Raw genomic sequence first — 230,686 nt, forward strand, 5'->3', positions numbered from 1 at the left:
AGGCCGTCGACGCCCAGGTCCTCCACGTGCTCTCGCCGAACCTGAGCGACCCACCGTCCGTCCAGACCCGCGCCGAGGCCCAGGACAAGAAACGCCTCACCATTACGTCGCGCGATGCCCTGGTTGCGGGAGATCTGGTCCTCCAGCAACCGCACCTCGGCGGACGTGTACGGCAGGGAGAGGTACCGGTGCCGGCGCTCGCTGGCTGCCGGCCACCCGCCACGGGGGTTGAGCGCCTGACCCACCCGACGCGCCGTACCGACCTGACTCGCGATCGTGGACGTCCCTGCCGTCTCCACCTTGGCGCGGACCCGCGCCGGGGCCGCCTTGACCCGTGCACGCAACGCCTTGGCGAGCGCCTGATCGAACTGCTGAACCGTCACGTGGTTCAGCACCGTCGTGGACGACACGGTGGTGCCCTGCTCCGCGGCGAACAGCGCCAACTCGGTCACCGCGCGCGTCAGCGTCCGCGCCGTGAAGAGGCTCACCTGCCCCTCGCGCTCGAGGAAGCGACCCACGGTGGCGCGCACGAAGTCCGCGACACCGTCCCAGCCCTCGAACCCGAGCGGAGCCTCGGGCGTCGACCTCCACGACTTGCCACGCGGCTGGTAGGTCGCCAGCCACGCCTCGATGTCGCACACCGGGGCGACAGGTGCCTCGACGCTGGTGGATCCAAGGCCCAGGCGGTCCGCGGCCGATCCGCTGCGGTTCCTGCGGGCGGCCCTGTTGCTCACGACTCGCCCCCGAGGGCGAGCAGTCGGACGGGTGGACGATGACGTGCTCGATGTCGTTGCCATGCCACGGCACCGTGAGCACTCAGGCATCGGGCGCAGTGGCCGCACACCACCACACCACAGCACCGCGCCGACCCATCGATCCGGGCCAAGGGAGTCACCTCCGGCGACGGGAGCACGCGTCCCGAAGCACCGAGACCGTGCCGGCGCCAGACCCCGTGACAGTGGCCCCACACCCCTTGTCCCCACTGGCGCAGCGCCAACCGGTCCCGGTGAGCGCGCGAGCGCTTCGCGTCACCGGGTGGCGCACCGCCACGCGGGACGCCCACGGCCCAGGAGGGTCACGTGTCTACAACCGATCACCACCGCAGCACCACCAGCACCGCGCGCACCCGCGATCACCAGCGCCAGCTGCTGGACCTGCTTGTCAACCGCGACCTGCTCGTGCAGTCACTGCGCTTCGCCCCCATCACCGACGACGAAGACGCCACCGGCCTCCTGCACCTGCTCGCCGCCGTCGAGACGGAGATCGAGGAACACTTCCCCGACATCTACGCCCGCGAGCTACCCCACTGGCTCCTGCTCGAATCCGGCATGAGCACCGAGACCCAGCTCCCCCGGTGCCCCCTGTGCCGAGAGACCGCCCGAGCCCGAAGGCAGAGCCGAGCCTGAACGCCACCGTTGCCGCCGCCCCACCCGGGGCGGCGGCAACGCCGCGTGGGACTGCAGCACCCCCGGGGCCAGCGAGATCGGTACCCCACGCCACCGCGGACACCGCTGGCGCGTCCCCCTGCGACGCGCCAGCGGAGGGGATCAGGGCTACTGCTTGACGAAGTCTCCGCATCCGTTCTTGAAGTCCTGTCCGTCCTTGAGCGTCACCGTCGGGAAGCCGCCCTGGACGATGTCGTTCTGGAGAATGTCGTTGCCGTTGCTGCCGCTGCGATAGATGGCCCAGTAGCAGGATCCGGTCACGGCTTCGGCGGCGCGGTAGGTCCCCGGCTGGATGTCGACGCCGACGGTCCAGGTGCCGACGCCGACCCGCGACGCGGCGACGGCCTTCTCCGTCGCGCCGACGGCGGCCTCCCTCTTCTCAAGGTCTGCCTGGCGCGTGTCGAGCGCGGCCGATCGCGAGTCGAGGGCGGCCTTCTGGTCGGCCAGCGTGCTCTCGGCCTTCTGTGCGGCGGCCTTCGCATCGTTGACCTGGGAGGAGAGGCCGTCGACCTTGGCGGCGAGCGCGTCCCGCTCGCTCACGGCGGCGTCGTACCTCGTCTTCGTGACGCCGTCGCTACTCGAGCCGCCGATCGCGAACCCGAAGAGCAAGCACGCGGCCGCGGCGACGGGCCACACCCAGCGCTTGCGCCGTACCGGCTTGCCGTGAAGTTCCGGTCCGCCAGGGAGCGCGGTGGTGGGTGCTGACGGGCCGCCGGTCATCGCCGCGGACGGCAGGGCGACGGACGGGCCAGGCGGCACCGTTCCGCTGTCAGCGGGCGACGGGGGCAGATTCGGGTCGGACATCACGGGCTCCTTCGTTGGGCCCGATCGCTCGGGCTGGGACGAGAGGAACCTGCTCCCTCGAGCGTCCAACCGCGTAGTCGAGGCGTGATAACCCCACTTATCAGCAATATGGAGATCTTGATGGGCAGAGAGTTCTAGTCTTCGATCATGTCGCCGCAAGGAGGTGCCCCGTGATGGCCGCGCTCACCGCTGCCCCCACGCTCGTCACCCTCAGCGATGTCGCCGCCCTGGCTCACGTCCAGCGCCCAGTCGCGTCCATGTGGCGCACCCGTTCCGCCGGCTCCGCCCACCCGTTCCCAGCGGCTGCCCAACGTCGCAATGGCCGCGACGCGTTCCTCCTCGAGGACGTGGTCGCCTGGCTCGAAGCCACCGGCCACGGAAACAACCCGGCCGTGCGCCAGGAGTCCGCCGCCGCCACCGCACTCGATCTCCTCCCCGACGCGGGGCGACTGGCGGCGGTCGACGGCCTGCTCGCGCTGCTCGTGCTCAAGGCCCAGCTCGACACCCCGCTCAGCGGCCTTGGCGCCCAGGACCTGGTGGATCTCGCGGACGACGTCGACCCCCACGACCGCTCCCTGCACCGCGAGATCGTGGCGCTCGGCGCAGACGCGCCGGTGTGGGCCCGTCACGCCGATGCTCTCGCCTCGGCCGCCTTCACCCCGGCCGAAGCGGTGAACGCGCTGGTCAAAAGCCATCGCCGCCTCGGCCTGGAGGACATCAGCTCCTACAGCCTCGACGCGGCGGCCCTGACGTTGCTCGCCGGCCTGGCCGTCGAGCTCACCCCGACGGGTGCGGACGCCCGCACGTTCGTCAGCCCCGATGGCGACGCCGAGCTCCTCACCGCCGTCGCCGCGCTCCGCGAAGAGCCCGGCACCGCAGCACTGCCCCCGTTTGGCGACTCCGCCTCGCGGCGCGCCCGGCGCACCCTCCTGGCCAACGGGTGGGACCTGATCGACGCCTCCGAGAACGACGGCCTTGTCTCCCCACCGGAGGGCTCGACAGTCCTCGTGCATCTGCCGTCCGCCACCCGGCCGAAGCTCACGGACACGCAGATCGTGGACGCGCTGAGCGCACTCGAAGCGACCCTGCCCGCCGACGCGCGGGCGATCGTCGTTGGACCCGCCGGCGCGCTGTGCGGGCGGCTGCCGCGCGCCCTCCAGTCCGCCCGCGCAACTGTCCTTCGATCAGGACGCGTTCGAGCCATCGTTCGCCTCCCTGCCGGGCTCTGGCCCGCGCACCCACGCCAGGGGCTCGGCGTATGGATCCTCGGACCACGCACGGGTGACGTCCGCTCCGCCGACCACCGCACGGCCGTCGCCGACCTTCGCGCCACCCCGCTCGACACCGCCGCGATCAACGACCTGGTCACCGACCTGGTGGCCGCCGCTGATTCGAGCCTGGACCCGCTCGCCCACGCGTTCCGCTTCACCCGCTTCGCCACGACGACGACGCTCATCGCCACCTCCGCCGACCTCGTCACCTCCCACACCGCGACCCGGCGCCCGCGCACCGACCCCGCAACCCTCACCCTCGAGATCAACGCGTTGTACGGCAATGCTGCCGCGACGCTGCCCGGCCTTGACTTCCCAGTGTTGCGTCCAGGAGAGGCCTCCGGACCGACGGCGATCGCCCTGGGCCGCCTCATCGAGCTCGGCCACCTGCGCCTGGTCCGAGGCAACCGCCTCTTCGACGCCGACCTCACCACCGGCAACGGCGTCCGTGTCCACACCCCACTCACCGTGACCGGCCTCGCCGCACCCGGCACCGAGCCAACGATCGATCGCCTGACGTTCGCCGCCACCTACCCCCGCGGCCGCTACACACAGCCCGGCGACATCGTCTTCTGCACTGCCCCCCACCCCGCGGCCGTCGTGGACCGCGACGGCTTCGCCGTCGTCGCCACACCGGCGCGCGCCCTGCGCCTGACGTCCACCGCACCGCCGGGGCTGATCCCCGAGATCATCGCTCAGGCGATCGCGACATCCTCCCGCCTCGGCGGCTGGCGCCTGTGGCCGATCCCCCTGGTCCCCACCAGCCAGGCGAACGCCGTCCGCTCAGCCCTCACCGACCTCGCCGACGCCCGCACCGCCACCGCCGCACGCCTGGTCGCCCTCGACGCCCTCACCACCCGCCTCGTCGACGCCGTGACCTCCGGGTCCGTCACCCTCATCGACACCGACCGTCCCGCCCAGATGGAAGGCTGACCCCATGCCACCCCGCAAGCGCACCGACCCGTCCGCGCCGATGACCATGAAGGAGCTCAAGGACACGCTCTGGAAGGCAGCGGACAAGCTGCGCGGCTCGATGGACGCCTCGCAGTACAAGGACGTCATTCTCGGGCTGGTGTTCCTCAAGTACGTGTCGGATGCCTTCGACGAGCGCCGCGAGCAGATCCGCACCGATCTGGCCGCCGAGGGCTACCGGGACGACCAGATCGAGGGCCTGCTGAACGACCGCGACGAGTACACCGGCCACGGCGTGTTCTGGGTGCCGACGACGTCACGCTGGCAGTACCTCGCCGAACACGCCAAGGGAGTCCCCGCCGCGAACGGCCAGGCGGGCCAGACCGTCGGTGAGCTGATCGACGGCGCGATGGACCACATCATGGGCTCCAACTCGGCCCTGGCCGGCACGCTCCCGCGCATCTACAACCGCGACAACGTCGACCAGCGTCGCCTGGGCGAGCTTCTCGACCTGCTCAACGACACCCGGTTCTCCGGCCACGGCGCCACCCGCGCCCGCGACCTTCTCGGCGAGGTCTACGAGTACTTCCTCGGCATGTTCGCCGCCGCCGAAGGTAAGCGCGGCGGGGAGTTCTACACGCCCCCCGGTGTGGTGCGGGTGCTTGTCGAGGTCTTGGAGCCGTACTCCGGACGCGTCTACGACCCGTGCTGCGGTTCAGGGGGCATGTTCGTCCAGACCGAGAAGTTCCTCGAACGCCACGACGCGGACACCCAGGCCATCAGCGTCTACGGCCAGGAAGCCAACGAACGCACCTGGCGCATGGCCAAGATGAACCTCGCCGTGCACGGCCTCAACGCCAACCTCGCACCCCGCTGGGGCGACACCTTCGCCCGCGACCAGCACGCCGACACCCTCATGGACTACGTGCTGGCCAACCCCCGTTCAACATCAAGGACTGGGCCCGCTCCGAGTCCGACCCCCGCTGGAAGTACGGCGTACCCCCCACCGGGAACGCCAACTACGCCTGGATCCAGCACATCCTGTCCAAGCTCGCCCCCGGCGGCTCCGCCGGCATCGTGATGGCTAACGGATCCATGTCCACCAACTCGGGCGGCGAGGGCGAGATTCGCGCCCGCATCGTCGAGGCCGACCTCGTCTCCTGCCTCGTCGCCCTGCCAACCCAGCTCTTCCGCTCCACCGCCATCCCCGTCTGCGTGTGGTTCTTCGCCCAGGACAAGACCTGCGGCCCACGCGGCTCAGTGGACCGCACCGGGCAGGTGCTGTTCATCGACGCCCGCGAGCTCGGCCACATGGTCGACCGCGCCGAACGCGCACTGTCCGACGAAGACATCGCCCGCATCGCCGGCACCTTCCACGCCTGGCGCGGCACACCCTCAGCGGCGGAGGCGGGACTGCCGTACGACGATGTGCCCGGGTTCTGCCACTCCGCGACCCTCGCCGAGATCAAGGACGCCGGATACGCGCTGACACCTGGGCGGTACGTCGGAGCCGCCGACGTGGCGGAAGACGACGAACCGCTGGACGCGAAGATCGAACGGCTCACCGGAGAGCTGCTGGCGCAGTTCGACGAGTCCGCACGGCTCGAGCAGGTTGTGCGGGAGCAGCTCGGGAGGGTCCGTGGCTGATTCCGCGGAGACCACGCTCGGCGCCCTCGTAGAGCTCACCCCAGGCTTCCCGTTCGCAAGCGCCGGCTTCACCGCCGAACCGGACGACATCCGCCTAGTGCGCGGCGACAACGTTGCACAGGGCAGTCTCCGATGGGCGAACGCGGCCCGTTGGCCCCGGACGGAACCAGTCGACCCCAAGTACCACCTGCAGGTGGGAGATGTCGTCCTCGCGATGGACCGACCCTGGATCGAGGCTGGTCTCAAGTACGCAGAGCTCCGGTCGGTTGATGTCCCGTCCTACCTGGTTCAGCGAGTAGCCCGACTCCGAGCGAAGCCCGGGACCGATCAGCGGTACATCGCGCACATCGTCGGGAGCCGAGCCTTCACGGAGTACGTACTCGCCATCCAGACCGGCTCCGCCGTGCCCCACATCAGCGGACCACAGATTGCATCGTTCGTCCTGACCCCCCATTCGCTCGAAGAGCAGCGGGCGATCGCGGAGGTGCTGGGCGCGCTCGACGACAAGATCGCCGCGAATACTCGCGCGGAGAGGCTCGCGGACGATCTGATCCGCCAGATGCATGCCCGCGCCGTCGCCGCGCCCGGCTCAGGGAACGACCGTCTGCTTGAGGCATTCACCTTCTCGTTCGGAGAGCCATTCTCCGGCGAGCAATTCTCGGAGCCGGGTGTAGGCCGCCCTCTGATTCGCATCCGAGATCTCCGCACCTTCGAATCTCAGGTGTGGACGACCGAGAGCCGCACGCGTGAGACGGTCGTGCGACCGGGAGAGATCGTGGTCGGAATGGACGCAGAGTTCCGTGCGACAGCATGGCTCGGTGAGCCAGGGCTTCTGAACCAGCGGGTGTGCCGGGTCACGAGCCGGGTCGCGGGTGCCGCCTTTGTGCGGGAAGCCCTTCGGGAGCCGTTAGCGGAGATCGAGGGCTACAAGTCCGGAACCACAGTCATCCACCTCAACAAGGGAGACCTCGACCGCCACACGGTGGTGATCCCTTCAGCGCCAGCCCTCCAAGCGTTCGAGGCGACTGCCGAGCCGGTGTTCGCACGACGCGTTGCGAGTGCGGCCGAGCGTCGCGGCATCGCCGCCATCCGCGACACCCTCCTCCCTGCCCTGATGTCCGGGAAGCTCCGCGTCCGCGACGCCGAACGCCTCGCGGAGGCCCACACCTGATCCGCTCCACTCCCACCGTTCGCACCAACCGCAGGGGGAAACCGACATGACCACCGACCCGCCCGTCTCACAGCCAGACCCGATCGCTCCGGTGGCCAGCGGACCGTCACCCGAGATGCCACCGACATCGTCGCCGAGACCTCGTGGCTCGATGCGACGTTCCTGGATCCTTCCGGTGGCGGCCGGTGTGCTCGGCGTGCTCATCGGCGCAGGAGGGATGGCTGCTCTGTCCGCGAACCGCGCGGCCGCGACCGAGCGCGCGGACCAGGCGGCACGCGTGGCTGCCGAGCGGGCCGTCTCCGACGCCGCAGCGGCGCGTGCCGCCGTGTTGACCGGGGCCGTCGCGTCCTGCGGGCTGACGACGACGCCGGGCATCGAGCTCGGAGACGGCGGGACGTCGCTCACCTTCGACACGAAGGGCAACGAGGACGCCTCCGGTGCCGCGATCACGGACATCGCGTGCATCTTCGATCGTCTCAAGATGCCGTCCGCGGTCACCTCTCACATCGACCAGACCACGGCGATGGACGGCCGCCAGACGGAGACGTGGGGCAACGTGACCGTGTCGTGGTCCTACCACCCTGACCGCGGCCTCGACGGCGTCCTGACCGTCACGAACAGCTGAAGGGGCGAGGCGCATCGTGCCCTACGAACTTGATCACCGCCTTGTCGTCGGCGTTGCCCCGAGTGCGCTCTTCGATCTCTCCGAGTCCGATGCGGTCTTCAAGGAGGGTCTGGACGCCTACCGGGCCTACCAGGACCTCCACATCGACGAACCTCTCCGAAAGGGTGCAGCGTTCCCGTTCATCGTGCGGCTTCTCGGGCTCAACGACCTGTCGCCTGAGGACCCCTTGGTCGAGGTGATCGTCCTCGCCAAGGACGACGCGATCACGGGTTTGCGGTTGATGAAGTCGATCGCGCACTACGGGTTGAGGATCGAACGCGCCGTCTTCACGGAAGGCACGGCACCGTATGAGTACATTCCCGCGCTGAACATCTGCCTGTACCTCTCGGGCAACCGGCGCGATGTCCAGGAAGCCGTCGATCGCTCATTCCCTGCGGGTGTCGTCCTTGGGCGCACCGCTCCTGCCGGCAGTGACGCGGACGAGGGGGCCGGGGCGCTGCGCGTGGCGTTCGACTTCGACGGCGTCGTGGCCGACCTTGAGTCTCAGGAGGTCTATGACCGTGACGAGCTCCCGGGGTTCCTCGCCTACGAGGCGGAACGGGCCGACGAGCCCCACAGCCCGGGGCCGATGGCACAACTTGTCCGAGCGCTGGGCAAGATCCAGCGTGCCGAACTCGAGAGGAGTGCGACCGACAGTGGCTACGTGCCCCGCGTTCGCATCGCGCTCGTCACGGCGAGGCAGGCACCGGCGCACGAGCGCGCCATCCGCACCCTGCGCGAGTGGGACGTCCACTTCAACGACACGTTCTTCCTCGGTGGCATCGAGAAGGCCCGTGTCCTGCGCATCCTGCGCCCGCACATCATGTTCGATGACCAGCAGGGGCATCTTGACCCGATCGCGGAAGAGATCGCCGCCGTGCTGGTGCCATCCATCACACGCTCTCGCCCGGGCCTGGTCGCGAGCCCCGGAGCCGCTGAGCAGACGCCCGAGGAGACCCGATGACCCACCACCTCTCCGAGGACACCTGGGAGCAGCTCGCGTTGGAGGTCCTGGGTGAGCTCATGTGGCGTCCCGTCCACGGGTCGACCCTTGCGCCGGGCTCAGGTGAGCGGGAGAGCTGGGGCGAGCTCGTCATCCCGTCACGCCTGCGTGCGGCCCTGCGGGACCTGAACCCGAGCGTCCCGCGGGAGTACCTCGACCAGGCCCTGGCGGCGATCCTCGCGCCCACCTCGCAGGACGCCGTCACCGAGAACCACCGCCTCCACACCTTCCTGACCGAGGGCTTTCGCGGCATCACCTACATCGACACTGACGGGCAGGAGCAGACCCCGACGATCCGCCTGGTCAGCACCGAGCCGAGTGAGAACGACTGGCTCGCCGCCAACCAGGTGACCATCGCCCACGGCGACCTCGAACGGCGCTTCGACCTGGTCCTGTACCTCAACGGGCTTCCCGTGGCGCTCGTTGAGCTCAAGCGTGCGGGCAGCACCCAGGCTGACGTCGCCGCGGCTCACGCCCAGCTGCAGACGTACTTGCGGGAGTTCCCGCTCGCGTTCCGCTTCGCGGTGCTCGTCGTGGCGTCGGACGGCATCTTGGCCAGGTACGGCACCCCGTTCACGCCGTTGCACCACTTCGCCCCGTGGAACGTGGACGACGAGGGTGCGCCCGTCGATCTCGCCCACCTGCAGGACGGGGAGACGGCACTGGACCTGCTGCTGTGGGGCGTGTTCAACCAGCTGCGGTTCCTGCAGCTGCTGACCGGGTTCGTGGCGTTCGACGGGGGCGAGGACGGTCTGTCCAAGCGGATCGCCAAGGCGCACCAGTACTTCGCGGTGACCAAGGCCGTGGGGACCACGGTGCAGGCCGTGGCGTCGCACGGGCGGGCCGGGGTGGTGTGGCACACCCAGGGCTCGGGCAAGTCGATGGAGATGGAGCTGTACACCAACCAGGTGCTGCGCCACCCGAAGCTCGCCAACCCGACGATCGTCGTGGTCACCGACCGCAACGAGCTCGATGGCCAGCTCTACGGTGCGTTCGCCCACAGCCTCCTGCTGCCCGAGAAGCCCGTCCAGGTGCAGCGCCGCGAGGAGCTGCGGGCCGAGCTGTCCGGGCGCGCGTCGGGTGGCATCTACTTCACGACGTTGCAGAAGTTCGGCCGCAACCTTGCTGAACGCGAGTCCGGTGCGAGCCACCCGCTGCTGTCCGAGCGGTCCAACATCGTCGTCATCGTCGACGAGGCACACCGCAGCCACTACGACGACCTCGACGGCTACGCCCGCCACCTGCGCGACGCCCTGCCCCACGCGACCCTCATCGCGTTCACCGGCACACCGATCTCCTTCGCCGACCGCAACACCCGCGACGTCTTCGGCGACTACATCGACATCTACGACCTGACCCGAGCAGTCACCGACGGCGCCACCGTCCCGGTGTACTTCGAGTCCCGCCTGGTCAAGGTGCAGCTCGCCGGGACGCTCACCGAAGAGCTCATCGACGCCGCGGCCGACGAGGCCACCACCGGGCTGGACGACACCGAACGGGAACGGATCGAACGGTCAGTCGCCGTCGTCAACGCCGTCTACGGGGCACCCGAGCGCATCGCCCTGCTCGCCAGCGACCTGGTCGCACACTGGGAGGCCCGCCGAGCCGTCATGTCCACGGTCCTGTCCACACCCGAGGCCCCCTACGTCCCGGGCAAGGCGATGGTGGTCGGGGCGACCCGGGAGATCTGCGCCAGGCTGTATGCGGCGATCATCGCCCTGCGGCCCGACTGGCACTCCGAGGACCTGGAGTCCGGTGTCATCAAGGTCGTGTACTCCGGCACCGCCTCGGACGTCCCCCCGGTCTCCGAGCACGTGCGCCGCGACTCGGCGAACGCCGTGATCAAGCGGCGACTGAAAAACCCGGACGACCCGCTGGAGATCGTCATCGTCAAGGACATGATGCTCACCGGCTACGACTCCCCGCCGCTGCACACCCTGTACCTGGACCGCCCGCTCAAGGGCGCCCTGCTCATGCAGACCCTCGCCCGGGTCAACCGCACCTTCCGCGGCAAGCAGGACGGGCTGCTCGTGGCCTACGCACCCCTGGCCGACAACCTCGCCAAGGCCCTGGCCGAGTACACCGAGACCGACCAGGAGACCAAGCCCGTCGGCCGCTCCATCGACGACGCCGTCTCCCTGGTCACCGAGCTGCTCGGCCGGCTGCGCGAGCTACTCACCGGGTACGACTGGCAGGCCAGGCTCGCCGCACCTGGCGCCCGCGCCTACATCAAGGCCGTCTTCGGGGCCGTGGAGTTCCTGCGCCGCCCACGCGACACAGACAGTGCGGACGACCAGGAGACCCTCGCCGCGCAGTACCGCCGGATCTCCGCCCAGCTCTCCCGCGCCTGGGCCATCGCCAGCGGCGCCGACGCCCTGGCCGCGGTGCGCGATGAGGCGCGCTTCTTCGAAGAGGTGCGCGTGTGGATGGGCAAGTTCGACGCCGAGGACCGCCAGGCCCGCGGCGAGCCCATCCCCGAGGAGGTCCAGCGCCTGCTCAACCAGCTCGTGGCCGGCGCCGTTGTGTCCACCGAAGTCCTCGACATCTACGACGCCGCCGGGGTGCCCCGACCGGACCTGTCCGCACTGGACGCGGGCTTCCTCGCCAAGGCCCGCGAGGCCGAGAACCCGCACCTGACCGTCGAGGCGCTGCGAGCGCTGATCATGTCGGAGAGCCGGTCGGTGACGCGCCACAACCTCGTGCGTCAGCGCGCATTCTCCGAGCGGCTGCTCGAGCTCATGGCCAAGTACACCAACCAGCAGCTGACCTCCGCCGAGGTGATCGCCGCGATGATCGCTCTGGCGCAGGAGGTCGCGCACGAGGCCAACCGCGGGGCCGACTTCATCCCGCCGCTGGACGAGGACGAACTCGCGTTCTACGACGCGGTCGCGTCCAACGAGTCGGCGGTCGAGATCCAAGGCGAGGGAGTGCTCGCGAACATCGCGCGCGACCTGGTGACCATCATGCGGCGCGACATCAAGACCGACTGGACGGTCCGCGACGACGTCAAGGCCAAGCTGCGCTCCTCGATCAAGCGCCTGCTCGTGAAGTACGACTATCCGCCCGACAAGCAGCAAGGAGCGATACGGCTGGTCATGGAGCAGATGGAGTCGATGGCTCCGCGGCTGGTGGGTTAGGGACACGATGCGGGGACCGGGCACTAGGCCAATGCGTCGCCGGAGTCTTTCCCAGTCCCTGCCGTGCGCAGCCAGGTCTGCCGCAGCGTCGACGTCAGTTCGCTGCGCAGGAGGCACCGGACCGTTGTCGACCTCTGACCAAGTTCACTCGGCAACGCCCACCCGGTTCGGCAATGGTGCCTGGCACCGGGGCACCAGGGAGTCAAGCTTCTCCCGGCATCGATCGCGAGCCGGTCGGCAAATGCGGAGACGGCCCGGGCACCGGCGTGCATCCTGAACCCGGGAAGGAGCGAACACGTTGACGCCCACACCGCGACCCAACCGCCCCGACAACTGGCGCGAGCGCAACCCGTACGGTGTCGGAACGTCCGGCGACGCGACGATCGCTGTCCACCGATCGTGCTCCTGCTGCACGCTGCCGTTCAGATACCAGGCGCCGGCGTCGACCGCGAGGTCACCCGAAGCGGCACCCGAAGTTACGTGCCCCGATTGTTTGCGGCATCCCACCCGCCCCGGTGAGTCGGTGGACACCCGACTCGCACGCGCTGAAGACCATGTCTCGCTGGCCCTCACCCGGATGAACGCAGCGCGAACCGCGGCCAACCGCCTCGAGAGCGCCCGAGATGACGCCCTCGATGAAGCGCGGCGTGCGAAGAGATCCCGTGACATGTGGGTTGCCGTGATTGCTGACCTGGACGACGCCAAGGACTGGCCATCGGTCAGGTTTCGACTCGACGAGCTCAGTCCAGGGATGAAGAAGCACATTAGGCGCGTGCAGGACGAACGACAGGCCTGAGGTGGAAGTCAGGGCCAATCAATCCGGACCTTCCCATCGACCACATCCTCCAACGTCCACGGCTCACGGCGGCGTCGTCGAGGTCCGCCCTCCACTCGCTGCGGCACTACCCGCTCCGCGGGACCTCATTGCTCGTGCCACGGTAGTCTCAGCCGCATCGTCCGTCGTGGCGTGTTCAGATCTGGAGGTCGCCGGCATGGTCACGCTCGCCGAGGGCGACCTCCCCGATGAGTTGCTACGCAGGTTCCTCAGTTCCGGCGTGGTGGGCTGGGATACCGAGACCGGCGGCCTCGACTGGCGGACCGACCGACTCGCCCTATGTCAGTTGCACGCGCCGCAGGTCGGAACGGTCTTAGTCCGGATGACCGACCAGCGTCCGCAAAGTCTGGCGAGGCTACTCGCTGACCCAGACGTGACCAAGGTCTTCCATCACGCGCCCTTTGACTTGCGCTTCATGCACCGGGCATGGGGCGTGCGCGCCAGCAACGTCCGCTGCACCAAGGTCGCATCGAAGCTCCTGAGCCCGTCAGCGCCCGCCGGTGAGCACTCACTCGCTGCCCTGGTCGACCGACACCTCGCCGTCGCCCTGGAGAAGGGCGCAGAGCGGGTCAGCGACTGGTCGGCGCCAGAGTTGTCGCGGGAGCAGATGCGTTACGCAGCGCGCGACGTCGAGTTCCTCCTGCCCCTGCTCGACGTACTTGAAGCCCAGCTGGGCGCAAATGGCCTCGCCTCGCTCTACGCCGAGTGCTGCGCGTTCCTCCCAGCTCAGGTGGAGACCTCGATCCTGGGGCTCGACGACGTGTTCGCCTACTGAACAACCGTCGGCCAGCGGGTCAGTGCGCGAGCGGCGCCCACCGCGGGTCCTGGAAGAACTCGAAGCCGTGGGCTCGTTCAGCGGCGAGTTCGGCGAGCACTCGCAGGTGCGAGGGGGCGTCCGGGCCGTTGACCCGGATGACCGACGCATGCACCTGTGTGACCTCGCGCAGCCGATGCAGGTCACGGACCAGGAGGTCGGGCACGTACCCGACCGGTACCTCACCGGCCACGACGAGGATCGCTTCAGGATTGTTGGCGTTGGTCGGCTCCGGCACCAGAGCCAAGGGCGCGCCAGGGACCAGTCCGTCTAGCACGTCACCGATCTGCCCAGCCGTCACCGGGTGCGGGACTCCGTCAAACACTGGCCGGTTCTCCGGTAGGTGCCGGATGCCATGCACCAGGAACGAGCACGAGACCTGCCCGGCGACGACGTGCGGCACCGGGAACAACTGGAGGGTGTCGCCGTTACGCCGCCCGGAGGAGCGGGTGATCTGCTCCCACGGGGTCGCGTCGGACGGGTCCAAGCCGAGGTCGCTGACGTATCGCTGGTAGTCCGGGCGACGTGGATCGAGAGCACGCTGTGCGAACAACGGGAAGAGCCTGTCGGAGGTGTAGACCTCACGCAGGTCACCGAACCCGAGCAACGGCCGGAAGTCCGGCACCTCGAGCACCGCCCGCACGTAGCGGAACGAGTACTCGTCACCCCGGTGGCGCAGCAGCGCGATCGGGTGGATCCCCCTGTCCACGGGATGCTGCCAGGCCACGACCAACTCCCGATGAGGCGTCGAGGTGTCCCGCACATCGCCACGGTGCATGTCAGAAACGACGTTCACACTCATCACGCAGCCTCCTTCCATTAATCCCCAGCAGCGCGCCTGCAAAACTACGCGCGAGGTCTGACATGGAGTCGATCCTTTCGAACACCGTCGCGCCGTCGACCGATCCGAGCCGCGCGATCGCCTCACACCAGTAGGTGCGTGCCGCGCCGGACGCGAGCTCGAGGGCATCGACCGCCAGCTCGACGAGCGTACGCATCGGCTTGTCCGGGCCGTTCTCGAACCGCCACGCGGTACCCCGCTCCGCGAAGGCCGCGACGTCATGACCGGCGGCGAGTCGCAGCATCTCGCACCGCCTCTCGTCACGCAGGTTGAATCCGAGGCCTCCCGCCTGGTCGTAGGAACCGCACAGGTGGACCGGACCATTCCCGAGTTCCGGCACGAGGACCGACCAGTTCTCGTCGTGCCGATCACGATTGCCGATCCAGGCGTCGAGGATCACGTAGCCGGCGAAGGTGTCGTACGCATCGAACGACGCGGGCAACGAACTGCCTGGAGGCGCGAGAACCCCGTCCAGCGCGGTCCGGATGTTGGCGAGTGAGTGCCCCGGACGGCACTTCCTCCGCGCCGCGTCGGCCGCCAGATCGCGAGCAGGCACGAAGCCGGGCGCCTTGAGCGCATCCAGGAACAACGCACCGGACTGCACCTCGAAGCCCGCCGGCCCCAGGTCGCGCGAGAGGGAGCCCTCGACGCCGCCCCGCACGGCGAGCTCGACGGCGGCGCAGGGCACCGCAAGATGCTCAGCCAAGTGGGCGGCGGCCTTCTCGGACCAGTCCTCACCCTGACGGTGGCCGGTCGCAGTGGTCGTGACGGGCTTGAAGAGCCAGCGGGTACCAAGACCGCTCACCCAGAGCTTCTCGTCGGCACCCACTGCTTCCGTCGCGACCACGGGCCAATCCGACGCGTCGATACGCGCGAAGGCGCCAGCCCCGACCATGCGGCGACTCTATCGAGATACTCCCACGCAGGGGCCGAGGAGCGCCCGTGCAAGTCCACCGATCCTCGCGGGCCGGCTCGCGCGAAACCGGCACGCACTTGACGGATCGATGGCGCGCTGACCTGCGGTTGTAGAACAGGCACCCCTTCGCTTGTAGAGCGGATCCGCGAGGGCGCCCATCGCCGCAGGTCAGACCCTTTCCGGAACCAGCTTCCACAGGTGGTTCCGGACATTCTGTCCGTCGACCGCGCGGGCGCTTCGCAGCACCAGACCCCGCATCGGTCTCTACGCCGCGATCCCGAAGTCGGACCGACCCGACCGGGCGCTCCGGCGCACGACGGTGCCGTCGGGCACGATGGCGTCGGCGAGCAGCCGGGCACCGTGCGTGATGACGACATCGGACCCGATGCGGGCCCCGGCGCCGATCCGTGCACCGTTCTGCACGCGCGTGCGCGGCCCGAGGTGGACGTTCCGGTCGATGACGACGTCCTCCCCCACGAGCACGTCGTGCTCCAACCAGCTTCCCTCGCCGATCCGTGTGCGCGCACCGACCCGCGCACCGGCCTCGACGTAGGTCGTGGACGCCACCGACGCTCCCTCGTGCACCCGCGCCCCGGGCGAGACGAGCCCGCCACCGCTGACGTGGCGCACGTAGCGGACAACCTGACCGTTGTCGTCCTCGAACTCGACCTTCGCTGCCATGGGCTCCTCCTTCCGTTCTGCCTGGCTGACATAACGTGCAGCCGGTGGGAAGGATTCCATCGCGACGAGCGGCCGGGCGACGCGGCTCGCGCGCTGCACGGCGGCCGGATCGAGCTCCGCCGACCTTCAGGCAGGCACCACCAGCACGATGAGCGTCGCGACCGCCGTGAGCAGCGCGAACAGCCACGACGTCGCCACGGTGGACAGCGCCACGACGATCCTGGAGCGCCCGGACCGCTGCTGCGTCGGATCCCGCACCGGATCGAGTCGCAGCGGCATCCGCGCGTTGAGCAGGCCGGAGGCGACCAGGAGCGCCACACCGACGGCTCCGCACACCGCGACCGGGGCTGTGAAGGCCACCGTCGTGAGCGTGACGGGCGCCATCAGGGCCGCTCCGTAGATCGCCGCGCCCACGATGCCGCGGGTACTCGGTGCCGCGCGATCGCGTCGAGCCACGCCGCTGCCGCGACCGACAGCGCGACCGTGACCGCGAGCAGGACGAGCCAGCCGGACGTGAACGACACCTCACCACCCGAACGCCAGGCGTCGACGGTGGTCAGCGTGAGCAGCATCCCGACGAGGCCGATAAACGACGGCACCCCGACGCGGATCATCCGCCCGGCAGACACGTCGTCGAGGCGGCCTGGCGCGAAGGGAAGGCTCCTCGCGTAGTCGGGCGCGGGTCCGAAGGCCTCGTCGGGCGACTCTCCGCTGTCCTGGCAGTAGGACTCGACGTGCTTGAGGGCGTCGCCGATGTCGCGGCCCGTCACGCCTCGCAGCCGCAGCTCCACGACGAAGTCCTCGGTCCACTTCTTCGGCAGGGTCGATCTGGTGGTGGTCATTGCCGTCTCCCCATCGGTTCAGGCCGTCGCTGCCGGCGCAGCAGGGCGGGTGGAGGTGAAGGTCGTGGTGAGCTGAGCGAACTCGGACCACTCCCGGGCGGCGCGCACGAACTCGTCGTGCCCCTCGGCCGTCAGCGCGAAGTACTTGCGGGCGGGGCCGCCGTCGCCGGCACGCCACTCGACGGTGACGTGACCGGCCTCCTCGAGGCGGCTCAGCAGCGGGTAGAGGGTGCCGCCCTTGAGCACGCCGAAGCCGTGCTCCTCGAGCTCGACGCCGATCGCGTACCCGTACGTGGGGCCGTCCACGAGGACGCGCATCACGGCCAGGGCCAGCACGCCACGGAGCCACTCGCTCGGCCACGGTTTGCTCTGCACGGCTATACAGTACGACTACTCAGTGAGCCTGTCTAGCAATCGATCGACCAGCTGCATGCCGCCGGGCAGCCCGGTCACGCGGGCAGGACGTAGAGGTACATCAGCAGGTAGTGCAGGACGGCCGCGACGACCACCATCACGTGCCAGATCTCGTGGAAGCCGAACACCCCGGGCCACGGGTTCGGCCTCTCGATCACGAAGACCACGAACCCGGCGCTGTAGACGAGGCCCCCGACCGCCATCAGCGCCAACGCCCCCAGGGGCAACGACGCGCCCGCGCCGACCAGGACGACCGGCATCCACCCCAACGCGATGTAGAGGGTGTTCGTGACGTACTTCGGCAGCTGCCGCAGCAGCGAGCGCAGCACGATCCCCGCCGAGGCGATCAGCCACACCGTGCCCAGGACCGCCCAGCCGTACGTGCTCCGGAACAGCACCAGCACGAGTGGCGTGACCGAGCCCGCGATCAGCAGGAAGACCGAGTCGTAGTCGAGGGTCCGCAGCACCTCGTTCACCCGCGGCCCGCGATCGAGGGCGTGGTGCAGCGTGCTCGAGACGAACAGCGTCACGACCGACAGGCCGTAGATGCTGAATCCGACGATCTTCCACGGGTCGCCCTGCGCGCCCGCCTGCGAGATGAGCAGCGCGGCACCCTCCACGGCGAAGCACGCGGCGATCAGGTGCGAGACGGTGTTGAACCGCTCGCTGGTCACATGGACGCTGCCGTCCCTGCTTCGTGGTGCTGTGTCCACCGCTGCCTTCCCGAGACGTCGACCCCTCAACCCCCGCGAGGCCGGGAACCACACCGAGGCACCACGCCGGCACGAGCCTACTCATCGCGACCGCCCCCCAGGCCCGCGAGATCGTCAGTCCCGGTCCGAGATCGTGAGCCAGGACGTGCGATCTCGCACCCCACTCACGATCTCGCGACAGGGGTGGGGGCGGTCAGAGGCGGCCAGACGATGATGAGGAAGGTGGCGATGGGCCCCAGGAACAGCGAGAAGAGGAACCAGTACCAGCGGCTCCGCCCCCTGGTCTGAGCCAGTCCCGCGTTGACGAGGGCCAGCGAGAGCAACCACAACCCGGTGTTGACGGTCGTGTTCATCGCCCGCTCACCTTCCGTGAGCACAGCGACGACGTCAGCCGCCACTCCCCCGCCTGACCAGGCACGTCGAGACCACGCATGTCTGTCACTTCCCCCGCTCATGACACCAATGCCACCGACGCTACTGCAGGCAATCCCGGAAGGGATCGGCGCCATGGCCTGGCGCACGGCCACCCGTCGCACGAACGTCACCTTCGTGGCGCGCACGACCGACTGGGCGTGCTGCACCCGCCGCCCGTCCACCGATCGGCCACACGCCACACTCAGCACCCGTCGGCGGAGAGCGAGGTCAGGGTCCTCGTCCTGCGGGACCCACCGTTCGCCGTCGCACCCGGGCCTACCAGGTTCAGCGACTGACCGTCTCCACCAGTCGCCAGCCCTCACCGACGGGCGACTCGCTCTCGGGCAGGTCGACCGCGGCGACGACGACGTTCGTCCCGGTGCCTGAGACCTTCTCCCACCGGCTGCCGTAGGCGAGGTCCACCCGGAGATCGGGGGGTTCGGGCGCCAGCGTGGCGAGGTCCAGGAGCTCGGTCGTGCCACCCTCGCCGCCGGCGGTCCAGTACGCCGCGGCGTGCGAGTGGTAGCTGGCCCACTCCCACTTCCACTGACGCTGGACCTGCTCCCAATGGCAGATGGTCTCCGGTGTCTCGGACATGTGCACCGCCTCCTTCGTGCGCGCCGTCGCGCACGCGTCCCTCTGATCCTGGCACTCCCCACCCCCGCGCGGGCAGGGGACGAACGGCCCCGATCTCAGCCGACCCACAACTCTCATCCGCCGGCCCGCGACAAGCCGCCGACAGCCCGCCGAGATCGTGAGTCCCGTCCGAGATCGTCGCTCCGAACGTGCGATCTCGCGTCGGACTCACGATCTCGCCGGAAGGCGCCGCGACGGCGGGCGGCGGCGGGGTCGGTGTCGCGGTTGTCATACTCAGAGGTGCCCGCCCGAGGTCGTCCGGCTTCTCTGTGTCGGGGGGGCCGCGCTCCGGGGGGACGTGGTGAGTCCCTGCTGTGGCGTGCCGTCCGGGTCCGCCGAGGTGGGACGGTGCCGCGCGGCGACGAGCGACGAGGGGTACCGGTGAGCGACCGAGCCGACCAGGAGCGGGCGGGGACGCCGCGGCGCCTTCTGGCGAGCATGGGCAGCGGTCTGCGAGGTGGTCCGCACGGACCGGCCGCCGACGTGCCCGACGGCTCCTCCGGCACGTGGGCGCCGCTCGCGCTCACGACGTTCCGCTGGCTGTGGATCGCCCAGCTCGTGTCCAACACCGGGTCGTGGATGCAGACGGTCGGCGCCCAGTGGATGCTCGTGCACCAGCCGAACGCGGCGTCCCTGACCGCGATGGTCCAGGCGGCGAGCCTGCTGCCGGTCCTGCTGGTCTCGCTGCCGGCCGGCGTGCTGGCCGACGTGTTCGACCGTCGGCGGTACCTGGTCGGGGTGTTCGTCGCGGCGGTCGTCGTGAGCGGGTCGCTGGTGGTGCTGACCGAGGCGGGGCTGGTGACACCGCTGGTGCTGCTCATGCTCACGTTCGGGCTGGGCGTCACGAACGCGCTCGCCGGTCCGGCGTGGCAGGCGATCCAGCCCGAGCTCGTCCCACCCCGGCTGATCCCCGCCGCCGCCGGGCTGGGCAGCATGAACATCAACATCGCCCGCGCGATCGAACCCGCGCTCGCCGGCGCCCTGCTGCTCGCCGTCAGCCCGGCCGTGCTGTTCGCGATCAACGGGGTCTCGACCGTGGCCGTCGTCGTCGCCCTGGTGGCGTGGCGCCGACCGGCGGGGGCCGTGCGGGAGGCCGAGCCCCTGGTCTCCGCCCTGCGGTCCGGTTCCCGGTACGTCGTCAACGCTCCCGGGGTGCGGCGGGTGCTGCTGCGCGTGGCGCTGTTCGTGGTGCCTGCCTCGGCCCTGTGGGCGCTGCTCGCGGTGGTGGCGAGCGAGCGGCTGGGCCTCGGGTCGGGCGGGTACGGGATGCTGCTCGGTGCGCTCGGGGTCGGTGCGGTGATCGGCGCGCTCGGCCTCGCGAGGCTGCGCGACCGGATGTCGCGGGGCGCGCTGCTGGCCGGCGCCTCGTTGCTGTTCGGGGCGGGGATGGCCGGGGCGGCACTGACCGGCAGCGCGGTGCTGCTGGTCGGGTTGCTGGTGCTGGCCGGCGTCGGCTGGCTGGTGGTGCTCTCGACGTTCAGCACGGTGCTGCAGCTCACGTTGCCCGCATGGGTGCGGGCCCGCGGGATGGCCACCTACCTCATCGTCATGATCGGTGGGCAGGGCATCGGTGCGGCTGCCTGGGGACTGGTGGCCCAGCGGCTCGGGATCGGCCACGCGCTGGTCGCCGCGACGGGACTGCTGGTCGCCGGCGTGGTGTCCCAGGCGTGGTGGCCGCTGCTGGCCCGCACCGGCACCCACGACCCCCGCACCGACACCATCTGGCCCGAGCCGGACGTCGACGCCGCGATCGACCTGGACCCGCGCACCAGCCCGGTGGTGATCGAGATCCGGTACGTGGTGACCGGCGACGTCGAGCGCTTCCTCGAGGCCGCGCGGCGGGTCGGGGTGTCCCGTCGGCGCACTGGAGCGACCTCGTGGACGCTCTACCAGGATGCGGCCGACGGCTCGGTCTTCGTCGAGGTGTTCGTCGTCCCGACCTGGGGTGAGCACCTGCGCCAGCACCACGAGCGACTCACCGGCTACGACCGCGAGCTCGACCTGCGGATGCGTGCGTTCACCGACGGACCGTCAGCGATCCGCCACCTGCTGCCCGCAGAGGGGTGAGCCGTCCGGGTGCGATCGGCGTGCCCGACGCCACCTGGGGTCTGCAGGCGGAGTCGGGGTGCGCCCCCTACTCCGATGGCGTCGCGCTGCGGCCCTGCGGCTCGACAGAGGTCTCCTCGTCGTCCGCGAGGATGAGGTACAGCGACCGGCGGGCCTCCCGCAGCACGGTCCGCGCAGCCTCCTGCTGCCCGACAGTGCCCGAACGGGCGATCTGACGGGCGGCGCTGGCGAGGTCCTCGACCGGTCCGCGCAGGTCGACCTGGGGGCCGAGGTTGTCCCTGAGGGTCGCGAACGGGTCCCCGAGCTCGGCGGCGTTCTCGGTCACGTAGGCGCGCCCGGTGTCGGTGAGGGTCGCGAGCTTGCGGCCCTCGCCGCGAGTGACCTCGACGAGTCCCTCGTCCTCGAGCTGGGCGAGCACCGGGTAGATGGTGCCCGGGCTCGGACGCCACGCTCCCTCGCTCCGCTCGGCGATCAGCTGCATGAGCTGGTAGCCGTGCATGGGCTCCTCGGCGAGGAGCTGCAGGACGGCGGCGCGTACGTCGCCTCGAGGGGCACGCATGCCGCGTCGTCGACCGCGCCCCTCGCCATCCGGGCCGAGGCCTCCGTGGCGGCGCGGACCAGGCCCGAAGCCCGGTCCGAAGCCGGGACCGCGACCGAACGGCTCGTGGTGGCGCCGTGGTCGGTGTCCGCCGTGCATCTGGTCTGTGATTCGTGCGTCTCTCATGACGCTCCTTTCATCGATACGGTAACGATATATCGTTGCTGTATCGATGACAAGGCCTTGCCTGCGTTCACCGGCGCGCGCCGGCAGCCCGCGGCCGATGCGCCGATCCAGCCCACTGCGCCCGCCAGACCACCGGGGTGCAGGTCGCGCGCGCCCCGGTCACGGTGCTCGTCGACCCCACTGTTCACCGACCGGCCGCGTGTCGGTTGCCGGAGCCCCTCCGGTCGTCTCGTAGACTCGGGCACAGCAAAGGCCCCTCGGAGTAAGCGTCCGAGGGGCCTTGCTGTGCCTCACCCCGAGATCCGGTCGGGCCGCTAGTAGTGACTGCCTCGACGGGTTGCCCCACCTGGCCTGTCGACGAACGACCTCTCCTGACCCCGGTGCCGCCATGACGGTGCGGCTCCGTGCCCTCCGAGCGGACGAGCCGCGCGTCGAGCACCTCGTGATGCACTGATCGGCCCGCACAGGAACCTGCGTCGTCACCCGCAGCTCGTCAGGTTGCCCTGCCGATATGCCCTGCCGTTCTCCGATCTTCTCGGTGCCGACTCCCCTGTCCTGGTGCGGGTTGCCCCGCCTTCCGACCGGTTCATCGTGTGCCGATACGAGAGGTCTAGTCCCGTTCCGGGGCGCCCGCAACCGGTTCGGGGAAGAGATTTTTCTGCACAGGTTCCTCACAGCTCCATCCACAGGCCGACCTGCGTGATCGCGCGTTACGCACAGACCTGTGCACGAAAATTGTGGACAGCCGGAGGGGTTCAGGCGCCGATGTCGTGGGTGTGGTGCTCGACGTCGTGCAGGTAGTACCGACCGAGGGTCCGCGTCGTGAAGACCGACCCGTTCGACCGGCGGCCAGGGCGGTCCCACTGGTCCGGTCGCACGGCGGCGAACCGGTCCGCGGTCGTCTCGGCCGCGGCGACCAGCTCGTCCGCGACGACGGACGGGTCCTGGGCGGCGTACCGGCCGCTCACCGCGGCGGCGTCCTGGTCCCAGTTCGCGAACGCGGGGTCGTCCTCGTCGAGGATCAGGGCCAGCCGTTCACCGAAGATGCGATGCACGTCCCGCACGTGGCACGCGTACTCGAGCACGGACCACGTGCCCGGTGCCGGGCGCACCCGCACGTCGTCGCGCGCGAGCGCCGCCCGCCAGCGCACGGCCGATGCCCGCAGCGCCGGCGCGATGTCGGCCACGTCGACGTCCGAGGCCACGAACCCGCACTCCGGGCACGGGCGGTCGAGCACCCAGGTCCAGTCCTTGGTGTCCGGGTCGGCCGGCGGGAGGCCCTGCGTGGTCGCGTCGGCGGCGGTGGGGTCGACGCTCTGCTCGTCCATGCCGCCACTGTAGAGGTGAGATCACGCTGTCACGCTGATGGCAAGGGACCTGGGGCCGGTCGACGTGCTGACGGATGGTGTCAGACTGTCACTATGCCCAAGATCATCGGTGGTTCGCTGCACGAGCACCGCGAACAGACGCGCCTGAAGCTCTTCAGTGCGCTCTCGGCCCTGATGGCCGACCGTGGCTTCGATGCGATCACCCTCGCCGACATCGCCGCAGCGGCGGGCGTCGGCCGGACCGCCGTCTACAACCACTTCCCCGACAAGGAGTCCCTGCTCCTCGGGTTCATCACGCACGAGACCAACCTGTACGTCGCCACCATCGACGCAGCGATCAACGAGGTCTCGGACCCGACGGACCAGCTCCGCACCTACGTCCGCCAGCAGATCGACCTGCGGCGCGTGTACCAGCTCGCCCCCGGACCCGATCTCCGCTCGGTGCTGTCCCGTGGGACCCGCCAGCGGATGCGCGACCACGTGACCGCCGTCGAGAAGATCCTCCGCCGCGTGCTCGCCGCCGGCATCGAGGCCGGTGCGTTCCCGGAGCAGGACCTCGACACCACCGTGCCGCTCGTCAACGCCTGCCTGTCCGGGCGGGGGTCCCCGGCGAGGGACCCGAGCGGGAGAAGGCGATCCTCGCGACCGAGACCTTCGTGCTGCGCGCCGTCGGTGCGGACCTCGACCCCGGCACGCGGGGTCCACGCGAGGACGCCGAACTCGTCTCCGCCTGAGGGCGCGGCGCTCGCCTCCGCCCGCTACCGGCGGTCCGCTCGCGCCCGCTCGGTCAGGTCTCCCGCGTCGATCACGAACCCACCCTCGTCGACGACCGTCCCCCCGACCCTCCCCTCGAGCGCCAGCACCGCACGGGTCATCGACGGGGCGACCCGGTTGCGTGCGATCGCGTGCAGCGGGAGCGACACGTCGAGCTCCCCGGCATCGACGCCCGGCGGCGACCAGGCGACCCGGTACCCGTACACCCCGAACGCCGACGGGTCCGCCGTCGCCAGGACCAGCGGCAGCTCCGTCGACCGTGCCAGGCTCACCCGGACCAGACCGTCGTACTCGTAGACCGCGGTGAACGCCCACGCCTCCGGCCCGACGGCCTCAGCAGACGTGAGACGGGACCCGGACAACGCCGGCCGCAGCACCGCCAGGGCGGCATCGCCGTCGATCGCCTGCGGTGACCACAACGTCATCGTCAGCGCGGAGCTCGGGTCAGGGACCAGGACACCACCCTCGGGAAGCACCACCGCACCCCCGGTCCGCCGCGCAGCCGCGGCCAGCCACGCCATCACCACCGGCTCTGGCGGGAGTCCACCGCGCACGAGGTACACGTCGAAGGCCTGCGGCGGTAGCCCGCCCGCGTGCGCAGCCGCTGCCGCGACCGGGTGCGGCCCGTCCAGCCGCGTCTCCCCGACGAGCCGCAACCGGCCCGGCTCCGCGGTCGGCTCCTCCGGCGCTGCGGACCGGAAACGCCCCACCACACCCTGACGAGGACGCAGACGCACCTGCCCCGTCGACATCGGGACCTGCTCCCAGGCGGCCTCCGGGAACCACGCACGAGCCAGCTCGAGCACCGGGGAACCAGGCGCGAGCGCAAGGAGCGGCTCGCCGGCGAGGTGTCTCGGGAACTCGGAGTGAACCGTGCTCATGCCCAGAACCTAGCCGGAGATCGCCGCACACAGGTGCACGAGGGCCGCGCACGGCATGCTCACGCCGGTCCGTGCCCGCGCCCACCGCCGCCCACGACTGCGACACTGGCCCCATGCCCACCAGATCCGCACGGCCGAGTCGTCCCCGCCCACCGGATCGCCCCACCTCCACCTACGAGCTGACCTTCCTGCCCGGCCTGGCCGACATCGTCCAGTCCGAGGTCGCCGACGCGCTCGGCCCCCGCACCCCGGTGCTCCTCCTCCCCGGTCGCGAGGACTCGATGCTCGTGCGGCACGGCGGACGGCCAGATGCCCTACGCGCGCTGCGCACCGTCGTCGCCGTGTCGCAGGTGCTCAGCTTCCCCGTGCCCCGGCCCCGGTCCCTCTCCAGCGGTGAGTACTTCCCCGCGATCGTCGACGCCGTCCAGCGGTCCGCCCGGCTCGACGGCGCACGCGCCTTCCGGTTCGAGGCCGCGGGCAGCGACTCCCTGGTCTTCCAGCGCCTCGGCACGCAGCTCGCGCACGCCACCGGTCTCCGCCAGGAGCACGACCACAGCGAGGACGCCGGCGCCGTCGTGCTCCGGTTCCGCCGCACGCCGCAGCTCGACGCCGCCGGGCCGCGACCGGACGGCTGGGACGTGCTCGTGCGGCTCGGGTCACGGCCGTCCTCGGCGCGGGACTGGCGCGTCGCCGACTATCCCGGCGCCGTCAACGCCACGATCGCCGCGGCGATCGTCCGCCTCGCCGGGATCCGCGCCGAGGACCGCGTCGTCAACCTCATGTGCGGTTCCGGGACGCTGCTCGTCGAACGGCTGCTCGCCGGGCCGGCCGCGAGCGCCGTCGGTGTCGACGTCTCCCCGGAGGCGATCGCCGCCGCCACCGCGAACGTCGCCGCGGCCGGACTCGCTGCGGACGTCGAGCTGGTCCGGGCCGACATCGCCGACGAGACGTGGTGGCCGACCGTCCCCGCCGATCTCGTGCTCGCCGACCCGCCGTGGGGCACGCTCACCGGGTCCCACGCGACCAACGAGGCCGCCCACCAGGAGGTCCTCCGCGTCGCGCACGCGATCACCCGACCCGGCGCGCAGCTCGCCGTCCTCACGCACGAGGTCACGATCATGGACCGGGTGCTGCGCGGGACGGCGCTGTGGCGTGAACGCGCCGAGGTGCGGGTGTTCCAGAAGGGCCACCACCCGCGGGTCTACCTGCTCCGCCGCGCGGACTGACGACCCGGCGCGGGCTCGTCCGGTCGGTGGACATTCGGCCACAACCGTTCCCTCCACTGTCGCGGATCACGCGGCGAGAACATGATGGAGAGGTGAGCAAAACGGACAGGACGTCCACAGCGGATCGACAGGTCCTCGCTGACCGGACGGATGTCCAGAGGCTGCTCGACGCCGCGATGCGCCTCGACGGCTGCACCGAGGTGTCCGACCTCGTCGTCACCGCCGCACGGCTCGCGCGCCTCCTCACCGGCTCCACCGTCGCGAGCCTCGGGCGCGTCGACCAGGACACCTTCCGCGCCATGACCGTCGATCCCCCGATCCAGGAGGGCGCGTGGACCGGGCTCGCCGCCTCCGAGTACCGCGCGTCGAAGCGGCCGGCGCTGCGCGCGCTGATCCGCGACCGCCGCGGCTGGGTCGTCGACGCGAACGACCCCGACAGCGACCAGACCGAGATCGAGGCGCTCCTCGCCAACGGGATGTCCGTCGCCGTCGCCGTCCCCGTCCTCGCGCACGGATCCGTGTGGGGGCAGCTGTACCTCGCCCGACGCGAACCGACCCCGTACACGTCCGAAGAGGTCGCGCTGCTCGAGGTGTTCGCGAGCCTCGTCGCCGGGGCGCTCACCCGCATCGACATCGCGACGCAGGTCGAGCGACTCGTCATGGCCGACCCGCTGACCGGGTTGCCGAACCGGCGCGCCGCCGACAGCGCCGTCGCCGCCGCCCTCGCCTCCGGCGCCGTGACCTGCGTCGTCATGTGCGACGTCGACAGCCTCAAGCGCATCAACGACGAGCACGGGCACGAGCGCGGCGACGAGCTGCTGCGTTCGGTCGCCGACGTCGTCCGCCGCATGCGCGACGCCCTCCCGGGCTCGACCGCGGTGCGCCTGGGCGGTGACGAGTTCTGCGTCATCACCGTCGGCATCCCCTCGGCCGACGTCCGCGACGTCGTCGACGCCGAGCTCGCCGTCGGCGGGCTGCCGTACGGCGCCACGCTCTCCTACGGGATCGCCTCCACCGAGCACACCGACCCCGAGGCCACCGGGCGGAGCCTGTTCCGCCTCGCCGACGCCGCCCAGTACCGGGCCAAGCGCGCGCGACACCTGCGCGTGTCCGGGGGAAGCCGCTACGGCGGGATCACCCAGCTGACGGTGCTCGACGACGGCCTCGCCGCCCTGGACGCCCTGACCCGGGACGCCCGCGCGCGCGACGTCCTGGTGCACGCGGGCGACCGCCTCTCCGCCGTCGCCATCGCCCTCACCGAGTCGGTCGGGGCGATGCACTGGTACGTGTCGTCGTGCGAACCGTCCGCCCGGACCCTCCGGCTGGTCAACCGCGGGTCCTCGGTCAGCCGACCCGACACCGCGTTCCTCATCGACGCGTTCGGGCAGGACTTCGCCTCCGCCGCCAACCCGTCGACGGCACGCGCCCTCGACGGTGGGGCGTTCTGGGTGCACGTCTCCGACCCGGACGGGCACCCCCACGAGAGGCACCTGCTCGCTGCGACCGACGCGACCGCGGTCGTCGCCGCCGGCGGGCCGGACGCGTCGGGCCGCCGCTGGCTCGTCGAGCTGTACTTCGACAGCCTGCACGTCGACGTCGAGTACGTCGCGACGCCCGTGCGGGCCGTCGTCGCCGCCGCGATCGTCGGGCTGCCCTGAGAGAGCGACGGGCCGGGGACGGGCGGTGGACGGGGGGCGGATCTGCGGGGCGTGAGGTCTTCGAGTGTGAGGTCCGCTGGGCGTCAGGTCCGCTGGGCGTCAGGTCCGCGAGGCGTCAACCGTGCAGCGGGAGCACGAGCGTGCGCGGACCCGCCTGCACCACCCGCACCGGCACACCCCAGTCCTGGCTGTTCAGGTGGCACGCCGGGTACTCGACGGCCTCGTCCGCGTCGCACGACGCCGCCTTGGCGGTCACGTGCAGCACCCCACCCGGGACGTCCGGGTTGAGTCGCAGCACACGGGTGAGCGGGATGTCGTCACCGGCACCCCCGAGCAGCAGCTCCGGCGGTGTCGCGGAGACCGACAGGCGCGTCGACGGCCCGTAGCGGTCGTCGTACTTCTGGCCGGTCGCCGGGGTGAAGACGACCTCGAGGTCCACCTCACCCGCACCCAGCTCGGTCACCGGCCGCTGCGTGCGGTGCGCGCCCTCGTCGAGCCGGTCGCCGGCGCCATGAGGCACGGCGACGCGCACCAGCCGATGGGCGGCCGACTCGACCACGAGCAGCACCACGCCGTCGGCCGACTCCTGGACCAGGACGCCGCTCGGCTCGGCGAGGTCCCGCGCGAGCGTGGTGACCTCGTGCGTCGCCGGGTCGTAGCGGCGGACGGCCCCGTTGTAGGTGTCCGCGATGGCGATCGACCCGTCGGGCAGGACCGCGACGCCCAGCGGGTGCTGCAGCAGGGCCTGGTCAGCGGGGCCGTCACGGTGGCCGAAGTCGAACAGGCCCTGACCGACGGCGGTGCGGACCGTCGCGGAGGGTGCGGCGGGTGAGGTCACGGTGCCGGGCTCGACCTGGCGGAGGCCGGAGACCTCGGAGTCGGCCACCCACAGGCGCTGGTCCGCGTCGACGGCCAGACCCGACGGCTGCGCGAACCAGGCCTCGAGCAGCGGACCGTCGAGCAGGCCCTCGTTCATCGTGCCGCCGACCAGGCGCATCGTGCGGCGCTCGCCGTCGAACGCCCACAGCGTGTGGTTGCCGGCCATCGCGACGACGAACGCGCCCATCGGCGGGTACCAGACGACGTCCCACGGCGACGACAGCCGGAGGCGGAGCGGGTCCACGTCGTCGGTCGAGGGGTCGCCCGCGGCCAGGTCCCCCGCCGGTCCACCGTCCCCTCGGCGGGCGTCGACCGGGCCCGGCGCGACGTTGTCCGCACCGCCGACCATGTACTGCTCACCGGTCCCGGCCACGGTGGTCACGTGCCCGTCGGCCAACCGCACCCCGCGGAGCGCGTGGTTGACGGTGTCGGCGACCACGACGTCGTATCCGAGACGGTCACGCAGCCCGTCGGGCACGAGGCACAGGCCGTTCGGCTCGCTGAACCGGGCGACCGTCGGGCCACCGTCGACCAGCCCACGCTCGCCGGAGCCGATGCGGCGCACGAGGGTCTCGCCGTCGGGCGCGAGCTCCGCGAGGCTGTGGTGGCCGGCGTCCGCCACCAGCAAGGTCCCTCCCGGCAGCACGATCGCCTTGGCCGGGAAGCGGAGGGTGCCCGACGTCGGGGCCGGCGGCACGTACGGTCCGTCGCCTCGGTGCAGGGTGCCGCGTGCCTCGTGCTCCGCGACGAGGTCGGCGACCAGGACGTCGAGGTTGTGCGCGTGACCCTCGCCCGCCATGTGCGCGACGACGTAGCCCTCGGGGTCGATCACGACGAGCGTCGGCCAGGCGCGGGCGGTGTATGCGGACCACGTGGTGAGCTCGGGGTCGTCGAGGACGGGGTGGTGGACCTCGTAGCGGTCGACGGCCGCGGCGAGCGCCACCGGGTCGGCCTCGTGCGCGAACTTCGGGGAGTGCACGCCGACGATCACCAGGACGTCCCGGTGCCGCGCCTCGAGCTCACGCAGCTCGTCGAGGACGTGCAGGCAGTTGATGCAGCAGAACGTCCAGAAGTCGAGGACGACGATCTTGCCGCGCAGGTCAGCGAGGGCGAGGTCCCGGCCGCCGGTGTTCAGCCAGCCGCGCCCGACGAGCTCGGACGCGCGGACCTTGGGCAGACGAGACGCAGACGGCATCCCCCCAGTCTCCCAGCCCCGCCAAGTGGAGCGTTCTGCCGCGACACGCCCGCGTGTCGCTGGCAGAACGCTCCACTTGGCGGAAGGGGGTCAGTCGTCGTCGTCGTCCTCGTCGTCCTCGACGAGCTCGCCCTCCCAGGCCTCGAGGCCCTCCCGGACTGCGAGCACGGCGACGACGAGCCCCGCCGCCGGGTCGAGCCACGTCGCACCGGTGAGCGCGAACAGCCCGAGGCCGAGCAGCGTGGACACGCTGAGGAGCAGGCACAACCTGGTCTCCGCGGCGTCGGCCAGGATCAGGCGGTCCCCGCCGAGTGCGACGCCGACGCGCGTCTTGGCCCGGGCGAGCAGGGGCATGGCGATCACCGAGGCGCCCAAGACGGCGAGACCGACCGGTGACGACGTCGGGGTCTCGTGCGTGAGCAGGGACCGGGCCCCCTCGGCCACCACGTATGCGGCGAGCGCGAAGAACATCAGCGCGACGACCCGCAGCGTCCGCCGCTCGCTCGCCTCGTCGGGCTCGGCGTCGCGCAGGCGGGCGGCAAGGCGCATCGCGACCAGGACCGCCGTCACGGACTCGATCCCCGAGTCGAGCCCGAACCCGAGAAGCGAGACCAGGCCCGCCGAGGCGCCCGCCGCGATCGCGACGAGTCCCTCGACGACGTTGTAGGCCACGGTCAGCTGGGCGAGACGGCGACCACGTCGGGTCAACCGGTCGATCTCCGCGCGGTCGAGGGTCGGAGGTGTGGGCACAGGTCGAGAGTAGGGGTGGCGGGCCGTCGACGAGGTCAGCGGCGCTCCGCCGCCGACGCGATGCCGCGCTGCATGCCACCGAACACGATCCCGTGGAACGGGGTCACCGACCGCCAGTAGAGCTGCCCGGCAAGGCCGTGCGGATGGAACACCGCACGTTGTGCGAAGACCGTCGCGCCGTCGTCGTCCTTCTCCACCCGCAGCTCGAGCCACGCCAGCCCCGGCAGGCGCATCTCCGCGCGCAGCCGCAGCAGCCGACCCGGGTCGACCTCCTCGACGCGCCAGAAGTCGATCGCGTCGTCGACCCGGAGGTCGCTCGGATCGCGCCGACCTCGCCGCAGGCCCGGCCCGCCGGCGATCCTGTCGAGCAGACCGCGGACCTGCCACGCGAGCGCCCACGAGTACCAGCCGCGCTCGCCGCCGATCTCCTGGATGACGCTCCACAGCGCCTCGGGCGTCGCGTCGACCGTCGTGCGCCGCTCGTCGACGTAGAGCGACCCGCCCGCCCAGTCGGGATCGCTCGGCAACGGGTCGCTCGGGGCGCCCGCGACCGCCGCCGACGACCACCGCGTCGTCACCTCGGCGTCGCGCACCCGCTCGAGCGCGAGCCGCACGGCCCGGTCGAAGCCGACGAGGCCCTCGGGTGGGTCCGGGACGTACCGCGCGATGTCGTGCTCGTCGCAGACGACCTCGTGGATGAGGGACTCCACGAGCGGCCGTGCCAGACCGGACGGCACCGGCGTCACCAGCCCTACCCAGTGGCTGGACAGGCTCGGGCTGAGCACCGGGACCTTCACGATGAGCCGCCGTGGGAGCCCGGCCGCGCGCGCGTACCCCTGCATCATCTGGCGGTACGTGAGCACGTCGGGCCCACCGATGTCGAACGCGCGGTTGACGTCGGCCGGCATCGTCGCCGAACCCACGAGGTAGCGCAGCACGTCCCGGATCGCGATCGGTTGGATCCGGTTGTCGACCCAGCGCGGCACGGTCATCGCCGGGAGCCGCTCGGTCAGATAGCGCATCATCTCGAAGGACGCCGATCCGGAGCCGAGGATCACCGCGGCCCTCAGCACCGTCGTCGGGACACCCGAGGCCAGCAGGATGTCGCCGACCTCCTTGCGCGACTCCAGGTGCGGGGACAGCTCCTCGCCCTCCGGGAAGAGCCCGCCCAGGTACACGATCCGGCCGACGCCCGCCTCACGTGCTGCCCGCGCGAAGGTCAGGGCCGTGGCACGGTCGCGCGCCTCGAACCGGTGGCCGGTGCCGAGCGAGTGGATGAGGTAGTACGCGACGTCGACGCCGTCGAGGGCGGTACGTACCGCGTCAAGGTCACCTGCGTCGGCGCGGACCGCCTCGACGTCCGCGAACCAGGGACGCCCGCGCAGCCGGCTCGGGTCGCGGGCGATCGCACGCACGTGGTGACCGGCGGCGAGCAGCTCGGGAACGAGGCGCCCGCCGACGTAGCCGGTGACTCCGGTGACGGCGACGACGAGGGGTCTGGGAGTGTCGGGCATACGGCAGTGTGCGGGCACGGCGACGTCCGTGCACGTCGGACCCGCCCCCGCTGGTGCCGTCCACCGTCGGGCCGGGCGGCGGGACTAGGCCTCGGGGCCGTCGGCGCCGTCCTTGTCGCGGCGGGCCATCGTGGCGAGCATCGCGTTGTACTCGTCGAGCTCGGGGTCGCCGTCGCGGTCCACCCGACGGTCCCGGTTCCGCGCGGTGCGCTCGTCGGACCGCGACCATGCGAACGCGACGGCCAGGGCGAGTGCCAACGTCGGCAGCTCGCCGATGCCCCATGCGATCGCCCCGCCGCGCTGCTGGTCCGCGATCGCCGACAGGCCCCACGGGCGGCCGAGCACACCGAACCACTCCGGGACCAGCAGGACCTCGCTGCTCATCAGCGTCACGCCGAAGAACGCGTGGAAGCCCATCGTCGCGAACAGCAGCAGGATCCGCTGCGGGTAGCCCGGCCGGGTGGGACCGGGATCGATGCCGACGATCGCGTTGGCGAACAGGTATCCCGCGAGGCTGAAGTGCACGACCATCGCGGCGTGGCCCACGTACGTCGACAGGGCCAGACCGAACAGCCCCGAGTAGTAGAAGACGATCATCGACCCGGCGAAGTTCACCGCGGCGACGATCGGGTTCGACATGAAGCGCGCGACGTGCGAGCCGACGATCGTGAGGATCCACTCGCGCGGCCCCCGCGACCCGTCGGTCCGGGACGGCAACGCCCGCAGTGCGAGCGTCACCGGCGCCGCGAGCACCAGGAAGATCGGGATGACCATCACGAGCAGCATGTGCTCGACCATGTGGGCGCTGAAGAGCACGTGACCGTACGCGCCCGGACCGCCGGACGTCGTCCAGACGAACAGCACCATCCCGGCGACCCACGAGACCGTGCGCCCGAGCGGCCAGCTGTCACCGCGCGCGCGCAACCGCCGCACCCACTGCAGGTACACGACGAGGCCTGCGGCGGCGGCGAACGTCAGCAGCAGGTCCCAGTGCCACTCGGTCAGCCACCGGATCCCGGTGAGCGGCGGCGGCAGCAGGTGCCCGGTCACGATCTCGGCGGGAGTCGGGTTCGGGACGGCGACCTGCGGGACCGGCGGCTCGCTCGCCGCGAGCGCCACCGCGACTCCCGTCACCGCGCCCATCACCGCGAGCTCGACCGCGACCAGCCGCCAGAACAGCCGGCCCGCGGCCGTGCGGACCGAGACCGGGCCGGTGGCGGCCATCAGGCCGGGGATCACCGACCGGCGGTGCAGGAACCCCAGCCCACCCAGCACCAGGAAGATCGCGACCTTCGCCAGGACGAGCACCCCGTACCGGGTGGCGAGGCCGTCCCACCCGCCGACCCGGATCGCCGCGTTCGCGATCCCGGAGACGGCAACCGCGGGGGAAGCACCACCCGGCGATCACCGAGTAGCGGGCCACCGACGGGCCCAGGTCCGTGCCGAGCCGCCCGGCGAGCATCGCCAGGACGGCGAGCGCCCCGATCCACACCCCGGCACCGACGAGGTGAAGGAACAACGACGAGATCGCGAGCTCGTGAGAGTCGCCGGCCGCCGCCGAGTGCCCGGTCTCGGCCTGCATCGCGAGGGCCCCCATGACGAGCACCGCCAACCAGGCCGCGCCCGACGGGGACGTGACGAGCAGCGCGAACGTGCCGGTGACCGCGGCGATCACCGTCACCGAGAGCAGCACCTTGCCCAGCCCGAGCTGGGTCACGAACAGCCCGAGCTGCTGGCCGAACCCGGCGGAGCCGACCGGGGTGCCGGCCACGTTCGCGTACGTCAGGACGAGGTGCACGACGGAGATCACCGCCCACGCCGTCCCGGCATAACCCGCAACGCGCAGGCTCAGCAGGTAGGCGCGACCGTCGGCCCGGTCCCGGGGGGTGCGCGCACCGGGTGCGGTCGCTGCCGCCCGCGGGAGCACCCCGGCCGCGAGGACCAGCGCGCCCAGCGTGACCGCACCGGCGAGCTCGCGGAGCACCTCGGCGAGCGGAAGACCCCAGCGGACGACGGGCCCGCTGTCGAGAAGAGCGGTCGGCAGCGCGGCGCCGGTCACCGTGAGCGCGAGGACGACCGTGACCAGGCCGACCAGCGGGAGGGCGGCGACGCGCACCGGGGTGGCGTACACACGCACCCGGTCAGCGCCGACGGCCGGGGGTCTCCCCGGTCGGGGCCCGACGGTCGCCGGGGGGCTGGCGGTCACCGTGATCGGCGGCGCGCGACGAGGATGCCGGCGGCGCCCACCCCGGCGACGAGAATCACGATCCCGGCCACGAGACCCGGGCTCAGGCCGTCGCTGCTGCCCGTGCCGGCCGAGGGGGTCGGCGACGGCGCGATCACGGTGTCACCGGTGGACGACGTGGTGGGGGCCGCCGCAGCGTTCGCGGCGGCAGTCGCCGTGGGGGCCGGGGTCGCCGCCGTGGGGGGCAGGGCCGGCGGCACCGGTCGCGGTGAAGGTGAAGGAGCCGCTGATGGGGTGCCCGTCGGTCGACGTGATGCGCCAGGCCACCGTGTACGTCCCGGCCGGTCGGCTGTCGACGAGGTGCTCGGACACGGACGCGCCGTTGAGCACGACGTCCCCGGTCGACACGACCGACCCGTCGGGCCCGATCACCCGGATCTGCGACCCGAGGGCCTGGGCGGGCTCGTTGAACACGAGGGTGACAGCTGCGGGGGCGACGGCGACCGTCGAGCCGTCGGCCGGGTCGGTCGAGGCGAGGGTGTCGTGCGCGGAGGCCGTCGTCGCACCCGTGACCAGCCCGAGGACCACGACGGCGACCACAGCGAGGAACCGCCCCGGGGCGAGGGACCGGCGCGAGGGCGCGTGCGAAGCGGCAGAGGCGGGTCTGGGCACCGGATCACGGTAACTCGGCGCCTGCCGCACCGCCGCATCCAGGGGTCGGCGGCACTCTCGTCGGGCGCGCAGCTCGAGGCCGTGGAAAATCGGTCGAGACGATGTCGGTGCCGGGGAATACTGTGCCCGATGGTTGCGGTTAGCAACCGTTGTGCGCCGCCGCGCACGACGTCGCGACCGCACCGCCCTGCACCCGCTGCACCGCCACCCGCACGCCGCCGTGCACCCACTGCATCCCACTCACCCATGCTGCGAGAGGCCTTCCGTGACCCAGTCGACCCCCACCGCACCACCGGACACGAGCGCCACGCACGGCCCGTCGCACCGCGAGATCGTCACGATCCTCGGCGGCCTGATGATCGGGATGTTCCTGGCTGCGCTCGACCAGACCATCGTCGCGACGTCGATCCGCACGATCGGTGACGACCTGCACGGCCTCGAGCTCCAGGCCTGGGTGACGACCGCCTACCTGATCACCTCGACGATCGCGACGCCGCTGTACGGCAAGCTCTCCGACGTCTACGGGCGCAAGCCGTTCTACCTGCTCGCGATCTCGCTGTTCCTCGTCGGGTCGTTGCTGTCCGGCACCGCGCACTCGATGTACCAGCTCGCGATCTACCGCGGCGTGCAGGGGCTCGGCGCCGGCGGCCTGATGTCCCTCGCGATCACGATCCTCGGCGACCTCGTCCCGCCGCGCGAACGTGCGCGCTACCAGGCGTACTTCCTCGCCGTGTTCGGCACGTCGTCCGTGCTCGGTCCGGTCATCGGCGGCTTCTTCGCCGGGGCGTCGTCGATCCTCGGCATCACCGGGTGGCGCTGGGTGTTCCTCGTCAACCTGCCGATCGGGATCATCGGGCTGTTCGTCATCACCCGCGTGCTGCACCTGCCGCCGATCCCGAAGATCCAGCACAAGATCGACTGGCAGGGTGCGGTCGCCCTGGTGATCGGCCTCGTGCCGCTGCTGCTGATCGCCGAGCAGGGTCGCTCGTGGGGCTGGACGTCGACCTCGGCGCTGCTCTGCTACGGCACCGGAGCGCTCGGCCTGGCGCTGTTCGTGCTCGCGGAGCGCGTCGCCGGCAAGGACGCGCTGCTGCCGCTGTACCTGTTCCGGAACAAGACGTTCTCGATCAGCGCGGGCGCCAACGTCGTCATCGGCCTCGGGATGTTCGGCGGCCTCGCGACCCTCCCGCTGTACCTGCAGATCGCCAAGGGCATGACGCCGACGCAGGCCGGGCTCACGCTGATCCCGCTGACCCTCGGCATCATGATCGGCTCGGTCATCGCCGGTCAGCTCGTGGCGAAGACCGGTCGCTACAAGGTGTTCCCGATCATCGGGACGATCCTGCTCGGCATCGGCGCGCTCCTCATGTCACGGCTCCAGCCGGAGACGACGCTCGCCGTCGTCGGTCTCGACTCGATCGTGTTCGGTCTGGGCCTGGGCCTGACGATGCAGCCGCTGGTTCTCGCGGTGCAGAACGCCGTCCCGCCGCGCGAGATGGGTGTCGCGACCAGCTCGTCGCTGTTCTTCCGTCAGGTCGGCGGCACGCTCGGCACCGCGGTGTTCCTGTCGATCCTGTTCTCGACGGTCGGCGACAAGATCGCGACGGCGTTCGCCCGGATCGCCCCGGCGGCCGACTTCCAGGCCGCCCTCAAGGACCCGGCCGTGCTCGCGAACCCGGCGAACGCCCCGGTGGTGAACATGGTCACCGGTCACGGGGCGGTGCCGTCGCTCAACGACTCGTCGTTCATCACTGCGCTCGACCCGCGGCTCGCCAAGCCGTTCCTCGAGGGGTTCGCCAACTCGATCGACCTCGTGCTCCTGATCGCCGCCGCGATCATGGTGCTCGGCGTGTTCTTCACGGCGATCCTGCCGGAGCTCGCTCTCCAGAACCGCTCGGGCATCCAGAACCGGCTCGACGACGAGCGCGCCGAGGCCGAGGCAGCGGCCGCCGCCGCCGTCATCTGACCCACCACCCACCCACCGCGGCTCAAGTGGAGCGAAGTGTCGCGACACGCCCGCGTGTCGCGACACTTTCGCTCCACTTGACCGGCCGCTGGCGTGGGAGCGCGGGGGGTGTCAGCCCCAGACGAGCGCCTGAGCGGGGTCCTCCAGGACGGCGCCGACGTCGGCCAGCACGCGTGACCCCAGCTCGCCGTCGACCAGTCGGTGGTCGACGCTCAGCGCGAGCTGGGTGATGAACCGCTTGCGGATCTTGCCCTTGTGGACCCACGGCTGCTCGCGGATCGCGCCGAACGCGAGGATCGCCGCCTCGCCCGGGTTGAGGATCGGGGTCCCGGTGTCGATGCCGAACACCCCGACGTTCGTGATCGTGATGGTCCCGTCGCTCATGTCCGACGGCGACGTCTTGCCCGCGCGGGCCGTCGCCGTGAGACCGGCCAGACCCTGCGCGAGCTCCTTGAGGCGCATCCGGTGCGCGTCCTTGATGTTGGGGACCATCAACCCCCGAGGTGTCGCGGCGGCGATCCCGAGGTTGACGTAGTGCTTGTAGACGATCTCCTGGCTCGCCTCGTCCCAGCTCGCGTTGACGTCCGGGTGCCGGTCGACCGCGAGGAGCAGGGCCTTGGCCGCGATCAGCAGCGGGGTCACCCGCACGTCCGCGAACTCCCGGTCCTCGCGCAGCCGGGCGACGAGGCGCATCGTCCGCGTGACGTCGACCGTCTGGAACACCGTCACGTGCGGGGCCGTGAACGCGCTGGTCACCATCGCCTCGGCCGTGCGCTTGCGCACGCTCTTGACCGGGACGCGCGTCTGGCGCCCGTCCGCCGAGACCGAGCCGGAGGCCAGCCAGGGGACGTCGTCCGCCGGGTAGGTCGCGAGCGTGCGGCCCTCGGCGCGTGCGGCGTAGGCGAGCACGTCCTCGCGCGTGACGATCCCGCCCGGACCGGTTCCCACCACGCTGTCGAGGTCGACCCCGAGGTCGCGCGCGACCTTCCGGACCGGTGGCTTGGCGAGGGCGTGCGTCCCGCCGGAGGCGCTGCGACCGGCGGCCCGCTCCGCGGACCCGTTGCCCGCCGCGACGACCGACGGGGCGTCCTGGCGGGGGCCGGTGACCGACGCCGGTGCCGGCACGGCAGAGGTGGGGGTCGGCGCGGACGAGCCGGACGCAGGGGTCGAGCCGGACGCGAGGGTCGACGCCGGTGCCGGCACGGTGGCGGCCAGGTCCGGTGCGGACGTCGACACGGCAGTGGCATCGCCGGCTGGTTCCCTGATCGGGTCGCCGGCAGCCGCGGGGGCGCCGCGTCGTGCGCGCCGAACTCCGGTGTGCTCGCCGACCCCGTAACCGACGAGGACCGCGGGACCGTGGCCCTCCTCGGACGGCAGGGCGTCGTCGACCGGGCGCGTCCGCGCACCGGTCGGATCGGTGTCGATCACGATGATCGGGGTACCGACCTCGACCGTGACACCGGTCTCGACCAGCAGCTCCGCCACGACGCCGGCGAACGGGCTGGGCAGCTCGACGATCGACTTGGCGGTCTCGATCTCGACGAGGGCCTGGTTGACCGCGACCGTGTCCCCCACGGCGACGGACCACGAGACGATCTCTGCCTCGGTCAGCCCCTCCCCCGCGTCGGGAAGCCGGAACTCCTCAAAGGTCGGCACGCAAGCTCCAATCTCCATCCCCCTCCGCCGAGATCGGACGTCCGGCGCGAGATCGTCACGTTCAACGTGCGATCTCGCGCCCAACCTACGATCTCGGCGGGATGTGGGGTGGGCGGGTGGGTTAGTAGGCCAGGGAACGGTCGACGGCGTCGAGGATGCGGTCGAGGGACGGGAGGTACTCGTGCTCCAGCTTGGAGACCGGGTACGGGATGTGGAAGCCGCCGACCCGCAGGACGGGGGCCTGCAGGTGGTAGAAGCACTCCTCGGTGATGCGCGCCGCAACCTCGGCGCCGGTGCCGTACAGGACGGGTGCCTCGTGGACCACGACGCACCGGCCGGTCCGCCGCACCGACGCCGCGACAGTCTCGGCGTCCAACGGTGAGAGCGTCCGCAGGTCGACGACCTCGATGCTCGTCCCCTCCGCCGCGGCGGCGTCCGCGACCTTGAGGCACGTGCCGACCGTCGGGCCGTAGCCGACCAGCGTCAGGTCCGTGCCCGGGCGGACGACGACGGCACGGTCCAGCCCCGTCTCGCCGGTGGCGGCGTCGACCAGCGGGGCGTCGAGGTCGACGTCCCCCTTGTCCCAGTACCGGCCCTTCGGCTCGAAGAACAGCACGGGGTCCGGCGACGCGACGGCCTGCTGGATCATCACGAACGCGTCCGCCGGCGTGGACGGGGACACCACCCGCAGCCCGGCGGTGTGCGCGAACAGCACCTCCGGCGACTCGCTGTGGTGCTCGATCGCCCCGATGCCGCCCCCGTACGGGACCCGGATGACGACCGGGAGGCTCAGACGGCCCTGCGAGCGGTAGTGCATCCGCGAGAGCTGGGAGGTGATCTGGTCGAACGCCGGGTAGATGAACCCGTCGAACTGGATCTCGCACACCGACCGGTACCCGCGCAGCGCCAGGCCGATCGCGGTCCCGACGATCCCGGACTCGGCGAGCGGGGTGTCGACCACCCGCTCCGACCCGAAGTCCTTGTGGAGACCGTCGGTCACCCGGAACACGCCGCCCAGCGCGCCGATGTCCTCACCCATGAGCAGGACCTTCGGGTCGCTCTCGAGCGCGCGCCTGAGCCCCAGGTTGATCGCCTTCGCGAGCGTGATCCGCTGCGTCCCGGTCGTCGTGCTCATCGGTGCGCCCCCTCGTCGCCTCCGAGGAAGGAGGCCTCGTACTCCTGGAACCACGCCCTCTCGGCGTCGACGACGGCGTTCGGTCCCGCGTACACGTGCTCGAACATCGAGCTCGTCGACGGGCGTCCCATCGCGTGGACCGTCGACCGGATCCGCTCGGCGAGGGCACCGGCCTCCGCGTCGAGCTCGGCCTCGAACTCTGCCGGCAGCTCGCCCTCGGCGACGAGCAACGCCCGCAACCGGTCGATCGGGTCGCGTTGGCGCCAGTACTCCTCCTCGGCGGCGCTGCGGTACCGGGACGGGTCGTCGGAGGTGGTGTGGGCACCCATCCGGTACGTGAACGCCTCGACGAACGTGGGGCCGCCGCCGGACCGGGCGCGCTCGAGTGCCTCCGCGGTCACGGCGTAGCACGCCAGCACGTCGTTGCCGTCGACCCGCACGCTCGGCACCCCGAACCCCGGCCCGCGATCGGCGAGCGGCACACGCGCCTGGTGCGTCGTCGACTCCGAGATCGCCCACTGGTTGTTCTGGCAGAACAGCACGAGACCGGCGTTGTTGACCGCGGAGAAGACGAGCGCCTCGTTGACGTCCCCCTGGGAGGTCGCGCCGTCGCCGAAGTAGGTGATGACCGCCATGTCGCGGTCGGGGTCACCGGTCCCGACGAGGCCGTCGCGCTGGACGCCCATCGCGTAGCCGGTCGCGTGGAGCGTGTGCGAGCCGATCACGAGCGTGTACAGGTGGAAGTTGTGGTCGTCCGGGTTCCACCCGCCGTGGTCGATGCCCCGGAAGAGGCGCAGCAGGTTCGCCAGATCGACACCGCGCGTGTGGGCCACCCCGTGCTCCCGGTACGACGGGAACACGTAGTCCTGAGGGGCGAGAGCTCGACCGGACCCGACCTGTGCGGCCTCCTGGCCGAGGCTCTGCGCCCAGAGCCCGAGCTCACCCTGCCGCTGCAGCGCGGTCGCCTCGTTGTCGAACCGCCTCACCAGCACCATGTCGCGGTACATGCCGCGCAGCGCGTCGGCATCGAGGTGCGCGATCCGCGGGCTGTAGTCGGGGTGCTCGACCCGCTCACCCGCCGGGGTGAGCAGCTGCACGAGGTCGGAATCCGTGAGGGGGCCGGTCTGGCTCACGCGGATCTCCTTCGAGGCGAGGGGCAGGGGCAGGACGGGCAGACCTTCCGGCACAGGACGGAACCTGCAACCTACGACAACGTAGGCTACGGGTCCGTAGGTTGTCGTGGAAGGCGTCCGACAACGTCGGGGGCCCACCCTTGTGCGACTCCCACCATGGCGGCCCGACACCCTGCCCGCCACTCGTCCTCAGACGCTCGCAGCCCGGCGACGTCTCACCTCACGTCCGGGTCGCGCTGCTCGCGGACGACGGACGGCGACGCAGCCGGGGCCTCGGCGGGCTCCTGTCGGGGCACCGGACCGCCGTCGCCTGTCGCGGGAGGCGGTCCGTACCCCGCCGGGTACGGCATCGCGGTGAACGTCGGTGGTGCGACGACCGGAAGCGTGGCCGACGCCGCCGTGGCAGGTCGATGGACCGGAACCGCGCCGGACGCAGGGCCCGACGACCTGGCGGGCACATGCGGAGCCCGTGACGGAGCCCCAGTCGTCACGCCGGGCGGCGTGACGGTCACGCCGGGTGGCGGCGCGGTCACGCCGGGTGGCGGCGCGGTCACGCCGGGTGGCGGCGCGGTCACGCCGGGTGGCGGCGCGGTGGACACCGGCACACCCTCCGGTGGAGGCGCGGTCACGGGCCCCCCACCAGGTGGCACCGCGGCGGTCGCCGCCGCGTCCGGCGGCCGCACGGAGGTCAGGGACTCGGCTCCCTCGGGGGACATCGGCGGCGCGACGTACGGCGTCATCCCTCCCAGCCGCGGGATGAGGGTGAGCCGCCGCTCGGCGTCGGCGAGCCGGCTCTCGACGGGCCACTGCACCGTCGCGAACATCACGAGGAGCACGAGGTTCACGCCGGGCACGAAGACGCCGATCGCCCACCACGGGGAGTACCCGGCCTTGCGGACCACCCGGATGACCAGCGCGATCAGGAGCATGACGGTCGCCAGGGCGACTCCCGCGAGGACGAGGGGCATCGCCGCCTCGATGCGGTCGAGCGTGTCGTTCATTCGCGCCCCCGAGTGAAGGATGCGGCCGCGCCCGGACGGTCACCCGACCCGAGCAGGCTGCACGGGTCCATTCTGTGGCATGACACGCCGCGACCGCCGATCGACAGGCGAAGCGAGGCGCAACCGGTTCAGCGCCAGCGTGCGGCGATCTGCAGGAAGAGGTCCGTCGCCTCGGGCTCGCCGACGCTCACCCGCATCCCGTCGCCGGCGAACGGTCGCACGAGGACGCCCGCGCGTGCCGCCTCGCTCGCGCACGCGGAAGTGCGATCGGCCAGGTCGAGCCAGACGAAGTTGGCCTGGCTCTCGGGGACCACCCAGCCCTGAGCCCGGAGCCCGGCGAGCAGTCGCGTGCGCTCGGCCACGATCGCCTCGACCCGCACCATGAGCTCGCGCTCGGAGCGGAGGGAGGCCAGGGCAGCGAGCTGCGCCAGGTGGGAGACACCGAACGGCGTCGAGGCGGCGCGGATGCCGGCGGCGAGCCGCGGAGGCGCGACGGCGAACCCGACGCGGAGGCCCGCGAGGCCGTAGGCCTTGGAGAACGTCCGGAGCACGACGACGCGACGAGACCCGGCGAAGGCCGCGAGCGCGTCGGCGGCCTCCGGGTCGCGCACGAACTCGACGTACGCCTCGTCGAGCACGACGAGGACGTCCTCCGGCACGGAGTCGAGGAACGCGGCGAGCTCCGCCGCCCGCACCGCCGGTCCGGTCGGGTTGTTCGGCGTGCAGACGAGCACGACCTTGGTCCGGTCGGTCACCGCCGCGGCCATCGCCGGGAGGTCGAGCCTGCCACCGTCCGCGAGCGGAACGGGGACGCCCACCCCACCGGCCAAGGAGATGGCGATCGGGTAGGCCTCGAAGGATCTCCACGGGAGCACGACCTCGTCGCCCGGTTCGCAGACGGCCGACAGCACGTGCCCGAGCACCGCGACAGACCCGCAACCGGCGACGACGGTGCTCGGGTCGACCCCGAGCGATCGGGCGATCGCCTCGGTGAGCTCGGTCGCGTACATGTCGGGGTAGCGGTTGACGTCCACCGCCCCGTCCGCGATCGCCGAGACCACCGACGGGAGCGGCGGGTAGGGGTTCTCGTTCGAGGAGAGCTTGAAGGCGGCCGCTCCGACGGGCACGCGGGCACCGGGGACGTACGGGGGAAGGTCGGCGAGGGCACGGCGCAGCGGCACACGAGGGCTGGACACGCCACCAGCATGCCATCGCGACGAACGGGCGAAGCGCCGTGACGAACCGGCGTCGCGATGCAAGGATCAGGTGCATGACCTTCGTCTGGCGCGTCCTTGTCAATGCGATCGCGATCTGGCTCGCCCAGGAGCTGCTCAGCGGCATCACAGTCGTCGACGACGGCACCACGTCGGGTCGGGTCTTCGTCCTCATCGGGGTCGGGCTGATCTTCGGGCTCGTCAACGCGGTCGTGAAGCCGATCGTGAAGTTCTTCGCGTTTCCGCTGTACGTCCTCACACTCGGCTTGTTCACCCTGGTCGTGAACGCGTTGATGCTCCTGCTGACCGCGTGGATCACCCAGCAGCTCAGCTGGGGCCTGAAGGTCGACACGTTCGGGACTGCCGTGATCGGCGCGCTCATCATCTCCGTCGTCTCCTTCATCCTGAGCAGGGTGGGATCGGACAAGCGCCGCCGCTGAGCGGGGCCACCACGGGGACGACCGGGATCCGCGGCGGAGCGAGCACGGTCCCGAACGGGTTCTTCAGGGCCGGGATCGCCTGAGCGACCGGAAGCGTTCGCACCGGGTCGGGCAGGCAGAACGGCGGTTCATCGTCCGACGACCGGTCGGCCACGACCCGGGTCCCCTGGAACACCGTCGTGGTGACCTGGTCGCCCGGCGCACCGGTGACCTCGGCCGCTGCGTCGCGCCACGCGGCGATCGACGGATGGTCCGAGGCGTCGACCTCCGCAGCGGTGCCGGCGTAGATGTCGAGGTCATGGGATCCGACGAGGGTCCCGGCCGCCTCGACCTCTCGTGGGTCGTCCGATCCCGAGAGGTCACGCACGACGGTCGTCACGTTCGGGGCGTCCGGGTTCGGGGTCCCGTCGACGGACGGGACGAGGTCCGACCGGTTCTCGAGCGCGAGCGTCTGCGTCTTCGTGGGGACGTCCATCACCCCGATCGGCGAGCCGAGCGTCAGGACGGAACGGACGTCGTAGGTCGTCGCGAACGCCGGGTCGCCGGCCAGCCGCGCGGCGACCATGCCGCCTTGGCTGTGCCCCGCGAGCAGGACCGCCTCACCTGCTCGGGCGCCCGCCGACCGCAGGGCTTGGCTGACGAGCGCGCTGCTGTCGTCGGGTGTGCCGGCCATGGCGGCCAGGTTGGTGGCGTTGTCGAAGGGGTTGGAGCCTGACCCCAGGCTCATCGACTGGGTGCCCGGGATCGCCACGACCCAGCCCCGGCTGCCGTCTGCGTGCTCGACCCGCTGGACGACCACCGACCCGGGTCCCGCCCGCTGGGCGGCCCGGATCGCCAGCGCCGCGTCCGTCGTGGTCCTGACCGGGGCCAGCGCCGGTGACGAGATCGCCGTCACGGAGAGGGGTCGACGCGGGAGGCCGCGAGCCAGGCCGGCAGCGGAACGCTCGACCGCCGACCGGCCCGGTCCGAGGTCCCAGAATGCGGACGGGAGCGCGCCGTCGAGAGCTCCGCCGAGCCCGGCCACCAGGCGCTCGGCACCCGCGCGCTGGAACGCGGTGAGGAGCGACCCGCGGGTCAGGCCCTCATCGCTTCCGACGGCCTCGGCCACGGTCGCGAGACCGACCTCCTCGACGACCACACCGGCGGCCAGGCCCCTGAGCGGGGTGGCACGAAGAAGATGGCCGAGCACGCTCCCGGACGCGGCGATCAGCCCACGCGTCGCCCGGTCGGCGGTGCTCTCGGCCTGCTGGTAGGTGTCGGCCGCACGTCCGAGCCCGGAGGCGAGGGCACGACACCGCTGTGCGGCGGCCCGCACCGAGGCGTCCCCGTGCCGGAGCGTGTCGAGGGAACCGAGCGCCCAGGTGGCGGCACTCGGCGCGATCGCCACGCGCGAGCGCAACCAGTCGGCCTCGACGTCGACGACCGTAGCCGCGCGGTCGAGCCGCGCTGCCGCACCGACCAGGGCCTGCGCCGTGGCACGGAGGTCGCTGAGCCGCGCCGTGGTGCCCCCGCGACCCCCGGTGACGACGAGGTCGTCACCCATCAGAGGTGCGCCCGCCACGGCACCCAGGTGTCCTGGGTGCCGCCGAGCCCCACTCGGGGGTCCGCGAGCGCGGACGCCGCCCGGCGCGCCGCCTCGCCGACGGCCACGTGAGCGGAGTCGACGGCTCGGAACGCGCCCTCGAGCCCACGCGTGAGGTGCACGGTGACGCCGATGAGCTCGGCGAGCACGGCACGGTAGCGGTCGGCGGCGTCGGAGACCCAGTCGACCCCGTCGGCAGCCTCGAGGACGCGTCGGGCCGCCTCGACCTCACGCTCGGCGGCCTGGATCGTGGTGACGCGGGTGGGAACGCACATGCTCATGGCCGGCACGCTAGGAGCAGCGGTCGGCTCCGGGTCGACCGGCATCGGATCGCCGTGGGCCCATCGGCATGTCGCGAGCCTGTGGTCGGGTCGCGCCTCCTGGTGGCACCCCTCTGTGGACCGAGCCGGGACCAGCCCGCACGACCGTGGAAGGATGCGTGACATGCCTGACGCCGCCCGCACCCGCCTCGCCGACATCACGCCGCCGATCGCCCTCGGCCCGCTCGACGGGCGGTACCGCGCCGCCGTCGCCGCGCTCACCGACCACCTCTCGGAGCCGGCACTGAACCGCGAGCGTGTCCACGTCGAGGTCGAGTGGCTGATCCACCTGACCGGTCGCCAGGTCGTGCCCGGTGCGCCCCGCCTCTCCGCGGCCGAGCAGGCCTACCTCCGCGACGTCGTGGCGACCTTCGGGGCCGAGCAGATCGAGGCCCTCGGGGCGATCGAGCGCGTCACGGTCCACGACGTCAAGGCGGTCGAGTACTTCCTCAAGGACCGGCTCGCGGCGGCGCCCGACGTCCTCGGCCCGGAGACCGTGCTGCCGTCCGTCGGGGAGCTGGTGCACTTCGCGTGCACGAGTGAGGACATCAACAACCTCTCCTACGCGCTCATGGTCAAGGGGGCGGTGACCGAGGTCTGGCTGCCCGCGGCCCGGGCGCTCGTCGCGCAGCTCGCGGACATGGCCCGCGAGAACGCCGCGATCCCGATGCTCGCCCGCACCCACGGTCAGCCGGCGACGCCGACGACCCTCGGCAAGGAGCTCGCCGTGCTGGCGCACCGGCTCGGTCGGCAGCTGCGCCGGATCGAGGGCACCGAGTACCTCGGCAAGCTCAACGGTGCGACCGGAACCTACGGCGCGCACCTCGCCGCCGTCCCGGGCGCCGACTGGCCGGTCGAGTCACGCGTGTTCGTCGAGGGTCTCGGGCTCACCTGGAACCCGCTGACGACGCAGATCGAGTCGCACGACTGGCAGGCCGAGCTCTACGCCGACGTCGCGCGGTTCAACCGGATCCTGCACAACCTCGCGACGGACGTCTGGACCTACATCTCGCTCGGCGTCTTCCGGCAGATCCCCGTCGCGGGCGCCACGGGCTCCTCGACGATGCCGCACAAGGTGAACCCGATCAGGTTCGAGAACGCCGAGGCGAACCTCGAGATCTCCTCCGCCCTCCTCGACACGCTCGGCGCGACGCTCGTCACCTCTCGCCTCCAGCGGGACCTCACCGACTCGACGACGCAGCGCAACATCGGGCCGGCATTCGGCCACTCCCTCCTCGCGATCGACAACCTCCGTCGCGGGCTGACCGCGCTCGACGTCGACGTCGAGCTGCTCGCGCGTGACCTCGACGCCAACTGGGAGGTGTTGGGTGAGCCCGTCCAGTCGGCGATGCGTGCCGCGTCGGTCGCCGGGGTCACGGGGATGCAGAACCCGTACGAGCGGCTCAAGGAGCTGACTCGGGGGAAGCGGCTGACAGGCGCAGACATGCGCGAGTTCATCGCCGGCCTCGGGTTGCCCGAGGACGTCGCGGCCCGGTTGACGGCGATGACGCCCGCCACGTACACGGGAGCTGCGGAGTCGCTCGTCGGCTACCTGGACGTCTGAGGCGGCCCTCGCTGACACGGTCCTCCCACGCGGCCCTCGTCGCCGAGGCCGAACCGATCACCTGAACGGGTCGTCGAAGTCGCTGACACTCGACGCGGTGATCTGACACACTCTGTCCGGTTGACCCGTTTCCTCGGCTGGAGCTCCTCGTGGTCTGGATGCAGAAGGCGGTAACGCCCGCTCAGTCGCATGCCTATCTCACGGCGGGGTACGACCGCACCGCCGGCTTCGTCGTCCGCGCCGCCGACGTCGCATGGGCCTCGACCCCGGCCGACGTGTTCGAGGCCCACGACCTCGGGTACCCGCGCTCGCCGTTCAGTCCACGCGCGCAGTGGGTCGACGTCCTGCGCATGGTCGCCGACCCGCAGCTCATGTTCGAGGACATCTACGAGATCGGTGACCCGCGCGAGCTGCCGAGCGACTTCTCGCTCGGTGGCACCGCGCCGCTGTGGTGGCTGCGACACTCGCGCATCACGCCGGGTGCGGAGCTCGTCCGCTGCTTCCCGGACGGGAGCGTCGCCCTGCTCGCCCGGTACATCGACGTCGGGTGGGGGTGGCAGGTGTTCATGCCTGGCGTCCGCCGCACGGGCAGCACCTCCCTGTCACGGTGCGTCGGGCCGGTGGCACGCTGGCACGGCGGCTACGTCGACGCCGACGTGGTCGAGGACGGCCAGGCGGTCGTGCTCGCCCTCGCGAGCCCGCCTCTGTCGGAGCCCGGCTTCGAGCCCACCCCGGCAGGTCGGTGGCGGCGTGTGGTGTACCGCGAGGACGTCACCGAGCTGCTCGAGCTCGACCTCACCGCGCGATGGCACGGCCTCGCCGTCCGGCTCGTCGACCAGTGGGCCGACCCCGCCGGCGAGATCACGTTCCGGGTCTCGTCCATCGCCCCCGACGCTGCCCTCGCGGAGAGCCTGGGCATGCGGAAGATCGAAGCCAGCGTCTACGAGGCCACCGTGCAGGCGACGGCGATGACCGACTTCCACACCGGCCAGATCCAGACCCCGAGCTGGCTCGCGCGGAGCCCGCACCGCGTCTGACCGGGCGCGCCCCGGACCGCTGCGTCTGCCGCGGTCGACCGGCTGGTGCGCCAGCCCGCGAGAGGAGACACGTCGTCTCCAGACGATCCCGCGCACCGCCATCTCCAGCCGGCCCGAAGAACCAGCCGCCATCTCCAGCCGGCCCTACGCGCTGCCCGGCCACGTCACGACGACGGGGTTGCGCCAGTCGCTGTTGTCGAGGACGACGTCTGCGGCCTGCACCGGCGAGGCGGTCCGCCGGTAGAGCGCCTGCCCCGGCAGATAGCGCTGCTCATAACGGCGACGCACGGCGTCGTGGTCGCCGAACAGGCTGCGATCACGCAGCTCCGCACGGGACAGCGTGACCTCCTCGGGGACGTGCACGTAGACGCGCAGGTCCCATGCGGCGACAAGCTCGCGGCGGAGCAGGAACACGCCGTCGAACAGCAGCACGGCCGCCGTCGGGACCTGCTCCGTCACCTCGACCGCCGAGTCCGTGCGGAGGTCGAAGCGGGCGACACGCACACGTGGCGCTCCGGCACGGAAGGGCTCGAGGAGCTCACGAACCAGCCCCTCCAGGTCGAACGAGTCCAGGAGGTAGCCCTCCGGCGACGCGCCCCCGCGCGCCAGCCGCACCTCGCTCGGGTTGTGCCAGTCGTCCACCGACGCTCGAAGCACCGGTCGCGACGTGTGCTCGGCGACGGCGTCGGCCATGGTCGTCTTGCCGGCTGCGTCAGGCCCGTCGAAGGCGACGAGGACGCGCTCACCACGGAGGCTGTCGATGAGACCCGCGAGGCGCTCGACGACCGACATGGGGTCACGCTAGCCGCTGCCTGCCGCGGCCACCCCGGCAGCGGGACGGCGGCTGCAGGTGCGTCCGCGGCCCGGAGGACCCGGTCCGGGTCCGCCACCGTCAGCGGGCGGCGACCCCCTGCGAGCTGTCCGCGTCGAGCACGCCGACGACCCCGGCCGCGAGCGCATGAAGCTCGTCGAGCGCCTCCTCGTAGGCGCGCACATCCCCGATGCGTGCCGCGGCGTGCGCCCGGACCGTCGGACCGTGCACCGCTGCCCGCGCCGCGCGTCGGAGCGCCCGCAGCTCACGTTCCGGTGCCGTCGGACCGGCCTCGTGCCCACCGGCCACCGCACCGTGCCCACCGAGCCGACGAGCGATCTCGACCTCGGCGGCCTCGAGCGCACGATCGCGCGCGGCCACGACCTCGGCGCTCCGTTCGCGACCGCGCTGGTCGGCCATGAACTCCTCGACCGCGGCCTCGACGATCCCCCGCGCCTCCTCGACCGGCTGCGCGTGCCGGTCCGGTGCGAGCTTCGCCACCGTGTCCAGCGTGATGAGGTGCACTCCTGGGAGGTCGGCGACGCTCGGGTCGACGTCGTGGCGCAGCGCGAGGTCGACGACGACGAGCGGCCGAGGTCCGTCGCGTTCGACGACTCCCGCCGACCGCCGGATCGCGTCGAGCCGGTCCGCGTCGAGCACCGGACCCGCCACCCCGCTGCAGGCCAGCACCATGTCCGCGGCGGCGACGGCGTCCGGCAGCGCGGAGTCCTCGATCGCGACGATCCCGCGGGCGTCCGCGAAGGCTGCGGCGCGTCCCGACGGGGAGTAGACGTGCACGTCGTGGGCGCCACGGGCACGCAGGGCCGCCAACGACGCCCCCGCGTACGAGCCGGTCCCGACGAGCACCACCCGGGTCAGCGCCCAGGAGACGGCACCTGCCTCGGTGAGGTGCTCCCGCGCGAGATCGAGAGCGACGCTGACCAACGACCGTCCCGCGGCACCGAGCCCCGTCCGGGTCGCGACCGCGCGGGCGGAGCGGCTCGCGGACTGGAACAGGTGCTCGAGGCCGGAGGACGTCGTCCCGATGTCCCGTGCCGAGGTCAGCGCACGCCGCACCTGGCCGGAGATCTCCTGCTCCCCCACGACCATCGAGTCGAGCCCGGCCGCGACCTCGAACAGGTGCGACGCGACGTCCGGACCCGTGAGGACGCGCAGGTGGGCGGCGACCTGGGCGCGGTCCAGACCGCTGGCCTGGGCGACCAGCTCGGTGATGGTCTCGCGGCTCGAGGCCACCGCGGCCTCGTCGGCGACTTCCAGGTACACCTCGTAGCGGTTGCACGTCGCCAGGACGACGGCCCCGTCGGGTCCGGTGCGGCTCAGCACGGCCTCGCGGGCCACGTCGTGACCGCCCACACTGAGCTGGTCGAGCACGTCGAGGTCGAGGTCGTGGTGGCCGGCGATCAATGACATCAGCACCACAGCACCTCCGAGTTAACCAGTCCGCGGATTTATCGGCACAATCGTGTGGTGCGCCTCACTCCGAACCACCCGCTGGCCGACGGCCGGACGACCCATTCTCCGCTCATCTCCGCATTTCGTTCGCAACGCCCTGATCGGCGGCCGATCTGGTTCATGAGGCAGGCCGGACGCTCGCTCCCCGAGTACCGGCGGGCGCGTGAGGGCACCGCGATGCTCGATGCGTGCCTCACCCCGGCGTTGGCGAGCGAGCTGACCCTGCAGCCGGTGCGCCGGCACGACGTCGACGCGGCGATCTTCTTCAGCGACATCGTGGTCCCGCTCCGGCTGGCCGGGGTCGACGTCGACATCAAGCCGGGCGTCGGGCCGGTCCTCGGACGCGCGGTACGGACCGCGGACGACGTCGCCGCGCTGCCGTCCGTCGAGGACGGCGCGTTCGCCGAGGCCCTCGCACCCGTGCGCGACGGGGTCGCCCTGACCGTCGCCGAGCTGGGGTCGACGCCGCTGATCGGGTTCGCCGGGGCACCGTTCACCCTGGCCGCGTACATGGTCGAGGGCGGGCCGTCGCGCGACCACCTGGCGGCCCGGACCCTCATGCACGCCGACCCGCAGACGTGGCGGGCGCTGACCGCGTGGACGGCGGACGTCACCGGGGCGTTCCTCCGCGCGCAGGTCCTGGCGGGGGCGAGTGCCGCGCAGCTGTTCGACTCCTGGGCCGGTTCGCTGTCCCTTGCCGACTACACGGCCCACGTCGCACCGGCGAGCACGCGGGCGCTCGCGCCGGTCCGGGACCTCGGTGTGCCCGTCGTGCACTTCGGCACCGGCACCGGCGAGCTGCTCGTGGCGATGCGCGACGTGGGCGCCGATGTGGTCGGGGTCGACTACCGGATCCCGCTCGACGAGGCGAACCGCCGGCTCGGTGGCACGGTCCCGCTCCAGGGCAACATCGACCCGGCGCTGCTCGCGGCACCGTGGCCCGTGCTCGAGGCGCACGTGCGTGACGTCGTGGCCCGTGGGGCGTCGGCCCCCGGTCACGTGGTCAACCTCGGCCACGGCGTCCCGCCGGACACCGACCCGGACGTCCTCACCCGCGTCGTCACGCTCGTGCACGGGATCGCCGGATGACCGAGCCCGAGGATCGCCGCACGGACGAGCCGTGGGACGCCGTCGTCGTCGGCGGCGGGGTCGCCGGGCTCGTCGCGGCGCGTGAGCTGGCGGTCAAGGGGCTGCGGACGCTCGTCCTGGACGCCGCGGACCACCTCGGCGGTCCGGTCACCGGCGTCGACGTCGCCGGGCTGCGACTCGACGCCGGGGCGGAGTCGTTCGCGACCCGCGGGGACGCGGTGGCGGACCTCGCGGACGAGCTCGGGATCGGCGACGCCCTGACCGCACCGAGCGGTCTGGGCTCCTGGGTGTACCTGCCGGACGGCCGCGCGAGCACGCTGCCGCGCGCGGGCGTGCTGGGCATCCCGGCGCGACCCTGGGCGCGCGACGTGGTCCACACGCTCGGCCTCGCGGGGACGCTGCGCGCCAGTCTCGACCGGGTGCTGCCGCGCTCCGTCGGCACCGGGCCGTCGGTGACGATCGGCGCCCTCGTCCGCGCGCGGATGGGTGCGCGGGTGCTCGAGCGGCTGGTCGCCCCCGTGGTCAGCGGGGTGCACGCGGCCAGCGCCGACCGGCTCGACGTCGAGTCGGTCGCCCCCGGCCTGCTCGCGGGGCTCGCCCGGCACGGGTCGCTCGGTGCGGCGGTGGCGGCGCAACGGCGCCTGGCACCTGCCGGGGCGGCCGTCGCCGGGATCGTCGGCGGGATGCACCGGCTCGTCGAGGAGCTCGTCGTCGATCTCGAGTCGCGAGGCGCCGTGCTGCGGACGGGGACCGAGGTGACCGGGCTCGTGCGCGCACCCGGGGGCGCGGGGTGGATCGTCACCGCCGACGGGGCCGAGCTGGCCGCCGCGGCCGTGGTCGTGGCAGCCACCAGCCGGCCCGCCCTGAGCCTGCTGCGTGAGGCGCTCCCGGACGCGGAGCTGTCCGACGTGCTGCCGGACCCCGGAGCGGACGTCGTGCTCGCGACGCTCGTCCTGGACGCGCCAGGGCTCGACGCGGCGCCGCGTGGCACCGGGGTCCTGGTCGCCGAGGGTGCGCCGGACGTGCGGGCGAAGGCGATGACGCACGGCACGGCGAAGTGGTCCTGGCTCACCGAGCGGGCCAACGCGGCCGGTCGTGACAACGGGGCGCGGTACGGCTGGCACGTGCTGCGGCTGTCCTACGGGCGCGGCGGCGAGTCCAGCGCGGCGGCGGTCGCGGCCGACGACGCCACCCTGACCGCGTGGGCTCTCGCCGACGCGTCGCGACTGCTGGGCGTGCCACTCGATGCGTCGCACCTCGTCGGGTTCGCGCGGCGCCGGTGGAGCGACTCCCTCCCGCAGCACGCACCGGAGCACCGCGCCCTGGTGGGATCGGTGCGCGCTGCGGTCGAGGCGACCCCGGGGCTCGCGGTGTGCGGGGCGTGGATCGCCGGCACCGGTCTCACGTCGGTCGTCGCGGACGCGCGGCGCGTGGGCCGCGAGCTCGCACGCGAGCAGGCGGCACGGGGTCCGGCGTCCTGACGGCCTGGTGAGGCCCGGCCTGGTGCCGGTCCCTCCGGACGCAGGTCCCGGCCGGCACGTCCTGCCTCAGGAATGCGCACCGCACGCGGCATCGGAATTCCCTTTCTTGGTGAATTCCAGGGAATGCCATGGTGAGGTTCTCGGCACTGTTGTCGATAACATTCTCAGCGCGTGCACACGGGCACCCCAGGAACGAGACGGGCTCGCTCGGATTTCGACAACGTCGACCCCCGCGCGCACACTGGGGCCATGCCCAGCCGCACCCCCGCCCTGCTCCTGGTCGTGCGTCCATGACCGTGACGCTGCGGGTCGGCACCCGCGGGAGCGCCCTCGCCCGGACCCAGACGGGTCAGGTGGCCGACGAGCTGGCCTCGATCGGCGGGTTCGCGATCGAGCTGGTGCACGTGCGCACCGACGGCGACCGGCTCACCGGCTCGCTGGCGACGCTCGGCGGGACCGGGGTGTTCGTGACGGCGTTGCGTGAGGCCCTGCTCGACGGCCGTTGCGACGTGGCCGTGCACTCCCTCAAGGACCTGCCGACCGGCCCGGCGCTCGGCCTCACGCTCGGCGCCGTCCCGCCACGCGAGGACCCCCGCGACGTGCTGTGCGCCCGGGACGGGCTGACCCTCGCGACCTTGCCGCCGGGCAGTCGCGTCGGCACCGGGTCGCCGCGGCGTGCGGCACAGCTCCGCGCCGCACGGCCCGATCTCGAGATCGTCGACATCCGCGGCAACGTGGACACCCGCCTCGGCCGGGTCGTCGGTAGCACCGTCGGCACCGCCCACGCGGACGACCGGCCCGCGCGCGACCTCGACGGCGTCGTGCTCGCACGGGCCGGCCTCGCTCGCCTCGGCCGTCTCGACGCCGTCACCGACACGCTCGCGCCCGCGACGATGCTGTCCGCAGCCGGCCAGGGGGCGCTCGCCATCGAGTGCCGGGCGACGGACGACGTCCCCGGTCTCGCGGCGGCCCTCGCCACGCTCGACCACCGACCGACCCGCCTGGCCGTGCTCGCCGAGCGCGCCTTGCTCGCGCGCCTCGAGGCGGGGTGCGCGGCGCCCGTCGGTGCTCTCGCGGTGATCGACGGCAGCACGCTGACCCTGGACGCGGTCGTGACCCGGACCGACGGGACGGCGGCGCTCCGACTGTCCGCGTCGGCGTCGGTCCCGGAAGCGACGGCAGGCGGCGCCGACGGCACGCGCGGACCCGTCGGCACGGTCGGCTCCGACGAGCCCGCCCGCGACGCAGCAGTCGCCCTCGGTCACACCCTGGCGGACCAGCTGCTCGCGGCCGGGGCAGGCGAGGCGATGACGGCATGACCTCGACGACCGGGCGGCCGCTCGACGGCGTGCGCGTCCTGGTGCCGCGCCGTTCCGACGGTCCCGACCCGCTCGTGATCGCCGCCGCAGCCGCGGGCGCCGAGCCGGTGCCGGTGGCACTCATCGTGACGGTCCCCCCGGAGGACCCGACCGAGCTCGACGACCTCCTGCTCGCGCTGGGCACCGGCTACTACGCGTGGCTCGGGATCACCAGCGCCGCGGTCATCCCGGTGCTCGCGGCCCGTGCTCACGACGCCGACACCGACCTCGCGACGCTGACCTCGCAGACGCGCGTCGCAGCCGTCGGCCGGTCGACCGCCCGCGCACTCGAGGCAGCGGGGGTCCACGTCGACCTCGTCCCGCCCGGCGCCTCCTCCGCGGCGGCCCTGCTCGCGGCGTGGCCCGCCGCCGACGGGGGCCGGGTCCTGCTCCCGCAGGGGGATCTCGCCGCCTCGACCCTCGCCGTCGGGCTCCGGGAACGCGGCTGGGACGTGGACGACGTCGTCGCCTACCGCACCGTCGCCGGACCGCCGGTCGACCCGGCGACCGCGAGCGCGTACGCGGCCGGAGAGATCGGCGCGGTCGTCCTGACGTCGGGCAGCACGGCGCGACACCTCGTCGAGAAGCTCGGGGTCCCGCCGGCGAGCACGATCGTCTGCTGCATCGGCCCGGGGACCGCCGACGTCGCACGTTCCGTCGGCCTCCGGGTGGACGCGGTCGCGGCTGAGCAGACGCCGTCAGGCCTGGTCGATGCGCTCGTCGGCGTCGTGGCCGGTACCGGCGTCATGTCCGGCACCGTTGCGAGCAGCGCAAGCAGCACAGGCGCAAGCAGCACAGGCGGCTCACGCAGCGCGGGCAAGCCGGACGGCACGACCGGGACGGACAGCGACGGCGCGGACGCCCGTTCCGGGACGCCGACGACGCCGTTCCCGTCCGAACCTCCGCCTCGCGACCCGCCGGGCCCCGACACTCCCCCCTTCCACCCGATCCGCAGGTGACTCCGATGACCAGCACACCCCACTCCGACGCTCTCCCCGGCGACGCGGCACGCGCCGCAGCTCCGGCACAGGCCGCGCCCGCAGCACCGTCCACCGACCCGACCCAGGCGATGCGGATCCGTCCGCGCCGCCGCCGCGCGACGCCTGCCCTGCGGCGCCTCCTGACCGAGGTCCGCCTGCACCCGTCCGAGCTCGTGCTGCCGTTGTTCGTCAAGGAGGGCATCTCCGAGCCGACCCCGCTGCGGTCGATGCCGGGTGTGGTCCACCACTCGCGCGCGTCCCTTCGCGTCGTCGTCGAGCAGGCCGCAGCGGCCGGGCTCGGCGGGGTGATGCTGTTCGGCGTCCCCGAGCACCGGGATGCGACCGGGACCGGTGCGACCGACCCGGACGGGATCCTCAACCTGGCGATCGCCGACGCGGTCGAGGCCGCGCGCGGCCGGCTGGTCGTGATGGCGGACCTGTGCCTCGACGAGTTCACCGACCACGGCCACTGCGGCGTGCTCGACTCACGGGGCGCGGTCGACAACGACGCCACCCTGGTCCGGTACGCGGACATGGCGCTCGCCCAGGCGCGTGCCGGCGCGGACGTCGTCGGGCTCAGCGGGATGATGGACGGCCAGGTGGGCGTGGTCCGTGACGCGCTCGACGACGCCGGGTTCACCGGGGTGTCGGTGCTCGCGTACGCCGCGAAGTACGCGTCGGCGTTCTACGGCCCGTTCCGCGAGGCGGTCGAGTCGACGCTCGTCGGCGACCGCCGGACGTACCAGATGAACCCGGCGAACCGCCGCGAGGCGGCGCTCGAGGTCGCGATCGACGTCGAGGAGGGTGCCGACATCGTCATGGTGAAGCCGGCCATGAGCTACCTCGACGTGCTGGCCGACGTCGCCGCGACCTCACCGGTACCGGTGGCGGCCTACCAGGTGTCCGGCGAGTACGCGATGATCGAGGCCGCCGCGGCCCAGGGCTGGATCGACCGGCGCCCGGCGATCCTCGAGTCGGTGCTGTCGATCCGCCGGGCGGGCGCCGACCACGTGCTCACCTACTGGGCGCTGGAGATCGCCGGCTGGCTGCGCGAGGACCTCACGACGAGCGACAGGACGAACCGCTGATGACCACGAGCACCCCCCTCTCCGCCGAGCTGTTCGACCGCGCGCGAGGTCTGATCCCCGGTGGCGTCAACTCCCCGGTGCGGGCCTTCGGCTCGGTCGGCGGCACGCCGCGGTTCCTCGCGTCGGCCAGCGGCCCGTACGTGACCGACGTCGACGGTCACGAGTACGTGGACCTGGTGTGCTCGTGGGGGCCGGCGATCCTCGGTCACGCGCACCCCGACGTGGTGGCGGCGGTGCAGGCCGCTGCGGCCCGCGGGCTCTCGTTCGGTGCGCCGAGCGTCACCGAGGTAGAGCTCGCCGAGGAAGTCATGTCCCGGGTGGGCGTGGTCGAGCAGCTCCGGCTCGTGTCCACCGGCACCGAGGCGACCATGACGGCGGTCCGGCTCGCGCGGGGGTTCACCGGCCGGGCCCGGATCATCAAGTTCGCGGGCTGCTACCACGGTCACGTCGACGCTCTCCTGGCGCAGGCGGGCTCCGGCCTGGCCACGCTCGCGATGCCGGGCTCCGCCGGGGTCACGGAGGCCGTCGCCGCCGAGACGATCGTGCTGCCGTACAACGACGTCGCGGCGGTCGAGGCCGCGTTCGCGGCGCACGGCTCGACGATCGCAGCCGTGATCACCGAGGCCGCGCCGGCGAACATGGGCGTCGTCCCGCCCGCGCCCGGCTTCAACGCGGCGCTGCGCCGGATCACCGCGGCGCATGGTGCGCTGCTGATCCAGGACGAGGTGCTCACGGGCTTCCGCGTCGGGCCCGCGGGGTGGTGGGGTCTCGAGGGTGCGACCGAGGGCTGGGCGCCGGACCTGCTGACGTTCGGCAAGGTGATCGGCGGCGGGCTGCCGGTCGCCGCGATCGGCGGCTCGGCGGACCTGATGAGCTACCTGGCTCCGGTTGGCCCGGTCTACCAGGCGGGCACGTTGTCGGGGAACCCGGTCGCGACCGCCGCGGGGCTCGCGACGCTGCGGGCGGCCGACGCCACGGTGTACGCGCGGCTCGACGAGGTCGCGCAGACGCTGTCCACGGCGGTCAGCGACGCGCTCACGACGGCGGGGGTCCCGCATCACGTGCAGCGGGCGGGGAACCTGTTCTCGATCGTGTTCGGTCAGGCGGCCGCCGACTCCGGCGCGCACGACTACGCCGAGGTGCAGGCGAGCGAGTCGTGGCGGTACACGCCGTTCTTCCACGCGCTGCTCGAGCACGGTGTGTACACGGCGCCGTCGGCGTTCGAGGCGTGGTTCGTCTCGGCGGCGCACGACGACGTCGCGATCGAGCGGGTGCTCGACGCTCTTCCGGCGGCGGCGCGGGCGGCGGCAACAGCGCGTCCTGCGTAGGACCATCGTCCTCTTGCGAATACCCATGGGGGGTATATCGTTGAACTGTCAGTCAAACCCGTGGTGCCGTCGGCGCCGCGGGCGGACCGACAGCAGCAGCCCCACCGGCTGCTGAACGCTGCCCAGCGGGAGGCTCCCATGGCGGGATACACCGGGTCGAAGGACGAGTACCTCAAGCGGTTGCGCCGCATCGAGGGCCAGGTGCGCGGCATCGCCCGCATGGTCGACGAGGACACCTACTGCATCGACGTCCTCACACAGATCTCCGCCGTGACCAAGGCGCTGCAGGCCGTGAGCATCGGACTCATGGAGGACCACCTCGGCCACTGCGTCGTCGACGCCGCGCGCTCCTCCCACGAGGAGGGCGCCGAGAAGGTCCGCGAGGCGGCCGATGCGATCGCCCGCCTCGTCCGCAGCTGAGCCGCCTCGCGCCGACACCCTCGATCCACCCCGCACCCGTTCGCCCGACAGCCGCTCACCCGAGCGGCGCCACACCCACCGAGAGGATCCGACCATGAGCCAGACCACCACGTTCTCCGTCGACGGCATGACCTGCAACCACTGCGTGCACCACGTCACCGAGGAGCTGACGGCGATCCCGGGCGTCACGAACGTCACGATCGACCTGCAGGCCGGCGCGTCCTCCCCGGTCACCGTCGTCTCCGACGAGCCGCTCACCGACGAGGCCATCAAGGCCGCCGTCGAGGAGGCCGGCTACGCCGTCACCCCCCGCGGGTCGTTGCTGTGACAGCCGACGAGACGAGCACCCCGCACCTGACGGTCCCCGTCGCTCCCGTCGCCACGATCGACCTCGCCGTCACGGGCATGACCTGCTCGTCGTGCGTGTCGCACGTCGAGAAGCGCCTCAACCGCGTGCCCGGCGTGACCGCGACGGTCAACCTCGCCCTCGAGACCGCCCACGTCGAGATCGCCCCGTCGCCCGACGGCACGGACCCCGCCGACGTCGAGGCACTCATCGCCGCCGTCCGCAAGGCCGGGTACGACGCGACCGTCGTCGCCCGTCCGGACACCGCTCCCGCCGGTCCGCGCACGACTCCGGCCACGTCGACGGACACCTCGGGTGGGGCGGGTGTCGACACCGGCATGACCCTGTCCGGCCACACGATGGCCCCCGGTCACGAGATGACGGCCGACGAGGACACCTCGGCACCGACGCCCGACCGCGGCGACGACCTGCTCCGGCGGCTACGCGTCGCAGGGACGCTGGCCGTCCCGGTCGTGCTGCTCTCGATGGTCCGGCCGCTGCAGTTCACCGGGTGGCAGTGGGTCGTCGCCGTCCTCGCGCTGCCCGTCGCGACCTGGGCGGCGCTGCCGTTCCACCGCGCCGCGTTCCGGGCCGCCCGGCACGGGTCGTCGACGATGGACACGCTCGTCTCGATCGGCATCATCGCCGCGACCGGCTGGTCGCTGTGGGCTCTGCTGCTCGGCGGCGCGGGCAAGCTCGGCATGCGGATGAGCCCGACGTTGTGGCCGGCCGCTGCGGGTGGCCACGCGATGACGACGCCCGAGCTGTACTTCGAGGCTGCGGCCGTCGTCACGACGTTCCTGCTCTCGGGCCGCTACCTCGAGCACCGCTCGCGTCGGCACGCCGGCGACGCGCTGCGCGCCCTGCTGGACCTCGGCGCCAAGGACGCCGCGCTGCTCGTGACGGGCCCTGGCGGGACCCGCGTCGAGCAGCGCGTGCCGATCTCCCAGCTCCAGGTCGGCGACGAGTTCGCGGTGCGGCCGGGCGAGAAGATCGCGACCGACGGCGTGGTCGTCAGCGGCACGAGCGCGGTCGACGCGTCCCTGCTGACCGGCGAACCGTTGCCCGTCGACGTCGGCCCGGACGACGAGGTGACCGGCGCGACCATCAACACGTCCGGGCACCTGATCGTGCGGGCGACGCGGGTCGGCGACGAGACGCAGCTCGCGCAGATCGGACGGCTCGTGTCCGCGGCGCAGACCGGCAAGGCGCCGGTGCAGCGGCTCGCCGACCGGATCTCCGGGGTGTTCGTGCCCGTGGTCCTGGTGCTCGCCCTCACGACGCTGACGGTGTGGCTCGTCTCGGGCGGCGGCGTGCAGGCGGCGTTCACCGCGGCGGTCGCGGTGCTGATCATCGCGTGCCCGTGCGCGCTCGGCCTCGCGACGCCGACGGCTCTGCTGGTCGGGACCGGTCGCGGCGCCCAGCTCGGCATCCTCATCAAGGGCCCGGAGGTCCTCGAGCGCACCCGAGCAATCGACACGATCGTCCTCGACAAGACCGGCACGGTCACCGAGGGCCACATGACGGTCGTCGACGTCCTCACCTCTCCCGGTCAAGTGGAGCGAACTGCACCGACACGCGAGCGTGTCGCGCGCAGTTCGCTCCACTTGACGGAGGGGGCGCTCGAGCTGACCGAGGACGAGCGCGAAGTGCTGCGGGTCGCGGGTGCCGTGGAGGCGTTGAGCGAGCACCCGATCGCCCGTGCGGTCGCTGCCGCAGCTCGGAGCGTCGGCGCCGATCCCGCCGGAACCACGGGCTCCGGCGGAGCGGTGGGTTCCGGTGCCGAGGCCGACCGTGAGGTCGCGGGCGTCGGCGGGGACGGCGTCGAGATCGGCGCATCGCAGGTGCTCGAGTTCCGCAACGACGCTGGGCGCGGCGTGTCCGGGGTCGTGCGGATCGCGCACTCCGGGGTCGACGTCTCGCAGCGGGTCCTCGTCGGGCGCGCGTCCTGGCTCGCGGAGAACGGGGTGCCCGACGCCGACCCCGACCTGCTGGCTGCCGTCGCGGCGGCAGAGCGTGACGGGGCGACGGCCGTGCTGGTCGCATGGGCCGGTCAGGTCCGTGGCGCGATCGTGCTGCGCGACCCGGTCAAGGAGACCTCCCGCGAGGCGCTCGACCAGCTCCGCACGCTCGGCCTGCGCCCGGTGCTGCTCACCGGCGACAACGTCGGGTCCGCCCAGGCGGTCGGCCGGCTCGTCGGGCTCCCGGAGCAGGACGTCATCGCGCAGGTCCTCCCGCAGGACAAGGTCGACGTGGTCGCCCGGCTCCAGGCCGAGGGTCACGTCGTCGCGATGGTCGGCGACGGCGTCAACGACGCAGCGGCCCTCGCGGCGGCTGACCTCGGGCTCGCGATGGGCACCGGCACCGACGCCGCGATCGAGGCGGCCGACCTCACGCTGGTCCGCGGCGACCTGCGGTCGGCGGCCGCGGCGATCCGGCTCTCCCGGCGGACGCTGACGATCATCAAGCAGAACCTGTTCTGGGCATTCGCGTACAACGTCGCAGCGATCCCGCTCGCGGCGCTCGGCCTGCTCAACCCGATGATCGCCGGTGCGGCGATGGCGTTCTCATCGGTGCTCGTCGTCAGCAACTCGCTGCGCCTGCGCCAGTTCTCCTGACCCCGGTCCCCCGCCCGGCCTGGCCGGGCGGGGGACCGCCCCGCCCCGCCCCGCCCCGGGCGTCCGCCCGGCCCGTCGAGTGGAGCGTTGTGCGACGACACGCCCGCGTGTCGGTCGCACAACGCTCCACTCGACGGAGGGGGTGGGACTGGTCATCGAGGGTTCATGGCGGCGACACTCGTCGGCCACATCGTCTCCACAGGTCGCGCATAGTTTCGGCTCCGGCCGGGAATTACCCGCGCCGGAAGGAGAACCGACATGCGTAGGTCTTTCACGGCGGCCGCCCTCGCCGTCACCGCAGCAGCCGGGCTCGTGACGAGCGGCTATGCCGCCGACCGATCGGCCCGGATCGACCGCGACCACGGCTCGTCGTCGCACTCCGACGACAGGGAGCACCCGAGCTCGAGCACGCTGCGCAACTTCGGCATCACCCGCGCGATCCCGGCCTCGTCGACCGTCAACGTCGACACCGCGACCGCCCTGGCGAACCCCCTCTCGCTCATCACCGTGGCACCTGGCCTCAAGGCGAAGGTCGTCACGTCGGGCAACGCCGCCCCCAACCTCGACATGGGTGCCCTGTGGCCGGCGAGCCACCCGACGCACCTGTTCTTCTGCAACGAGCAGGGCCCGACCGACCCCGGCGTCCAGCGCATCGACCTCGCGACCGGCACCGCGGTGACGGTGCTGACCGGGACGAAGTCGTGCGACCCGCTGCACGTGACGCCCTGGGGCACGATCGTCTTCGGTGAGGAGGCCGGCGCGACCGGAGCGGTCTACGAGATGATCGACCCGATGTCGGTCGTCGGCGCGACCCTCGACCGCACCACCGGCGTCACCTCCACCCCGAACATCGTCCGCCGCGACGCCCTCGGCTCGCTGTCGTTCGAGGGCCTCGGCATCCTGCCGAACGGCGTCGCCTACTACGGTGACGAGCTCGGCCCGAAGAACGGCGCCCCTGGCGGCTCGTACTTCAAGTTCGTCCCGTCGACGCCCTACGCGGGCACGACGCCGATCACCTCTCTCGACCAGTCCCCACTGGCGTCCGGGTCCGTGTTCGGCCTCCGGGTGTCCGACGGCAGCAACTACGGCCCGGCGATGGCGCTCGGCCAGGGCGCGTGGATCCCGATCCCGGGCGCGTCCGGCGCACAGCTTCGCACGCTCGCTCCGGCCGCCGGCCTGACGGGCTACTACCGCCCGGAGGACATCGCGCTCGACCTGAAGGCGCTCGCCGCCGGTGACGTGCGGTGGTGCGGCAACAACACCGGCCGTGACGAGTCCCGCTACTTCGGCGAGACGATCTGCCTGAAGGACGGGCGGCTCTCGGACGTCGCGAGCGGGACCTCGACCCCGGAGGTCGAGCTCTTCGTCGTCGGCAACCAGGACCTCAACATGCCCGACAACATCGACAACCAGCCGGGTCGCGGCAACTGGATCCTCCACGAGGACGGCAGCACGTACGGCGCCCAGGGCGGCGACCACAACGACGACCTCTGGAGCTGCATGAGCGACGGCGCGGACATCGACGCCCAGTCCGACGGCTGCGTGCGGGTCGCGGTGCTCAACGACCTGGAGGCCGAGTTCACCGGTGGATTCTTCGACCCGACCGGTCGGCACTTCTACGTGAGCCTGCAGCACAACGACTCGGGCTTCGGCACCCTGGTCGACATCACCGGCTGGCGCTGACCCCGACCCCCGTCGAGTGGAGCGTTGTGCGACGACACGCCCGCGTGTCGCTCGCACAACGCTCCACTCCACAAAGGCGTGAGGGGGTCAGTGGTGGAAGCTCGCTCCGGCGGACCGGTGGGGTGCGGTCTGCGACTCGAGGTGGTGGAGCGCGCGGGTCAGGTCCTCGACGAGCAGGTCGGCCATGTCGTGGCTGAACCCGCGCTTGACGACCACCCGGAGCGCGGCGATGTCCTCCCGGTTCTTCGGGAACGTGTACGCGGGCACCTGCCAGCCCCGCTCGCGCAGGGCCGCCGAGACGTCGAACACCGAGAAGCTCTCGACGCCGGCCGTGAGCGTGAAGGCGAAGACGGGGAGCTCGTCGCCCCGGGTCAGCAGCTCGAACGGCCCGAGCTCCTCGATCTGCCCGGCCAATCGCGTGGCGACGTCGCGCGCGTACTGCTGGACCTTGCGGTAGCCCTCGACCCCCAGCCGCAGAAAGTTGTAGTACTGCGCGACGACCTGGGCCCCGGGGCGCGAGAAGTTGAGCGCGAACGTCGGCATGTCGTCGCCGAGGTAGTTGACCCAGAAGATCAGCTCCTCCGGCAGGCATGACGCGTCGCGCCACACGATCCACCCGACCCCCGGGTACACGAGCCCGTACTTGTGCCCCGACGTGTTGATCGACGCGACCCGCGGCAACCGGAAGTCCCAGACGAGGTCGGGATCGAGGAACGGCGCGACGAACCCGCCCGACGCACCGTCCACGTGCACCGGCACATCGATCCCGGTCCGCGCCTGGAGGTCGTCGAGCGCGGCGCAGATCTCCGCGACCGGCTCGTACGACCCGTCGAACGTGGAGCCGAGGATCGCCACGACGCCGATCGTGTGCTCGTCGCAGAGTGCGACGGCCTCGGCGGCCCCGAGGTGGAGGCGGTCTCCCTCCATCGGCACGAGTCGCATCTCGACGTCCCAGTACGCGGCGAACTTCTCCCAGCACACCTGGACGTTGATGCCCATGACGAGGTTGGGGCGATCCGTCGGCCGACCCGCTGCGGTGCGGCGCTGCCGCCAGCGCCGCAGCAGGGCGAGGCCGCCCAGCATCGCGGCCTCGCTCGATCCTGTGGTCGAGCAGCCGGTCGCCGCGACCTGGTCGGGTGCGTGCCACAGGTCGGCCAGGATGTTGACGCACCGCATCTCGAGCTCGGCCGTCTGCGGGTACTCGTCCTTGTCGATCATGTTCTTGTCGACGGTCTCGGCCATCAGGGTGCGGGCCTCGGGCTCCATCCAGGTCGTGACGAAGGTCGCCAGGTTCATCCGCGCGTTCCCGTCGAGCATGAGCTCGTCGTGGATCAGCTCGTACGCGACCCCGGCGGGGAGCTCGTGCGGGCCGAGCCGGTGCTTCGGGATCTCCTCGCCCTCGAGGTCGAACAACGGGTCCACGGGCAGCGCGCCCGTTCGGGGTTGTCTCGCGTCCGGGTGCTTGAGGGTCACGGCGCAGTCCTCCGGGTCGACGTCCGGCGCCCGGCGGGACGCTGGCCCTGCCCATCCTCACCCCACCCCCGCGCCCGGTCGAGTGGAGCGTTCTGCCGCGACACGCCCGCGTGTCGCTGGCAGAACGCTCCACTCGACGGGGGTGGCTGGGAGGTGGCTGACAGCGGGCTGACTCGGGAATGCCAGGTCTCTGAGATATAACGGCACGCATGACCGCCCTCGCGCACGCACCAGCGCCGAGCGACCGCGCCGTGCGACGGCGGATCACGACGGAGATCTGGATCGTCCTCGGCCTGTCCCTCGGCCGCTCCGCGGTCAACGCGATCATCACCATCATCGAACGCCTCACGGCGCCGACGCCGCTCAAGAACCAGGCCGCCGGGCTCAACCAGAGCCTGTCGCAACGGTCGTACGTCGACCTCGCGCTGCAGCTCCTGTCGATCGGGTTCGCCCTCGTCCCCGTCGCTCTCGCCCTCTACCTGCTCTCCGCCGACGGCCGGTCCGCGCTGCGGCGCATCGGGCTCGACCGCGCCCGCCCCACGCGGGACCTCGGGATCGGCGTCGGCCTCGCGGCCCTGATCGGGATCCCGGGGCTCGGGCTGTACGCCGTCGGGCGCGCGATCGGCATCACGGTGCAGGTCCAGGCGTCCGGGCTGCCGCCCGAGTGGTGGGCCGTCCCCGTCCTGATCCTCGCAGCGGTGCAGAACGCGCTGCTCGAGGAGGTGATCGTCGTCGGCTACCTGGTCGAGCGGCTCGGTCAGCTGCGCTGGCGCACCCCGGCGATCCTCGTCGCCAGCGCGGTGCTGCGCGGCTCGTACCACCTGTACCAGGGGATCGGGCCGTTCTTCGGCAACGCCGTGATGGGCCTGGTGTTCGCCGAGTACTACCGGCGACGACGACGCGTGATGCCCCTCGTCGTCGCGCACGCGATCCTCGACATCGTCTCGTTCGTCGGGTATGCGCTCATCCCGGCCGACGTGCGGGCGGCCCTGCACCTGAATTGAGCACTGCACCTCAATTGAGCACTGCACCTCAATTGAGCCATGCACGTGAACCGCGCCCGGCACCTGCACTGAGCGCAGCGCCCACCGCGTTGGCTAGGGTCGGCGCATGATCCGCTGGCCCGAGACCCCTCCCGTGCTGCACGTCGACGACCTCACCCTCCGCGCCTGGCGGGCCTCCGACGCCCCTGACGTCCTGGCCGCGTGCCAGGACCCGGAGACCCTCCGCTGGACGACAGTCCCGAACCCGTACCTGCAGGAGCACGCCGAGGCGTTCGTCGGCGGGGTCACGGCGACGGGCTGGTTGCGCCGCACGTCGGCGAACTTCGCGGTGGTCGGGCCCGATGGCCGGCTCGCCGCCGCGAACGGTCTCGTGCGCGTGGACCTCGTCAACCGCACCGCGGAGATCGGCTACTGGGTGGCGCCGTGGGCCCGCCGGCGGGGGGTCGCGACCCGCTCGACCGTCGCGATCACCGCGTGGGCCTTCGAGCTCGGCTTCGCCCGGCTCGAGCTCCGTGCGGCGGCACCGAACGTGGCGTCGCGCGCGGTGGCGCGCACCGCCGGGTTCCGCGAGGAGGGCGTGCTGCGCAGCGCCGTCGAGCGCGCCGGGATCCGCGACGACCTCGTCGTCCACGGACGGCTCGCGACGGACTGACCGCGCGACGTCCGACGATCTCGCCCGGCAGGGTGACCGTTCCGACGGCCTCCCGCTGGTCGTGCACTCTAGACTCGCCCTCATGCCTGACGACGCCCCTTCGAGCCCCGGAGCGGCTCGTCGGACGTCGGTTCCGACGATCCAGCTTCCGGTCGACCCCCTGAGCACGCACGGGGTCCAGATCATCGACACGCCCGAGGTCCGGGTCCACCACCCGAGCGACCTGCTCAACGCGGTGCTCTGCACTCTCGCGATCGGGCTGATGATGCTGCTCGCGGTGTACGCGCACGGCACGACCACCGGGGTCACCGCCGACGTCCGCAACGTCGCGACCGTCCTCCGGTCGATCCTCATCGTGCCGATCGCCGTCCTCGAAGGGCTGGTGACGCTGATCCTGCCGGCCACGGTGCTGATCGAGCTGTCCGCACGCCGGCTGTGGCGCCAGGTGCTCGAGGCCCTCGCCGCCGGGTTCGTCGGCCTCGTCGTGGGCGCGCTCCTGACCTGGGGGATCGTGACGTTCGGCTCGACGGAGCTGGTGCGCGGCATGTCCGTCTTCCTCAACGGGAGCTGGACGGTGACGGTCCCGGGGTACATGAGCGCGGTCGCCGGGCTGGTCACCGCCGCCGGGTCGCGGGCCCGACGCCGCACGGTCGCGTGGTCGTGGAACGTGCTGTGGGTGGCACTCGGTGTCGTCCTGATCACCGGGCAGGTGTCGCTCACCGGCGCGGCGATCGCGGTGCTGGCCGGCCGGCTCGCGGGTCTCGGCGTGCGGTACGTGTCAGGCGTGCAGTCCGAGCGCGCCTATGGTGCGGCACTCGTCTCGGGGATCCGTCGTGCCGGCTTCGAGCCCGTCCGGCTGTCCCGCGTGGGGGACGGCGAGCACAGCACCGGTGACGACGACGGCCTCTCGGCCCGCGCCGCGACCGCGATGGCGACCACGCGCCTCGGCGGCAACCGGGTCTACGAGATGACGGCGTCCGGGGGCCGGTCGCTCGAGGTGGTCGTGATGGACGGCGACCGTCAGGTGATCGGTGTGCTCAGCAGGCTGTGGCAGTCGCTGCGCATGCGGGGCATCGACGGTCGGACGGTCGTCTCCCTGCGTCAGGCGGCCGAGCGTGCCGCACTGCTCGCCTACGCGGCACGCGCCGCGGGGGTCCGCACGCCGCAGCTCCTCGCGGTCGCCGAGGCGGACGCGTCGATGATCTTCGTCCAGGAGCACCCGGAGGGCGCCGTCCCGCTGGGCGACCTGGCCGCGGAGGAGATCACCGACACCGTGCTGCAGGCCGTGTGGGACCAGGTGCGCCTGGCCCACGCCGCGGGGATCGCGCATCGCGCGCTGACCTCGGACACCGTGCTGGTGCGCAACCCGACGTCGGCCGACCCGGAGGTGTGGATCACCGGCTGGGACACGGGCGACGTGGCCTCGTCCGACCTCGCCCGCCGGATGGACCTGACCCAGATGGTCGCGATGCTGGCCGTGCGCGTCGGGGCGCAGCGAGCGCTGGCCTCCGCGACGGCGATCCTGCCGAACTCCGACATCGCCTCGATCGGTCCGCTGCTGCAGACGATCGCCCTGCCGCGGCGCACGCGCGACGAGGTTCGTGCCCAGAAGAGGGTCCTCGCCGAGCTCCGTGCCGCCCTGGTCGAGCAGCTCCCGGAGGCCAGCGTCGAGCCGGAACGCCTGGTGCGGCTCGGTGCCCGTGCCGTGCTCACGGTGCTGCTGACCTCGGTCGCGGCCGTCGTGGTCCTCACCTCGGTCAACTTCACGCAGATCACGCAGGCCCTCGCGCACAGCGACTGGCGCTGGAGCCTCGTGGCGTTCGCGCTGGGGCTCGTGACGCTCCTGGGTGCGGCTCTCACCCTGGTGGCGTTCTCGCCGGTCAGGTTGCCGGTCTGGCGCACGGTGCTGGTCCAGACGGCGGCGACGTTCGTCGCGCTCGCTGCGCCGGCGGGGGTCGGACCGGCCGCCCTCAACATGCGGATGCTCACGCGCCGCGGGGTGAGTGCCTCGTTGGCGGTCGCGACGGTCGCCCTGGTGCAGGTCTCGCAGTTCGTGGTGACGATCGGGCTGCTCGTGGTCCTGTCGATCGCCTCGGGCACGAACGAGGCGGCGAAGTTCGCGCCCACGACGACGACGCTCGTCGCGGTGGCGATCGTCGTGGTGCTCGTCGCGTCGGCCTTCCTGGTCCCACAGGTCCGCCGATGGGTCGCCGCGCGGACCCTCCCGACGCTCCAGCAGACATGGCCGCGTCTCATCGAGATCGTGGGCCAGCCCGGTCGGCTCGCGATCGGCTTCACCGGGAACGTCGTCATGACGATGGGCTACGTCTTCGCACTCGAGTCCGCCCTCGCGGCGTTCGGCCAGAACCTCAGCCTCGTGCAGGTCGCGGTGATCTACCTCGGCGGCAACGCGGCCGGGGCGGTGATCCCGATGCCAGGCGGCCTGGGGTCGATCGACGGCGCTCTCATCGCCCTGCTCGGTGGTGTGGGCGGCATCAACCTCGGTGTGGCGACGTCGGTCGCGGTGCTGTTCCGGGTCCTGACGTTCTGGTTGCGGATCCCGCTCGGCTGGGTGTCGATGCGCATCCTGCAGCGGTCCGGAGAGCTCTGACGGTCACGGGTCGCCGACGCGCCCGACGCTCACGGCTCCGGCCGGACCGCGAGCGCGGGTGACTACCGGCAGAGGCTCTGCTGTGCGGAGGGCTCTGCCGGGAGCAAGGGTGGTCAGCCGCGGACGAGGTAGTCGCGTTGCGCAGGCACGTAGTCGATGCGGCTCGCGAGGGAGGCGGCGAGTCCGGCCCACGCCTGCAGGCGCGCCATCGGGAAGATGGCGACCTCTGGTGCCCGGTGGGTCTGAGGAAGGTCGTTCCGGTAGCTCGACGACTCGATCGACTCGAAGATCCCGTACTGGTCCATGCGGACGTCCTTCGTTCGGTGGCCCGGCTGACCCTGGGGGTCCCGTGGCTTTGCGTCCTCACCTCACGGCGAGTTTGCCCTTGTCGCTGACACTTCGAGGTTAACCGGATCTGCCTCGGAGACAAGGGGTTCTCGGGGCACACCGCGCGATACGCCCGGTTTTCACCCGCACGGGCGAATACCACCCATGTGATCCGTCAGTCCCGCCCGCCGCGCCTGATGTGATACACATCACACCAGTGGGCCCGTGATTCGTCCGCGCCGCCGGACATCTCCTTCATGGTGGGCACGCACTGCTGAGACGGCGCAGAGCGGAACCCGGACGGTACGAGTGATGCGCAGGGGGACTCACTCGTGCCGCCCGGAGGCCGCCGCTCCGACGTCGACCGTGACCCTGGAGTCACGGGCTCAGCGACGACGCTCGTCCCGCAGACGCGGTTCGCCGCCCAGCGCGGGCCGGACCCCGTGCTTGCCGGCGTAGAACGCGCGGATCGTGTCCATGTCCTCGGCCTTGTCGCCGGTGACCCGGATCGTCGGCCCGAGACCCGCCGTCATGGTGTCCCGGTCGACGAACCCGAGCGTGACCGGCAGACCGGTCTCGTGGGCGATGTAGTAGAAGCCCGACTTCCAGAACTGCGTCTTCGTCCGGGTGCCCTCGGGCGTCACCACCAGGTAGAACTGGTCGCCGGCCGCGACGCGGGCCACGAGGTCACGCACGAGGCCGTGCGGGTTGGCCCGGTCCACCGGGATGCCACCGAGGGCACGGAACAGCGGCCCGAACGGCCCACGGAACAGCGAGTCCTTCCCGAGGAACTTGGCCGACACCCCGGCCTTCCAGGTCACCGCCAGCATCAGGACGAAGTCCCAGTTCGACGTGTGCGGCGCGCCGATGAGCAGCCCGGCCCCCTCGGCGGGAAGGGGTTCGACGTGCGGCTTCCAGCGGCTGAGCGCCCAGTACGCTCCGGCCAGGCGGCGGCGGATCATCAGGTCTCCATGCGACGGCGAACGGGGACGGTGGTGACGACCGTCGTCGTAGGCTCTCATCTCCCCGCACCCGGCCGCGACCCGCAGGTCCGACGCAGCGTGCCCACCGGGCCCACCCGACACACCGGGCCCGCCCGACGCCCCGGGCACACCGGAACCACCGCACGCGCCGGTGACGATCGCATCACGGGACTCGTCGGCTCGCGTGTGCCGCGAGCCGAATCTCCACCGGCGGGGCACGCTAGGTCAGGGGTTCCGCGACGACAGTTCCTCACGGCTCACGTCGCGCGGCCGATCTGCCGTCGACGGGCCCGCTCTGCCGTCCTGGGTGGCTCGTCGTCCCCAGGCGTGCACCGACAGGCGTGCACCGACCAGGCATCACACCCCATCGGGAGGAAGGTGACATGCAGCAGACGGACGAGAGTCCGGCCGGCCGCGGGGCGCGACGCCGCGCGCCCGGGCGGTGGGTCGCCGTCGCGGTCCTCGCCGTCGTCCTCGGGCTCGGCGCCGTCGTCGTCCCGCCGTTGCTCCCGCGTGGTGACCTGGTCGCGCTGCTCCGGGCGGTCATCCTCGTGGCCATCGGCGTCGCCGTCCTCGCCGCGCTCGGCTGGCTGCACCTGTCGCGGCGCCACCGCACCGCCGACGCCCTCGACCGCGCACTGACCGAGCTGGCCGAGGTCCACGCCGAGCTGGGACGCCGGCAGAGCTTCACCGATGCGCTGCTGGAGACCATCGAGGTTGGGATCGTGTCCTGCGACGCGGACGGCGTGTTCGTCGTGAGCAACCGCGCGGAGCGGGCGATGTTCGGCCTGACGACGGGCCTCGAGGGTCTCGCGCCGGAGGACCTGCCTCCGTTGATCGACGTGTTCGACGTCGCGGGGCGGCGGCTCTCCGCCCCCGAGTACCCGCTGATGCGCACCCTGCGCGGCGAGACGGTCGCGCACGAGGATGTCCTGGTCGGTCCACCCGGCGGACCGTGGCGCGAGGTCGTCGTGCACGGCAGCCGGATCGTCGGCTCCGACGGCGAGGTCCTGGGCGCCGTGGCCGCCCTCACCGACGTCTCCGCCGAGCGCGCCGCCCGGCGGGCTCTCGCCGAGGAGCGCCGCAAGCTCGCAGAGGCCCAGGAGCTCGGTCAGCTCGGCGGCTTCGAGTGCGACGTGCCGACCGACACGTGGAGCTTCTCGGACGAGCTGTGCGCCCTGTGGGGGGTCCGGCCGGGGCGTCTCAGTGCCGCCCGCTGCCTCGCGCTCGTCGTGGACGACGACAGGGATCGCGTCCGGCAGGGCTGGGCGATCGTCACCGCCATCCCTGGACGGCACACCGACGAGTTCCGCATCAGGCGTGCGTCGGACCGTGCCGAGCGGGTCATCCGCGCCCGGACGGAGGTGGTGTTCGACGGCGACGGGGCACCGACACGCGTCCGCGGGAGCCACATCGACATCACCGACGTCGCCGTCGCGGAGCGTGCCGCCCGCCGCGCGAACGCGTTCTCCGACGCGGTGCTCGCCGCGAGCCCGGACAACACGCTCGTCACCGACGTCGCCACCGGGGCCATCGTCTTCTCCTCCCCCGGCAAGCGCCTCCTCGGTGTCCGCACCGAGACCCTCGCCGAGCTGCCCGTCGACGCGATCTCGACCCTCGTCCACCCCGACGACCGGGAACGGCTCGCGGCGGTGCATTCCTCCGCATGCGAGCTCGCGGACGGCGAGTCCCGCCACCTCCGCTACCGCGCGCGCGACACGGACGGCAGATGGAGGTGGCTCGACCACACTGCGACGCCGTTCCGGCGCGACGCCACGGGCGCCGTCGTCGAGGTGCTCGCTGTCCTGCGTGACGTCACCGACGTCGTCGAGGCGGAGGAGCAGCTGACGCACGCCGCGCACCACGACAACCTCACCGGGCTGCCGAACCGGGCGGCGCTTCTCGAGTCCCTCGACGGGGCGCTCTCGCGGTCCCGGGTCGACGGTCGCGACGTGGCGGTGCTGTTCTGCGACCTCGACGGGTTCAAGGAGGTCAACGACACCGGAGGCCACTCGGCGGGCGACGCGGTGCTCCGCGAGGCCGCGCGGCGGTTCCGGGCCGTGCTGCGAGAGGGCGACACGGTCGCGCGGGTCGGGGGTGACGAGTTCGTGATCGTCGTCGAGCCGTGGCGGCACGCCGACGCCGGCCCGCAGCAACACGCGGGTGACAGCGCCCGGGCCCTCGCGATCGACGTGGCCGAGCGTCTGACGCAGGCGTTGGAGGAGCCGATCACGGTGCGCGGCCTGGATCACGTCGTCCACGCGAGCATCGGCATCACCTACGCCGCGTTCGGCGCCACCGAGACGCTGGACTCCGTCACCGTGGACGAGGTGCTGCACCGGGCCGACGGCGCGATGTACCGGGCGAAGGACCGCGGCGGGGACCGCTACGAGCTGGACGACGCCGCGCCCTGGTGAGGGGCTGTCCCGGCTGGCGGCCCCGGGTCGCCCCGGGCTCGTTCCTGCTCGTCCTGCAGACGCTCCATCGGTCGAGTCGGCAGAGTCGGGCCGACGTCGAGGTCGAGCGCCTTGAGCGTGCCCGAGACGGTGCAGAGGGCCGGCTAGGGCTGCTCGCCACGGACCGCGTCGCGGGCCTCGACGAAGGCCTGGACGCAGGCCGTGATGTCGGCCTCGGAGTGCGCCGCGGAGATCTGGACCCGGATCCTCGCCTTGCCGAGCGGCACGACCGGGTAGGAGAACGGGGTCACGTACACGCCGCGCTCGAGGAGCGCGTCCGCGATGGCGACCGCGTCGTGCGCATCCGGGAACATCACCGGGATGATGGCGTGCTCGCCGGGCAGCAGGTCGAAACCGGCAGCCTCCATCTGCTCACGGAACGCACGCGCGCGGCGCCACAGCGTCGCCCGCTGCTCCGCGCCGTCGGCGACGAGGTCCAGCGCGACCAGCGAGGCCGCGACGACGGACGGCGCGATGGCGTTGGAGAACAGGTACGGTCGCGCGCGCTGCCGCAGCAGCTCGACGATCTCGGCATGCCCGCTGATGTACCCGCCCGACGCACCTCCCAGCGCCTTGCCGAGCGTGCCGGAGACGAGGTCCACGCGATCCGTCACCCCGAAGAGCTCCGGCGTGCCCGCGCCGGACGGGCCGACGAACCCGACGGCGTGCGAGTCGTCCACCATCACGAGGGCGTCATACTGCTCGGCGAGGTCGCAGATCGCGTCGAGCGGCGCAAGGTACCCGTCCATCGAGAAGACGCCGTCCGTGACGATGAGTCGACGTCGCGCCCCGCTCGCAGCCTGGAGCTGTGCCTCGAGGTCGGCCATGTCGCGGTTGCGGTAGCGCAGGCGTTGCGCCTTGCACAGCCGGATGCCGTCGATGATCGACGCGTGGTTGAGCTCGTCCGAGATCACCGCGTCGTCGGCGCCGAGCAGGACCTCGAACACCCCGCCGTTCGCGTCGAAGCACGACGGGAACAGGATCGTCGCCTCGGTGCCCAGGAACGCCGACAGCCGGCTCTCCAGCTCGACGTGCTGCGTCTGCGTGCCGCAGATGAAGCGCACGCTCGCCATCCCGAAGCCCCACTGGTCGAGAGACGCCTTCGCCGCCGCGACGAGCTGCGGGTGGTCGGCCAGTCCGAGGTAGTTGTTGGCGCAGAAGTTCAGCACCTCACGTCCGCCCGAGCGGACGTGCGCGCCCTGGGGCGACGCGAGCTCGCGCTCCGTCTTGTACAGGCCGGCGGCCTTGATCTCTGCGAGGGTCGTCTGAAGCTCAGCGCGAACGGTCGTGTACACGGTCTACTCCTCGCTCCAGTCGATGATGATCTTCCCACGCCCACCCTGGCGTGCCGCCGTGAAGGCGTCCTCCCAGCGGGACACCGGGAACCGGTCGGTGATCACCGGGGAGATGTCGAGGCCCGTGCTGACCATGGCGCTCATGGCGTACCAGGTCTCGAACATCTCACGCCCGTAGATCCCCTTGATCGTGATCATGTGAGAGACGACCTTGGCCCAGTCGATCGCGATGGGTGCGCTCGGGAGACCGAGCAGCGCCACGCGAGCGCCGTGCGTGAGGTTCTCCAGCATCTCCGGGAGCGCGCTCGCGTGCCCGCTCATCTCCAGGCCGATGTCGAAGCCCTCCTGCATGCCGAGGCGCTCCTGGGCGGAGGAGATCCGCTCGTTCGCCACGTTGATCGCAAGGTCCACGCCCATGGTCCTGGCGAGCGCGAGACGCGACTCGTCCACGTCCGTGACGACGACGTACCGGGCACCCACGTGGCGCGCGACGGCTGCTGCCATGAGGCCGATCGGCCCGGCTCCCGTGATGAGCACGTCCTCGCCGACGAGCGGGAACGACAACGCGGTGTGGACGGCGTTGCCCAGCGGGTCGAAGATCGCCGCGAGATCCAGGTCGATGCCCTCGGCGTGGCGCCACACGTTGCTCTCCGGGATCACGACGTACTCGGCGAACGCGCCGTCACGGTTGACCCCGAGGCTCGACGTACGGATGCACAGGTGGCGGCGCCCGGCACGGCAGTTCCGGCACTGACCGCAGACCACGTGCCCTTCGGCGGAGACGACGTCGCCGACGGAGAAGGTCCGCACGTCCTTCCCCACCTCGACCACGTGACCCGAGAACTCGTGCCCCGGGATCAGCGGGGCGTTGACGGCTCCGTCAGCCCACCGATCCCACGACTCGATGTGCAGATCGGTGCCGCAGATGCCGGTGCGGGCGACGCGGATCTTCACGTCGTGCGCACCTGTGGTCGGCTCGGGTCGGTCGACCAGGGCGAGACCGGGCCCCGCGACACCCTTGTAGAGAGCCTTCATGTCTTGTCCTCCCGCAGTGAGCTTCCCGGCTGATCGAGCCGGTAGACGAGCGCCGCCGTCGTCCAGGATCTCGCATCACGATCGCCGGTCGCGCCACCTCAACCGGCGGCGTCGCATCGCTTCGCATCGAGCGCGACTGTCTCTGATCTACGAAGCGTCCGCGAAGCAACGAACCTCAGGCCTGCATGTCCACGAACCGCGAGTAGTGCCCCTGGAACGCGACGGTGATCGTGTCGGTGGGTCCGTTACGGTGCTTGGCGACGATCAGGTCGGCCTCGCCCGCGCGCGGTGACTCGCGCTCGTACGCGTCCTCGCGGTGCAGCAGGATCACCATGTCGGCGTCCTGCTCGATCGAGCCCGACTCGCGCAGGTCGCTCATCTGGGGCCGCTTGTCGGTGCGCTGCTCGGGGCCACGGTTCAGCTGGCTGATCGCGATGACGGGGACCTCGAGCTCCTTGGCGAGCAGCTTGAGCGCGCGGGAGAACTCCGAGACCTCCTGCTGGCGGGACTCGACGCGCTTGCCGGAGCTCATGAGCTGCAGGTAGTCGATCACCACGAGCTTGAGGTCGTGCTTCTGCTTGAGACGCCGGCACTTGGCGCGGATCTCCATGAGCGACATGTTCGGCGAGTCGTCGATGAACAGTGGGGCCTCGGAGATCTTGCCCATCGTCCCGGCGAGCTTCTGCCAGTCGTCCTCGCCCATCGAGCCGTTGCGCATCTTCTGCAGGTGGATGCGGGCCTCGGCGGAGAGCAGACGCATCGTGATCTCGTTGCGGCTCATCTCGAGGGAGAACACGACCGAGGTCAGGCCGTGCTTGATCGAGGCCGACCGGGCGATGTCGAGGCCGAGCGTGCTCTTCCCGATGGCGGGACGGGCGGCGAGGACGATCATCTGGCCCGGGTGCAGCCCGTTGGTCAGGCGGTCCAGGTCCGCGAAACCGGTGGGGACGCCGACCATGCCCTCACCGCGGTGCCCGGCGGCCTCGATCTCGTCGACCGTTCCCGCGATCACCTCGCCGAGGCGCAGGTAGTCCTCGCTCTGGCGCCGCTCGGTGACCGCGTACACCTCTGCCTGGGCGTTGTTGACGATCTCGTCGACGTCGCCGCCGTCGGTCGCGTACCCGAGCTGGACGATCCGGGTGCCGGCCTCGACGAGCCGCCGCAGCACCGATCGTTCGCGCACGATCCGCGCGTAGTAGCCGGCGTTGGCCGCTGTCGGCACCATCGAGATGAGGGTGTGCAGGTACGGTGCCCCGCCGACGCGCTGCATCTCGCCGCGCTTGGTGAGCTCCGCCGAGACGGTGACCGCGTCGGCCGGTTCACCGCGGCCGTAGAGGTCGAGGATCGCGTCGTAGATCGCCTCGTGGGCGGGCCGGTAGAAGTCGGTGCCACGCAGCTGCTCGATGACGTCCGCGATGGCGTCCTTCGAGATCATCATGCCGCCGAGCACGCTCTGCTCCGCCGCGACGTCCTGCGGAGGCGTGCGGTCGAACGAGCTGCCTCCGCGCGCGGGGGCGAACCCCTGCTCGAGGTCCTCGATCGTCATGCGCGCCTCTTCTCCGTCGTGCTCGTCACTGCTGTCGGCCGCATACGCGGGTCGTGCGCCGGACTCTCCGGAGAACCTGCCTCTGTCCTACTCCGGGGGTCCGACACAGGACGTCCTGCGTCCGTCCACAGGAGCCCCCCGCGTGAGAGTACGGGCTGCGCGCCGTCGCAGCGAGCCTCGCCTCCGGGCCCCGACAACAGGTTTGTGCACAGGCCGACGGACTTCCGCAGCATCCGCCTCCTGCCCGGTGTACACACCTGTGCACGAGTCTGTGGATAGTGCACAGACCCTGTGGACACGCGGGAATCTTCCGGGTGTGTGATGCTCTGATCTGCACAGATACCCCCCACCGCCCTGTGGACCCGGAGGAAGATGCACCCGATCCACCATCTGAGACCGCATCTGTCATCCACTGATCGACAGGTTCTCTCCCTCGCCGTCCCCGCCCTCGGCGCCCTCGTCGCCGAGCCGCTCTTCGTCCTCGTCGACTCGAGCGTCGTCGGGCACCTCGGCACCCCGCAGCTCGCCGGCCTGTCCCTCGCCTCGACGGTCCTCGTGACGATCGTCGGCCTGTGCGTGTTCCTCGCCTACACGACCACCGGGGCCGTCGCACGACGCCTCGGCGCCGGGGACCGGGTCGCGGCACTGACCCTGGGCATCGACGGCATGTGGCTCGCCCTCGCCCTCGGTCTCGTCCTCGGCGGGCTGCTGTTCGCCTTCGCGCCCGCGCTCGTCGACGCCCTCGGCGCCGGCCCCGACGTCGCACGCCACGCGACCCGCTACCTGCACGCGTCCGCCCCGGGGCTCCCGGGGATGCTCGTCGTGCTCGCCTCCACCGGAGTCCTTCGTGGCCTCCAGGACACCCGTACACCCCTCGTCGTCGCAGCCTCCGGCGCCGTGCTCAATGCCGTTCTCAACGTCGTGCTCGTCCTCGGCCTGCACCTCGGCATAACCGGGTCCGGTGCGGGCACCGCAGCCACCCAGCTCCTCATGGCGACCGTGCTCTCCGTGATCGTCGTGCGTGGCGCGCGGGAGGCCGGAGCGTCGCTCGCCCCGGCCACACGCGGCATCTGGGCCGGTGCGCGCGCCGGCACCCCCCTGCTCGTCCGGACCGTGTCGCTGCGTGCCGCGATCGCACTGACGGTCTGGGTCGCCACCGGCCTCGGCGCCGTGGCGCTCGCCGGTCACCAGGTGGTCAGCTCGATCTGGAGCCTGACGGCGTTCGCTCTCGACGCCCTCGCGATCGCCGCCCAGGCGATGGTCGGGCACGCGCTGGGTGCGGGCGACGTCGACCACGTCCGCGCGGTCCTGCGGCGCACCCTCCAGTGGGGGGGTCGGGGCGGGCGTCGTCCTCGGCGCCGTCGTCGGTGCGTCCGCCGCGGTCCTGCCCGCGCTGTTCACCACCGACCCCCAGGTCCGGCGGGCGGCCACCATCGCGCTGCTCGTCGTCGCCGTGACGCTGCCGATGGCCGGCTGGGTGTTCGTGCTCGACGGCGTCCTCATCGGGGCCGGCGACGGGCGCTACCTCGCCGCAGTCGGGATGGCCACCCTGGTGGTGTACGCGCCCGTCGCCCTGGCCGTGCGCGCCTGGGCGGCCGACGGCCCGGCCGGCCTCGCCTGGTTGTGGGTGGCCTTCGCCGGCGTGTTCATGCTCGCGCGAGCCGTCACGACCGGCGCCCGCGCCCGGGGAGCCGCGTGGATGGTCACCGGGACCTGACCCCTCGAACAGCAGCAGGGCCCGGCTCCTCGACGGAACCGGGCCCTGCTGGACGTGCTGTGAACGACGGCGTCAGGCCGCGACGACCTTGACCGTCACGGTCGCGGACACCTCGGGGTGCAGGCGCACGAGCACCGTGAACTCCCCGACGGCCTTGATCGGCTGGCCGATCTCGACCTTCCGCTTGTCGATCGCGGGCGCGCCGGCGGCCGCAGCGGCCTCGGCGATGTCCGTGGTCGTCACCGCGCCGAACAGCCGACCGGACGCGCCGGCCTTGGCCGTCACGACGACCGGCTTGGACTGCAGCGAGTCGCGGATCGCCTTGGCGTCCTCGAGAGTCGCGATCTCACGGCTCTTGCGGGCGCTGCGGATGACCGCGACCTGCTTCTCGGCACCCTTGGACCAGACGGTCGCCAGACCGCGCGGCATCAGGTAGTTGCGAGCGAACCCGTCCTTGACGTCGACGACGTCGCCGGGGGCGCCGAGGCCGGTCACCTCGTGGGTCAGGATGAGCTTTGCCATGGGTCGACCTCCTTCTCAGCGTGCCGACGACGAGTACGGCAGGAGAGCCATCTCGCGGGCGTTCTTGACGGCACGTGCGATCGCACGCTGCTCCTGGACGGACACCCCGGTCACCCGGCGTGCACGGATCTTCCCGCGGTCCGAGATGAACTTCCGCAGCAGGGCGGTGTCCTTGTAGTCGACGACGTCGATCTTCGCGGACTTGAGAGGGTTCTGCTTCTTCTTCGGCTTACGAACAATGGCCTTCGCCATCGTGGTGCTCCTTCAGTGAAGACGTGGTGCCGGCCGGCCGGGTCCGCGGGCGTCCGCGAACGGGTCCTTCCGGGCTGCTGGTGTCGAGGGGCGCGGGATCAGAACGGAGGCTCGTCCGAGAACTGACCGCCGGAACCACCGGGGGCCGGCGTGGCCCACGGGTCGTCCTGCGGTGCTCCCTGCGAGCTTCCGCCCCCGGCGAAGCCACCGCCACCGCCACCGCCGAAGCCACCGCCGCCACCGGACCGCTGGGTCCGGGTGACCTTGGCGCCGGCGTAGCGGAGCGACGGACCGACCTCGTCGACCTGGAGCTCGTACACGGTGCGCTTCTCGCCCTCGCGGGTCTCGTAGGAGCGCTGCACGAGCCGCCCGGTCACGACGACGCGGGTGCCCTTCGTGAGCGACTCGGCGACGTTCTCGGCAGCCTCGCGCCAGATCGAGCAGCGAAGGAACAGCGTGTCGCCGTCCTTGAACTCGTTCGCCTGGCGGTCGAATGTCCGCGGCGTGGAGGCCACGGTGAAGTTCGCCACGGCAGCACCCGACGGGGTGAAGCGCAGCTCGGGGTCCCCGGTCAGGTTCCCGATCACCGTGATGACGGTCTCACCAGCCATGACAGCTCCTCGAAGTCGTCGTCGGTCGTACAGGTCGTTTCAGCGTCAGCGGGCGTCCGCGCGGAGGACCTTCGTCCGCAGGACGACCTCGTTGAGGCCGAGCTGGCGGTCGAGCTCCTTGGCGGTGTCCGGAGACGCGGTGAAGTCCACGACGGCGTAGATGCCCTCGGACTTCTTCTTGATGTCGAACGCCATGCGGCGACGACCCCAGATGTCGACCTTGTCGACCGAGCCGCCGTCGTTCTTCACGACGGAGAGGTACTTGTCGAGCGAGGGAGCGACAGTGCGCTCCTCGACCTCGGGATCAAGAATGATCATGATCTCGTACTGACGCAGGCTCATACCCACCTCCTGTGGTCTCTGCGGTCACGGTCGGTCCGTGACAGGAGGGTTGTGCGCGTCGCCGTGCCGGGTCCTCACGCCGATAGGCGACGGTCTTCCCCGAGCACAGCAAAGGCGAACACTATCGGCTCATCGGCCCTGTGTGGTAATCAGGGCGCCGTCGTGGGCAGGGTCACGAGCTTCTTCGCGGCCGTTGTCGCCGGCGCGGTCGGGACGCTCGTGGACGTCGGCTTCGGGGCCGGCCCGCTCGAGACGACCAGCGAGACGGTGCTGCCACGTGGGAGGACGGTCCCCGCCGCCGGGGAGGCGCTCAGGACCGTCCCGACCGGGATCGTCGGGTCCGACTTCTCCGTCGTGGACGGCTGGAGCCCGGCGGCGAGCACCGCGGCCTCGGCGTCCGCGCGCAGCTTCCCGACGAGCCCCGTCGGCACCGTGGCCGACGTGGGTGCGGCGGTCGTCGGCGCGCTCGTGGGCGTCGGCACGCTCGTCGCCGTCGACGCCTGGGTCGGTGCAGGGGTCCCGACGTTCGCACGCGGCGGGAAGGCGACGGCCGTCTTCCCCGTCATCACCGCGCCCATGAACTTGGACCAGACGAACGCCGGCCACGTGCCACCCGTGACCTCCTTGACGCCGCCCCACCCGGTGATGGACTGCTCGCTGCCGTCGTCACCGACCTGGTACATCGCGACCGCGGTGGACAGCTGCAGCTTGTTGGCGGCCGGATCGGTCGGTCCGGCGGTGAAGCCGACGAACCAGCCGGAGACGTTCTTGTCCGTCGTCCCGGTCTTGCCGGCCACCGGGAAGCCCAGCCGCTTGACGGACCCGCTCGCGGTGCCGTTCTGCACCACCTGCTCCATCGCGTAGGTCGTATCGGCGATGACGCCGGCGTCGAACACCTTCTTCGGGGCGCTCCCCCTTGTACGCGACGGTGCCGTCGGAGATGAACGTCGCGGTGTCGACGATGTGCGGGGTCGTGCGGTAGCCGCCCGAGGCGATCGTCGCGTAGGCGGACGCCAGGTCGAGCGGGTGCACCGTGTCCGTGCCGAGCACGTTCGCCGGGTTCGTCCCGACCTTCGTCGTGATCCCGGCGGCCTCGGCGGTCTTGGCGGTGTTGTCCGGACCCACCTTGACGTTGAGCTGCGCGTAGACGGTGTTCACCGAGTGCGCGGTCGCCTTGACGAGGTCGATGTTGCCGAACTGCTCGTTGGCGAAGTTCGGGACCTTCCCGAAGCCCGGCACGTTCTGGGGGCTCCGGCCGTTGAAGGTCGTCGTCAACGGGATGCCCTGCTCGAGGGCAGTGATCAGGGTGAACGGCTTGAAGGTCGACCCTGCCTGCGCGGCGTCCTGGGTCACGGCGTTGCGGGCACGCGCCAGGTAGTCGGCACCCCCGTACAGCGCGCGGATCGCGCCGTTCGACGGGTCGATCGACACCAGCGCGATCATCGTGTGCGGATCCTTGCCCGGCGGGAGGGCGTCGACCGCGGCGATCGCGTCCTTCTCGGCGTTCGCGTCGATCGTCGTGACGATGTTGAGGCCGGCGGTGTTGAGCTGGTCCTCCGTGAGGCCGCCCTTGGTCGTCAGCTCGTTCTTCACCATCTGCAGCAGGTAGCCGGTGGGGCCCTTGTAGGTCTCCGAGGTCTTGTACTCGATCACCGGCGGGAACGTCTGGGTCGCACGCTCGGCCGCCGTCAGCCACCCCCCGGACACCATCCGGTCGAGCGTCCGGTTCCATCGGGCCGTCGCCTGCGGGAGGTCGACCGCCGGGTCCCAGATGCTCGGTGCCGGGATGATGCCGGCGAGCATCGCCGCCTCGGAGACGGTCATGTCCTTCGCGTCGACGCCGAAGTACGCCTGTGCCGCCGCCTGGATGCCGTACGCCCCACGACCGAAGTAGATCGTGTTGAGGTAGCGGCCCAGGATCTCGTCCTTGTTCTGCGCGCGGTCCAGCTTGATCGCCAGGATCGCCTGCTTGAGCTTGCCGAGGTAGTTCTGCGCGTGGACCGTGTAGTACTGCTTGGCGTACTGCTGGGTGATGGTCGAGGCACCCTGCTGCGGCCCGCCGCGGAGGTTGTTGACGAACGCGCGGACGATGCCCTTCGGGTCGATGCCACGGTTCGTGTAGAACGAGCTGTCCTCGGAGGCGACGACCGCCTTGCCGACCCAGTCGGGGAGCGTCGAGTAGTCGACGATGATGCGCTTCTGGGTCGCGAACGTCCCCATGACCGTCTTGCCGTCGGCGTAGTACACCGTCGAGGTCTGCGCCTGGGCGAACTGGTCGGGCTGCGGGATCGTCGTGGTCGCGTACGCCGCGACGAGGGCGCCGATGCCGACGAAGATCATCCCGAGGATCCCGCCGGTGACCAGCCGCCACGACGGCACCCAGCGGCGGAAGCCGCGGTAGCGGGCGCGCGGGTAGTCGATGAACCGCTTCTTCTTCGCGGGGGCGCGTCGTCCGCCCGGCGCACGGCTGCCCGTGGGTCGTGGCGACCCGGAGCCCGGTGCTGCCACTGTCTTGGACTCGCCGGAGAGAAGGGAACGCGTCGACGTGCGTCGCACGACGGGGCGGTCGCCCGCGCCGTTCCCTCGGTCGTTCGCGCCTGCCACGCTGTGCCCTTCCGCCCGCCGATGCTGGTCCAGTGCCGCCCCAGTATGCGGGAGCCGCCCGGGGAGACCCTCCCGTCCGAGTCCTCCGCGGCGACCCTTCACACGATCGCCACGCGGCCGCGCCGCGCACTCGCGAGGCCGACACACTTGCTCAGTGCATCGTATCGACGTACTCTCCAGATGTATCGAGTTGATACATCGCATGCGATCGGCATCGCGAGAACCCCGCAGACACGGCCGAGGAGGCAACGCATGCGCGCACGCTCCGACGTCCTCGAGCCCGCCATCCTCGGCCTCCTGCACGAGGCCCCGATGCACGGGTACGAGCTGCGCAAGCGACTCAACCTGCTGCTCGGGTCCTTCCGCGCGCTGTCCTACGGGTCGCTCTACCCGTGCCTCAAGTCGCTCGCGGCCCGCGGGTGGATCGTCGGCGTCGACTCCCCGACCTCCGTCCCGCCGCACGCCCTCAGCGGCAAGCGCGCACGAATCGTCTACCAGCTCACGGCCGAGGGCAAGGAGCAGTTCCAGCAGGTGCTGGCCTCCTCCGGGCCGACGTCGTGGGAGGACGAGAACTTCGACGTCCGCTTCGCGTTCTTCGGGCAGACCGACGCCGAGACCCGGCTGCGGATCCTCGAAGGCCGCCGCAGCCGGCTGACCGAACGTCTGGAGACGATCCATCAGTCCTTCGCCCGCACCCGCGAGCGCATGGACGAGTACACCCTCGAGCTGCAACGTCACGGGCTCGAGCAGGCCGAGCGAGAGGTTCGCTGGCTCGACGGCCTCATCGACAACGAGCGCGGTGCCCACCGTGTCCGTACTGAAGGCGGTGGCCGCCCGGCCGTTGCCGATCCCGCTGACGACGCGTCCGGCGTCGCGGCACCGAACAACGAAGAGGAGCGAGGATGACTTCCATCCGCGTCGCCATCGTCGGCGTAGGCAACTGTGCCTCGTCGCTGGTCCAGGGCGTGCACTTCTACGCCGACGCCGACCCGAACAGCACCGTGCCTGGCCTCATGCACGTGAAGTTCGGTCCGTACCACGTCTCCGACCTCGAGTTCGTCGCGGCCTTCGACGTCGACGCGAAGAAGGTCGGCTTCGACCTGTCCGAGGCGATCGTCGCGAGCGAGAACAACACGATCAAGATCGCGGACGTCCCGCCGATGGGCGTGACCGTCCAGCGCGGCCACACGCTCGACGGGATCGGCAAGTACTACGCCGAGACCATCGAGCAGTCCGAGGCCGCCCCGGTCGACGTCGTGCAGGCCCTCAAGGACGCCAAGGTCGACGTCCTCGTGTCCTACCTCCCGGTGGGCTCCGAAGAGGCCGACAAGTTCTACGCCCAGTGCGCGATCGACGCCGGCGTGGCCTTCGTCAACGCCCTCCCCGTCTTCATCGCCTCCGACCCGGTCTGGGCGAAGAAGTTCGAGGACGCCGGCGTCCCGATCATCGGCGACGACATCAAGTCGCAGGTCGGCGCCACGATCACGCACCGCGTACTCGCTCGCCTGTTCGAGGACCGTGGGGTCATCCTGGACCGCACGTACCAGCTGAACGTCGGCGGCAACATGGACTTCAAGAACATGCTGGAGCGCGACCGCCTGCAGTCCAAGAAGATCTCCAAGACCCAGTCCGTGACGTCCAACATGGACCACGACATGGGCGCGCGGAACGTGCACATCGGTCCGTCGGACTACATCCAGTGGCTCGACGACCGCAAGTGGGCCTACGTCCGCCTCGAGGGTCGCGCGTTCGGCGAGGTCCCCCTGAACCTCGAGTACAAGCTCGAGGTGTGGGACTCCCCCAACTCGGCCGGCATCATCATCGACGCCGTGCGCGCCGTGAAGATCGCCAAGGACCGCGGCATCGGCGGCCCGATCCTCTCGGCGTCGACGTACTTCATGAAGTCGCCGCCCGTGCAGCACGAGGACCGCGAGGGCCGCGAGCTCGTCGAGGCCTTCATCCGCGGCGACGTGGAGCGCTGACCCCAGGCACGACACCGACGAAGGCCCCCGGCACGACCGCCGGGGGCCTTCGTCGTCCCCCCCATCCCGTCCCCCCAGACCCACCCCCCTGCTCGCGAGATCGCACATGCGCGCCGAGATCGCACATCACACGTCACGATCTCGGCACGCATGTGCGATCTCGCGGATCTGCGGTTGGCCGGGTGGGTGGTGGTGGTGCTCAGGGGCGGTGCCAGGGGCCGCTGCGGCCGCCCGACTTCTTCTCGACCTGCACGTCGGTGATGACCGCGGCCCGGTCGACCGCCTTGACCATGTCGACCACCGTCAGGGCGGCTGCGGCGACGCACGTCAGCGCCTCCATCTCGACGCCGGTGCGGTCCGCGGTCCGCACCGTCGCGCGGATGCGGACGCCGTCGTCCTCGACCGTGAGGTCCACGACGACGCCGTGGATCGCGATCGGGTGGCACAACGGCACCAGGTCCGGCGTGCGCTTGGCCGCCTGGATGCCGGCGATGCGTGCGACCGCCAGCGCGTCTCCCTTGGGGACACCCTCGCCCCGGAGCAGCCCGACGACGACCGGCGACGTCCGCACGAAACCGCTCGCAGTCGCGCTGCGGACCGTGACGTCCTTGCCGCTGACGTCGACCATCCGGGCCGCGCCGCGGCTGTCGAGGTGCGTCAGCGCGGCACCGTCCACGCTCCCGGGCACGTCCGGCTGCCCCACGCTCGTCGTCTCCGTCATCGCGGCGTCTCCTCCCGTGCCGGACGTCCGGCAGTCGCTCGGCAGGCTACTGCGTGGAGGCGCGACGCCGCCGGTAGCCTGACGGGATGCGCGTCCTTCGAGAGCTGAGGGACCTCGTGCGGCTGCCGGGGTTCCGTCGACTCTTCTCGGTGCGCCTGGTCAGCCAGACCGGTGACGGGATGTTCGAGGTCGGTCTCGCCACGCTGTTCTTCTTCTCCCCGCAGACGCAGTCGACGGCCGGTCGTGTCGCTGCGGCCTTCGCCGTGCTCCTGCTGCCGTTCACGATCGTCGGACCGTGGGCCGGGGTGTTCCTCGACCGCTGGCGGCGGCGACAGGTGCTCCTGTTCGGCAACGCCGCCCGCCTCGCGATCACGCTGACGATCGCCGCGCTCATGGCGACCACGGGCATCACCCCCGTGATCTACGTGCTCGCGCTCCTCAACCTCTCAGTCAACCGGTTCCTGCTCTCCGCCCTGTCCGCCTCGCTCCCCCGGGTCGTCGACGGGCCGCTGCTGCTGACGGCCAACTCACTCACCCCGACGCTCGGGGCCGCCGCGGCCGGGGTCGGCGCCGGCCTCGGCCTCGCCGCGGGGCTGCTGCTTCCCCGCGGCGACGCCACGGACGCCGTCGTCGTCGCGGTGTCCGGCCTCTTCTACGCCGCGGCGGCCTGGCTAGCGGTGCGCATCGGGAAGGACGAGCTCGGTCCCGACCGGCGTGACGTCGCGATCCCGATGGGCCGCCAGCTCCACGCCCTCGCGTCCGAGCTCGGCTCGGGGGCGCGCTACCTGGTGCGCCGCCGGACGCCGGCCTACGCGCTCGAGGCGATGGCTGCGCACCGGTTCCTGTACGGGGTGGCGCTGATCGCGAGCATCTTGCTCTCGCGGAACCTGCTCGCCGATCCCGCCGACCCGGCCGCTGGCCTGGCCGTCTTCGCGCAGGTTCTCGTGGCGTCGGCCGCTGGCTTCTTCCTCGCCGTCGTCCTCACCCCGGTGCTGAGCCCGCGCACCGGCTCGCACTGGTGGATCGCCGGGTGCCTCATGCTCGCCGCCGTCAGCCAGCTCGTGCTCGTCGTGACGCTCACCCGCGGGGTGCTCCTCACCTGTGCCTTCACCCTCGGTCTCGCCGCACAGGGCGCGAAGATCTCGGTCGACACGATCGTCCAGCGCGACACCGAGGACGCGTACCGCGGTCGTGCGTTCGCGCTGTACGACATGCTCTACAACGCGGCGTTCGTCGGCGCGGCGGCGCTCGCAGCGGTCACCTTGCCGAACGACGGCTACTCGCGGCCCTTGTTCGTCGCGGTCGCCGGGGCGTACATCGGCGCGGCGATCCTGTACCGGGCCGCCACGCTGCGCACGCCGATCGCCGTCGCCGGGTCGCCCGAGCCTCAGTGCGGCTGATGCCTCAGTGCGGCTGATCCGCCCACCAGGCGAGGAGGGCGGCCGTCGCCTGCTCCTCGTCGAGCGGCCCCTGCTCCATCCGTAGCTCGAGCAGGAACGCGTAGGCCTTCCCCACCGTCGGACCGGCGGGGATGCCGAGGATCTCCATGATCCGGCGACCGTCGAGGTCGGGACGGATCGCGGCCAGCGACTCCCGCTCCCGCAGGTCGGCGATGCGCGCCTCGAGGTCGTCGTAGGCGAACGACAACCGGTCCGCCTTGCGCTGGTTGCGCGTCGTGCAGTCCGACCGGGTCAACCGGTGCAGGCGCTCGAGCAGTGGCCCGGCGTCGGTCACGTACCGGCGGACGGCGGAGTCGCTCCACCCGGCCTCGCCGTAGCCGTGGAACCGCAGGTGCAGCTCGATGAGCCTCGCCACGGCCTGGACCGTCGCCTTCTCGTAGCGCAACGCCTTGAGCCGGCGCGCGGCGAGCTTCGCGCCGACGACCTCGTGGTGGTGGAAGCTGACCGTCCCACCGGGCTCGAGGCGCCGGGTCGCGGGCTTGCCGCAGTCGTGCAGCAGCGCGGCCAGACGCAGCACGAGGTCCGGCCGGGGGACGGGTCCGTCCGCGTCCGTCTCCATGCCGATGGCCTGGTCGAGCACGGTCAGCGAGTGCTCGTACACGTCCTTGTGCCGGTGGTGCTCGTCGATCTCCAGCCGCATCCCGGACAGCTCGGGCAGCACGTGGTCGGCGAGCCCCGAGTCGACGAGCACCTCGAGACCCGGCCGCGGGTTCGCCGCGAGCAACGTCTTGGTGAGCTCGTCGCGGATCCGCTCGGCGGACACGATCGTGATGCGGTCCGCCATCGCGACGAGGGCCTCGGCGACCTCCGGGACGACCCGGAAGCCGAGCTGCGCGGTGAACCGGGCCGCCCGCATCATGCGCAACGGGTCGTCGTCGAACGACTGGGTGGCCGCCACCGGGGTCCGCAGCAGCCGGGCCGCGAGGTCCGAGAGCCCGTCGAACGGGTCCACGAACACGAGGTCGGGGAGGCGGATCGCCATCGCGTTGACGGTGAAGTCCCGCCGCGACAGGTCCCCCTCCAAGGTCGAGCCGAACGCCACCTCGGGCTTGCGGGACGTCGGGTCGTAGACGTCCGACCGGTAGGTGGTGATCTCGACGACGGTGTCCGGGACGCCGTCGGGGCCGTGCCGCATCGCCCCGATCGTGCCGAACTCCCGTCCGATGTCCCAGTGGGTGTGACCCCAGGCCGCGAGGATGCGCTCCGTCTGGTCGGGGGTCGCCGACGTCGTGAAGTCGAGGTCGGCGCTGACCCGGCCGAGGAACGCGTCCCGCACCGGGCCACCGACGAGTGCGAGCTCATGACCGGCGTCCTGGAACCGCCGGCCGAGGTCCATGACGGCCGGGGCGAGCGTCGTCAGCACCTCGAGCGCGCGCTGGCGCAGCCGGTCCAGCGCTGCAGCGTCCGCAGTCGCGTCGCGCGGGTCGGGGACGGGGGCGGGGACGGAGCGGTCGGGGTCACGGGGCGGCACGGCGTCCAAGCCTGCCAGATGTGGCGGCTCCCGGCTCCGCCCGCGTGCGGCGGGCGTACCGGCGGAGTCGTTACAGTGGCGACATGTCGAGCCCAGCGTCGTCGGAGCGGCCGAGCGGGGTACCCTCCCCGCCCGGTGGCCACGCGCTGAGGATCGACCCGTCGGTGACGTCGACGCGGCACCCGTCGCACTCGGGGGCGCCGTCCCTCCCGGTGGTCGAGGAGACCTCGGCGGGTGGCCTCGTCGTGAGCGAGGTGCACGGCGTGTACCTCGCGGCGGTGATCGCACGGCGGAACCGTGCGGGGCGCCTCGAGTGGTGCCTGCCCAAGGGCCACCTCGAGGGGACGGAGACCCCGGAGCAGGCGGCCGTGCGAGAGATCGCCGAGGAGACCGGGATCACCGGCGAGGTCGTCCGGCGGCTCGGGGTGATCGACTACTGGTTCACCGGTGACGACCGGCGGGTGCACAAGGTCGTCCACCACTTCCTGCTGGGTGCCGTCGGTGGCGAGCTGAGCGTCGAGGGTGACCCCGACAGCGAGGCGGAGGACGCGGCGTGGGTGCCTGTCCTCGACCTGCCCGGTCGGCTTGCGTACCCGAACGAACGGCGGCTCGCCGAGGCGGCACACCAGGTGCTCGCACGGTCCACATGATCCACTGGTCCCGCACGCGGCGACGTCGACGGGCCGCGACGGCTGCACTCGTGTCCGGTGCGATCGCCCTGCTCACGGCCGGTCTCGGCGCCGGCCCTGCGACGGCCCGGACGGGCACCGCCGTCCCCGGCGCCGTCGTCCAGGACCCCACGGCCGTCTCGATCACGATCACCGCGGTGACGCCGCAGATCCTGCGCCCGGGCGACGACCTGACCGTCAGCGCGACCGTGACCAACGGGTCGACGCAGACGATCCAGCAACCCCGCGCCGCCGTCCTGCTCAGCCGCACCTCGCTGTCGACGCGGTACTCCCTCGACGCGTGGACGTCCGCCGACCCGACCAGCTCCGCCGGGACGACGGTCCTGTCGATGGCGCTTCCCGCTCCGCTCGCGCCGGACGCATCGACGACGGTCCAGCTCACGGTGCCCGCGGCGTCGCTCCGGCTGTCGGCGGCGACCTCGCAGTGGGGTGCACGCGGGCTCGCGGTTCAGGTCCTGGACGGGTGGTCGCGGGTGGGGATCGCCCGGACCTTCGCCCTGTGGCTACCCACCGATCAGTCCGCACGCACGAGCATCTCGGTGCTGGTGCCGATCACCCGGGACGCGGCCGATCTCGCCGCCGAGGCGTCGGCCGCGAGCCCGGAGCCGCCGACGACCGCCACGCCCGACGTGTCGCCCACGCAGCCGACCGGGACCGCCTCTCCTGGTGGCACGCCCGGTTCCGCGGCAACGCCCGGTTCGACGGCGACGTCGGGCTCCACGGCCACGCAGCCGACCGGCAACGCGACCACCGGCACGGCGACGAACGGCACCGGGAACCCGTCGGGCAGCACCGCGGCGTCGACGTTCGCCCCGAACGGCAGGCTCGCCGACCTCGTGTCACTGAGCGCCCACCATCCCGGTGTGTCGTGGGCGGTGGACCCGGCGCTCGTGGTCGCCGCGCGCGCCTCGGGCACGACGGGCGCAGCCTGGCTCTCGGCGCTCGACAGCGGGGCCGCGTCGCGCGACGTCTTCGCCCTCCCATACGCGGACCCGGATCTGGCAGCGGTGGCCCGCGCGGGCGCCACGAGCCTGGCGCAGCAGGCCGACACGCTGACCAGTGCGCTGCCGTGGGTCAACGACATCGGCGCGCTCACCGGCCTCCAGCTCGCGCCCGACGGCACCACGGACGCCGCCACCCTCGACGAGGCCGCGCAGCTCGGCGCGTCGGCGGTCGTCGTCGATCCTTCCGCGCTCACGCCGACGACGGACCTGACGTACACGCCCACCGGACGTGCGACCGTACGGACGGCCGCCGGATCGATCGCGGCCCTCGTCCCCGACCCGACCCTGTCCTCGCTCCTGCGGTCGCCCGGGAGCGACTCACCGGCCGTCGCGGCGCAACGCCTTCTCGCCGAGACTGCCGTGATCACCCGGGAGCGCCCCAACCAGGACCGGCACCTCCTGGTCACGGTCGGGCGCGACTGGACGCCGACGACGGCGGTCGCCGCCGCACAGCTCGCGGCACTCGAGAGCGCCCCGTGGGTCGCGATGGAACCGCTCAGCAAGCTGATCTCGTCGGCGAGCCCGGACGTCGAGCGGGACCCCCTCCCGACGACGGCGACGGATCCGACCGAGCTCCCCGCACCCGACGTCGCGACGATCGCGAGCGAGCAGCACACGCTCGAGACCTTCGCGTCGATCGTCCCGAACCCGGCGGCACTGCTCGACGGGGTGCAGGAGTCGGTCCTGGGCCCGCTCTCCGTCGGCTGGCGCGCCGACACCGCCGGCCGTGCCACTCTCCTGGCTTCGCTCCTCAAGGACCTGCGGGCCCGTCGCACGGGTCTGTCGATCATCCAGGGAAGCAACGTCACCCTCATCTCGCAGTCGAGCGAGGTCCCGATCTCGTTGCGCAACAGCCTGGACCAGGACGCCACGGTCACGTTGCGCCTGACGCCTCGGAACGGCTGCCTCGTCGTCCCCGACGCGCCCACCGTCGTCGTCCCCGCGCACCAGACGACCTCCTTCCGGGTTCCGTTCAACGCGGTGGCGAGCTGCAACGTCGTCGTCGACGTCAGCGTGCTGACGTCCGACGGGACACCGGTGGCGGACCCGACCCGGTTCACGGTCAGCGTGCACGCCGACTGGGAGAACGTCGGCACGGCGGTGGTCGCGGGCCTGCTCGTGCTCGGCCTGATCGTCGGGCTGTGGCGCACCGTCAGGCGCGGGCAGACCGCCCGGCGTGCGCGGATGCGTGGCGACGGGCAGGCTGCCCCGTGAGGGACCTGGCCGCCACCCCCCGGCACGCGGCAGGCCGGCGCGGAGCGGCCCGGCACGCGGCGGCCCAGCCGCAGCAGCGTCGTGAGTCCGGTCTCGGCCGCAACGTCGGCGTGATGGCGGCAGGGACGGCAGTCTCACGGGTCCTCGGGATGGTGCGCGGGGCCATGCTCGTCTGGGCGATCGGCGCGGCGGGGCTGGCGGCCAACGCGTTCGACGTCGCCAACACGCTCCCGAACATCCTCGTGATGCTGATCGCTGCGGGGGTGATCAACGCCGTCCTCGTCCCGCAGGTCGTGCTGGCGTACACCAAGGGCGGCGGGGACGACTACGTCAACCGGATCCTGACGCTCGGCGCCGCGGTCCTCCTCGGGCTGACGATCGTCCTCACCGCTGCCGCCGGTGTGTTCGCCTCGCTGTACTCGCGCGGCGGGCCGGACCAGACCGCGCTGGTCACCGCGTTCGCGTTCTGGTGCATCCCGCAGGTCTTCTTCTACGGGATGTACACGCTGCTCGGGCAGGTGCTCAACGCGCGCGGCAGCTTCGGGCCCTACATGTGGGCACCGGTCGTCAACAACGTCGTGGCGATCGGCGGCCTGGTGCTCTTCATCGCGGTCGCCGGCCCGTTCACCGCGACCGGGCCGACGACCCACCTCGCGTGGTGGACCGGTGGCCGTGTCGCCCTCCTGGCCGGGACCGCGACGCTCGGCGTGGCAGCGCAAGCGGCGGTCCTCGTCCTGCCGTTCCGTTCCCTCGGCTTCCGGTTCCGGCTCCGCTGGGGCGTTCGCGGGGTCGGGCTGCGGAGCGCGGCCCGGGTGGCGGGGTGGACGTTCGCGGCCGTCTTCGTCGGGCAGGCGGGGTTCTGGCTGCTGGTCCGGGTGACGTCGGCGGCCCAGCATGCCGCGACGGCGGCCGGCGCCGGGACGGTCGCGGGGAACGCCGCGTTCAGCAGCGCCTACCTCGTCGCGATGCTGCCGCACTCGCTCGTGACGGTCTCGCTGCTCACCGCCACCTTCACGGCGCTGTCGGCGCATGCCGCGCGCGGTGACGGCCATGCGGTTCGCACCAGCTTCTCGTCCACGGCGCGCGTCATCGGCGTCTTCACCGTGTTCGCCACCGCCGTCGCCGCCGTGCTCGCGATGCCGCTCACCCGGGTGGTGTTCCCGTCCTTGCACGGATCGGCCGTCTCGACCGTGTCCGACGTCGTCGTCGCCCTGCTGATCGGGCTCGCCCCGATGGGCCACTGGTCGTTGTGCCAGCGCCTCTACTACGCGTACGAGGATGCGAAGACCCTGTTCTGGATCCAGGTCGCGATGGCCGTGATCGTGGCCGGCGGGACGTGGACCGGGCTCGCCCTGCTCCCTCCGGGACTCTGGACCGTCGGGGCCGGTCTGGCGACGTCCCTCTCGTACCTCTTCGGGGCGATCGTCGCGAGCGGTGGCCTCCGCCGACGGCACGGGGGGCTCGACGAGGCCCGGATCCTTCGGCTCTACGCGCGCTCGGGGGTGGCCGGTGTGGTCGCGGTCGCGGTCGGCTGGCCGATCGTGCACGTCGCGCTGACCGTCGCCCCGTTCACCCCGTCGGGGTTGACCGCGTTCGTCCGCGCGGTGGTGCTCTGCTTCGTCGTCGGACTGGTGATGGCGGGGGTCTACGCGGGGCTGCTGCGCCTCATGCACGTCCGGGAGCTCGAGGACCTCGTTGCGCCGCTGCTCAGACGGGCGCGCGGTCTGGCGCGCCGCGGACGGGCCGCCTGACCCGCGTCACGCCCGCCCGGCACGACCTCGCTGGCAAGGCTCCGTCACCACGGCCCCGCCGGTACGGTGCTCCGGACCGGGGACGCGTCGGCTCCCGACGAGCCCGAGGCCTCCCACCTGCGCATCCTCCTCAACATTCACACATCCGTCACCACAGGACCCCGCGTAGCATGGGGCAGGCGCGGGTGCACCGGATGGACGGGTGCACGGTCGGAGCCCGGACGGGCTGTCGTCGCGACGAACACTCAGGAGGCCAGGTGACCGACGCCGTCGGACGGGGCACGCTGCTCTCGGGGCGATACCGGGTCCTGCAGTCCCTGCCGACCTCGCTCCCCGGGTCGAGCGCGTGGACCGCCACCGACCAGATCCTCGACCGCTCCGTCCACGTGTCGATCATCGCCACCGGGAACGTGTCGCAGGCGCTGGACGCGGCCCGTCGTGCAGCGCTCGTCGCCGACCCTCGGCTGGTGCGCATCCTCGACGTCGGCGACCACGACGGCGTGGGCTACGTGATCAGCGAGCAGGTGAGCGGTCCGTCGCTCGCCGAGCTCGTCGCACAGGGACCGCTCGCGGCCGACCAGGCGCGGGCTCTCATCGGCGAGGCGGCGAGCGCCCTCGAGGTCGCCCGCCGTCGCGGCGTCCACCACCTTGCGCTGCGCCCGTCGGCCCTCCACGTGACCGCGTCCGGCGGCGTCGTGCTCACCGGGACCGCGGTCGACGGCGTGCTCCTGAACCTCGGGATCGGTGATGCCCGGTCGACCACGCGCGCCGACACGGTCGGGCTCGTCCGGCTCCTGTACACGGCGCTGACGGGCCGGTGGCCGAGCGACCCGGCGACCGGGGAGCTGCTGTCCTCCGGGGTCCAGGTCGCGCCCGTCGTGCAGGGCAGCGCGGTTCCACCCGCCGATCTCGTCGCCGGCATCCCGAACGACCTCGACACGTTGTGCGCCGTCACCCTCGGTCCGAACGACGACGGCCCGCACAGCCCGGCAGAGCTGGTGGACGAGCTGGAACCATGGGGCGCACTGCGGCCCGGCGAGCTGCTCGGGCGCGGGGCGGCAGACGCCCTCCTCGACGTCCCCGCGGTGCCGGTCGTCGCCGCGCGCCCGACCGGAGCGGTCGAACGCCAGTCCGTCCGCTCGACCTTCGAGTCCGGTCCGTCGGCGGGTGCCGACCGCCCGGGCACGCCGCCTCCGGCGATCCCGCCCCGGACCAGCCCACGTCGCCCCGACGTCACCGCTCCGGCGGCGACCCCGGCATCGTCCATGCCCCCGTTCGCCGCGGCGTCGGCGGGAGCGACCCCGTCACCTGCCCCCGGGACCGGCGGCGGGTCCGGACCGGGCACCACCGGACCGGGCGCCGAGGCGCCTCGACCGGTCGGCACCGCGGGCACCGGAGGCCTCCCCCGGCCTTCCCGCCGAGCCAGTCCCGACGGACGCCCGTGCTGCCGCAGCCGACGGGTGCCGCGCCCGCGCCCGACGCGGCGATCTTCGCGACCCCGCGGGCGTCCTTCGACGCCCTGGTCGCGGAGGACGACGCTCCGCTCGCGGTCCGTCGCTTCGACCCGACCCGTCTCGTGCTGGCGATCGTCACGATCGCGGTGCTGATCGGCATCTACATCGCACTCAAGGGACTGTTCTCCCCCATCACCGCCCCGACCGCCGGCTCGGTCCCGATCCCGGGTGCGACGACCCCCACCGCAACGGCGAGCGCGTCACCGACGGCCTCGGCGCCGAGCACCACCCCGACCTCGGCGGCTCCGTCCGGCGGCGCACCCGTGATCGCGTCGGTCGCATCGGTGAACCCCCCCTCCGGGAGACGGACCCGAGCACCCGGACATCGTGGGGCTGGCCATCGACGGCAACCCGGCCACCGCCTGGACGAGCAGCACGTACGCGCAGGCCGACATGGGGGGCAAGCCCGGGATCGGGTTCGCGATCACGCTCACCAAGAAGACGACCGTCACCGCCGTGACGCTGCACATCAACGGTTCCGGCGGGAACGTCGAGGTCCGCGCGACGGACGCCGCGAACCCGACGACAGGCCCGGTCCTCGCCTCCGGGCCGATGGGCCCGGACACCGTGCTGACGTTCTCGAAGCCCGTCGAGACGCAGTCGATCATGCTCTGGTTCACCCTCCTGCCGCAGACGGCCGACGGGAGCAACCGGGTCGAGATCAACGAGGTCTCGGTCTCGTGACCCACGCCGTACGGTGACCCACCCGGTCTCCTGACCTACGCACGCCCTGCCACGACCGCCCGCACTGCCGGTGCGGGAACACCCGCCCCCGAGAATCCGTTGACGCGACCAGGACCGCTGTGGGCGGTCAAGGCCACCGGAGCACGAACCGAGAACGAGGACTGACCTGTGAGCGAGTCGACCACCACCACGTCCCACCGCAACCTGATCGTCGTCGGGTCGGGCCCCGCGGGCTACACCGCGGCGATCTACGCGGCTCGAGCCGGGCTGGCCCCGCTGGTGGTCGCCGGCTCCGTCACCGCCGGCGGCGCTCTCATGAACACGACCGAGGTCGAGAACTTCCCGGGGTTCCCCGAGGGCATCCAGGGTCCGGAGCTCATGGAGAACATGCAGAAGCAGGCGGAGCGGTTCGGTGCCGAGGTGATCTGGGACGACGCGACGTCGCTCTCGCTCACGGGAGCGGTCAAGACGGTCGTGACCGGTGGTGGCGACACCTACACCGCCGACGCGGTGATCCTGGCGACGGGCTCCGCCTACCGCGAGCTCGGCATCGACGACGAGAAGCGGTTGTCCGGTCGTGGGGTGTCCTGGTGCGCGACGTGCGACGGGTTCTTCTTCCGCGACCAGGAGATCCTGGTGGTCGGCGGCGGTGACTCCGCGGTCGAGGAGGCCACGTTCCTCACGCGGTTCGCGTCGAAGGTGACGATCGTGCACCGGCGCGACCAGCTCCGCGCGTCGAAGATCATGGCCGACCGCGCGTTCAACGACCCCAAGATCTCGTTCGCGTGGAACAGCGAGATCGTCGCGATCCAGGGTGACCAGAAGGTCACCGGCGTGACGCTGCGCGACACCCAGACCGGCGCCGAGCGGGACGTACCGGCCACGGGCGTCTTCGTCGCGATCGGTCACGTGCCGCGTACCGAGCTGCTCGTCGGCCAGGTCGATCTCGACCCGGAGGGGTACATCCTGGTCGACGGTCGCTCTACCCGGACGAACCTCCCCGGGGTGGTGGCCTGCGGTGACGCGGTCGACCACACGTACCGTCAGGCGATCACGGCGGCGGGTTCGGGTTGCGCGGCTGCTCTCGACGCCCAGCACTACCTGGCCGACCTCGCCGATCGCGCAGTCGAGGTCACCGCAGCACAGTGACCGACGTGCCCGACGGGGTGGTGGCGGAGGCGGACGAGGCGACGTTCGGCACGCTGGTCCTGGAGGCGAGCGGTCCGGTGCTGGTGGCGTTCTCCGCCGAGTGGTGCGTGCCGTGCCGCCTGGTCGACCCGGTCGTCGCCGAGCTCGCCGCGACCTACCGCGGACGGCTGCGCGTCGTCCGGGTCGACACCGACGCCCACCCCGGGCTCGCCACCACCCACGGGGTCGACTCGATCCCGAGCCTGCAGGTCTTCGCGGCGGGGTCGCTCGTCCGGACCGTGGTCGGGGCGCAGCCGAAGCCGGAGCTCGTGGCGCTCGTCGAGGGCGTCCTCGCAGCCGGCTGACCTGTCCGCAGCGTGTGCCATGACGTCGTGGCTGTCCGGCGACGTGCGACACTCGGGTGGTGATCGACCAGCCGACGCCTGATGCGGTGACGTCGGGCCCCCGCCCCCCGACCGCCGGGACACGTCTGGATCCGTGGCTGTCGTCGTACGCCGAGCGCACGCACGGCATGCGCGCCTCGGAGATCCGCGCCTTGTTCGCCGTTGCCAGCCGACCCGAGGTCGTCTCCCTCGCCGGGGGCATGCCCTACCTCGAGGGACTGCCGCTCGACGCGATCGGGGAGATGGCCCAACGCGTCATCGCGACGCGCGGGACGACGGCGCTGCAGTACGGCTCCGGTCAGGGTGACGAGACCCTGCGCGAACAGATCCTCGAGGTCATGCGACTCGAGGGCATCGTCGCGCATCCCGACGACGTCGTCGTGACCACCGGCTCACAACAAGCCCTTGATCTTGTGACGCGCCTGTTTGTGAACCCTGGGGACGTGATCGTCGCCGAGGCTCCGAGCTATGTCGGTGCCCTCGGAGTCTTCCGCGCCTACCAGGCCGACGTCGTCCACGTCCCGCTGGACCAGGACGGGCTCATCCCGGAGGCCCTCGAGGACGCCCTCGCCGGCCTCGCGCGCTCGGGCCGACGCGTCAAGCTGCTGTACACGGTCCCGAACTTCCACAACCCCGCGGGGGTGTCGCTGTCCGCCGAGCGCCGTCCGCGGATCCTCGAGATCGCCCGGCGCTACGGCGTTCTCGTGCTCGAGGACAACCCGTACGGGCTGCTCGGGTTCGACGGTGACCCGGTCCCGGCCATGCGGTCGCTCGACGAGGACGGCGTCATCTACCTCGGGTCGTTCTCGAAGACCTTCGCCCCCGGCTACCGGGTGGGGTGGGCCGTCGCACCCCACGCGATCCGCGAGAAGCTGGTCCTCGCGAGCGAGTCCGCGATCCTGTGCCCGTCCAACGCCTCCCAGCTCGCCATCAGCGCCTACCTGGCGACCTGCGACTGGCGCGGGCAGATCAAGGCCTTCCGCGAGCTCTACCGGGAGCGTCGTGACGCGATGGTCGGGGCGCTCTCGGAGCACCTGCCGCGCGCGACGTGGACGGTTCCGGACGGTGGCTTCTACACGTGGGTCCGGTTGCCCGAAGGTCTTGATGCCAAGGCGATGCTCCCCCGCGCGGTCACCGCGCGCGTCGCCTACGTTCCCGGGACGGCGTTCTACGCCGACGGACAGGGCGCCGACCACATGCGCCTCTCGTTCTGCTTCCCGACTCCCGAACGCATCCGTGAGGGTGTCCGGCGCCTGGCGGGCGTCATCTCGAGCGAGGCCGATCTCGTCGACCTGTTCGGGGTGTCTCCCGGGGACGTCGGGACGACCGTCGAGTCGCCGTCGCCGGACCTCGCATGAGCATCACCGCGAAGCCCCGCGTCGCCGTCCTCGCCGGCGGGCTGTCCCACGAACGCGACGTCTCGCTTCGATCCGGTCGCCGGGTGGCGGAGGCGCTGCGCGGCGTCGGCATCGAGGTGAGCGTCCACGACGTCGACTCCGACCTCATCCCGGCCCTCACCGAGCTGCGTCCTGACCTCGTCTGGCCCCTGCTGCACGGCGCGAGTGGTGAGGACGGCTCGGTGCGCGACGTCCTCGAGCTCCTCGAGCTCCCCTACCTCGGCACGGATCCACGCGCGTCGCGGATCGCCTGGAACAAGCCGGCTGCCAAGACGGTCGTGAGCCGGGCCGGTCTCACGACCCCGCCGTTCGTGACGCTGCCACAGTCCCTCTTCCGTGACGTCGGCGCGGGCCGGGTACTCGAGGCCATCACGACGCGGCTCGGGCTTCCGCTTGTCGTGAAGCCGGCCGAGGGGGGTTCGGCGTTGGGGGTCAACCTGGTGACGCGTGCGGAGGACCTCCCGCGCGCCATGGTCGACTGCTTCTCGTACGGCGACACGGCGATGATCGAGACGGCGGTTCTCGGCGTCGAGCTCGCGGTGAGCGTCGTGGATGAGGGCACTGGGCCGGCAGCACTGCCGGCCGTCGAGATCGTGACTGACGGCCCGTACGACTACGACGCCCGCTACAACCCCGGGCGCACCGAGTACTTCGCCCCGGCGCGACTGACGTCCGACGTGGCCGCACGCGCCGCCGACGTCGCCGTGCTCGCGCACCGCGTGCTCGGCCTCCGGCACATCTCCCGCACCGACCTCATCGTCGACGCCGCGGGTGGCATCCACTTCCTCGAGGTGAACGTCGCGCCGGGGATGACCGAGACGTCACTCCTCCCCCAGGCGGCCGAGGCGGCCGGCTACCACCTGGGTGACCTCTACCGACGGCTGGTCACCGTGGCGCTGGGGTCGGCAAAGAGCTGAGGCCGACCTGACCCTGGTAACGACCGGGGTTGGTCAACGGCCCGGGTTGGTCAACGATCGAGGTTGGTCAACGGCCCGCTCTCGCGCCGGGCTCCGTCGCGGCCGCACGCCAAGCGGGCCCTCTGTCCGACCCGGTGCGACATCCCTCCGCGTGCACACCCGGTCCGCCGCCCGCGGACGGAGTCAGCCGATCGCGTGATCGTTCTTGAGGAGCCCCGGGTCGTTCGGCGCCAACGTCTCGAGGATCCTGTTGAGGTCATGGACCGACGCGAACTCGACGGTCAGGCGACCCTTGGTCTTGCCGAGGGCGATCTTCACCCGCGTCTCGAACTGGTCCGACAACCGTGCCGCGAGGTCGTCGAGGGCGCTGTTGCGCTCACCGGCGCGGGGCCGCCGCGGTGCGGCCTTCGGCTCGGCGTCCCCTCCGAGCGTCACGATCTCCTCGGTCGCACGCACCGACAGGCCTTCGGCGACGATCCGCTGGGCGAGCCGTTCGATCGCCGCACCGTCGACGAGACCCAGGAGGGCTCGGGCATGACCGGCCGAGAGCACGCCGGCCGCTACGCGGCGCTGCACGAGCGGCGGCAGCCGAAGGAGGCGGATCGTGTTCGAGATCTGGGGGCGCGACCGATGGATCCGAGTGGCGAGCTCCTCGTGGGTGCAGCCGAAGTCGTCGAGGAGCTGCTGATAGGCCGCGGCTTCCTCGAGAGGGTTCAGCTGACTCCGGTGGAGGTTCTCAAGCAGCGCGTCACGGAGAAGGGCCTCGTCCTCGGTGTCGCGCACGATTGCCGGAATGGTGTCGAGGCCGGCCTCGATCGAGGCGCGCCACCGGCGCTCGCCCATGATCAGCTCGTAGGAAGCGGCGCCGTCCTCGCTCGGCCGCACGACGATGGGCTGAAGGACTCCCACCTCGGTGATCGACCCGACAAGTTCCGCCAGAGCGTCCTCATCGAAGACCGTGCGTGGCTGCCTCGCGTTCGGCCGGATCGCCGAGACCGGGATCTCCGCGAAGTGCGCACCTGGCACAGGGAGAAGCCCGGTCGACGTCGGGTGTGCCGCGTCGCCGGCTCCCGACCGTGTGCCGTCGCCCTCGGGAGCGGACGACTGGCCGTTCCCGCCCCCCGTGGCCTCGTCGGCGGCAATGCCTGTCGTTGTTTCACGTGAAACGACGATGGCGTGCTCGCCAGAAAGCGCGGCATCCTCACGCTCCTCGACGACCAACGGCCCGCGTGCGCGCGCCGCTGCAGCACCCTGGTTGTCCGGGAAGAAGACGTCAACGGGGCGTTGCGCATCGCTCCCCGAAGGGATCAGCGCACCGAGTCCCCGTCCGAGTCCGCGCCGCTTCTCGCTCACTGGTCCTCCTGATGACTACCCGGCTCGAGACGTTCCTGTGCGTGTTGATCGTGTGACGTCGATGCTGCCACCGCGAACGGCCCGTGCGGCGATGCCGGCGCGTGTCGTGTGCTCGCCTGCTCATCGGTCGACGTCTGTGGGCGTCCCTGCTCCGTGAGCTCTCTGGCCGCCTCGAGATACGCGAGCGCTCCTGTTGAACCCGGGTCGTAGGTCATGACGGTCTGGCCGTAGCTCGGCGCCTCGGAGATGCGGACCGAACGCGGCACCGTCGTCTTGAGCGTGACCTCGGGGAAGTGCTCCCGAACCTCCGCCGCGACCTGCTGGGCGAGGTTGGTCCGTGCGTCGAACATCGTGAGCAGGATCGTCGACACGTGCAGCTCGGGATTCAGGTGCGCCTGGATGAGCTGGATCGTCTTCAGCAGCTGGCTGAGCCCCTCGAGGGCGTAGTACTCGCACTGGATCGGGATCAGGACCTCGTGTCCGACGACGAAGGCGTTCACGGTGAGCAGTCCGAGGCTCGGTGGACAGTCGACGAGCACGTAGTCGATGCGTGCCTGGCCAGTCGCTGCCCGATGCTGGAGATACGCGTCGAGCGCGTTCCGCAGCCGGGTCTCTCGCGCGACGAGTGAGACGAGCTCGATCTCCGCCCCGGACAGGTCGATCGTCGCCGGGACACAGAGGAGCCGCGGAACGTCGGGGCACTGCTGGACGGCCTCAGCCATCGGTGCGCCGTCGACCAGTACCTCGTAGATCGACGGGGTCCCTGATCGGTGCTCGACGCCGAGCGCGGTGGACGCATTCCCCTGCGGGTCGTTGTCGAGCACGAGGACGTTCAGCCCGGACTGGGCGAGGGCCGCGGCGAGATTGACGGTCGTTGTCGTCTTCCCGACGCCGCCCTTCTGGTTGGCGATCGTGATCACGCGAGTCTGCGCGGGTCGGTCGAACTGCCGACCGGAGAGCCGGATCCGTCGCTGAGCGTCCAGGTGCAGCTGCGCAGCGAGGGGGGGTCGACTCATCCACTGCAGGAAGGCTCTCCACCAGCGCCGCGCGACGCGCCTCCTCGTGGTGATCGTTCGACGTCGTCACGGACCGCACCCCACCGTTGTCGTTCGCCCGCGTGCCCTGCCCGTCGTCACTCACCAGCCACCACCCGTCGCGTCATCTTGTCCTGCCGTTCCCCCACGGGCGGAACCTCCGCGGGTCGTCCGAGCCGCCAAGTGCTGTTCGCGCTCGTTCCACGTGAAACATCGCCCCGGTCGTGGCGTTCACCTCAGCCAACCGTCCTGGTCCGCACGCGCCCGAGTGTCGGGTACCCCTCGCGCACGACGCCACCGCAGACCACTCGACGTCACGAGCCACGGCGACGAGACTCGCGCACAGTCTCTCTCACGATCCTCACGATCGTCGTCTCGTCCACACCCTTGACGGTCGCCGCGCGAAGCACCTCTGCGCGCCCGCCGCCGAGCGCGCGAATCTGCTTCGCGGCCTTCTCCACCTCGGCGGGTGCTGCCTGCCCCTTGATCGCCAGGAGCTGTCCGCCGGCCCGCAGGAGAGGGAGAGCCCACTGAACCAGTCGGTCCAGCGGCGCAACGGCGCGCGCGGTGACAACGTCCCCTTGCAGGGATCCGTGGAGATCCTCGGCTCGAGCACGCAGAATCTCGACATTGGTGAGCCCGAGTTCCGACACGACATCGTGCAGCCAGATCGTCCGCCGATCCATGGACTCGACGAGGACGACCTCCAGGGTCGGACGCATCGCGGCGATGACAATCCCGGGGAGGCCGGCGCCCGAGCCGACGTCGATCACCCGGCCGGACTCCGGGAGGTACGGCACGATGGACGCCGAGTTGAGCAGATGACGCTCCCACAGGATCGGTACCTCGCGGGGACCGATCAGTCCACGAAGCACCCCCTGATCAGCCAGGAGCTCCGCAAAGCGGGAGATCGTCGGAAGCGACACCCCGAGGAAGTCCGCCACAGCAGGATCGTCAGCTCGGCTCACACACACTCCTGCATCTGGTTCGACTTGTCTGGACAATCCGCCGTGAAGGCCTGCACGGCCGACGCGAGGCCGCTCCACGTCCGGTCCAGTCACGCGCCGGCGCGTCCCGACCGAGCGCACTCCGGGAGCCGCGCGCCGCGCGCCGCAGTCCTCTCGGTGCCGACGAGGTTTCACGTGAAACACAGTCTTTCATGCCGGCCGGTGTCCTCGGGCACCAACATCTTGCGAAGACGAACGGGCACCCTCGTGAGTGCCCGGCCGCCGTGCACCCATGGGACTCGCTGACGTGCGGGCCGAGGTCGACAGCGCGACTCCGGTGACAGCGCCCTCGTCTCACCGGCCCGTCCCCGACCACCGGAGCGCCCAAGGCGCCGTACCAGACCGGCCGCCGCCATGCCCCGCCGAGGCAGACCGCATCCCGTGGCTCGAGACGCGCTGCGCCTCCATGGGAGGAGCAACGACGAGCCCGTCGTGCTTCACTCCCATAGCGCTGGACCCGGTACTTGATGTCTCATCGCATGGCTCGTCGACACATCGGGTGGCAACCGCGCCGCGCGCCGTCGCCGTCATCAGGCAACTGTGCGGGCACTACCCAGACCCGTCACTTCCTCAGCCGACCCCCGCGGGATGCGGTCGCGCCGATGTGATCTCTCACACCACCGGTCACTGAGACGGCCTAGAGCTGCGCGCTCCGGTGTCCAACGAGCGACCAGCACGCCCACGACCACGACCGCGAGCTCGACCGCGAGCTCGAGCTCGAGCAACGCTCTCGTCTCCATAGCGGCCCGCTGACCGGCTCACACCCCGGATCGGGCCTGGCCACGGCTCCACTCGTCCAACGACTTCCGCATTCCCTGTTTCACGTGAAACGTCAGCGAACGGCCACCTACCTCACGCTGCCACACGGGAGGACGCTGACTCGCGGCGCCCCTGAGAGGATCCCCGCTCGGCGCACGACCTACGCGTTCCCACCGAGAACCTCGCCGTCGGCCGACCAGCCTCGCGCTCCTCCGCCCAGTGACACCCGCGGCAACCCGACGGGTCCACTCCCCCCAACGGACGTCTGCACCCGCCCGCGCGTCGACGCGGGCCCCTCGCGTCGACGAACGCCATCGGACACTCGCACGACGGAGCCGGACGCCTCAGGAGTCCGGACGTCCCAGAGTCGCCTCGGGTGCTCGGGGGAGCATCGCGATGGGTCCACCAGCCCTGTTGGCCGACCCCATCCCATCTGGATCACCACGGCGAACATCAGCCCCGCGCGCCGACGCCGACGTCATGGTCAGAACGTCCGTTCCACGTGAAACATCCACCTGCCGACCCGGTCAAGACGGACCCGCCACGCGGCGGCGGGAGGGTCCCGGACGTTGTCTCACCACGCACCGCACCGCGACCTGGGCGCGACGCCGCCCGGGAGCTCGACCACGGCGCGGTGCCGACGGGGAACGCCCAGGACACGGCAACGTCAGGCGGGCCGCACCACGACGTGCCGCATCGGCTCCACACCGTCGGAGTCGCTCACGAGGCCGGCATCTGCGACGGCATCGTGCACGACTTTCCGCTCGAACGGGTTCATCGGCTCAAGGGCGACCGACGCACCGGTCTCCCTGACCTGAGCGATCGCCGCCTCAGCGACCTTGACGAGCTCGACGCGGCGACCGGCGCGGTAGCCCGCGACGTCGAGCATCAACCGACTCCGCTCACCAGTCTTCGCCTGCACGGCCAGACGTGTCAGCTCCTGCAGCGCGTCCAGGACCTCTCCGTCCTTGCCCGCAAGGCGTCGCAGTGCCCGCTCGGACCCGCCGTCCGCGACCACCGCGACCGCAGCCCGGCCGTGCTCGATGTCGATGTCGATGTCGCCGTCGAGGTCCGCGATGTCGAGGAGCTCCTCGAGGTAGTCGGCGGCGATCTCACCCTCCTCTTCGAGGCGACGGGTCGCCGGCGGTTCGACGGGAGTGGTGCCCTGCTCAGCGGATGCTGCCATTGCTTGTTCCTCCTGGCATGGCGCACGACCTCGTGGTCAGCGCTACTTCTTCGGCTTGGTGGTACCCGTCGAGCCGGCCTCGCCGTCGTCCGGGTCCGATGACTCCTCCGACATTCCGCTGTCGGTCGACGGTCCCTCACCCGGTGCCCGCTTCTTCTGGCGGTCCTTGCGCTTCGGCTGCACGCGCTGACCCCGGGCCGGCTCCTCGATCGCCGGAAGCTCCGGACCTGCGGAGACCTGACCCTGCACCTTCCCCTTGCGTGCCTGGCGCTCCTTCAGCATCCGCTCTGCCTCGGATCCCGGCGCCGGCATCCGGCGGATCGTGTAGAACTGCTGCCCCATCGACCAGACGTTCGTCGTGGTCCAGTAGATCAGCACACCGATCGGGAAGTTCACGCCCGAGAACGCGAAGACCAGCGGCAGGACGTACAGGAGCATCTTCTGCTGCTGAGCCATCGGACCCTGGAGCGCCGACGCCGGCATGTTCTTCATCGTGAGCTGGCGTTGCGTCGTGAACGTCGTGATCGACATCGCGACGATCAGCAGGATCGTGACGAACCTGACGTTCCCCGCGAGCGAGCCGAGGTCCGCCGCCTTCACGAACGTCGACGACAGCGGTGCTCCGAACAGGGTGGCCTTCTCGGCCTGGGAAGCGAGCTCCTTGGTCATGACGCCGATCGGGTCCTGCTGACCGGAGGCGATGTTCTGCAGACTGTTGAGCACCCGGAAGAGAGCGAAGAAGATCGGGGACTGCGCCAGGATCGGCAAGCATGACGCAAGCGGGTTCGTGTTGTGCTTCTTGTACAGCTCCATCGTCTCGCGGCTCATCGCCTCACGAGATGCGGGGTCAGACTTCCCCTTGTACTTCTTCTGGATCGCCTGCATCTCCGGCGCGAGGAGCTGCATGCCTCGCGACGCGCGGATCTGCCGGACGAACAGCGGGATCAGCATCACCCGGATGACGACGACGAGGCCGACGATCGACAGCGCCCAGGCGGCGCCCGACGCCGGGTTCAGACCGAGGATGCGGAACAGCGCATGGAACTGCACCATGATCCATGCGACCACCCATTCGATCGGGTAGAGGATCTTGAACAGGTCCATCAACTAGCTCCCTCAAGTCGGTCCGGACCGCGGCTCTCTGCCGCGCCCGTCAGGCTTCACACGAGGCGCACTCGCTCACGCCTGTCGATCTCATGACACGTCTGCACGACCCCGCGACGTGGGTTCCTGCGGCACAGTCTCAACCATGGGAGTGCCCTCCGGGGAATCCGCTCCGGACGACCCGTCGTTCACGTGCCCGTGACGGTGTTCGCGAGCGACCTTCTCCGGCACGTCGTCCACACCACCGGCGCTCCACGGGTTGCACCGGAGTACTCGCCAGACGGCCATCGGCACCCCCCGGAGCAGGCCGTGCCGCTGCACCGCGATCACCGCGTACTGCGAGCACGACGGGTAGTACTTGCAGGTCGGCGGCGTCATCGGCGAGATGTACTTCTGGTACCCGCGCAACGCCAGGATGATGAGCTGCCCGGGGATCCTCACCACCACCCGCATCACCGCGACAGCCCGCGCTCCCCCGGTCCGCGCTGTCATCGCAAGCCCCGACGTCGTGCGGCGGTGCGCATCGCACCCTCGAGGTCGCCCTCGAGCTGAGCGAAGGTTCGATCGGCGCTCGGTGGAAGGGCGCGGACCACGATCCCGACGTCGGCGGGAAGCTCGTCGAGGTGCCCGTGGACCGCCGCTCTGAGCCGCCTCTTGACGAGGTTCCGCGTCACTGCGTTCCCGACGGCCTTGGACACGACGAAACCGACCACCGGACCAGATCCGGGGTCGGTTCGCGTCATCATGTGCACGACCAAGCTCTCACGTCCCGCACGAGACCCGGACCGCACCGCCCGCTGAAAATCAGCCGAGCGACGCATCCGGTGCCGGGCGGGGAGCACCGAGAGGGTCAGGCCGAGAGTTCCTCGCGGCCCTTGCGCCGACGAGCAGCAAGGATCGCGCGGCCGGCACGGGTCCGCATACGCAGGCGGAAGCCATGGGTCTTGGCCCGGCGCCGGTTGTTCGGCTGAAAGGTCCGCTTGCTCACGAGTGTCTCCAACTGCTTCGGGGAAGTAGCACCCGTCCGTACGGACGCGTGCCAGGTCTGTTGGCCCCGAACGTCGTCCTCACCAGCGGTTCGCGCACGTCATGCGTGCGAGTTCACGGTGCCTGCGGCGTCCGAGGACGCGCGCGCTGAAGACGGCGCAGAAGGGCCTCTCAACATTACGCTCTGCCGAGAGCGGCGGTCAAACCAGCTCGATCACCGTACCCGCACCCCGCCGGGCCGGGACCCGCCCGACCACCCCCGCCATCACTCCGATGCGTCACCCGAATGGCCGGTGCCAGACCAAGGATCGGAAGGACTACACTCCCCAGTGGCGAGAGTTGTCCACAGATCCGAGGGACGAAAACCCCTCTGCCGCCGTCCCCACCACACAGGTTGTGGATAAAGGTGTGGATTACCGGTGCGCGTGCGAGACTGCAGCCTGACGAACGATCAGGGCGGCGAGGTAAACAGTGTCTCCACAGGACGACCAGATCCCAGCGATCTGGGACAGAGCGGTCCGCGAGCTGCAGGACAGTCCTGACATCACCCCTCGCCAGCTCGCCTTCGTGAAGCTCGCCGTCCCTCTCGGTCTGCTCGACGGCACGATGCTTCTCGCGGTCGGGAACGACCTCACCAAGGAGTACCTCGAGACCCGCGCGCGGGTCGAGATCACGTCGGCGCTCACCGAGGTCCTCGGCCGCGAGGCACGGTTCGCCATCACGATCGACCCCGACGTCGCTCCGGTCCAGACGACCGACCACACCTCGCGACCCGCACTGACCCACGGCGACACCGCGAGCACACGCACCGCCGAGGCCCACGAACGAACCCCGTCGAACGGCTCGACCCGCCCGGACTCCGGCTCCTCCACCTATCCGAGCCGCGAGCAGTTCCCGGACGAGCGCCCTCGCTCGCCGTTCTCCACCCAGCCGGTCAGCAACCGGCGTCCGGCCGCCGAGCCGGCCCGGCTCAACAAGAAGTACCTCTTCGAGACCTTCGTCATCGGCTCGTCCAACCGGTTCGCCCATGCCGCGGCCGTCGCCGTGGCCGAGGCGCCCGCGAAGGCCTACAACCCGCTCTTCATCTACGGCGACTCCGGGTTGGGCAAGACGCACCTCCTGCACGCGATCGGCCACTACGCACAGAACCTCTACCCGAGCGTGCGCGTCCGGTACGTCAACTCCGAGGAGTTCACGAACGACTTCATCAACTCGATCCGCGACGAGAAGGCCGGAGCCTTCCAACGGCGCTACCGGGACGTCGACGTCCTGCTGATCGACGACATCCAGTTCCTGCAGGGCAAGGAACAGACGATGGAGGAGTTCTTCCACACCTTCAACACGCTCCACAACGCGAACAAACAGGTCGTGATCACCTCCGACCTGCCGCCGAAGCAGCTGAACGGCTTCGAGGACCGCATGCGATCGCGGTTCGAGTGGGGACTCATCACCGACGTCCAGCCGCCGGACCTCGAGACCCGCATCGCGATCCTTCGCAAGAAGGCCGGCAGCGAGAACCTCCAGGCTCCCGACGACGTCCTCGAGTACATCGCCTCGAAGATCTCGACGAACATCCGCGAGCTCGAGGGCGCACTCATCCGCGTGACGGCATTCGCGAATCTCAACCGCCAGCACGTCGACCTCTCGCTCGCCGAGATCGTGCTCCGCGACCTCATCACCGACGACAACGCCGCCGAGATCACCGCCACGGCCGTGATCGGGCAGACCGCTGCGTACTTCGGGCTGACCATCGAGGACCTCTGCGGCTCGTCGCGATCGCGCGTCCTCGTCACGGCACGCCAGATCGCCATGTACCTGTGCCGGGAGCTGACCGACCTCTCCCTGCCGAAGATCGGGCAGGCGTTCGGCGGCCGGGACCACACGACCGTCATGCACGCCAACCGCAAGATCCGCGAGCTCATGGCGGAACGGCGCTCGGTCTACAACCAGGTCTCCGAGCTCACGAACCGCATCAAGCAGCAGCAGCGCGGCTGACGCGTTCCGTCGAGAGGTTCAATGCGAACCTGAGAAATCGATGGGACGACTGTTCACACCTGTGGGTAAGTCTGTGGACAACGGTGGACAACTGCCCCATGCCATGTGGACATCACCCCACCTACCGGTGAACACCGCAGCACGGTGCCCCGACCGTCCACTGCTCCCCACAGCACGACCGGAGCGCCGTCCCCCGACCGTCCACACGACGATCTCCCGCCTGACCTGCAACATCACCGACGATCCACAGAACACACACCTGCTACTACGATGACGAACATTCTTGTCGGAAGAGATCCACAACACCGTCATGGGGGCTTGCGCGACCAGGGTCATACACCGGTCATGATCGGTACCGATGGCTCCCTCACTCGCGTAGTCTTCGCTGCAGCCCGTGACGTGCCGTTGCCGTCGGGCGTCGAAGAAGGGGTGTCTGATGAAGTTCCGCGTCGAGCGTGATGTCCTGGCCGACGCCGTCACCTGGACCGCCCGAACCCTGCCGAGCCGACCCCCTGTCCCGGTCCTCGCAGGCGTACGCATCGAGGCCGACGCCGCTGGCACCCTGCACCTCTCGAGCTTCGACTACGAGGTCTCGGCACGGTCCGAGATCCCTGCCGAGGTCTCCGAGCCCGGCGTCGTGCTCGTGTCCGGCCGACTCCTGGCGGAGATCTCGCGTGCGCTGCCGGCGAAGCCCGTCGACGTCGTCCTCGACGGCTCGAAGGTCACCGTCACCTGCGGCGCCAGCCGGTTCACCCTCCTGACGATGCCCGTCGACGAGTACCCCGCTCTGCCGGTGATGCCCTCGATCAGTGGGACCGTCGACGGCGACGAGCTCACGCAGGCGGTCGCACAGGTGACCGTCGCCGCGAGCCGGGACGACACCCTTCCGCTCCTCACCGGAGTCCGGATGGAGATCGAGGGCGAGAAGATCACTCTGCTCGCCACCGACCGGTACCGCCTCGCGTTGCGCGAGCTCACCTGGCGGCCGGCCACACCGGACATGTCGGCCGTGGCACTCGTGAGGGCCCGGACGTTGTCGGATGTCGCGAAGTCTCTCGGCGGCTCCCAGACCGTGAACATCGCCCTTGCCACCGGGACAGGCATCGATCTCATCGGCTTCGAGGCCGCCGGACGGCACACGACGTCGCTGCTCGTCGACGGCGACTACCCCGCGGTGCGCCGGTTGTTCCCTGACGAGACCCCCATCCACGCGGTGGTCTCGACGCACGCCCTCGCCGAAGCGGCCAAGCGCGTCGCGCTCGTCGCCGAACGGAACACGCCGATCCGCCTCAGCTTCACGCAGGGCCAGGTCGTCCTCGACGCCGGTCAGGGGGACGACGCCCAAGCGTCCGAGGCGCTCGAGTCCGTCCTCGTCGGTGAGGACATCTCGGTGGCGTTCAACCCGCAGTTCCTCCAGGACGGGCTGAGTGCACTGACCACGACGTTCGTCCGGCTGTCCTTCACGCACCCGAACAAGCCGGTCGAGTTCACCGGCCAGGAGACGCTCGACGGCGAAGACGCCTCGGACTACCGCTACCTGCTGGTTCCGATCCGTTTCGCCAGCTGACGACCGTCGTAGGTGCTCGAGGAAGGGACAACCATGCACATCGGACTGGTGGGTCTGGGCAAGATGGGCGCGAACATGCGCACCCGTCTGCGCAACGCCGACATCGACATCACGGGGTACGACAACAACCCGGATGTGTCCGACGTCCCGTCCCTGGCGGCACTGGTCGAGGCCCTTCCCCCAGGTCGCCGCATCGTGTGGGTCATGGTGCCCGCCGGCGCGGTCACCCGTGTGGTCGTCACCGAGCTCGGCACGCTCCTCAGTGAAGGCGACATCGTCGTCGACGGTGGCAACTCGCACTTCGGCGACGACGCGGTCCACGCCGCCGAGCTCGCGACGAAGAAGATCGGCTACGTCGACGCCGGCGTGTCCGGTGGCGTCTGGGGCCTCGCGAACGGGTACGGCCTCATGGTGGGTGGTTCCGACAGCGACGTGGACGCCCTCATGCCGGTGTTCGACGCGCTGCGTCCCGAGGGCCCGCGTGACGAGGGCTTTGTCCATGCCGGTGCCGTCGGTGCCGGGCACTACGCCAAGATGGTGCACAACGGCATCGAGTACGGCCTCATGCAGGCCTACGCCGAGGGTTTCGAACTCCTCGACGCCAAGGACATCGTCACCAACGTCCCGGGAACCTTGAAGGCGTGGACGCGTGGCACCGTCGTCCGGTCCTGGCTGCTCGAGCTGCTCGTCAAGGCTCTCGAGGAAGATCCCGAGCTCGCCGAGATCGAGGACTGGGTCGAGGACTCCGGCGAGGGTCGCTGGACGGTGGACGAGGCGATCGACGCGGCCGTTCCGCTCCCGGTGATCTCTGCCGCGCTGTTCGCCCGGTTCTCCTCCCGCCAGGGTGCGTCCCCGGCGATGAAGGCGGTCGCCGCATTGCGTCAGCAGTTCGGCGGGCACGCGGTGAAGCCCGCTTCCCCGCCGGCCTGACGGCGTCGTCCACCACCACTGCGGTGTATGTCTCCCACCTCTCGCTGACCGACTTCCGCTCGTACCGGACGGTCGAGCTCCCGCTCGAGCCCGGAGTGACCGCCCTCGTCGGGCCGAACGGGCAGGGCAAGACGAACCTCGTCGAGGCCGTCGGATACGTCGCGACGCTCGGGAGTCACCGAGTCCCGACCGATGCCGCGCTCGTGAGGGCGGGATGTTCCCGTGCCGTGGTGCGTGCGAAGGTCGTCCGGGGTGACCGGACACGTCTGGCGGAGATCGAGATCACCTCCGGCAAGGCCAACCGCGCGCGGATCAACGGGTCGCCGGTGCCGCGGGTGCGGGATGTGCTCGGTCTCCTCCGCACGGTGCTGTTCGCCCCGGAGGATCTCGGACTCGTCAAGGGGGACCCCGACGGGCGTCGTCGGTTCCTGGATGATCTCGCCGTGCTCGTGACACCGCGCATGTCGGGGGTGCTCGCGGACTACGAGCGCATCGTCCGGCAGCGCAGCGCCCTGCTCAAGTCTGCGGCCGCCGCCTCGCGCGGAGGGATGGACCTGCGCACGCTCGATGTCTGGGACGCGAAGCTCGCCCGGAGCGGGGCAGAGATCCTCGCCATGCGGATGGCACTGGTCCGCGCCCTCGCCCCGTACGTCGCACACGCGTACGAGCAGGTCAGCTCGGGTCAGGGAACTGCAGAGATCTCCTACCGGTCGTCGCTCGACGCGACGCTCGTCGATGCCGAGGACAGTCCTGCAGGAGTGCCGTCCGGTCCTGTTCCACGTGGAACCGTCACGGCCGACCTGCTCGAGGCTCAGCTCATGGACGCCATGGGTCGTCTCCGGTCCCGGGAGATCGACCGAGGTGTGTGCCTGGTCGGCCCGCATCGTGACGATCTCGTGCTCACCCTGGGGGGTCTCCCCGCCAAGGGCTATGCCAGTCACGGTGAGTCGTGGTCGTTCGCACTGGCCCTTCGCCTCGCGTCGTACCGGCTCCTCACCGACGGGATCGCGACCCGACCTCACGACGACGGACGACCCTCCGACCCGACCACCGGGCTCACCGCGGCATCGAACGAGGCTCACGACCTGTGGATAGCGGACCTCGGAGACGACGGTGAACCGGTCCTGATCCTGGACGACGTGTTCGCTGAGCTCGACGTGCGGCGCCGGGACCGGCTCGCCGAGCTCGTCGCCCCGGCCCGTCAGGTCCTCATCACCGCGGCCGTCGCCGACGACGTCCCGGAGAGGCTCGAAGGTGCACGCGTCGACGTGATGGACGGTGCGGTCACCCGTGTCCGCTGACCGACGTCATCCGCCCCGCGACTCGGCCGACGATCCGGAGCTCGACGGGATCCCCCCGGTCCCGGCCGACGACGGCCTCCCGGTCGGTGAGCTCGTGGACCTCACCCCGCCGGCGGAGGTCGCGCGCGCGGCGCTGAACCGAGCGCGAGCAGCGGCGCAGGCGCGGGGTATCCGACCAGGTCAGGAGGCACGTCGACGGACGCCTCTCGATCCTCCGCGGGGATCACCGGGCCGTGACGGGCGGGATCCGCGGCTGGTCGGGGAGAATCTCGCCGCCCTGCTGCGGGACCGCGGCTGGGTCCAGGACGTCTCGGTCGGCGGGGTGATCGGCCGCTGGAGCGAGGTCGTCGGGAAGGAGATCTCGGACCACTGCACACCCGAGAGCTTCGAGAACGGTGTCCTCCTGGTGCGCGCCGACTCGACGGCATGGGCCGCGAATCTCAAGGTGCTCGCGTCGCAGCTCCTCCGCCGGCTGGCCGACGACGTGGGTGAGGGCGTCGTGAGCGAGGTGAAGGTTCTCGGACCGGTAGGGCCCGGGTTCACACGTGGTCGGCGCAGTGTGCGAGGGCGAGGACCGCGCGACACCTATGGGTGAGATCCACAGGGGTCGGACAGTTGTGCCATCGAGGACGTCCGAGACGATCCGACAGGTAGACTGTGAAGGTCTTTCTCGGCGCGCTGGCGCCAGGAATCCCGGTGTGTTGGGGTGATCCGTCCTGACGGAGCCCTTCCGAGCGTGTGCGAGAACTTGAGGAGTACCACGACCCGTGGCTGAACAGAGCTCCACCACCGATCTTCCCGGCGATGGTGGATACGACGCCAGCGCCATCACCGTCCTCGAAGGCCTCGAAGCCGTCCGCAAGCGACCGGGCATGTACATCGGCTCCACGGGCGAGCGCGGACTGCACCACCTCGTGTACGAGGTCGTGGACAACTCGGTGGACGAGGCCCTCGCCGGCTACTGCGACCACATCGAGGTCACGCTCCTGTCCGACGGCGGTGTGCGAGTCGTCGACAACGGCCGCGGCATCCCGGTCGGCATCGTCGCGAGCGAGGGCAAGCCGGCCGTCGAGGTCGTCCTGACGGTCCTGCACGCCGGTGGGAAGTTCGGCGGCAGCGGTTATGCCGTCTCCGGCGGTCTGCACGGGGTCGGTGTCTCCGTCGTCAACGCCTTGTCCACGACGCTGGACGTCGAGGTCCGCGTCGACGGAAGTGTCTGGCGGCAGTCCTACCGGGACGGCGTGCCTCAGGCCCCGCTCTCGCGCGACGAGGACGCCGACGGTACCGGCACCATCATCACCTTCTGGCCGAACGGCGACATCTTCGAGACGACCGACTTCGACTTCGAGACGTTGCGCGCGCGCTTCCAGCAGATGGCGTTCCTCAACAAGGGTCTCCAGATCAGCCTCACGGACGAGCGGCCCGAGCACATCGGCACCGAGGACGAGGTCACGGGCGAGGACGACATCAACGTCGGAGCGGACGGTCGCACGCCGTCGAACGCCCACACGGTGACCTACCGCTACGACGGTGGTCTGGTCGACTACGTGAAGCACCTCAACTCGTCCAAGAAGGTCGACGTGGTGCACCCCGAGATCATCGACTTCGAGGCCGAGGACCTCGAGCGTCGGATCTCCGTCGAGATCGCGCTGCAGTGGACCACCGCCTACTCGGAGTCGGTCCACACCTACGCGAACACGATCAGCACCACCGAGGGTGGCACGCACGAAGAAGGCTTCCGCGCCGCGATGACGTCGCTGGTCAACCGGTACGCGCGCGAGAAGAACCTCCTCAAGGAGAAGGACGACAACCTCACGGGTGACGACATCCGCGAGGGCCTCACCGCGGTGCTCTCGATCAAGCTCGGCGAGCCGCAGTTCGAGGGGCAGACGAAGACCAAGCTCGGCAACACCGAGGCCAAGACCTTCGTGCAGCGGGTCGTCAACGACCAGCTCGGCAACTGGCTCGAGTCCCACCCGTCCGAGGCGCGCGACGTCATCCGCAAGTCGATCCAGGCCGCGAGTGCGCGGATGGCGGCCCGCAAGGCCCGTGAGGCGACCCGGCGCAAGGGACTGCTCGAGTCCGGCGGTATGCCCGGCAAGCTCAAGGACTGCCAGTCGAACCGCCCGGAGGAGTGCGAGGTCTTCATCGTCGAGGGTGACTCGGCCGGCGGTTCGGCCGTGCGTGGACGCAACCCGCGCACGCAGGCGATCCTGCCGATCCGCGGGAAGATCCTCAACGTCGAGCGCGCGCGACTCGACCGCGCCCTGGGCAATCAGGAGGTGCAGGCGCTGATCACGGCCTTCGGGACCGGGATCGGCGAGGACTTCGACATCGAGAAGCTGCGCTACCACAAGATCGTCCTGATGGCCGATGCCGACGTCGACGGCCAGCACATCCGCACCCTGCTGCTGACGCTGCTGTTCCGCTACATGCGCCCGCTGATCCAGGGGGCTTCGTGTACCTCGCCCAGCCGCCGCTGTACCGGATCAAGTGGTCGAACGCCGACCACGACTACGTGTACTCGGACCGGGAGCGTGACGCGTACCTGGTCGCCGGCCAGGCCTCCGGAAAGCGGATCCCCAAGGAGAACGCGATCCAGCGGTACAAGGGTCTCGGCGAGATGGACTACTCCGAGCTCTGGGAGACCACGATGTCCCCGGAGCACCGCACCCTGCTGCAGGTCACGCTGGACGACGCGGCCGCTGCAGACGACACCTTCTCGACCCTCATGGGCGAGGACGTGGAGTCCCGTCGGACCTTCATCCAGCGCAACGCCAAGGACGTGCGGTTCCTGGACATCTGATCGGGCGGCCCGGACGGGCCGCACATCGAGCCAGGACCCATCAGAACCACGCGAGACGAGGTAGACCGTGAGCGAGCAGACTCCACCCGGAGATGCGCAGGAACCGACCATCGACGTCGAGGCCGCGACCGAGATCGTGCTGACCGAGCACGGCCGGATCGAGCAGATCGACCTCCAGGTCGAGATGCAGCGGTCCTACCTGGACTACGCGATGTCCGTGATCATCGGGCGCGCGCTGCCGGACGTCCGGGACGGTCTGAAGCCCGTGCACCGCCGCGTGCTCTACGCGATGTACGACGGCGGCTACCGTCCGGACCGCGCGTTCTCCAAGTGCAGCCGCGTCGTCGGCGACGTCATGGGGAAGTTCCACCCGCACGGCGACAGCGCGATCTACGACGCCCTCGTGCGACTGGTCCAGGACTGGTCGATGCGCTACCCGCTCGTCGCCGGGCAGGGGAACTTCGGGTCGCCGGGCAACGACCCCGCAGCCGCCCCGCGGTACACCGAGTGCAAGATGGCGCCGCTGTCGATGGAGATGGTCCGCGACATCGACGAGGAGACCGTCGACTTCCAGGACAACTACGACGGGCGTACCCAGGAGCCGGTCGTCCTCCCGGCGCGCTTCCCGAACCTGCTGGTGAACGGCTCGGCGGGTATCGCTGTCGGCATGGCGACCAACATCCCGCCGCACAACATGCGCGAGGTCGCCGACGGCGTCCACTGGTACCTCGAGCACCCGGACGCGTCGCACCAGGAGCTGCTCGAGGCCCTGATGCAGCGGATCAAGGGCCCGGACTTCCCCACCGGCGCGCAGATCCTCGGCCACCGTGGGATCGAGGACGCCTACCGCACCGGCCGCGGCTCGATCACGATGCGCGCCGTCGTCACGGTCGAGGAGATCCAGAACCGGATCTGCCTGGTCATCACCGAGCTCCCGTACCAGGTCAACCCGGACAACCTCGCGCAGAAGATCGCCGATCTCGTGCGCGAGGGCCGGCTGCAGGGCATCGCCGACATCCGCGACGAGACGTCGGGCCGCACCGGCCAGCGCCTGGTGATCGTGCTCAAGCGCGACGCCGTCGCGAAGGTCGTGCTCAACAACCTGTACAAGCACACCCAGATGCAGGACACCTTCGGCGCGAACATGCTCGCGCTCGTCGACGGCGTGCCCCGCACCATGTCCATCGATGCGTTCATCCGGCACTGGGTGACGCACCAGATGGACGTGATCGTCCGACGCACGCGGTTCCGGCTGCGCAAGGCCGAGGAGCGCGCCCACATCCTCACCGGCTACCTCAAGGCGCTCGACGCGCTCGACGAGGTCATCCGGCTGATCCGCGCCTCGGCCACGGTCGACGACGCCCGCAGCGGACTGATGGAGCTGCTCGACGTCGACGAGGTCCAGGCCAACGCGATCCTCTCCATGCAGCTGCGTGCACTCGCCGCGATGGAGCGGCAGAAGATCGTCGACGAGTACGACGGCCTGATGGCGAAGATCACGGACTACCGCGAGATCCTCGAGTCACCGCAACGTCAGCGCGACATCGTCGGGGGCGAGCTCGACGAGATCGTGGCGAAGAACGGGGACGAGCGTCGTACGACGATCATGCCGTTCGACGGCGAGGTCTCGATGGAGGACCTCATCGCCGAGGAGGAGGTCGTCGTCACGATCACCCGCGGCGGCTACGCCAAGCGGACCCGGAGCGACAACTACCGGGCCCAGCGCCGCGGTGGCAAGGGGGTCCGCGGCGCCCAGCTCCGCGAGGACGACATCGTCGACCACTTCTTCGTGACGACCACGCACCACTGGCTGCTGTTCTTCACCAACCTCGGACGTGTGTACCGGGCGAAGGCCTACGAGCTCCCCGAGGGCGGTCGTGATGCCAAGGGCCAGCACGTCGCGAATCTGCTGGCCTTCCTCCCTGGCGAGCAGATCGCCCAGGTGCTCGACCTGCGCGACTACGACCAGGCCGAGTACCTGGTCCTCGCGACGCGGGGCGGTCTGGTCAAGAAGACGCGGCTGACCGAGTACGACTCGAACCGCAGCGGTGGCGTGATCGCGATCAACCTCCGCGAGGACGAGGACGGCAACCCGGACGAGCTCGTCGCGGCTCGGCTGGTCGACTCGACCGACGACCTCATCCTCGTCTCGCGCAAGGGCCAGTCGATCCGGTTCACCGCCGACGACGAGGCGATGCGACCGCTCGGTCGCGCGACCTCCGGAGTCACCGGCATGAAGTTCCGACCCGGTGACCAGCTGCTGTCGATGGACGTGGTCCAGGACGGCGCGCAGCTCTTCGTCGTCACCGAGGGTGGGTTCGCGAAGCGGACCGACATCTCCGAGTACCGCGTCCAAGGTCGTGGCGGACTCGGGATCAAGGTGGCCAACCTCGTCGAAGCCCGTGGTGACCTCGTGGGCGCCCTCATCACGGAGGAGGACGACGAGGTCATGGTCATCATGGAACGCGGGAAGATCGTGCGATCGGCCGTCGCCGAGGTGCACCTGACCGGACGCAACACCCAAGGGGTGACCTTCGCCAAGCCCGACTCCGGCGATCGGATCATCGCGATCGCCCGTAACATCGAACGTCATCTCGGCGAGGATGCGGCTACCGTTGGCGAGGAGCACGCGCCGATCGAGGCAGACGTCGTGGACGACGAGACTCCGCCGACCCCTGATGTGGCGACCGAGCAGAACCACGAGGAGAGCGAATGAGCAGCGACGAGACCGCGCCCCGGTCGTTCACCCCGCGGCAGGGCGGCGACCGACCCCAGCCGGCCGCTGCGTCCACGTCCGGCGTGAGTGCCCCGACGTTCACCCCCGCACGGGCGTCGTCGAGCACCGCTCCGAGCGCGGCCTCACCGCAACCGGCCGCGACGTCGACAAGCCCGGTCCCGGGCGCCGGCGGGTGGCCGAGCCCGCCGCGTGACAGCGAGCACGACACCGGCGACGTGCCGGTCGGTGAGATCCGGCACACGAGCTCGCACACCGGTGCGGGACCTCGTCCCGCGGTCAAGGTCGCGGCGGAGACCGGTGCGCCACGGCGGGTACGCCTCGCGGTCTCCCGGGTCGACCCCTGGTCGGTCATGAAGCTGTCGTTCCTGCTCTCCGTCGCGATCGGGATCATGATCGTCGTGGCTGCGGCAGTGATCTGGCTGACGCTCGACGGGATGCACGTCTTCACGAAGGTCGACTCGCTCGTCCGTGAGGTCGTCGGGACCGAGACGAAGATCGACATCCTGCAGTACGTCAAGTTCAGCCGCATCGTCTCGGCCGCCTCGCTGATCGCGATCATCGACGTCTTCCTCATGACGGCGCTCGCCACGATCGGGGCGTTCCTCTACAACATCGTCGCGGCACTGGTCGGAGGCATCCACCTCACCATGACGGACGAGTGAGCGTCGCACGACCGAGACACCTCCTCGCGCGTACCCGTTTGGGAACGGCACCCGCGCTGGGGTAGTCTCATCCGGCGCGCCGGGTGCACCGTGCGCGAATCGGGCCTATAGCTCAGACGGTTAGAGCGCTTCCCTGATAAGGAAGAGGTCACAGGTTCAAGTCCTGTTAGGCCCACTCCCGACCCGTTGGGGGACCGATGAAGAAGGTACTGATCCTGCTGGCTCTGGCCGGCGCGGGATACGTCGTCTGGAAGCGGTACGCCGACGAGACCGACAGCCGCGATCTGTGGGCCGAGGTCACCGACACCTTCGAGTAGACCAACTCCGCGGAGCCCGACAAGCGGAGTGTCACGGGCGGCAGATGCCGTCCACGGGGCCATGGCGCAATTGGTAGCGCACCTGCTTTGCAAGCAGGGGGTTAGGGGTTCGAGTCCCCTTGGCTCCACCCATCGTCACGACCCGTGACCGCATCTGTGCGGTGCACGTCGTCAGGCACCGCACCGGGCACCCGATGCGGGACTGGGAGTCTTCCCGGCGATCGGCAACCCTCGTCACCTCACCGGGCGCTCGAACACGAGCTCGAGGCCGTCCCGCTCGTCCCACTGCTCGCCCACCTGCATGAAGCCGAAGCCGGCGATGGTCGCGAGAGATGCGGTGTTCGTCGGACTGATCGAGGCGCGCACCGTCGTCACGGTCGGCTCCGGAACGACCTCCTCGATCAGCGCGCGGAGCATCGCACGGGCATACCCGCGGCGTCGATGACGCGGGTCCACCGAATACCCCACCTCAACCATGCCGTTCGCGTCCGGCGGACCGTGAAAGCCGGCGTGGCCGACGACGGCGCCCGTGGCGCTGTCGACCGCCGCACGCACGAGCCACGGCGTGCTGCGGGGATCGGTCGCCATCTGCTCGAGCCGAAACTGCCACAGCCAGTGCATCGAGGGCGAGGTGAAGTACTCCGTCACGTCGACGCCGGCGGCGGCGCGCGCCCGGTCGAGGTCACCGTCGAGCAACGCGGACAGGGCGTCGGGTGTCAGGCGGACGAGGTGGACGGTCGGCGCGGACGGAGTCGGACCAGATGGCTCGGGCACCCCACCATCGTGAGGCGACATCGGGCTGCCGCGCGATCCATTATCGCGACGGGATCGGCGCGATGCCGCCTCGTCGGCCTGCGGTCGCCGTCGACGTCGGGCCCGGCGGTCCCGTCCGGGGGCACCGCGCGCGGGTGGAGCCCAGGGGCGACACCGCCGCCCAGGGCCGGTCAACCCTTTGTGCCGAACTGTTCCAAGTGTCCGAAATGACCGCTCTGCAATGCCAGAAAAACGCGACGTCACTTTTGCGGAGAATACGGTTCAAACCGGACACAATGGCGCGTAGGTCCCTTTTCTCCTGCAACTTCACCCCCCATAGTGGCTCCAGAAGCAAGGCAATCTTGGAGGCTACCAATGTCTACGGTGAAACAAGACGACCGACTCGGCACCATTCCGACCCCGCGCGGGAGTGCCGAGGCAGGGGCTGGCCTCGAGCAGCGCACGAACCTCCGGCCTCCGTCCCTCCCCACCCAGCTCTCGGCCCCGGAGCTCGAGCGCATCGGGGCAGAGGTCGACCCGTCATCGCCGAGCCTTGAGCGGATCACGCCCGCCTCCGCTCCCTCCGCGCCGGCACGCACCGCGCGTCGCCGGTGGTTCCGCGTCGTTGCTGTCGGCACCGTCTCCGCGCTTCTGGTCGGCGGGGTCATGCTGGGTCGTGCCGATGCCGAGGCGCGTTCGGCCGAGGAGGCGCGCGCACAGGTGCAGACGGCCGCCGCAGACGCCATCCGGATCAGCACCCGTGCGTGGCGAGCGCGCGGTGCGACGCTGACAGCCGTCGCCGCGGCGCACACGATCGCCGCAGCCGAGGCCACTCTGGCAGCAACGCCGCAGGCCGGGGATGCCCCCAGGGCGGCGCTACAAGCCGCCGTCGCTGCCGCCCGTTCGGTGCTGGCCGGGCCGGACTCGGCCACGGACGCGCGAGCGCTCGCCGCGACGGTCGCCGCGATCGCCGCACCGCGACAGGCTGCGGTCACGGCGCAGCACGGGTGGCAGGTGGCTGAGGACGCCCGCATCGCGGCCGAGAAGGCGGCGGCCGAGCAGGCGGCAGCGCAGGCAGCCGCGGCGAAGGCGGCGGCCGAGCAGGCGGCAGCGGCGAGGACCGCGACAACGAAGAGGACGACCACGACGCGTACGGCGACCTCGTCCGGTGGCACCGCCGCACCGGCGGCACCCGCCCCCGCGGTGTCGATGGTCGGCGTCGAGTACAGCGCCGCCACCGTCGGAGCAGCGCTGAACGCATTCCGCGCGTCGCAGGGTCTGCCGCCGATGGCGATCGTGAGGTCGGCCGCACGTGTTCAGCACGCGAGCGAGATGGCCGCGTCGAACAGCATCTGGCACAGCAGCGTGCGCACCATGTGGGAGATCGTCGGACGGGTGTCGCCGGTGAGCGCGACCGCGATGATCAATGCCTACGCGAATTCGCCGAGCCACCGCGCGGTCATGGTCGGGAACTTCTCGACCGCCTACATCGGCGCGGTCACGTACAACGGGATGCTGTACACCTCGATCCAGTGCGGATGAGGGCTCACGCCCTCGACGGAGCGACGCCGGGTGGTCTCATTGACGGCCCGGCGGAACGAGCGGACCCAGACCACCGCTGAGGTACAGTCGCACCCATGTCGGGATGGTTCACGCTCGCCGTGACGAAGGCTGCAGCCCACCTCAGCCGGCTTCTCGGCAAGGGCGGTGGGCACGCACTTCCCGGCCTCATCGCAGAGCGCCTCGACCCAGGGCTCGCCGGTCGCCTGGCCGCGGGGCTGCCGCACGGCGTGATCATGGTGACCGGGACCAACGGGAAGACCACCACGACCAAGCTGATCGCCGCGATCCTCGAGGCGAACGGCGAGCGGGTGCTCTCCAACAGCACCGGGTCGAACCTCAAGCGGGGCGTCACGTCCGCGCTGATCTCGGCCGCCGACCTGCGCGGGCACGTCGACGCGACGATCGGCCTGTTCGAGGTCGACGAGGCCAGCCTCCGACGGGTCACCGGCGAGCTGAAACCCGACCACATCGTCGTGCTCAACCTCTTCCGCGACCAGCTCGACCGCTACGGAGAGCTGGACACGACTGCGGCCCTGATCGGTGAGGGCATCGCCGCGACGACGGCCCAGCTGTACCTCAACGCGGACGACCCGCTGGTGGCGAGCCTGAGCCGATATGCAGCGAGCGCTGACCTCGTGCACTACTTCGGCGTCGACCAGCTCCCCGCGGACGCGCCGGGGGTGCCGCAGACCGCCTCCGACTCCGACCGCTGCCCGGTGTGCCGGACGCGCCTGGAGTTCAGCCGGACGTTCTACGGGCACATCGGTCACTACCACTGCCCGACGTGCGACGTCACGCGCCCGACGCCCGACGTCGAGGTCGTCGAGGTCGCGTCGGCCGACTCCACAGGGTCGCGGTTCACGGTGGCGATCGACGGGGCGCGGAGCGATGTCGTCTTCCCCCTTGCGGGCACCTACAACATGTACAACGCCCTCGCGGCGATGAGCCTCGCCCACGGGTGCGGGATCGCCCCCGCCGTCGTCACGGAGACCCTGGCGAGCACGGTGGCAGCGTTCGGGCGCGTCGAGGAGCTCACGCTCGACGGGCGCACGCTGTTCCTGCTGCTCGTGAAGAACCCCGTCGGACTCACCCAGGTCCTCGAGACGTTCGTGAGCCGTGAGACGGCACCGCACGTGCTCTTCGCGGTGAGCGACCTCGACGCGGACGGACGCGACGTCTCGTGGCTCTGGGACGTCCCGATGGAGGCGCTGATCCCCGCGGACGCGACCGTGCTCACCACGGGGATCCGGGGCGCCGACATGACCCTGCGACTGCACTACGCCGGGGTCGCGGCCGACGAGGTGGAGGACTTCACCGCGGCCGTGGAGAGGCTCGTGAGCGAGATCCCCGTCGGAGGCACGGGCTACATCCTGCCGACCTACACGGCCATGCTGGCGATCCGCAAGATGCTCTCTCAGCGGACCGCCATGCAGGAGGTGTGGAAGTGAGCGACGAGATCACGATCGCGCACCTCTACCCGCGTGAGATGAGCATCTACGGCGACCTCGGCAACGTCATCGCGTTGCGCAAGCGCCTGGAGTGGCGCGGCTACTCCGTGGTGGTCCGCCCGGTCGAGGTCGGTGAGCCCTTCGACTTCGCCGAGGTCGACCTCGTGTTCGGCGGAGGCGGGCAGGACTCGGGGCAGGTCGTGATCGGGGCCGACCTCCTCGCTCGCGGCGAGAGCCTCCGGACGGCCGCCGCAGCGGGACTGCCGATGCTGGTCATCTGCGGCACCTACCAGCTGTTCGGCCACGGGTTCACCACGATCAGCGGCCGCGAGATCCCCGGGATCTCCGTCCTCGGTGCGCGGACCGTCGGCAGCACGGTCCGGATGATCGGGAACGTCGTGGTGGAGAGCCCCTACGGGCGGCTCGTCGGGTTCGAGAACCACTCGGGCCAGACGACGCTCGACCCCGGGCAGGAACCGCTCGGTACCGTCAGCAAGGGTTACGGCAACACCAGCGACGGCCACATCGAGGGTGCCAGGAGCGCGAACGTGATCGGCACCTACCTGCACGGACCGATCCTGCCGAAGAACCCGCGCCTGACGGACCACCTCATCCTCACCGCACTGAACCGCCGGTTCGGCGTGACGGAGCTCGCCCCGCTCGACGACGCCGTCGAGCGACGGGCGGCCGACGTCGCCGCGCTGCGACCCCAGTAGCGCCGGCAGATCCGGGGTCCGCGAGGTGTGGGCACCGAGAGCATGCCGATCCGACCGGCGGACCCAGCGCCTTGCGCGCGGCTGCGCAGGCTGGCACGACCCTCCGTGGGCGAGACTTCAGGAGTGCGAGCGGTGGCGCAGCCGGCTTCGCATCACGAGAAGGCTCCCTCCGACAAGGATGAGTCCGCCACCGAGGAACGCCAGGGGCATCGGGTTGGCACCCGTCGCCGCAAGAACGTTCGAGACCAACGAGGTCGACGCGTTCGGCGGCGCGGCCAGGACCTCCGAGGAGGACGGACCGCAGTAGCCGGATCCGGTTCCCTGCGGGTAGGTCACCGTGGCCGCTGCCTCGGGGCCGACCGCGAAGAGGACCTGGACGTTGCTGTCCGCCCAACTGAACTCGTCACCGCTCGACCACGTCCCGTCGGCGGCCTTGGTCCATCCGGGCCAGTCGGTCGCCTGCCCACCCGTCACCACCATCCCGGGCCAGAGCACGCTCCCCGTCAGGGGTTGATTCGCGTAGACGACGTTGCCACCGCTCGGGTTCACAAAGGTGATGGTCACGGTGCTGCTCGGTGTGCCCTCGGCCGTGACGACGTAGTCGAGCGACGCGACGCCACCGACGCACGTCGGGTCGACCGTCGTGACGGTGACCTGACACACGCCTCCCGCCTCGTAGCCGGGGTCCTGCGTGGGACAACCCGGGGCAGGCGTCTCCACAGCGGCTGCGGGCCCCGCGAACGGGAGCACCGCGGTCGTGGCGAGCGCGATGCCCAGCACCGACCGGATCAGCTTGTTCATGGCGAGCCCCATCCTCGAAACCGGGCAATACCGACAATTCCCCATCACAGTAGCGCTCCGGGGCGTCTTCGGGTATCGGCAGGATGGGTGAAGTCTGGGAGATTCAGTGCGTCGGGCAGACGGTCGGGACGAGACCCGGGCCGGTGATCGTCGGCGTGGTCCACACGGACGACCTCGGCGCGACTCCCGCGATGGTGAAGCGATACGTCGCGTGCTCGCCAGGATCGAGCTGCGAGGTGAGCACGCTGACCTGTCGCCCGCTCTCCGTTGCGCTGACCCCGCCGACGTACGTGTCGCCGAGGCGCTCTTCCAGGAGCTTCCCGCCGACCGGGGCGTAGACCGTGATGTTGGTCTGCACGGACCCGGTCGGCAGGTTCGGGTGGTGGATCCCCACGACGTACCACGGGTAGGTGCCGATGTCGGCCGGAGGTTCGTAGGCGAGGTCGAGCCGGACGACCTCGGACTCCCCGGCGCTGCACGCGGGTTGCTCGACCGTGACCGTGGCCTTGAGGAAGTAGTCGAGCTTCCCCCGGTGCCGTCGTCCAGGAAGACTCCGGGTGAGTCGTCAGCGGCGCCCGACAGGAACCCGGAACCCAGCGGGGTCTTCGCCAGAAGGTGCTCCTCCGTCGAGTGTGTCGACCACACCCGGATGCGCTTCTCCTGCGCCGCGCGCACCAGCTCCCGGATCACGCTCCGAGGATCCCCGCCACCGTCTGCGACCGCACGGAACACCGCCGTCGCGACACCGCTGAAGAAGGTGTCCTGGACGGCACGGTCGGGGATCTGGAGGTACGCGTCGTGGAGCAGGATCGAGACGAGGTTGCCCTGGTTCACCTCGACGCCGCCGGGGACCTTGACCGGACCGGTCGCCGCGAGAAGGTAGCTCACCGCTACCGGGTCGACGGCAACCACCCCGTCGACCGTCTCGCCCGTGGCCCTCGTCCACATGGCTTGCGCCAGCTCTGCGCTTCGCGGGAAGTCGGGCGTCGAGACGACGTCCTGGATCCATCGCCCGAGGGTGTCCGCGTGGACGCGGACCTCGGCGGCGGTCAGCGGCAGCACGCTCGTGTCGTACACGGGGAGGTCTCCCGTCGACCACTTCGTGACAAGACTGAGGGCTCCATTCTCAGCATGGAGCTCGGCAACTGCGCCGACGATGCCGCCCGCGGCGCGCAGCTCGGCGCTGTTGAGCGACATCATGAGGTAGGTGCGAGGACCGTCGGCCCCGAGCATCGGCGGCACGAGCTGCGCCACCTGGTCGGCGACTCGCATGACGCCCGCCGCGCGGCCGAGCCCGTCCTGCACCTGCACGACCGGACCGGCGACGCGGGCGAGGAGCCGAGACGGATCGAGCGCAGCGACGGCGTCGTTGGCGCGCTGCATCGACGCATCGGCCGTGGCGACGCTCGGTGCGGCGTCGACCAGGTTGGCGAGGTCGATCCGACCGTCCGACGTACGCACGTTGCTGGACGACAGCACCGTGCCGAGGTCGGCGATCGCGGGGAGGGCATTCATCGCGACGTCGTCGACCGCGGTCGACACCGTGCGCACGGCGACGAGGTCGTAGCCGAGGACGGGGACGTGCTCAGCGAGCCACCACACGGGGTCTGAGGTCGCGTCCCGTGCCCGACGTGCGTCGGCCTGGATCGCAGGAAGCTGGTCGGCAAGCGCCTGGGTCTGCCCGTCGCTGAGGACCGACTCCAGCTCGACCAGCGAGGTGCCCGCCGAGCGGAGCGCGCTCTCGGCCTGCAGCCCCCGGTAGGTCACCCAGCCGGCGCCGACGAGCATCAAGCCGAGCAGGGCTGCCGCGAAGACGAGGAGCGCGCGGCGTCTCACCCGGATCTTCACCGCTCGATCGTGACATATCAGACGCCGACGGACTCCCGGTGAGCGCGAATTCACCCCGGGCCGACGAGGTCGGGACGACCGTTCAGGACCGACGCCGCACGTCCGGTCAGGCGGAAGGTTCCGAGGTCTCGTCGGGCGCGGTCTCTGCCGCCTTCTTCGCGGCCGGACGCCGTGCAGTGACCTTCTTGGCCGCCTCACGGGCCTCGGTCACCTTGTCGGTGAGCTCGTCGCGGGCCTCGGAGACCTTCTCGGCTGCCTTCTCGGCTGCCTTCCGGCTCCGCGCGACAGTCACGCCGGCGACCTCTCCGACGGTCTCGGCTGCGTCCTCGACCGTGTGCCGGACGTCCTCGACGACCTCCGACAGCTCCTCGCGGGCCTCCGCCGCGCGGGCCCGGAGCGTCTCCTCGTGCTCGTCGCGAGGCTCCCACGGCTCCGCCCACGGGTCGACGGTCGACTTGGAGCGGGTCCAGGCCGCTGCGGCGGCGCCGACGCCGAGGATCAGCGCGACGAGCCAGAAGAGGCCACCGCCCTTCTTCTTCGCCGGGGCCGTGGGGGCGGCCGCGGTGGTCTCCGCCGCCTCGGCCGCGGCGGCGACGGCCGCGCCCGCGCGCTCCGCCGCCGCGTTCACGGCGGCGACCATGTGCGGGAGGATCTCGTCGACGAGCTTCTCGTGCGCGACGTCCAGGGCGGGGGTCGCCACCTGCGCGGCCTTCTCGACCCGCGGCGCGGCGGACTTCACCCCCTCCTGCCAGGCGTGCTCGAGGCGAGGAACCAACCACTCGACAGCGGCCTCGACACGCGGCGCGGACCACTCCTTGGCCTGCTCGGCCGCCTCTCGCGCTTGCGCGGCGGCCTCGTGAGCGACCTCGGCGGCGTGACCGCCGGCCTCGACGAGGGTCGCGGCGACCTCGGTCGCCCGGTCCTTGAGGGCGTCGGCGTCGATCTGGTCGATGTGGGCGGAACGGCGGAGACGGTCGTACATGTCCACTCCCCTAGGTCGGCTGCTGGTCTGACTTCACACTCTGCCACTGAACGCCCACCGGTGCCGGTGTTCGCCGACAGCCCACTGCCCCTGCACAGGGGTGCGGGGGCGGCCCATGGAAGAATGTGCGCATGTTCGCGACTCTGCACACCACATCCGGCGACATCCGCATCGAGCTCTACCCGAACCACGCGCCCAAGACGGTCGAGAACTTCGTCGGCCTCGCCACGGGCACCACGACGTGGACCGACCCCGCGACCGGGGTCGAGCGCACCGACCCGCTGTACAACGGCGTGATCTTCCACCGGGTCATCAAGGACTTCATGATCCAGGGCGGCGACCCGCTCGGCCGCGGTACCGGTGGGCCCGGGTACACGTTCGACGACGAGATCCACCCGGAGCTCGCGTTCACCGAGCCGTACCTGCTGGCGATGGCCAACGCCGGCCTGCGTCGTGACCCGATCACCGGCAAGCCGGCGGGGACGAACGGCTCGCAGTTCTTCATCACGACGGTCGCGACCGCGTGGCTGACCGGCAAGCACACGATCTTCGGCAAGGTCGCCGACGACGCGAGCCGCGCGGTCGTCGACGCGATCATCGCCGTGCCCACCGGCTCCGGTGACCGGCCCGTCGAGGACGTCACGATCACGTCCATCACGGTCGAGGACTGATTCCTCGGTGCTGTCGCCGGGTCTCTGCCGACGACACGACCGGCGGTGCGCATCGACAGGTGCGCACCGCCGCGCTGCCGCGATGAACGAGAGGGCGACGTGACGACACCGACGGACCCCGGGGCGGCCGCCGCCCCCACCCCGGCTGCTCCGGTGTGCCCGCGGCACCCCGATCGCGTCTCCTACGTGACCTGCCAGCGGTGCGGACGCCCGGCGTGCCCCGAGTGCCAGCGTCCGGCCGCGGTCGGCATCCACTGCGTGGACTGCGTGCGGGAGGCCGCCCGGCGGACCCCGGCCACGCGTACGGTCCTCGGCGGCACGGTGCGCGGGGGGCGACCGGTCGTCACGATGACGATCATCGGCCTGAACGTCGTGTCCTACGTCCTCCAGCTGGTCGTGCCCGGCTGGCAGAACGCGCTGATCTTCGCGCCGTCGGTCGGAGACCTCGAGCCGTACCGGTTCCTCACGGCGGCCTTCCTCCACGCCTCGATCCCGCACATCGCGTTCAACATGATCGCGCTGTGGTTCATCGGCCCGTACCTCGAGATCGTGCTGGGACGGTGGCGCTACATCGCGCTGTACCTGCTCTCGGCGCTCGGGGGCGACGTGATGGTGCTCCTGGTCGCGGATCCCTACGGCCGGTCATGGGTCACGGCCGTGCTCGGGGCGTCCGGCGCGATCTTCGGCCTGTTCGGCGCCGTGGTCCTCGTCGCGCGGCGACTCGGCCAGTCCGTCCGCTCGATGTTCGTCGTGATCGTGCTGAACCTCGTGATGAGCTTCACCATTCCCGGCATCTCGTGGCAGGGACACATCGGCGGGCTCGTCGTCGGACTGGTCCTCGGGGCGGTGTTCGCCTACGCCCCGCGCCCTCGGCAGCGGCAGGTCGCGCTCGTGGCGACTGTCGCGACAGGGATCGCACTCGTCCTCGTCGTCGTCCTGCGGTACGCGAGCGTCGGGGCCTGACGGGTGTCACGACCCGCGCGCGGCCACTCGCAGGGCCGTCGCCGGGAGTGAATGACACCGGTGTAGTTATCCACAAGGTTGTCCACTCCCTGGGGACAAGGATGACGAGAAGCGCCGCGGTCCGGTGCTACTGCCAGCGCGTGGTGAGGCTGAAACCGCCCAGCAGCAGGGCGAACCCGATGGCGAGGTTCCAGTTGTGGATACCGGGGATCGGGTAGTTCGTGGACGTGAGGTATGTCGTCACGATCCACACCAGACCCACGATCATGAGGCCGAGCATCACCGGGACGAACCACGGCGGGTTGACCTTCGGGGCGGCCTTGCCCGGAGGGGCGATGTAGGCGGGCTTCTTGCGTGACCGAGACTCAGGCATCTCGTGGGGCTCCTGTCCAGCGGTGATCCGGGGGGCGTGATCCTGGTGGGACCTCTGTCCACACCGATTCGTCGTCTAGCGTAGTGCGAGCGCAGCCCGGGGAAGGAGGACGAGTGACCAGGCACCCTCGTCGGCGCCGGGTGACGACCGGCACGGTCGCGGTCGGCATCGTGCTCGCGCTCGCCGGTGTGCTCTTCGCCGCGAACGCCCGCCTCGCCCAGGGTCAGGACAGTCGCGCGCCGCAGGACCTCAGCGACCTCGCGGTGGCGGCCTCCGACCGGCTCGCCAAGCTCACCACCCAGGTCGACGCCCTCCGGGCCGACGTCGAGCAGCTCACCGCTGCGCAGGTCCCCGCCAGCGCTGCGGCCGACGACGCGCAGACGTCGCTCGTGGAGCTCGCGTCGGGTCGTGTCGCGGTTGCCGGACCCGGCCTGACGGTGCAGCTGACGGACGCGCCGGCGGACTCGCTGCGACAGGCCGGGGTGCGTCCGGACGACCTCGTGGTCCACCAGCAGGACCTCCAGGTGGTGATCAACGCCCTCTGGGCCGGCGGCGCCGAGGCGATGTCCCTGCAGGGTCAGCGCGTCATCTCCACGACCGCGTTCCGGTGCGTGGGCAACGTCCTCTCGCTGCACGGGCGCCTGTACTCACCTCCGTACGTGGTCCGGGCGATCGGCGACCCGAAGAAGCTCCGGGCCGCCCTGTACGCCTCACCGCAGATCCAGGTCTACCTCCAGTACGTCGACGCGGTGGGCCTCGGCTGGAACGTCACCGCCTCCAGCACGCTCACCCTTCCTGCCTACGAGGGCACGACCGACCTCCAGTACGCTTCGGTCCCTGCCGGCATCGACGTCCTCAAGAGCACCGCCGACCTCCCGACGACGCGCCCGACCAGCACCCCGAGCCCGACCGCTGCGTCGGTGCCGAGCGCCACGAGCGAAGGATCCCCGAGTGCCCAGTGAGCAGAAGCGGCGCCACGTCGCTCCTCAAGGTTCCCGACCAGGGGTCGGGCACGTCGTCGTCGGTGTCATCTCCGAGCTCTTCCTGACCCTGGGCGTGTTCCTGGTGGCCTTCCTGGTCTGGCAGATGTGGTGGACCGACGTCCAGGGGAACCAGGCCCAGGCGGCGATCGTGAAGGACCTGGGGTGGGGAGCGATCCCGCCCGTCACCGCCGACCCGTCGGCGACGGCATCGGCATCGGCCGCGCCGGACCCGAGAAGGTACACGGCACCACCAGTCCTCGACGAACCGGCCAAGACGACGACGTTCGCCACGCTCCTCGTGCCGCGTTGGGGTGCGGACTACCAGCGCCCCGTGAGTGAGGGGGTCGATCGCGTGGCAGTGCTCGACCGTCTCGGCATCGGTCACTACCCCGGTACGGCGATGCCCGGTGCGCTCGGGAACTTCGCCATCGCGGGTCACCGGACGACCTACGGCAAGCCCTTCAACCGCATCGCCGAGCTCAAGGTCGGCGACGCGCTCGTCGTACGCACGGAGGCGACCTGGTACGTGTACCGGGTGACCAGCACGGAGATCGTCGCACCGCAGGACGTCGCCGTCATCGCCCCGGTCCCCGACCAGGCCGGTGCAGAGCCCACCGCGCGCATGATCACGCTGACGTCATGCCACCCGATGTACTCGGCCAGTCAGCGCTACGTCGTGCACGGCACGCTGGACTACTGGGAGCCGACGAGCGGGCCGGCGCCCGCCGAGCTGAAGGGGCCTGCCTGATGTACGGATGGCTCTGGCGCACGATCCCCGGCCCGCGCTGGCTCCGGGTCGTCATCCTGGCCGTCGCTGCTGCGGCGGTGCTTGCGGCATGCTTCACCTGGGTCTTCCCGGCGATCGCGCCGCTGATGCCGTTCAACGACACGACTGTGGGGCCGTGACATGACCAGGATCCTCGTGGTGGACAACTACGACTCGTTCGTCTACACGATCGTCGGCTACCTCGCGCAGCTCGGCGCCGAGACCGTCGTCGTGCGCAACGATGCCGTTCCGTCGGCAGACGAGCGCACCGGGTACGACGGGGTCCTCATCTCCCCCGGCCCCGGTACTCCCGCCGAGGCCGGGGCGAGCATGCAGGTGATCCGCGACTGCGCCGAGTCCGGCACCCCGATGCTCGGGGTGTGCCTCGGGCACCAGGCCCTGGGCGAGGTGTTCGGAGGCGTCGTGACCCACGCGCCCGAGCTGATGCACGGGAAGACGAGCCTCGTCGAGCACGACGGTGCAGGCGTGCTCGACGGTCTGCCCCAGCCGTTCACCGCGACGCGGTACCACTCGTTGGCCGTGGTCGACGGGACGTTCTCCGACGAGCTCGAGGTGACCGCCCGCACCGCGAACGGCATCATCATGGGCCTGCAGCACCGGACGCTGCCGTTGCACGGGGTCCAGTTCCACCCCGAGTCCGTCCTGACCGAGGGCGGGCACCGGCTGCTCGCGAACTGGCTGACGATGTGCGGGGACGACGACGCGGTCGCCGCATCGGTGGGACTCGCGCCGCTCGTCCGGGTCTGAGCCGGCGCGACCGACTCGCGCACGACAACGACGACCCCGCGGCGAGATCGGATCGTCGCGGGGTCGTCGTGTCGCTCGGTGCTGTCCGGTCGTCTGTCGTATCACGGCGACGGACGACCGGAGCAGGTCACGGCGTGGGAGGCGCGCTGGGGATGTCCGACACCGTCACCGTGACGCTCGAGCCGAGCGGAACTGTCGTGTTGGCGATCGGGTCCGTGGAGACGACCTCACCCCGTGGGACGGTCGTGGCCTTGGTCTTGACGATGTTCACGGTCAGCCCGACCCCGGTGATCGCGTTCGTCGCGTCGGCCTGGGTCTTCCCGACGACGTCGGGGACCACGGCGGTCGTGGGTGCCGTGGCGATCTGGATCGAGATCGTCGTGCCCTGCGGGACCAGTCCGGGCGTGCGGTCCTGACTCACCACCGACCCGGCCGGGACGGTCGAGCTCTCGACGGTGCTGATCGACGGGATCAGCTTGAGGGCGGTGAGGGCGTTCTTGGCGTCCGTCTCCGTCATGCCCTTGAGGTCGGGGAGGTTCACCTGGCCGGAGGACACGTACAGCGTGACCGCGGTGCCGTCGGCGACCGAGGCGTTCGCCTTCGGGTCGGTCTTGGTGACATGGTCCTTCGTCTGGTCCGGACTGTCGTCGCTCTCGACGGTGGCGACGGTCAGCCCGGCGTCGGTGAGCTGGGATCGTGCCTGCGCCTGCGTGAGGCCGGTGACGTCCGGGACGGTCGTCGTCCCGGGACCGCTCGAGATGGTGACCTTCACCTCCGACTTGAGGGCGACCTCCGTGCCGGCGGCGGGATCGGTCGAGATGACCGTGTCCTTGGGCTTGTCGGTGCTCGCCTGGAGCACCGGCTTCATCGTGAGACCGAGGGCCTTCAGGGCGTCCTGCGCCTCGACCTTGGTCTTGTTGACCAGCGAGGGGACCGTGACGGTCGTCGGCGCGCTGGAGCTGTTCATCATCGCGAGGGCGACGATCCCGCCGACCGCGAGGACCGCGATCGCGATGAGGGTCCACAGCAACCACTGCCTGCGCCGCGGCTCCTCCGGGGCGATCGTCGGCATCGCGCCGGTCCCGGGGCCGGTCGGTGCCCACATCGGCGCACTTCCGGGCATGACCTGGGTCGCCGCGGTCGTGGGCTGGTTGAGGATCTGCGTGGGGGACTCGGCGGCCACGGGCGCCGCGGCGACGATCGCGCCGACGGCCGGTGCGGCGACGTGACCGCCGCGGACGGACGCCTCGAGGTCGGAGCGGAACTCCGCGGCCGTGCTGTACCGGGACTCGCGATCCTTGGCGAGCGCCTTGAGGGTGATCCGATCGAGGGCGTCGGGGACGTCGGACGCGAAGCTGCTCGGCGTCGGCGCGGGCTCCCGGACGTGCTGGTAGGCGACGGCGACGGGGGAGTCGCCGACGAACGGCGGCCGACCGGTCAGGAGCTCGAACAGCAGGCACCCGGTCGAGTACAGGTCGCTGCGGGCGTCGACGGTCTCGCCGCGCGCCTGCTCCGGCGACAGGTACTGGGCGGTACCGATCACGGACTGGGTCTGGGTCATCGTCGCGGCGGAGTCCGCCAGTGCCCGCGCGATGCCGAAGTCCATGACCTTGACCGCGCCGGTGGGGGGTGAGCATCACGTTCGCCGGCTTGATGTCGCGGTGCACGATCCCCGCGTGGTGGGAGTACTCGAGGGCGGAGAGCACCCCCGCCGCGATCTCGACGGCCTCCTCGATCGGCACCGCGTGACCGTCGCGGAGGATGTCCCGGACCGTGTGACCCTCGACGTACTCCATGACGATGAAGGGCACGTGCGAGACCGTGCCGTTCTGGTCCGTCGACAGGTCCTCGCCGGTGTCGTACACCGCCACGATCGCCGGGTGGTTGAGCGACGCAGCCGCCTGGGCCTCGCGGCGGAACCGCGCCTGGAACGACGGGTCTCGTGCGAGGTCCGAGCGCAGGATCTTGATCGCCACGGTGCGCCCGAGGCGGGTGTCGTGCCCGATGTGCACCTCGGCCATGCCGCCGCGGCCGATGAGCTCGCCGACCTCGTACCGGTTGGCGAGAAGGCGGGGTCCGTCGTCCACCACTAGGAATCCTTCGCTGTCGTCGTCAGCACGTCCGCCGCCGAGGCAGCAGGCACACCTGTCGTGATCATCGCAGAACCGGCGTCGCAGCCGGGTGAAGCTGGTGAGGAAAGCGGTGAGGAACCGTCTCCCGCGACCCGCACCGCGGCCACCGGTAGCGTCGGGACGGAACCGTCTGCGCGGGTGAGCCTATCCGCGAAGGCAGCGCCGAGGAGCGCCAGCAGGAGCAGCACGAGCGCGAGCAGCGGCCAGGTGAGCTTGCCCTTGCTCACCCTGGTCACCGCCGAGGGTACCCGGGGGCGAGCTGCGGAGTCCTCCCGCAGCCGGCGCCGTGGCGGGTAGGACGGGGGGACGTCGCCCGCGGAAGGTGTTCCCGCGTCGGGCGACGCGGGCACGCCGCCGACGACGTGGACCGGTGAGGTGGACCGTCCTGCCCCGCCCACGCCGACGGCCGGCTGGACCGTCCGGGACTCGCCCACGATCACCGGGACACCCTCCGGTGGAGTCTCCTCGACGAGCTCGTCGAGGAGCCGGGCGAGGGACGCCGCCGAGCGAGGCCGCTGCTCGGGGTTCTTCGAGAGCATCAGCATGACGAGGTCGGCGAGGCGCTTGTCCACCGACGCGGGCATCGCCGGCACCGGCCGGTTGACGTGCGCCACCGCGATGTCGACTGCCGTGGGGCCGGTGAACGGACGATGCCCGACCAGGGCCTCGTACGCGACGATGCCGAGCGAGTAGATGTCCGACGCCGGAGCCGCGGCCTTGCCGACGGCCTGCTCCGGTGACAGGTACTGCGCGGTCCCCATGACCATGCCGGTCGCGGTCATCGAGGCCTGGTTGGTGCCGAGGGAGACGCCGAAGTCGGTGATCTTCACGCGACCTCCGCGTGAGATGAGGATGTTCCCCGGCTTGACGTCACGGTGCACGACGCCGCCGACGTGCGCGGCGTGCAGGGCGCGAGCGGTCTGGGCGAGCAGCGGCAGCAGCCGGCGTGCGCTGAGCACCGGCTCGCGCTCCAGGAGGTCCGACATCGGCTCCCCGACCACGAGCTCCATGACCAGGTACCCCGAGCCGTCCTGCTCGCCGTAGTCGTAGAGCTGGGCGATGTTCGGGTGGGACAGCGAGGCGGAGTTGCGCGCCTCGACCCGGAACCTCTCGAGGAAGCCGGTGTCGCCCGCGAACTCCTCGCGCAGGACCTTGACCGCGACGTCGCGCGCGAGCGCCTCGTCGTGGGCGACCCACACCTCGCCCATGCCGCCGGTCGCGATCTTGCTGACCAGGCGGTAGCGACCGTCGAGCTTGATGTCCGGTGCGGGCTTCACTTGCCGAGCACCGCCTTCATGACGGCGGCCGCGATCGGTGCGGCGACCTGACCGCCGGTGGCCTCGTTGCCGAGGTTCCCGCCGTGCTCGACGACGACCGCGACGGCGACCTTCGGCGTCGAGCCGTCGGCCGGGGCGTAGGCCGTGAACCACGCGTGCGGCGCCGCGCCCTCGACGGTCTGGGCCGTCCCGGTCTTGCCCGCGACCACCACGCCGGGGATCTTCGCCGCGCCGCCGGTGCCGTGGTCGACGACGCCGACCATCATCTGCTGGAGCGCCGACGCCGTCGCGGCGGAGATCGGTGTGGACAGCACGCTCGGCGTCGTGGTGGAGATGACCTTGAGGTTCGGGTCGCGCACGGTCGCGACGGCGTACGGCTTCATCAGCCGGCCGCCGTTCGCGATCGCCGCCGAGATCATCGCCATCTGCAGGGGGGTGACCGTGACGCTGCCTTGGCCGATCGCCGAGAGCGCCGTCTGCGGGGCGTCGACCTTCGCCGGGAAGCGGCTCGGCGTCACGGACATCGGGATGTCGAGCGGCTTGTCGAACCCGAAGGCCTCGGCCTGGGTGCGCAGGGCGTCGGCGCCGAGCGTGATCCCGAGCTGGGCGAACGCCGTGTTGCAGGAGATCCGCAGGGCGTCGGCGAGGGTCATGGTGCCCGTGCTGCTGCAGACCTCGCCGCCGAAGTTCTTGAGGACCGAGGTGCTCTGCGGGAGCTGGAGCTGGGTGGGCGCCGGGATCTGCGAGTCCGGGGTCAGCCCCGACTCGAGGGCGGCCGCAGCGGTCACGAGCTTGAACGTCGACCCGGGCGGGTAGGTGTCCCCGCTGATCGCCCTGTTGATCAGGGGCTTGCCGGGGTCGGCCAGCAGCGCCTGGTAGGCGGCGTTGACCGCGGCGGTGTCGTGACCTGCCAGGACGTTCGGGTCGTAGCTCGGCTTGGAGACCATCGCGAGGATCGCGCCCGTCGTCGGGTCGATCGCGACGACGGCACCGGTCTGGTTGCCCAGCGCGTCCCACGCCGCCTTCTGTGCGGCCGGGTTGATCGTGAGCTCGACGGAGGACCCGCGCGGCTGCTTGCCCGTGACGAGGTCACCGAGGCGCGAGAGGAACAGCGAGTCCGCGGTGCCGTTGAGGATCGAGTTCTCCGTGGCCTCGAGGCCTGTCGGCTGGAACACCACCGAGTACGCGCCGGTCAGCGGGGCGTAGAGCGGGCCGTCCGCGTAGACCCGCTGGTAGTGGAACGCGTCCTGGACCGGTTGCGACGAGGCGATCGCCTGACCGGCGACGATCAGCGGCCCGCGGTCCTTGCCGTACTCCCGGTACAGGCCCCGGACGTTGCGGGGGTCGTTGTTGAGGGCGGGGGCCTGCTCGTACTGGACCCACGTGGTGCCGACCATGAGCACGAGGAACATGCTCAGCATGACCGTGGCGAGCCTGCGCAGCGGGGTGTTCACGCGGTCCCCTCCCCCGTGTCGGGACGGTCGCCGACGGTGAGGACCGCCGTCTCGCTGTCGTCACCCAGGGGGCCGGCGGGGGGTGCGACCGGGGCCGCGACCAGGCTCGGCGCCGGGACGTCGGGCACCGTCATCGACGGCGCCGGGCGGCGCGCGTTGTCCGAGATCCGTAGCAGCAGCGCGACGATCACCCAGTTCGCCAGCAGCGACGAGCCGCCGTACGCCATGAACGGCATCGTCAGCCCGGTCAGGGGGATCACACGCGTGACGCCCCCGACGACGACGAAGCACTGCAGCGCCACGACGAACGCCAGGCCACCGGCGAGCAGCTTGCCGAACCCGTCGCGCACGCCGACCGCGGTGCGCATGCCACGTTCGGCGAGGACCAGGTACGCGAGGAGGATCGCGACGAGTCCCGTGAGCCCGAGCTCCTCGCCCAGAGACGCGAAGATGAAGTCCGACTCGGCGAACGGGACGAGGTCGGGGCGCCCCAGACCCCACCCCGTGCCGAACAGGCCGCCGCTGGCCATGCCGAACAGTCCCCGCACGAGCTGCCCGGACCCGCCGACCGCCTTGTTGAAGACGTCGTTGTCCATCGCGTGCAGCCAGATGTCGAACCGCGCCGCGACGTGCCCGAAGGTCCTGGCGGCCATCACCGCTCCCACGACGAACATGCCGAGGCCCATGACGACCCAGCTCGTCCGCTCCGTGGCGAGGTACAGCATCGCGACGAACAGGCCGAAGAACAGCAGCGAGGTCCCGAGGTCGCGCTCGAGCACGAGGACGGCGACCGACGTGAGCCACGCCACGAGGATCGGCCCGAGGTCGCGGATCCGGGGCAGCTGAAGCCCGAGCACGCGCGGACCGGCGAGCGCCAGCGTCTCGCGGTTGGTGACCAGGTACCCGGCGAAGAACACCGCCAGGGCGATCTTGGAGAACTCGGCCGGCTGCACCGAGAACGTCCCGATCCGGATCCAGATCGTCGCCCCGTTCACGTCCGCCCCGAGGCCGGGGATCAGCGGGAGGACGAACAGGCCGAGGCCGACGACCATCGCGGTGTACGTCAGCCGGCGCAACGTCCGGTGGTCCCGCAGCACGATCAGCACGAGCGCCGCGAACAGGATGCTGATCGCCGTCCAGCCGAGCTGCTTGCTCGCGAACGTGGTCGTGACACCTCGGGCGGCCCTCGCGACGTCCAGCCGGTAGATCATCGCCAGCCCGATCCCGTTGAGCGCGACCGCGACCGGAAGCATGACCTGGTCGGCGTACGGCGCGCGCAGGCGCAGGACGACGTGCATCAGCGCCGCCAACGCGATCAGGCCCAGACCGTGCGGCACGAGGTTGGCCGGCAGGCGGGACGTCGCACCGAGGCCGGCCAGCGCGTACCCGCCGATGCCGAGGGCGAGCGCAGGGACCAGGAGGGTCAGCTCGACGCCGCGGCCCGGCCGGACCTGGTGCGGCGTGACGACGGCCATCAGCCGGACGCTCCCGTGCCGGCGCTGGTGCTGGTGGTCGGCGTGCTGCTGCTGCTGGGGCTGGGGCCGGCGCTCGGGCTCGCCGTGGGAAGGGTCCCGGCCGTCGCGGCCTCGTTCTGGATGATCTGGACGTGGGACCGGGCGTCCGCGAGGCTCGTCGCCACGATGCTCTGCGCGAGCCGGTCCTGGACGAACGGCGCAAGGCTCGCGACCTGGAGCTGGCTCTCCTCGACGACCTCGGACAGGCGTACCGGACCGATGCTCTGGTCGATCCCCCGGTAGATCGCGACCCTGCCGTCAGCGACGCCGACGTAGTACTGGGTCTGGGTCCAGCGGTAGCCCGCGTACCCCGCGCCGCCGAGGACGGCCAGGACGAGCACGATCACGAGCAGGGTCCGCCCGCGACGGCGTCGGGGCTCGGGTGCGTCGTCGTCAGGCGCGTCGCCGGTGGTCGGCGACTCGCTCGCGGCCCGGGCGAGCGACGCGGCACGAGCCGCAGGTCCGTCGGCGGCCGACGTCGGGACGTTCCGGGACAGCGCGGCGGAGCCGACGACGGTCGCGGCCGTCGTCGGTGCAGCGCCGTCGGGAAGGTTGTCCAGGTCGACGACGTCCGCGACGATCACGGTCACGTTGTCCGGTCCGCCGCCGCGCAGTGCGAGCTGCACCAGCCGGTCCGCGCATGCGTTCACGTCCGTGATCGAGTCCATCGTCTCGGCGATCGTCTCCGCGGAGACGACCCCCGAGAGACCGTCGGAGCACAGCAGCCAGCGGTCGCCGGGCCGTGCCTCGCGGACCGACAGGTCCGGGATGATCTCCATGTCGAAGTCGCCGAGGACCCGCATGACGACCGACCGCTGCGGGTGGTGCGCCGCTTCTTCGAGGGTGATCTTCCCGGTGTTGACGAGGTGCTGGACGAACGTGTGGTCGATCGTGACCTGGTTCAGCTCGCCGTCACGCAGCAGGTAGGCGCGGGAGTCGCCGATGTGCGCCATGACGAGCTTGTTGCCGGCGCGCAGCAGCGCCGTGACGGTGGTGCCCATCCCGCCGAGGTCGGCGTCGGCCTTGGCGCGGGCGAGCAGCTCGTCCTGCGCGGCGTGCAGGGCGGCGTCGAGCTCGTCGAGCGCGTCGTCGGGCCCGTGCGCCTCGTCGTCCAGCGGCGCGAGGGCTGCCACCGCGATCGAGGAGGCGACATCACCGCCGGCGTGGCCGCCCATGCCGTCGGCCACCATGAGCAGGTGTGGTCCCGCGTAGGCCGAGTCCTGGTTGTTCGAGCGCACGAGCCCGATGTCGGACCGCGCGGCGTAGCGCAGGGCGATGGACAACGGGGACTACCTCTGCAGCTCGAGGACGTTGGTGCCGACTCGCACCTGGGCGCCCAGAGGGACGGGGGTCGGCTGATCGATGCGTCGGCCCGCGACGAACGTGCCGTTCGTCGATCCCAGATCCTCGATCACCCAGCCGCCCACCTCCGGGAAGAGGCGCGCGTGTCGCGAGGACAGTGCGATGTCGTCGATCACCAACGTGCAGGACGGCGCGCGCCCGATGAGGACCGAGGACGTGCCGAGGGGCACGCTCGTGCCGCGGAGCGAGCCCTCCACGACGACGAGCCGCGTGGCGGACGGCTCCCGCCGCGGTGGTGCCTCGCGACGAGCCGACGGTCCCGGCGAGCCCGCCGAGGCCGGTGGGACCGACGCGGGACCGGCAGCGCGGGCGGCGCTGCGGCGGGTACTGATCCGGGTGCCGTAGAGGTCGTGCCGCAGCACCCGCACCGCCGAGAGGACGAACGCCCAGAGCAGGATCAGATAGCCCAGCCGCAGCAGGGTGATCGTCAGGGCGTTCACCGGCGTCACGCGTCCTGGTCGTCGTCAGGCGCGCCGGTCCAGAACATGATGCGGGTGCGCCCGATCGTCAGGGCGTTGCCGTCGAGCAAGGTGGCGGCCGGAACTTGGTGGCCCTCGACGAACAGGCCGTTCGTGGACCCGAGGTCCGTCGCGATCACCCCGTCGGGCGTGACGCGGATCTCCAGGTGACGACGGGAGACACCGGGGTCGTCGACGATGATGTCGGCCTCGGACCCACGACCGATCACGGTGACCGGACCGGTCAGCAGGTACCGCTGGCCGTCGATGTCGACCAACGGGTGGCGCGGGCTCGGCGCGGCGGCGGTGGTGGCCGGCGCCACCGCACCGCGCACCGTCGTGCTGTGCACCTCGAAGCGGCCGGTCTCGAGCGCCTCGTCCTCGGAGAACGTCACGGTGACCGGGCCGACGAACGCGTACCGCTGACCGAGCGCGTGGTCGGTGACGTTGGCCGCGAGCTCGTCCGCGAGGGTCTCCGCGCCCCACTCCTCCACATGCTGGTAGTCCGCCGGGGACAGGGCGATCGCGAAGCTGTTGGGGACGACGGTGCGGTCGCGGTCGACCACGACGGCGCGGTCGTCGACCTCGCGGCGCAGGGCGCTCGCGAGCTCGACCGGCTTGACCTCGCTGCTGAAGGCCTTCGCGAAGGCCGTGCTGACCACGCGCTCGACGCCTTGTTCGAACTTGTCGAGGATGCCCACGCCACCTCCTTCACGTCGTCGGTCCGTCGCCGTACGCCCGGTGGCTGCCCTCCACAGGTGACACGCCGTTCGTGAGGCGCAGAGGGCCGTCCGGACCGGCGTCCACCCCGATGGTATCCAGTGCCGCTGGGTTGACCCGCCGATCCGAGTGCCAAACACGTCCGAAGTGTCCTGGTGCGGGTTCAGGGGGTCGGTCCGGGAGTGGGGCCGGGGCGACCTGCGTGCTAATCTGCTCCGGCGCGCGCGAGTGGCGAAATGGCAGACGCGCTGGCTTCAGGTGCCAGTGCCCGCAAGGGCGTGCGGGTTCAAGTCCCGCCTCGCGCACAGAGGGGTGTTCGTTCAACGGGCGCCTGGTTGTTCGGGTCACCCCCGGTCGGAGATTCCCCGGCCGGGGGTTTCCTGTTGGTGGATCTGGTCGGCGGGTGACCTCGGCATGTCTGCTGGCGCCGCGGCTCCGACGCATCCACGATGCCGACGCCCCCGCATGCGAACGCGCCGCCGGACCCGGCGAGGGGCCCGGAGAGGCGAGCGGAGTCGGCTTCTAGCGGACGCGTCGGCGAAGTACGAGGGCCGTCGCGCTCGACACGACGAGCGCGACGAGAAGGAACTGCCACAGCCGGAACTCGTGCGCCGCGGCGCGGTAGGTCGTCAAGGCGATCAGCGTGACGGCTCCGGTGATCAGCGACTCGCGAGTCAGGATCTTCTTCACGGCGATCACCGCACCCTCTCCTGGAGCACTGCGACACCAGAGGGTGCAGTGGGGCTGCAGGAGAGGCGCTGACGAGAGTCCCCGACGCACGACAGCCGGAAGCCGCACCTCGCGGATCCACCTGTGACGACCGTGCCCATGATGCCCCCCACCACGGTGGTCGACCCCGTTGCCGACCGAACGACGTTAGCGCGGGCGCACGCGTCTGTCACAGGTCGCTGTGCCCGCCCGGCCCGCTCGACCCCGGAATAGTCGTCCGCGAGGCTCCGTTGCAGCCACGGGTCCCGTCGCGCTCGCGGCGGGGCTTCCGTGACGAAAGGCCGCACCTGATGGATCTGTTCTCGCCCGTCTCGCTCGGAGACCTGCACCTGCCGAACCGCGTCGTGATGGCGCCCCTCACCCGGATGCGGTCCGGTGCTGCGGGGGTCCCCGGTGACCTCGTGGCCGAGCACTACGCGCAGCGGGCGAGCGTCGGCCTGATCATCACGGAGGGCACGTACCCGAGCCACGAGTCGCGCGCCTACCCGGGCCAGCCCGGCATCGTGACCGAGGAGCAGGTCGAGGGCTGGCGTCGGGTCGCTGACGCCGTCCACGCTCGGGGTGGCCGCATCGTCATGCAGCTGATGCACAGCGGGCGGGTGGCGCACACGGACATCACGGGGACCGACCGGATCGTCGCGCCGAGCGCGATCGCGATCGACGGCGAGGTGCGCGCCGCGGTGGGCAAGCTGCGGTTCCCCGTGCCGCACGCCCTCACGACCGAGGAGCTGGACGTCGTCCGCGACGAGTTCGTGACCGCTGCGAGGAACGCGATCGTCGCCGGGCTCGACGGGGTCGAGATCCACAGCGCGAACGGCTACCTGCTGCACCAGTTCCTGTCGCCGGCGTCGAACCAGCGCGAGGACGGGTACGGCGGTTCCCCGCAGAACCGTGCGCGGTTCGGTATCGAGGTGACGACGGCCGTCGCCGAGGCGATCGGCGCGGGCCGGGTGGGCATCCGCATCTCCCCGATGCACAACATCCAGGACGTCCTCGAGACGGATGCCGCCGACGCGACGGCGACCTACGAGGCGCTCGTCGACGGCATCGCCCCGCTCGGCCTCGCCTACCTGAGCGTCCTGCACAGCGACCCGACCGGTGAGCTCGTCCAGGGCCTGCGGGCCCGCTTCGGCGGCAAGCTCATCGCCAACAGCGGCTTCGGCAGGATCACGACCCGGGACGAGGCGCTCGCGCTCGTCGCGGAGGCGAGCGCCGACGCCGTCGCCGTCGGTCGCCTTGCGATCGCCAACCCCGACCTCGTCGAGCGCTGGCAGGCCGACGCGGCGGAGAACACGCCGGACCCCCAGACGTTCTACGGCTCGGGACCTGAGGGGTACACGGACTACCCGCGGCTGAGCGCCTAGAACCCCCCACCTTCTAGCAGCCTGAACCGCTAGAACCCCCCCTCTTCTAGCAGCATCGCGGTAGGGTGCGAGGGTGCGGGACGACGAGATCCGACGGCAGCTGACCCAGGCGAACCCCTGGTGGCGTGCGGTCGTGTCGGGCGCCTCGCCGACCGCGTGGGTCGACGAGCACCGCGCGTTCCGTGATCTCGGCAGGCACGACCTGGGGTATCGCCCGACGGTGCTCGACGACATCGCCGACGGGCCGGTCACCGATCAGCTGGTCGTCCTGTCCGGTCCTCGACGCATCGGCAAGTCGGTCGCTGTGCTGGACGTCGCCAAGCGGCTGTGTGCACGCAGCGACATCGATCCCCGCCAGGTCATTCACGCGCCGTGCGATGCGATGACCCCGCAGGCCCTGCGTCGCGTGCTCGTGCTCGGCCGGGCACTGACGGCGTCGGTCGACCAGCCCGAGCCGCGACGGCGGATCTGGTTGCTCGACGAGATCAGCTCTGTCAGCGGCTGGTCGGCGATCCTCAAGGGGGCGCGCGACAACACCGACTTCGGCGACGACACAGTGGTCGCCACCGGTAGCAGGTGGGCTGACGACGAGGACGTCGAGGGCAACCTGCTGGCCGGACGAGCGGGTCACGGCACGCGACGGCGCCGCGTGCTGCTGCCGATGAGCTTTCGCGAGCATCTGCGGGCGACCCGCCCGGACCTCGGCGTTCCCGAGGTGATCCACCCCGGCGAGCTGCAGAGTGCGGAGGCGCGCCGGAGGTTCGCGACGTTCGAGGTGCTCGTCGATGACTACGACCTGGCATGGCAGGCGTACCTGACCACCGGAGGGTTTCCGCGTGCCGTCGCCGAGAGCGCCCGGCTGGGCGCAGTCACCGACGGCTACCTGGCGGACCTGGAGGCGTGGCTCCATCGAGACGTCGAGCCGGCTGCCGGGCCGGAGTCCATCCCGCTGCTCCTCGACATGCTCAGCACCCGCTCGACGAGCCCGCTCAGCGTGAACTCGACGGCGCAGGACCTCGGGTACGGCAAGGACGTGCTCGGCCTGCGTCTGCGTCGCATGATCGCGAGTCATGCGCTGCTGCGGTGCCCTCAGCGCAGCGCCGGCCGGCTCGTTCCGCGCACCCAGGCCAAGTACTACCTGACCGACCCCCTGCTGGCGTGGCTCCCGTCGCGTCGACGTGCCGGTCTCGACGCGCCGGACATGACGCGTCTGACCGAGGCCGCGATCGCCGTCACCCTTGCCCGCGTGATCGACAGCCTCGACGAAGGCCGCTGGCTGCACGGCGACACCATCGGTTACGCCCGCACCACCAGTGACAAGGAGGTGGACCTCGCGCCCGTCAGCGTGCCGTCGCGAGACGGAGCCGTCGAGACCGTTCCGATCGAGAGCAAGTGGGTCGACCGGGGGTGGAAGAGCGAGGCACGCACCATCACCGGCAAGTACGGACGTGGAGTTGTGGCGACCAAGACCATCCTCGATCTCGACGGAGGCGTGTGGGCCGTCCCGGCGCCGTTGCTCGCGGTCGCCCTCCAATGAGCCAGTGAACCTTCGCGGTGGCGTGACGTCCACGCCCCGTCGCCAACCCGAGGAGTCCCGATGACCGACCTTCCCAGCTTCGACCTGACCGGCAGCACAGCGCTCGTCACCGCCGCCGGGAGGGGGCTCGGTCACGCGATCGCCGTCGCCCTCGCCGCCGCGGGGGGCGGATGTCGCGGTCGGCCTGCGCGACGTCACGACCGGTGCGGACCTCGTCGCGGAGATCGAGGCCCTGGGCCGTCGCGCCCTCGCGCTCCAGATGGATGTCACCGACCTCACGCAGGTGCGAGCGGCCGTCGACGCGGCCGTCGGGCACTTCGGTGGGATCGACATCCTCGTGAACAACGCCGGGATCGCGCCGGGCAACCCCGCCGAGGACGTGACCGAGGCCGACGTCGCCGCGACGCTCCAGGTCAACGTCACGGGCACGTTCTTCACGAGCCAGTACGTCGGGCGGCACATGATCGAGCGGGGTGGCGGGCGGATCGTCATGATCGGGTCCCAGGCGGGGACGGTCGCGCTGCCGGGCGAGTCGATCTACTGCATGTCGAAGGCCGCGGTCGCCCATCTGGCGCGCTGCCTCGCGGTGGAGTGGGGGCCGCACGGGATCACGGTGAACACCGTCGCGCCGACGTTCATCGAGACGCCGGGGACCGAGCCGGCGCTCGCGGACCCGGACTTCCGGGCAGACGTCATCGAGCGGATCGCCGCGCTGCACCGGATCGGGCGTCCGATGGAGGTCGCGGGGGCGGTCGTGTTCCTCGCCTCGCCGGCGGCGTCGTTGGTGACGGGGCACACGCTCGCGGTGGACGGGGGCTGGACGGTTCGGTGAAATAGATACGTGGTGGCTACAGTTATTAGCATCTGACAACTAGCCGCCATCGCTCGGAGAACCGTGAGCTCACGCACGCCCTTCCTGTCCCATGACCACCCGCACTACAAGTGGGTCGCCCTCAGCAACACCACGCTCGGCATGCTGATGGCCACGATCAACTCGTCGATCGTCATCATCTCCTTGCCCTCGATCTTCACGGGGATCCACCTCGACCCCCTGCAGCCGGGCAACGTGAGCTACCTGCTCTGGATGCTCATGGGCTACATGCTCGTGACCGCCGTGCTCGTGGTGACGTTCGGGCGGCTCGGTGACATCTACGGGCGGGTGCGGATCTACAACCTCGGCTTCGTCGTGTTCACGGCCGGGGCGATCGCCCTGTCGCTCGACCCGTTCACCAGCGGACCGGGCGCGATGTGGCTGATCGCCTGGCGCGTCGTGCAGGGCGTCGGCGGCGCGATGCTGTTCGCGAACTCGACCGCGATCCTCACGGACGCGTTCCCCCCGCACCGGCGGGGGATGGCCCTCGGCGTCAACCAGGTGGCCGCGATCGCCGGCAGCTTCATCGGTCTCCTCGCCGGCGGTCTCCTCGCCGTCGTGGACTGGCGCGCCGTGTTCATCGTGAGCGTGCCGATCGGGATCCTCGGCACCATCTGGTCCTACCGGTCGCTGCACGAGACGAGCCAACGCCGGGCCGCCACGCTCGACTGGCCCGGGAACATCACGTTCGCGGTCGGCCTGACGGCCGTGCTCACCGGCATCACCTACGGGATCCAGCCCTACGGAGGCAGCGCCACCGGGTGGACGAACCCGTGGGTGCTCGGGGCGATCATCGGCGGGCTCGTCCTGCTCACGGTCTTCATCCGGGTCGAGTACCTCTCGCCCGCGCCGATGCTCGACCTCCGCCTGTTCCGCATCCGGGCATTCAGCATGGGGAACCTCGCCGGGCTCCTCGCCGCGATCGGGCGGGGCGGCCTGCAGTTCATGCTGATCATCTGGTTGCAGGGGATCTGGCTGCCGCTGCACGGCTACTCCTACGAGGTCACCCCGCTGTGGGCCGGCATCTACATGCTGCCGATCACCATCGGGTTCCTGCTCTCCGGCCCGCTGTCCGGGACACTGTCCGACCGGTTCGGCGCCCGAGGGTTCGCGAGCGTCGGGCTGCTGGTCGTGGCCACGACGTTCATCGCCCTCCTGCTGCTCCCGGTGAACTTCACCTACTGGCAGTTCGCGCTCATCACCGGCGTGAGCGGCATCGGTTCCGGCATGTTCGGCGCACCCAACAGGTCCGCGATCATGAACAGCGTCCCGGCGGGCGACCGCGGCGCCGCCTCCGGGGTCGCCGGCACCGTGCTCAACGCCGGCTCGTCGCTGTCGATCGGCGTGTTCTTCTCGCTCATGATCGTCGGGCTCGCCGGATCGCTCCCGACGGCGCTCCGCACAGGCCTGACCACGCACGGCGTGCCGGCCGCCCTCGCGCAGCAGATCTCCCAGCTCCCCCCGGTCGGCAGCCTGTTCGCCGCGTTCCTCGGCTACAACCCGATCCAGAGCCTGCTCGGCCCCACCGGCGTCCTCAGCTCGATCCCGCCCGCCGACGCCGCGACCCTCACGGGCAAGGAGTTCTTCCCGCAGCTCATCTCCGGTCCGTTCCACCACGGACTCGTGGTCGTCTTCGGGGCGGCGGCGCTGATGTCCCTCATCGGTGCGGTCGCGTCGTTCCGTCGCGGTGGCAAGTACGTGCACGACGACGGCGCGCCTGTCGACGGCGCACCTGTCGACGCCGTGCGCGAGGTGGCGGCGACCGAGCGCGACGCATGAGCGGCGCCACGGGCGACGACCGACTGCGGCAGGAGGTGGCCTCCCGGCTGGGAGCGGTCGTCGGTCGCATCGCGCGCCGCACCCGTCCCTCGCGCGGCGAGCTGTCCGTCGGTCACTTCTCGACGCTCGCCACGCTCGCCCGGCGCGGACCGCAGCGCCCGAGCGACCTGGCGCGGGCCGAGCGGGTCGCCGCCCCGACGATGACGCGGATCATCTCGGTGCTCGAGAGCCGTCACCTCGTCGAGCGGCACCAGACGCCCACCGACGCCCGCTCCGTGACGGTCGCGATCACCCCGGAGGGCCGACGCCTGCTCGACGAGGCGCGGGCCGAGCGGAGCACGTCCGTCGCCGAGCTCCTCGAGGTCCTCGACGACGACCAGCTCGCCAGGGTCGCGGCGGTGCTCGACGTCCTCGACCTCATGACGGTCGAGGGGTGGGAGCACGGTGGGGTGCCGGCGGCGTCGACGTGAGCGTCCACGGGATCCTCCGGCGGTGGCGGGCTGCCGCCACCCGGAACGTGCTCGTCGCCCGTGAGTGCGCAGGTGCCCTCAGCCGGAGCTGACCTCCGCGGCGTCGAGGCCCGGCCCGGACCCGAAGCCGTCGACGTCGCACCGACCGGGCATCTCCCACGGAAGGCCGTCCCCGACGAGCGGACGTTCGGCCGTGCTCACGAGCCGTCCCGAGTCCGCTGTGACGCAGTTCCGGCCGTCGCGCTTGCTCTCGTACATCAGCCGATCAGCGCGGTCGACCAGGTCGAGAGCCGCTTCGGTCGGCCGGGCCATGGTCGCGCCGACGGAGACGGTTACGCGGAGCTCGGCGTCGCCCACCCGAAGCCAGGAGTTCTCCACGAGCATGCGCACGCGCTCCGCCACGACCTCGACGTCGGACGCTCCCACGCCCGGGAGCAGCACGACGAACTCCTCGCCGCCCCAGCGGATCGCCGCATCGTCACCCCGCAGCGCCCCGGAGATCGACAGGCCGACCATCCGCAGCACGGCATCGCCGGTCCGGTGGCCGTACCGGTCGTTGACCTGCTTGAAGTGGTCGACGTCGAGGAACAGCACCCCGAGAGTGGCGGCTCCGTCAGCGACGGCGGCCACCAGCGGAGCGAGCTTCAGCTCGCCGAACCGTCGTGAGGTGATGCCGACGACCGGGTCGAGCGACGGGTCGTCATGCGCGCGTGCGTCCTGCCGGTCCCGGGCCGCACCACGCGGGGTGAACACCTCGGCGGCACCGACGATCTGACCGGACGCGTCGCGGATCGCCTCACCCCGGATCGTCACCGGGACCCGATGACCGTCCCGGTGATGGAGGTACATGCGTGCTTCGCGGGGCCTGCCGTCCTTCATCACGCCGGCGAGCGGGCAGCCGTGCAGGCAGACCTGCCGTCCGGCGTCGTTCACGTGCCGCAGGATCCCCTCGGCGCAGCTTCGCCCGACCACGGCGTCGGCCGTGTAGCCGGTGACGTCCACGGCCCCGGCGCTCCAGTAGGTGATGCGCCGGTCCGTGCTCACGAAGTACACGCCGTCGGAGACACGGTCGATCAGGTGGGCGTAGAACTCGGCATCCACCGCGGCAGTCTCCTCGCTGAGTCCGGGGAATGGGGCGTTCCGGAAGATATCGGCAGGTCGCGGGGTCGACTTGCGTCGCCACGATGCCGGCTTCGGCAGCCGTCGCCGCACGCCCACCCGGGCAGCACCGGTCATCACCGGGCTCCGAGCATCATCAGACGGTCCTGCGATGCCGATACCCCCAGGGTGAACCGGAGCGAAGATCTCGTCGACGCGACGCGACCTGATCGCGGCGCGTCGACAGGTCGTGTCCCGGACGCGATGGCCCGCTGGCTCGCCCGGGTCCTGACGCGCAGCGAGCGGCAGCAGCGCGTCGGCGTCATGGGTCGCCTCGGCCTGACGATGGTCGGGTTCGGCGTGATGTGTGGACTGGTCTTCCCGGCGTTCCTCGAGCGGATGGCGATCGCGACCCCCGACGAGGCGTGGTCCGTCCCGTCGCGCATCGCGTGCCTGGCGGCCGGGCTGCTGGTCGGCGGGTTCAACTTCGGGCTCGCCAACCTCGTCGTGGGCAGCCGGCTCGGCAGCATGTCTCGCCAGATGCACCGCGTCGACGAGATCGTGCGCGCCGCCACCCGGGCCGGGGACTGGTCCGAGCTGAGCGTCGCGAGCTGTCGGCTGCCCGTGACGTCCCGGGACGAGTTCGGCGAGGCGGCGCTCGCGTTCAACACCCTGGTCAGCGCGCTCGACGGCAACGTCGCCGAGCGCCGACGCCTGGAGGCGGCCCTCTACCACCAGGCCTTCCACGACCCGCTCACCGAGCTCGCGAACCGGGCGTTGTTCGTCGACCGCAGCGAGCACGCCCTGGACCGCGCCAAGCGCGACGGAACCCGGCTCGCGGTGCTGTTCGTCGACCTCGACGGGTTCAAGTCGGTCAACGACACGCACGGTCATGCCGCAGGTGACGCCGTCCTCGTCGAGACCGCGCGCCGGTTGACCGTCGGACGCCGGAGCACCGACACCGTCGCGCGCATCGGCGGCGACGAGTTCGCCGTCCTGCTCGAGGGCGCCGACGCCGACGCCGCCGCACGCATCGCCGACGACCTCTGCCGTCGCCTGCACGAGCCGGTGCCGATCGGCACGAGCTCGGCGCGCATCGGCGCGAGCATCGGGACCGCGATCGGTGGCGACCCGACGGACACGCTCGAGGCACTGCTGCGTGCCGCCGACCGTGCGATGTACCGGGCGAAGAGCGCCGGGAGCCGGTGCGCGCGTGAGCGCGACGTCGCCCAGGAGGTGTCGACATGACACCGCTCGTGCGGCGACCCACGGATGGAGGACCACGCGTCGCGGCGTGGGTCCCTGCGCTCGGGCGGCGTCTCGCGGTGATGGGGCTGCTGTTCCTCGGGTTCGTCGCGCCGCTGCTCGTGACCATCGAGCTCAAGCACCTCGGTGAGCAAGGGATCCGGGTCGAACGCGACCTGCAGGCGGTCGTCACCGAGCTGAACGTGCAGGACGGCTGGGAGTGGCGCGTGATCAGCGGGCGGGAGAGCCCCCGCGCAGGCCAGGGGCCGATCAACGCCTCACGGTCCAGGTCCGACGAGCTCCTCGACCGGGCTGCCACGGAAGGCCTCACCTCCGACGCAGCCCAACGGATCCGCATCGCCGGGCGCAGCTACCGGACTGCCGTCGACCAGGAGCTCCGGCTGCTCGAGGCCGGCAAGTGGGAGGAGGCCGCGGAGTTCGACGAGGCCGAGGTGGACCCGGCCTTCGAGCAGGCGTCCGCGGTCCTCGCCACCGAGGCCGCTCAGGTGTCCGCACACTCGGCGCGCGCCCTGCAGTACAGCAACGCCGGTCCGGTCGCGATGCTGCTCGCGATCGTCGCGGTGAGCGTCGTACAAGGACGCCGCCGGCGGATCACCGTCCAGCGGGAGGCCGAGAGAGCCGGTGAGGCCCGGTACCGGACCCTGATCGACCAGTCCTCCGACCTCGTCCTCGTCACCGACCGGCGCGGCCGCTGCGTGTTCCTCAGCCCCGCCGCCGAGCGGTTCCTGAGCACTCCGGAGAACGTGTCGGCGGAGGGGACCCGGCCGCTGGTGCCGTTCGACCTGCTGTCGGTGGTCGACCCGCAGGACCGGTCCCGCGTCGCCGCCCGGCTGCACGCCGTGACGCCCGAGCGCGGGTCCGAGCTGGAGCTGCGGCTGATCGGTGGGCACGGGACGCGTCGGTTCGCGGCGTCGGTCCAGGACCTCGAGGCGAACCCGTCCGTCGGTGGCCTCGTGATCACCGCACGTGACGTCACGGACAAGCTGCTCATGCTGGGCGAGCTCGAGCACCGTGCCCTGCACGACCCCCTGACCGGGCTGCCGAACCGCACGTTGCTCATCGACCGGCTGGACCAGGCGCTGATCGCCGGTCACGGACACGGCGCAGCCCTCGTGCTCCTCGACCTCGACCGGTTCCGTGAGATCAACGACACCTTCGGGCACCACCACGGGGACGAGGTGCTTCGCCAGGTCGGGCCCCGACTGACCCAGGTGGTCGGACCGGACGCCACCGTCGCGCGGATCGCCGGCGACGAGTTCGCCGTCCTGCTGCCCCGCACCGCGGATCTCACGGCGGCGACCGGGGCGGCCGCCGCCCTCCGGGCCACCCTCGAGATCCCGTTCCTCGTCGACGGAGCCGTGCTCGACCTCGAGGCGAGCGCGGGCGTCGTGCTCTCCGGGCTGCACGGCTCCGACGCGCCGACGTTGCTGCAGCGGGCCGACATCGCGATGTACGTCGCCAAGACGGATGCCCGGGGGGTGTTCGTGTACGACCCCGAGCTCGACGCGCGCATCCCGTCGAAGGTGTCGCTGCTCGGCGACCTCCGTCGCGCGCTCGAGCACGACGAGCTCGTGCTGCACTACCAGCCGAAGGTCTCCGTCACCACCGGCGCTGTCGTCGGGGTCGAGGCGCTCGTCCGCTGGCACCACCCGACGCGAGGGCTCGTGCCGCCGGACGACTTCATCCCGCTCGCCGAGCACACCGGACTCATCGGGCCCCTCACCCGCCGCGTCCTCGACCTGGCCCTCCGGCAGGCCCGGGCCTGGTCCGACGCCGGCCGCCCGCTCGTCGTGTCGGTCAACCTGTCCGCACGCAACCTGGTGGACGACGCACTGCTCGGCGAGGTCGTCGGCCTCCTCACCGAGCACGGGGTACGGCCCGAGCTCCTCGAGCTGGAGGTCACGGAGACGGCGATCATGACGGAGCCGGCCACAGCGCGTCACCTGCTCGAGTCCCTGTCGAACCTCGGCATCCGGATCTCGATCGACGACTTCGGCGTCGGCTACACGAGCATCGGCCAGCTCACGAGCCTGCCCGTCGACGAGCTCAAGATCGACCGGTCCTTCGTGACGACCATGGACGTCGACCCCGACAACGAGCTGATCGTCCGCAGCATCGTCGAGCTCGGGCACAACCTCGACCTGACGGTCGTCGCCGAGGGCGTCGAGACCGAGGAGGTGCTCATGGCGCTCGCGTCGGTGGGCTGCGACGTCGCGCAGGGGTACCACCTGTCCCGACCGCTCTCGGCGGTGGCGACGGACGCGTGGCTCGACGCCCACCGCGACGAGCCCACCTGGATCCATGAGCCGCAGCCGATCCGGGGGATCCCGCACCCGAGGCGTTACGGTGACCGCGACGAGGCGCGCCGACCGGACTGACGGGTCGCGCGGCTCCCGACCCCGGAGGAGAGCCTGTGCGATCGCGTTCCGCCGTCCGTCGGCGCAGGTCCGGGAACGTGAGGATCCGCACCGCGGCCCTCGCGCTCGTCGGGCTGCTGTCGACCGGCGCGTGCGCCGCCGGCACCGGGCCGGTCGTGCCCTCCTCCGCACCGGGCGCCTCCACCTCGGCGCCGCTCGCCGGAACCGTGACCGTCTTCGCCGCGGCCTCGCTCACCGGCACCTTCACCGAGCTCGGCCACGCGTTCGAGGCGGCGCACCCCGGCACGACGGTCAGGTTCAGCTTCGCCGGGAGCTCCTCCCTCGCCCAGCAGATCCTCGCCGGCGCCCCGGTGGACGTCTTCGCAGCCGCGTCGACCGCCACGATGTCCCTGGTCACGGACGCTGCATCGACGGGCCGGGCGACCCCCGCCGTGTTCGCACGCAACCGGCTCGAGATCGCCGTCCCCGCCGGGAACCCGGGTCACGTGACCGGGCTCGCGGACCTGGCCAGGCCCGAGCTCCGGATCGCGCTGTGCGCCCCCCAGGTCCCGTGCGGCGCGGCGGCCGACGCCGTGTTCGCCGCGGCCGGTCTGACCCCGGCGCCGGACACCCTCGAGCAGGACGTCAAGGCCGTGCTGACCAAGGTCGAGCTCGGTGAGGTCGACGCCGGGCTGGTGTACCGCACCGACGTGATCGCCGGCGGTGACGCCGTCCAGGGCATCGAGTTCCCGCAGTCGGCCGCCGCCGTCACCGAGGACCCGATCGTCGTGCTGCCGGACGCCCCCCACCCGGAGGCCGCGCAGGCGTTCGTCGACCTCGTGCGGTCGCCGCACGGCCGCGCCGTGCTCTCTGCCGCAGGGTTCGAGGTCGGATGACCCGCGCGGGATCCGCGCCGGTGCGCCGTGTCCCCGGAACCGGAGTGCCTCCGCTCCTCCTTCTTCCGGCTGCCCTCGGTCTCGCCTTCCTCGTGCTCCCGGTGGTCGCGGTGCTCGTCCGCACGCCGTGGAGCGCCCTCCCGCACCAGCTCGCCCGGCCCGAGGTGCTCGAGTCGTTGCGGCTCTCCCTCGTCAGTGCCGTGCTCGCGACGGTGATCTGCCTGCTCCTCGGTGTCCCGCTCGCGTGGGTGCTCGCACGCGGCGAGCTCCGTGGCCGCAGCCTGGTGCGCGCGCTCGTCACCGTGCCGCTCGTCCTGCCGCCCGTCGTCGGCGGTGTCGCGCTGCTGCTGCTGCTCGGCCGGCGCGGGGTGGTCGGCCAGTACCTCGACGCGTGGTTCGGGATCAGCCTGCCGTTCAGCACGGCCGCCGTCGTGATCGCCGAGGCGTTCGTGGCCATGCCGTTCCTGGTGATCTCCGTCGAGGGGGCCCTCCGCGCCGCGGACCGGCGGTACGACGACGCGGCCGCGACCCTCGGCGCCTCGCGCTGGCTGACCTTCCGCCGGGTCACCCTGCCGCTCGTCGCCCCCGGCGTGACGGCCGGTGCCGCGCTGTCCTTCGCCCGGGCCCTGGGCGAGTTCGGGGCCACGATCACGTTCGCGGGCAACTTCCCCGGCGTCACCCGCACCATGCCGCTGTCGGTGTACCTCGCCCTCGAGACGGACCCCGACGCGGCGATCGTGCTGTCGGTCGTGCTGCTCGCGGTGTCCGTCGTGGTCCTCGCGGCGTTGCGCGGCCGGTGGCTCTCCGGGGTGCGCCGGTGACCGGCCTGCACGCTCGCCTCGGCGTCGCCCGACCCGGGTTCACGCTCGACCTGCCGCTCGACACGTCGCCCGGCGAGGTCGTGGCGCTCCTCGGGCCCAACGGCGCCGGCAAGACGACGGCCCTGCGCGCCCTCGCCGGTCTGGTCCCGCTGAGCTCGGGGGTCGTGGAGCTCGACGGGGTGCTGCTCGACGACCCCGCACGCGACCACCTCGTCCGCGCCGAGCACCGGAACCTCGCGATGGTGTTCCAGGACTACCTGCTGTTCCCGCACCTGACCGTCCTCGAGAACGTGGCCTTCGGACCACGGTCGCGCGGGGTCGCTCGGACGGTCGCACGGGAACGCGCACGGTCCTGGCTCGACCGGGTGGGACTGGCCGAGCTCGCCCCGGCCCACCCCGCCGAGCTGTCCGGTGGTCAGGCGCAGCGCGTCGCCCTGGCGAGAGCCCTGGTCACCGACCCCCGTCTGCTCCTGCTCGACGAGCCGCTCGCGGCCCTCGACGCGGCGACGCGGCTCGTCGTCCGCTCGGACCTGCGCCGCCACCTGGGCGAGTTCACCGGGACGACGATCCTCGTGACCCACGACCCGGTCGACGCGATGGTGCTCGCCGACCGGATCGTCGTGCTCGAGAACGGCACCGTCGTCCAGCAGGGCGCCCCGGGTGACGTCGCGCGCGCCCCACGCACCGAGTACGTGGCCCGGCTCGTCGGGCTGAACCTGGTCCGCGGGACGGCCCGCGGCACGGCGGTGGCCCTGGTCGGTGGGGGTGTGCTGCACCTCAGCGAGCCCGCCGACGGCGACGTGTTCGTCGCGTTCGCGCCGTCCGCGGTGGCGCTGCACCGCGATCGCCCGACCGCCGTGTCCCCGCGCAACACCTGGGAGGGACGGGTGAGCGGGCTCGAGCAGCACGCCGACGTCATCCGCGTCCGCGTCGACTCCACGCCGCCGGTGCTCGTCGACGTCACGGCCGCCGCGGTCGCCGAGCTCGACCTCTCGCCGGGCGCACCGGTGTTCGCGACGCTCAAGGCCACCGAGACCCAGGTGTACCCCGCCTGAGAGCCGCACTCATCCGCGGGGCTTACCGTCTGTCCTGTGGGAACAGCGAGCTCGGCCGTGGCGGCCGCCGACGTCGGATCGCGCCCGTCCGTGCGCGCGACGCTCCGCCGCGCGCTGGTCCACACCGCGTACGTCGTGCGACGGTCCGACCTGGGGATCGTCGTGTGCGTGCTGATCACCGCCCTGACGATCGCTCTGACGCTCTCGCCCGACGGGGTCGTCCACCAGGTCGTCTCCGCGACGAGCACGAACCTCGCCAACCTCCGCACCCGCCCGGTCCCGGTGCTCGTCGCGAGCCTGTTCGTCGTACCGGACCTCGACGGGCTCCTGCTCGTGCTCGCCCTCCTCGTGGCGATCGCCTACGGGCAGCAGTGGGTCGGGCGCTTCGCGACCGTCGTCGTGGCGGTCATCGGCCACGTGGGGGCGACCCTGTTCGTCGCGATCCTTCTCATCACCGGGCTCGGCGCGCACCTCGTCCCGCGGTCGGTCGTCTACGCCGAGGACGTCGGGGTGAGCTACGCGCTCGCGGCCCTGCTGGGGTGGCTGACCGCCCGGGTGCCGCGTCGGTGGCGCGTCTGGTACGTCGCGATGCTCGTCCTGTACTTCCTGGGTCCGGCCCTGTTCGTGCAGACGTTCACCGACGCAGGGCATGCGACGGCCCTGGTCCTCGGCCTCTCGCTGGCCGTGCTCTCGGCCCGGTCGGCGCGAGCGGAACCGAACCGCGGTGAGGTCGTCGACCGAAATCTCTTGGCAGCCGGTGCCGGGCGACGTAGCGTCAGGTCATCGGGAAAGGAGGTGGTCGAAGAGTGATGTTTCTTCGGACGCGAGAGGTGACTGCCCGCTAGTCGCCCGAGTACCTCGGACGGACTGAACCGGTCCCACCCGTTCCACTCCATGACCCGGTCATGAGCTGGCGACGAGCGAGATCCCGGCAGTCACCGCAGCCCGTGGGTGTCGCGCACTCGTCCAGCGCGACAGGGGTCCGGTTCCCGGCACCCAGCCCACGGGCTGTTCCCTGCCCGGGCGGCCGCCGGCCCGGCGCGTCCGTCCCGGTCCGGCGACGGGTGGAGGATGTTCGTATGGTCGAACTGAAGACACGTGCCGAGATCGCGTCGATCCGGGAGGCCGGGCGGTTCGTCGCGTCGGTGCTCACGTCGGTCCGCGAGCAGGCACGCATCGGGATGACCCTGCTCGACCTCGACGCGATCGCGCACCAGATGATCGACGACGCCGGCGCGCGGTCCGTCTACCTCGGCTACCACCCGAGCTTCGGCGCGATCCCGTACCCCGGGGTGCTGTGCACGTCGGTGAACGACGCCGCGCTGCACGGCCTGCCCTCGCCGTACGTGCTGGCCGACGGCGACCTGCTGAGCATCGACTTCGCCGCCGAGGTGAACGGCTGGGTCGCCGACTCCGCGGTGTCGTTCCAGGTGGGGACCCCGAGCGCGGAGGCGACCCGACTGATCCGGACGACGGAGAAGGCCTTGGCGGCGGGCATCGCCGCGGCGCGCCCCGGCAACCACATGGGGGACATCTCCGCCGCGATCGGCGCCGTCGGGCGTGGCGCGAAGCTCGGGATCAACGCGGACTTCGGCGGTCACGGCGTCGGACGCACCATGCACGAGGAGCCGCACGTCCCGAACCTCGGCAGCCCCGGTCGGGGGCTGCACCTGCGACCGGGGCTCGTCATCGCGATCGAGCCGTGGTTCATGGCCGGCACCGACGAGTACGTGTTCGACCCGGACGGCTGGACGATCCGGAGCGCCGACGGGTCGCTCACCGCGCACGCCGAGCACACCATCGCGATCACCGAGGACGGGCCGGTCATCCTGACCCTGCCCTGACGGTGGTTCGCACCCTGCCCTGACCGCCCGCACCGCAGGCGGCACCAGGCGCACCCGGCCGGTCTGCCCGGCGCGGTACAGCGTCCGCGTCAGCGTGCGCGCAACCCCTGCCACTCCTGCGGGTTCGCCGCGAGCCAGTCGTGGAACGTCTGGGCCGGGCGCCCGGCGAACCGTTCCACCGTGTCCGACACGACGGCCAGCTCGCCGGAGGCGATCGCCGTGTACGACGTCACCCACCCGTCGACCTCGAAGCGGGGCGCATGGAACCGGGCCCGCGACTCGTAGGCTTCGTCGACGGTCTCCGGGTGGTAGGTCACCGACCGCCCGGTCGCGGCGCTGAGCTCGGCCGCGACCTCGTCCAGGTCCAGCAGCGCCGGCCCGGTGACGTCGTAGGTGGTGCGGTCGTGGTGCTCCGGGTGACCGTCGAGCAGGACGGCCGTCGCGACGTCGGCGAGGTCGTCGTGGCCGACGGACGCCACCCGTCCCGTGCCGGCCGGCCCCCGCAGCACCCCGTCCGCCCCGACCCACCGGACCCAGCCCTGGTGGTACAGGGAGCTCCGCAGGGCGGTCCATCGCATCCCGTTCTCGGCGGCGCGACGCCCGAGGTACTGCTCGGTCATCCAGTGGTCCCGTCCCAGCGTGAAGGTGCACGCAGGCGCCGCGCCGAGGAACGAGAGGTACACGACCTGGCCGACGCCCGCGGCCACGGCGGCGTCGATCGCCGCGACGTGCTGCATGACGCGATCCGGGGCCTCGCGGCCGGAGACGAGGAACATCGCCGAGACACCCCGCAGCGCTGCGGTCATCGCCGCGGTGTCGGCGTACCCGTCGGCGACGGCGACCTGCGCCCCCGGGAGCCGTGGCGCGCGGGAGGGGTCCCGGACGATCAGGCGCTGGGGCGCCCCCTCGGCCGCCAGCCGGAGGGCCAGGCGGCCACCCAGGGCGCCGGTCGCGCCGGTGAGGGCGATCAGGTGCGGGGTCATGGCCCCACGCTAGGCCAGCGGGTACCGCACGGCACCCGAACCGGCCTCCTGGGCTGGTGCGCCCGCGTTGCCGTCGCCGGCGGCTGAACTCGGGGGCCCGACGTGCCGATGTACTCCAGGACAGGATGGAGGTCCGCGCGTGGCGACGTGGTTCACGAGGAAGCGGGAGACAGCCGAGCCCGCACCCGCGGCGGTCGAGGAGACCGATCCTCTGACGGCGCTGCTCGCGGCGTCGCACCTGCCGGTGACCGACGTCGACGAGCAGTTCGGCGCCGTCCCCGCGGGGGTGCGCGCGACCGTCGACGAGCACACGCTCGTCGTGGTCGTCGAGAACGTCCACCCGCCGCGCGCGCACGACCGCGCCCTCGCCTTCGGCCTGGCCGAGGCGCGTGGACGACGGCTCGCGATATTCCTGCCCGCCGAGGACGAGACCGTCGTCCTGGCGACCCGCTCACGCACCGCGCTGCTGCGCAAGGTGCCGATCGACCTGTACACCTACGACGGCACGCGGGCCGTCGTGCACCCGCCGCTCTCGGAGCGGATGCTGCGCAGCGGCGCCGGCGAGTCCGACGGCCTCGAGCGCGCCGAGGAGTACCGGGTCCCTGCGCGGCTCGCGGTCACCGCGGCCCCGATCGAGGCCTGGGCCAACCACGAGCGCAACCTGACCCCGAAGCACCTGAAGTCCGCGCGCGCGTGGGTCTGCGAGGGCCAACGGGTGCTGTCGTTCCGCGCGACGCGGAACGGGTTGAAGGTCGTCGCGGGAGTTCGGGACGACTCGCTCCCCGACCCCGAGCCGCTGACGCTGACGCTGACCGGGACGACCCCCGCCGCGCGGGTCGACGAGATCATCGTCCGGGTCGAGGCGGCCATCGCACGTCGTCGGGCCGAGCGGGCGCCCGGGTACCGCGAGTACCGGATCGCGGCGACGCTCGAGCGGGTCGGCCGGGCCACCGACTGGGGCGACGGGCCCGTCTGGCGTCAGGTCCGGGGGATGCGCCCCGGCGGGGGGCACGCCCGGGTCCCGTTCGTGAGGATCGACGCCCAGAACCGCCTCCATGTCATCGAGGTCGCGCACCACCGCACCGGGCTCCTCGGGATCCGCGCGCTCGACTCCTGGATCTGGGCGACCGAGAACCGGGTCGCGCTCGCCGAGCACCTCGGGGTGCCGTTCATCTCCTCCGTCGTCCTCGACGTCGTCGTCGCCGTCGGGCCCGGGACGCCCGGGCTCGGCGCGCCGTCCGACGACGGGCCCGCGCGGAACGTCGAGCGCTCGACCGGTCCGGTGCCGACGCCGTCGGCGGACGGGACCCGCCCCGGCGGGAGGACCGACCTCGCCGACGACGACGTGGCGGACGACGCCGAAGGGGCCGAAGGCGCCGAAGGGGCGGAGGACGACGAGGCGGAGGACGACGAGGACGACCTCGACGAGGTGTCGTTGGCGGCGGTCCCGGCCCCCGTTCTCGCTCAGCTCGGCGCCCTCAGCGAGACGGTCGTCTGGGAGGCCCACGAGCTCTCGGCGTGGGACACCGAGCACCCCGTGCTGCGGACGACGGTGCGCTCCGGGGTGCCGGTGGCCCCCGAGCACGTCCCCCTCATGCCTCCCTCGCTGACCGCGGTGCAGGACTTCCTCCAGCTGGTCACGCCCGTCAGCGCTGCGTCGCCGGCGCCACCTCGGCCGACTGCGGCGGCGTCGCGGCCAGGTGCCCGCCACCCGTCGGCCGCAGCCCGCAGGGGATCCACGGTCTCGACTCACGGACCGGCTGATCCGGAGGTTCCCGGGCCCGCAGCGGTGGACCCGGCGACGCCGACCGGCACGTCGTCGGTGCTTCCTCGCCCGGGCTCGCCGGGCAGCGAGGAAGGTCCCGACGAGGCAGCTCCGCCCGAGAACCCGCTCGTCGACTCGGCACCTCCCTCAGCGACACGTCCGTCGGCAGGCGAACCCGGCCACGAACCCCGCCCCGACGCAGCGGCGACAATGGCACGGTGACCGACCTTCGAGAGCCGTTCCGTGTGATGACCGTGTGCACCGGCAACATCTGCCGCTCGCCGATGTCCGAGGTCGTCCTGCGCGACCGGTTCGCCGGTGCGGGCCTGGGTGACGACGTCCTGATCGACTCGACCGGGATCAGCAGCGAGGAGCACGGCAACCCGATGGACCAGCGCGCGCTGGCGGTCCTGCGCGACCACGGGTACGACGACCCGGCGATGCGGGCCCACCAGGCCCGCCAGGTCCGAGCCGCCGACCTCGCGGCGCGCGACCTCGTGCTCGCGATGACCTCCGCGCACGCGCGAGCACTGCGACGTCTTGCGGGGGACGACACGTCCCTGGTCGCGCGCGTGCACCTGTACCGGGAGTTCGACCCCGCGGCGCCCGTGCTGCGACCGGGGGACGCCGAGCACGTGCTCGACATCGACGATCCCTGGTACGGCGGCCGCTCGGCCTTCGAGGAGTGCCTGGTGCAGGTCGAGGCCGCGGCGGACGCCGTCGTCGCGCACGTCCTCGCGGAGCTGCACCGACGCTGACCGCGTGTCCGGACCGCACCGTGGTTCAGCCAGCACCACGGCCCGGTCGGCATCGCAGCCGCGTGAGGGGAAGGATGGGGCCATGACGTCCCCCGACGCGCACCGCAGCGGCCTGAAGGTCTCCCAGCGCTCCCACGTCCCCCCGTTCGCGGTGATGGAGATCCTCGCGGCCGCCAACGCGCGACGCGCCGCCGGCCAGTCCGTCGTCAACCTGTGCGCGGGCGAACCGTCCACCGGGGCCTCGGACGTCGTGCGGGAGCGGGCGATCGAGCTGTTGACGAGCGGTGACCTCGGCTACACCGAGGCGATGGGCGCGCCGGCGCTGCGCGCCGAGATCGCCGCCCACTACGGACGCTGGTACGGCGTCGACGTCGACCCGTCCCGGGTGGCGGTCACGACGGGGTCGTCGGGTGGATTCATGCTCGCGTTCCTCGCGGCGTTCGACGTCGGCGACCGGGTCGCTCTCGCGCGCCCGGGCTACCCGGCGTACAAGAACATCCTCACCGCGCTGGGCTGCGAGGTCGTCGAGCTGCCGTGCGGGCCGGAGACCCGTTACCAGCCGAGCGCAGCGCAGCTCGAGGCGCTCGACGTCCCGGTGGACGGACTCGTGGTGGCGAGCCCGGCGAACCCGACCGGCACGATGATCGGCGCCGAGGCCCTCGCCGAGCTGGCGGCGTGGTGCGCCGGTCACGGTGTCCGCCTGATCAGCGACGAGATCTACCACGGCATCACCTACGGGGAGCCGGCGGCGACGGCTGCGCACCACCTCGGGACCGGTGCCGTCGTCGTCAACTCGTTCTCGAAGTACTGGGCGATGACCGGGTGGCGGCTCGGCTGGCTGCTGCTGCCCGACGACCTCGTGACCCCGGTCGACGCGCTCGCTGGCAACGTCGCGCTGTGCCCACCGGCATTGGCGCAGCACGCGGGTGTCGCCGCGTTCAGCGAGGAGGGGTACGCCGCGGCGGCCGCGAACGTCGCGCGCTACGCGGACGCGCGCCGGTTGCTGCTGGACCGGCTGCCGGAGCTCGGCTGGGCGCGCATCGCGCCGGCGGACGGTGCGTTCTACCTGTACGCGGACGTCTCCGCGTCGGGCCTCGACGCACAGACCTGGTGCGCGCGCGCCCTCGACGAGGCGGGCGTCGCGCTCACACCCGGCACCGACTTCGACGGCGTCGACGGGTCGGACTGGGTGCGGCTGTCCTTCGCGTCGTCGGTGGAGGTCGTCGGCGAGGCCGTCGACCGGATCGTCGCGTGGCAGCGGACGCTCTGACGGCCGGTGGCCTCGCCGGCAGCCTCGCGGGGCTGTCCGGGTGGCCGGTCGGATGGGACGTCGCGCTGGGTGTCCTCGCCGGGCTGCTGGTTGCGTGGGTCGCGCTCGTCGTGGCCCTGTGGGTCGCGATGCCCGACCGCACGACGGTCCGCGAGATGTTGCGGCTCCTGCCCGACGTCGTGCGGCTGGTGCGGCGGCTCGCCGCGGACCGTGACCTGCCGCGAGGGGTGCGGACCCGGCTGTGGCTGCTCCTCGGCTACCTCGCGCTCCCGTTCGACCTCGTGCCGGACGTCATCCCGGTGCTGGGCTACGCAGACGACGCCGTGGTCGTCGCACTGGTGCTCCGATCGGTCGCCCGGCGGGCGGGTCGCGACGCGATCGTGCGACGCTGGCCGGGCAGCGCGGAGGGCCTTGCGGCGGTGCTCGTGCTGTGCGGGATCGACGCCCGCCCGGCCCCGGATCGCGGCGACGCGGCCTCGTCCGGCACCGGCTCGGCGGGGCCGTCGGAGCCCTCCGGATCCGCTCAGTAGAGCCTTTCCTTGCTGGCGGGGAGCCCTCCGCAGGAGGTAAACCGGACACCATGGACCGTATTCGCTCATCCGCGCGCACCTACCCGCTGGTCGCCACCACGATCGCGGTCGGGCTGCTCGGCGGGGCCGTCGCCCTCGCCGGGTTCTCCGACGGGACGCGCTGGCTCCTGAGCGTCTACGCGCTCGTCATCGCCGCCGTGCAGACCCGCGGCATGGTCGAGGACATCCGGCACGGGACGTGGGGGATCGACATCCTCGCGGTCACGGCGATCGTCTCGACCGTGGTGGTCGGGGAGTACTGGGCGTCCGTCGTCGTCGTGCTCATGCTCACGGGTGGTGCCGCCCTGGAGGACTACGCCGCCGGCCGTGCGCGCCGCGAGCTGAGCGCCCTGCTCGAGCGTGCGCCACGCATCGCTCACCGGGTCACCGAGGACGGCACCGTCGAGGACGTCGACATCGACGTGGTGGTCGTCGGGAACGAGCTCATGGTCAAGCCGGGGCAGGTCGTGCCGGTCGACTGCGTGCTGCTGTCCGAGGCGGCGTCCTTCGACGAGTCGTCGCTGACCGGGGAGTCCATGCCGGTCGAGCACGTGCGCGACGACGCGTTGATGTCCGGGTCCGTCAACGGGCCGGCCGGGGTGCGGGTGCGTGCGACGGCGACCGCAGCCGACTCCCAGTACCAGACGATCATCGCGCTGGTGCGGGAGGCCTCGGAGTCCAAGGCGCCGTTCGTGCGGCTCGCCGACCGGGTGGCCGTGCCCTTCACCCTGGTGTCGTTCGTGATCGCCGGCGTGGCGTGGGCGATCTCCGGCGAGGGCATCCGGTTCGCCGAGGTGCTCGTCGTCGCCACGCCCTGCCCGCTGCTGATCGCCACCCCGGTCGCCTTCATGGCCGGGATGTCACGCGCGGCCAAGAACGGCATCATCGTGAAGAACGGCGGCACGCTCGAGCGGCTCGCGCGGATCCGCACGGCGGCGTTCGACAAGACGGGCACCCTCACGCGCGGGACCCCGGAGGTCGTGGCCGTCGTGAGCACCGACGGTGTGGACACCTCCGAGCTGCTGCGGCTCGCCGCGAGCGTCGAGCAGTACTCGGGTCACGCGCTCGCCGCGTCGATCGTCGCGGCCGCCGCGGCGAAGGGCGAGGTGCTCAGCGAGGGCCACGACGTGCACGAGACCACCGCGCACGGGGTGTCTGCGCTGGTCGACGGTCGGGCGGTCGTGGTCGGCAAGGCGGCGTTCGTCGCCGAGCGCGTGACGTCCGGCACGATCTCACCCGTCGCTCTCGCCCCGGGTCAGATGGGCGTGTACGTCGGCATCGACGGAGAGTACGGCGGCGCGATCCTGCTCTCGGACCGGGAGCGTCCGGAGGCCCGTCAGACCCTCGCCGAGCTGCACCGGCTCGGGGTGACGAGCGTCGTCATGCTGACCGGCGATGCCGAGACCACCGCGCGTCACGTCGCGACCGAGCTCGGCGTCGACGACGTCCGGGCCAACTGTCTGCCGGCGGACAAGGTGCATGCCGTCGCGTCGCTCGACGTCCGCCCCGTGATGATGGTCGGGGACGGCGTGAACGACGCTCCGGTGCTCGCGGCCGCCGACGTCGGCATCGCGATGGGGGCCCGCGGGTCCACGGCCGCGAGCGAGTCCGCGGACGTCGTGATCATGCTGGACGACGTCTACCGGACCGCGAAGGCGGTGGGCATCGGGCAGCGGACGGTCTCGGTCGCGATGCAGGCGATCGGCATCGGCGTCGCGATGAGCCTCGCCCTCATGGTGCTCGCGGCCTTCGGGTGGATCCCGGCGATCGTCGGTGCGGGGCTGCAGGAGTTCGTGGACCTCGCGACGATCCTGTGGGCACTGCGGGCGTCGACCCACGGCCCGCGCGAACCCGCGGACCACCTGACGATCGCCACCGACGAGTCCCGGCTGCCGCTCCCCGTCAGCGTCTGACCCGCTCCGACCCCCGCGAGCCCGCTCCGTACCCCGCGAGATCGTGAGTCTCGGTCGAGATCGTGAGTCCGGACCGACGATCTCGACCGAGACTCACGATCTCGCGATCTCGCGGTGGCGATGTGGGTTGGGGCGCCTTGCTCAACTTCGTCGGCGATCGGGTCGATGATGGAGTGAGCATGGTCCCTGCGTGGTGGGAGGGCCTCGATGGCTGGTCGCAGCACTCGCGCGGGCCTCCCGTCGGCGCCCCGTCGCCCGTGGGGTGATCGGGCGCGGGACCTGCTGGCCGCTCCTGACACCGTCGCCGGGATGCTTCCCGCGACGGCGACGGTAGCCGTCCTTCTCGTGCTCCCCGCGCGCCACTGGTCGGCACCGGCGCTCGCCGGCCTGGTGGGCGCCTCGGTCGTGGGTGCCTTCTTCGCGCTGCTGTGGCTCGTGGTGGCGCGGCGGCGGCAGCCACCACGATGGAGCCTGCACGTGGAGATCGTGGCGGGCAACGTCCTGATCACCGCTGTCGTGGCGATCGCGGCGACCGAGCGCCTCGCGATGGCCAACCTCTACATGCTGACCGCGACCTTCGCCGTCCTGCTGTTCTCCGCCCGCGCCGCGCTCGCCCACATCGCGGTGGCCGGGGCCCTCTACGCGGCGGTGCTCACCTTCGGACCCGCGACCGGTGACGCGCCGGTGGTCGCGTGGCTCGCGGTGTTCGGCACGACTGCCGTCGTCGGTGCCGTCGTGATGGGGCTCGTGAACGTGCTGCGCCTTGCCGCGACCGTGGACCCGCTCACAGGGCTGGCCAACCGGCGGGCCTGGGACGCGCGGCTCGATGAGGAGATGGAACGCTCAGGTCGGTCCGGTGCGGCGCTGTCGGTCGTCGTGATGGACCTCGACGGGTTCAAGGACATCAATGATCGCGACGGGCATGTGGCAGGTGACCGCCTGCTCCAGGCCATCGCCCGAGCCTGGCAGACGCAGGTGCGTGACGGTGGGGACTTCCTCGCCCGGATCGGCGGTGACGAGTTCGCCGTGATCGCGCCTGGCTCGGACGAGGTGGGGATCCGTCGCCTGATCAGACGTCTGGACGAGGCGGCACCGGCCGGGACGTCCTTCTCCGCCGGCGAGGCCACCTGGGACCGGGCCGAGCGGGCCACGGAGCTGCTCCATCGGGCCGACCTCGCCATGTACGAGACGAAGCTCAAGCACCGACGTGACCGCCGCTCCCACACCGCCTGACCGAGCGGGGACTCCCCGGATCAGCTGACGATCGCCACGGACCGGACCCCGCTCGGAGTGCGGCGCGAACCCGCGGCCTCGCGGGCCGACTGTGGTCACACTCGACCAGGCTCGCGCGTCAGTGGGATGACCGACGGTGGTGGGAGGGTGGAGGCTGTGGACCGGACGAGCCTGTTCGAGGCTGAACGACCGCGCCTGGTGGGGATCGCGAGCCGTCTGCTCGGCGATCGTGCCGAGGCCCAGGACATCGTGCAGCAGGCGTGGTTGCGGCTGCACGGGACGGACGCCGAGATCGACAGCCTGCCGGCCTGGCTGACGACCGTGACCAGCCGATTGTGCCTCGACCGGCTGCGATCACGGACCCCCGTACCGGTGGAGGACGTCGAGCCACAGGGGACCGTCAACGATCCGGCCGACGACGTCGCGCTCGCCGACACGGTCGGTCTGGCTCTGCAGGTCGTGCTCGAGCGGCTCTCCCCGCGCGAGCGAGTCGCGTTCGTGCTCCACGACAGCTTCGGCTTCGAGTTCCCGACGATCGCAGCGGTCCTGGACACCACGCCGGCGGCGGCCCGCAAGCTGGCCTCGCGGGCCCGGGCCAAGGTCGGCCAGCCGCACCCCGAGGACCGGCTCGCCGACTGGGAGGTGGTCGACGCGTTCATGGCTGCCGCCAGGAACGGGGAGTTCGACCGGCTGCTGCGGCTGCTCGCACCCGACGCCACCGTGACCGCCGACGACGCTGCGGTCCTGGCCGGCACTCCGCAGCGGATCGACGGTCGCGACGAGGTGGCGACGTTCTTCAACGGCAGCGCCAAGGCCGCGCTCCCGGTCTTCGTCGGCGACCGTCCCGGCAGCGCGTGGTTCCACCTCGGCGCGGCTCGGGTCGTCTTCGACTTCACCGTCGACGACGGCCTCGTGCGGACCATCACCTTCCGCGCCGCGCCCGAGGTGCTCGCGCGCGTCGTGCGTCGCGACGGTGATCACCCACGGGTCTGACGCGGTCACACCCGGGCCGTCTCGATCGTCAGTACATCAGCACACCCCATCATCAGGAGGCGACGATGAAGACCATGACCTGCCGGGCCCTGGGAGGGCCCTGCGACCTGGAGCACCACGGGCAGAGCGCGGACGACGTCATCAAGGCACAGGATCGCCACCTCAAGGAGGCGGAGAAGGCCGGCGACGTGACCCACCAGGAAGCCCGGGACGCGATGAAGAGCCGCTGGCGCCACCCCCAGGCGTCGATGAGGTGGTACCGCGACGCCCAGCAGGCCTTCGCCGCCCTCCCCGACGACTGAGATCGGGGCGGGTTCTCCGCTGTTCCACGTACTGCTGAACCAGGTTTGTTCAGTTGATGCGGACCCCGGCTCGCGCGGCCTTCAGCTTCTTGGTGAGAGACCGGTACTCCTCGGCGCTCTTCGTGAACTGGTAGGACTCCTCGACCTGCTCAGTGCCCTCCTTCCAGTACGACCAGGCCTCCCGTTTGACGTCCGGTGAGGCTGCGTCGAGGTACATGGTCGACAAGAGTGCGAACAGCTGGGGGTCCTGGGTCGGTCCCCCGTCGCACAGCTCGTCGCCGTTCTGCGGAAGCCGGGCCTTGTCCCAGAACGCCCATGTGCTGCGGAGAGTCACGTCGTCGTACGAGAGGTCGCCGCGGATGAGGTCCGCCATCCAGGTGTAGGGCGCGCAGTCCGGCCCGGCAGCCCAGGCGACGGAGAACTCTGGACTTGAGCGGTCCAGGTCGTTGTACTCGATCGCCGCGGCCCTGATCTCGGCCTCCTCCGCCCAGAACTCTGCGGCGCCCGGAACCCCGTTGGCGGACTGGGCCCGGTCTGTCCCGTCTGTCGTCGCCGAGCGAGGTGCCGGGCTGCTGGTTGCGGCAGGGTCGGTCGCACTCGCGTCAGAGGTCGTGGTGGCCTGGACGCAGCCGGACGTCGCAAGGCAGCCGACCGTGACGATCGCTGCCGCGACGATTCTGCAACGCATGACTTGCCCCCCTTGGCCAGCCTGTCGCACCTCGCGATCCCGGACATCCTCCGAACGAGTGGTACGAACGGACGAGCTTCACCGGTCGGGTCACGTCGCCGGCGTGCGCCCCATGGTCAGGAGATGGGGGCTCAGGTCACGCAGCCCGGGCTGTGACTCGTAGGCCTCTGCCAGGGTTCGGGCGGCCGCGATCAGGTGCGGGTCGTGCGATCGGCTGACCTCGAGCGCAAGGGCGCCGGGACCCTCCAGACCGACGGTCCGGACATCGCGCAGCCCCGCGTCGAGCGCCTCCTGCTCGAGATCGTCGGCCAGGTGGACGTGACCCCCGGGAAAGCCGGCCGCGAAGACCCAGCCGCCGGGACGGACCACCCTGATCGCTCGCTCCCGAAGCTCCTCGGGGTACTTCCTCGGTGCCACCATGACTCTCATCCTCTCTGGGATTGAGAGCCTCCATCAGACCCGGGGCGAGACATAGTACGCAAGAACCCGAGCATCGACATGCTCTTGTGGCGACCCTTCAGACATCGAGACAGTGTCACAGGTCGCGCCCCGGCCCCGCACGGATATGCGCGCGATTCCTGTGGGTCGGACTCGCTGTCGACGGTGGTGTCGACCACGAATGGGGTCGTCAAGTTCCAGCACGCCGGGTGTGCGAAACGGCACACTGGAATCCAGGGGGCAGGCGGTCACCCGCCCCGCAGGGGGCAAAGGAAGATCATGTGGCGATGGGTTGTTGCGGTCGTTCTGGTGGTGGCGTGCGGGACGGTCGCGGGGTGCTCGAGCGCGAGGGTCGGATTCGGGATACCGCAGCAGCCGTCACCGAGCGCATTCCCCGGTGTGCGTCACGACGTCACCGGGGTGGTGGTCGTTCAGGAGAACGGCTGCGTCGACGTCGATCTCGGTAGCGACGGTCGTCGCTGGGTGGTCTGGCCCGACACGGTGACGGAGGCGAACGGTGGGGCGGACGTCATGGTCGGCGGGCACCTGGTGGCTGACGGTGACCAGCTGACTGGTACCGGGATGCTCCTGGACGGGAGCGAGCTCAGGACGTGGAGCGGGAGGAATGAGATCCCGCTCGGGAGTTTCGGCTCGTTCTGCTCGGCCGGCACGTATGGCGTCGTGATACTCGATGACGCGACGGTGACAACCCCGTCCGCCGCGTCCCGGTCATTCTTCTGAGACGAAAGGTGCGCGCATGCCTCCTCGAATGTCCGCCCGTGCGATCTTCTGGTGGGGTGTCGGAGCCGTCGTCACGTCGCTGGTTGGCACCCAGATCCTCACGAGGTTGATCTCCTCCGACCAGGTCTCCGTGAGCGTCACGTGGAACACGTGGATCTCTCCGATTCTCTCCGCCATTCTGATCCTGGGCGCGACCATGATCGGCGGGTCGATCGTCGTGCGGGCGATGCGGGACGACGACGGACGGCCATAGGCTCCCCGACTCGCGTCCGTAGGGGTGGCGATTTCCTGGCTGAAGCCGTCGAGTCGGCAGCGATTGTCGAGTCGCACGACGGGGAAGCGTTCGAGAAGGCCGCTCTTGACCTGCCCGGAGCACATTCTCAACGCGCCGCGGCGCCACCGTGACAGGCGCTACGGTGACGAGTGGGAGATTCTCCACCTCAAGGAACCAGTGATGTTCGTCCTCTTCGCGGGCGCATCCCTCATTGAAACCTTGGACGACTCGCTACGAGCGCTCTGGCGTCGACGCACCGGCACGTCGACGAGGCGCGATGACCGCGTGATCCCCTTCACCGACGCGAGCACGTGACCCGAACGCAACCCGAACAACCGGGGCAGTCGCCTTGTCGCGCGCGGCACCCTCAGGTCGTGCCGAGTCCTGCAGCGGGCTCAATGGTCGGACATCAGGTTGTCGAGGCCGTCTGGGTAGAGCGGGTACGGGCTCCCCTCGCGCGGACGCCAGGTACCGACGGTGTCCGGGTCGTCGTTGCACGGGGTTCGTTCGACCGAGTAGTCCTCCGAGGAGGCGAACTCGGCCTCGTGCACCACGACCAGCTCGTGACCGGCTTGTCCTTGGTAGACGAACAGGTTCTCCAGGACACCGAGCTGCGCGCCGACCGTGACCTGGATCCCGTACTCCTCCCTGAGCTCGCGGACCAACGTCTGTGCAGCGAGCTCCCCGAACTCGATGCCGCCACCGACCGCCCGGTGATGGACCCGACCGGTGCCGGGCTCCGTCGTCTCATCGACGAAGATCGCGCCCGTACGCGGGTGTCGGATGACGGCAACGGCAAGCGGGCGAGGTTGCGACATGCCGCCGAGACTACGGGCGACCCGTGCGTTCAGTGAGACATGACCGGATGTGGCCGATCGGCGTTCTCAGCGCCTACGCGCGTCGCGACCGTTGTGAGACGGGCACTTTCGTGAGTACCGCCGTGGTGATCGCGGCAGGGCTGCATCGCGGTCATGGCCGGAGCGGCCCGATGTCCTCCCCGGCGGACCCGCAGTCTGCCTGCACGCGTCGGTCGGCAGCGAAGTAGGCATCCATCTGGGAGGCCGTGGCGGTGTCCAAGCTGCCCCGCCAGGAGAAGACGTACGTCATGTCGCGCTGCAGGTTCGCCCACGCAGGATCGGCCGTGGCCGCGTGATCGGCATCGGCGCGAGCAGTGGCTACCACCGCGTCAGCCTGTGCCGCGGTGGTAGCCACCGAGTGCCGGTTGAAGCTCGCGTACGCCTGGCACGCGCCCTGAGCAGCAGCCTGCCCGGGGCTTTCACCGCTGCACGCCGCAAGCGTCGCCGCCACGATGGCCAATGGCACGACAGCTACCAGGCGACTGCAGATCATTGTCCGGATCATGTATTCCCCCTGCCTGACTTTCCGGAACGTCGACCGCTTCACGCCTCGTTTGAATTCACGTTGCCAGCCGATACTCGCTCACGTCAATTGGCCGGGTCGTTGAGATAACGTGCGTGGCGGCATCCAGGGGGTGCTGTCCACGCGGAGCGGAGCGTCATGAGGCATCGGCTTGCGGGTATGGCCATCGTCCTCTCCGTGGTGCTCGCCGGGGGGAGTCCTCGCCTACCGCGTCGCCTACGGCACATGGTGGGGAACGCCGGATCACCTCAGCTACTGCGGGCGCACCTACCTGCGCGGGACCGCTGGACTGACGCACGCCGAGATCGTCGGGCTCCGTGCTGCTCTGCCCGGCGACGCGCCCTACCCGGTCGTGGCGGTCGCCACGGTCCCACCCGTCGTCGGCCACCCGCTCCTCGCGGCCGTCACCCCGCAGGCCGAGCGGCAGCGGCTCGGCGTTCCGTGCACCATGGCGGTCTACCTGAAGACCGGGACCGACAGCTACACCGGGTACGCCCTCTCCGGCGGCGCATAGCCGCGACCAGGGTCACGAGGCCTGACCGGGCGCTCTGCGTCGAGTCGCGGATCGCTGGTCAGGCTTCGGCGGGGCGTGCGGCGGTGGGGCGCACGGGATGATCGGCGCCATGACGACCAGCAGCCGCCTGGAGCGGTATGAAGCGCGCACGTCCGGCCCACTGTCCGTCCTCGCGCTGGTGGGCCTATCTCGCCCGGCACCCCATCGACGTGGTCGTGGTGGTCGTGCCGATGCTGCGGCCGCTGCGGGTGCTGCGGGTGTTCGCCATCGGCCAGGTGCTGCTGACCCGTGACCGGGGTCTGATCCAGACGGGCCGGGCGATCGCGTTCGCGGCGGGTGTGCTGATCGTGATCGGCGCGCTGGCGATCCTTGATGCCGAGCGCGGTTCGCCCGGGGCCACGATCGCGACCTTCCCCGACGCCTTGTGGTGGGCGATGGCGACGGTCACGACCGTCGGGTACGGCGACGTGTACCCGGTGACGGCCGTCGGCCGGCTCGTGGCCGCCTCCCTCATGCTGGTCGGCATCAGTCTTCTGGGGATCGTCACGGCGACCGTCGCCGCGTGGTTCATGCGGGCCGAGAGCACGAGCCCGCGCGTCGGCATCGCCGATCGCCTTCGCGACCTCCACGCCCTCCACGCGGAGGCAGTCATCAGCGACGACGAGTTCACGGACGCCAGGGCGCGGTTGCTCGTGGACCTCTGATCGCACCGGTGCCACCTGGTCACCAGCTGTCCGCAGCGGACAGCAGGGCGAGCCGGGTCAGCCGATCGTGAAGCCGCCGATGACGGTGGTGCCGTCCGAGTCGTAGACGGGGACCGTGCGGGTGCGCCCCTGGTTCGCCTGTTGCTGGGTGATGGCATCGGCCGGGCTGGTGGGCAGCGGCCCGCCCTGCAGGTCGGTGGCGTAGGCGTAGCCGTCCTTGCCGTTGGTTGCGGTCACTGCGACCAGGTCCGGCTCGCCCTGGTCGGCGGAGCCGCTGACCCCGTAGGTCTGGCCGTGCGCGTTGACCCCGAGACGGGTCGGGACGTAGTTCACGTACTGGATGGTGACGGTGCCGGTGAAGCCCCCTGCCGGCGTCACGTACAGGGTGTCGACCGAGTCGTTCAGCGGGAAGTCGTACCAGGTCCGGGCGTGCCCGATCGCTGACGCGGCATCCCAGGACCCGCTGGGGTTGTTGCCGGCGGCGTCGGTGCCGAAGTTCACCGACCCGACCGTCAGGGGGTGATCGTGACGCGCGCGTGGGTGGCCGCGGCGGGACGGGGCTCGAGCGGGATCGCCGTCCCGGCGGTCACGGATCGGGTGATGGGTGCCTCGAGCATCGAGACGATCGGGGCCCCCGGGACAGGCGCATCTTGGCTGCCGACTCGCTGATGCCGATCGCGGCCGCCGCATCCTTGACGCTGAACTCCTCCAGCGCGGTCATCGCCAGCAGGCGGACATCTGCCGGCCGGGCGCCGGTCATCGCCGCTCGCACCCGTGCGTCGCGCGCCGGGTCGAGGTCCTCGAACATCACGGCGGGATCCGGGGCGTGCTCCGGTGGAGGAAGAGCCGCGAGGAAGCGACGGTAGCGGTGCCGGGCGCGAGCCTCGTTGCGGTAGACGTTCAGCGACGTGACGATCAACCAGGGCAGCGCCGACCCGTCCACGAATCGCACCGAGCCGCGCCGCCGCCACAGCTCGAGGAACGCCGCCGCCGTCAGGTCCTCCGCGTCAGCCGGTGCGCAGCCCAGCCGGATCACGTGCCGGACGACGCGGTCGCGGTGACGATCCCAGATCAGCCCGTACAGCTGCGCCTCGCCCGCAACGACGCGGCCCCACAGCACCTCGTCGGACTCTGCCTCCATACCTCGATAGTGTCCGCACCCACCACCCACGTCACACCTGCCGACGGGGAGCGGTGCGTCAGTACCCGCGACGCCCTGAACAGGCCATGACCGGTTCAGGATCCAGGGCGCCCTCCTCGGGTGGCGAGATGGCCGACGACGTCGTCCTCCGCGACGGTCGCAGGTGAGCGCCGCGCGTGGTTCCTGACACTCGTGGCGAGGTAGGCGCGCATCGTGGGGTCTGGTGAACGGTCCCCGTCGGTGTTGCCGGTGTCGGGGTGGCGTTGCACGCTGGTGGCCTCGTCCGGACGGAGGGCTCCATGGGCAAGCTGATCTACGCGGCCAACATCTCGCTCGACGGTTTCCTGGAGGACGAGGCCGGGGCGTTCGACTGGTCTGTGCCCGACCAGGAGGTGCACGCGTTCTGGAACGAGCACGAGCGCCGCATCGGCACGGCGCTGTACGGGCGACGCATGTACGAGACGATGCGCGTCTGGGAGTCCGACGACTGGCTGACGGACCAGCCCGCGGTGGTCCGCGAGTTCGCCGACATCTGGCGCGACACCGACAAGATCGTCTACTCCACCACCCTCACCGACGTCTCCACCGCGCGCACGAGGATCGAGCGGACGTTCGACCCCGAGGCTGTCCGACGCCTCAAGGAGACCTCCAGCGCGGACGTGAGCATCGGCGGCGCGGGGATCGCGGCCGAGGCGTTCCGGCACGGTCTGGTCGACGAGTGCGTGCTGCTGCTGTGCCCGGTCCTCGTGGGCGGCGGCAAGCCGGCGCTGCCCCGGGGGGTACGGCTCGACCTCACGCTCCTCGACCACCGACGCTTCGGCAACGGTGTGGTCTACGTCCGCCACGCGGTGCGCAACCCCGCCTGACACGTGTGGCGCCGGGCAGCGGCTCTGACGGTGCGCGCTGCGTCGAGTCTCGGATCGCCGATCAGGTTGCGCGGGGGTCCGCGCTCGCGGCTCTCCAGGATCGTGCCCGGGTGAGGATGTCGCGCACGACGTCGGTCTTGGCGTCGGCGTAGTCGTTCATGTCGGCCCACTGCTGCTGCGCCAGGCGACGCTTGACGGTCGCGTACAGGATGCGGTCGTCACGGCTGATGCGAAGCCAGTCCCTCAGGTCCAGGTAGTCGCGCTCCTCGGTCCGGCCCGTGGCGTACACGTGCAGGTGCACGTCGCGTTGCGGGGTCCGGAACATGCGATGGTCCGGCTCGCGGACGCGCAGCTCGAAGCCCGCCGCCTCCAAGGGTGCGACGAACGCGGCCTCGTCCTCGACGTCGTCGACGATCAGGAGCATGTCGATGAGGGGCTTCGCGGCCAGGCCCGGTACCGACGTCGAGCCGATGTGCTCGAGACGGCGCACCCGGTCGCCCAGGGCTCCCCTGACACGGTCGGCGAGAACCTCGAAGCGCGTGGGCCACGCGTCGTCGTACTCGGCCAGCACGATGTGCGCAGGCTCCCTGCCACCGATCAGTACCGCATCGAGGTACGCGTTGCGATCGTGGTCCACGACGCCATTGTCTCCCGCCGATCACCGGGACCGGAGCGCGATCCAGATCAGCAGCTGGGTGACGAGGAACCCGCTGACCAGGTTGAGCCACAGGAACCGTCGCCAGCCGCGGTTGGCGGCTTCGCAGTCGTCGTCCGTGAGGTTCCGGAACGGCGCGACGCTCGCGAGGTAGCCGAGCGGGATCACGGCCGCGAGCCCGCCCGGCCACCCGGCGCCGAGCATCGCGACCGCCGCGAGCCCGTAGGCGATCATCGCGAAGCGCACGGTGCGGCGCGCGCCGAGCCAGGTCGCGATCGACGCGATCGATGCGGCACGGTCGGCGGTGACGTCCTGCACGGCGCCGAAGGCCTGGGAGGCCACGCCCCACAGGAAGAACGCGAGGAAGGTCGCGACGACGGCGACCGAGGCCCCGCCTCCGGCGATCACGAGGCCGAGAACCGCCGGGCTGACGAAGTGTGTGCTCGACGTGAGCGAGTCGAGCACCGGGCGCTCCTTGAAGCGCAGCCCCGGCGCCGAGTACGCGACGACCGCGAGCACCGAGACGCCGAGCGTGATCCGGGCAGCCGTGGAACCGACGGCAAGCAGGTAGACGAGGAACGGCACGTTCGAGAGCGCCGCGGACCACAGCGTCAGCCGGTGCCATCGTCGGCTCAGCACGACGCCCTCGATCCCGCCCTTGCGCGGGTTCCGGAGGTCCGACTCGTAGTCGAAGACGTCGTTGATGCCGTACATGAGCAGGTTGTACGGGACCAGGAAGTACACGGTCCCGATCACGAGCGTCAGGTCCACGCGGCCGGCGACCATCAGGTACGTGGCGGCGAACGGGTAGGCGGTGTTGATCCAGCTGATCGGCCGGGACGAGCCGATCACCTGCCGCAGCGCGACCGCGGCCGGCGGGCGGGACGTGTCCACGCTCATGGGGTCACCTCCGGGCTCCGGGAGGTTGGAGTCTCCACGTCGGCGAGTGGGCGACGCTCTGCCTGCTTCGGCGCGGGGCCGAGCAGCTCCCACGACGCAGGCAGCAGCACGGCGGCGACGATCGGCCACGCGAGGTCCTCGACGGGCGTCAGCCCGATCCGGAGTCCGGTGAGCGCCGACTCGTCGTACCGGAAGAGGTCCGCGGCGATCATCCACGTGTCGAAGACCACGGTGAGGACGACGAGCGCGCCGGCGGTGAGTGCCGTCGTCGCCCACCAGCGCCGGTCGGTGCGGCCGCGTCGCGCGGCGACGATCCCGACCACGGCCGCCAGGGTCAGGACGATGGCATCGAGATACAGGTAGGTCATCGCGGCACCTCGTCGCTGACCGGATGGCCCGTCGCCTGGGTGGACCGCGCCTCGAGCAGGCGACGGATCAGCGCGTGGCCGACCAGCGTCAGGTAGCAGAGGAACGTCACGAAGAACAGCTCCTCGACGGGCAGGTGCGGTGCGATCTCCACGCCGACGAGCGCCTGCCCGTGCCCGCGCTGGAAGAACCCGAGGTGGATCGCGGCAGCATCCCAGGACAGGAACACCGCGACCCCGACGAGCAGCACGATCGCGCCGCGCCGCGCGTCCGCCCACAGCACCAGGCGCCATCGGCGGTCGAGCAGGACCATCGAGGCGATCGACACGACGAGCGCGCCGAGGTACAGGCCGCGGATCACAGCGGGGCCGCCAACGGCTCCGTCGACTGGTCCGACCCGAGGCGTTTGACCAGCACCTCCGCGCTGATCAGGCACATCGGCAGGCCGATGCCCGGGATCGTGCTCCCCCCGGCGTAGAACAGCCCGTCGATGCGGCGCGACGCGTTGCGGCCGCGCAGGAACGCGCTCTGCCGCCACGTGTGCGCAGGTCCGAGCGCCCCACCCGACCACGCGTGGAGATCCGCGGCGAAGTCCCCGGGCCCGACCGTGCGCCGCACGACGATGCGCGATCGGAGGTCCGGGATACCGGCCCAGGTCGCCAGCTGGTCGATCGCGGCATCGGCCGCCTTCTCGACGTCCGGGTCGCCTCGGCCGTCGACGCCACCGCGTCCGATGCTCACGTCGGCCGGGACCGGGACCAGGATGAACACGTTCTCGGCACCGTCCGGGGCCACCGTCGGGTCCGTCGCGGACGGCTTGCACACGTACGTCGAGGCGGGATCGGGCACGCGCCGGTCCGATCCGAACACGTCGTCGAAGTTCTGCTGCCAGTCCGCCGTGAAGAAGAGCGAGTGGTGCGGGAGCTGCGGGATCCTGCCCTCGACGCCGAGGTACACGAGCACGGCGCCCGGCCCGGGGTCGCGGGTGTCCCACCACGACTGCGGGTAGGTCCGCAGCTCCGGTGCGACCAGCTCGGTCTCCAGGTGGTGCAGGTCGGTGGCGCCGACCACGACGTCGGCGTCAAGGCTCCGGAGCATTCCGGCGGGGTCCCGGTAGGTGACGCCGGTGACCCGTGCGCGCGACCGCCGGCGGAGGCCACGCGCACGGGAGCCGCCGGGACCGGAGGAGTCGAGCCCGCGAGCCCCGCTGTCGAGTGGAGCGTTCTGCGACGACACGCCCGCGTGTCGGTCGCAGAACGCTCCACTCGACGCCGCGGGGTGGGGGTGGGGGTGGTCGGGGTGACGGACCTGCGCCGTGGTCGTGATCGCGGTCGCCTCGGCCCCGAGGTGGATCCGGACGCCCTCGGCGCGTGCGAGGTCGGCGATCACCTCGATCAGGCGCGCGAACCCACCCTGCGGGTACCGGACGCCGTCGGCCAGGTCGAGGTGACTCATCAGGTGGTACATGCTCGGTGCACGGTCCGGGGAGGACCCGAGGAAGACCGCCGGGTAGCCGAGGATCTGCCGCAGCCGGGGGTCGTCGAACGACCGCGCGACGTGGCGGTCGAGCGTCCGGGTCAGGAGCGAGACCAGTCGCGGGGCGCGCCGCACGACGTCCGCGCGCAGCAGCGTCGCGAGCGACTCGAAGCTCGTGTAGAGGAACCGGCGGACCGCCAGGTCGTAGGCGTCCTTCGCGGTGGACAGGTACGCGTCGAGCGCCGCGCCGGCACCGGGCTCGATCGCCTCGAAGGTCGCGACGTTGCGCGCACGGTCCGGGTGGATGTCCACCGGCGCCGGGCGGTCGGAGTCAGGAGACCCGCCCGGTCGTCCCTCGAAGAAGACGCGGTATCCGGGCTCGAGCAGCGTGAGGTCGAGCTGTTCGGCGGTGCTCGTCCCGAGCAGCGCGAAGAAGTGGTCGAACACCTCCGGCATGAGGTACCAGGACGGCCCGGTGTCGAACCGGAAGCCGTCGGCCTCCCAGGAGCCTGCGCGACCGCCCACAGCGTCGTGCTGCTCGAGCAGGTCGACCTCATAGCCCTGGCGCGCGAGGAGGGCCGCCGAGGCGAGCCCGGCGATCCCGCCCCCGATCACGACGACGCGGCGGCCGGCGCCGGGGCGTGCCGTCATGACCGGGTCCCGTCGGGTGCGACGAGTGCCTGAGCTGTGCCGGACGCGCGGGGGATGCCGGACGTGCGGGGTTCACGGGAGGCGTCGGCCGTGCGGGACGTGTCGGAGGTGGCGGACGCGGGGGAGATGCGGGAGAAGTCGCCCCTTCGCGCCGGTACGACGGCCCGAGAGCCGACGATCGCGCGGAGCACGACCCACGCCTTGACCACCGTCGGGACCCTCACCCGTGTCCGCGCGATCTCGGACGCCGGCGTGCGGCGCAGCCGACGTGACAGCTCCGCGAACAGCCCGTGCGCGGCGCTCACGGCGCGCCGGCTGCTGCGAGGCAGGTGCGTGATCGCGCGCGCCGCAGCGGCCAGGTCCGCGTCGACCTCGTCGAGCAGGGCGTCGCGCTCGGCATCCGTGAGGTGCTCGACGTCGACCGCGGCCACGTAGGTGCGCCCGAGGACGTCGTGGTCGGCGGCGAGGTCGCGCAGGAAGTTGACCTTCTGGAACGCGGCACCGAGCCGCTGAGCGCCGGGTGCGAGCCGGGCATACGCGCCCGGGTCGTGCGGCTGACCCGCCAGGAACGCGCGCAGGCACATGAGACCGACGACCTCGGCCGACCCGTAGACGTACGCCGACAGGCTCTCCGCGTCGTGGCTGCTCACGTCGAGGTCGGCGCGCATCGACGCGAAGAACGGTCCGATCAGGTCCGGTCCGATCCGGCACGTGCGCGCCGTCTGCGCGAACGCGTGCACCACGAGGTTCGTGCTGCACCCGGCGCGCACGGCGTCGTAGGTCTCGGCCTCGAGCGCGTCGAGCTGTCGCGCCGTGCGGTCCGGGTCGACCGCGCTGAACGGGCCGTCGACGATCTCGTCGGCCAGGCGGACGAGGGCGTAGATGTTCTGCACCCGGGTGCGCACGGGTTCGTCGAGCAGGCGGCACGCGAGGCTGAACGACGTCGAGTAGCGGCGGATGACGATCGCCGCGCTCGCGGCGGCCACGTCGTCGTACACGTCGCGCGCCCGGGTCGGCTCGTCGGCGGCGCGCTGGTCGAGGCTCATGCTGCTCTCCTGACGAACTCGTCGGTCATCGTCCCGACCCAGGCGGCGAAGTCGGCCGGGAGTCCGAGGTCGCTCGCGACGTCGAGCGCCGCGGTGAGGTAGCCGTCGGCGAGGTCCTCGACGACGTCGCGCGCACCGCAGGCGGTGAGCAGGCCGCGCACCACGTCGGCACGCGCCTCGTCGAGAGTCACGTCACCGATGAACGGCTCGATCTGCGGCCAGTCCGGGGTGCTCCGGGCGAAGGCGATCAGCGGTGTGGCCTTGCCCTCGCGGAGGTCCGTCAGGGCGCTCTTCCCCGTCGCGGCCTCATCGCCGAACACGCCCTGCAGGTCGTCGAGCAGCTGGAACCCGATGCCGAGCAGGCGACCCAGCTCGCTGAGGCGGCCGACGGCCGGGTCCGGCGCACCGGCCAGGACGGCCCCCGCCTGCAGGGGAAGCTCGAACGAGTACACCGCGGTCTTGTGCTCCTCCATGGTCAGCACCGCACCGAGCGATACCGGCGACAGGCCCATGCCGAGGGTCACGTCGGCAAGCTCTCCGGCGGCGCTGACGTGCACCGCGTGGTCCAGCAGGTCGAGCAGACGGCGCGTGGTGGCGGGGTCCGCACCGCACAGCGCGACCATGCGGACCGCTCCCGCGAGGGCGAGGTCCCCGGCGAGGATCCCGGCCGTCCGCCCGAGGGAGGTCGCGCGGTCGTCGTCGAGGCCGGCACGGGCGGCGCGTCGGGAGAAGCTGCCGGAGACGTTGAGCCGTCCGCGGCGGGTGTCGTCGCCGTCGATGACGTCGTCGTGCACGACGAAGGCCGTGTGCAGCAGCTCGATCGCGGCGCCGACCATCCCGACCGGTGCGGGGTCCGTCCCGCCGAACGCACGGTGCGTGGCGGCGACGAGCGCAGGACGGAACCTCTTGCCGCCCTGCGCGGCCGCCTCGAGGCTCGTCCACAGACCGTGCAGCTCGGGTCCGACGGCCTCGGCGCGCCTGGTGCGGTCGGTGAAGTACGCCGCGAGCACCTCGTCGTGGTCGTTCATGACGCCACCCCCGCGGGCACGGACAGGACGGCGGTCGGGGTGAGCAGGCGGTCGCCGCCGGTGCGCACCTGCTCGACCATCCACGGGCTCACGGCCCACGGGGCGGTCGCCACGAGCCCGGTCACCTCGTCCGGTCGGCACCAGCGCAGGTCCATCACCTCGTAGGGGTCCGGGTCGGGGTCCTCGTCGATGCTCGCGACGAACACCGGGCACACCTCGTTCTCGACCGTGCCCGAGGCGTCGACCGCGCGGTACCGGAAGTCGGGGAGGACCAGGCGCAGCCCGTGCACCGTGACGCCGAGCTCGTGGCAGGCGTGCCGCTCGACGGCGTCCGTGACGCTCTCGCCCGGGCGCGGGTGGCCGCAGACGGCATTGGTCCACACCCCCGGCCAGGTCCGCTTGGTCAGGGCCCGGCGGGTGAGCAGGACGGCACCGTCGGGACGGACCAGGTAGCACGAGAAGGCCAGGTGCAGCGGGGTCGTCGTGGTGTGGACGGTCGAGCGGGCGGCGCGGCCGATCGGCGCCCCGTCGTCGTCGAGCAGGACGACGTCGTCCGCGGGCACGCTGTGCAGCAGGCGGAGGGTCTCCATCGTGCTCTCCTCGGGTGGTCCGGGTGTCGTGCATATCGCTAGCCTGGCTAGTTAATAGTTACGGTAGCATCTTGGTGTGTCGACGAACAGCACCCGGACGAATCCCGCTCACGAACCCCCGACGGCGCGCCCGGCAGGGTCGGCAGGGTCGGGGCGGTCGGCTGAGGCCGAGCCGTCGGTCGGCTCGGGCTACTGGTACGACGACCCGGCCGTCGCCGACGTCGTCGACCTCCTGCGCGCGGTGCGACGCTTCCGACGCGCCGACCAGGAGATGCGTCGACGCCTGAGCGCCGACATGGACATGAACGAGACCGACCTGCACGCGATCCAGCTCGTCATCGAGGCCGAGAGCCGCGGCGACCACCTCACGCCCCGTGAGCTCGCGCGGCACCTCGCCATCTCGTCGGCGTCCACGACCAAGCTGCTCGACCGGCTCACCGCGTCCGGTCACCTCGCGCGCGCACCCCACCCGTCCGACCGTCGGTCGCTGATCCTCGCGTCGACCCCGGCCGCGCACGCCGAGGTCCGCGACCGGCTCACCCGCATGCACGAGCGCATGGCGCAGATCGCCCGGTCCGTCCCGGTCTCGTCCCGCGCCGACGTCGTCGCGTTCCTCGACGCCCTCGTCGCCGAGCTCGACCTCGAGGGCACCGGATCAGCGACCTCTCCGGCGGTCCGTCACACGCCAGCATCGAAGGTCCCGAGCAGTCCGTCCTCCGTCTGACTAGCCTGTCCCCAAGGCCCGCCTCCGACGAAGGAGCACCGCATGGGAACGGCAACGACGCCGAGGATCCGCAACGTCGCCCTGGTGGGCCACAGCGGGAGCGGCAAGACCACGCTCACCGAGGCGCTGCTGCTCAGATCCGGGGTCCTGACGCGAGCGGGCCGGGTCGAGGAGGGCACGACCGTCTCCGACCACGAGCCGGAGGAGATCGCCCGCGGCATCTCCCTGTCGCTCGCGATCGCACCGTTCGAGTGGACGGCGCCCGACGGCGAGACCTACAAGATCAACCTGCTGGACACCCCCGGCTACGCCGACTTCGGCGGTGCGGTGGACGCCGCGCTCGCCGTGGCCGACGTCGCCGTGCTCGTGGTGAGCGCGGTCGACGGCGTCGAGGCCGGCACCGAGGTCGCATGGGAGCAGTGCGCCGCGCTCGGCATCCCGCGGATCGTCTTCGTGACCAAGGAGGACAAGGCCCGCGCGGACTTCCAGCGTGTGCTGGCCGAGCTCCGGGCGGCGTTCGGCTCCGGGATCGTCCCGCTCGAGCTCCCGCTCGGCGAGGCCGAGTCGCTGCACGGTGTCGCGGACGTCCTCTCCGACCAGGGGCTCGAGTACGACGCGACCGGCCACCACCATGACGAGGCGTTGTCGGCCGACGTGGCGGCGGTCGAGCACGACCTGCACGAGGAGATCGCCGAGGAGATCGTCTCCGGCGACGACGAGCAGCTCGAGCGCTACCTCTCGGGCGACGTGCCCTCGGCGACGGACCTCGAGCGCTCGCTCGCGCACGAGGTGCGTGACTGCCTCGAGTTCCCCGTCGTCCTCGGCTCGGCGATCAGCGGTGTCGGGGTCGACCGTCTCGCGGACTTCCTGTGCGAGCTCGCACCCTCGCCCGCGGACCGGCCCCGTGCCGTGACGATCGGCGACTCCGAGGTGCAGGTCGCGGCCGACCCCGCGGGTGACCCGCTCGTGTACGTCTTCCGCACGGTCGCCGACCCGTTCGTCGGGCAGGTCTCGCTGTTCAAGGTGCTCTCCGGGACGGTCTCCGCCGAGGACCACCTGGTCAACACGACGACCGGTACCGCGGAGCGCGTGCACGGGCTCTTCACGTTGCGCGGCAAGGAGCACCTGCCCACCGACGCGGTCGTCGCGGGTGACCTCGCCGCCGTCGCCAAGCTCGCCGCCAGCCCGACCGGCTCGGCGCTCGCACGCACCGCGACGCCCGTGCGTGTCGTCGGCCCGGCCCCGCGTCCCACCCCGTTCGCGCTCGCGCTCCGGCCGCTCACCCAGTCCGACGACGACAAGCTCTCGGGTTCGCTCGCGCGGCTCGTCGCCGAGGACCCCACGCTCGCCGTCGACCGGACGGGCAGCCCCGGGGAGCCCGGGCAGACCGTCCTGCGCGGTGCGGGTGACATGCACCTCGCGGTGGCGCTCGAGCGGCTTGCGCGGAAGTTCGGCGTCAACGTCGCGACGGAGCCCGTCCGGATCGCCTACCGGGAGACCATCGCGCGAGCGACGCAGGCCGAGGGCAAGGTCAAGAAGCAGTCGGGTGGCCACGGCCAGTTCGCGGTCGCGCAGCTCAAGGTCGAGCCGACACCGCGAGGGTCCGGGTTCGAGTTCGTCGACAAGATCGTCGGCGGGTCCATCCCGCGGCACTACCTTCCGGCGGTCGAGCGGGGCATCGTCGAGGCGATGGCGTCGGGTGGCCTGCACGGCTTCCCGGTCGTCGACGTCCGGGTCGAGTGCATCGACGGGAAGTTCCACGCCGTCGACTCCTCCGACATGGCCTTCAAGACGGCTGCCGCTCACGGTCTCCGCGAGGCGCTCACCGCCGCCGGGACCGTCGTCCTGGAGCCGGTCTCCGCGGTGACGGTCACGGTGCCCGCCACCCTCCAGGGCGAGGTCCTGGGCGACCTCTCCTCGCGGCGCGGGCGCATCACCGGGACGAGCTCGCTTCCCGACGGCCGCAGCGCGATCACGGCGCTCGTCCCCGAGTCCGAGCTCAGCCGCTACGTCCTCGACCTCCGCTCCCTGACAGGTGGCCGCGGCGAGTTCGCCGCCGCCCACGACCACTACGAGCCCCTCCCCGACACCTCCACCCTCCCCACCCGCTCCTGACCCGACTGACCCCACCCCACCGCCCGCCCCACCCCCTCGCCGAGATCGCACACCCGCGCCGAGATCGTGACGTGGGACGTGCGATCTCGGCATGCGTGTGCGATCTCGCGGGCCGGAGCGTGGCAGGCGGCCGACCTCTCGGAGCGCACGTCACCTGGCCAGCCGGCCGCTGACCCCTCGCCGAAATCGCACACGCATGTCGAGATCGTGAGTCCGGCCGTGCGATCTCGGCGCGGGTGTGCGATCTCGGCGTCCGGCGTCAGGGGGCGAGGGGGCAGCCGTGGCAGGTGGCGGGTCGGGTCGGGCCGGTGGGGCAGGACGACGTGCAGGTCCGGCCCGCGACGGTGACGAGGCCGAGCCGTTCGGCGTGGTCGAGGACGGAACAGACGAGGGGTTCGGGCAGGCCGAGACGCGCGGCGACCTGGGCCGGGGTGCCGCCACGCGCGGACGCCTCTGCGAGGACCCGTGACCAGGCGCTCGGCTCGACGGGTGCTCCTGCGGCGGCTCCGTCGGGGCGTGTCGTGAGGGCGACGGAGGTCCTGGTCACAGCCGCGCCCCGATCTGGAAGACCAGCACCGCGAGCAGCCACGCCGTCACGAGCTGGGCGCTGACCGCGCCGAGGGTCGGCCGCCACCCGAACAGTCGGCGCTGCTCGGCGAGCGTCGCGACGCACGGCGTGTACGCGAGCACGAACACCATGAACGCCGCGGCCGCTGCCGCGCCGTGCCCGCCGGACGACGCCGCGAACGACTCGCGCAGGCGGTCGCCGAGGCTGCCGACCCGGGCGACGTCTCCGGGTTCCGCGACGGCGTACGACTGCGCGAACGAGCCGACCACGACCTCCTTCGCCACGAACCCGGTGATCAGCGCCGCGGCCGCGTGATCGTTGCCGAACCCGGCAGGAGAGAGCACCGGGGCGATCGTCGACGCCACCCGCCCGTAGGCGCTGTCCGCGACCGGCACGTCACCGACCGCGTGGTGACCGGCGACCGGGATCGCCATGAGCACCCACACGACGAGCATGGTCGCGACGATGATCCGGCCCGCCCCGGCGACGAACGCCCCCACGCGCGAGCGCACGGACAGCGCGAGGGGCCGCAGCCGCGGGCGCTGGTACGCCGGCAGGACGAGCACGAGCGGCTCGGGTCGCACGTCGCGGAACGCCGTCCGCCTCAGCACCAGACCGCCGCCGAGCACCAGGGCGACGCTCGCGACGTACATCAGGAAGATCGCGGTGCCGGCGTACCCGGGGAAGAACGCGCCGGCGAGCAGCACGTAGACGGTCAGCCGCGCCGAGCAGGACGTCAGCGGGATGAGCAGCCCGGTGAGGAGGCGGTGGCGTGCGTTCGGGAGCGTGCGCGTCGCGGCGAGGGCCGGCAGGTTGCAGCCGAAGCCGACGACGAGCGGCAGCAGCGCGCGCCCGTCGAGACCGAGCGCCCGCATCGCACGGTCGGCGACGAACGCCGCGCGGGCGAGGTAGCCGGAGTCCTCGAGCACGCCGAGCGCCAGGAACATGACGGCCATGACCGGCAGGAACGTCAGCACGGTGCCGACGCCCGCGAGGAGCCCGTCGACGAGGAGCCCGCGCAGCCACCCGTCGCCGAGCCCGACGAGCCCGAGCGCCCAGGTGACGGCGCCCTCGACGGGACCGTGCACGAGCCTGTCGATCAGGTTCACCAGGGGGGCGGCGAGCGTGGTGGTCAGCTCGAACAGGAGCCACACGACGCCGAGGAAGACGGGGATCCCGGCCCACGGGTGGAGGAGGAGGGCGTCGACCCGGTCGGAGAACGACGGCCGGGTCGACGGCGCACCCGGTCCGGGAACGACCGCGGCGCCCGCATCCGGTCCCGCGCCGACGTGCACGCCGGGCCCTACGCGAACGCCACCCTCCGCACCGACCCCGACCCCGACGCGTGCGGCGACCTCCGCCGCGACGCGCTCGACCCAGGCGAACGTCACCTCGGCCCGAGCGAGCTCCGCCCCGAGGTCGACCGGGTCCGCCGACCCCCGGTCCGCTGCGGGCGGCAGGTCGCGCACGGGGCGCGGGTTCCGGGCGATCGCGTCGACGGCGTCGCCGAGGGCGACGAGCCCACCGTGCGACCGGTCGCGCGAGTCGAGGGGCACGACCGGCACGTCGAGGACGTCGGCGAGCACGGTCGCGAGCAGGTCCGGGGTCGCGGCTGCGGTCGGCGAGTCCGGGGTGACGACGTCGAGCATCGTGAGCCCGACGACGACGGGCGCCCCCGTCGCGGCGACCTGGGCGAGCAGGTAGAGCGACCGGGTCAGTGCGGTCGCGTCGAGGACGACGACGGCGACGCCGGCCCCGGGGGTGCTGGCGAGCTCGCGGACGGAGTCGGCGGTGACCTGCTCGTCGGCCGATCGCGCGAGCAGGCTGTACGTCCCGGGCAGGTCGACGAGGGTGCGTGCGCGGGCCGTCGGGATTCCGGGTGTCGAGCCGGCCGTCTGCCACGTGCCGGTGGCGAGCTCGACGGTGGTGCCGGGGGCGTTCACGGTGCGCTGGCGGGCGCCGGTCAGGGCGTTGAACAGGGTGGACTTGCCGACGTTCGGGGCACCGACGAGGAGGACCCTGCCGGACGTCGCGGCGGTGGCGACGGCGCTGCGGTCCGGTGCGGGGCCGGTCTCGTGGCAGCTCACGGGCGGAGGGCCGCGGGCGCGTCGATCGGTCCGGTCGTGACGTGCTGCGGGGCGGTGGCCGTGCGCGCGTCGAGCAGCTCGACGTCGATCAGGTCGGCGGTGGTGGAGTCGATCGCGTAGCGGGACCCGGCAACGGCGACGACCCGGCCGCCGAAGGCTGCGTGCTGGGTCACGCGCGCGATCGCTCCAGGCCTCAGGCCCATCTCGTGCAGCCGGAGCGTGACGTCGTCGGACAGGCGGACGCCGGTCAGACGAACGTGCGTGCCCTCCGGAGCGTCCCGCAGCGTCATGACGCCAGCCTACTTAGTAGGTAAGCCTTACCTCATGACTTAGGGCCTAGATCGACTGCGCCCCGGGTGGGTGCGTCATGCGCCGTCGTGCGCGGCCCGGCATGCGAACCTGGGACCGCCGACGTCGGCCGACGGGCGGCGCCACCCGTGCCGAGGAGTGCCGTGAGCGCGCAGGGACAGGCCTTGACCGGCCTCCGGAGATTCGTCGTCAAGCAGCGGTACACGATGATGGTGAACCGCTACGAGATCCGCGCGCTCGCGCCGGACGGCAGCGACGGCCCGGTGCTCGCGATGGCGCAGCAGAAGCGGCTGGCCTTCAAGGAGCTGGTGACCTTCTACGCCGACGAGGCCCGCACGGTCCCGGTCTTCTCGTTCAAGGCCCGCCAGGCGATCGACCTCGGTGCGACGTACGACGTCCTGGACGCCGACGGCGCCCCGATCGGGCTGTTCCGCAAGGACTTCGCGGCGTCGCTGCTCCGGTCCACCTGGCACATCGAGGCGGGCGCGGTGAGCGCCGTCGGCCAGGAACGCAACGTGCTCGTGGCGATCCTCCGCCGGGTGACCGACGCGATCCCGCTCGCGGTGCACGTCGACTTCGTCGACCCGCAGGGCCGCCCGGTGATGTCCTCCGAGCGCACCTGGGGCCTGCGCGACCGGTACGTGATCGACGTGCCGGACACGCGCCTCGACACCCGGGTCGCCGCCGCGATGGCCGTCGCGCTGGACGCGCTTCAGGGGCGGTAGGGCCGGCGTACCCGACGACGTCGGTCGATGGACGTCGTCGTCCCCGGCGAGGAGAAGTTCCCCGCGGAACGCCGTCGGACGCCCTGGTCGCGGGCTCGTGCAGACGGGCGTAGCGTCCGAGAGGTGAGGTGATCCCGGATCAATCCAGGCGCCTGGCCAGCACTGGAGCCCGGACCGACCGGCCGTCGACCCGTACAGGGAGCGCTCCATGGCGCAGCTCCGTGGGAAGTCCACCGATCTCTCCGACCGCACCGGTGCGACGCGCGCGGGCAGAGCGGCGAGCTCCGGCGGGCCGGCCGACGAGGACCCCGGCCCGGCCCGGGCCGACCTGGAGACGGGTGGGCCCGTCCGATGGGGGGCCGTCGCGACGGTGGTCCGCGCGCTCGCGGCGACCGTGGTGCCGGTGCCGACGTCCTGGCGCACGCTCGAGAGGCTCGCGATCGGCCTGACGGAACCGCTCCGTCGGCTCGACCAGCTCGCGCGGGACACCGACCGGGCGGTGCACGGTGATGAGCACTCCGCCGCGCGGGTGCGTGCGACGGTCCGCGAGGTGGCGCTGCTGTCGCGTCGCGCGGACCTGGGTCAGCTGCTCGTCGGCGCAGGGTTCGGCGCAGAGCTCGACGCGGACGCAGGGCCCGGCGCCGGTCACGAACCCCCCGCGACAGCGCCCGGAGCACTGCTCTCCGAGCCGGCCACGGCGCACGGTGCGACTGCGTCGGCGATCCTCGACGAGGCGGAGCTCACGACCCTGCTCCTGGGGGTCGCACAGGTCGTCGACCCGGATGACCGCACCTCCGCGGCGGACGCTGTGACCGTCCTCGTGCTCGCGACCGCGGCGCTCGGCTCGCTCGCCGTCGCGCACGACGACGCCGGGGTCGGCGGGCTCGTCGTCCGGCTCGAGTCGCTCGCCGGGACCGGGGCGCTCGGCTGGGCGGGGTCGCGCGTCGGCTCGCCCGCGGCGCAGGGACCGCGGCCGGCGGCTGCGGACGCGCCGACGGTCGGGACACCGGAGCCGACGCCATCGGAGGGCGCGTCGCTCGACACGCTCCTCGCGCAGCTGCGCACCCGCCCGCGCTGGGACCCGGACCTGCTCGATCACGCCTACCCCTGGTGGGAGCCGCAGGTCGAGGCCGTCGACCCCCGGTGGTGGGACGGCGTCAGCGGCTTCCTGGCGGTTCGCCGACGGTTGACCGCCCGCACGGAGCCCGCCCCCGTCCGCCCCGAGCGCGTGGTCTGGTCCGACGGCATCACCGGGATCGAGCTCGCCGACACGTGCGCCGGGTCGACGATCACGATCACCGGGACCGGCTTCGGCGCGACCCGACCCCCGGACGTCGCGCTGCTGCTCCCGACGCTGCGAGGCTGCCGACCGGTGCCGCCGCTGTCCTGGTCGGACACCCGGATCACCGCGGCGCTCCCGGTCGACGTCGCGTCCGGGCCCGTGGGCTTCGCCGACGCCGGCTACGTCTCCGCGTACGACGGGTGGGCTGCCCGCCGCAACGCCGCCGACCTCGCCCTCGAGAGCGTGCCGTGCGTCCGGTCCGTACCGGTCCTCACGGACCCGTTCCTCGAGCGCCCGCCGGTGACGCCGGTCACCACGGTGCGTGCCGGCGTCCCGGTGATCACCGCGTTCACGGCGAACGGGGCGACACTCCTCTCGCTCGAGGCCGGGATGCCGCTCCGGCTGCACTGGACCGTGCGCAACACCGAGACCGTGACGGTCGAACGCACGTCGACGAGCGGGCCCCTCCTGGCCGGCGGGACGACGCTGGTCGACCCGGTGGCGTCCTCGATCGCGCTCGGCGTGCCGTCGTACTCGACCCTGCAGGTGTGGACGTACCGGCTGACGGTCACCGGTGCGTCCGGGGTGCCGGTGAGCCGGACGGTCACGGTGGTCGCCGGGAAGCGCCCGGCGCTGCGGATCGAGACGATCGAGGTCACCCAGTCGATCCAGACCGTCCCGGAGACGGTCCGCCTGGTCGAGTCCAAGCCGACCGTTGTCCGGGTGACCGTGCGGCACGGGTTGGAGGGGTTCGGCAGCGACCTCGTGCCGAACGTCCGCGGGCGGATCCGCGTGCACGGCCCGGAGCTCGGGGTCTCCCCGTGGTTCGACGCCGCGAACGGCAGCGGCCCGCCGATGGCGCCGCTGCCGGGGTCCTCGATCACGGTGCGCGCGGCTCCGGCCCGGAGTGCGACGAACGACACGCTGAACTTCCTCGTCCCGCCCGGCTGGGCGCGCGGCGCGGCGACCTGGTTCGACGTCGAGGTCCGGGTCGGCGGGTTCGGTGCGGCGGGTGGCTTCGCCGGGTACTCCGAGAGGGTGGCGCGCTCGGCGGGGCCGTTCGCGTTCGAGTCCAGGCGTCCGCTGCAGCTCCGGTACATCCGGGTGGCCTGGGGCGACGGCCAGGCACCGTCCGCGGCGGTGTGCGCGTCGACGTTGGCCGGCGTGGTGCCGTTGCTGCCGACCCCGACGGCAGGGGTTGCCGCGCTTGCGGGTGTCGGCATCCAGACGGTGACTGTCGCGGCGGGCAGCAACGGGAACGCGGAGCGTCGTGCCCTGCTCGACGCGTGGGCGGACCGGCGCACCTGCGCGGCCTACGAGCCGCTCGTCGAGTGGCTGGGCGACACGGCGCCCGAGGAGGACGGCGCGATCTGGGTGCTGATCCCCGGCGAGTTCGTCCGTGGCGAGGCGTACGACGTCCCGGGCGGGGTGTGCCTCACCCCGCCGGACGACAGCCCCTATGCCGCCCACGAGCTCGCGCACTGCCTCGCGCAGCGCCACGTCTCGCTCGCGTGCGTCGACGGGCGGACCGCGACCGGTGGCGACTGCCCGAGCGCGGGGCCGGCCGACGCGCGCCTGGAGGACGTGCCGTTCGACGTCGTCCGCAACGCGGCGGTGAGCCTGGCCGGAACGGGCGTCTACGACGTCATGACGTCGTGCGACACCCCCACCCCCACGTGGCCGATGCCGGCGCGCTGGCACCGGCTGTGGGACGAGATCGGGAGCTGAGGAGCCGGTGATGGGCGTTCCGGAGTACCTGCTGATCCGTGGCCGGCTCGACCGGGCGGGGGGCTTCGCGCCACGGCGCTGCACGTCGACGACGCATGTGCGGGCGTGGCCGCGTGGCACGTCGGCCGAGGAGCTCGACCGCCTCGGCGCCGGGCCGGACCCGGTGCTCGTCGAGGTCGTCGGCGACGACGGTGAGGTCCTTCAGCGCGAGATCGCGGAGGTCCGTGCCGAGGCGGTCTGCGAGCCCGGCGACGCGAGGACGTTCCGCGCACGGGCGTACGTCGGCCTGCACGAGCGGGCGTCGGAGGTCCGGGTCCGTCGGGACGACCGCGTCCTGTGGGAGGCGTGGATCCCGGGTGCACCGACCGTCGACGTCCAGCTCGAGCGGGTGCCGCGGCGGGGCACCGCGAGGTCCACGCGGACTGCGGTGCTCGCCCTGACGTACTCGCCGCCCGCCGACGAGGAGCTCGCGCACGTGACCGTCGTGTACCGCTGGGGTGAGCGAGGGTTCCGGACCGTGCACGTCGGCCCGCCGCAGAGCACCGTCGAGATCCCGGCGGACGGGTTGCCGGGTGGCCCGGCGTGCCGGTTCCTCGTGACGTACTCGAACGGTCTGCGCGGGGCGTCGGCGGCGACGGACACGTTCGACTGGGAGCCGCTGGCGCCGCAGGTGACCGTCATCCGGCCGGCCCCCGGGGAGCACGTGGTGGCCGGCGTCCCGGTGGTGCTCGAGGGGTTCGCCGAGGACCCCCAGCACCCGGCGGCCGCGCTCGAGCCGCGTCGACTCGTGTGGATGATCGACGACCACGTGGTCGCGACCGGGCCGGTCACCTCGCTCGACGAGCTCGCCGCGGGTCACCACGACGTCACGCTGGTCTACCGGGGTGAGATCGAGGGCGAGGCGTCGGTCCCGGTGTGGGTGCGCAAGCCGGAGGTGCCGACCGCCGACCAGTGGCCCGACTGGGACCCGATCGCGCTCCACTGACGTCACCGGACCGACCCCACGACCCGACGCCGTGGATCGCGATCGGGTGGCGTCCTGCCGGGTCCTGCCGGGTCCTGCGGGGGTTCGGCGCCGTTCAGCAAGGTGCTGAGCAGGGCAGACGGACCTAGTCTCGACACATGGCCAAGTTCTTCGACGTGCACCCGGTGAACCCGCAACCGCGGTCGATCGCGCAGGTGGTCGCGATCCTGCGCGACGGCGGGCTCATCGCGTACCCGACGGACTCGTGCTACGCGCTCGGCTGCATGATGAGCAGCCACACCGGCGCCGATCGCATCCGGGCCATCCGGCACCTCGACGAGCGGCACCACTTCACGATCGTCTGCGCAGACTTCGCGCAGCTCGGCCAGCTCGTGCACCTCGACAACGCGCCGTTCCGGGCGATCAAGGCCGCGACCCCGGGCCCGTACACGTTCATCCTCCCGGCGACCAAGGAGGTGCCGCGTCGCCTCGCGCACCCGAAGAAGAAGACGATCGGCGTGCGGATCCCGGATCATCCCCTGGTCCGGGCGCTGCTGCGCGAGCTCGGTGAGCCGTTGCTGTCGAGCACGCTCCTGCTGCCGGGTGCGGACGAGCCGATGACCGAGGGCTGGCTGGTCAAGGACGAGCTCGACCACGTGGTCGACGCGGTGATCGACGCGGGTGACTGCGGGACCGAGCCGACGACGGTCGTCGACTGGTCGGAGGGTGCGCCGGAGGTCGTCCGGGTGGGTGCGGGGGACCCGTCGCGCTTCGAGTGAGGTCGGCCCGCTCCGGTGCCCGTCGACAGGACGACGCCCCCGCGTGCGCGCGTCGTCCCGGTGCGATGATCGACCCATGGCCTCACGAGTCGTCGCGTGCCCGTCCTGCGGGACGAAGAACCGGGTCCCTGCCGCTGCCGCCGGACATCCGCGCTGCGCGTCGTGCAAGACGACGCTGCCGTGGATCGCGGATGCCACGGACGTCGATCTGAGCGCGGCGCTGGACACCCACCAGCTGGTGCTGCTGGACCTGTGGGCGCCGTGGTGCGCGCCGTGCCGGATGGTCGCGCCGGTGCTGGAGAAGCTGGCGGGCCGGTTCGCCGGTCAGGTGAAGGTCGTCAAGGTGAACGTGGACCACAACCCGGCGACCGCGTCGAGGTTCGACGCGAGCAGCATCCCGACGCTGGTCCTGCTGCGCGACGGTGCGGTCGTGCGTCGGATCGTCGGCGCGCAACCCGAACCCGTCCTCACCCGCGAGGTCGAGCAGGCACTCACCCAGGCCTGACCACCCGCCCAACCCCCACCCACCGGACGCACGCGACCGGACGCACGCGACCGGACGCCGAGATCGTGAGTCCGGCGCGAGATCGTAGGTTCGGACCCACGATCTCGCACCGGACCCACGATCTCGACGGATCTCGGCGAATGTGGGCGGGGGGAGAACCTGGCGGGGGGCGGCTGCGTTTGTGGGGGGGTGAAGACGACGGCGAACTCGGTGTCGATCGAGGTGGACGACGGTGGTGACGCCGGATTCCGCGCGTTCGCGCTGAACGAGAGGGCCCGGTTGTACCGGTTGGCGTTGGCGCTGACCGCGGACCCGGGGGTGGCGGAGGACCTGGTGCAGACGGCATTGATGCGTACCTATGCCCGATGGCGTCGGGTGGCCGGTCAAGACCCGGCCGCCTACGCCGCGCGGATCGTGGTGAATGCGAACATCGACAGGTGGCGGCGGCAACGCGGTCGGGAGCACCTGACCCCGTCGGCCCCGGAGAGGTCGAACGCCGATCCGGCAGCCGGGGTCGTCGAGCGCGACGCGGTTCTGCGCGCGATGGCGGCGTTGAGCGCGCGGGAGCGTCGGGTCGTGGCGCTGAGGTTCCTGCTCGACCTGTCCGAGCAGGAGACCGCTCATGAGCTCGGCTGGCCGCTCGGCACCGTCAAGAGCGTGACGCACCGGGCGATGGGCAAGCTGCGTGCCAGCACCCATCTGCTGCAGTGGGCGGAGGAGACCCCGTGAACGGGCGCGAGGAGGAGGACGTCCGCGCACTGCTCGCCGGGTTCGACGCCGGACCGGTGCCGGAGCTGGACGTGGACGCGATCATGCGGGGCGGACGGCGCTACCGGCGCCGGCACACGGTGTACCGCGGGGTCGCGACCCTGGCGGCGGTGGCCGTGGTCGGTGGGGTGTTCGTCGCCGGAGCGCAGCTCGCGCGCCACCGGGTCGCGTTGCCGGCGACCACGTCGAGCGCGCCGGTACCGTCGCCGTCGGCCACCGCGGTCGGCACGACGTGCACCGCGGCGGAGCTGATCGCCGAACAGACGTCCAGCGGCGCGGGGATGAGCCAGCCGTTCGCGATCATCACCGTGACCAACAGAGGCAGTCGCGCGTGCACGCTCACGGGCTACCCCACGATCACCGCGGCGTCGGGCACCGAGATCCAGCCGACCGGCACGTCGCCCGGACCGTTGACCGACGAGCCGATCTCCGTCACGAACGGCGCATTGAACGCCGTGGCGGATCCGGGGCCGAGCACGCTCACGATCGCGCCCGGAGGCCATGCGTGGTTCGCCCTCGGGACCGCCACGGCGTACGACGGCCCGGTGGTCACCCTCGGTCGGATCAGCGTCAGCCTCGACGGCTCGAGCGCGCCGGGCGCGGGTGCGCTCACGATCCCGGTTGACCTCGCTGCAGGCGCCCCGGCGGGGAAGCCGTTCGGCATCAAGGTCACCGCCTACGCGCCCGGGACGTACTCGACGGATCAGCCCCCGTCCTCGTCGACGACGGCGGGGACGCCTGCGAAGGGCAGTGCCACCGGCAGCGGCGTCGCGCAGGCGTGCCTGATCAGCGACCTTCGGCTCGGCCTGAGCGGGAAGGCGCACAGCACCCAGCAGTACGTCATGACGCTGGACGCCACCAACATCAGCCTGTCGCCCTGCAGCCTGACCGGGTTCCCGGGGTTCGAGCTGGTCGGCCCGCTGTCGAACGGGTCGACCACGTACGACCCCGTCCGCCAGTCCACCACGTACTCGAAGGTGGTCCTCGCCCCCGGTGCGACCGCGCACGCCGCCTTCACGACGTTGCCCGGCCCTGACGTCTGCGACCAGGGCACCCCGTGGGTCCCCACCAGCGTCACGGTGATCCTGCCTGACGCGACGACGCCCACCTCGGTCCCCTGGCCGGGAGGCTCGGTGGACGACTGCCAGGGCGGTGCCACCCACCCCGGGACCTACATCGGCCCCTTCACCGCCGGCAGCTGACACCCGCCCCGCCCCGCCCCGCTCCCGTACCCCCGCCGAGATCGTGGGTTCGACGCGAGATCGCATGTCCTGAGCCACGAGTTCGGGTCAAACTCACGATCTCGACACGCCGCGCTCCTCCTGGGCGAACCGGCGGCACACTGTCCGTGTGAGAGTCGACAACCCGGGGACGGACGACCTTCCCGGTCTGCTGCTGCCCGACGTGGCCGCGTGGCGCGAGTGGCTCGTCGAGCACCACCCGACGGCTCCAGGGGTCTGGCTGGTGCTCACCAAGAAGGGCGGCGCCGCCACGCTGCTCACCTACGAGGGCGCTCTCCTGGAGGCGCTGTGCGTGGGGTGGATCGACGGGCAGGGTCGCGCGCGCGACGACGCCACGTCCTTCCAGAGGTTCACGCCCCGTCGTGCGCGCAGCCCGTGGTCGGCGAGCAACGTGGCGCGCGCCGATCGTCTGACGCAGGACGGCCGGATGCTGCCGGCCGGTCTCGCCCAGGTGGCGGCGGCCAAGGCCGACGGCCGATGGGACCGAGCGTACGGCGGAGCCGCGAGCATGGAACCGCCTGAGGACCTGCTGGCCGCGCTTGCCGAGCAGCCCCGCGCCCAGGCCTGGTGGGACGTGCTGACGTCCGCCAACCGCTTCGCCATCTGCTACCGCCTTCAGGAGGCCACGAGGCCAGAGACCCGAGCCAGACGACTCGAGCGCTACGTCGCCGACCTCGCCGAGGGGCGCACCCTCCACCCCCAGAAGCGCCGCCCACCCGCCACCTGACTCCCACACCCCTCCGCCGAGATCGTGAGTCCGACGCGAGATCGCACGGCCTGACCTACGAGTTCGCGTCGGACTCACGATCTCGGCGAGCCTGGCGGGTGGGGTCAGGTCGGCGGGACCGGCGACGCGCGGCCACCGGGGTTCGCGTCGAGGGGGCGGGGAGTCGGGGGGACCAGGGGGAAGGTGAAGGTTCCGCCGGCGGCGACGTCGCGGTACGAGTGGCGGTAGGCGATCGCGAGCGGACCGGCGGCGAACATCCGGGAGCGGACCGTGAGCGTCGTGTGGTCGGCCTCGACGTCGAGCACGTGACCGCGGCACCGCAGGCTGACGGCCACGCGCTCGATGTCGTCGGGCAGCGCCGGGTCGAGGTGCAGGACGTTCGCACGCATCTCGACGCCCAGGTAGCAGCGCTGCACCAGGTCGCTCGTGCCGGCCATGGCGCCGACGTGGATCCCTTCGCGGGTCGTGCCGCCCTGCGTGTCCGTGAGGTCGCTGTCGAGGGCGTCGCGGAACAGCTCCCACGAGCGCGGGCGGTTCGAGCGCGCGAGCACCCACGAGTGCACCAGGCGGCTGAGGGTCGACCCGTGCGACGTGCGGGCCAGGTAGTAGTCGATCGTGCGGGGGATCGCATCGTGGTCGAACGGGTAGCCGAGCTGCTCGAAGAGCAGCGTGAGCTCGTCGGCCGAGAACAGGTAGAAGAGCATGAGCACGTCGGCCTGCTTCGACGCCTTGTACCGGTTCGGTGAGTCGCCCTCCGCCTCGAGGATGCGGTCGAGCCGGTGGATGTCACCGTACGTGCGCTCGTACCGGGCCCAGTCGAACTCCTCGAGCTCCTCGTACCCGTCGAACTGGCTGATGACGCCGTCCGCGTGGAACGGCACGCGCAGCCGGCGGCTGATCTGCTGCCACTCGGCGATCTCCTCCGGGTCCAGGGCGAGGCGTTCGAAGAGGCGGCGTGCGCGGGGGTCGGGCAGCTGGTCGGCGAGCTCGGCCGCGTGGCTGAGCACCCAGGACGCCATGACGTTCGTGTACGCGTTGTTGTCGATCCCCCCGGCGGTGTCCGGGTCGGCGCCCGGGTAGGCGGTGTGGAACTCGTCGGGCCCCATGACGCCGGTGATCTCGTAGCGGTCGATCGCGGGGTTGAGGTGCGCGATGCTCGCCCAGAACCGGGCGATCTCGAACATCATCTCGGCGCCGTGCGAGTGCATGAACTCGTGGTCGGCCGTGACCTGGTGGTAGCGCCAGATGTTGTACGCGATCGTCGAGCTGATGTGGTGCTGGCGGTGCGTGTTGTCCGGGAGCCACCGCCCGGAGACCGGGTTGAGGTGCAGCAGCTGGTTCTCCTCACGGCCGTTGCTGCCGCTCTGCCACGGGAACATCGCACCGCGGAACCCTGCGGCCTGTGCCGCGCGGCGGGCCGCGGGGAGGCGCCGGTACCGGTACTCGAGCAGCGACCGGCTCAGCGTCGGCAGGTGCAGGCTGAGGTACGGGAAGACGAAGACCTCGTCCCAGAAGATGTGCCCGCGGTACGCCTCGCCGTGCCACCCGCGGGCGGGGATGCCGACGTCGAGGTCGCCGGTGTGCGGCGATGCGGTCTGCAGCACGTGGAAGATGTGCACGCGCACCTTGAGCTGGATCTTCTCCCCGTCGCGGTGGTCGACCTGGATGTCGCACGCGGCCCACAGCTCCTTCCAGGCGAGGGCGTGCGCGGCGAGGAGCTCGTCGAACCGGCCCGCGCGGCCCATGGCGTCGGTGGCCTCGAGCAGGGGCTCGCTGATCGCCCGGTCCCGCGAGGTGTAGACCGCCGCGATCTTCTCGACCGTGACGGGGACACCGACCTCGAGGTCGCACGAGATCTCGTGGGCGACCACACCGTCGGCCACGTACGTCTCGTGGTCGCCGGCGATCTCGCTCCCGCCGCGGTACAGCCGCGTCCGCGCGGCCTGGGCGATGCCGAGCATCGACTGCTTGGTGCGGCAGCGCAGCACGATCGTGTCCGAGCCGACGTGGTCCTGCACGAGCACGTCGAGGTGCTCGTGGGCGAGGTCGCGGTACCGCGGGACACCCGTGTTCGTCACACCGCCGTCGATCGCCGACCGCACCGTGAGCCGCCCGGACCAGTCCTCTGCGGTGAGCTCGACACTGAGGCCGGCCAGGTGCGGGTCGGCCATGCTCACCAGTCGGCGCTCGGTCCACAGGGTGGTGCGGCCGTGGTCGTCACGGAACCGCAGCCTGCGGCGCAGCACACCGCGGCCGACGTCGAGCTCCTGCCGGTACTCGAGGATCTCGACGTCGTCGAGCCGGAACCACGCACCGCCGTCCGCGCGGAACGTCAGCGGCAGCCAGTTGGGGATGTTGACGAGGGACTCGTTCTCGATCTGGTGCCCGGCGACCTCGGTGATCTGGCGGTCGTACCCGCCGGCCAGGTACGTGCCGGGGTAGTGGACGCCGTCGGCCACGGCGTCGGGGCTCGCCCCACGCGTCGCGACGTACCCGTTCCCGAGCGTGCACAGCGCCTCACGGTGGCCCTCGAGGGCAGGGTCGTACCCCTCGTAGACGAGCGTCCAGTCGCTCACCTCGCGCTCCAGCCCGGCTCGCGGGCGGGGTGGACGACGAGCCGCCTCCCCGTCACCTCCACGGCGCCGAGGTCCGCGATGACGATGCTCGCACCGGCCGCGAGCAGTCGCCCGCGGCAGGCGTCCACGTCGCTGCTCCCGTAGCACGTGCCGCGGTCGATCCCGATGACGAAGGCGAAGCCGCCGTCCTTGCCGGCCTGCACGCCCGAGGCCGCGTCCTCGACGATCGCGGCGCGACCGGGGACCACCCCGACGAGCGACGCGGTCTCCCAGAGCATCGCGGGGTGGGGCTTGCCGGGGATCCCGAGCCGGCTCAGGTCGGTGCCGTCGACCCGGACGTCGAACAGGTCGATCACATCGGCGCTGGTCAGGACGCCCTCGGCGTTGCGGCTCGAGGAGAACACCGCGGTGCGGATGCCGGCCGCGTGGAGGCGTTCGATGAAGAGCATCGTCACGGGGTAGGCCCGCACCTTGTTCTCGGCCAGCCACGTCCTGACGTACCCGTCCTTGCGGTTGCCGAGGCCGCACACGGTGCGAGCGCTCGGCGGGTCGTCGTCGTGCCCGTAGGGGAGGGTGATCGAGCGGGACGTCAGGAAGCTCTCGACTCCGTCGTACCGGGGCTTGCCGTCGACGTAGCGGCAGTAGTCCTCGTCGAGGTCGAACGGCCGCGCCCAGCCGGGGTCGGCGCCGGGTCCCGCCGATGCGGGGTCGTCGGAGGACTGGGTGGACAGGAAGTCGTCGAACAGTCGCTTCCAGGCGAGTGCGTGCACGATCGCGGTGTCGGTGACGACGCCGTCCATGTCGAACAGCACGGCGTCGAGCTCGGGCGAGACGACCGGAGGGTCGGGGTGAGCACTCCTGGCGCGGGACGAGCCGACGGCGCCAGGGTCGATGCTCGCGGCTGGGCGGGATCCGGTCACCTGTGACCCGGTCATGTGCGCACCTCCCCGTCACGACCCGCGGCGCACCGGCTCTGGGAGCCGATCGGGACCGCTGCGTCGACGCGGCGATCCGTGCCTCGGGCGGCGACCGCGGTGACCGGACGCCGCTCGTGACCAGCACCCCAGGGGACGTCGTGGTCTGTTCCGACCCTAGCAACGGTCCGACGGCCCGGCATGGTCAACGATGGGCCGGACGGGTGCCGACCGTGCGCCCGCGGGCCGCGAAGGTGGCACAGTGACGCGCGTGGACCGCGACGTCGCCTACCCGACCCGGGCCGCCCGGGCCCGCACCCTCGCGGAGCTCGACGCGCTCGTCGTGGAGTGCGGCGCGTGCCCGCGGCTCGTCGCGTGGCGCGAGCAGGTCGCGGAGGAGAAGCGCGCGTCGTACCAGGACGAGACGTACTGGGCCCGGCCGGCGCCGGGGTTCGGCGACCCGGACGCGCGCGTGGTCGTGGTCGGTCTTGCCCCTGCGGCGCACGGCGCCAACCGCACCGGGCGGATGTTCACCGGTGACCGCAGCGGGGACTTCCTGTTCGCGGCGCTGCATCGCACCGGGTTCGCGTCCCAGCCCACGTCGACGTCGCGCGACGACGGCATGGTCCTGACCGGTCTACGGCTCACGGCCCCGGTGCGGTGCGCCCCGCCGGAGAACAGGCCGACCCCCGTCGAGCGTCGCACCTGTGCTCCGTGGCTCGGCCGTGAGCTCGAGCTCGTGGCTCCCGACGTCGCCGTCGTGCTGGGCGGCTTCGGCTGGCAGGCGCTGCTTGCCGCGCTCGACGACCTCGGTTGGCGCGTGCCGCGGCCGCGTCCGACGTTCGGGCACGGCACGGAGGTGCGGCTGGACGGCCCGGACGGGCGTCGGCTCGTGCTGCTCGGCTGCTTCCACGTGAGCCCGCACAACACGTTCACCGGCCGACTGACGCCGGAGATGCTCGATGCGGTGCTCGTGCGTGCGCGCGAGCTCAGCGCGCCGACGTAGACGGCCGCGACGGTGCCGGAGTCGCGGGAAGCAGCACCGAGAGCACGCTCGCCCCGGTGAACGTCAGCCACGGTGCGCGGGTGCGGTGGGCGGTGTCGCAGACCCACACCGTGGTCCCGGGGGTGTCGGCGGTGGTCGGGTCGATCCGTGCGACGAGCATGCCGCCGCGAACAGCATCGGGGTGAGGGAGACGTCGCCGTCGGCGGGGGCGAGCACGGCGGGCGTGATCCTCGAGGTCGTCGTGTCGAACCACATCGGGGTGCCGGAGCCGGTCGAGTCGATGCCGGAGACGAGCACCGTGCGGTCGTCCCGCCACGGGTCCACGGTGTCCAGGGTGGCGGCCCCGGTCCACCGCGCGAGGGTGGACCCGTCGCGCGCGACGACGGTCAGGGTCCCGTCGGTGTCGCTGCCGACGTCGAGCGTCCCGACGGCGATCGTCGCGCCGTCCGGTGCGTAGGCGAGGGATGGCTCGGGTGGCGCGTAGGTGCCGGGCGCGAGCGCGACCTGGCGCACGTCGCGGGTGGTCAGGTCGATCTCGACGACCGAGGTCGACCGTTCGGGTGCGCTCGCGGAGAGCTCGGTGCCGCAGGTGGAGAGGACGGCGAGGTGCGCGCCGTCCGAGGAGAAGGTCGACCAGGTGGACGTGCACCCCGTGGTGGCCGTCGGAGGGATCGTGACGGTTCGTCGGCCGCCCGTCGCCAGGTCGTAGAGCTGCACGTCGGAGCCGGAGCCGGTGGAGGCGATCGATCGGCCGTCGGCCGAGAGCGCGATGCCGTGGCCCGGTGCCGGGACCCCGTCGGGGAGGTCGAGACGCACCCAGGCACCGTCCGCCGCGTCCAGCGCGAACAGCGCGAGGCCGCCACTGTCGCTCGGATCGTCCGTGCGGACGACGGCGAGCGCACGGTCGACGTGCCGGTGCGGCGCCGCCGCGAGGTCGACGGTCGCAGCGGGGATCGTGGACCAGAGCGGCCAGCCGGCCAGGGCCGACCCGGGCACCGGCGACGCGGCCGACGGCGTCGACTGCTCTCCGGTCGTCGGAGACGTCGGCGGAGGTGCTGCCGACCCGGTGCCCCACACCCGGGTGCCGACGACGGCGGCCGCGGCGATCACGAGCGTGGCGCCGATCGCGAGGATCGCGCGGCGACGGGGTGGGGGCGGATCGCCGGAGGGGGCTCGGGTGGGTGCGTCCGTTCGGCTCGGGTCGCGCGCGTCGTCGCTCGTGGGAGTGCCGTGCGTCATCGTGCCCCCTGTCGAGAACCCCCGGAACCGACCGGAGCGCGAACGCGGCCGTCAGTGGCCGTCGGTGGCCGTCAGTGGCTCAGCGTCACGACCTGGACGTCGGGCCCCGGGAACACCAGGACCTCGTGCCCGTCGTCGAACTTCACGAGGTAGGGCGGGGTGCCATCGGGCCCGCGCGCCTCGAGCACCTCGCCCCGGCGGTCCGGGTTCCCGGTGACTCGTCCGTGAATGATGATCTCGTCGCCCACCGCAGCATGCATCGTCGCTCACCTCAGTTCGAGACTAGACGCGCACCGGGCTGTGCGCCCGTCGGAGACGGGCCGGCCGGCAGACACCTCTGGGGTCGTGCGGGGAGCGGGTGGCGCGGGCGCGCTCGGCGCCCTGGCGCCCGGTCGAGTGGGGCGCATACGGCCAAGCGGGTGAAATCCGGACAAACTCGTCCGGATGCCTTGTGGACCGATATGTCCGTTTATAGCCTGATTTGTGAACGGCAGTCGCGACACCTCTCAGTGGCGAGAGGTCGTGCGGAGGGCCAGCACGACCTGGAGCCACCTGACGGGCCCCGCACCGAACGCGAGCGCAGTGAACGACGCAGACAGACAAGGAACGATCGTGAAACTCAAGAAGCCTATTGCCTCGCTAGTCAGCGTGGTGCTCCTGACGCTCGGCATGGCCACGCTGGTCACGTCGCCGGCATCAGCACACACCAACGCGGTGTCGGCCACCTGTTCTGCACTCTCGGTCGACCTCCGGTACTACCAGGCCTCGCGTGAGGGTAGCCCGGCCCAGGGATACACCGAGTACGAGTGGACGCGGACGGTTGTCGACCAGGCGGCCTGGACCGAGTACGTCCGGTACACCTACACGCCGGAGAAGGACGGCGCGGCCAACCCTGCAGACGTCTCGTCGACACCGGTGACCGACCCCGGTCACTGGAACGCGGACCACAAGGGTTACGACGACAGCGCTGTCGACACCTACATCCAGTCCGGGAACGGGCGTGGATCGTGGTTCTGGTGGATCGCCACCACCCACGAAGCGAAGACGCACGTCGAGACCCAGTGGTCGAAGAACAAGCCGGCCGGTGACGGTTGGACCAAGACCGGCGCCTCGCGCTTCCACGAGACGTCCCCGGCCGTACCCGCGAAGACGAACCACGTCGTGGTCACGATCGACGGCACCGCTGTCGAGGACACCGACTTCTCGACGACGTTCACGAAGAGCTACACGTTCTCCGACAAGTACACGTCGCACACCTACTCCGTCGCCGTGACGGCGTGGGACGACCCGACGGGACACAACGGGTGGACCTTCACGAAGTCCGGCAGCTCGATCGCGTGCACACCTCCTGTCATCCAGGTGACAGCCGTCTTCCCGGAGCCCATCGCCCCGACCTGCACGACTGATGGGTCCCTCCCGAGCCTGCCGACGGACCAGACGGGCATCACGTTCAGCTGGGACAAGAAGAATCCCTTGAAGATGGTCGCGAAGGCCGACAAGGGCTACATCCTGACCGGTGTGAAGTTCAGGATCTACGACGAGCCGGGCATGGCTACGGGAGACTGCTACGTCACGCAGGGGGACCGTGACCGTCGCTCCCGCGACGTGCCAGGTGGGTGACGGTGGCGTCGCTGACATCACCGGTGGGTCGATCACGCTTCCGACGACCGCCGGGGTCACCTACACGATCACGACCGCCGGCGGGGATCCCGTCACGGTCACGGACGGCAAGGCCACCGGCCTGGCTGCCGGTGACTACACGGTGACCGCTACACCTGCTGAGGGCATGATCCTGACGGTCGGCGAGACCGACTGGGTGCTCCAGGAGGACGGCACGGCCACACTCACGGTGACTGTTGCCGCGGCGGCGGACTGCTCGATCCCGCAGCCTGACCCCCAGGTGGCGGCGACGGAGTGGGTCGACGGAACGTGGGCTTGCGACGACACGACCGTGGAGCAGACGCGTGAGGTCACGACGACCCCGTACGCCTGGGTCGATGGTGCGTGGGTTCTCGACACCGAGAACGCGTCGACGGTGACCGAGACGCAGACGCGTGACCTGCTGGCCAGCGAGCAGACCGTGTGCAGCCAGGTGCTGGCGGCGCCGCCGAACACGGTGGTGACGATCGTTCCCCCGACGTGCACCGCGGACGGGTCGGCGACGTTGGCCGACGGTGTGGGGTACACGTGGGACAAGACGTCGTTCGGTCCGGGTACGTGGACCGCGACGGCGACCGTGACCGACGGGTACGTGTTCGACAGCGGTGACACCTACCAGGTGACGTTCACGGTGGCCCCGAAGCTGACGGGTGACGTGTGCACGGTCAGCGAGGTCCTGGCCGCACCGCCGAACGCGTCGGTCCCGACCGCGGCAGTTCTGGCTGCGACGGGAGCAACTCCGCTGCCGCTGGCGATCGTGGCGATGGTGATGATCGGTGCGGGCGTCCTGCTCCAGCCTCGGGTCCGGCGGGCGGTGTTCTCCCGCCACTGATCCAGGGGTGATCTGACTGCTACCCCGTGCCACTCCGGTGACGCGGGGTAGCGGTCTGTCCCGGTGGTGTCCGGTGAAATGCGATGAGGGTGACCGGTGAGCGCAACATGCGCATCAACAGGGAGGCGATATCCCTTGTGTCCCGGTATGTCCGAATATATCCTCGCTCCGGAAAGTATGTCGCGACGTCTCGGAACGGAGAGAGGTCGCGCACAGGGGGCAACGCGACTGTAGCCACCGGACGGGGCTTGCGCCGAATGCGAGCGTCGAGACGAACGCGGACATAGAAGGAATGAATGTGAAACTCAAGAAGCCCATCGCCTCACTCGTGAGTGCACTGCTCCTGTCGCTCGGCATGGTCACCATGGCGGCGACGACGGCGTCGGCGCACACGAACCACTGGTCCGGCTCCGGTGACTACAACGGCTGGTCCAGATGGGGTGATGACGAGCGCTCGACGAGTACTCCCACGAGCGCCCCGTCCGGCTATGTCGTGGCCGCGTGGTACATGCCCGGGTGGGTGAACAGCTCGACGGCGGTGTGGCAGCCCGGTGGGCAGAAGCTCGCCACGAGCATCAAGGTGTCGACCAAGGACCTCGGCGCACTGGATGCGTGGGTCAAGAGCCAGAGCTACGGCTGCTTCCAGATCGACGGCTACAACGACAACTCGACGACGACCGCCTTGCTCGGCGGCAAGGTCCTCTATGCCCCCAACAACCCGTCCGAGTCTCTGTGGGGCGGCGGTCTGGGTAGCGCCTGGAAGTTCACGAAGGTCGGGACGAGCTGCACCCCGCCCGTGACGACGAAGGTGACGCCGGTCGCTCCGACCGTCGCACCCCAGACCTGCCAGGTCGGTACCGGCGGCGTCTCCGACCTGACCGGCGGGTCGATCACCCTGCCGACGACCGCCGGGGTGACCTACACGGTCTCCGGCGGCAAGACGACCGGCCTGGCTGCCGGCGACTACACCATCACCGCGACTCCAGGAGCGGGCACGACCTTGTCGGTCACTGGCACCGACTGGAAGCTCCAGTCAGGCGGGGTCGCGACGCTCACGGTGACCGTTGCGGCGGCGGCGGACTGCTCCGTCTCCCAGCCTCAGCCCAAGGTGACGACCACCGCGTGGGTCGACGGGACGTGGGCCTGTGGCGACACGACGGTGAAGCAGACGCGTGAGGTCACCACGACGCCGTACGTGTGGAGCAATGGCGGGTGGGTCCTGGACACCACGAGCGCGTCGACGGTGACCGAGACGCAGACGCGTGACCTGCTGGCCAGCGAGCAGACCGTGTGCCCCGTCTCGCAGGTGCTGGCGGCGCCGCCGAACACGGTGGTGACGATCGTTCCTCCGACGTGCACGGCGGACGGGTCGGCGACGTTGGCCGACGGTGTGGGGTACGTGTGGGACAAGACGTCGTTCGGTCCGGGTACGTGGACCGCGACGGCGACCGCGACCGACGGGTACGCGTTCGACCACGGCACCACGGCTCAGGTGACGTTCACGGTGGCTCCGAAGCTGACGGGCAGCGCGTGCACCTTCAGCGAGGTCCTGGCGGCACCGCCGAACGCGTCGGTCCCGACCGCCTCGTCCGGGGTCCTCGCCTTCACCGGCGCAACCCCGCTGCCCCTGGTGATCGTGGCGCTGCTGCTGCTCGGCGGTGGAGCTCTCCTCCAGCCCCGGATCCGGCGGGCGGTGTTCTCCCGCCACTGATTCAGGCGTGATCTGACTGCTACCCCCGTGCCACCCTGGCGGCACGGGGGTAGCAGTCTGTGTGGGCGGTACCCGGAGGCTCGAGCCCTGGTGCGGGCCGGTCGGACCCCGACGCGGCTCCACGGTGGCGCAGTGGTGCGCCGGCTCAGTCGGATGGCGGTCACCTGATCGAGGAGCGGCCGGCGGTCAAGCCATGCGGGCGACGTGTCGATGTACTCGGACGTAGCACCTCGTCCTCGCCCGAAGGGCACCTCGACCGATGGACCGCCGCCAGGTCTCACGCCTCACCCCGGTGCTGTGCGCGTGTGTCGCCCTCACCCTTGCCGGGTGCGCCGCGCGAGACGGGGAGGCGCCGAGCGGGCCCGGAGCTGCGGCATCGGTGACCGCGTCGTCGCACACCGGCCCCCTCGCGGCACCGTCGCCCACGAGGTCCGCGGTGATGCAGGTCTTCATCGTCCCCGACCTCATCGGCGAGCCCCTCGACGAGGCGCAGGGCGCGCTCCAGTCACTGGGCTCCCAGTCCCTCGACCCGCAGGACGCGAGTGGGCTCGGCCGCTCCGTGTCCATCGACGGTGTCTGGCGCGTGTGCACCCAGAGCCCGAAGGCGGGCGAGGTGGTGGACGTGCGGACCGTCGTCATCCTCGCGGCGGTCCTCTCGGGTGAGCACTGCCCGTGACCCGGATCGCCGGGTCGGCTCGGGTCGCGGAGTGACGCCGCGGACGTCGCGGCGCGGGGAGCAGCGGCGTGCCGCGGTCGCAGCCGCGCGGTGGTCACGGGCGTTCGGAGGTCACGGGCGCCCGGTGGTCAGAGGTGGACGGCGGGCATCACCTTGCCTCGCCGCACTAGTTGGTATTACCGTGTACCTGGCACGACATAGAACCAGGTGAAGCCAGCAAGTTCGGGAGGCGGCGAGCGCGTGGCAGAAAGCAGCGACACGATCCCGTCGCAGTTCCGCAAGGGCGTCGTCGAGCTGGCGATCCTCGCGCTGCTGCACCGCGACGAGGCGTACGGCGGTGAGATCGTCGACCGGCTCGCGGCCTACCCGGGTCTGGCGATCAGCGCCGGTACGGCCTACCCGCTGCTCGCACGCCTGAAGAAGTCGGGCCTGATCACCTCGGTCTGGCGGGAATCACCCGTCGGGCCACCGCGGAAGTACTACCGGCTCTCGCCCGACGGCGAGGAGGTCTTCGCCGGGATGGCCAAGGCCTGGAACGGGATGAAGAACGAGATGGACGACCTGCTGGGATTGGACGCCCGATGAGCACCCACGCACCCACCGACGGGACGTCCCGAGACGCCGCAGTGGTGATCGACGACTACTTCGCCCGACTCGCGACGGCGACCGAGGCGATCCGCGCCAGGATCGGTGCCGACGAGCTCGCCGAGCTGCGCGCGCACGTCGACGACCGGCTCGTCGGCACAACCGCCACCGCCGCGGACGCGACGCGGGTGCTCGCCGAGCTCGGCTCGCCCGAGGAGCTCGCCCGCGCGTTCGCAGCAGAGGCGGCCGAGTACGACGCCGCGCCCGACGCCGTCGACGGGCGACCGTCGGCCCTCGTCGGCCGCGTCCTCGGCATGCCCTACGACGTCCGCCCGCCCACGACCGATCGGGTCGCCCTGCGGGTGTGGAACCCCACCGACCCGCGGATCCTCGTGCCCAAGGCATTCGGCATGGGATGGACCGTGAACTTCGGCGCCCTCGCCGTGAAGACCCACCTGGTCCGGCCCGACGACGAGGATGACGCGTTCGCAGCGGTCCCGGACGGCGTAGTGACGGCAACCCTCGCCGCGCCCGCCGCTGTCGCGATGGCGGTCGTGGTGCTGGCTGCCGTGTCGTGGCCGACCCTGCCGGCGAACGTCCCGGTGCACTGGAACGGCGCCGGTCATGTCGACGGGTACAGCAGCCGAGGAGCCGCGGTCCTGTGGCTCGTCGTGATGGCGGTCGTGCCCGTGCTGCTCGCCGCATGGGTGCACACGCGCCGCCGCCGGCGGTTCAACCGGGTGGCCGCGTCCGCCGTGAGCCTCGGCTTCGCGGTGCTCTCGCTGGCGATCCTCGTCCAGACCGTCGCCTCCGCAGGAGGCGGCACGGGCATGTGGCCGACGTGGCTCGGCATCGGCGGCTTCCTGGTGCTGCCGTTCGTCCTTCTCGTCGGCGTCTCTCGTCTCGGCAGCGCCGCAGAGCGGCGCCGCGACCTCTCCATCACGTCATCGAAAGGACGTGCACAGTGAACGGGCAGCTTGCTGACCTCCCCACCGGGGTCTTCGTCTTCCTCCTCGTCGTCGGCGTGGTCCAGCTCGCCCTGGACGTCGTCGCCCTGGTCGACCTCGTCCGCCGACCGGTGGACCGGGTCGCGATGGGCAACAAGTGGATCTGGGTCGCGATCATCCTCCTGGTCAACCTGCTGGGCGCGATCCTCTACCTGATCGTGGGCCGCAAGCCTGCGGCGGCCACCGAGGTCCCTCTGCCGTCGACCCCGTCGGCGTCCCGGACCGAGAGCATCGCCGACTCGCTCTACGGTCGCCGTGACGACAGCGCCGGGCCGCGATGAGCGCCACCAGCGGAGCGCCGACCACGGCAGCGATCAGGACCACGGCCCTCACCAAGGCGTACGGCGACAAGAGGGCGCTCGACGCGGTCGACCTCACCGTCGACGAGGGCTCGATCTTCGGGTTCCTCGGTCCCAACGGTGCGGGCAAGACGACCATGCTGCGCCTGATCACCGGCCTGGCGCGGCCGACGAGCGGGTCCGTCCACGTGCTTGGTCACGACGTCGCGACAGCGGGCAATGCCGTCCGCGCCGAGATCGGGTTCCTCCCCGACGTCCCCGGCTTCTACGAGTGGATGACGGCCGAGGACTTCCTGCGGTTCGCGGGCGGGCTCTTCGGTCTCGGTGGCACGCTCCTCGACGAGCGCGTCGCGATGCTGCTCGACCTGGCAGGGCTGACCGGGGTGAAGACCACGGTCGGCGGCTACTCGCGCGGCATGAAGCAGCGCCTCGGCGTCGCGCAGGCCCTGGTCAACGCGCCACGCCTGCTGCTCCTCGACGAGCCGACCAGTGCGCTGGACCCGATGGGACGCAAGGAGCTGCTCGAGATGATTGCGTCGCTCCGCGGCCGCACGACGGTGTTCTTCTCGACGCACATCCTCGGGGACGTCGAGCGTGTGTGCGACGCGGTCGCGATCCTCGATGAGGGCCGGGTCGTCGTCCAGTCGCCCATCGACGAGCTCCGGTCGACGTACGGCGCCCGAAAGGTCGTCGTCGAGGTCACCGACGACGCCGACGCGCTCGCGACCGAGATCGAGCAGCGCGCCTGGGCGACAGCGGTGGCGCGCGGCGCGAACGGGACGATCGAGATCACCGTGACGGACGTCGCGCTCGCGCAGCACGAGATCCCGGTGATGGTTGCCGCCCGGCAGACCGGGCTCGTGCGCATGGACGCGGGAGAGATGGGACTCGAAGAGGTCTTCGTCGAGCTCGTCGGAGGTGGTCGGCGATGAACGGGTTCACGGTGTTCGCCCGCAAGGAGACGCTGGAGATCCTGCGCACGTGGCGACGGTGGGTGCTGCCCAGCATCCTCGCGTTCTTCGCCCTGACCGGTCCGCCCCTCGCCCGGTACACCCCGGAGATCGTGAAGGCGTTCGCCGGCGACCAGCTCACCGGGTTCGCGATCCCGACGCCGACATACCTCGACGCCTACGGGCAGTGGGGCAAGAACCTCACCCAGATCGCCCTCTTCGCGCTGATCATCATCTACGGCGGGCTGGTCTCGGCGGAGAGCCGGAGCGGTACCGCGATCCTGGTGCTCACCAAGCCGGTCTCGCGCAGCGCGTTCGTCGTGGTCAAGGCCGTCGTGAACGCGGCGTTCATCACCGTGCTGCTGGTGGTCGGCACCCTCGTGACGTGGGGGCTCACCGCGGCGATGTTCGGGACGGCACCCGCGTCGGCGCTGTGGTCCTCGGCGCTGGTGTGGCTCGTGCTCGCGGTGCAGTTCGTCGCCCTCATGACGCTGCTCTCGGTGGTCATCCGCTCGGCCGCCGGGGCGGCCGGCGCCGGGCTCGGCGTGTACGTACTCGCGTCGATCGCCGCGATCTGGAAGCCGCTCGGCTCGTACTCGCCGGCGGGGCTCCCGGCGCAGGTGACGTCGCTCGCCGCGGGCACGGCCTCAGCCCCGCTGTGGCCCGTCCTGACGTCCCTCGTGCTGTCGGTCGCCCTCGTGGCCGCGGCGGCGCTGCTGTTCCGTCGCATGGAGCTGTGACCGGAAGGTCCGTCGAGGAGGGTGGCGCGCCGCCGGGTCTAGGGTGGAACCGCCCCGCGGAGCCACCCTCCCCGCACCGACCGCAGAATCGAGTGAACCGGCACATGACCAGCACGCTCTCCCCCGCCGAGACGGACCGCGCCGAGAACGGGGAGGAGGCCGTGCTGACCCCCGCCACGCTGCAGGCGCTCGCGGACGGGTTCGCCGCCGACCCCCGCGCGGTCCTCGCGCAGAACGCCGTCACGCGAGCCGGCCTCGAGCAGGTCGCCGTGAACCACGCGCGTCAGGTGTCGATCTCCACGACCGTCTCGCACCGGCTCGACGACTGGACGGTCGCGAACCAGAAGAAGTCCGGCCGCTGCTGGCTGTTCGCCGCGCTCAACCTGTTCCGGTTCGAGACGCGCAAGCAGCTCGGCGTGAAGACCTTCGAGTTCTCGCAGAACCACGCGATGTTCTGGGACAAGCTCGAGCGCGTCAACTACTTCCTCACCGACGTGATCGGGACGGCCGGCCGCCCCGCGGACGACCGGCTGGTGACGTTCCTGCTCGCCGAGGTCATGGGCGACGGCGGTCAGTGGAACATGGCGATGAACGTGTTCCGCAAGCACGGGGTCGTGCCCAAGGAGGCGATGCCCGAGACCGAGTCGTCGAGCGCCACCGCGGTGATGAACCGCTCGCTGCGCACGCTGCTGCGCCGTGCCGCACGTGACCTGCGCGACCTCGTCGCGACTGGTGCCGACGAGCAGGCGCTCGCGGCGGCGCGCGAGGCCGTCGTGGCGGATGCCTACCGGATCCTGTCGATCCACCTCGGCACGCCGCCGTCGTCGTTCGACTGGCAGTGGCGCGACGACGAGGGCGAGAACCACCAGGTCGGGCGTCTGACCCCGCAGGACTTCTTCCGGCTGTACGTCTCGGTGCCGGTCGACGAGTACGTGTGCCTGGTCGACGACCCGCGCCCCGAGCACCCCAAGGGACACCCGCTCACGATCGAGCACCTCGGCAACGTGATCGGCGGCGAGCCCGTCCTCTACCTCAACACCGAGGTCGAGCTCATGAAGAAGCTCGCGATGGACGCGATCGTGGCCGGGGAGCCGGTCTGGTTCGGGTGCGACGTCGCGCAGCAGATGCTCCGGACGGATGGCCTGTGGGCCGCCGACCTGCTCGACCTCGAGGGCGTGTACGGGACCGAGCTGGCGATGTCCAAGGAGGACCGCGTCCGCTACGGCGAGTCGCTCATGACGCACGCGATGCTGCTGACCGGCGTCGACGTCGTCGACGGGGTGCCGCGCCGGTGGCGGGTCGAGAACTCGTGGGGCGACGAGCACGGCGACAAGGGGTTCTTCACGATGGACGACTCGTGGTTCAACGAGTACGTCTTCGAGGTCGCGGTCCGTCGGTCGGCGCTGCCCGAGCCCCTGCAGGCCGCCCTCGCAGAGCCGCCGCTCGCCCTCCCGGCATGGGACCCGATGGGCGCGCTCGCCTGAGGTGACCGCCCTGCGGTGACGACGCCGCGCAGGCGACGAGCCCGGAGCGCCCGACGGTGCTCCGGGCTCAGCCCTGCAACGTCTGGGTCGCGCGGCCGAGGATCTCGGTGAGCACGCCCGGCGTGTAGACGTCGGACTCGTCGACCTGCCCCTCGTCGAGGGTCGCCCACTTCCAGCGCGGTGCGATCGGGATGTCCGTCCCGCGCTCACCGAGCCGGAGGTCGAGCACGGCCGCGAAGTGGTAGCCGAACCGCGTCTGCAGCGCGCGGGCGCGGGCGAACGCCTCGCCGTCGGGGTCGTCGATCGCGCTGTCCGTCGCGAGCTCGAGCAGGAGCAGGTTGTGCTCCGGTCCGAGCTTGCCGCGATGGTGGACGATCAGGTCGGGGATGCGTCGGCCCTCGGCGTCGACCAGCCGGACGGACTCCTCGAGGTGCATGCCGGAGCGGTTGTACTCGCAGTCGACGTCCCAGGACGCCTCGATCATCGGGCGCAGGTGCCACCCGAGGTGGAACGCCACCGCGCGCTCGCTGGGGCGGCTCGTGCCGACGGCCAGGCTCAGCAGCGACCACTCGTCGACGATGGTCGTCGTCAGCGCGATGCGGACACGGTCCTGCAGATCGGTGAGCAGCATGAAGCGAACCGTATCGCCCCGTCCGCGCGGGCGGGGGCGGTTGTCCATCGTCGGAGGGCGCGCGACGCCTGCTCCGCCCGGGGTCGAGCTCGGTCCTACCGGAGGACGTAGGCCGTCAAGAGGTACGCGCCGAGCACGGTCACGGCGGTCCCGACGACGATCGCGAAGACGGCTCGACCTCGCCCGTGCCCACCCTGACGGGCCCGGGCCATCGCCCACAGCCCGAACGCGATCGCGATCGGCCCCAACGGCCAGACCACCAGGGCGACCAGGCCGACGTACCCGGCGGTGATCGCCTGCCACGAGCGTCCGATCGGGATCATCCAGTGGAGCGGGTCGGACGGCGAGGAGCCCGCGGGCAGTGGCGGCGCCATGGTCGCCCCGGTCAACCCTGCCGGGGTCCGCTGGGTGGGGACCACGGCGACACGCGGCGCCGGGAGGGGCGGCGGGGGCAGCACGGCCACCTGTGCCGCCGGGTCGGGTGCGGTCCGCTCCGTCCACTCGGCACCGTCGAACCACCGGAGCACACCCTTCGTGTGGCCGTCGTCGTACCAGCCGGCGGGTGGGTACTGCAGCGTGCTCATACCGTGGTGATCGACCGTCGGCGCCGTGAACTTGACGGCTTCACGCGAGATCGAGGGTCGTGGCCCGCGGCGTCGGGCCCTCAGGCGGTGGCGAAGGCCGCGACGGCGAGCGCGACTGCCCGGTCGAACAGCAGCTCGCGCTCGTCCGCGGGCAGCGACGCCTCACGGAACAGCAGGTCCGAGATCGTGCAGATCGCGAGGGCCTCGCCGCCCTCCGCGTTCGCGACCGCGTAGAGACCGGCCGCCTCCATCTCGACGGCGAGGGTGCCGTGCTTGACGAGAAGCGCGGTGGTCTCGGGGCGGTCGGCGTAGAAGACGTCGCTGGAGAGAACGGCGCCCACGTGCACACCGTCGGGTGTCGCACCGGGTCGCAGGCCGGACGCCTGGGCCGCCGCGGTGGCGAGCGCGAAGCTCGGGGCGTGGCTGTAGTGGATCCCCGGGATGCGGTTCGCGCTCACCGCGGAGTCCGTGTGGGCCGCGCTGGCGATCACGACGTCGCCCAGGTCGAGGTGCGTCGCCATGCCGCCGGCCGTGCCGATCCGGATGATCCTCTTGACGCCGTAGAACCGGAACAGCTCCGTGGCGTAGATCGAGATGGAGGGGATGCCCATCCCGGAGGCGAGCACCGAGACCGGCCGTCCGCCGACGGTCCCGGTGAACCCGAGGATGCCGCGGACCTGGGTGACCTGGCGGGCGTCGTCGAGGACGGTCTCGGCGATGTGACGGGCGCGACGGGGGTCGCCGGGCATGAGGACGTCCGGGGCGAAGTCACCCGGGTCGGCGCTGATGTGCGGGGTAGCCATGCGCCGACCCTAGTCCTCAGCGGCGGGTCGTCGACGCCCAGTGCGCGGGGCGGGTGAGGTGGGCGGGAACGCCGGTGGACGCGTCGCCGGTCGCGGCGTCGAGCTGGGCCTGGGTCACGAACAGCGCGCCGGCGAGCGTGGCCCCGCGCAGGTCCGCCCCGCGGAGGTCCGCACCGATGAGGTCGGCGCCGCGCAGGTCGGCGCCGCGGAGGTTCGCGCCGATCAGGTACGCCCCCCGCAGCACGGCTCCGCGGAGGTCCGCCCCCGCGAGCGTCGCGCCGATGAGGTCCGCTCCGCGGCGGTCCGGCCCGCGATGCCCGGTCGCGGCACGCGCCAGCTCGCTCGCGCGCAGGAGCAGCGTGTTCGCCCCGGCCCGGATGGCATCCACGTCGATCTCGAGCAGCGCCTCCGGTGGCCGGTGGGTCAGCGCGTCGACGTCCGCGTACGTCCGCTCGAGGTCGGCGCGGATCGGCCGTGCCTGCTCGAGGTCGAGCGCCTCGCCGAGGTACCGGAGGAGCTCGTGCAGGTTCCGCATGACGGGGAAGACCGCGAACATCTGCGCTGCCGTCGCGCGGTCCTGGCGCCAGTCGCGACCACCGAAGGTGACCTGGGAGACCTTCTGCCCGGCGCCGAAGCAGTCGTACACCGTGCAGCCGGCGAAGCCGTCGGTGCGCAGGCGTTCGTGGATGCCGCACCGGAAGTCCGTCCGGAGGTTCACGCAGGGCGTGCCGGCCGGCTTGTCGATCGCGAAGTCGGCTGACGCGGCGAACGCGGGCACCACGCAGCACAGTCCGAAGCAGCTCGCGCAGTCGGCGCGAAGGGTCGCGCGATCCGACGCGGCCGTGGCGGGGTCAGGCCGGTCGCTCATGAGATGTCGTCGGGCTCCGGCGTCACCGCCGCCACCTCACCGGCGACCCGCCGGTCCCACCAGCGGAACACCCACACCGACACGACCGGGGCGAGCAGGACGAGGGAGAGAGACGGGCTGGCGAGGACGTCGAGGTCGACCAGCCACCCGATGACCACACCGATCACCACCCCGGTGCCGAGGGTCGCGATCGCGGCCCAGCCGACGACCGTCGCGCGCCGGCCCGGCGGGAAGAGCCGGTGCGACGCCCATCCAGCCAGGGACATCCACGCGAGGAAGTCGATGACGACGCCCACGAGGGTCCCGACCAGCACCGCGACGAGGTTCGACCACCCGTCGGACGGACCCACCGAGCTGACGATCGACCAGGTGGCCAGCCATCCGGCGAGGAAGCCGATGACGACCCCGCCGACGATCGCCACGGACGGCAGGAGCACGAGCTGGCGGGAGCGGTGGCGCGGGTCCATGCATCTCCTTCGGGCCGGACGGTGCTCGCACTATAGGTCGCGTGGTGGTCCGGCGTCAGGCGCGGGTCGCGAGGGTGAGTCCGCCGCGCGGATGTGCCATCGTGACGCCATGACGGAGAGTCCGGAGCAGGGGTTCGCGCCCGCCGGGGAGCCTGAGGTCGCCGAGCTCACGCGACTGGTCCGCGAGTTCAGCGTCGAGCGGGACTGGGAGCAGTTCCACGACCCGAAGTCGCTGATCCTCGCGATGGTGGGCGAGGTCGGGGAGCTGGCGGAGCTGTTCCAGTGGGTCCCGGCGCACGAGGCGGTCACGCGGTTCTCCATGGAGGGGCGCCAGGCGCGCGCCGGTGAGGAGATCGCGGACGTGCTGATCTACCTGATCCGGCTCGCGGACGTGCTCGGCCTGGACCTCGCTGCGGTCACCCGCGCGAAGCTGGCGGACTCGTCCCGGCGGTTCGCCGTCGACGAGGTGCACGGCCGGGCGCCGGAGAAGGAGTAGGTCGCACCGCCGAGCCGACTCGAGCCTCGGGATACGTCGAGGCTCTCCACAGAAGTGTCCGGGGCGGCGCGGTGTGGGCTCCGGATCGACTGGACTCGCCGCATGACCACAACAGCTCAGCGTTCTCCCGCCCGCCCACGGCTCGTCCGGGTGGTCGCGGCCGCACTCATGGCCTCTCCGCTGCTTCTCGCCGCCTGCTCGTCCGGCGGTGGCGCGGGTGAGGTGCCGTCGAGTGCCCCTGCCACCACCGCGACGACCCACACCGCGAGTCCCACCGTGCCCGACGACCTCAGCCCGGAGCGGCCGCGAACGATGCCGCGAGAAGTGCCGGCCGACGACGTGTCCGCTTCGAGCGGCCTGACCGGAGGCGGATGAGCGTCGTCTCGCCGGGACGAGCCCGGGAGCCTGGATCGGCTCCCGGGCTCGTCACCACGCGATGCAGGTCACCAGGTGACGACCGCCAGGCTGGTCAGGCGTGAGCGCCGTCAGCGCATCGGCGACGGACGCGACTGAACCGCGTGGACGAACTCGATGGCCTCGGCCTCGCTGACCACGCGGGACTCCTTGTGCGCCTGCATCCACAGGTCGGGGTTGTCCATCGAGCCCGCGATCCGGTCGATGCGGACGGCGGCACCGTCGACGTCCGACGTCGTGACGGCGCTGAGATGCCAGGTGACCGGAAAGCCCAGCTCGGGGTCGGTCCCGTGCAGCACGGGCGGGATCGTCCGGCGGAGCGCGGGCGTTGCGGAGTCGGTCACCCGGCTGGGCGTGCGCTTCACGTCGTTGCTCATCGGTCCGTCCTCCTCGTCATGTCGCGTCGATACCTCCCTGATCGACCCACCGTCCCGCGATCTGAACGGGTGACCGGGAGGACTCGCCGGGATGTCGCGATTTCACCCGAAGAGACCGCAGATGTGGGGATCGGACGGCCGTCCACAGGAGGACGTTCGGTCCTGTCCGGTTTGGCCGGATTCTCGCTAGCGTCGCGCGGGTGGATGACGCGATGGGGGCGGACGTGGCGCGATCGACGGACGAGCAACGGTCTGCCGCGCTCAGAGCGGTGCAGTGCATGAACGCAGCGGCAGGCGAACGCCAGCGACGGTGGACTCGCGTGGTTCTGGGCGTCGCGGCGGCCGTCCTTTTCGCCGGAGCGTGCACCGGACCCAGACCTGCGCCCGTGACGCCATCGCCGTCGATGCGGGCGACGGCCACCTCCGTGCCGGGCCCGACATCGCCGACGGCAGCGAAGCCGACTCGTCCGGCGGAGATGGACCTCGCCGACGAGCGCGGCGCGGAGGCGGCTGCCCGGTACTTCTTCGAGCTGTACGCGTACGTCGTCGTGACCGGCGAGACCTCCGAGTGGGATGCGATGTCGTGGCAGACGTGCGAGTTCTGCGCGAGCATCCGGACGAAGACCCGCGCCGATGTCGAAGAAGGAGCGATCTATGGCGGTGGCATGGTCACGATCTACGACGTGAACGTGGGTTACGACGACCTGCTTGACGGCTACCCAGTTGAGCTGAGCTACGCACAGGCGCCGGCGACGCGCACGGCGCGTGATGGGACGGTCGCACACATGAGTGGGAACTCAGGTCGGATCCAGGTGGATCTGAAGGTCGTCGACTCACAGTGGCGCGTCTTGCAGGTGTCGAAGGCAGAGACCGCGCTGTGAGCCGATTCCGAACTCGCGTCGTGCTCGTCGGGCTCGGTTCGACATTGGTCATGTGCGCCGGACCGGTCGTAGCCGGGGCGACTGCCCGCGAGATCGCGGCGTCCGAGGATGCGGTGCACATGAGGCCCTCTCGGTCGGGAGATGTCGGACCGCCACCTGCCTCGCAGGACGTGTCTCTCGGAGTGAACGTCAAGGGTGACTCCGCACTGATTCGCGCCAGCAAGCTCGCGGCCGGGGGAGAACCGTTGCCTCGCCCAGTGCACCCGAGTATCGGCGGTTGTCGAGTCAGTTCTGCGGTCTGGCCGACGCGAGCTTCGACCCGACGTTGGTAGCCGGATCGGGAGGGGTGAACTGCGCGGACTTCGTCGTCTCATGTCCCGACGGCGAGGTGTTGCGACAGGCCCTCTTCCGCCGGGAGTCGCCCGCTGATCCGTGGGTGCTCGCCGAGTCGCCGCACTGTGAGAAGGACCTGTCGGGTGCGGTGGCGGTGGAGTTCGCGCGGTTGGGGTTGCGGTCGTCGGTGGTGGGGGTTCAACCGTCGGGTGGGTGGTCGTTGGTGAACCTGCCGACGATCGTGTACGCCGACGGGGCGGTGCAGGAGTACGCGGCGACGGTGCTCGGGACACCGGTAGTCATCCGGGCCACACCGCTCAGGTACTCGTGGGACTTCGGCGAGGGTCTCGACCCGCTGGTGACCACCGATCCGGGGCGGCCCTACCCCGACCAGACGGTGTCACGCCCGTACGGAAAGCCGGGGACCTACACGGTCACCTTGACCACGACGTGGAGCGCGCAGTACCGCGCAGACGGTGCGGTCGACTGGCTGCCGGTCGCCGGCACCGCCACGACGACCACCACCGCACCCCCGTTGACGGTCTACGAAGCCCGCTCGCACCTCGTCGCCGATCCTCTGCGATGACCGCCGTGATCGAATGAGTGCCGTGCACCTCGACCTGAGCCCCCTGATGCTCACCGCGATCGGCCTGGTCGTGTACGGGGTCACTCATCGCTGGGTGGATCGTCGGCGCCGCGCATCGACCCGGCGTACGGGCGCGACGGGTACTCCGGCATCCTCACGTCCCTTGTCAGCCGTCGACGACGTTCCCGAGCTCCACGGGGTGGACGACCGCCGCGAGCCGCACACCGTCGACGACACCACCGAGCGACCCGTCCGACGGTGGTGGCGGAACCCCGTCGGCGCTGTGCCGATCGTCGTCGGGCTCGTGATGATCGTCGGCTACGCAGCCGTGGAACGGGCCTTCGGCACCGTCATCTCGATCGCTGCGTCGCTGTTCCTGCCGGGTCGCTGACTCCTCGACACCTCGGATCCCGACGCGCCTGTCGGGATCGGCCCGTCATGAGGCGCGCGCGCAGGTAGCGTGAGTGACGGGGTAGTGGCTGTGTCGTTCGGGTGGCCGAGCTGTCGGCAGGGCGCACGGTCGCAGAGCAGGGGGGGATCGGCCATGTCGTCAGCGCGCCACCGCAGCACAGTCGTCGGATCGGGCTGCCGGGAATGACGAGCACGCTCGAGGGTGATCGCTCTGCCGCGCCATCCGCCTCGGATGCGGCATCGCCCGGATGGCACTCACTCCTGTGGCGTGCGGTCGTGCGCCTGGGTGGGTCGTGGGTGGGGGTGCGTGCGCGGCGGTACCCGTCGCTCACGATCGGGTTCGGTGCGTTCGTCGTCTATGCGGCGACATCCCTGGTGCGGTTCGCCCGCATGTACTCGGGCATCGATCTGGCGATCTTCACCCAGGCCGTCAAGCAGTACGCCCAGGGTCACCTGCCGTGGTCCTACCTCAAGGCCGCCGGAGGGTTCGACCTGCTCGGGGACCACTTCTCCCCGATCGTGGCGCTCCTGGCCCCGTTCTACCGGCTCTGGCCCGACGCACGGGTGCTGCTGATCGCCCAGGCGGTCCTGGTCGGGCTCGGCGCGGGGATCGTGACCAGGTCCGCGGTGAGCGTGCTGGGCAAGCGGATCGGCGTGGCGGTCGGGGCGGGGTTCGTGCTGGCGTGGGGCATCCAGGCGATGGCACTGTTCGACTTCCATGCGGTCGCGTTCGCGGTGCCGCTGCTCGCCCTGTCCCTCGCGGAGCTGGTGCGGGAGCGCGAGGTGCGGGCGATCGCCTGGGCGCTGCCGCTGATGCTCGTCAAGGAAGACAGCGTCTTCCTGCTCCTCGGGATCGCCCTCTACCTGGCCGTACGGCGCCGGTGGCGACCGGCCGTCGGGCTGGCCGGGTTCGCGCTCGCGTCGTTCGTGCTGATCGTCGGGGTCGTGATCCCCGCGATGGGGTTCTACGGCAGGTACACGTACTGGTCGGCGTCGGCTGCGGCCGGCGATGCGCTGACGTCGTTGTGGACGAGCCTGACCACCGGCAAGGCGATCGTGCTGGTGCTGGTCCTGCTCGCCCCGAGTCTCGGGCTGGCCGCACGCTCACCACTCGCCCTGATCGCCTTGCCGTCCCTCGCCTCCCGGCTGACCTCGGCCAACGAGACCTACTGGGGTCCCGGGCTGCACTACAACGCCACGGTGACCGTCGTGATGGTCTTCGCAACCATCGACGCAATCCGCCGGATCCGCACCCGGCGCCGGTGGAACGACCAGACGCTCACCCGCACCGCATGGGTACTCGTCGCGGTGGCCCTGGTCGGCTCCTGGTGGCTCCCGCTGGGCCACACCACCTCCAGCGCCCTGCGATCCTGCCCGGCCTGCGCCGCCAAGACGGCCGCACTGAACGCAATCCCGGACGGCGTCTCGGTCGCCGCCGACGACACCCTCGCGTCCTACCTCGTCGACCGCGACTACGTCCACGAGCTCCGACCCGGGCTGTTCGACACCACCGGCGATCGCATCTACCCGGAGTATCTGGCGATCGACCGGATCTTCGACGGTGTGGACGCGTCGCCACAGCGATTCGACGGGTGGCGCAACAAGCTCATCCAACCTGCGGGCAGCTTCGGCGCCACCTACCAGTTCGTCTGCGAGTACGTGCAGGCGAAGTCCGCCACCGCCTACTACTACGACGTCATGATCCTCAAGACCCCGTACCCCTCCAGTCCGCGCTGAACCGGATCGCTCACGACGCCGCAGGCGCGTGGCGGTCGAGGAACTGGTACACCTCGGTCGTGTCGACGCCGGGGAACGCGCCGGTCGGCAGCGCGGCGAGGGTGCTCGCATGCGGCCGTGCGCTCGGCCACGACTTGTCCGCCCAGCGGGTCGCCAGCTCGGTCGGTGGCTGCCGGCAGCACGACGCATCGGGGCAGCGCGAGACCGAGCGCGCGGTCGTCTCGCGGCCCCGGAACCAGCGCACATGACTGAACGGCACCCCGACACTCACGGAGAACTCACCCTCCGAGGAGCCCTGCACCCGCGACGTGCACCAGAAGGTTCCCGTCGGCGTGTCCGTGAGCTGGTAGTAGGGGCTGAACCGGTCGGCGATCCCGAACACCATGCGCGCCGTCCAGTGCTTGCACACGGGCTGCCCCTCGATCGCCCCGAGCGCGTCGGACGGGAAGCGCACGCCGTCGTTCTCGTAGGCCTTGTGCAACGTCCCGCTCTCGTGGACCTTCATGAAGTGCACGGGCAGCCCGAGGTGCCGTGTCGCGAGGTTGGTGAACCGGTGCGCGGCGGTCTCGTACGGGACCGCGAACGCGTCCCGCAGGTCCTCGATCGACAGCCGGCGCTCGGCCTTGGCCTCGAGCAGGAACGCCGTCGTGCCCTCCTCGGGCAGCAGCAGGGCCGCCGCGAGGTAGTTCGTCTCGACGCGTTGCCGCAGGAAGTCGCCGTAGTCCTTCGGCTCGGTGTGCCCGAGCACGTGGCTCGCGATCGCCTGGAGCAGCGGTGACCGCGGGTCGCTCGTCGCGGAGATCCGGTGCGGCAGGTAGATGCGGCCGTTCGCGAGGTCGGTGACCGACCGGGTCGAGTGCGGGAGGTCGTGCACGTAGTGCAGCGTGAAGCCGAGGTGCGCGGCGATGTCCGCCGTCCCGCGCTGCGACAGCGGGCCTCCCGGGTGGTTCGTGGCGGCGAGCAGCCGACGTGCGTGCTCCTCGAGGTCCGGGAAGTAGTTGTCCTGGGCGCGCATCGTCCTGCGGAGCTCGGCGTTCGCGCGGCGGGCCTCCTCGGGGGTGGCCGCGGTCTCGGTGAGCAGGCGCTGCACCTCGGCCTTGAGTCGCACCAGAGCATCGAGCGCGTCCGTCGGCAGCGACTTGCCGACCTTGACGGCGGGGATGCCGAGAGAGGCGAAGAGCGGTCCGCGTTGTGCGCGCTCGAGCTCGACCTCGAGCGCCGCGCGGCGGGAGGGCGGCTCGGTGGACAGCAGCTCCGCGAGCGTCACGTCGAGCGTCGCGGCGACCTGGGTGAGCAGGGAGAGCGACGGCTCCCGGTGGCCGTTCTCGAGCACCGAGACCTGGGAGGCGGCGCGTCCGATGGCCGCACCGAGCTCGTCGAGGGTCATCCCCCGTGCGGTCCGTAGGTGCCGGATGCGGCGACCGAGCACGAGGGTGTCGAGGGCCGGGGGCGTCGTCGTCGGAGCCATGAGCCACGGTCGCATCCCACGCGGCTTTCGTCCAGTAGAAATTCCGCACTTCTTCTGCTCGATCTTCGGGAGAAGAGGGGTTGACCTTCCCTCACAGTGGTCGCACGGCACGCAACGACGCGACATCCCGGAGGACATCGTGAGCACCCAGACCGCACACCGTGCGACCACAACGACCCGCCCGCGCACCCGCCCCGAGGCGTGGGCCGGCGCCCGTCCCGGTGACCAGACCACCGTGGCCGAGGCCCTCGCGACCGAGTGGGAGGCGAACCCCCGCTGGGCCGGGATCCGCCGTCTGCACTCGGCCGAGGACGTCATCGCCCTGCGCGGAAGCGTCCGCGAGGAGCACACGCTCGCCCGCAGGGGGGGCCGAGCGTCTGTGGGAGCTTTTGCACACCCGCGACTTCGTCCCGGCGCTCGGTGCCCTCACCGGCAACCAGGCGGTGCAGCAGGTGCGTGGCGGCCTCGAGGCCATCTACCTCTCCGGCTGGCAGGTCGCCGCGGACGCCAACCTCAGCGGCCAGACCTACCCGGACCAGAGCCTCTACCCGGTCAACTCGGTGCCGGCGGTCGTGCGGCGCATCAACAACGCGTTGCTGCGCGCAGACGGCATCGAGTTCGCCGAGAACGGCGGGCAGCGGATGCGTGAGTGGCTCGCGCCGATCGTGGCCGACGCCGAGGCCGGCTTCGGTGGGCCGCTCAACGCGTACGAGCTGATGCACGCGATGATCGCCGCGGGTGCCGCCGGGGTGCACTGGGAGGACCAGCTCGCGGCCGAGAAGAAGTGCGGTCACCTCGGCGGCAAGGTGCTCGTCCCGACCTCGCAGCACGTCCGAACACTCTCCGCCGCGCGTCTTGCGGCCGACGTCGCCGGGGTGCCGAGCGTCATCGTCGCGCGGACCGACGCGCTCGGTGCGGACCTCATGACGTCGGACATCGACCCGCGTGACGAGCCGTTCCTCACCGGGGAGCGCACGACCGAGGGGTACTTCCGGGTGACCCCCGGCCTGGACGCCGTGGTCGCCCGGTCGATGGCCTACGCGGAGGTCGCGGACCTGCTCTGGGTCGAGACGTCCACGCCGGACATCGCGCTCGCGGCCGAGTTCGCGGAGCGGATCCACGAGCGCTTCCCGGACAAGCTGCTCGCCTACAACTGCTCGCCGTCGTTCAACTGGCGCGCCCACCTGGACGACACGCAGATCGCCGGCTTCCAGAAGGAGCTCGCGACGCACGGCTACGCGTTCCAGTTCATCACCCTCGCCGGCTTCCACGCCCTCAACCACTCCATGTTCACGCTCGCGCACGACTACGCCGAGCGCGGCATGAGCGCCTACGTCGAGCTCCAGCAGGCCGAGATCGCCTCAGAGCCCGACGGCTACACCGCCACGCGCCACCAGCGCGAGGTCGGCACCGGGTACTTCGACCGGGTGGCGACCGCCCTCAACCCTGACAGCGCCACCCTCGCGCTCACGGGCTCGACCGAGACCGCGCAGTTCACCCACTGACGCGCTCTCGCACCGGTCCGGTCTCGCGATCGGGCTCACCCCCGGACGACCTCGTCGTCCGGACGAGTCCGATCGCGAGACCGTCCGGCTCTCGGCCCGAACGACCCGACTCGATCCGAACGCCTCCTGAAGGTGAGCACGCCATGAGCACCCCGACGCTGTCCCCGACCACCCCGCACCGTCCGACGTCGCCCGCGACGACCGCCAACGCCCTGCGCACCTCGACCCCGCGCCTCGAGATCACCGGCCCGGACACCCCGGGCATCGACGAGGTCCTGACCCCGGACGCGCTGGCGTTCGTCACCGAGCTGCACACGCGGTTCGCCGGACCCCGCCACGACCTCCTCCTGGCCCGTCAGCGCCGTCGCGAGCGGTTCGCGAACGGGGTCGACCCCGACTTCCGCCGGGAGACCGCGCACATCCGCGCCGACCCGAGCTGGCGCGTCGCCGGCCCGGGGCCCGGGCTGGAGGACCGGCGCGTCGAGATCACCGGCCCGACGGACCGCAAGATGACCGTCAACGCGCTGAACTCCGGCGCGCGCGTCTGGCTCGCCGACCTCGAGGACGCGACCTCTCCCACCTGGGAGAACATCATCGGCGGCCAGGCCAACCTGGCCGCAGCGATCCGCGGTCGGATCGACTTCACGTCGGCCGACGGGCGCGAGTACCGCGTCGGGCCGACGACGCCGACGATCGTCATGCGGCCGCGCGGCTGGCACCTGACCGAGAAGCACCTGCGGTTCACCGACCGCGCGGGGCAGTCCACCCCGGCCTCCGGGAGCCTGGTCGACGCCGGGCTGTATCTGTTCCACAACGCGCAGGCCCTGATCGACGCCGGCCGCGGCCCGTACCTGTACCTGCCGAAGCTCGAGGGCTACCTCGAGGCGCGGCTGTGGGACGAGGTCTTCACGTTCACCGAGGAGCGCCTCGGGATCCCGCACGGGACGATCCGCGCGACGGTGCTGATCGAGACCATCACGGCGGCCTTCGAGATGGAGGAGATCCTCTACGAGCTGAAGGACCACTGCGCGGGGCTGAACGCCGGACGCTGGGACTACATCTTCAGCATCATCAAGAACTTCCGGCAGCGCGGCCGGCGGTTCGTGCTGCCCGACCGGTCACGGGTCACGATGACCGTCCCGTTCATGCGGTCGTACACCGAGCTGCTCGTCGCCACGTGCCACCGCCGCGGTGCGCACGCGATCGGCGGGATGTCGGCGTTCATCCCGAACCGCCGGGACGGCGACGTCACCGCGCGGGCGCTCGACCAGGTCCGCGCCGACAAGGAGCGCGAGGCCGGGCAGGGCTACGACGGGACCTGGGTCGCGCACCCGGACCTGGTGGCCGTCGCCCGGGAGGCCTTCGACGCGGTGCTCGGCGATCGCCCGGACCAGCGCGACCGGTTGCGGGAGGACGTCCGGGTGACGGCGGCGGACCTGCTCGACATCCCGTCGGCGGGTGGCAGCGAGCCGGGTGCGGTGACGGACGCCGGTCTGCGCGGCAACATCCGCGTCGCGCTGCGGTACCTGGAGTCGTGGCTGCGCGGCACGGGCGCGGTGGCGATCGACGACCTCATGGAAGACGCCGCGACGGCCGAGATCGCCCGGTCGCAGGTGTGGCAGTGGATCCACCAGGGGATCGTCACCGCGGAGGGGACGCGCATCGACGCGGCGCTCGCCGAGGCCGTGCTCGACGTCGTCCTGGCCGGGCTGCCGCGCACCGAGGGCGACCGGTTCGACGACGCGGCGGACCTGTTCCGTCAGGTCGCTCTCGCCGAGGAGTACCCGCCGTTCCTGACGGTGCCGGCGTACGCGCAGTACCTCGTCGAGCGGGGCTGACCGGCCGGGTCGACGAGCATCGGGCGGCGTGGGCGCACGGGGAACCCCCGTCGGGCCCGCGCCGCCCGGGCGTGTGCGCGCCGGTCAGAGGTCGCCGTCGTCCATCCCGAGCACGTAGCGCTGGATGGCCAGCACGGCAGCACCGCGGCACCACTTCCGGGTGTCGGCGAGGTGCACGACGACGTCGACGGGTGAGGCGCGACGGTCCCGGTCCAGGCGGATGCCGGCCTGGACCGCGTCGCTGGCGACCTCGGCGAGGCGGGCTCCCTCGCCGCCGATCAGGACGCGCTCGGCGAGCGTGAGGTTGGCGACCGCGGCGATCAGCCGGCCGAGGCCGTGACCGCCCTGGTCGACGATCGCGCGGGCGGCCGGGTCGCCGGCCTCGGCGAGGTCGAGGGCGTCGTCGTAGTCCACCGGGCGGCCGAGCGCCTCGGAGAGCAGGCGCGTGATCGACGGCATCGTGAGGATGCTCTGCGCGCAGCCGCGGTGACCGTCGGGGCACAGCGGGCCGAGCGGGTCGAGCGGCCAGTGACCGACGAGCCCCACCCCGGAGTCGGGGCCGAGCACGATGCGGTCGTGGATCACGGTGCCGTACCCGACCGCGGCGCCGAGGGTGACGATCGCGAACCGGTCGAGCCCCTGGCCGGCGCCGAACCAGTGCTCGAACTCGGTGAGGGCCGTGAGGTCGTTGCCGACCACCGTCGGCAGCCCGGTGCGTTCCTCGACGAGCCTGCCGAGCGGCGCGTCGACCCAGTCGAGGAACGGCGCGCGCGCGACCACCGAGGAGTCGAGCACGAGGCCGCCGAGCCCGATGCCGAGGGCGGTGACGGACGGCACGGCGTCGGCGAGCTCGCGGGTCAGCGACGCGAGGGTGTCGGCGACGGCGCCCGGGTCGCGCGAGGCGAGCGGGGCGTCGGCCTCGGCGGCCACCTCGGAGCGGAGGTTCGTGGCGACGCCGAACGCGCGCTCACCGGTGAGCTTGATCCCGACGAAGTGGTGGGACTCGGCGACGACGTCGAGCGGGCGTGACCCGCGGCCGACACGTCCGGTCGGCTGCTCGTCCGCCTCGACGAGCAGCCCGGACTCGAGGAGCGGTGCGCTGAGCCGGGTGAGCGAGCCCTGCGACAGGTCGAGCCGACGTGCGACCTCCGAGCGGGAGAGCGGCCCGTAGCGCAGGATCTGGAGGGCAACGGCTCTCGAGGCCCCGCTCTTGGGGGGCCAGGGTGGTGGCGTCACGTGCACGGGGTCGGACCTCCTCGTCGGTGCGTCGTCAGGATGCCACGGGGGTTGCTTTTGGTCAAGAAGTAATAACGATCGTCGCGCCGGCCTGCTGCCGCCGTTGACGCCGAATTGCTTTTGCAGTAGAAGTAGTCCAACGGCATGGAGCGATCCCCCCCTCGCGCTGCGTGCCGGACCCCTTCCACGAACGGAGATCCGCAATGAAGCGCTCCCTGACCGCCCTGGCCGTGACAGCTGTGCTCACGACCGCGACCCTCGCCCTCTCGGGCTGCTCGGGGTCGACCTCGGGCGCCACCGGTGCCACCGCAGGGACGGCCGCACCCGTCACGCTCACGATGTGGGGCACGTACGGCAACGGCGGCAACACCGCGCAGACCGACGTCCTCACCAAGACGCTCATCCCGGCGTTCGAGGCGTCCCACCCCGGCATCACCGTGACGTACGTCGACATCCCCTACGACTCGCTCAAGCAGAAGCTCACGACCGGCGCGGCCGGCGGCGAGCTGCCGGACCTCGTGCGCTCCGACATCGGCTGGGTCGCCCAGTTCGCCCAGCTCGGGGTCCTCGCGCCGCTCGACGAGAAGATGAAGGACTTCACGACGCTCTCCGCCGCGACCTACCCCGGGTCTCTCGCGACCAACGCCTGGAACGGCCACTACTACGGCCTCCCGCTGGACACCAACACCCGCGTCCTGGTCACCAGCCAGGCCGCTCTCGACGCCGCCGGCATGAGCAAGCCGCCCGCCACGTTCGACGAGCTGAAGGCGATGGCCACGGCCCTCAAGGGCAAGAACATCGCGGTGTTCGCGGACTCGGGCCTGCAGGGCTGGAACATTCTGCCGTGGATCTGGTCGGGCGGCGGGGAGATCACCGACGCCAAGCAGACCACCGCCACCGGCTACCTCGACGGCCCCAAGAGCGTCGCCGCCGTCCAGATGCTCGTCGACCTCTACAAGCAGGGCGCGATCCCGAACCTCATCACCGGCAACTCCGGCGCGACGTCGACCTCGGACGGCCTGCCCAAGGGTGAGTACGCCACGATCCTCGACGGCCCGTGGATGCGGGACATCTGGAAGGGCCAGTACCCCGACTTCACGCCGATCTACGCCCCGGTCCCGGCCGGTGCCGGCGGGTCGGTCTCCGTGGTCGGCGGCGAGGACATCGTGATCCCGGCGACCACCACGCACCTGGACGCCGCGACCGAGTTCGTCCGGTTCACCCAGAGCGACGAGTTCCAGCTGGCGATGGCGAAGGTCGGGCAGATGCCCGTCGTGGCCTCGGCCGGCACCAAGGCCGCGACCGCCGACCCGTTCTACGCCCCGTTCGCCACGCAGCTCGCGACCGCCAAGCCGCGACTGGTGATCCCGCAGTCCTCCCAGGTGGACACGATCCTGTCCACCGAGCTGACCCCCGCCTTCGAGGGGACGACGACGGTGCAGGCCGCCCTCACGAGCGCCGCGAAGCAGATCGACGCCCTGTTGACGAGCAAGTGATCCCATGATCGACAGCACCCAGCCCCAGGCCCTGCGCGCGGCGACATCCCCCGTCGCCGCGCGCACGGCCCGGCGCCGCCGCCGCGCGGGCCGCGCCACGCCCTACCTGTTCCTCGCGCCGGCGCTGGTGCTGTTCATCGGGCTGATCGTCTACCCGATGGTCCGTGCCTTCCAGATGAGCTTCTACGACTGGAAGGTGCTCGCCGGGGCGACGAGCACGTTCATCGGGCTCGACAACTACACGCGCGCGATGGGTGACCCGGTCTTCTGGCGCGGCCTTGCGAACAGCGGCGTGTACATGGCGCTCTCGGTGCCGCCGCAGATCGTCCTCGGACTGCTCATCGCGATGCTGCTCAAGGCCAAGAGCCCCTCGCAGCCCGTCTACCGCGTGCTGTTCTACCTGCCGGTCGTCACGAGCTGGGTCGTCGTCTCGCTGCTCTTCAAGTACCTGTTCGCCGACAAGGGCCTCATCAACTGGGCGCTCGCGGACGTGCTGCACCTCGGGGACGGCTCGACGTCGTGGCTCTCGAGCCGATGGACCGCGCTGATCGCGATCTGCGCGCTCGGCGTCTGGAAGGGCATCGGCTGGTCGATGATGATCTTCCTCGCCGCGCTCCAGGGCGTGCCGAAGGAGCTCGAGGAGGCCGCCGTCATGGACGGCGCCAACCGGTGGCAACGGTTCCGCGTCGTGACCGTCCCAGCTATTCGGCCCGCGCTCGTGTTCGTCGTCGTCATGCTCGTGATCGGCGGGTTCAACGTCTTCACCTCGGTGCTCCTCATGACCGGCGGCGGACCGGGCGGCCAGACCGAGGTGTTGCTCACCTACATGTACCGGCAGGCCTTCACGAACCTCGACTTCGGGTACGGCTCCGCGATCGCCGTGATCCTCACCGTGATCGTGTTCCTCCTGTCCCTCGCCCAGATGCGCCTGTTCCGCAGCACCGACGAGGAGGAGCGATGAGCACGCTGCACCGCCGGCGCCCGGTCTCGGGCGCGCTGCGGCACGTCCTGCTGATCGTCGGCGCCCTGATCATGCTGACGCCGTTCGTCTACATGGTCTCGACGTCGTTCAAGAGCCAGGCGTACGTCCTGACGATCCCCCCGCAGTTCGTGCCCGACCCGGCGACCCTGGACAACTACGTCCAGGTGCTCACGACGCAGAACTTCGCGGCGTACTTCATGAACTCGGTCGTCGTCGCGCTGACGTCCACGGTGATCTCGGTGCTGATCAGCTCGATGATGGCGTACGCGTTCGCACGGTTCCGGTTCCCCGGCCGCGAGCTGCTGTTCCGGCTCGTCCTGGTAGGCCTGATGGTGCCCGCGATGATGCTGATCATCCCGCAGTTCATCCTGGCCAAGCAGCTCGGCCTGATCGACTCGCTGCAGGGGCTGATCGTCTTCTACGTCGCGGCCTCGATCTCGCTCAACACGTTCCTGCTGCGCAGCTTCTTCGCGTCGATCCCCGGCGAGCTCGACGACGCGATGCAGGTCGACGGCGCCAACGCGTGGACCCGCTACTGGCGGCTCGTGATGCCGCTGTCCACCCCCGCGCTCGCCACCACGACGATCTTCACGTTCCTCGCCACGTGGGACGAGTTCGCCTGGGCGCTGACGATCATCAACGACCCGAGCAAGCGCACCCTGCCGCTCGCGATCCAGCTCTTCCAGGGGCAGAACGCCACCCAGTGGGGCCTCGTGTTCGCCGCGTCCGTCGTCGCGGTGCTCCCGGTGATCCTCGTGTTCCTCATCTTCCAGAAGTACTTCGTGCAGGGCCTCACCAGCGGGGCCGTGAAGGGATGACGATGACCGAGCCATCCACCGCCGCCGGGGCGCGACCCGTCGAGCTGCTCCCGACGCGGGCCACGTACGCACCGACCGAACCCGTCCGGATCGAGGTGCGGGGGGCTGCCTCCGATGGCCACCTCACCGTGTGGTCCCTCGGCGACCTCGTTGCCACCATGCCGGTGGGCGACGCGGGAGAGGTCGACCTCGGCCCGCTCCCGGTCGGCACGTACGGTGTCGAGCTGGCTGCGGCGGGCGATGCCGCACCGCTCGCGCGCACGGCCGTCGAGGTCACCGCCGACCTCCGGTCGCGGCTCCGGTACGGGTTCGTCGCGGACTACGCGCCGGGCCGGGACGTCGCACCCGTCACGGATCTCGTGCGTCGTCTGCACCTCACGGGCGTGCAGCTCTACGACTGGGCGTACCGGCACGCCGACCTCGTCGGCGGGGGCGAGGAGTACACCGACGCCCTCGACCGACCGGTGTCCCTCGACACGGTGCGGCGGCTCGTCGCGGGCATCCACGCTGCCGGGTCGCGCTCGTTCGGGTACGCGGCGGTGTACGGCGTCGGCCGCGCCGAGTGGCCGACGTGGGCGCACGCCGCTCTGCTCACCCCGACCGGCGAGCCGTACGGGCTGGCCGACTTCCTGTCGCTCGTCGACCCGGCCGAGCCGTCGTGGCTCGAGCACCTCGGCGCGGACCTCGCGGCCTCGGTCGCCGCCGTCGGCCTGGACGGCTTCCACCTGGACCAGTACGGGTACCCGAAGCGTGCGGTGCGCGCCGACGGCACCGTGGTCGACGTCGCCGACTCGTTCGTGACCCTCGTGCAAGCGGTCCGGGACCGGCTCCCGGACAGCCACCTCGTGTTCAACAACGTCAACGACTTCCCGACGTGGCGCACCGGCGCGAGCCCGCAGGACGCCGTCTACATCGAGGTGTGGGAGCCGCACCTGACGCTCGGCTCGCTCGGCCAGGTGGTGACCCGCGCCCGCGCGGTCGGCGACGGCAAGCCCGTCGTGATCGCCGCCTACCAGCACGTCTACGACGTCGCGCCGGCCGTCGAGTCGGACCTTGCGACCGCCTTCACGATGGCGACGCTGTTCTCGCACGGCGCGACGCACCTGCTCGCGGGCGACGGGGATCGGATCCTCGTCGACCCCTACTACGTGCGCAACCACGTGGTCGAGCCGTCCACCGCCGGGCTCCTGGCGCGCTGGTACGACTTCCTCGTCGAGCACGACGCCCTGCTGGTCGACCCGGCCGTCGTCGACGTGACCGGCGCCTACGCCGGGCCGTACAACGACGACGTCGACGTGACCTTCGCGCGCGCCGACGTCGGGAGCGACGCCGTGGCCGGCACCGTCTGGCGTCGCGTCACCCGGGCCGGGGACGCGCTCGTCGTGCACCTCGTCAACCTGGTCGGTCAGCAGGACACCCGGTGGGACGCGCCGCGCCACCCGGTCGGGGACCCCGGGCCGGGGACGCTGCGGGTGCGGCGGACCGGTCCCGGGCTGCCGCGCGTGCGGGTGGCCGACCCGACCGCGACGCCCCGGCTCGTCGAGGTGCCGGTCGTCGCGGACGGTGACCACGCCGTCGCGCACCTGCCGGCCCCGCACGTCTGGCAGGTCGTCGTGATCGACGACGGCGGGAGCGCCGCTCCCAGCCGCGACCTCGACACCACTGACATCACCGACACCCACGGAGCGGACTCATGAGCACCACCGCAGACTGGTGGCGTTCCGCCGTCGTCTACCAGGTCTACCCGCGGAGCTTCGCGGACTCCGACGGCGACGGGATCGGCGACCTGCGCGGGGTGATCGACCACCTCGACCACCTCGTCGACCTCGGCATCGACGTCCTGTGGCTGTCCCCGGTCTACGCCTCGCCGCAGGCCGACAACGGGTACGACATCAGCGACTACCAGGCGATCGACCCGACGTTCGGCACGCTCGCCGACCTCGACGAGCTCGTCGCCGAGGCGCACCGTCGCGGCATCCGGCTCGTCATGGACATGGTCGTCAACCACACGTCGGACCAGCACCCGTGGTTCGTCGAGTCGGCCTCCGGGCCTGACAGCCCCAAGCGGGACTGGTACTGGTGGCGTCCGCCGCGGCCCGGCACGACGTTCGGCGAGCCGGGCGCCGAGCCGACCAACTGGCTGTCGTTCTTCTCCGGATCGACGTGGACGGCCGACCCCGCGTCCGGCGAGTACTACCTGCACCTGTTCGCGCCGGGCCAGCCGGACCTGAACTGGGAGAACCCGCAGGTCAGGCAGGCGATCTACGCCATGATGCGGTGGTGGGTCGACCGCGGGGTCGACGGCTTCCGGATGGACGTCGTCAACCTGCTCTCGAAGGACCCGGCACTGCCCGACGGCGCAGTCGCGCCCGGAGAGGTCTTCGGCGACGGCTTCCCGTACTACGGGCACGGACCGCGGATCCACGAGTTCCTCCACGAGCTCCGCCGCGAGGTGCTGGCCGGCTGCGACCGTCCGTTCGTGATCGTCGGCGAGACACCCGGGGTGACGGTCGAGCAGGCGCGCCTGTTCACGGACCCGGCCCGCCGCGAGCTCGACATGGTGTTCCAGTTCGAGCACATGGGCGTCGACCACGGCCCCGGCGGCAAGTGGGACGTGCGGCCGCTCGACGTGCGCGCCCTCAAGGCGACGTTCCGGCGCTGGCAGGACGGCCTCGCGGACTGCGGGTGGAACAGCCTGTACTGGTGCAACCACGACCAGCCGCGCCCGGTGTCGCGGTTCGGTGACGACGGTGCCTTCTGGCGGGAGTCGGCCACCGCGCTCGCGACCGTGCTGCACCTGCAGCGCGGGACGCCCTTCGTCTACCAGGGCGAGGAGCTCGGCATGCGGAACCACGTGTTCGCGTCGGCCGACGCCTTCACCGACATCGAGTCCGTCAACCACTACCGTGCTGCGGTCGGCCGCGGCGAGTCCCCGGAGGTCGTGCTCGACGCCCTGCGCCGGATGAGCCGCGACAACGCCCGCACCCCGTTCCAGTGGGACGCCGGACCGTCGGCGGGCTTCTCCGCCGGGACGCCGTGGATGCCCGTCAACACCGACCACGACGAGGTGAACGTCGAGGCCGAGCGTGGCGTCAAGGGCTCGGTGTACGAGCACTACCGCAGTCTCGTCGCGCTGCGGCACACCGAGCCGGCCGTCGTCGACGGCGACTTCACGATGCTCCTCGCGGAGCACCCGACGGTGTTCGCCTACCTGCGGCGCCTCGGTGGCACGACGCTGCTCGTCGCCGCCAACCTGTCGGGCGACCCGCAGACCGTCGAGCTCGCCGAGGGCCGGGACCCCGACGGCGTGCCGTGGGACGAGGCGGACGTCGTCCTCTCGAACCAGCTCGGCGACGGCATCCCGCAGGAGCCGATGTGGTGCGGCGCCGACCGGTTCACGCTGCGGCCGTGGGAGGCCGTGGTG

The 230,686-nt window shown here is 71.4% G+C and carries 211 protein-coding genes, 3 tRNA genes, 9 pseudogenes and 1 riboswitch (2 of these 224 cut by a window edge); of the genes and pseudogenes, 126 read left to right on the forward strand and 97 right to left on the reverse strand.

All coding sequences use genetic code 11. The annotated features are described in order from the left end of the window. Nucleotides 1–734, reverse strand: the 5' portion of a protein-coding gene (locus tag LJB74_RS09605; protein WP_259308326.1) for a hypothetical protein. The gene continues 385 nt to the left of window position 1, outside the view; only the first 734 of its 1,119 coding nucleotides appear in the window; it begins with the start codon at nt 732–734; its stop codon lies beyond the left edge, outside the window. A gap of 345 nt (nt 735–1,079) precedes the next feature. Between LJB74_RS09605 and LJB74_RS09610 the strand changes: the two genes are divergently transcribed. Then, nucleotides 1,080–1,406 (forward strand): hypothetical protein, encoded by a 327-nt coding sequence (locus tag LJB74_RS09610; RefSeq protein WP_259308327.1) that lies wholly within the window; start codon nt 1,080–1,082, stop codon nt 1,404–1,406. A gap of 147 nt (nt 1,407–1,553) precedes the next feature. Here the strand turns inward: LJB74_RS09610 and LJB74_RS09615 are convergent, their stop codons facing one another. Continuing rightward, nucleotides 1,554–2,249 carry a hypothetical protein gene (locus LJB74_RS09615; RefSeq protein ID WP_259308328.1) on the reverse strand — a complete coding sequence of 232 codons (696 nt, stop codon included), beginning with the start codon at nt 2,247–2,249 and terminating at the stop codon, nt 1,554–1,556. A 173-nt stretch (nt 2,250–2,422) separates the two neighbouring features. On the opposite strand from LJB74_RS09615, the gene LJB74_RS09620 reads away from it, so the two are divergent. The 8 genes and pseudogenes from LJB74_RS09620 (at nt 2,423) to LJB74_RS09655 (ending at nt 13,664) form a co-directional block, all read left to right on the forward strand. Beyond that, the gene (locus LJB74_RS09620) at nt 2,423–4,453 is read left to right on the forward strand and encodes a hypothetical protein (RefSeq protein WP_259308329.1); all 2,031 of its coding nucleotides are present in this window, start codon (nt 2,423–2,425) and stop codon (nt 4,451–4,453) included. A gap of 4 nt (nt 4,454–4,457) precedes the next feature. Next, nucleotides 4,458–6,079 (forward strand): annotated as a pseudogene (locus LJB74_RS09625) (type I restriction-modification system subunit M). After that, nucleotides 6,072–7,250, forward strand: coding sequence for a restriction endonuclease subunit S (locus tag LJB74_RS09630; RefSeq protein WP_259308330.1), 1,179 nt, complete (start codon nt 6,072–6,074; stop codon nt 7,248–7,250). Before LJB74_RS09625 ends, LJB74_RS09630 begins: the two are co-directional and overlap by 8 nt. A gap of 151 nt (nt 7,251–7,401) precedes the next feature. Next, nucleotides 7,402–7,875: a hypothetical protein gene (locus tag LJB74_RS09635; protein WP_259308331.1), complete on the forward strand. Its 474-nt coding sequence runs from the start codon at nt 7,402–7,404 to the stop codon at nt 7,873–7,875. 16 nt (nt 7,876–7,891) lie between these two features. Next, on the forward strand, nt 7,892–8,878 hold the full coding sequence (locus LJB74_RS09640) for a 5'-nucleotidase (RefSeq protein ID WP_259308332.1): 987 nt from the start codon (nt 7,892–7,894) through the stop codon (nt 8,876–8,878). Beyond that, entirely contained in the window at nt 8,875–12,054 is a 3,180-nt protein-coding gene (locus LJB74_RS09645; RefSeq protein ID WP_259308333.1) for a type I restriction endonuclease subunit R, read from the forward strand. Before LJB74_RS09640 ends, LJB74_RS09645 begins: the two co-directional genes overlap by 4 nt. 523 nt (nt 12,055–12,577) lie before the next feature. After that, nucleotides 12,578–12,850: a hypothetical protein gene (locus LJB74_RS09650; RefSeq protein WP_259308334.1), complete on the forward strand. Its 273-nt coding sequence runs from the start codon at nt 12,578–12,580 to the stop codon at nt 12,848–12,850. 196 nt (nt 12,851–13,046) lie between these two features. After that, nucleotides 13,047–13,664: a ribonuclease D gene (locus LJB74_RS09655; RefSeq protein WP_259308335.1), complete on the forward strand. Its 618-nt coding sequence runs from the start codon at nt 13,047–13,049 to the stop codon at nt 13,662–13,664. 19 nt (nt 13,665–13,683) lie between these two features. Here LJB74_RS09655 and LJB74_RS09660 read toward each other — a convergent pair whose 3' ends face one another. The 9 genes from LJB74_RS09660 to LJB74_RS09700 form a co-directional block, all read right to left on the reverse strand. Further along, nucleotides 13,684–14,430 carry a hypothetical protein gene (locus LJB74_RS09660; RefSeq protein ID WP_259308336.1) on the reverse strand — a complete coding sequence of 249 codons (747 nt, stop codon included), beginning with the start codon at nt 14,428–14,430 and terminating at the stop codon, nt 13,684–13,686. 52 nt (nt 14,431–14,482) lie between these two features. After that, complete coding sequence (locus tag LJB74_RS09665; RefSeq protein WP_259308337.1) at nt 14,483–15,439, reverse strand: hypothetical protein; 957 nt, start codon at nt 15,437–15,439, stop codon at nt 14,483–14,485. Between the two features lie 285 nt (nt 15,440–15,724). After that, nucleotides 15,725–16,141, reverse strand: coding sequence for a transferase (locus LJB74_RS09670; RefSeq protein WP_259308338.1), 417 nt, complete (start codon nt 16,139–16,141; stop codon nt 15,725–15,727). Between the two features lie 126 nt (nt 16,142–16,267). Further along, complete coding sequence (locus LJB74_RS09675) at nt 16,268–16,525, reverse strand: hypothetical protein (protein ID WP_259308339.1); 258 nt, start codon at nt 16,523–16,525, stop codon at nt 16,268–16,270. After that, the gene (locus LJB74_RS09680; protein ID WP_259308340.1) at nt 16,525–16,983 is read right to left on the reverse strand and encodes a hypothetical protein; all 459 of its coding nucleotides are present in this window, start codon (nt 16,981–16,983) and stop codon (nt 16,525–16,527) included. Before LJB74_RS09680 ends, LJB74_RS09675 begins: the two co-directional genes overlap by 1 nt. A gap of 18 nt (nt 16,984–17,001) precedes the next feature. Further along, nucleotides 17,002–17,358, reverse strand: a complete 357-nt coding sequence (locus tag LJB74_RS09685) for a PadR family transcriptional regulator (RefSeq protein ID WP_259308341.1) — start codon at nt 17,356–17,358, stop codon at nt 17,002–17,004. A gap of 74 nt (nt 17,359–17,432) precedes the next feature. Beyond that, a complete protein-coding gene (locus tag LJB74_RS09690) occupies nt 17,433–18,110 on the reverse strand; it encodes a hemolysin III family protein (RefSeq protein ID WP_259308342.1) in 678 nt (225 codons plus the stop codon). A 164-nt stretch (nt 18,111–18,274) separates the two neighbouring features. Continuing rightward, a complete protein-coding gene (locus LJB74_RS09695) occupies nt 18,275–18,463 on the reverse strand; it encodes a hypothetical protein (RefSeq protein ID WP_259308343.1) in 189 nt (62 codons plus the stop codon). 346 nt (nt 18,464–18,809) lie between these two features. Continuing rightward, nucleotides 18,810–19,121, reverse strand: coding sequence for a hypothetical protein (locus LJB74_RS09700; RefSeq protein ID WP_259308344.1), 312 nt, complete (start codon nt 19,119–19,121; stop codon nt 18,810–18,812). Between the two features lie 420 nt (nt 19,122–19,541). On the opposite strand from LJB74_RS09700, the gene LJB74_RS09705 reads away from it, so the two are divergent. Further along, nucleotides 19,542–21,227: an MFS transporter gene (locus LJB74_RS09705; RefSeq protein WP_259308345.1), complete on the forward strand. Its 1,686-nt coding sequence runs from the start codon at nt 19,542–19,544 to the stop codon at nt 21,225–21,227. A 67-nt stretch (nt 21,228–21,294) separates the two neighbouring features. Here LJB74_RS09705 and LJB74_RS09710 read toward each other — a convergent pair whose 3' ends face one another. Then, nucleotides 21,295–21,786, reverse strand: a complete 492-nt coding sequence (locus LJB74_RS09710; RefSeq protein WP_259308346.1) for a PadR family transcriptional regulator — start codon at nt 21,784–21,786, stop codon at nt 21,295–21,297. Nucleotides 21,787–22,706: 920 nt separating this feature from the next. Beyond that, nucleotides 22,707–23,279 (reverse strand): DinB family protein, encoded by a 573-nt coding sequence (locus tag LJB74_RS09715; protein WP_259308347.1) that lies wholly within the window; start codon nt 23,277–23,279, stop codon nt 22,707–22,709. A 93-nt stretch (nt 23,280–23,372) separates the two neighbouring features. Here LJB74_RS09715 and LJB74_RS09720 point away from each other — a divergent pair. Beyond that, a pseudogene (locus tag LJB74_RS09720) lies at nt 23,373–24,013 on the forward strand (TetR/AcrR family transcriptional regulator). A gap of 24 nt (nt 24,014–24,037) precedes the next feature. Here the strand turns inward: LJB74_RS09720 and LJB74_RS09725 are convergent. After that, complete coding sequence (locus LJB74_RS09725) at nt 24,038–24,934, reverse strand: hypothetical protein (protein ID WP_259308348.1); 897 nt, start codon at nt 24,932–24,934, stop codon at nt 24,038–24,040. A gap of 113 nt (nt 24,935–25,047) precedes the next feature. Here LJB74_RS09725 and LJB74_RS09730 point away from each other — a divergent pair, with 113 nt between their 5' ends. After that, complete coding sequence (locus LJB74_RS09730) at nt 25,048–26,160, forward strand: methyltransferase domain-containing protein (protein ID WP_259308349.1); 1,113 nt, start codon at nt 25,048–25,050, stop codon at nt 26,158–26,160. A 66-nt stretch (nt 26,161–26,226) separates the two neighbouring features. Here the strand turns inward: LJB74_RS09730 and LJB74_RS20850 are convergent. Further along, nucleotides 26,227–26,298, reverse strand: a pseudogene (locus tag LJB74_RS20850) (hypothetical protein); the annotation flags it as partial. 38 nt (nt 26,299–26,336) lie between these two features. On the opposite strand from LJB74_RS20850, the gene LJB74_RS09735 reads away from it, so the two are divergent. Then, nucleotides 26,337–27,818 (forward strand): diguanylate cyclase domain-containing protein, encoded by a 1,482-nt coding sequence (locus LJB74_RS09735; protein WP_396125223.1) that lies wholly within the window; start codon nt 26,337–26,339, stop codon nt 27,816–27,818. Between the two features lie 115 nt (nt 27,819–27,933). On the opposite strand, the gene LJB74_RS09740 is transcribed toward LJB74_RS09735, so the two are convergent. The 4 genes from LJB74_RS09740 to LJB74_RS09755 form a co-directional block, all read right to left on the reverse strand. Further along, entirely contained in the window at nt 27,934–29,892 is a 1,959-nt protein-coding gene (locus LJB74_RS09740) for an NHL domain-containing thioredoxin family protein (protein ID WP_259308351.1), read from the reverse strand. A gap of 90 nt (nt 29,893–29,982) precedes the next feature. Then, entirely contained in the window at nt 29,983–30,642 is a 660-nt protein-coding gene (locus LJB74_RS09745) for a cation diffusion facilitator family transporter (protein ID WP_259308352.1), read from the reverse strand. Between the two features lie 35 nt (nt 30,643–30,677). Continuing rightward, nucleotides 30,678–32,156 carry an SDR family oxidoreductase gene (locus LJB74_RS09750; RefSeq protein ID WP_259308353.1) on the reverse strand — a complete coding sequence of 493 codons (1,479 nt, stop codon included), beginning with the start codon at nt 32,154–32,156 and terminating at the stop codon, nt 30,678–30,680. 84 nt (nt 32,157–32,240) lie between these two features. Continuing rightward, nucleotides 32,241–33,521, reverse strand: coding sequence for a bifunctional copper resistance protein CopD/cytochrome c oxidase assembly protein (locus tag LJB74_RS09755; RefSeq protein ID WP_310650889.1), 1,281 nt, complete (start codon nt 33,519–33,521; stop codon nt 32,241–32,243). Nucleotides 33,522–33,751: 230 nt separating this feature from the next. On the opposite strand from LJB74_RS09755, the gene LJB74_RS09760 reads away from it, so the two are divergent. Beyond that, the gene (locus LJB74_RS09760; protein WP_259308354.1) at nt 33,752–33,988 is read left to right on the forward strand and encodes a hypothetical protein; all 237 of its coding nucleotides are present in this window, start codon (nt 33,752–33,754) and stop codon (nt 33,986–33,988) included. Between the two features lie 370 nt (nt 33,989–34,358). Here the strand turns inward: LJB74_RS09760 and LJB74_RS09765 are convergent, their stop codons facing one another. Together LJB74_RS09765 and LJB74_RS09770 are read right to left on the reverse strand one after the other, a co-directional pair. After that, on the reverse strand, nt 34,359–34,499 hold the full coding sequence (locus tag LJB74_RS09765; RefSeq protein ID WP_259308355.1) for a hypothetical protein: 141 nt from the start codon (nt 34,497–34,499) through the stop codon (nt 34,359–34,361). Between the two features lie 4 nt (nt 34,500–34,503). Beyond that, nucleotides 34,504–35,013, reverse strand: a complete 510-nt coding sequence (locus tag LJB74_RS09770; RefSeq protein ID WP_259308356.1) for a copper resistance CopC family protein — start codon at nt 35,011–35,013, stop codon at nt 34,504–34,506. A gap of 265 nt (nt 35,014–35,278) precedes the next feature. On the opposite strand from LJB74_RS09770, the gene LJB74_RS09775 reads away from it, so the two are divergent. Then, nucleotides 35,279–36,979, forward strand: coding sequence for an MDR family MFS transporter (locus LJB74_RS09775; protein WP_259308357.1), 1,701 nt, complete (start codon nt 35,279–35,281; stop codon nt 36,977–36,979). 111 nt (nt 36,980–37,090) lie between these two features. Here the strand turns inward: LJB74_RS09775 and LJB74_RS09780 are convergent, their stop codons facing one another. From LJB74_RS09780 to hisC, 5 genes are all read right to left on the reverse strand, one after another. Continuing rightward, complete coding sequence (locus LJB74_RS09780; RefSeq protein WP_259308358.1) at nt 37,091–38,635, reverse strand: 2-oxo acid dehydrogenase subunit E2; 1,545 nt, start codon at nt 38,633–38,635, stop codon at nt 37,091–37,093. Between the two features lie 121 nt (nt 38,636–38,756). Then, nucleotides 38,757–39,770 carry an alpha-ketoacid dehydrogenase subunit beta gene (locus LJB74_RS09785; protein ID WP_259308359.1) on the reverse strand — a complete coding sequence of 338 codons (1,014 nt, stop codon included), beginning with the start codon at nt 39,768–39,770 and terminating at the stop codon, nt 38,757–38,759. Then, entirely contained in the window at nt 39,767–40,909 is a 1,143-nt protein-coding gene (gene pdhA, locus LJB74_RS09790; RefSeq protein ID WP_396125224.1) for a pyruvate dehydrogenase (acetyl-transferring) E1 component subunit alpha, read from the reverse strand. Before pdhA ends, LJB74_RS09785 begins: the two co-directional genes overlap by 4 nt. A gap of 209 nt (nt 40,910–41,118) precedes the next feature. Beyond that, a complete protein-coding gene (locus LJB74_RS09795; RefSeq protein ID WP_259308361.1) occupies nt 41,119–41,904 on the reverse strand; it encodes a hypothetical protein in 786 nt (261 codons plus the stop codon). Nucleotides 41,905–42,032: 128 nt separating this feature from the next. After that, a complete protein-coding gene (gene hisC / locus LJB74_RS09800; protein ID WP_259308362.1) occupies nt 42,033–43,100 on the reverse strand; it encodes a histidinol-phosphate transaminase in 1,068 nt (355 codons plus the stop codon). A 74-nt stretch (nt 43,101–43,174) separates the two neighbouring features. Here hisC and LJB74_RS09805 point away from each other — a divergent pair, with 74 nt between their 5' ends. Next, entirely contained in the window at nt 43,175–43,558 is a 384-nt protein-coding gene (locus LJB74_RS09805; RefSeq protein ID WP_259308363.1) for a phage holin family protein, read from the forward strand. On the opposite strand, the gene LJB74_RS09810 is transcribed toward LJB74_RS09805, so the two are convergent. Both LJB74_RS09810 and LJB74_RS09815 read right to left on the reverse strand, forming a co-directional pair. Next, nucleotides 43,518–45,119 carry a hypothetical protein gene (locus tag LJB74_RS09810; RefSeq protein ID WP_259308364.1) on the reverse strand — a complete coding sequence of 534 codons (1,602 nt, stop codon included), beginning with the start codon at nt 45,117–45,119 and terminating at the stop codon, nt 43,518–43,520. The genes LJB74_RS09805 and LJB74_RS09810 overlap by 41 nt on opposite strands. Beyond that, a complete protein-coding gene (locus tag LJB74_RS09815; RefSeq protein WP_259308365.1) occupies nt 45,101–45,421 on the reverse strand; it encodes a hypothetical protein in 321 nt (106 codons plus the stop codon). Before LJB74_RS09815 ends, LJB74_RS09810 begins: the two co-directional genes overlap by 19 nt. A gap of 163 nt (nt 45,422–45,584) precedes the next feature. Between LJB74_RS09815 and purB the strand changes: the two genes are divergently transcribed. Beyond that, nucleotides 45,585–47,024: an adenylosuccinate lyase gene (gene purB, locus LJB74_RS09820; RefSeq protein WP_259308366.1), complete on the forward strand. Its 1,440-nt coding sequence runs from the start codon at nt 45,585–45,587 to the stop codon at nt 47,022–47,024. 158 nt (nt 47,025–47,182) lie between these two features. After that, entirely contained in the window at nt 47,183–48,061 is an 879-nt protein-coding gene (locus LJB74_RS09825) for a hypothetical protein (protein ID WP_259310325.1), read from the forward strand. 144 nt (nt 48,062–48,205) lie between these two features. Here LJB74_RS09825 and LJB74_RS09830 read toward each other — a convergent pair whose 3' ends face one another. After that, a complete protein-coding gene (locus LJB74_RS09830; protein WP_259308367.1) occupies nt 48,206–48,853 on the reverse strand; it encodes a uridine kinase in 648 nt (215 codons plus the stop codon). 100 nt (nt 48,854–48,953) lie between these two features. After that, entirely contained in the window at nt 48,954–50,303 is a 1,350-nt protein-coding gene (locus LJB74_RS09835; protein WP_259310326.1) for a glutamyl-tRNA reductase, read from the reverse strand. 36 nt (nt 50,304–50,339) lie between these two features. On the opposite strand from LJB74_RS09835, the gene hemE reads away from it, so the two are divergent. The 10 genes from hemE to LJB74_RS09885 all read left to right on the forward strand — a co-directional run bounded on the left by hemE (nt 50,340) and on the right by LJB74_RS09885 (nt 62,736). Further along, nucleotides 50,340–51,434, forward strand: coding sequence for a uroporphyrinogen decarboxylase (hemE, locus tag LJB74_RS09840; RefSeq protein ID WP_396125225.1), 1,095 nt, complete (start codon nt 50,340–50,342; stop codon nt 51,432–51,434). After that, a complete protein-coding gene (gene hemG, locus LJB74_RS09845; RefSeq protein ID WP_259308369.1) occupies nt 51,431–52,915 on the forward strand; it encodes a protoporphyrinogen oxidase in 1,485 nt (494 codons plus the stop codon). Before hemE ends, hemG begins: the two co-directional genes overlap by 4 nt. 296 nt (nt 52,916–53,211) lie before the next feature. Beyond that, nucleotides 53,212–54,234, forward strand: coding sequence for a hydroxymethylbilane synthase (hemC, locus tag LJB74_RS09850; protein ID WP_259310327.1), 1,023 nt, complete (start codon nt 53,212–53,214; stop codon nt 54,232–54,234). Continuing rightward, the gene (locus LJB74_RS09855; RefSeq protein ID WP_259308370.1) at nt 54,231–55,232 is read left to right on the forward strand and encodes a uroporphyrinogen-III synthase; all 1,002 of its coding nucleotides are present in this window, start codon (nt 54,231–54,233) and stop codon (nt 55,230–55,232) included. The genes hemC and LJB74_RS09855 overlap by 4 nt, the downstream gene beginning before the upstream one ends. A gap of 110 nt (nt 55,233–55,342) precedes the next feature. Continuing rightward, nucleotides 55,343–56,341 (forward strand): porphobilinogen synthase, encoded by a 999-nt coding sequence (gene hemB, locus LJB74_RS09860; RefSeq protein ID WP_259310328.1) that lies wholly within the window; start codon nt 55,343–55,345, stop codon nt 56,339–56,341. Further along, nucleotides 56,341–57,669: a glutamate-1-semialdehyde 2,1-aminomutase gene (hemL, locus tag LJB74_RS09865; RefSeq protein ID WP_259308371.1), complete on the forward strand. Its 1,329-nt coding sequence runs from the start codon at nt 56,341–56,343 to the stop codon at nt 57,667–57,669. Before hemB ends, hemL begins: the two co-directional genes overlap by 1 nt. Nucleotides 57,670–57,807: 138 nt before the next feature. Continuing rightward, nucleotides 57,808–58,089, forward strand: coding sequence for a metal-sensitive transcriptional regulator (locus LJB74_RS09870; RefSeq protein ID WP_259308372.1), 282 nt, complete (start codon nt 57,808–57,810; stop codon nt 58,087–58,089). A 94-nt stretch (nt 58,090–58,183) separates the two neighbouring features. Continuing rightward, nucleotides 58,184–58,417: a heavy-metal-associated domain-containing protein gene (locus LJB74_RS09875; RefSeq protein WP_259308373.1), complete on the forward strand. Its 234-nt coding sequence runs from the start codon at nt 58,184–58,186 to the stop codon at nt 58,415–58,417. Continuing rightward, complete coding sequence (locus tag LJB74_RS09880; protein WP_396125148.1) at nt 58,414–61,053, forward strand: heavy metal translocating P-type ATPase; 2,640 nt, start codon at nt 58,414–58,416, stop codon at nt 61,051–61,053. The genes LJB74_RS09875 and LJB74_RS09880 overlap by 4 nt, the downstream gene beginning before the upstream one ends. Nucleotides 61,054–61,311: 258 nt before the next feature. Beyond that, nucleotides 61,312–62,736, forward strand: a complete 1,425-nt coding sequence (locus LJB74_RS09885) for a PhoX family protein (RefSeq protein ID WP_259308374.1) — start codon at nt 61,312–61,314, stop codon at nt 62,734–62,736. 87 nt (nt 62,737–62,823) lie between these two features. Here LJB74_RS09885 and LJB74_RS09890 read toward each other — a convergent pair whose 3' ends face one another. Next, a complete protein-coding gene (locus tag LJB74_RS09890) occupies nt 62,824–64,209 on the reverse strand; it encodes a glutamate decarboxylase (protein WP_259308375.1) in 1,386 nt (461 codons plus the stop codon). A gap of 209 nt (nt 64,210–64,418) precedes the next feature. On the opposite strand from LJB74_RS09890, the gene LJB74_RS09895 reads away from it, so the two are divergent. From LJB74_RS09895 to LJB74_RS09905, 3 genes are all read left to right on the forward strand, one after another. After that, complete coding sequence (locus tag LJB74_RS09895; protein WP_259308376.1) at nt 64,419–65,213, forward strand: CPBP family intramembrane glutamic endopeptidase; 795 nt, start codon at nt 64,419–64,421, stop codon at nt 65,211–65,213. A 106-nt stretch (nt 65,214–65,319) separates the two neighbouring features. Continuing rightward, complete coding sequence (locus LJB74_RS09900) at nt 65,320–65,865, forward strand: GNAT family N-acetyltransferase (RefSeq protein ID WP_259308377.1); 546 nt, start codon at nt 65,320–65,322, stop codon at nt 65,863–65,865. A gap of 82 nt (nt 65,866–65,947) precedes the next feature. Then, complete coding sequence (locus LJB74_RS09905) at nt 65,948–68,476, forward strand: lysylphosphatidylglycerol synthase transmembrane domain-containing protein (RefSeq protein ID WP_259308378.1); 2,529 nt, start codon at nt 65,948–65,950, stop codon at nt 68,474–68,476. A gap of 113 nt (nt 68,477–68,589) precedes the next feature. Here LJB74_RS09905 and LJB74_RS09910 read toward each other — a convergent pair whose 3' ends face one another. Together LJB74_RS09910 and LJB74_RS09915 are read right to left on the reverse strand one after the other, a co-directional pair. Then, nucleotides 68,590–68,781, reverse strand: a complete 192-nt coding sequence (locus tag LJB74_RS09910; protein WP_259308379.1) for a hypothetical protein — start codon at nt 68,779–68,781, stop codon at nt 68,590–68,592. A 14-nt stretch (nt 68,782–68,795) separates the two neighbouring features. Next, a riboswitch (cyclic di-GMP riboswitch) is annotated at nt 68,796–68,870 on the reverse strand. Nucleotides 68,871–69,189: 319 nt separating this feature from the next. Next, on the reverse strand, nt 69,190–69,765 hold the full coding sequence (locus tag LJB74_RS09915) for a 1-acyl-sn-glycerol-3-phosphate acyltransferase (protein WP_259308380.1): 576 nt from the start codon (nt 69,763–69,765) through the stop codon (nt 69,190–69,192). A 404-nt stretch (nt 69,766–70,169) separates the two neighbouring features. Here LJB74_RS09915 and LJB74_RS09920 point away from each other — a divergent pair, with 404 nt between their 5' ends. Then, nucleotides 70,170–72,203 (forward strand): diguanylate cyclase domain-containing protein, encoded by a 2,034-nt coding sequence (locus LJB74_RS09920; RefSeq protein WP_259308381.1) that lies wholly within the window; start codon nt 70,170–70,172, stop codon nt 72,201–72,203. 143 nt (nt 72,204–72,346) lie between these two features. Here the strand turns inward: LJB74_RS09920 and LJB74_RS09925 are convergent, their stop codons facing one another. From LJB74_RS09925 to dnaB, 3 genes are all read right to left on the reverse strand, one after another. After that, nucleotides 72,347–73,537 carry a glycine C-acetyltransferase gene (locus LJB74_RS09925; protein ID WP_259308382.1) on the reverse strand — a complete coding sequence of 397 codons (1,191 nt, stop codon included), beginning with the start codon at nt 73,535–73,537 and terminating at the stop codon, nt 72,347–72,349. A 3-nt stretch (nt 73,538–73,540) separates the two neighbouring features. Then, entirely contained in the window at nt 73,541–74,572 is a 1,032-nt protein-coding gene (tdh, locus tag LJB74_RS09930; RefSeq protein ID WP_259308383.1) for an L-threonine 3-dehydrogenase, read from the reverse strand. Nucleotides 74,573–74,747: 175 nt separating this feature from the next. Further along, a complete protein-coding gene (dnaB, locus tag LJB74_RS09935) occupies nt 74,748–76,118 on the reverse strand; it encodes a replicative DNA helicase (protein WP_259308384.1) in 1,371 nt (456 codons plus the stop codon). 372 nt (nt 76,119–76,490) lie between these two features. On the opposite strand from dnaB, the pseudogene LJB74_RS09940 reads away from it, so the two are divergent. Continuing rightward, nucleotides 76,491–77,835: pseudogene (locus LJB74_RS09940) on the forward strand (MATE family efflux transporter). Between the two features lie 72 nt (nt 77,836–77,907). On the opposite strand, the gene rplI reads toward LJB74_RS09940, so the two are convergent. The 6 genes and pseudogenes from rplI to LJB74_RS09970 form a co-directional block, all read right to left on the reverse strand. Then, the gene (gene rplI, locus LJB74_RS09945) at nt 77,908–78,357 is read right to left on the reverse strand and encodes a 50S ribosomal protein L9 (protein ID WP_259308385.1); all 450 of its coding nucleotides are present in this window, start codon (nt 78,355–78,357) and stop codon (nt 77,908–77,910) included. Between the two features lie 15 nt (nt 78,358–78,372). Beyond that, nucleotides 78,373–78,609 carry a 30S ribosomal protein S18 gene (gene rpsR, locus LJB74_RS09950; protein ID WP_259308386.1) on the reverse strand — a complete coding sequence of 79 codons (237 nt, stop codon included), beginning with the start codon at nt 78,607–78,609 and terminating at the stop codon, nt 78,373–78,375. A 98-nt stretch (nt 78,610–78,707) separates the two neighbouring features. Then, nucleotides 78,708–79,220, reverse strand: coding sequence for a single-stranded DNA-binding protein (locus tag LJB74_RS09955; protein WP_259308387.1), 513 nt, complete (start codon nt 79,218–79,220; stop codon nt 78,708–78,710). 45 nt (nt 79,221–79,265) lie between these two features. Then, nucleotides 79,266–79,562 carry a 30S ribosomal protein S6 gene (rpsF, locus tag LJB74_RS09960; protein WP_259308388.1) on the reverse strand — a complete coding sequence of 99 codons (297 nt, stop codon included), beginning with the start codon at nt 79,560–79,562 and terminating at the stop codon, nt 79,266–79,268. A 149-nt stretch (nt 79,563–79,711) separates the two neighbouring features. Further along, a complete protein-coding gene (locus LJB74_RS09965) occupies nt 79,712–80,419 on the reverse strand; it encodes a PASTA domain-containing protein (RefSeq protein ID WP_259308389.1) in 708 nt (235 codons plus the stop codon). A 148-nt stretch (nt 80,420–80,567) separates the two neighbouring features. Further along, nucleotides 80,568–82,370: pseudogene (locus LJB74_RS09970) on the reverse strand (transglycosylase domain-containing protein); the annotation flags it as partial. 48 nt (nt 82,371–82,418) lie between these two features. Here LJB74_RS09970 and LJB74_RS09975 point away from each other — a divergent pair. After that, nucleotides 82,419–83,072, forward strand: coding sequence for a PadR family transcriptional regulator (locus LJB74_RS09975; RefSeq protein ID WP_259308390.1), 654 nt, complete (start codon nt 82,419–82,421; stop codon nt 83,070–83,072). Next, complete coding sequence (locus LJB74_RS09980) at nt 83,069–84,148, forward strand: inositol-3-phosphate synthase (RefSeq protein WP_259308391.1); 1,080 nt, start codon at nt 83,069–83,071, stop codon at nt 84,146–84,148. The genes LJB74_RS09975 and LJB74_RS09980 overlap by 4 nt, the downstream gene beginning before the upstream one ends. 199 nt (nt 84,149–84,347) lie before the next feature. On the opposite strand, the gene moaC is transcribed toward LJB74_RS09980, so the two are convergent. Then, nucleotides 84,348–84,869: a cyclic pyranopterin monophosphate synthase MoaC gene (moaC, locus tag LJB74_RS09985; protein ID WP_259308392.1), complete on the reverse strand. Its 522-nt coding sequence runs from the start codon at nt 84,867–84,869 to the stop codon at nt 84,348–84,350. 86 nt (nt 84,870–84,955) lie between these two features. On the opposite strand from moaC, the gene LJB74_RS09990 reads away from it, so the two are divergent. Next, on the forward strand, nt 84,956–86,269 hold the full coding sequence (locus LJB74_RS09990; RefSeq protein WP_259308393.1) for an MFS transporter: 1,314 nt from the start codon (nt 84,956–84,958) through the stop codon (nt 86,267–86,269). 4 nt (nt 86,270–86,273) lie between these two features. On the opposite strand, the gene LJB74_RS09995 is transcribed toward LJB74_RS09990, so the two are convergent. Next, the gene (locus LJB74_RS09995) at nt 86,274–87,722 is read right to left on the reverse strand and encodes a CCA tRNA nucleotidyltransferase (protein ID WP_259310330.1); all 1,449 of its coding nucleotides are present in this window, start codon (nt 87,720–87,722) and stop codon (nt 86,274–86,276) included. Between the two features lie 161 nt (nt 87,723–87,883). On the opposite strand from LJB74_RS09995, the gene LJB74_RS10000 reads away from it, so the two are divergent. From LJB74_RS10000 to LJB74_RS10015, 4 genes are all read left to right on the forward strand, one after another. Beyond that, a complete protein-coding gene (locus tag LJB74_RS10000) occupies nt 87,884–88,450 on the forward strand; it encodes an NUDIX hydrolase (RefSeq protein ID WP_259308394.1) in 567 nt (188 codons plus the stop codon). Then, a complete protein-coding gene (locus LJB74_RS10005) occupies nt 88,447–90,708 on the forward strand; it encodes a DUF6049 family protein (RefSeq protein ID WP_259308395.1) in 2,262 nt (753 codons plus the stop codon). The genes LJB74_RS10000 and LJB74_RS10005 overlap by 4 nt, the downstream gene beginning before the upstream one ends. Continuing rightward, the gene (gene murJ, locus LJB74_RS10010; RefSeq protein WP_259308396.1) at nt 90,705–92,459 is read left to right on the forward strand and encodes a murein biosynthesis integral membrane protein MurJ; all 1,755 of its coding nucleotides are present in this window, start codon (nt 90,705–90,707) and stop codon (nt 92,457–92,459) included. Before LJB74_RS10005 ends, murJ begins: the two co-directional genes overlap by 4 nt. Before the next feature lie 257 nt (nt 92,460–92,716). Then, nucleotides 92,717–94,066, forward strand: a complete 1,350-nt coding sequence (locus LJB74_RS10015; protein WP_259308397.1) for a hypothetical protein — start codon at nt 92,717–92,719, stop codon at nt 94,064–94,066. A gap of 7 nt (nt 94,067–94,073) precedes the next feature. Here LJB74_RS10015 and LJB74_RS10020 read toward each other — a convergent pair whose 3' ends face one another. Next, nucleotides 94,074–94,199 carry a hypothetical protein gene (locus LJB74_RS10020; protein ID WP_259308398.1) on the reverse strand — a complete coding sequence of 42 codons (126 nt, stop codon included), beginning with the start codon at nt 94,197–94,199 and terminating at the stop codon, nt 94,074–94,076. Nucleotides 94,200–94,300: 101 nt separating this feature from the next. Between LJB74_RS10020 and LJB74_RS10025 the strand changes: the two genes are divergently transcribed. The 6 genes from LJB74_RS10025 to LJB74_RS20855 all read left to right on the forward strand — a co-directional run bounded on the left by LJB74_RS10025 (nt 94,301) and on the right by LJB74_RS20855 (nt 99,041). Further along, entirely contained in the window at nt 94,301–94,657 is a 357-nt protein-coding gene (locus LJB74_RS10025; RefSeq protein ID WP_259308399.1) for a hypothetical protein, read from the forward strand. A gap of 168 nt (nt 94,658–94,825) precedes the next feature. After that, a complete protein-coding gene (gene trxB, locus LJB74_RS10030) occupies nt 94,826–95,806 on the forward strand; it encodes a thioredoxin-disulfide reductase (protein WP_259308400.1) in 981 nt (326 codons plus the stop codon). Between the two features lie 5 nt (nt 95,807–95,811). Continuing rightward, the gene (locus LJB74_RS10035) at nt 95,812–96,150 is read left to right on the forward strand and encodes a co-chaperone YbbN (RefSeq protein ID WP_259308401.1); all 339 of its coding nucleotides are present in this window, start codon (nt 95,812–95,814) and stop codon (nt 96,148–96,150) included. Nucleotides 96,151–96,212: 62 nt separating this feature from the next. Then, the gene (locus tag LJB74_RS10040; protein WP_396125226.1) at nt 96,213–97,547 is read left to right on the forward strand and encodes a PLP-dependent aminotransferase family protein; all 1,335 of its coding nucleotides are present in this window, start codon (nt 96,213–96,215) and stop codon (nt 97,545–97,547) included. After that, nucleotides 97,544–98,503, forward strand: a complete 960-nt coding sequence (locus LJB74_RS10045; protein WP_259308403.1) for a D-alanine--D-alanine ligase — start codon at nt 97,544–97,546, stop codon at nt 98,501–98,503. Before LJB74_RS10040 ends, LJB74_RS10045 begins: the two co-directional genes overlap by 4 nt. 298 nt (nt 98,504–98,801) lie before the next feature. Beyond that, nucleotides 98,802–99,041 carry a VirB8/TrbF family protein gene (locus LJB74_RS20855; RefSeq protein WP_396125227.1) on the forward strand — a complete coding sequence of 80 codons (240 nt, stop codon included), beginning with the start codon at nt 98,802–98,804 and terminating at the stop codon, nt 99,039–99,041. On the opposite strand, the pseudogene LJB74_RS10050 reads toward LJB74_RS20855, so the two are convergent. From LJB74_RS10050 to rpmH, 8 genes and pseudogenes are all read right to left on the reverse strand, one after another. After that, a pseudogene (locus LJB74_RS10050) lies at nt 98,996–99,856 on the reverse strand (ParB/RepB/Spo0J family partition protein); the annotation flags it as partial. The gene LJB74_RS20855 and the pseudogene LJB74_RS10050 sit on opposite strands and share 46 nt — an antisense overlap. Beyond that, nucleotides 99,853–100,872: a ParA family protein gene (locus LJB74_RS10055; RefSeq protein WP_310650836.1), complete on the reverse strand. Its 1,020-nt coding sequence runs from the start codon at nt 100,870–100,872 to the stop codon at nt 99,853–99,855. The pseudogene LJB74_RS10050 and the gene LJB74_RS10055, both read right to left, overlap by 4 nt. A gap of 332 nt (nt 100,873–101,204) precedes the next feature. After that, complete coding sequence (rsmG, locus tag LJB74_RS10060) at nt 101,205–102,041, reverse strand: 16S rRNA (guanine(527)-N(7))-methyltransferase RsmG (protein WP_310650837.1); 837 nt, start codon at nt 102,039–102,041, stop codon at nt 101,205–101,207. A gap of 1,282 nt (nt 102,042–103,323) precedes the next feature. After that, complete coding sequence (locus LJB74_RS10065) at nt 103,324–103,842, reverse strand: R3H domain-containing nucleic acid-binding protein (protein ID WP_259308405.1); 519 nt, start codon at nt 103,840–103,842, stop codon at nt 103,324–103,326. A 42-nt stretch (nt 103,843–103,884) separates the two neighbouring features. Further along, nucleotides 103,885–104,946, reverse strand: a complete 1,062-nt coding sequence (yidC, locus tag LJB74_RS10070; RefSeq protein ID WP_259308406.1) for a membrane protein insertase YidC — start codon at nt 104,944–104,946, stop codon at nt 103,885–103,887. A 90-nt stretch (nt 104,947–105,036) separates the two neighbouring features. Beyond that, complete coding sequence (gene yidD / locus LJB74_RS10075) at nt 105,037–105,438, reverse strand: membrane protein insertion efficiency factor YidD (RefSeq protein ID WP_310650838.1); 402 nt, start codon at nt 105,436–105,438, stop codon at nt 105,037–105,039. Beyond that, complete coding sequence (rnpA, locus tag LJB74_RS10080) at nt 105,435–105,788, reverse strand: ribonuclease P protein component (protein WP_259308407.1); 354 nt, start codon at nt 105,786–105,788, stop codon at nt 105,435–105,437. Before rnpA ends, yidD begins: the two co-directional genes overlap by 4 nt. A gap of 8 nt (nt 105,789–105,796) precedes the next feature. Continuing rightward, on the reverse strand, nt 105,797–105,934 hold the full coding sequence (rpmH, locus tag LJB74_RS10085; protein ID WP_109131294.1) for a 50S ribosomal protein L34: 138 nt from the start codon (nt 105,932–105,934) through the stop codon (nt 105,797–105,799). A 470-nt stretch (nt 105,935–106,404) separates the two neighbouring features. On the opposite strand from rpmH, the gene dnaA reads away from it, so the two are divergent. The 11 genes and pseudogenes from dnaA to LJB74_RS10140 all read left to right on the forward strand — a co-directional run bounded on the left by dnaA (nt 106,405) and on the right by LJB74_RS10140 (nt 118,376). Then, complete coding sequence (gene dnaA / locus LJB74_RS10090) at nt 106,405–107,928, forward strand: chromosomal replication initiator protein DnaA (RefSeq protein WP_259308408.1); 1,524 nt, start codon at nt 106,405–106,407, stop codon at nt 107,926–107,928. Between the two features lie 436 nt (nt 107,929–108,364). Further along, nucleotides 108,365–109,495, forward strand: a complete 1,131-nt coding sequence (gene dnaN, locus LJB74_RS10095; RefSeq protein ID WP_259308409.1) for a DNA polymerase III subunit beta — start codon at nt 108,365–108,367, stop codon at nt 109,493–109,495. A 33-nt stretch (nt 109,496–109,528) separates the two neighbouring features. Further along, nucleotides 109,529–110,425 carry a phosphogluconate dehydrogenase (NAD(+)-dependent, decarboxylating) gene (gene gnd / locus LJB74_RS10100; protein ID WP_259308410.1) on the forward strand — a complete coding sequence of 299 codons (897 nt, stop codon included), beginning with the start codon at nt 109,529–109,531 and terminating at the stop codon, nt 110,423–110,425. Nucleotides 110,426–110,448: 23 nt separating this feature from the next. Further along, complete coding sequence (gene recF, locus LJB74_RS10105; protein WP_259308411.1) at nt 110,449–111,726, forward strand: DNA replication/repair protein RecF; 1,278 nt, start codon at nt 110,449–110,451, stop codon at nt 111,724–111,726. Further along, nucleotides 111,716–112,321, forward strand: coding sequence for a DUF721 domain-containing protein (locus tag LJB74_RS10110; RefSeq protein ID WP_259308412.1), 606 nt, complete (start codon nt 111,716–111,718; stop codon nt 112,319–112,321). Before recF ends, LJB74_RS10110 begins: the two co-directional genes overlap by 11 nt. A 172-nt stretch (nt 112,322–112,493) precedes the next feature. After that, a pseudogene (gene gyrB / locus LJB74_RS10115) lies at nt 112,494–114,532 on the forward strand (DNA topoisomerase (ATP-hydrolyzing) subunit B). Nucleotides 114,533–114,641: 109 nt separating this feature from the next. Further along, nucleotides 114,642–117,248 carry a DNA gyrase subunit A gene (gene gyrA, locus LJB74_RS10120; protein ID WP_259310333.1) on the forward strand — a complete coding sequence of 869 codons (2,607 nt, stop codon included), beginning with the start codon at nt 114,642–114,644 and terminating at the stop codon, nt 117,246–117,248. After that, the gene (locus tag LJB74_RS10125) at nt 117,245–117,931 is read left to right on the forward strand and encodes a DUF3566 domain-containing protein (protein WP_259308413.1); all 687 of its coding nucleotides are present in this window, start codon (nt 117,245–117,247) and stop codon (nt 117,929–117,931) included. The genes gyrA and LJB74_RS10125 overlap by 4 nt, the downstream gene beginning before the upstream one ends. Before the next feature lie 101 nt (nt 117,932–118,032). Next, nucleotides 118,033–118,106: transfer RNA gene (locus tag LJB74_RS10130), tRNA-Ile, on the forward strand. A 22-nt stretch (nt 118,107–118,128) separates the two neighbouring features. After that, the gene (locus LJB74_RS10135) at nt 118,129–118,248 is read left to right on the forward strand and encodes a DLW-39 family protein (RefSeq protein ID WP_259308414.1); all 120 of its coding nucleotides are present in this window, start codon (nt 118,129–118,131) and stop codon (nt 118,246–118,248) included. A 55-nt stretch (nt 118,249–118,303) separates the two neighbouring features. Then, a tRNA-Ala gene (locus LJB74_RS10140) sits at nt 118,304–118,376 on the forward strand. A gap of 106 nt (nt 118,377–118,482) precedes the next feature. On the opposite strand, the gene LJB74_RS10145 is transcribed toward LJB74_RS10140, so the two are convergent. Further along, nucleotides 118,483–119,022 carry a GNAT family N-acetyltransferase gene (locus LJB74_RS10145; RefSeq protein WP_259308415.1) on the reverse strand — a complete coding sequence of 180 codons (540 nt, stop codon included), beginning with the start codon at nt 119,020–119,022 and terminating at the stop codon, nt 118,483–118,485. Between the two features lie 363 nt (nt 119,023–119,385). Between LJB74_RS10145 and LJB74_RS10150 the strand changes: the two genes are divergently transcribed. The 3 genes from LJB74_RS10150 to LJB74_RS10160 all read left to right on the forward strand — a co-directional run bounded on the left by LJB74_RS10150 (nt 119,386) and on the right by LJB74_RS10160 (nt 122,728). Then, nucleotides 119,386–120,543 carry a hypothetical protein gene (locus tag LJB74_RS10150; protein ID WP_259308416.1) on the forward strand — a complete coding sequence of 386 codons (1,158 nt, stop codon included), beginning with the start codon at nt 119,386–119,388 and terminating at the stop codon, nt 120,541–120,543. Nucleotides 120,544–120,638: 95 nt separating this feature from the next. Continuing rightward, nucleotides 120,639–122,012, forward strand: coding sequence for a MurT ligase domain-containing protein (locus LJB74_RS10155; protein WP_259308417.1), 1,374 nt, complete (start codon nt 120,639–120,641; stop codon nt 122,010–122,012). Then, the gene (locus tag LJB74_RS10160; RefSeq protein WP_259308418.1) at nt 122,009–122,728 is read left to right on the forward strand and encodes a type 1 glutamine amidotransferase; all 720 of its coding nucleotides are present in this window, start codon (nt 122,009–122,011) and stop codon (nt 122,726–122,728) included. Before LJB74_RS10155 ends, LJB74_RS10160 begins: the two co-directional genes overlap by 4 nt. Before the next feature lie 117 nt (nt 122,729–122,845). Here LJB74_RS10160 and LJB74_RS10165 read toward each other — a convergent pair whose 3' ends face one another. Then, complete coding sequence (locus LJB74_RS10165) at nt 122,846–125,377, reverse strand: DUF4012 domain-containing protein (RefSeq protein WP_259308419.1); 2,532 nt, start codon at nt 125,375–125,377, stop codon at nt 122,846–122,848. 106 nt (nt 125,378–125,483) lie between these two features. Beyond that, nucleotides 125,484–126,359, reverse strand: a complete 876-nt coding sequence (locus LJB74_RS10170; protein ID WP_259308420.1) for a hypothetical protein — start codon at nt 126,357–126,359, stop codon at nt 125,484–125,486. A gap of 131 nt (nt 126,360–126,490) precedes the next feature. Between LJB74_RS10170 and LJB74_RS10175 the strand changes: the two genes are divergently transcribed. Together LJB74_RS10175 and LJB74_RS10180 are read left to right on the forward strand one after the other, a co-directional pair. Next, entirely contained in the window at nt 126,491–127,030 is a 540-nt protein-coding gene (locus LJB74_RS10175; protein WP_259308421.1) for a peptidylprolyl isomerase, read from the forward strand. Nucleotides 127,031–127,129: 99 nt separating this feature from the next. Continuing rightward, nucleotides 127,130–127,993 carry a rhomboid family intramembrane serine protease gene (locus tag LJB74_RS10180; protein WP_259308422.1) on the forward strand — a complete coding sequence of 288 codons (864 nt, stop codon included), beginning with the start codon at nt 127,130–127,132 and terminating at the stop codon, nt 127,991–127,993. 127 nt (nt 127,994–128,120) lie between these two features. Here LJB74_RS10180 and LJB74_RS10185 read toward each other — a convergent pair whose 3' ends face one another. Then, nucleotides 128,121–128,366, reverse strand: coding sequence for a cell division protein CrgA (locus tag LJB74_RS10185; protein WP_259308423.1), 246 nt, complete (start codon nt 128,364–128,366; stop codon nt 128,121–128,123). 113 nt (nt 128,367–128,479) lie between these two features. Here LJB74_RS10185 and LJB74_RS10190 point away from each other — a divergent pair, with 113 nt between their 5' ends. From LJB74_RS10190 to LJB74_RS10205, 4 genes are read left to right on the forward strand one after another with little or no spacing between them, the layout of a single operon-like run. Beyond that, a complete protein-coding gene (locus tag LJB74_RS10190; protein ID WP_259308424.1) occupies nt 128,480–129,328 on the forward strand; it encodes a DUF881 domain-containing protein in 849 nt (282 codons plus the stop codon). Further along, complete coding sequence (locus tag LJB74_RS10195; RefSeq protein ID WP_259308425.1) at nt 129,318–130,097, forward strand: class E sortase; 780 nt, start codon at nt 129,318–129,320, stop codon at nt 130,095–130,097. The genes LJB74_RS10190 and LJB74_RS10195 overlap by 11 nt, the downstream gene beginning before the upstream one ends. Next, the gene (locus LJB74_RS10200) at nt 130,097–130,255 is read left to right on the forward strand and encodes a hypothetical protein (RefSeq protein WP_259308426.1); all 159 of its coding nucleotides are present in this window, start codon (nt 130,097–130,099) and stop codon (nt 130,253–130,255) included. Before LJB74_RS10195 ends, LJB74_RS10200 begins: the two co-directional genes overlap by 1 nt. Before the next feature lies 1 nt (nt 130,256). Continuing rightward, the gene (locus LJB74_RS10205; protein ID WP_259308427.1) at nt 130,257–130,883 is read left to right on the forward strand and encodes an aminodeoxychorismate/anthranilate synthase component II; all 627 of its coding nucleotides are present in this window, start codon (nt 130,257–130,259) and stop codon (nt 130,881–130,883) included. A 127-nt stretch (nt 130,884–131,010) separates the two neighbouring features. Here LJB74_RS10205 and LJB74_RS10210 read toward each other — a convergent pair whose 3' ends face one another. From LJB74_RS10210 to LJB74_RS10240, 8 genes and pseudogenes are all read right to left on the reverse strand, one after another. Continuing rightward, the gene (locus tag LJB74_RS10210) at nt 131,011–132,489 is read right to left on the reverse strand and encodes a PASTA domain-containing protein (protein ID WP_310650839.1); all 1,479 of its coding nucleotides are present in this window, start codon (nt 132,487–132,489) and stop codon (nt 131,011–131,013) included. An 82-nt stretch (nt 132,490–132,571) separates the two neighbouring features. After that, a pseudogene (locus tag LJB74_RS20635) lies at nt 132,572–132,904 on the reverse strand (protein kinase); the annotation flags it as partial. Nucleotides 132,905–132,972: 68 nt separating this feature from the next. Then, entirely contained in the window at nt 132,973–134,292 is a 1,320-nt protein-coding gene (locus LJB74_RS10215; RefSeq protein ID WP_259308428.1) for a serine/threonine-protein kinase, read from the reverse strand. Next, entirely contained in the window at nt 134,289–135,746 is a 1,458-nt protein-coding gene (locus LJB74_RS10220; protein ID WP_259308429.1) for a penicillin-binding protein 2, read from the reverse strand. Before LJB74_RS10220 ends, LJB74_RS10215 begins: the two co-directional genes overlap by 4 nt. Beyond that, the gene (locus tag LJB74_RS10225; RefSeq protein ID WP_259308430.1) at nt 135,743–137,221 is read right to left on the reverse strand and encodes an FtsW/RodA/SpoVE family cell cycle protein; all 1,479 of its coding nucleotides are present in this window, start codon (nt 137,219–137,221) and stop codon (nt 135,743–135,745) included. Before LJB74_RS10225 ends, LJB74_RS10220 begins: the two co-directional genes overlap by 4 nt. Next, complete coding sequence (locus LJB74_RS10230) at nt 137,221–138,543, reverse strand: Stp1/IreP family PP2C-type Ser/Thr phosphatase (RefSeq protein ID WP_259308431.1); 1,323 nt, start codon at nt 138,541–138,543, stop codon at nt 137,221–137,223. Before LJB74_RS10230 ends, LJB74_RS10225 begins: the two co-directional genes overlap by 1 nt. A 6-nt stretch (nt 138,544–138,549) precedes the next feature. Beyond that, on the reverse strand, nt 138,550–139,062 hold the full coding sequence (locus LJB74_RS10235) for an FHA domain-containing protein (RefSeq protein WP_259310334.1): 513 nt from the start codon (nt 139,060–139,062) through the stop codon (nt 138,550–138,552). A gap of 5 nt (nt 139,063–139,067) precedes the next feature. After that, entirely contained in the window at nt 139,068–139,781 is a 714-nt protein-coding gene (locus tag LJB74_RS10240) for a DUF3662 and FHA domain-containing protein (protein WP_259308432.1), read from the reverse strand. Nucleotides 139,782–140,022: 241 nt separating this feature from the next. On the opposite strand from LJB74_RS10240, the gene LJB74_RS10245 reads away from it, so the two are divergent. Beyond that, nucleotides 140,023–140,105: transfer RNA gene (locus LJB74_RS10245), tRNA-Leu, on the forward strand. Between the two features lie 217 nt (nt 140,106–140,322). Here the strand turns inward: LJB74_RS10245 and LJB74_RS10250 are convergent. Then, nucleotides 140,323–140,499, reverse strand: a complete 177-nt coding sequence (locus LJB74_RS10250) for a hypothetical protein (protein ID WP_259308433.1) — start codon at nt 140,497–140,499, stop codon at nt 140,323–140,325. Between the two features lie 320 nt (nt 140,500–140,819). Here LJB74_RS10250 and LJB74_RS10255 point away from each other — a divergent pair, with 320 nt between their 5' ends. The 5 genes from LJB74_RS10255 (at nt 140,820) to LJB74_RS10275 (ending at nt 146,550) form a co-directional block, all read left to right on the forward strand. After that, a complete protein-coding gene (locus LJB74_RS10255) occupies nt 140,820–141,893 on the forward strand; it encodes an alkene reductase (RefSeq protein WP_259308434.1) in 1,074 nt (357 codons plus the stop codon). Nucleotides 141,894–141,966: 73 nt separating this feature from the next. Continuing rightward, complete coding sequence (locus tag LJB74_RS10260; RefSeq protein WP_259308435.1) at nt 141,967–143,430, forward strand: ATP-binding protein; 1,464 nt, start codon at nt 141,967–141,969, stop codon at nt 143,428–143,430. A gap of 184 nt (nt 143,431–143,614) precedes the next feature. Further along, a complete protein-coding gene (locus tag LJB74_RS10265) occupies nt 143,615–144,262 on the forward strand; it encodes an SDR family NAD(P)-dependent oxidoreductase (RefSeq protein WP_259310335.1) in 648 nt (215 codons plus the stop codon). Nucleotides 144,263–144,325: 63 nt separating this feature from the next. After that, nucleotides 144,326–146,080 (forward strand): MFS transporter, encoded by a 1,755-nt coding sequence (locus LJB74_RS10270; RefSeq protein ID WP_259308436.1) that lies wholly within the window; start codon nt 144,326–144,328, stop codon nt 146,078–146,080. Next, entirely contained in the window at nt 146,077–146,550 is a 474-nt protein-coding gene (locus LJB74_RS10275) for a MarR family winged helix-turn-helix transcriptional regulator (RefSeq protein ID WP_259308437.1), read from the forward strand. The genes LJB74_RS10270 and LJB74_RS10275 overlap by 4 nt, the downstream gene beginning before the upstream one ends. A gap of 78 nt (nt 146,551–146,628) precedes the next feature. Here the strand turns inward: LJB74_RS10275 and LJB74_RS10280 are convergent, their stop codons facing one another. After that, nucleotides 146,629–147,651 (reverse strand): sensor domain-containing diguanylate cyclase, encoded by a 1,023-nt coding sequence (locus LJB74_RS10280; protein WP_259308438.1) that lies wholly within the window; start codon nt 147,649–147,651, stop codon nt 146,629–146,631. Between the two features lie 186 nt (nt 147,652–147,837). On the opposite strand from LJB74_RS10280, the gene LJB74_RS10285 reads away from it, so the two are divergent. From LJB74_RS10285 to map, 7 genes are all read left to right on the forward strand, one after another. Continuing rightward, complete coding sequence (locus LJB74_RS10285) at nt 147,838–148,896, forward strand: GGDEF domain-containing protein (RefSeq protein WP_259308439.1); 1,059 nt, start codon at nt 147,838–147,840, stop codon at nt 148,894–148,896. Further along, nucleotides 148,893–151,292: a bifunctional diguanylate cyclase/phosphodiesterase gene (locus tag LJB74_RS10290; RefSeq protein WP_259308440.1), complete on the forward strand. Its 2,400-nt coding sequence runs from the start codon at nt 148,893–148,895 to the stop codon at nt 151,290–151,292. Before LJB74_RS10285 ends, LJB74_RS10290 begins: the two co-directional genes overlap by 4 nt. Nucleotides 151,293–151,369: 77 nt before the next feature. Beyond that, nucleotides 151,370–152,167, forward strand: a complete 798-nt coding sequence (gene modA, locus LJB74_RS10295; RefSeq protein ID WP_259308441.1) for a molybdate ABC transporter substrate-binding protein — start codon at nt 151,370–151,372, stop codon at nt 152,165–152,167. Next, a complete protein-coding gene (modB, locus tag LJB74_RS10300) occupies nt 152,164–152,988 on the forward strand; it encodes a molybdate ABC transporter permease subunit (protein ID WP_259308442.1) in 825 nt (274 codons plus the stop codon). Before modA ends, modB begins: the two co-directional genes overlap by 4 nt. Further along, nucleotides 152,985–154,043: an ABC transporter ATP-binding protein gene (locus tag LJB74_RS10305; RefSeq protein WP_259308443.1), complete on the forward strand. Its 1,059-nt coding sequence runs from the start codon at nt 152,985–152,987 to the stop codon at nt 154,041–154,043. The genes modB and LJB74_RS10305 overlap by 4 nt, the downstream gene beginning before the upstream one ends. Nucleotides 154,044–154,079: 36 nt before the next feature. Then, on the forward strand, nt 154,080–154,853 hold the full coding sequence (locus LJB74_RS10310; RefSeq protein WP_259308444.1) for a rhomboid-like protein: 774 nt from the start codon (nt 154,080–154,082) through the stop codon (nt 154,851–154,853). Nucleotides 154,854–155,122: 269 nt separating this feature from the next. Further along, nucleotides 155,123–155,887, forward strand: coding sequence for a type I methionyl aminopeptidase (map, locus tag LJB74_RS10315; protein ID WP_259308445.1), 765 nt, complete (start codon nt 155,123–155,125; stop codon nt 155,885–155,887). An 89-nt stretch (nt 155,888–155,976) separates the two neighbouring features. On the opposite strand, the gene LJB74_RS10320 is transcribed toward map, so the two are convergent. Then, nucleotides 155,977–156,870: an NAD(P)H-binding protein gene (locus LJB74_RS10320; protein ID WP_259308446.1), complete on the reverse strand. Its 894-nt coding sequence runs from the start codon at nt 156,868–156,870 to the stop codon at nt 155,977–155,979. A gap of 139 nt (nt 156,871–157,009) precedes the next feature. Here LJB74_RS10320 and LJB74_RS10325 point away from each other — a divergent pair, with 139 nt between their 5' ends. The 8 genes from LJB74_RS10325 (at nt 157,010) to LJB74_RS10360 (ending at nt 165,673) form a co-directional block, all read left to right on the forward strand. Then, complete coding sequence (locus LJB74_RS10325; protein ID WP_259308447.1) at nt 157,010–158,857, forward strand: hypothetical protein; 1,848 nt, start codon at nt 157,010–157,012, stop codon at nt 158,855–158,857. A 26-nt stretch (nt 158,858–158,883) separates the two neighbouring features. Continuing rightward, on the forward strand, nt 158,884–159,393 hold the full coding sequence (locus LJB74_RS10330; RefSeq protein WP_259310336.1) for a low molecular weight protein-tyrosine-phosphatase: 510 nt from the start codon (nt 158,884–158,886) through the stop codon (nt 159,391–159,393). Between the two features lie 112 nt (nt 159,394–159,505). After that, nucleotides 159,506–160,663 carry a pyridoxal phosphate-dependent aminotransferase gene (locus LJB74_RS10335; protein WP_259310337.1) on the forward strand — a complete coding sequence of 386 codons (1,158 nt, stop codon included), beginning with the start codon at nt 159,506–159,508 and terminating at the stop codon, nt 160,661–160,663. Beyond that, entirely contained in the window at nt 160,645–161,193 is a 549-nt protein-coding gene (locus tag LJB74_RS10340; RefSeq protein WP_259308448.1) for a YkvA family protein, read from the forward strand. Before LJB74_RS10335 ends, LJB74_RS10340 begins: the two co-directional genes overlap by 19 nt. Nucleotides 161,194–161,243: 50 nt before the next feature. After that, entirely contained in the window at nt 161,244–163,145 is a 1,902-nt protein-coding gene (locus LJB74_RS10345) for a heavy metal translocating P-type ATPase (RefSeq protein ID WP_259308449.1), read from the forward strand. A gap of 207 nt (nt 163,146–163,352) precedes the next feature. After that, nucleotides 163,353–164,378 (forward strand): diguanylate cyclase, encoded by a 1,026-nt coding sequence (locus LJB74_RS10350; RefSeq protein WP_259308450.1) that lies wholly within the window; start codon nt 163,353–163,355, stop codon nt 164,376–164,378. Nucleotides 164,379–164,534: 156 nt separating this feature from the next. Beyond that, nucleotides 164,535–165,371, forward strand: a complete 837-nt coding sequence (locus LJB74_RS10355) for a sigma-70 family RNA polymerase sigma factor (RefSeq protein WP_259308451.1) — start codon at nt 164,535–164,537, stop codon at nt 165,369–165,371. A 65-nt stretch (nt 165,372–165,436) separates the two neighbouring features. Further along, nucleotides 165,437–165,673: a DUF1059 domain-containing protein gene (locus LJB74_RS10360; RefSeq protein WP_259308452.1), complete on the forward strand. Its 237-nt coding sequence runs from the start codon at nt 165,437–165,439 to the stop codon at nt 165,671–165,673. Between the two features lie 49 nt (nt 165,674–165,722). Here the strand turns inward: LJB74_RS10360 and LJB74_RS10365 are convergent, their stop codons facing one another. Beyond that, nucleotides 165,723–166,361: a hypothetical protein gene (locus LJB74_RS10365; protein ID WP_259308453.1), complete on the reverse strand. Its 639-nt coding sequence runs from the start codon at nt 166,359–166,361 to the stop codon at nt 165,723–165,725. A 90-nt stretch (nt 166,362–166,451) separates the two neighbouring features. Next, nucleotides 166,452–166,781 carry a hypothetical protein gene (locus tag LJB74_RS10370; RefSeq protein WP_259308454.1) on the reverse strand — a complete coding sequence of 110 codons (330 nt, stop codon included), beginning with the start codon at nt 166,779–166,781 and terminating at the stop codon, nt 166,452–166,454. Between the two features lie 297 nt (nt 166,782–167,078). Between LJB74_RS10370 and LJB74_RS10375 the strand changes: the two genes are divergently transcribed. Continuing rightward, nucleotides 167,079–167,540 (forward strand): hypothetical protein, encoded by a 462-nt coding sequence (locus LJB74_RS10375; RefSeq protein ID WP_259308455.1) that lies wholly within the window; start codon nt 167,079–167,081, stop codon nt 167,538–167,540. Between the two features lie 16 nt (nt 167,541–167,556). Then, nucleotides 167,557–167,793, forward strand: coding sequence for a hypothetical protein (locus LJB74_RS10380; protein ID WP_259308456.1), 237 nt, complete (start codon nt 167,557–167,559; stop codon nt 167,791–167,793). 416 nt (nt 167,794–168,209) lie between these two features. Here LJB74_RS10380 and LJB74_RS10385 read toward each other — a convergent pair whose 3' ends face one another. Then, nucleotides 168,210–168,632, reverse strand: coding sequence for an NUDIX domain-containing protein (locus tag LJB74_RS10385; RefSeq protein WP_259308457.1), 423 nt, complete (start codon nt 168,630–168,632; stop codon nt 168,210–168,212). Between the two features lie 151 nt (nt 168,633–168,783). Then, complete coding sequence (locus tag LJB74_RS10390) at nt 168,784–168,996, reverse strand: hypothetical protein (RefSeq protein WP_259308458.1); 213 nt, start codon at nt 168,994–168,996, stop codon at nt 168,784–168,786. Nucleotides 168,997–169,345: 349 nt separating this feature from the next. Between LJB74_RS10390 and LJB74_RS10395 the strand changes: the two genes are divergently transcribed. Together LJB74_RS10395 and LJB74_RS10400 are read left to right on the forward strand one after the other, a co-directional pair. Continuing rightward, nucleotides 169,346–169,708: a hypothetical protein gene (locus tag LJB74_RS10395; RefSeq protein WP_259308459.1), complete on the forward strand. Its 363-nt coding sequence runs from the start codon at nt 169,346–169,348 to the stop codon at nt 169,706–169,708. 137 nt (nt 169,709–169,845) lie between these two features. Further along, nucleotides 169,846–170,412 (forward strand): ion channel, encoded by a 567-nt coding sequence (locus LJB74_RS10400; protein ID WP_259308460.1) that lies wholly within the window; start codon nt 169,846–169,848, stop codon nt 170,410–170,412. Between the two features lie 57 nt (nt 170,413–170,469). Here the strand turns inward: LJB74_RS10400 and LJB74_RS10405 are convergent, their stop codons facing one another. Beyond that, complete coding sequence (locus LJB74_RS10405) at nt 170,470–170,913, reverse strand: hypothetical protein (RefSeq protein ID WP_259308461.1); 444 nt, start codon at nt 170,911–170,913, stop codon at nt 170,470–170,472. An 85-nt stretch (nt 170,914–170,998) separates the two neighbouring features. Beyond that, nucleotides 170,999–171,553, reverse strand: coding sequence for an RNA polymerase sigma factor (locus LJB74_RS10410; RefSeq protein WP_259308462.1), 555 nt, complete (start codon nt 171,551–171,553; stop codon nt 170,999–171,001). Between the two features lie 299 nt (nt 171,554–171,852). Here LJB74_RS10410 and LJB74_RS10415 point away from each other — a divergent pair, with 299 nt between their 5' ends. Then, complete coding sequence (locus LJB74_RS10415) at nt 171,853–172,419, forward strand: dihydrofolate reductase family protein (RefSeq protein WP_259308463.1); 567 nt, start codon at nt 171,853–171,855, stop codon at nt 172,417–172,419. 61 nt (nt 172,420–172,480) lie between these two features. Here LJB74_RS10415 and LJB74_RS10420 read toward each other — a convergent pair whose 3' ends face one another. From LJB74_RS10420 to idi, 8 genes are read right to left on the reverse strand one after another with little or no spacing between them, the layout of a single operon-like run. After that, nucleotides 172,481–173,056, reverse strand: coding sequence for a GrpB family protein (locus LJB74_RS10420; protein WP_259308464.1), 576 nt, complete (start codon nt 173,054–173,056; stop codon nt 172,481–172,483). A gap of 21 nt (nt 173,057–173,077) precedes the next feature. Beyond that, on the reverse strand, nt 173,078–173,974 hold the full coding sequence (locus LJB74_RS10425; protein WP_259308465.1) for a prenyltransferase: 897 nt from the start codon (nt 173,972–173,974) through the stop codon (nt 173,078–173,080). After that, nucleotides 173,971–174,342, reverse strand: coding sequence for a lycopene cyclase domain-containing protein (locus LJB74_RS10430; protein ID WP_259308466.1), 372 nt, complete (start codon nt 174,340–174,342; stop codon nt 173,971–173,973). The genes LJB74_RS10425 and LJB74_RS10430 overlap by 4 nt, the downstream gene beginning before the upstream one ends. Beyond that, nucleotides 174,339–174,701 carry a lycopene cyclase domain-containing protein gene (locus LJB74_RS10435; protein WP_259308467.1) on the reverse strand — a complete coding sequence of 121 codons (363 nt, stop codon included), beginning with the start codon at nt 174,699–174,701 and terminating at the stop codon, nt 174,339–174,341. The genes LJB74_RS10430 and LJB74_RS10435 overlap by 4 nt, the downstream gene beginning before the upstream one ends. Further along, complete coding sequence (gene crtI, locus LJB74_RS10440; RefSeq protein WP_259308468.1) at nt 174,698–176,467, reverse strand: phytoene desaturase family protein; 1,770 nt, start codon at nt 176,465–176,467, stop codon at nt 174,698–174,700. The genes LJB74_RS10435 and crtI overlap by 4 nt, the downstream gene beginning before the upstream one ends. Then, complete coding sequence (locus LJB74_RS10450) at nt 176,464–177,513, reverse strand: squalene/phytoene synthase family protein (protein WP_310650840.1); 1,050 nt, start codon at nt 177,511–177,513, stop codon at nt 176,464–176,466. The genes crtI and LJB74_RS10450 overlap by 4 nt, the downstream gene beginning before the upstream one ends. Beyond that, nucleotides 177,510–178,541: a polyprenyl synthetase family protein gene (locus LJB74_RS10455; protein WP_259308469.1), complete on the reverse strand. Its 1,032-nt coding sequence runs from the start codon at nt 178,539–178,541 to the stop codon at nt 177,510–177,512. The genes LJB74_RS10450 and LJB74_RS10455 overlap by 4 nt, the downstream gene beginning before the upstream one ends. Beyond that, entirely contained in the window at nt 178,538–179,131 is a 594-nt protein-coding gene (idi, locus tag LJB74_RS10460) for an isopentenyl-diphosphate Delta-isomerase (RefSeq protein WP_259308470.1), read from the reverse strand. Before idi ends, LJB74_RS10455 begins: the two co-directional genes overlap by 4 nt. A gap of 76 nt (nt 179,132–179,207) precedes the next feature. Here idi and LJB74_RS10465 point away from each other — a divergent pair, with 76 nt between their 5' ends. Further along, complete coding sequence (locus LJB74_RS10465; RefSeq protein ID WP_259308471.1) at nt 179,208–179,855, forward strand: MarR family winged helix-turn-helix transcriptional regulator; 648 nt, start codon at nt 179,208–179,210, stop codon at nt 179,853–179,855. A gap of 42 nt (nt 179,856–179,897) precedes the next feature. Next, nucleotides 179,898–181,970 carry an elongation factor G gene (locus LJB74_RS10470; RefSeq protein WP_259308472.1) on the forward strand — a complete coding sequence of 691 codons (2,073 nt, stop codon included), beginning with the start codon at nt 179,898–179,900 and terminating at the stop codon, nt 181,968–181,970. A 259-nt stretch (nt 181,971–182,229) separates the two neighbouring features. On the opposite strand, the gene LJB74_RS10475 is transcribed toward LJB74_RS10470, so the two are convergent. Genes LJB74_RS10475 through LJB74_RS10485 form a run of 3 tightly spaced genes read right to left on the reverse strand, consistent with a single transcriptional unit; the run spans nt 182,230 to nt 184,915 of the window. Continuing rightward, nucleotides 182,230–182,517, reverse strand: coding sequence for a helix-turn-helix domain-containing protein (locus LJB74_RS10475; protein WP_259308473.1), 288 nt, complete (start codon nt 182,515–182,517; stop codon nt 182,230–182,232). Further along, nucleotides 182,514–184,625, reverse strand: coding sequence for a ferrous iron transporter B (locus LJB74_RS10480; RefSeq protein ID WP_259308474.1), 2,112 nt, complete (start codon nt 184,623–184,625; stop codon nt 182,514–182,516). Before LJB74_RS10480 ends, LJB74_RS10475 begins: the two co-directional genes overlap by 4 nt. Further along, on the reverse strand, nt 184,622–184,915 hold the full coding sequence (locus tag LJB74_RS10485; RefSeq protein WP_259308475.1) for a FeoA family protein: 294 nt from the start codon (nt 184,913–184,915) through the stop codon (nt 184,622–184,624). Before LJB74_RS10485 ends, LJB74_RS10480 begins: the two co-directional genes overlap by 4 nt. A gap of 162 nt (nt 184,916–185,077) precedes the next feature. Between LJB74_RS10485 and LJB74_RS10490 the strand changes: the two genes are divergently transcribed. From LJB74_RS10490 to LJB74_RS10525, 8 genes are all read left to right on the forward strand, one after another. After that, the gene (locus tag LJB74_RS10490) at nt 185,078–185,659 is read left to right on the forward strand and encodes a hypothetical protein (protein WP_259308476.1); all 582 of its coding nucleotides are present in this window, start codon (nt 185,078–185,080) and stop codon (nt 185,657–185,659) included. Between the two features lie 208 nt (nt 185,660–185,867). Beyond that, complete coding sequence (locus LJB74_RS10495; RefSeq protein ID WP_259308477.1) at nt 185,868–188,669, forward strand: hypothetical protein; 2,802 nt, start codon at nt 185,868–185,870, stop codon at nt 188,667–188,669. Nucleotides 188,670–188,679: 10 nt separating this feature from the next. After that, on the forward strand, nt 188,680–189,654 hold the full coding sequence (locus LJB74_RS10500) for a hypothetical protein (RefSeq protein WP_259308478.1): 975 nt from the start codon (nt 188,680–188,682) through the stop codon (nt 189,652–189,654). A 137-nt stretch (nt 189,655–189,791) separates the two neighbouring features. Continuing rightward, nucleotides 189,792–190,412, forward strand: a complete 621-nt coding sequence (locus LJB74_RS10505; RefSeq protein ID WP_259308479.1) for an L-threonylcarbamoyladenylate synthase — start codon at nt 189,792–189,794, stop codon at nt 190,410–190,412. Nucleotides 190,413–190,488: 76 nt separating this feature from the next. Further along, nucleotides 190,489–190,917, forward strand: a complete 429-nt coding sequence (trxA, locus tag LJB74_RS10510; RefSeq protein ID WP_259308480.1) for a thioredoxin — start codon at nt 190,489–190,491, stop codon at nt 190,915–190,917. Nucleotides 190,918–191,106: 189 nt separating this feature from the next. Further along, the gene (locus tag LJB74_RS10515; RefSeq protein WP_259308481.1) at nt 191,107–191,646 is read left to right on the forward strand and encodes a SigE family RNA polymerase sigma factor; all 540 of its coding nucleotides are present in this window, start codon (nt 191,107–191,109) and stop codon (nt 191,644–191,646) included. Then, nucleotides 191,643–192,887, forward strand: coding sequence for a DUF4232 domain-containing protein (locus LJB74_RS10520; RefSeq protein ID WP_259308482.1), 1,245 nt, complete (start codon nt 191,643–191,645; stop codon nt 192,885–192,887). The genes LJB74_RS10515 and LJB74_RS10520 overlap by 4 nt, the downstream gene beginning before the upstream one ends. Before the next feature lie 148 nt (nt 192,888–193,035). After that, the gene (locus LJB74_RS10525; protein ID WP_259308483.1) at nt 193,036–193,653 is read left to right on the forward strand and encodes a YdeI family protein; all 618 of its coding nucleotides are present in this window, start codon (nt 193,036–193,038) and stop codon (nt 193,651–193,653) included. 104 nt (nt 193,654–193,757) lie between these two features. On the opposite strand, the gene LJB74_RS10530 is transcribed toward LJB74_RS10525, so the two are convergent. Further along, nucleotides 193,758–196,229, reverse strand: coding sequence for a glycoside hydrolase family 65 protein (locus tag LJB74_RS10530; protein ID WP_259308484.1), 2,472 nt, complete (start codon nt 196,227–196,229; stop codon nt 193,758–193,760). Beyond that, nucleotides 196,226–197,164: an HAD-IA family hydrolase gene (locus LJB74_RS10535; RefSeq protein ID WP_259308485.1), complete on the reverse strand. Its 939-nt coding sequence runs from the start codon at nt 197,162–197,164 to the stop codon at nt 196,226–196,228. Before LJB74_RS10535 ends, LJB74_RS10530 begins: the two co-directional genes overlap by 4 nt. Before the next feature lie 250 nt (nt 197,165–197,414). Here LJB74_RS10535 and LJB74_RS10540 point away from each other — a divergent pair, with 250 nt between their 5' ends. Next, a complete protein-coding gene (locus LJB74_RS10540; protein WP_259308486.1) occupies nt 197,415–198,149 on the forward strand; it encodes a uracil-DNA glycosylase in 735 nt (244 codons plus the stop codon). 63 nt (nt 198,150–198,212) lie between these two features. Here LJB74_RS10540 and LJB74_RS10545 read toward each other — a convergent pair whose 3' ends face one another. Both LJB74_RS10545 and LJB74_RS10550 read right to left on the reverse strand, forming a co-directional pair. Next, complete coding sequence (locus LJB74_RS10545) at nt 198,213–199,388, reverse strand: hypothetical protein (RefSeq protein WP_259308487.1); 1,176 nt, start codon at nt 199,386–199,388, stop codon at nt 198,213–198,215. A gap of 71 nt (nt 199,389–199,459) precedes the next feature. Beyond that, on the reverse strand, nt 199,460–199,648 hold the full coding sequence (locus tag LJB74_RS10550; RefSeq protein WP_259308488.1) for a DUF1918 domain-containing protein: 189 nt from the start codon (nt 199,646–199,648) through the stop codon (nt 199,460–199,462). 352 nt (nt 199,649–200,000) lie between these two features. On the opposite strand from LJB74_RS10550, the gene LJB74_RS10555 reads away from it, so the two are divergent. From LJB74_RS10555 to LJB74_RS10600, 10 genes are all read left to right on the forward strand, one after another. Continuing rightward, nucleotides 200,001–201,008 carry a hypothetical protein gene (locus tag LJB74_RS10555; RefSeq protein ID WP_259308489.1) on the forward strand — a complete coding sequence of 336 codons (1,008 nt, stop codon included), beginning with the start codon at nt 200,001–200,003 and terminating at the stop codon, nt 201,006–201,008. After that, nucleotides 200,974–201,879, forward strand: coding sequence for a hypothetical protein (locus LJB74_RS10560; protein ID WP_259308490.1), 906 nt, complete (start codon nt 200,974–200,976; stop codon nt 201,877–201,879). The genes LJB74_RS10555 and LJB74_RS10560 overlap by 35 nt, the downstream gene beginning before the upstream one ends. Before the next feature lie 298 nt (nt 201,880–202,177). Beyond that, complete coding sequence (locus LJB74_RS10565; protein ID WP_259308491.1) at nt 202,178–203,590, forward strand: hypothetical protein; 1,413 nt, start codon at nt 202,178–202,180, stop codon at nt 203,588–203,590. Nucleotides 203,591–203,849: 259 nt separating this feature from the next. Then, nucleotides 203,850–204,266, forward strand: coding sequence for a PASTA domain-containing protein (locus tag LJB74_RS10570; RefSeq protein WP_259308492.1), 417 nt, complete (start codon nt 203,850–203,852; stop codon nt 204,264–204,266). 240 nt (nt 204,267–204,506) lie between these two features. Beyond that, nucleotides 204,507–204,851, forward strand: coding sequence for a PadR family transcriptional regulator (locus tag LJB74_RS10575; RefSeq protein ID WP_259308493.1), 345 nt, complete (start codon nt 204,507–204,509; stop codon nt 204,849–204,851). Continuing rightward, complete coding sequence (locus LJB74_RS10580; RefSeq protein WP_259308494.1) at nt 204,848–205,819, forward strand: DUF1648 domain-containing protein; 972 nt, start codon at nt 204,848–204,850, stop codon at nt 205,817–205,819. Before LJB74_RS10575 ends, LJB74_RS10580 begins: the two co-directional genes overlap by 4 nt. Next, nucleotides 205,816–206,139: a PLD nuclease N-terminal domain-containing protein gene (locus tag LJB74_RS10585; RefSeq protein WP_259308495.1), complete on the forward strand. Its 324-nt coding sequence runs from the start codon at nt 205,816–205,818 to the stop codon at nt 206,137–206,139. The genes LJB74_RS10580 and LJB74_RS10585 overlap by 4 nt, the downstream gene beginning before the upstream one ends. Then, nucleotides 206,136–207,089, forward strand: a complete 954-nt coding sequence (locus LJB74_RS10590) for an ABC transporter ATP-binding protein (RefSeq protein ID WP_259308496.1) — start codon at nt 206,136–206,138, stop codon at nt 207,087–207,089. Before LJB74_RS10585 ends, LJB74_RS10590 begins: the two co-directional genes overlap by 4 nt. Continuing rightward, nucleotides 207,086–207,847 carry an ABC transporter permease gene (locus LJB74_RS10595; RefSeq protein ID WP_259308497.1) on the forward strand — a complete coding sequence of 254 codons (762 nt, stop codon included), beginning with the start codon at nt 207,086–207,088 and terminating at the stop codon, nt 207,845–207,847. Before LJB74_RS10590 ends, LJB74_RS10595 begins: the two co-directional genes overlap by 4 nt. Nucleotides 207,848–207,951: 104 nt before the next feature. Further along, nucleotides 207,952–209,331 (forward strand): aminopeptidase C, encoded by a 1,380-nt coding sequence (locus LJB74_RS10600; RefSeq protein ID WP_259308498.1) that lies wholly within the window; start codon nt 207,952–207,954, stop codon nt 209,329–209,331. A gap of 67 nt (nt 209,332–209,398) precedes the next feature. On the opposite strand, the gene LJB74_RS10605 is transcribed toward LJB74_RS10600, so the two are convergent. The 5 genes from LJB74_RS10605 to LJB74_RS10625 all read right to left on the reverse strand — a co-directional run bounded on the left by LJB74_RS10605 (nt 209,399) and on the right by LJB74_RS10625 (nt 212,684). Continuing rightward, nucleotides 209,399–209,962: a hypothetical protein gene (locus tag LJB74_RS10605; RefSeq protein WP_259308499.1), complete on the reverse strand. Its 564-nt coding sequence runs from the start codon at nt 209,960–209,962 to the stop codon at nt 209,399–209,401. A gap of 95 nt (nt 209,963–210,057) precedes the next feature. After that, a complete protein-coding gene (locus LJB74_RS10610) occupies nt 210,058–210,546 on the reverse strand; it encodes a DUF2510 domain-containing protein (RefSeq protein WP_259308500.1) in 489 nt (162 codons plus the stop codon). An 80-nt stretch (nt 210,547–210,626) separates the two neighbouring features. Beyond that, a complete protein-coding gene (gene deoD, locus LJB74_RS10615; protein ID WP_259308501.1) occupies nt 210,627–211,349 on the reverse strand; it encodes a purine-nucleoside phosphorylase in 723 nt (240 codons plus the stop codon). A 16-nt stretch (nt 211,350–211,365) separates the two neighbouring features. Further along, entirely contained in the window at nt 211,366–212,217 is an 852-nt protein-coding gene (locus tag LJB74_RS10620) for a pentapeptide repeat-containing protein (protein ID WP_259308502.1), read from the reverse strand. Then, nucleotides 212,214–212,684, reverse strand: a complete 471-nt coding sequence (locus LJB74_RS10625; RefSeq protein WP_259308503.1) for a hypothetical protein — start codon at nt 212,682–212,684, stop codon at nt 212,214–212,216. Before LJB74_RS10625 ends, LJB74_RS10620 begins: the two co-directional genes overlap by 4 nt. Before the next feature lie 109 nt (nt 212,685–212,793). Between LJB74_RS10625 and LJB74_RS10630 the strand changes: the two genes are divergently transcribed. Together LJB74_RS10630 and LJB74_RS10635 are read left to right on the forward strand one after the other, a co-directional pair. Continuing rightward, nucleotides 212,794–213,180 (forward strand): nucleotide pyrophosphohydrolase, encoded by a 387-nt coding sequence (locus LJB74_RS10630; RefSeq protein WP_259308504.1) that lies wholly within the window; start codon nt 212,794–212,796, stop codon nt 213,178–213,180. 102 nt (nt 213,181–213,282) lie between these two features. Then, nucleotides 213,283–213,555, forward strand: coding sequence for a hypothetical protein (locus tag LJB74_RS10635; RefSeq protein ID WP_259308505.1), 273 nt, complete (start codon nt 213,283–213,285; stop codon nt 213,553–213,555). Nucleotides 213,556–213,665: 110 nt separating this feature from the next. On the opposite strand, the gene LJB74_RS10640 is transcribed toward LJB74_RS10635, so the two are convergent. After that, nucleotides 213,666–213,971, reverse strand: coding sequence for a hypothetical protein (locus LJB74_RS10640; RefSeq protein WP_259308506.1), 306 nt, complete (start codon nt 213,969–213,971; stop codon nt 213,666–213,668). Between the two features lie 404 nt (nt 213,972–214,375). Between LJB74_RS10640 and LJB74_RS10645 the strand changes: the two genes are divergently transcribed. The 4 genes from LJB74_RS10645 (at nt 214,376) to LJB74_RS10660 (ending at nt 217,919) form a co-directional block, all read left to right on the forward strand. Then, nucleotides 214,376–214,852 (forward strand): DUF6318 family protein, encoded by a 477-nt coding sequence (locus LJB74_RS10645; RefSeq protein ID WP_259310338.1) that lies wholly within the window; start codon nt 214,376–214,378, stop codon nt 214,850–214,852. A gap of 277 nt (nt 214,853–215,129) precedes the next feature. Beyond that, nucleotides 215,130–215,771 (forward strand): PKD domain-containing protein, encoded by a 642-nt coding sequence (locus tag LJB74_RS10650; protein ID WP_259308507.1) that lies wholly within the window; start codon nt 215,130–215,132, stop codon nt 215,769–215,771. Between the two features lie 13 nt (nt 215,772–215,784). Beyond that, on the forward strand, nt 215,785–216,162 hold the full coding sequence (locus LJB74_RS10655; RefSeq protein ID WP_259308508.1) for a hypothetical protein: 378 nt from the start codon (nt 215,785–215,787) through the stop codon (nt 216,160–216,162). 296 nt (nt 216,163–216,458) lie between these two features. Continuing rightward, a complete protein-coding gene (locus tag LJB74_RS10660; protein ID WP_259308509.1) occupies nt 216,459–217,919 on the forward strand; it encodes a DUF2079 domain-containing protein in 1,461 nt (486 codons plus the stop codon). 10 nt (nt 217,920–217,929) lie between these two features. Here the strand turns inward: LJB74_RS10660 and LJB74_RS10665 are convergent, their stop codons facing one another. Further along, nucleotides 217,930–219,387, reverse strand: a complete 1,458-nt coding sequence (locus tag LJB74_RS10665) for an XRE family transcriptional regulator (RefSeq protein WP_259308510.1) — start codon at nt 219,385–219,387, stop codon at nt 217,930–217,932. Nucleotides 219,388–219,622: 235 nt separating this feature from the next. Between LJB74_RS10665 and aceA the strand changes: the two are divergent. Next, nucleotides 219,623–220,892: pseudogene (aceA, locus tag LJB74_RS10670) on the forward strand (isocitrate lyase). 143 nt (nt 220,893–221,035) lie between these two features. Continuing rightward, nucleotides 221,036–222,730, forward strand: coding sequence for a malate synthase A (gene aceB / locus LJB74_RS10675; protein WP_259308511.1), 1,695 nt, complete (start codon nt 221,036–221,038; stop codon nt 222,728–222,730). Nucleotides 222,731–222,814: 84 nt separating this feature from the next. On the opposite strand, the gene LJB74_RS10680 is transcribed toward aceB, so the two are convergent. Then, nucleotides 222,815–223,966: an ROK family transcriptional regulator gene (locus LJB74_RS10680; protein ID WP_259308512.1), complete on the reverse strand. Its 1,152-nt coding sequence runs from the start codon at nt 223,964–223,966 to the stop codon at nt 222,815–222,817. 203 nt (nt 223,967–224,169) lie between these two features. On the opposite strand from LJB74_RS10680, the gene LJB74_RS10685 reads away from it, so the two are divergent. The 5 genes in view from LJB74_RS10685 to LJB74_RS10705 are tightly spaced (at most 4 nt apart) and all read left to right on the forward strand, a layout consistent with a single transcriptional unit that may run on beyond the window. Continuing rightward, nucleotides 224,170–225,462, forward strand: coding sequence for an extracellular solute-binding protein (locus tag LJB74_RS10685; protein WP_259308513.1), 1,293 nt, complete (start codon nt 224,170–224,172; stop codon nt 225,460–225,462). 4 nt (nt 225,463–225,466) lie between these two features. Next, nucleotides 225,467–226,423, forward strand: a complete 957-nt coding sequence (locus LJB74_RS10690) for a carbohydrate ABC transporter permease (protein WP_259308514.1) — start codon at nt 225,467–225,469, stop codon at nt 226,421–226,423. Then, nucleotides 226,420–227,262 carry a carbohydrate ABC transporter permease gene (locus tag LJB74_RS10695; protein ID WP_259308515.1) on the forward strand — a complete coding sequence of 281 codons (843 nt, stop codon included), beginning with the start codon at nt 226,420–226,422 and terminating at the stop codon, nt 227,260–227,262. The genes LJB74_RS10690 and LJB74_RS10695 overlap by 4 nt, the downstream gene beginning before the upstream one ends. Nucleotides 227,263–227,264: 2 nt before the next feature. After that, the gene (locus LJB74_RS10700; RefSeq protein ID WP_259308516.1) at nt 227,265–228,959 is read left to right on the forward strand and encodes a glycoside hydrolase family 66 protein; all 1,695 of its coding nucleotides are present in this window, start codon (nt 227,265–227,267) and stop codon (nt 228,957–228,959) included. Then, nucleotides 228,956–230,686: the 5' portion of an alpha-glucosidase gene (locus tag LJB74_RS10705; RefSeq protein ID WP_259308517.1), read on the forward strand. Its footprint extends 30 nt past the window's final position; only the first 1,731 of its 1,761 coding nucleotides appear in the window; the start codon lies at nt 228,956–228,958; the stop codon falls past the right edge of the window. Before LJB74_RS10700 ends, LJB74_RS10705 begins: the two co-directional genes overlap by 4 nt.

The sequence above is a fragment of the Cellulomonas sp. P24 genome (assembly GCF_024704385.1).
Classification (GTDB): domain Bacteria; phylum Actinomycetota; class Actinomycetes; order Actinomycetales; family Cellulomonadaceae; genus JAJDFX01.

Bases quoted from the DNA above. Each gene is read 5' to 3' on its own strand.
- LJB74_RS10290 (WP_259308440.1), top strand. From the start codon at position 148,893: ATGACACCGCTCGTGCGGCGACCCACGGATGGAGGACCACGCGTCGCG.
- LJB74_RS10320 (WP_259308446.1), bottom strand. From the start codon at position 156,870: ATGACCCCGCACCTGATCGCCCTCACCGGCGCGACCGGCGCCCTGGGT.
- LJB74_RS10635 (WP_259308505.1), top strand. From the start codon at position 213,283: ATGACCACAACAGCTCAGCGTTCTCCCGCCCGCCCACGGCTCGTCCGG.
- rplI (WP_259308385.1), bottom strand. From the start codon at position 78,357: ATGGCAAAGCTCATCCTGACCCACGAGGTGACCGGCCTCGGCGCCCCC.
- LJB74_RS10605 (WP_259308499.1), bottom strand. From the start codon at position 209,962: ATGCTGCTCACCGATCTGCAGGACCGTGTCCGCATCGCGCTGACGACG.
- LJB74_RS10610 (WP_259308500.1), bottom strand. From the start codon at position 210,546: ATGAGCACGCTGCAGTACCCACCCGCCGGCTGGTACGACGACGGCCAC.
- LJB74_RS09965 (WP_259308389.1), bottom strand. From the start codon at position 80,419: ATGGAGCAGGTGGTGCAGAACGGCACCGCGAGCGGGTCCGTCAAGCGG.
- LJB74_RS10600 (WP_259308498.1), top strand. From the start codon at position 207,952: ATGACCAGCACGCTCTCCCCCGCCGAGACGGACCGCGCCGAGAACGGG.
- LJB74_RS10425 (WP_259308465.1), bottom strand. From the start codon at position 173,974: ATGAGCGTGGACACGTCCCGCCCGCCGGCCGCGGTCGCGCTGCGGCAG.
- yidC (WP_259308406.1), bottom strand. From the start codon at position 104,946: ATGGACCTGTTCAAGATCCTCTACCCGATCGAATGGGTGGTCGCATGG.
- hemB (WP_259310328.1), top strand. From the start codon at position 55,343: ATGCGGATCCGTCCGCGCCGCCGCCGCGCGACGCCTGCCCTGCGGCGC.
- LJB74_RS09870 (WP_259308372.1), top strand. From the start codon at position 57,808: ATGGCGGGATACACCGGGTCGAAGGACGAGTACCTCAAGCGGTTGCGC.
- LJB74_RS09760 (WP_259308354.1), top strand. From the start codon at position 33,752: ATGACGAGCACCGCCAACCAGGCCGCGCCCGACGGGGACGTGACGAGC.
- LJB74_RS10495 (WP_259308477.1), top strand. From the start codon at position 185,868: ATGGCGCAGCTCCGTGGGAAGTCCACCGATCTCTCCGACCGCACCGGT.
- hemL (WP_259308371.1), top strand. From the start codon at position 56,341: ATGACCACGAGCACCCCCCTCTCCGCCGAGCTGTTCGACCGCGCGCGA.
- map (WP_259308445.1), top strand. From the start codon at position 155,123: ATGGTCGAACTGAAGACACGTGCCGAGATCGCGTCGATCCGGGAGGCC.
- LJB74_RS09895 (WP_259308376.1), top strand. From the start codon at position 64,419: ATGACCGCCCTCGCGCACGCACCAGCGCCGAGCGACCGCGCCGTGCGA.
- LJB74_RS10630 (WP_259308504.1), top strand. From the start codon at position 212,794: ATGACGGAGAGTCCGGAGCAGGGGTTCGCGCCCGCCGGGGAGCCTGAG.
- LJB74_RS10485 (WP_259308475.1), bottom strand. From the start codon at position 184,915: ATGACGCTGCGGGACGCTCCGGAGGGCACGCACGTTCGTCTGACCGGC.
- LJB74_RS10695 (WP_259308515.1), top strand. From the start codon at position 226,420: ATGAGCACGCTGCACCGCCGGCGCCCGGTCTCGGGCGCGCTGCGGCAC.
- LJB74_RS10135 (WP_259308414.1), top strand. From the start codon at position 118,129: ATGAAGAAGGTACTGATCCTGCTGGCTCTGGCCGGCGCGGGATACGTC.
- moaC (WP_259308392.1), bottom strand. From the start codon at position 84,869: ATGACGGAGACGACGAGCGTGGGGCAGCCGGACGTGCCCGGGAGCGTG.
- LJB74_RS09730 (WP_259308349.1), top strand. From the start codon at position 25,048: ATGCCCACCAGATCCGCACGGCCGAGTCGTCCCCGCCCACCGGATCGC.
- LJB74_RS09725 (WP_259308348.1), bottom strand. From the start codon at position 24,934: ATGAGCACGGTTCACTCCGAGTTCCCGAGACACCTCGCCGGCGAGCCG.
- LJB74_RS09700 (WP_259308344.1), bottom strand. From the start codon at position 19,121: ATGTCCGAGACACCGGAGACCATCTGCCATTGGGAGCAGGTCCAGCGT.
- LJB74_RS09955 (WP_259308387.1), bottom strand. From the start codon at position 79,220: ATGGCTGGTGAGACCGTCATCACGGTGATCGGGAACCTGACCGGGGAC.
- LJB74_RS09915 (WP_259308380.1), bottom strand. From the start codon at position 69,765: ATGATCCGCCGCCGCCTGGCCGGAGCGTACTGGGCGCTCAGCCGCTGG.
- LJB74_RS09825 (WP_259310325.1), top strand. From the start codon at position 47,183: ATGCAGAAGGCGGTAACGCCCGCTCAGTCGCATGCCTATCTCACGGCG.
- LJB74_RS10590 (WP_259308496.1), top strand. From the start codon at position 206,136: ATGAGCGCCACCAGCGGAGCGCCGACCACGGCAGCGATCAGGACCACG.
- idi (WP_259308470.1), bottom strand. From the start codon at position 179,131: ATGGAGACCCTCCGCCTGCTGCACAGCGTGCCCGCGGACGACGTCGTC.
- LJB74_RS09670 (WP_259308338.1), bottom strand. From the start codon at position 16,141: ATGGCAGCGAAGGTCGAGTTCGAGGACGACAACGGTCAGGTTGTCCGC.
- LJB74_RS09855 (WP_259308370.1), top strand. From the start codon at position 54,231: ATGACCTCGACGACCGGGCGGCCGCTCGACGGCGTGCGCGTCCTGGTG.
- LJB74_RS10345 (WP_259308449.1), top strand. From the start codon at position 161,244: ATGGACCGTATTCGCTCATCCGCGCGCACCTACCCGCTGGTCGCCACC.
- LJB74_RS09740 (WP_259308351.1), bottom strand. From the start codon at position 29,892: ATGCCGTCTGCGTCTCGTCTGCCCAAGGTCCGCGCGTCCGAGCTCGTC.
- dnaN (WP_259308409.1), top strand. From the start codon at position 108,365: ATGAAGTTCCGCGTCGAGCGTGATGTCCTGGCCGACGCCGTCACCTGG.
- LJB74_RS10620 (WP_259308502.1), bottom strand. From the start codon at position 212,217: ATGAGCGACCGGCCTGACCCCGCCACGGCCGCGTCGGATCGCGCGACC.
- LJB74_RS10045 (WP_259308403.1), top strand. From the start codon at position 97,544: ATGAGCATCACCGCGAAGCCCCGCGTCGCCGTCCTCGCCGGCGGGCTG.
- LJB74_RS09735 (WP_396125223.1), top strand. From the start codon at position 26,337: ATGCGCCTCGACGGCTGCACCGAGGTGTCCGACCTCGTCGTCACCGCC.
- LJB74_RS09710 (WP_259308346.1), bottom strand. From the start codon at position 21,786: ATGCGTGCCCCTCGAGGCGACGTACGCGCCGCCGTCCTGCAGCTCCTC.
- LJB74_RS10595 (WP_259308497.1), top strand. From the start codon at position 207,086: ATGAACGGGTTCACGGTGTTCGCCCGCAAGGAGACGCTGGAGATCCTG.
- LJB74_RS09615 (WP_259308328.1), bottom strand. From the start codon at position 2,249: ATGTCCGACCCGAATCTGCCCCCGTCGCCCGCTGACAGCGGAACGGTG.
- LJB74_RS09990 (WP_259308393.1), top strand. From the start codon at position 84,956: ATGCGCGTCCTTCGAGAGCTGAGGGACCTCGTGCGGCTGCCGGGGTTC.
- LJB74_RS10655 (WP_259308508.1), top strand. From the start codon at position 215,785: ATGAGTGCCGTGCACCTCGACCTGAGCCCCCTGATGCTCACCGCGATC.
- tdh (WP_259308383.1), bottom strand. From the start codon at position 74,572: ATGAAGGCTCTCTACAAGGGTGTCGCGGGGCCCGGTCTCGCCCTGGTC.
- deoD (WP_259308501.1), bottom strand. From the start codon at position 211,349: ATGGCTACCCCGCACATCAGCGCCGACCCGGGTGACTTCGCCCCGGAC.
- LJB74_RS10380 (WP_259308456.1), top strand. From the start codon at position 167,557: ATGCCTCCTCGAATGTCCGCCCGTGCGATCTTCTGGTGGGGTGTCGGA.
- LJB74_RS10455 (WP_259308469.1), bottom strand. From the start codon at position 178,541: ATGAACGACCACGACGAGGTGCTCGCGGCGTACTTCACCGACCGCACC.
- LJB74_RS10365 (WP_259308453.1), bottom strand. From the start codon at position 166,361: ATGCGTTGCAGAATCGTCGCGGCAGCGATCGTCACGGTCGGCTGCCTT.
- LJB74_RS10450 (WP_310650840.1), bottom strand. From the start codon at position 177,513: ATGAGCCTCGACCAGCGCGCCGCCGACGAGCCGACCCGGGCGCGCGAC.
- purB (WP_259308366.1), top strand. From the start codon at position 45,585: ATGCCTGACGCCGCCCGCACCCGCCTCGCCGACATCACGCCGCCGATC.
- LJB74_RS09635 (WP_259308331.1), top strand. From the start codon at position 7,402: ATGCGACGTTCCTGGATCCTTCCGGTGGCGGCCGGTGTGCTCGGCGTG.
- LJB74_RS10640 (WP_259308506.1), bottom strand. From the start codon at position 213,971: ATGAGCAACGACGTGAAGCGCACGCCCAGCCGGGTGACCGACTCCGCA.
- LJB74_RS10210 (WP_310650839.1), bottom strand. From the start codon at position 132,489: ATGGACTTCGGCATCGCGCGGGCACTGGCGGACTCCGCCGCGACGATG.
- LJB74_RS09815 (WP_259308365.1), bottom strand. From the start codon at position 45,421: ATGAGCATGTGCGTTCCCACCCGCGTCACCACGATCCAGGCCGCCGAG.
- LJB74_RS10415 (WP_259308463.1), top strand. From the start codon at position 171,853: ATGGGCAAGCTGATCTACGCGGCCAACATCTCGCTCGACGGTTTCCTG.
- LJB74_RS10430 (WP_259308466.1), bottom strand. From the start codon at position 174,342: ATGACCTACCTGTATCTCGATGCCATCGTCCTGACCCTGGCGGCCGTG.
- LJB74_RS09795 (WP_259308361.1), bottom strand. From the start codon at position 41,904: ATGAACGACACGCTCGACCGCATCGAGGCGGCGATGCCCCTCGTCCTC.
- LJB74_RS10055 (WP_310650836.1), bottom strand. From the start codon at position 100,872: ATGAGTCGACCCCCCCTCGCTGCGCAGCTGCACCTGGACGCTCAGCGA.
- LJB74_RS10350 (WP_259308450.1), top strand. From the start codon at position 163,353: ATGGCTGGTCGCAGCACTCGCGCGGGCCTCCCGTCGGCGCCCCGTCGC.
- LJB74_RS10375 (WP_259308455.1), top strand. From the start codon at position 167,079: ATGTGGCGATGGGTTGTTGCGGTCGTTCTGGTGGTGGCGTGCGGGACG.
- LJB74_RS09645 (WP_259308333.1), top strand. From the start codon at position 8,875: ATGACCCACCACCTCTCCGAGGACACCTGGGAGCAGCTCGCGTTGGAG.
- LJB74_RS10550 (WP_259308488.1), bottom strand. From the start codon at position 199,648: ATGCATGCTGCGGTGGGCGACGAGATCATCATTCACGGACGAGTCACC.
- aceB (WP_259308511.1), top strand. From the start codon at position 221,036: ATGAGCACCCCGACGCTGTCCCCGACCACCCCGCACCGTCCGACGTCG.
- LJB74_RS10185 (WP_259308423.1), bottom strand. From the start codon at position 128,366: ATGCCTGAGTCTCGGTCACGCAAGAAGCCCGCCTACATCGCCCCTCCG.
- LJB74_RS10170 (WP_259308420.1), bottom strand. From the start codon at position 126,359: ATGTACGACCGTCTCCGCCGTTCCGCCCACATCGACCAGATCGACGCC.
- LJB74_RS09805 (WP_259308363.1), top strand. From the start codon at position 43,175: ATGACCTTCGTCTGGCGCGTCCTTGTCAATGCGATCGCGATCTGGCTC.
- LJB74_RS10645 (WP_259310338.1), top strand. From the start codon at position 214,376: ATGCGGGCGACGGCCACCTCCGTGCCGGGCCCGACATCGCCGACGGCA.
- LJB74_RS09885 (WP_259308374.1), top strand. From the start codon at position 61,312: ATGCGTAGGTCTTTCACGGCGGCCGCCCTCGCCGTCACCGCAGCAGCC.
- LJB74_RS10175 (WP_259308421.1), top strand. From the start codon at position 126,491: ATGTTCGCGACTCTGCACACCACATCCGGCGACATCCGCATCGAGCTC.
- LJB74_RS10500 (WP_259308478.1), top strand. From the start codon at position 188,680: ATGGGCGTTCCGGAGTACCTGCTGATCCGTGGCCGGCTCGACCGGGCG.
- LJB74_RS10360 (WP_259308452.1), top strand. From the start codon at position 165,437: ATGAAGACCATGACCTGCCGGGCCCTGGGAGGGCCCTGCGACCTGGAG.
- LJB74_RS09900 (WP_259308377.1), top strand. From the start codon at position 65,320: ATGATCCGCTGGCCCGAGACCCCTCCCGTGCTGCACGTCGACGACCTC.
- LJB74_RS10125 (WP_259308413.1), top strand. From the start codon at position 117,245: ATGAGCAGCGACGAGACCGCGCCCCGGTCGTTCACCCCGCGGCAGGGC.
- LJB74_RS10580 (WP_259308494.1), top strand. From the start codon at position 204,848: ATGAGCACCCACGCACCCACCGACGGGACGTCCCGAGACGCCGCAGTG.
- LJB74_RS10410 (WP_259308462.1), bottom strand. From the start codon at position 171,553: ATGGAGGCAGAGTCCGACGAGGTGCTGTGGGGCCGCGTCGTTGCGGGC.
- LJB74_RS09910 (WP_259308379.1), bottom strand. From the start codon at position 68,781: ATGGACCAGTACGGGATCTTCGAGTCGATCGAGTCGTCGAGCTACCGG.
- LJB74_RS10065 (WP_259308405.1), bottom strand. From the start codon at position 103,842: ATGGCAGCATCCGCTGAGCAGGGCACCACTCCCGTCGAACCGCCGGCG.
- LJB74_RS09975 (WP_259308390.1), top strand. From the start codon at position 82,419: ATGCGCGCACGCTCCGACGTCCTCGAGCCCGCCATCCTCGGCCTCCTG.
- LJB74_RS09835 (WP_259310326.1), bottom strand. From the start codon at position 50,303: ATGTCATTGATCGCCGGCCACCACGACCTCGACCTCGACGTGCTCGAC.
- LJB74_RS09715 (WP_259308347.1), bottom strand. From the start codon at position 23,279: ATGGACGAGCAGAGCGTCGACCCCACCGCCGCCGACGCGACCACGCAG.
- LJB74_RS09750 (WP_259308353.1), bottom strand. From the start codon at position 32,156: ATGCCCGACACTCCCAGACCCCTCGTCGTCGCCGTCACCGGAGTCACC.
- LJB74_RS10205 (WP_259308427.1), top strand. From the start codon at position 130,257: ATGACCAGGATCCTCGTGGTGGACAACTACGACTCGTTCGTCTACACG.
- gnd (WP_259308410.1), top strand. From the start codon at position 109,529: ATGCACATCGGACTGGTGGGTCTGGGCAAGATGGGCGCGAACATGCGC.
- LJB74_RS10535 (WP_259308485.1), bottom strand. From the start codon at position 197,164: ATGACCGGGTCACAGGTGACCGGATCCCGCCCAGCCGCGAGCATCGAC.
- yidD (WP_310650838.1), bottom strand. From the start codon at position 105,438: ATGACAGCGCGGACCGGGGGAGCGCGGGCTGTCGCGGTGATGCGGGTG.
- LJB74_RS09695 (WP_259308343.1), bottom strand. From the start codon at position 18,463: ATGAACACGACCGTCAACACCGGGTTGTGGTTGCTCTCGCTGGCCCTC.
- dnaB (WP_259308384.1), bottom strand. From the start codon at position 76,118: ATGACGATCGAGGACCTCGAGCAGGGGTTCGCCCCCGCGCGCGGAGGC.
- LJB74_RS09680 (WP_259308340.1), bottom strand. From the start codon at position 16,983: ATGACCACCACCAGATCGACCCTGCCGAAGAAGTGGACCGAGGACTTC.
- LJB74_RS10000 (WP_259308394.1), top strand. From the start codon at position 87,884: ATGTCGAGCCCAGCGTCGTCGGAGCGGCCGAGCGGGGTACCCTCCCCG.
- trxA (WP_259308480.1), top strand. From the start codon at position 190,489: ATGGCCTCACGAGTCGTCGCGTGCCCGTCCTGCGGGACGAAGAACCGG.
- LJB74_RS10225 (WP_259308430.1), bottom strand. From the start codon at position 137,221: ATGGCCGTCGTCACGCCGCACCAGGTCCGGCCGGGCCGCGGCGTCGAG.
- LJB74_RS09920 (WP_259308381.1), top strand. From the start codon at position 70,170: ATGCAGCAGACGGACGAGAGTCCGGCCGGCCGCGGGGCGCGACGCCGC.
- hemG (WP_259308369.1), top strand. From the start codon at position 51,431: ATGACCGAGCCCGAGGATCGCCGCACGGACGAGCCGTGGGACGCCGTC.
- LJB74_RS10570 (WP_259308492.1), top strand. From the start codon at position 203,850: ATGGACCGCCGCCAGGTCTCACGCCTCACCCCGGTGCTGTGCGCGTGT.
- LJB74_RS10665 (WP_259308510.1), bottom strand. From the start codon at position 219,387: ATGGCTCCGACGACGACGCCCCCGGCCCTCGACACCCTCGTGCTCGGT.
- LJB74_RS10470 (WP_259308472.1), top strand. From the start codon at position 179,898: ATGGGAACGGCAACGACGCCGAGGATCCGCAACGTCGCCCTGGTGGGC.
- LJB74_RS10155 (WP_259308417.1), top strand. From the start codon at position 120,639: ATGTCGGGATGGTTCACGCTCGCCGTGACGAAGGCTGCAGCCCACCTC.
- LJB74_RS10685 (WP_259308513.1), top strand. From the start codon at position 224,170: ATGAAGCGCTCCCTGACCGCCCTGGCCGTGACAGCTGTGCTCACGACC.
- LJB74_RS10330 (WP_259310336.1), top strand. From the start codon at position 158,884: ATGACCGTGTGCACCGGCAACATCTGCCGCTCGCCGATGTCCGAGGTC.
- LJB74_RS10545 (WP_259308487.1), bottom strand. From the start codon at position 199,388: ATGACGCACGGCACTCCCACGAGCGACGACGCGCGCGACCCGAGCCGA.
- rpsF (WP_259308388.1), bottom strand. From the start codon at position 79,562: ATGAGCCTGCGTCAGTACGAGATCATGATCATTCTTGATCCCGAGGTC.
- modB (WP_259308442.1), top strand. From the start codon at position 152,164: ATGACCCGCGCGGGATCCGCGCCGGTGCGCCGTGTCCCCGGAACCGGA.
- LJB74_RS10385 (WP_259308457.1), bottom strand. From the start codon at position 168,632: ATGTCGCAACCTCGCCCGCTTGCCGTTGCCGTCATCCGACACCCGCGT.
- LJB74_RS09665 (WP_259308337.1), bottom strand. From the start codon at position 15,439: ATGGTCGGGGCTGGCGCCTTCGCGCGTATCGACGCGTCGGATTGGCCC.
- crtI (WP_259308468.1), bottom strand. From the start codon at position 176,467: ATGACGGCACGCCCCGGCGCCGGCCGCCGCGTCGTCGTGATCGGGGGC.
- LJB74_RS09875 (WP_259308373.1), top strand. From the start codon at position 58,184: ATGAGCCAGACCACCACGTTCTCCGTCGACGGCATGACCTGCAACCAC.
- LJB74_RS10005 (WP_259308395.1), top strand. From the start codon at position 88,447: ATGATCCACTGGTCCCGCACGCGGCGACGTCGACGGGCCGCGACGGCT.
- LJB74_RS10625 (WP_259308503.1), bottom strand. From the start codon at position 212,684: ATGGACCCGCGCCACCGCTCCCGCCAGCTCGTGCTCCTGCCGTCCGTG.
- rpsR (WP_259308386.1), bottom strand. From the start codon at position 78,609: ATGGCGAAGGCCATTGTTCGTAAGCCGAAGAAGAAGCAGAACCCTCTC.
- LJB74_RS10275 (WP_259308437.1), top strand. From the start codon at position 146,077: ATGAGCGGCGCCACGGGCGACGACCGACTGCGGCAGGAGGTGGCCTCC.
- LJB74_RS10400 (WP_259308460.1), top strand. From the start codon at position 169,846: ATGAAGCGCGCACGTCCGGCCCACTGTCCGTCCTCGCGCTGGTGGGCC.
- LJB74_RS09980 (WP_259308391.1), top strand. From the start codon at position 83,069: ATGACTTCCATCCGCGTCGCCATCGTCGGCGTAGGCAACTGTGCCTCG.
- LJB74_RS10700 (WP_259308516.1), top strand. From the start codon at position 227,265: ATGACCGAGCCATCCACCGCCGCCGGGGCGCGACCCGTCGAGCTGCTC.
- LJB74_RS09655 (WP_259308335.1), top strand. From the start codon at position 13,047: ATGGTCACGCTCGCCGAGGGCGACCTCCCCGATGAGTTGCTACGCAGG.
- LJB74_RS09785 (WP_259308359.1), bottom strand. From the start codon at position 39,770: ATGAGCACGACGACCGGGACGCAGCGGATCACGCTCGCGAAGGCGATC.
- LJB74_RS10690 (WP_259308514.1), top strand. From the start codon at position 225,467: ATGATCGACAGCACCCAGCCCCAGGCCCTGCGCGCGGCGACATCCCCC.
- LJB74_RS10505 (WP_259308479.1), top strand. From the start codon at position 189,792: ATGGCCAAGTTCTTCGACGTGCACCCGGTGAACCCGCAACCGCGGTCG.
- LJB74_RS09620 (WP_259308329.1), top strand. From the start codon at position 2,423: ATGGCCGCGCTCACCGCTGCCCCCACGCTCGTCACCCTCAGCGATGTC.
- LJB74_RS09830 (WP_259308367.1), bottom strand. From the start codon at position 48,853: ATGTCGGTCGTCGAGCGCCTCGCGGGTCTCATCGACAGCCTCCGTGGT.
- LJB74_RS09905 (WP_259308378.1), top strand. From the start codon at position 65,948: ATGCCTGACGACGCCCCTTCGAGCCCCGGAGCGGCTCGTCGGACGTCG.
- LJB74_RS10255 (WP_259308434.1), top strand. From the start codon at position 140,820: ATGGATCTGTTCTCGCCCGTCTCGCTCGGAGACCTGCACCTGCCGAAC.
- LJB74_RS10370 (WP_259308454.1), bottom strand. From the start codon at position 166,781: ATGGTGGCACCGAGGAAGTACCCCGAGGAGCTTCGGGAGCGAGCGATC.
- LJB74_RS09675 (WP_259308339.1), bottom strand. From the start codon at position 16,525: ATGGCGCCCGTCACGCTCACGACGGTGGCCTTCACAGCCCCGGTCGCG.
- LJB74_RS10200 (WP_259308426.1), top strand. From the start codon at position 130,097: ATGTACGGATGGCTCTGGCGCACGATCCCCGGCCCGCGCTGGCTCCGG.